The sequence below is a fragment of the Arthrobacter sp. KNU40 genome (assembly GCF_051515115.1).
GTDB lineage: Bacteria > Actinomycetota > Actinomycetes > Actinomycetales > Micrococcaceae > Arthrobacter.
On the sequence record NZ_CP195850.1, the window covers coordinates 731,695 to 959,930 of the forward strand.

Sequence of the window (228,236 nt, forward strand, 5' to 3'; positions counted from 1 at the left end):
CTTCGCCCCGGTAGCCGGAGCGTGCATTGTCCTGGTGATCGGCTTGTTCGTTTTCCTGGTTCGGAAGTCCTTCGTACGGGCGGTCATGTTTGTGCTCTTCGCATGTTCGGGCTGGGTTGCCAGCGAGGTGTTCAAACTTATCGTTGCCCGCCACCGGCCCAATCCTGCGCTTCTTTTCGACCCACTGGCCCCGGAAACGGGTTCCAACAGCTTTCCCAGCGGCCACACCGCCTTCGCCGTAGCGCTCGCCTTCGCCTTGTACTTCCTGGTCAGGGGCACACGATGGGGCGTCATCACCGCGTGGGCCGGCGCCGTCCTGGCCGTGGTGGTGGCGTGGTCCCGGATCTATATCGGAGTCCACTACCCCAGCGACGTTGTGGCGTCGTTCCTGGCCACCACCGCCATAGTCATCGTTTTGGCCGGGCTCTGGAACCGGTACGTACCGCGAGTCATCGGGCGGCTGCCATTTGGCGTTGCCTCAGAAGCAACCTCGTCAGAAGCAACCGCCTCGGACGCGGCCGCAACCCAAGCACACGGATCCTGAGGAGGACCCCATGCACGTACTATCTGCCATGCCCGCATTCCTTGATCCCACCACCCTCCTTCAGGGCTTGGGACCCGCGGCGCTCGGCGTCGTGGCGTTGATCGTCTTCATCGAATCCGGTCTCCTTTTCCCGTTCCTGCCCGGGGACTCTTTGCTATTCACTACCGGCCTGCTTCACCAGCAACTGCAGCTCGAATTGCCGGTGTTGATCGCCGTCGTTTCCGCCGCTGCAATCGCCGGAGACCAGATCGGCTACATGCTCGGGCGCAAGTTCGGGCGGCGCTGGTTCAAGGATGATGCCAGGGTCCTGAAGACCGCGCACCTGGATACGGCCGAGGAATTCTTCAAGCGCCGCGGCGGCCCCGCGATTGTCCTGGCCCGCTTTGTCCCCATCGTGCGGACATTTGCGCCGCTGAGCGCAGGCATCGCCCGCTACAACTACAAATCGTTCACCCTGTGGAACATCGCCGGCGCCGTCATTTGGGGAACCTCCGTGACGCTCCTCGGCTCCTGGTTGGGACACTACGAGTTCATCGCGAACAACATTGACGCCATCGCCGTGATCATGGTTTTGGTCTCCGTCTTGCCGTGGGGAGCCGAGTTCCTCAAAAAACGGCGCAAGGCCAAGGTGGGCGCCGCGAACGGGCACGCCGGGGAAGAATAGACAGCATGACAACAGCTGAGCGGCCGTCCCTCCTCCTGGTCGAAGACGACGCGGCCCTGGGGCCGCTCATCAGCGAACTCCTGGAGCCGGACTTCTCCGTTCACCTGGCAGTCAATGGGCACGACGGCCTCCACCTCGGATTGACCCGGAGTTGGGATGCGATGGTTATTGACCGCGGGCTGCCCATCATGGACGGCATCGCCTTGATCAAAGCCCTTCGGGCCAAGGGGATCGCCACCCCGATCCTCATCCTGACGGCGCTCGGTGCCACCGATGAGAAGATCCGGGGCCTCGACGCCGGGGCTAACGACTACATGAGCAAACCGTTCGACGCCATGGAGCTGGCCGCACGCTTGCGAGCCCTGACCAGAACGTATGCCCATCTGCCCACGACTCTGGGAATCGGGGACTGGGAGCTCGACGCCGGCGCCCGCTCCATGCGCTCCGTGTACGGTTCCGTGGTCACCCTGACGGCGAAGGAAGCCGGGCTCCTCGAAACCTTGGCCGGTGAGCCGGAACGTGTCTTTACCCGTGAAGACCTCATCAACACCCTGTTCCACCCCACGGACCAGCCCGGCGTGATCGACACCTACGTCCACCACCTGCGCCGTAAGATCTCCAAAACGGTGATCCGGACGGTCCACGGCCTCGGATACCAGATCGGCGACCCCCATGACTAAGAAAAATTCCCATGAGTGAGAACCCGGACCAAGCGACACTGCGCAAAGCATCCCTGAAGATCGCGGTGCGGATCAGCGCGGCATGCGCGGTTTTGGTGCTCTGCCTGTTGGCGGCCGCGGCGTTCTATCTTTTCAACCAGCCGCTCCAGCCCGGATTACCAGGATCCAAAGAGGCCGACTCTGTCTTCGCCTACCTCGACTTGAAGGACCTCCTCAAGGCCATGATCGTTGCGGGCGTGGCAGGGATCTTCCTTGCCGGGGCCATCGGCTGGCTCAGTTCGCGGAGTGCCATCAGGCCCCTGGGAGAAGCGCTCGCACTGCAGCGACGCTTCGTCCAGGACGCCAGCCACGAATTGCGCACACCCCTGGCCATCCTGGATGCACGGGTCCAGCTGGCCCAGCGCGATGCCCCGGCGGACTCCAAAACCGGGGAAGCGCTCGCCCGCATCCGCAATGACACTGCGACCCTCACGGGCATCGTCAACGAATTGCTTGTGGCGGCCACCGGCTCGCGTCCGGATGCTGCCGCAGAGCCGAGCGATCTCGCCAAGGTGGCAGGCGCCGTCGTCGAGAGCTTGCAGCAGCTCGCAGGGGAGAAAAACGTCCGAGTCGCCCTGACGGAAAAGGACCGCCCCTTCGCACTCATTGACGCCAATGGCTTCCGCCGCGCCCTCCTTGCCCTGGCCGACAATGCTCTGGCGCACACCCCCGCTGGCGGCCAAGTGGGGATCACGACGGCGGTGCTCGGCAACCGCGCAGTGGTCACCGTCTCGGATTCCGGGGCCGGGATCAACGGAGTTGACCAGACACGGATCTTCGACCGCTTCGTGAGGACACACAGCCCCGACGGCGCACCGGGCCAGCGCAGCTTCGGAATCGGCTTGGCGTTGGTCCGTGAAATCATCACCGGGGCCCGCGGCACTGTGGAGGTTGAGCGCAGCGGTCCGAGGGGAACGGTCATGAGGATCACGCTGCCACTCGCCCCGAAGGACACGGCTCCGAATGACACGGCGCCAGGCTCGGCATTGCCTTCTTAGGCGGCCTGCAGGTTGGTGACGCGGGCGTATTTGAGAGCTTTGGCGTGGTGTCGTAGCCTGCGGCGGTGGTGCCTGGAACGCGCAGGTTGAATTTCCGGTTCCTGGGTTCCGGGCAGGTGCGGCGCTGTTGATCGATACAGGTGGCCGGTCGGGGTGCGGATGTCGAGGACGTGCCGTGTCCCGGGGCCGGTTTATGCTGCTCCGGTTCGTGCCGACCCGGCTTTTGCTGTCCAGCCGGGGAGCTCTTTGGTGTGGTTGCAGGCTTCGCACACGCCCGCCCCGTTCGTCAGGCTGGTGGAGCCGCCGTCGTGCCAAGGGATGATGTGGTCGAAATGCCGGATCGGCGCGTCGCAGTACGGTGTCCGGCAGGTGTCGTCCCGGGCCTCGATGAAGCGCCGCAGCCCGGGCGGGTACAGCCGGGCGCGGGAGTCGACGCCGACCAGGTCCCCGGTTGCGGGGGCGGTGAAGAGGCGCCGGAGCCAGACCTTCAAATCGTGATCCTCGGACTGGCCGCGTTTGGTCTTGCCGCTGCCGCCGTTGAGCAGTGTCCTGGCCCAGGCGGCGGGGACGATGCCGTAGCCGGGCAGGCGTGCCGGTTCGGCATCGCCCTGGAACAGGGCCCGGTCGGTCATGACGAGCTGGACTTCCACGCCGCTGATGCCTGTCGGCCGGTACACCGGCGGCCGCGTCGGCGCTGCGTTGGGCGGTATCGAAGGCGACGGCGATCCGGGCCTGCGGGGCTGCGGCCGCGGACTTCAGATCCTCCAGAGCACGCAACTGGTCAATCAACTCTGCGCGGTCGGCCGGTTCGGTGCCGCCGGCGTATGGCCTGAACGAGGCAACGGTATCGATCAATTCCCGCACCCAGGCACCTGACACCCGAGCCTCCGGAACCGCATCGCCGAACGGCGCGCCTGCTCCGATCAGCTGCGTTCCCCGGTTCCCGGCCATAACCAAAGCATTTCAGGGACCTACGACAGTATTAGGTCGAAGATCGTCTGGCAGCCAAAAAACCCGGAAATCGGCAGAACTTTTTCATAGCGGACCGCTCCCGCCCAGCTCTGGCGTGCGTCGCCGAAGCAGACGAGAATGGCTTCGTGGTTCCCCCTCGTCCTAGCGGGGACAGCACCTTGATGAACCCCGCTGCCAGAAAGATTCAAAGCATCTTTCTCACGTTGACCCTTGGCAATACCCTTGCGGCCTCGTTCATTTGGGGGATCAATACCCTCTTCCTGCTGGATGCGGGACTCAGCAACCTCGAGGCCTTTGCAGCGAACGCCTTCTTCACAGCCGGCATGGTGGTCTTCGAAGTGCCGACAGGAGTGGTGGCCGATGGGTGGGGACGCCGCGTTTCGTTCCTTCTTGGCACTGTGACGCTGGCCGGATCCACCTACCTCTACTTTCTGCTCTGGCAGCTTTCCGCCCCGTTCTGGTGGTGGGCCGTGGTATCGGTATTGCTCGGTCTGGGCTTCACCTTCTTCTCGGGTGCCGTGGAGGCCTGGCTCGTCGACGCGTTGCGCTTCACTGGATATGAGGGCGGCTTGGAGACGGTGCTCGGGCGCGGACAGATGGTGTCGGGTGCCGCCATGCTTGCGGGCTCAGTGGCTGGCGGGGTGATCGCGCAGGCCACCAACCTGGGAGTGCCGTTCCTGATCCGCGTCGGCGTGCTCCTCGCGATGTTCGTCGTGGCCTTCTTGCTCATGCGCGACGTCGGGTTCACCCCCGAACGCTCTGCCCATCCACTCAAGGCGACCCGCGCCGTCCTCGACGCCTCGATCGAGAACGGTTTGAAAAATCCACCCGTACGGTACGTGATGCTGGCAGCGCCGTTCAGCGCCGGCGTCGGGATCTATGTGTTCTATGCCCTGCAGCCGTACCTGCTTCAGCTCTTCGGTGACCGGCACGCGTACTCCGCGGCCGGGCTGGCGGCGGCCATCGTGGCCGGAGCGCAGGTGTTGGGCGGGTGGCTTGCACCGCGTATCCGGCGTCTCGTGCGCAAACGCACCACCGTGTTGATTCTGAGCGGAGGGGTGAGCGCATCGATTCTGGTGGTGCTGGGGTTCACGAATATTTTCTGGGTGGCGCTGGCCTTATTGACGTTCTGGGCCATGGTCGACTCGGCCGCCACACCGGTGCGGCAGGCCTACGTTAACGACATGATCCCGTCGAAGCAGCGGGCAACAGTGCTTAGCTTCGACTCGCTGATGGGATCAAGCGGCGGAGTGGTGGTGCAGCCGCTGCTCGGCCGGGCGGCCGATGTGTACGGCTACTCCATTTCGTTGGCGATCAGCGGCGTCATCGAGTTGATCGCGGTGCCGTTCCTCTTGGCGAGTCGTCGGCAGGGCTCTTTGGCCGATCAGGCCAACGCCTCGATCGCCGCATCGGACGCGGAACCCCGTAGGAATTGACCTACGGAAGCCGTGAAGCCCGGAGGAGCGTGGGTTGGCCGGCCTTGTCAGGATCAAGCGGTACAGGGCTAATTAGCACAGCTGGGCCACGATGCAGAGTGCCATCCGAAAGCGGTTGGCAGCGCACGCCGCCGCGGCCTCGCATGGCGGCATGCGCGCCCGGAGCCAGGACTTGGTCCATCCAAGCGCAGGGGTGGGCAGGCCGTCCGCCCCGGAACCGTATAAGGCCGCCGCCGGACTCCAACGCGAACTCCCCGCCCAGCAGGGGAGCCAGATGGGCTCCCCGGAGGACTACATTCCGGCGCGTGAGGAGCGGGTCAAAGGGTGCGACGCCCAACTCGGCGGCCATCGCTTCGAGCGACTCGATGGCCATCAGGGTGACTGCTGCATCCATGTGCGCGGCCTTGCCGAAAAACCGGTCGCCGACGATGCCCTTTCCGCTTACGACGTCGACCTGCTCGGCATCCGTGGTGGGCACCTCGGCGGCACCATCGCGTGCACGGCCGAAGTAGGCGTGGCCGGAGGACACGAGCAGATGCAGGATCTCCACGTCGTATCTGTAGCTTGCGGTCATGCCATAAGGCTATGCCTATCCCGGGTCAGTAACCCCGGCCCACTCAAACCTCAGTCTTTAAAGCTAATTCTTGCGACGCTGGAAATCAGCGAACGCTCCGATGCCGGTTCCCACAAGGGCGATGCCGGCAAGTATTGCCCACCATGGCTGCATGCTTCCGGCAGCCTTTATGAATAGCAGGACTGCTACTAGCGCAAATAGAACCAGGGAAATGGGAATGTCACGAGTACGTTTAGGAGTCAAAGCATGCTTCCTTGATCGCGGAGATGCCTAGAATCGTTTGTTCCGGGGACAGCAACAGTACTGACTTTACTTGGCGAATGAACCCCTTCACCTAAAGGAGCTGGCGATGCTTGGGCAACCCCCGCACTCGACGCCGTGACCCCACCGACGACAAGTCCGACGAGTAGAGCCCTTCCGATTGAACCTAGCTTCGACGCGTTTGACATGGATCACCCTTCAGTGAGCGATAGGCGTTTCATAATCAAATTATGCATATGAAGCAAATTGGGGCAAGAGTTTTTATTAAACAGGTCGAGGGAATTATTTAGATATTCCAAAATGGGAATCACGGATTACATTCCTCTCGTATGTCTCAATACTCAATCCACAGTCAGTCGCCACTCAATTTTTGACTTTTGACCACTCAATTTCAGATATCCATCACTCAATAGGAGCAAAAACTCTTGACATTAATGCGACTCTTATGATCGATGATGCAGCCGAAGGCTGAGCCGCGATGGCCGACCGAGGCGGCTCTTCATCGCCTCGGTCGACCTCCTGGAGGTTTCGCCGGCGTCAGCTCCAGAACCCGGAGAGCTGCCCGGCAAGGGCTCTGCCTTGCTCGTAACCCGCCCGAGCCGCAGGCGGACGCAGTGACAGATCCATGGCATTGGCGCCGAACATGTGCTCGGAGCTGCCGTCCGGGAAGATCGTTTCGACCCTGCTGCCGCGTGCACGGAGTTCGTCGACCTGCGTTGCCAGATGCGTGCCCCACTTCAGCGGTTGCAATGATCTGCCACCGAAGGGGGAGAGCACCAGAACCCGTCCGTATCCGGCTGCCAGATCGGCGTTCTCGGCGTTGGAGCGGTAACCGCCGTCGAGGTACCGCTTGTCTCCGATCCTGTAAGGCAACCCGCTGGAACAGCTGGCGGCGATGGCGTCCGCCACGTCGACCCCGCTATGGCGGTCGAACGCGACCGGTTCTCCGGTACGGGCATCGACCGCCGTGATGAGCACCGGTCGTTCCGGCCAGTGCTGGTTGGGTAGCCGGGTGGCGACGGTACTGCGCCATTGTGTTGACCAGGAGCCATCCGACGCCGCATCCATCTCGAGCGCTGCCGCGCCCAGTCGCCGGCGCATGTCAGCCACGTCCTGGGCATCAGCGATGATCTTGTTGATCCGCTCCAGGTGGTTCACTACCGGCCTGGCCGGTGCGCGTCCCGGTCCGGACCCGACCGGAGCGGACCGTTGCTGTGGAACAGCGTCAAGGATGTTGGCGAGCAGCTCGGTTGGGGTCGCGCCAGCTATCTGGGCCGCGGCCGTCGATCCGGCTGACGTACCGATGGTCAGATCGGCGTCGGTCACATCGAGCCCGGCATCAAAGAGGCCGGCGACGACGCCGATCAGCCAGGCATTGCCTGTCGATCCGCCGCCGCCGAGGACCAACGCCCGTTCGCGGGAGTGCAGAGGTAAAGAAGGGTTTGTGTTCATGGGAGTCGCCTTTCGCGAATTGCCTGTTTGGCGCTCCCGGTGGCGACTAGGTCAGTCGCGCGATCGTGGACTGCAGGGGAGCACCCATTGCGGATACTGCGTTCATGGGACTCACCTCCTGCTGATAGATCACGATCGCCGCCACGGTAGCACGCCCGCTTGCGGTGCGCAATCGTCGGCCTGTCAGTTCCGATGCATCCGTAGCAGCCGCTTTCCCGAGATCTCACTGTTCGACGTAACCTTTTGGCCCGTCGCGGACAATACAGTGCATGGGGAACGTTGAATCTGACGAGCGGGCGCTCTGGGCGGAAAGCGTACAGGGCAACGCAGACGCTTTTGGGAAATTGTTCGACCGATACCGTGAGAGAGTCTTCCGTCACGCCTATCGGCTGACCGCCAACCGTCATGATGCTGAAGACGTTCTTGCCGCAGCGTTCCTGGAATTGTGGCGGAAGAGGCACCGGGTGCGCATCGTCGATGGTTCAGTTCTTCCATGGCTGCTCGTGACCACGACCAACGCGGCCAGGAACACGGCGAGAGCCACCGCTCGGTACCGAAAGCTCTTGGCGTCAATCGAGCGAACACCGGAGCCCGCTGAGTCCAGTGAGTCGGCGTACTTGCAGAAGGACATCTCCGGGGATGCAGCCAAAGCCTTGGGAACGCTCGGCAAAGTCGATTTGCAACTGGTCAGTCTGGTGATTTTCGAGGGGTATTCGGTTGTTGCCGCTGCAGGGATCCTGAAAATGACTCCTGGGACCGCCAAAGTTCGGATGCACCGGGCGCGTCAGCGGATGAAAAGTGCGATCACCGGGCCAGTTGATGCGAAATCCATTCCAGCCTTCGAAGGAGGCAAACGATGAACGGACTCCCTCTGGACGAAGCGTTCAGCAAAGCATTGCGTGCAGAACTGGTTTCCCGGGTGCAGACTGCGTCCCCCGTCCGCTCTCGGAAACGAACCCGGCGCCTGTGGATCGGGGGAGTCGCGTTGGCTGGCGCAGGAGTCCTGGGCGGCGTCGGTGCTGCGGCCGCCGGATTCCTCACAATTCCCGGCGGAGACCGCATCACCACGCTCGCCCCTGCCGTGACCGAAACGCACACCGGAACGGCATCCGTGACACTTGGCGTTCCACCGGTCGGAGCCAATGCAGTTGGGCTGGAACTAACATGCCTGACGCCGGGAAGATTTGAATACGAAGACGGAGCAAGCAGCACTTGCGCGGCCCCCGACGTCGGAACAAGCGCCAGCTGGTCCGGCTACACGATCAAGCTCCTCCCAGGCCAACGCAGCGTGACGATCAAGACAGATCCGGCAAACAGTTGGCGCCTCACAGCCAAATACATTAAGCGGGAAGCAACAGGGTGGGGCGTGAACCTTGGCGGGAACACGTTCGGTGCGGAGAACCAGAACGGCAGTCCTGACCTTGTTGCCGTGATGGCAAGCAATGGTCAGTCCGGGTACGCCTACAAAACGGACCTCGACGAAGCCGACGGGACGGCGGCCATGAAGACCTTCAAGAGCCCGGAGGATGCACTCGCCTGGCAAGAGGCCCGACGGGGAAAGTCATTTCCCGTACCTGTTTACGAGTCCGACGGCAAGACCATCATCGGGGAATTCGTGATTAAGTGAAGGCAGCCATCGGGTCCAATGGCGGCGTCGGCATCACGCCGATTCCCTAACCCTCCACAGGGAACGCCACGCCTTCGCCCACCACGCGGAGGCACAGTTCAGTGCCTGGCCTGGTGATGGAAGCGTTCCAGTGGCGGATGGTAATGACTTCGCCGCCTCCCGGGTAGGTCCGGGCTGTACTTTCGGCGGGAACGCGCGGAGCGAGCTTGATCCGAACTGTCGTCTCGGGGCCGAAGTAGTCGGTATCGACAACCACTCCGCGGATGGGGCCGTCGGGGGCAATCCGGATCTGTTCCGGGCGGAGCATCAATTGGACGAGGCCTTGTGCCGGGGGACGGCGCACGGGTATACCGCCCAGGGAACACGTGGCCAGGGAGCCTTCCATCCAAGCGTCCAGGATGACGGCGTCACCGAGGAACTCGGCCGTTGCCCGGTCTGCAGGACGCGTGTACACAACGAAGGGATTGCCGATCTGCGCCAGCTTTCCGCCGCGCATGATCGCCACTTGATCCGCGAAGGACAGGGCCTCGGCTTGATCGTGGGTCACCAAAATGGTGGTCACTCCGGCTTCGTTCAGGACCTTCGCCACGGCCCGCCGGGTGGCCACGCGGAGGCCGGCGTCGAGCGCGGAGAACGGCTCGTCGAGCAGCATGAGTTGGGGTTCGCGGGCCAGGGCGCGGGCGAGTGCCACCCGTTGCTGCTGGCCTCCCGAAAGCTGGTGGGGCCGCCTCTTTGCCATGTCCGCATCGAGGGAAACCATGTCGAGCAGCTCCTGGACGCGCGTCTTCACGGCGCGGCGGCCGCCGTCGAGCGCTGACTTGTCCAGCCCGAATGCGATGTTCTGCCCCACCGTGAGGTGCGGGAAAAGCGCGCCGTCCTGGGCAACATAGCCGACGTGCCGCTTGTGGGCAGGTACCCAGATCCCGTTTCCGGCTACCTTGTTTCCGCTGAGGCTGATGGAGCCGGTGTCCGGGTGCTCAAAGCCGGCGATGAGGCGCAACAGTGTGGTCTTGCCGGAACCGGAAGGACCGACGATGGCGGTTGTTCCGCCCTTGGCCACGGAGAGGTTCACGCCCTTCAGCACGGCCTGCGAGCCGAAGTTCTTGGTGACCTCGGCGATGTCCAGATGCGTGTTGGTGGTGGGAGCCACCGAAGCCGCTACGCGGGGTGACGGAAGCCTTGAGGGGGATTGTTCGGTCACTGTCCGGCTACTTTCTTGGACTGTTGGAAAAGCAAGTACGTCATGGGGGCAGACAACAGGATCATGAGCAGGGCGTAGGGTGCCGCGCCCGAATAGTCGATCTCGCTGCTCTTGCTCCAGAATTCGGTGGCCAGGGTGTGCGTGCCGTTCGGGGACAGCAGCAGTGTTGCCGTCAGCTCGTTGACGATGGCGAGGAACACAAGCGCGGCCCCGCCGGCGGCGGCCGGAGCTGTGAGGCGCAGCGTCACCTTCAGGAAGGACACCAGCGGGGCCTTGCCGAGCGATTGCGCGGCCTCGTCGAGTTCCTTGGGAGCCTGGGCCAGTCCGGAGCGGATGTTGACTAGGGCCCGCGGCAGGAACAGCAGCACGTAGGCAGCAATCAGGACCCCGGACGTCTGGTACACGCCTGGAACCATCCGGATGCTCACGGTCACGAAGGCGAGGCCCACCACGATGCCGGGCAGGGAGCTGGTGACGTAATTGGAGAGTTCAAGCATCTTGCTGAACCAGCTCGGGTGCCGCACGGCCAGATAGGCCATGGGGAAGCCGACGACGATTGTCGCCGCGGCGCCTACCGTGCCATAAGCGAGGGTCTGGAGCAGCGCCGGAAGGAATTCGTCGGCTGACCAGACGCGGGCGCCACCGGCCACCACCCAGCGCAGGACAAAAAAGATCGGCAATCCGAAGGCCAAAACGGTGAGGGCAAGCAGGGCGAGCTGGGACGGAATCTGGTAGTGGTGCAGGGGAAGCTTGATCGGCTTGGCCTGGGCACCGGAACCGATGCGGGCGTAGCGTGCGTTACCGCGGCTCCTGACTTCGGCCAAGAGCAGGATGAGGCAGAAGAACACCAGGACGCTTGCCAACATGTTTCCGGCGGTGCCGTTGAACGTGGATTGGAACTGGGTCATGATCGCAGTGGTGAACGTGTCGAAGCGGATCATCGCGAACGCGCCGTATTCAGCCAGCAGGTGCAGCGACACCAGGAGCGCGCCACCAGTCATGGCGATCCGTAGTTGTGGCAGGACAACCCGGAAGAAGATGGCCCATGGTCCCAAACCGAGGGAGGCCGCGGACTGCTCAATCGCGGGGTCGAGACGCCCCAGCGTCGCCGCCGCGGGAATGTAGACGAGGGGGAAATAGGACAGGGTGGCGATAAGCACGCCGGACCAGATGCCCTCAAGCGATGGGACTGCAGTCACCCACGCATAGCTGTTGACGAAGGCCGGGATGGCCAGTGGGGCTGCCAGCGCCACGGCCCACCAGCGATGCCCTCGCAGCTTGGTCCGCTCCACGAGCCACGCGCCACCGACTCCCAACACCAGGCAGATGGGGACCGTGAAGACCACCAGCATGACGGTGTTGAGGAGCAGTTCGCCAACGCGGGGCCGGAAGATGAGCGCGACGGCGGTGTCCCACCCGGTCGCGGCCGTCATGTAAGCGACGTATCCGAGCGGGATGAGCGAAAACAGTGCGATCAGCACGGCCAGGAGGGATATTGCAGAAACGCCGAAAGGCGGGCGGGGGCGCTTGCCCCTGCCCGCCGTCGTCGTGCTCGCCGAAGCCTCGGGAACTTCCGGGGAGATGCGGGCCGATAGATCAGTGGTCACAGAATTACAGCAGTCCTGCCTTGGTCATCAGGTCGGTGACCTTTGCGGAGTTCAATTTGGCCGGATCCACGGTGGGAGCTTGAAGATCCTTGATGGGAACGAGTTTAGCGTTCGAGTCCACGTTGGAGGCGATGGCGTATTCGTAGGAGGTCCCGTTCTTGAGGACTTCCTGGCCCTGCTTGCCGGTGATGAACTTGATGAAGGCCTGGGCAGCCGCGGAGTTCTTGGAGGATTTCAGCACGCCGCCGCCGGAGACGGACAGGAAGGCGCCGGGATCCTGGTTCTTGAAGAAGTACGGGGTGACCTTGTTGGAGTTCTCGCCGGTCTTGGCCTGGTCGCCGTAGTAGTAATAGTGGTAGATCAACGCGGCGTCGACTTCTCCGGCGTTGACCGCCTTCATGGCGGTGCTGTTGCCCTTGTATGCCTTGAAGTTGTCTTTCATGCCCTTGAGCCACTCAGTGGTGGCGGCCTCGCCCTTCTGCTCGAGGAGCGCGGCAACAATGGCCTGGAAGTCAGCACCCGACGGCGAAGCGGCCCACCGGCCCTTCCACTCCGGCTTGGCCAGGTCGAGCATGGACTTGGGCAGCTTGTCGTCGCTGATCTTGGTCTTGTCGTAGACCAGGACGGTGGAGCGGGCGGCGATGCCGGTCCACTTGTTGGTGGACGGACGGTACGCGGCCGGGACCTGGTCCACGGTGGCCTTGTCGATGTCCGCGAAGAGGCCAGCGTTCTCAACCTGGGCCATGGCCGGGGAGTTCTCCGTCAGGAAGACGTCGGCCGGGGATGCCGCACCTTCCTGGATGATCTGGTTTGAGAGCTCGGTGTCGGACCCCTGCCGGATGGTGACCTTGACGCCGGTCTCCTTGGTGAACGCATCCACCCATTCCTTGGTCAGGGTGTCGTGCTGGGCGTTGTAGACGGTGATTTCCCCGGCCACTTTAGTGGAAGTAGCAGCGTCGGCGGAGGCGGAGCCGGTGGCTGCCGAGGAGGCGGTGCCGTTGCCGCAAGCGGTCAGGCTGAGGGCTGCAGTGGCGGCGAGTGCGATGCCGGCCAGCGCATTTGCGCGAATCTTCATGAGGGCTTCTTTCTGCGAGCAAATCCAAGGGAGCCCGGGGGAAGGAAATGCGGGCTCACAGCTTGAAACTTTAGGTTAGCCATACCTAAATTTCCATCCAGAACACCCCATCGTGACCGGAATCACATGCATTACGAAAGATTTACATGACCTAATACGCGAATGGCGGCGTGTCGTCGTTTGAGCGAGTGCCTTGCGGCAGTCGATAAGCTGGCTCCATGCCCGGTCTCGCCGAATTCCTGCCGACCTTCGTCGGCGTCGGCGTTCTGATGGCGGCCACGTTGGCGCTGCTCTTGGTGTTCCGGATCCCGCACCCTTTCGCGCCTGCACTAGCCATCCTCCGCGGAGCGGTGCAGCTCGCGGCGATCAGTTTTGTCCTGGGCGGTGTGATCACTAGCCCGCTGTGGGTGGCCGTCGCACTTCTTGTGATGTTCGCAGTAGCCGCGATGAGTGCCACGCGACGCATTGGCTGGAGCCTGCCCCATTTGGGCCTGGTCAGCGGCTCCATGGCTGCTGGCATCGGAATAACGCTCGCCGTCATTTTCGCGACGGGAGCCATCGCGTTCACCCCCCGGTACGCGCTCGCGATCGGCGGGATCGTCATTGGCAACGGCATGACCATCGCAGTCCTGGCCGGCCGGCGCTTCAAGGAATCCGTTTACGAGCACTGGGAGGAAGTGGAGGGGTGGCTGGCACTTGGCGCCACTCCGAGGCAGGCAACCCTGGACCTTGCCAGGCGGACCGTCTATTCGGCCCTGATCCCGTCAACCGATCAAACCAAGACCACGGGACTAGTCACCTTGCCCGGCGCGTTCGTCGGGGCCATCTTTGGTGGGGTTTCTCCCTTTGAGGCAGGCCGCTTCCAGATAGTGGTGCTCGCGGCAATCATGGCGGCAGGTTCCATCACCGCCGTCATGATCATCGGAATCCTTGCGCCGGTACGTGTGCGTCCAGCGACGCTACGCTGACACTGCCTAACGGGAGCCTGCCGCCGGCCGACAGTAGGAATTGAACCGCACTCCTACAAGCGCCTCCCTACCTAAAGCAGAAACGGCCCATGATCGTTGTCACCCGCCTGAACGGCACCCGCTTTGCCGTGAATCCGGACATCATTGAACGGATCCACGAAAGCCCGGACACCCATCTGGTGACCCTCGACGGCGCTACGTACGTGGTGCAGGAAAGCCTCGCGGACGTCGTGGAACTGATCGCGAACTACCGGGCCTATATTCTTCGGCGGGCACAGGATCTCCCCACCGTGACGGGCTATCCCTTGAGCCTCGTGCGCACGCCGGACCCGGATGGAAGGTAAGCCATGGATCCCTCGACAATAATCGGGCTGTTCCTGGCCTTCGGCTCGGTGGTCGCCATGGTGACCCTCGAAGACGCCAACCTCATGGCCCTCCTGCTTCCCGCGCCCATGGTCCTGGTTTTCGGTGCAACCCTGGCCGTAGGCCTGGCCGGAAACACGTTCCGGGACACCGTGCGGGCGTTCAAGGACCTCCCCAAAGCGTTCAAGGGAAAGACGGACAAGCCGCAGGACAGCATCGACCAGCTGATCGGCTTTGCCGAGAAGGCGCGGAGCGAAGGTCTTCTCTCGCTTGAAGAGGCGGCTGTGGACGAGAAAGATCCCTTTCTGGCCCGCGCCCTCCAGAATATCGCCGACGGCACGGATGCCGAAGAGCTGCGCATCCTCATGGAAGACGAGATCGACTCCAAGATGCGCAGCGACCACGTCTCTGCCAAATTCTTCGCCAGCCTGGGCGGCTACGCACCGACCATCGGCATTATCGGCACTGTGGTGTCCCTGACCCACGTCCTTGAAAACCTCTCCTCACCCGATCATCTGGGACCAATGATCGCCTCCGCTTTCGTGGCTACCCTCTGGGGTTTGTTGTCTGCGAACTTCATTTGGCTGCCGTTCGCCTCGCGGCTCAAGCGACTCTCCGAGCTCGAAATCGAGCGGATGACCCTCCTGATGGAGGGGATCCTGGCGGTGCAAAACGGGACCCAGCCCCTCCTCCTCGCCGAACGGCTCCGTGCCATGGTTCCCGCAGACAGGCTCGGCAAGGCGAAAACCGCAAAGAAGAGCGACGACGGCGAAGCCCGCCCCGGCAAATTCGCTTCGTCCAAGGCCGCATGAGGTCCCGGCGCCGCCGCGGTTCTCCTCCGGCGGAAGAACACGTCGACGAACGCTGGATGGCTTCCTACATGGACATGGTCACGGTGCTCATGTGTATGTTCATCGTGCTCTTCGCAATGTCCACAGTGGACCAGGCCAAATTCGACAAGCTCCGCAATTCGCTGGCCACGGGTTTCGGCACGGTGGCCAGCCAGAAAGTGGACACCGCCACCGGGACAGTCGTTCCGCCGGAATACACAAGCGCCGACGCCCAGGGATTCTCCAACCTGGACCTGGCGCTCAAGGAAGCGGACCGGCTCACCGCCTTGCGCGACGAGATGAAGTCCAAGCTCGACGCCGCGGGGCTGGGCGCCAATGTGCAGTTCCAGATCAGCGAACGCGGGCTCACGGTGAAACTCGTAGGATCGCAGACCTTCTTCGAACCCGACCGGCCGGAACTCACGCCCCGCGCCAGCCAGGTCCTTGGCATGATCGCACCTCCCATGGCCAAGGCGGCCCTTGAAGTCATGGTGGAAGGCCACGCCGCCAACGGTGTGACCTCGTACCCCTCCACATGGGAGCTTTCTTCTGCGCGCTCCGTCAACGTCCTGAGGTACCTCGTCGACCATGGGGGCATTTCGGCCGGGCACATCGGCGCCGTCGCATTCGGATCTGCCAGGCAGGTCAACGACGATTCGACCGAGGCGCTGATGGAACTCAACCGCAGGGTCGACGTCGTCGTCCTCTCGGATAAACCCGAAGTGGTGCGTGCGCTGATCCCCGAGGCACTCAAGGCGAGGGCGGGCGGCCAATAGGGCGGCGGGCTTGTCGCGGCAGGTGACGGGGCGGCGTCGGGATCCGTGGAAATGACCTGCGGGCCGAGGTACGCTCGTGGCATGACCCCGGAAGACATCGCCAGGCTCACGTACTTGCGCAAGGCCCGCGACTTGATCGACCGCGAGTACGCCAAGCCTCTTGACGTGCCGACCATGGCCAGCCATGCGTTCATGTCACCGGCGCACTTCTCCCGGCAGTTCCGGGCCGCTTACGGAGAGACCCCTTACAACTACCTCATGACCCGCCGAATCGAGCGCGCGATGGCACTCCTGCGCGGCGGAATGAGCGTGACCGACGCATGCATGGAGGTCGGTTGTACGTCGCTTGGCTCATTCAGCTCGCGTTTTACTGAACTCGTGGGGGTGCCGCCGAGCACTTACCGCGCCCGCGAACACCTGGCCGTGGCTGCCATGCCTGCGTGCGTGGCGAAGATCCGCACGCGGCCCAGCCAGAACGAAGCGAGCAAGCGCAGGGAAGCGCTTGCGGTCACCGGCGACTGACTAGCTGAAGCCGTAGCCGGCCAACGTACGCCAGAGGTCCCGCCCCGATGGGGCGGGACCTCTGGCGTGTCCGGGACGTCTATTAGCGGGGACCACTGGAAATACGGTCGCATTTGATTTGCGGAAGATACATGCCTTAATAACCGCATTTGAGGATTATTCTGAAGCCATGCCAAATATTCGAGTATCTGAAGCAGCCCGGTTCCTGGGCGTCAGTGACGACACCGTCCGGCGCTGGACCGAGAACGGCATGCTGACCCCCGTCAAGGATGATTCCGGGCGGCTGGCCGTGGATGGGCTGGAACTTGCCCACGTCGCGCGGGACCAGGCCCAACTGCCCGAGGATCCTACCCGGGTGGGCCGTTCGGCACGCAACCGCTTCGTCGGCCTGGTCACCGGCATCACGGCCGACAAGGTCATGGCACAAGTGGAACTGCAATGCGGTCCGTTCCGTGTCGTCTCCCTCATGAGCAGCGAGGCGGTCCGGGAGCTCGGGCTCGAACTCGGCTCGGTCGCCACTGCCGTGGTCAAGGCGACCACCGTCATCATCGAAACACCCCAAGGAAAGAGCATCATATGAGGATCACCCGCAAGCCTTTCGCCGCGCTGCTCGTTGCCGGCGCCCTCGCGGCCAGCCTTGCAGGCTGCGGTTCTGGCAGTACCGCCAGCACCGCGGGCAGCGGATCCGCCAGCGCCAACGAAACGCCAAAGCTCTCAGGCACGGTGACGGTTTACGCGGCAGCCTCGCTGAAGGCAACGTTCACCAAGCTGGCCAGCGAATTCGAGGCTTCGAACCCGGGCACCAAAGTCGCCCTGAGCTTCGCCGGGTCTTCAGACCTCGTCACACAGATCACCCAGGGCGCTCCGGCGGACGTCTTCGCCTCGGCTGACACGAAGAACATGGCCAAGCTCTCCGACGCCAAGCTGCTCGACGGAACGGCAAAGGACTTCGCCACCAACGTCCTGACCATCGCTGTCCCGCCGTCCAACCCGGCGTCGATCAGTTCCCTCGCGGACCTGGCCAAGCCAGGGGTCAAAGTGGTGGTCTGCGCCAGCCAAGTACCTTGCGGCTCCGCCGCCCAAACCATCGAAAAAGCCACCGGCACAACCCTGAAGCCCGTCAGCGAAGAGTCTTCCGTCACTGACGTCCTGGGCAAGGTCGCCTCGGGGGAGGCCGACGCCGGACTCGTCTACGTCACCGACGTCAAGGGCGCCGGGGACAAGGTCAAGGGAATCACTTTCCCCGAGTCGGACAAGGCCGTCAACACATACCCGATCGGTACAGTCGGCACCAGCAAGAACAAGGATCTGGCCGCGGCTTTCATCGCGCTGGTAACGGGAAGCGAAGGCAAGAAGGTTCTCGGCGACGCCGGCTTCGGAACGCCGTAGCCCCTGGAAAGAAACGAGCAGGATTCAAGAAGCGCTCGTCAACGCCCAGGACTAACGTCGTTGCCATGACTATTTCACTGCAGTACTCACACATCACTGTCAACGATCCGGACGAAGCACTCACCTTCTATCGGGACGCCCTCGGCCTAAAGGTGCTCAACGACGTCGCGCAGGGCGGATTCCGTTGGGTGACGCTCGGCAGCGCGGACCAGCCGGGTGTTGAAATCGTGCTTTCCGAACCGCACGCGGGCCGGTCCAAGGCCGACGGCGACTCCCTCCAGGAACTGCTCACCAAGGGCGTCCTGGGGCCGATCGTCTTCCGCTCCGACGACGTCGACACCCTCTTCGAGAAGGTCAGGGCTTCCGGAGCGGAGGTCATGCAGGAGCCGATCGACCAGCCGTGGGGTCCCCGCGACTGCGCGTTCCGCGATCCCTCAGGCAACATGGTGAGGATTTCGCAGGCTCCGGCCGCCTAGCTTGACCTGCATCCACGGGCATGTTGGGTCTATTCTTAGCGGTGAAGAGCAGCTGTTCCGGTTCCGCGTGCAACCGGATTCTGCCGCGAAGGAAGATTCGGGGATCTGAGGCTCACCATGGATGCTGCACACGCCGCACTGGAGTTCTCCGCGCCCCGCCAAGGCATGTTCCATGGTTGACTCCGGCGTTGGAGGGGGAACTGTTGATGACGCTGACCTGTGTAAACCGTTTCTGACTCAGCTACCCGTGAGCGGGGTGGCCGTGTCCATGTTCGGCGGGGCCGCGTCGGAGACCCTCGTGTGCGCGAGCGATCCGCTGGCGGTCAGGCTTGATGAGCTGCAGTTTGATTTGGGCGAAGGTCCAAGATGGGAAGCCTTGCACACCAAGCTTCCGGTTCTGGTTCCCGATGTGCGACATTCCCACCCGTACTCGTGGCCGGTATTCAGCAAAGCAGTCCTGGAGACAGAAGCTGCGGCGCTGTTTGTGTTCCCGTTGACCCTGGGCGCTTTGGATCTCGGGGTTGTGGAACTCCACCACACGAAACCCGGGAGCCTGAGCTACCCCGATTACGCGACAGCGTCGGTCCTCGCCGGCCAGACGGCGTGGCAATTGTTGCGACGGGTTCTGATGGTGAACTCGTCCGACACGGACCCCGCCGTGGAAACAGCGCTGATGTCCCGAAGGGAAATCCACCAGGCCACGGGAATGGTCCTGGCACAGTCAGGAAGTTCCGCTGCGGACGCACTTTTATTGATGCGTGCCCACGCGTTCGCGCATACGCTGACGTTGCGCGAAACAGCCGAGGCAGTGCTGCAGGGACGCTTGAGTTTTGCTCCAGAAAATGACGCCCACGGCAGTGGTGGTCTGCAGTAATATGGCGACATGGTGACGATAAGCCGTGCCGAGCGCGTCAGCGCGGCCTTCGTAAAGATCACGAACACGTTGGTTGCTGACTACGACGTGCTGGACTTGCTCCATGCGCTTGTCGAAGCCTCCGTGGATCTGCTCGATGCCGCCGCGGCCGGGTTGCTGCTTGCTGATCCTCACGGAGAGCTGCAGGTCCTGGCCTCCACCAGCGAGCAAAGCCAGCTCGTTGAAATACTTCAGCTGCAAGCGGGCTCCGGTCCGTGCGTCGAGTGCTACCGGACAGGAACTCTGGTAGTCGTGGAGGACATACGCTCGTTGAGTGGCCAATGGCCGGAATTCCGGGAGGCCGCCCTGTCACAGGGATTCCGTTCTGTCCACGCGGTACCGATGCGCGTTCAAGGCAGAACCATCGGAGCCATGGGCCTTTTCGGCGAACATTCCGGCGCCCTGACGCCGGAAGACGTTGCCATCGGCCAAGCGCTGGCAGACGTTGCGACCATCGGCATCCTCCAGGAACGCACCATCCGTGAATCGGCAGTGGTCAACGAACAGCTGCAGCGCGCCCTGAACAGCCGGGTCCTCATCGAACAGGCCAAGGGGGTCATTGCCTACACTGCCGGAGTGGACATGGAAGAGGCATTCGCACGCTTACGCTCATTTGCACGCGCCAACAACCAGAATCTGCATGACACGGCCTCGCGCGTCATCAACCGGACCCTGACTCTATAAGAGACGATGGCCGTCCGCCGAGCCGCCGTCCACCAAGCTACCGAATCCGGAGAAATTCCTGGTGGGACGCTAATTCGATGCCCAGAGCCGCGGCCGAAATATCCTCGAGGGCGTCAATCATCGATTCGAAGGCAGCTCCGTTTCCAAGTTCCGACGTCTCATCGACGAATTGCATCGAACGGAAAAACGTAAAGCGCGCCACTTTTATTTTCAGCTCCGCGATGAGCTCATCGATCTCCGCCAACGGATAATCCCGCCAAGTTTCGGTGTCTGCTGCGGCAGATGGACGCCTTGCGCGAGAAGTGCGGGTGCTGGGGTCGCCTGGCATGATTTGTGATGTCCTCCTGAAGCGTGCGCCGACAAAGGGCGCTGCCAGGGTCCAGGGCAACACACCTACCGTATCCGACATCCCATCACGCGGATAGGCTCCGATAATTAGTCCCTTACGCCCGCACTTTCCTTGCCGATAGTGGCAACCGTGAGTGAACAGGAAGATCAATCGGCGGTACGGCAGCGCACCGTGGACGTCTATGACTTCCGCAGGCCCACCACCTTGCCGCGCCAACACAGCCGCGTCCTGGAAGTCGCCTTCGAGACGTTCGCCCGCCAATGGGGAACACAGCTCACGGCCAAGGTCCGCGTGAAGTCCACCGCGACCCTGGAACAGCTCATCATGCAGAGCTACGACGAATACGCCGCGTCCCTGCCTTCGGTCACCTCGATGGTGCTGTGCCGCATCGAGGGCAGCGAGTCGCGGCTCGTCATGCAGTTTCCTGCTACGGCGGCATTGTCCTGGGTCACCCGCATGTTGGGTGGGGCCAGCGAATCGGCGGTCCCGGATCGGAAGTTCACCCAGATCGAGCAGGCGCTCATCAGCCGCATGGTAGAAGACGGACTGGAGGACCTGAGCTATTCGCTTGGCGCGCTGCTGACCACCCCGGTGCGCATGGACGTCATCCAATACAACTCCCAGTTCGCCCAAGCCGCGGCTCCGGCGGAGCTCATGATCGTGGCCTCATTCACCGTGAAGGTGGGCGAAAGCCTTGCCGCAGCCAGCCTCGCGATTCCCGCCGACGTCCTGCTTTCCGGGCTAGGCGACGTCAATCCCACTGTCCACAGCGGCGACGCCGAGGCGCTGGTCCGCGCCCAGGTCACCCAGGTGCCGGTAGACGTAGCCATCCAGTTGAGCCCCACTCCGGTGACGCCTGCGCAGATCCTGGGGCTCGCCGTCGGGGACGTCATTGCGCTGCCGCACCTGGAGAACCGGCCGTTCGACGTCGCCATCAACGGCACCCGCCTAGCCACCGCAGCACCGGCCCGCAACGGCTCCCGTGCAGCCGCCGTCATCGTCACAATCGAGGAGAACCAGCGATGAGCATCACCCTGACCCTGCACGAGTCCGCGGCCGAGCGTTTGGCGATGCAGCTGCCCACTCCTGCCACGCTGCAGGTCTCCGGCATTGTCCCGCCGCAGGCCGCTGCGCCATATGCCCCCCTCGCGGTCACCGCCACTTTCGTGGGCGCCGTGACCGCGGACTTCGCACTCATCCTCACGGACCGTTCCTTCCTGGCCGCTGCCGGCGGCGGGTTGAACGGCGTCGTGTCCGGCGGAGTCGTGTCCGTCGTTGACGTACTGCGTCCGGCGATGGAACACGCATCCGAGGCGTTCGACGCCGGCGTGCTGGGGGAGTTGCGCGAGGAAGACTCTGCAGGGCTGCTGTCCGACTCCGAAACGGCTGTTTTTGAACTGCGCCAGTCTCCCTCGTCCGGCGGCGAGCAGGCGTTCGGCTGGTTCGCCGTCCGGGTCCGCGAACACGGGACCGTGCAGGACACTGCCGCCGCACGGAACGCCCAGTCCGGTGCGGTTTCGGCCCGCCTCGGACTGATCAGCAACGTCGAAATGGCCCTCACGGTGGAAATCGGCCGCACGCGCATGTCCGTGCGTGACGCCCTTGCCTTGGAGCCGGGCAAAGTGATCGAGCTGGACCGCTCGGCCGGCGCGCCCGCGGATGTCCTCCTTAACGGGCGCCTGATCGCCCATGGTGAAGTCGTCGTCGTGGACCAGGACTACGCAGTACGCATCACCCGCATCCTGGACGTCGCCGAGGGAATCTACTAGATGGATTCGCTCATCCTCGGGCTGCGCGTGCTCGTGGCCCTGGGTGCGGTGCTGGGGCTCATTTGGGTCCTGCAGCGCCGCCTTCTCAAAGGAAAGGCCAAGGGCCGACGCCGGGCCAACACCACCCTGACGGTGGTCAGCCGGCAGACTGTCGGCCAAAAGGCCTCGGTGGTGGTGGTCGACGCCGGCGACAAGCGCTTCCTTTTGGGTGTCACCGAGCACGCCATCAGCGTCCTGCACAGCGGCGACGTCCCCGTGGAGGTACCGGAGAGCTCTCCGGTACCCGAGAGTTTCGCCGACATCTTCCGCGACGCCGGTGGCGCGTCACTTGAGGATAACGGGCCCCAAACCGCTTCACTCCAAGGCAGTAGACTCACACGCCGCAGCGAGATCCACCGCCGCAGCGAACTGGACAAACCACAGCCAATGCACGGTTCCATCCTTGCCGGTTCCACCTGGCGGCAGGCCGCCGAGGCCATCAGGGGACGCCGGAATTGATTCTGACCCTTGGGCCTGCCGATGCCCGCCGCACCGGCAGGACATTGCTTGCAGTGCTTTGCGTACTGTTGCTGACGGCACTGTTCCTGTGGCTGGGCATGTCCACCGGACATGCGGCGCCGGTCAGTCCGACGCCACCCACTCCGCCCGTAGTTCCCACCGCACCGGCCCAACCGTCCAACGGCAACGTCAGCATCAACATCAATGGGCTGGACGGAAAGCCGTCCACCGCGGTAGTGACCCTGGTCGGGATCACGCTGCTCTCTGTCGCTCCTGCCCTGCTGCTCATGATGACCTCGTTCACCAAGATCTTCGTGGTGCTGGCCATGACCCGCAACGCCTTGTCCCTCCCGTCCATCCCGCCCAACCAGGTGCTGGCCGGGCTGGCGCTCTTCCTGTCCATCTTCGTGATGTGGCCTGTGATTTCCGAGATCAACAACGTCGGGATCCAGCCCTACCTGAACGGAACGCTGGACTTCAACGGAGCCGTTTCGGCCGGATCCGCGCCACTCCAGCACTTCATGGTGGCCCACACCCGGCAAGAAGACATTGCCCTCATGACCCGCGCGGCCAAACTCGACAACCCTGCCAATCCGCAATCGGTCCCATTGCAGACCCTTATCCCGGCCTTCATGATCTCCGAGCTCCGGGCGGCGTTCATCATCGGTTTCGTCATTTTCATCCCGTTCCTGGTGATCGACCTGGTGGTCTCGGCCGCGCTGATGTCCATGGGCATGATGATGCTTCCGCCCGTGATGATCTCGCTGCCCTTCAAAATCCTGCTGTTCATCCTCGTGGACGGCTGGGGATTGGTGATTACCGCCCTGATCCAGAGCTATTCGAGCGGCTGATGAATACCAACGCAGTCCTGGACATTTGCCTCCAGGCCCTGATCCTCGCGGCCAAGCTGGCCGCGCCCGCCTTGGTAACCGCGCTCGTGGTGGGCCTCGCCATTTCCCTCCTGCAGTCCATCACCCAGCTTCAGGAAGCCACCCTGTCCTTCGTGCCGAAGGCAGTAGCCGTGGCCGTGGCCTTGGTGGTGTGCGGGCACTGGATGATCACCGAGGCCGTCTCCTTCACCAACGAGCTCTTTGCCCGGATACCCGGGCTGATCGGCGGAGCGTGAAGTGGAGCTGCCCTTCAACCAGTCCTGGCTTGAGGTCCTGTTGTTGGCCTCCGTCCGGATGACGGCGTTCCTGGTGGTGGCGCCGCCCTTCTCGCACCAAGCAATTCCGCTGCGGATCAAAGGGATGCTCGGCATCGGTTTGGGGCTGGCCGTTTCCCAACGTCTCTCCGATGGCTACACCTCCAAGGACACCGCCGGCTTCATCACGGCCGTGGTCCTTGAGCTCGTGACCGGGCTGGTCCTTGGCTTCCTCGTCCTGCTCGTCTTCGCGGCCATCCAATCGGCCGGCAGCCTGATAGACCTCTTCAGCGGTTTCCAGATGGCCCAGGGCTTCGATCCCCAGATGATGATCAACGGCGCCCAATTCACCCGGTTGATGCAGATGGCCGCCCTGGCACTGCTTTTCGCCTCGGACGGCTACCAGTTGGTGATCGGCGGCCTGACCGGGAGTTTCACGGCGTTGCCGCTGGCCGGGGGACTGGATTTGGCACAGCCTGTACACGCGATGATTTCCGCGGTCACGGGGATGTTCCTTTCCGCAGTGCAAATCGCCGGGCCGCTCCTGGTGGTGCTGGTACTAGCCGATATCGGGCTGGGGCTCCTCACCCGGGTGGCGCCCGCACTGAATGCCTTCGCCCTGGGCTTCCCGCTCAAGGTCTTGATCACCTTGGGGCTCGCAGGGTTCCTGTTCCTGGCATTGCCGCGCCTCGTTGCCATGCTCGCCGAGCAGGCGGCGAACACACTGATGGGGGTGGGCTGATGTCGGATTCGCAGGAAAAAACCGAGCAAGCCACTGACAAGCGGATGCGGGAAGTCCGGTCCAAAGGGCAGCTTTCCCGCTCGCAGGACCTCACAGCCTGGCTCGCCGTCGGATCCTCGGCAGCCATGATCCCGTCCACTATCGAGCGTGCCTCCAACGCCGCGGCGGACCAACTGTTCACTGTCCGCGGAGTCATCGAGAACCCCGATCCTGCCAAGGCCGTCGCGGCGCTCGAAGCCGGGTTCGGTTCCCTCGCCCAGGTGCTGGGGCCCTTGTTCGTGGTGGTCATGGTGGTGGTGCTGGCCGGATCCGCGCTGCAGGGCGGCATCCACTTCAAACGGTTCCGCGCTGAGTTCGAACACTTCAACCTTGTCAGCGGCCTCAAGCGGATCTTCGGCGCCCAGGCGCTGTGGGGCGGCCTGAAAGCGCTCCTGAAGACCGCCGTCGTCGGGCTTGTCCTCTACGCCGTTGTGCAGGGGCTCATCCCTGTGCTGCTCACCGCCGGGGGACTGCCGGTATCCGGCATCCTTTCGGCAGCGGCCGGAGGCATAGCTTCGTTGATCCAGTTCGCCGTGCTGGCGGGCCTGGTCCTTGCCGCCGCGGACATCTTCGTGGTCATGCGCCGCAACCGCAAGAAGACGCGCATGTCCAAGAAGGAAATCAAGGACGAAAACAAGAACAGCGACGGCGATCCCCTCATCAAGTCCCAGCGGCGCTCGCGCCAGTTGAGCATGAGCCGGAACCGCATGATCGGCGCGATCGCGGACGCCGACGTCGTGATCGTCAACCCGACGCACGTCGCTGTGGCGCTGAAGTACGACGCCGGCAAAGCGGCACCACGCGTCGTGGCCAAGGGAGCGGGGGTGATCGCTGCCCGTATCAGGGAAGAGGCGGAGGCGAAATCGGTCCCGATGGTCCAGCACATCCCGCTCGCGAGGGCACTGCACTCGGCCTGCGAACTTGGCCAGGAAATCCCTGTGGAGCTCTACCGGGCCGTGGCTGGAGTCCTGGCGTTCGTCATGTCGCTCAAGTCAAGGGGAGCGGCACGCGGAATGCACCGCTTGCCGGGCGTGGCGGGGACCATGGCCGGAGCGCCCGCATGAGCCACCGCAGCCCCCGAACCGCACCCAGCAACCACCCCACTCCGGACAGGACCCAGCAATGAACAGATTCGCCAGGCTCACCGTGCCGGTGGGAATCGTTGGCATCGTACTGCTGCTGGTGGTTCCCGTGCCGGCGCCGCTGCTCGACTTCCTGATCGTCTGCAACATCCTGCTCGCCCTGCTGATCCTGCTCACCAGCATGTTCGTCAAGAAGCCCCTCGACTTCTCCGTCTTCCCGTCCTTGTTGCTCGTGGCTACGCTGTTCCGGCTGGGGCTCAACGTCGCGTCCACCCGGCTGGTGCTGGGACAAGGATTCGCCGGACAAGTGATCGACGCTTTCGGCAAGGTCACGGTGGGCGGCTCCATGATCATCGGCGCCGTGGTGTTCCTGATCCTCGTGGTCATCCAGTTCGTCGTGGTGACCAAGGGCGCCGAACGCGTGGCCGAGGTGGGGGCAAGGTTCACGCTGGACGCCATGCCCGGCAAACAGATGGCCATCGACGCCGACCTCAACGCCGGCCTCATCACGGACGCCCAGGCCCGCAAGCGCCGCGCAGAGGTGTCCGCCGAGGCCGACTTCTACGGCGCCATGGACGGTGCCTCGAAGTTCGTCAAGGGCGATGCAATCGCGGGCATCATCATTATCATCATCAACTTCGTTGGCGGCATTGCCATCGGCGTGCTGCAGCGCGGCATGAACGTGGGCGATGCGCTGAACTCCTACGGCCTGCTGACCATGGGCGACGGGCTCGTCACCCAGATCCCGGCCCTCCTCATGGCCGTCTCGACGGGCATGATCGTCACCCGGTCCAACGCCGAAGAAGACATGGGCCGCACGGCCTCCTCGCAACTCATGCAGTCGCCCAACGCCTTGCTGATCGCGGGACTGGCCGCAGTGGCTATGGCGCTCATCCCCGGCATGCCCATCGTGCCCTTCCTGCTGGTGGGTGCTGCCCTGCTGTTCGGCTCGAGGCGCCTCGCGGCGCAGCAGAAGAAACAGAGTGAGGCTGACGACGCCCAGGAAGCAGCCGCACTGAGCTCCGATGAAGACCCGAACGAGAGGCTCATGCAGGACATGCGCGTCCACCCCCTCGAGATCTTGTTGGCTCCGGACCTTGTCGACATGGTCTCCGGCGCCTCGGACGACCTCCTGGCCCGTGTCCGCTCTTTGCGCCACAAGATCGCCATGGAGTTGGGGATCGTGATTCCGCCCGTCCGCACGCGTGACAACGTCGAGCTGCCGCCGGCCACCTATGCCATCCGCATTGCGGGGGTGGAAGCCGGACGCGGCACGGCGCCGTCGGGCAAGTTGCTCGCCCTCGGCGATTACCTTGACGCACTGCCGGGCGCCTCCACGGTGGAGCCGGTCTTCGGGCTGGCCGGAAAATGGATTCCCAGCGAGATGCGCCACAGCGCCGAAATGACGGGGGCAACTGTGATCGACCGGGTTTCCGTCCTGGTGACCCACTTGTCGTCGATCGTGTCCGCCAACGCCGCAAGGCTCCTCACCCGCGAGGACGTCAGGGTGCTGACGGAGGGCGTGCGCAAGCAGAGCCCCGCCGCCGTCGAGGAACTCATTCCCGGGCTCATGTCCTTGGCCGAAGTGCAGCGGGTGCTGCGGGGACTCCTCGAAGAACAGGTCCCCATCAACGATCTTCCCCGCATTTTCGAGGCACTCGCCCTGCGTGCCAAGGTTTCCACCGAGCCCGAGGCTTTGGTGGAAACCGCCCGCCAATCGCTGGGGCCCGCGCTCGCAGCCAAGTTCCTGGACGGCACGGTGCTCAATGTGATCATGATCGATCCACTCCTGGAACAGTCCATGCTCGAAGACATGCGCCCGGCCGAAGGGGGTACCCAGATCGTCATGAGCCAAGCGCGCCTGGACGCCGTCCTGGCCTCTGTGCAGTCTTCGGTGGAGGCCGCCGCAAACGCCGGACGGCAAGCCGTTCTGGTGTGCGCCCCGGCGTTGCGGCCCGCGGTCCGGCGGCTCGTGGCGGCTCCCGACGGCGGTGTTCCCGTGTTGTCCTACCGCGAAGTGACGTCCGCAAACATCCAGATCGAAACCGTGGGGGTGGTCCGCCATGCCGAAGCAATACAAGCTTAAGGGCACCTCCCTGGACGACATCCGGGCGAAAGCCGAGCAACAGCACGGTCCCGGGGCGCGGATCGTCTCTGCCGAGAAAGTCACCAATCCGGGGATCGCCGGCCTCTTCGCAGCCAATCGCTACGAGGCAACCGTGGAGGTTCCGGCAGAGGGTTCCACCCAACTAGCTAGCAATAGTTGTCGTTTTGAGGGCTCAGAACGACAACAACTGCGAGTCAGTTGGGACGCCCAGGTTGCTGGGGAGGCACGGCTTGCCGGGGAGGCTCACGCGTTGCAGGGGCCCGCGATCGCCGCGCTCCTGGAGCAAGCCGACGCGGCCGAGATGGACCTGCACCGGCCCGAGGCAGCTGTTTCAACCGCCTCCCCGGATTTCGCGGGGATGTTGGAGCAGCTGGGGAAGGAGTTCCAGGCGCCGGTCTCCGGACCAGCGACGCAAGGGATGCTGACCGCGTTGCCGGCCCCCGCCGTCGGGCACGCCGTTTCTGTGCAGGTACCGGTTCCACTTGCCGGCAGCGGCAACCTGATCGTCCTGCTTGGCCTCGGCGACGACGCCCTGGGACCGGCGTTGGAAATGTCCATCGCCGAGGGCGGCTCCGACGTCCGGACGGCCGGAGCGCTAACTGCCTTCGGGCACCTCCACGTGGTGGGGCGCCAGGGCGCGACGGCGGCACGCGCCCAAGCTGTGCTCACCGGCCAAACCGTGCTGGTCGCTTACGGACTCGGCAGGCAAGGCGAAGCCGCGACGCATGCGGCGGCCGTCGCAGCGCTCGCCGCAGACCAGTTGTGGCTGGTTGCCGACGCAGGGCGGAAAGCGGAAGACACGGCGGCCTGGGTCCGGGCGCTCTCCGCCGCGCTGGCCGCCGAGCGAGTCACGCTTGACGCCCTTGCTGTTTTCGGCGCATCGGAGACCGCAAGTCCCGAGACGGTCAACGGACTCGGCCTCCCCATCGGGTGGGTGGACGGCAAGCCCGCCCGCGTTGCCGTGCTCGGAAAGGTACATTGAGAGCATGCTGGTACTGACACGCAAGCCGGGCGAACAGATCATGATTGGTGAGGACATTGTCATCACCGTCATGGAAGGCCGCGGCGACGGCGTGCGGATCGGGATCGAGGCCCCTCGAGGGGTGTCCATCCAGCGTCGCGAAGTTGTTGAGGCGATCGCCGCTGCCAACCTCGCTGCTGCCCAGGCCGGCCCCGAAGCCGAGGAACTCGTTGCCGGGCTGCGTCCGCCGGTTCGCAAGCCGAGCAAGGACTAGGCGCCGTCCCTACTCCAAGCCCAGGAACTCCTTGAGGAGCGGCAGCGAGCAATCCCTCGTCACGGCCAAGGCCCGTTCGATATTTGCATTTTCCGCAAGCAGCATCACGTCATCCACGGTGCCAGCACACGCGACCGCTCCCGGCGCCGCCGGGGCTGCGTCGCCGGGCTGAACGGAGCCAAGCGGAGGGGTCCCGGCCCCTTGCAGCCCCATCTGGAGAGCCTCGACGTTCGCGGCCGCGGTTGTTTCGACTTGATTGAGCACCGAGACCAGCTCACGGTGGTGATCATGAAGCAGTTCCGGCCAGATTCCGGGCGGGGCCACTGAAGCGATCATCGGCAGCGTGGCATTGGCCGACAAGCGCCATTCGATGGCCAGGGCCGACGACTCGATGTTCCGGGCAAGGGTGTCGAACCGAAGGTTTTCCAGGACCTTTTCCACGTCAGCGGCAGTGAATTTCAACCAATGCCAGTTGCCTGCCCGAACGTGCAGCAACTGTGTTTCGAGCCGGTACAACAGCAGTTCCAGCTGTCTCCGCTCGCGCCACAGCATCGCCGATAGCTCATCCGCCCCCACGGTTCCCCACTCCCCGGTTTGGCCTGCGAACATGAATCCGAGGCCTCTTTTGTATCTTTTTCATGAGCGTACACGCATTGTTATTTTTCAGATGGTATGTTCACTGAATACATGTCTGTTCCGTGTAATCTTCGGCACGTTGCATCGTCTCAGCAGCTCGCCCATGAAGCCTTGGAATCAGGCTTGGCAACTCAATAAACAGGTCTCATGGGGGGACTAATTTTGAATCGCGAAGAACGCAACGAGTTGGTGCTGCAGCACTTGCCGCTCGTTGGCTATTTGGTGTCGGAGCTCTGCGCGAGAGCTTCTCATTTGTCGCGCGACGATTTCGCGTCGGTAGGGTCCGTGGCGTTGATAACGTCTGCCGATTCCTTCGATCCGAACCTCGGAGTCCCCTTCGGCGCCTTTGCGCGCCGCCGGATCGTCGGAGCCTTTGCGGACGAGATGCGGGCCAGCGACTGGGCCACGCGCTCTGCGCGCAAGCGCATCAAGGAAACCATGTCGGTCCAGGAGACGCTGTCCGGCGTCCTTGGCCGCACGCCTTCGGTGGCCGAAACCGCATCAGCCCTGGGTGTCGAACGTAGCGTGGTGGAAGCCGCCCTTGCCGATGCCGCAAGGACCCTGTCGCCGCTGGATGACGTCGTAGTGGACACTGTTGCCGCGGACACCATCTCCCCGGAGCACTCGGTCCTGGCCGATGAGCGCCTCAAGTACCTTCGCGCCGCCGTCGACGCCCTGCCGGAAAAGATGCGGTACGTCGTCGAGGAGATCTACTTCGGTGGGCGGACAGTCAAGGAACTCGCTGAGGAACTCGGTTCCACGCACGCCGCGGTCTCCCAACAGCGTGCCGAGGGCATCCGGCTCATGCGCGATGGACTTTCCGCACATTACGCGGACGATCCGGAACAATCCTTTGAGCCCCAATCGCGCATTACGGCCCGACGTCGGCACGACTACCTGTCGACCCTCGCCACCGCCACTTTGGGCGGAATTACCCGTAGTTTCAGCTCGGCAGATGCTGCCTTGAACCGAGCGGTCTAGACTCCGCCTACTTTGCGGTCGGCACGCGGCGGAGCACGACGGCGGCAAGGACTGCCGCTCCCGCCATCAGTACCAGCCCGATCGCCGCCGTGATGTGGACGCCGGATTCAAACGCCGCACGCGCGGCGGATGTCAGGGCATCGCCCATAGGCTGGGGCAGCGTTGCCGCGGTGTCCACGGCTCCGGCGAGCGTCTCCCGCGAGCGTTCGGCCGCGTGGCCGGACAATTCGCCTGGAAGCAGCAAGTGGTGTTGGTAGGACGCCGTCAGGATGGAGCCAAGGACGGCTGTGCCCAGCAATGAACCGAGCTCGTAGCCCGTTTCGGAGATCGCCGATGCAGCGCCCGCCTTGTCGGCAGGAACCGCGCCGAGGATCAGGTCGTTGGAGATGGTCTCCGCCGAGCCAACCCCGATGGCCAGCAGTAGGAGTGCCGTCAAAAGGTACCCCGGACCCTGGCTGTGGTTGCCCAGGGCGGCCACGAGGTATCCAACTGCGCTCAGCGCCAAGCCCGATGCCACCACCAGGCCCGGGCGGATCCGCTTGACCAGCGGAACCACCACCAGGCCCGCCACGATGGTGGCCAGCAGCGCCGGAACCATCGAGATCCCCGCCTGCATGGGGGATTGGCCTTCCACGAGCTGCAAATGCTGCGCGAAGAAGTAAATGAAGCCGGTCATTGAGAACAGGGACAAGACGTTGGCCGTGATGGCCGTGCTGAAGACCTTGTTCCGGAAAAGCCGTACGTCCAACATGGGCGATGCCAAAGAGCCCTGCCTCCGGACGAAGACGATTCCCATGGCCAGGCCGAACGCCATGAAGGCCGCGGGTCCAGGGCCAAAACCGTGTACGGCGGCCTCTTTGATGCCATAAACCACGGGGGCCATGGTCAGGATGGACAGCACAACGCTGGGAACGTCCGGCTTGCCCGGGTTGCGATCCTTGGACTCGGGAATGAGGGAGGGGCCAAAGGCGAGCAGGGGCAGCAACAATGGCACCGCAACCAGGAACACGGCACCCCACCAGAAGTGCTCCACGAGCCAACCGCCGAAGATCGGCCCGAGGGCTGCGCCGCCGGAGAATCCTGCGGCCCACACTGCCACGGCGAGCCGGCGGCGGTTCGGGTCCGGGAAGATGTTGCGGATCAAGGACAGCGTGGACGGCATGAGCATGGCTCCGAAGATGCCCATACTGGCGCGTCCGGCGATGAGCCATTCAGCCGACGGCGCGAAGGCGGTGGCCGCGGAAACGGCGGCGAAGCCCGTGCTGCCGATCAACAGCAAGCGGCGACGGCCGATCCGGTCTCCCAGGTTTCCCATGGACACCAATAGGGCTGCAAGCACCAGCGGGTAGGCGTCGACGACCCACAGCAGCTGCACGCCCCCTACTTCCAAGGACCGGGCGATTTGCGGCAGGGCGAATGTCAGCGCCGTATTGTCCACAGCCACCAGCAGCACGGGGAACATCAGGAGTGCCAGGGCAGCCCAATCGCGCCACGGGGCGGATTGGATCGAAGGGGTGCGGGGGTGCTGGGTTGTGGACGGCGTGAACATGGAGATAACTGTACCGTCTGGACGGTATAGTTTCAATCTGACTCATCGAACTGCCGCATCGAACTAAGGGATGATGGACACCATGCCGCGAAAACCTATTGCCCGGGACGCTGTCCTGGATGCCTTTGAAGCCCTCCTGATCGAGGTGGGGGAGCGGGCTGCGACCCTGGACGCCGTCGCCAAGCGCGCAGGCGTCTCCAAGGGCGGCCTGCTCTACCATTTCCCCAACAAGGAAGCCATGATCAGCTCCTTGCTCGAACGCATGGACGGGCTGGCTGCTCTGGATATCGAGGCAATGAAGGCAGCCCCCGAAGGTGCGGCCGCGTTCTTCATCAAGTCTTCCCTGTGGGCGGATACTCCGTTGGACCGGGTGTTCGTGGCCGCCACGCGGCTCGCGGAAGTAGCCCATGAAGAAACCCGCAGGCGTTTCGCCGGGATCCAGCAACAATGGCTCGATGTGCTCGCCGAGGAAGTGGGGCCCGAGATGGCCAAAGCGGTCCGGTACATGGGCGATGGACTTTACTTCAACGCAATGCTTGAAGGCGGCGCCGGTGATACGGAAGTCAAGGCCAGCGCGAGGAGCGCCGACGTCGGTGCGCTGCTGGCCGCCGTCGAACGCCTCCGTGACTGAGGGTGCGGCCCAACTGTCCCCACCGCCACCCTCGCCTCGCAAGCTCGGCCAGGGAACCCTGGCGGCGTGGGCCCCCGCAGTTGTTGTCGTTTAGAGGCTCCAAAACGACATCTAGTGCGAGTTAGTTGGGGAAGTCGGGCGGGGGCGGTGACCACATTTGCGGACGCGGGCAGTCCGTAGGACAATTGGGAGTTGTGGCAGCCGTCACCGGCAACCACGATCTCATTCACATAACTGAATACGCCTTTGATCTGCGGCGGGAGAGTCCTGCAGGCATGTGATGCAGGCGCCGTAGGAGCAAATCCTCCCCAGGAATCTCTCAGGCCCACGCACCGCCGCGGCAAGGCAACTCTGGAAAGCAGCGCGCTGACGCGCGCTCACCGACGGTGCAAGCGGAACAGTGCCACAAGCACGGTTTCGCGGAAACTCTCAGGTCCAATACAGAGCGGGGAGGAACCCGATTAGCTGTGGCGCACCCTGCGCCGCCTTATTTATGGAGTTCCTTCGTGACGGTTAGTTCAACCTCCACTACGTTCGTTGACCGGCATATCGGCACCCGCCGCCAAGCCGACATTGACATCATGCTCAAGTCTGTTGGCTACGACAGTGTCGATTCGCTCGTAGACACCGCGGTTCCCAATGACATCCGCCAGGACGTCGCGCTGACGCTCCAGAACGCCCTCAGCGAGGTGGAAGTCCTGGCTGAACTTCGCAAGCTGGCGGCCAAGAACAAGACGGCCGTGCAGATGATCGGCCAGGGCTACTACGACACCGTCACTCCGCCGGTGATCCGCCGCAACATCCTCGAATCCCCGGCCTGGTACACGGCCTACACGCCGTACCAGCCGGAAATTTCCCAGGGCCGCCTCGAAGCCCTGCTGAACTTCCAGACCATGGTCCAGGACCTCGTGGGCCTGCCTATCGCCAACGCCTCACTGCTGGATGAAGCCACCGCGGTTGCCGAAGCAGTCCTCATGATGCGCCGCGCCAACAAGAACAAGACGGCCCATGACGGCAAGACCGTCCTCGACGCCGACTGTCTCCCGCAGACCATCGCCATCGTGAAGGGCCGCGCCGAGGCGCTCGGCTTTGAGGTGGAGATCGCGGACCTGTCCCAGGGCCTGCCCGACGGCGACATCAACGGCATCGTGCTGCAGCAGCCGGGCGTTTCCGGCCGGGTGTTCGACCACTCCGCCGTGATTGCCGCCGCCAAGGAACGCGGCGCCCTCGTCACCGTCGCCGCGGACCTCCTCGCCCTCACCCTGATCACGCCTCCGGGTGAGCAGGGTGCCGACATCGCCGTCGGCTCCACCCAGCGCTTTGGCGTTCCGCTGTTCTTTGGCGGCCCGCACGCCGCGTACATGGCTGTCCAGAAGGGCCTCGAGCGCTCGATGCCGGGCCGCTTGGTGGGCGTTTCCAAGGACGACGCCGGCACTCCCGCCTACCGCCTCGCCCTGCAGACCCGCGAGCAGCACATCCGCCGCGAGAAGGCGACGTCCAACATCTGCACCGCGCAGGCCCTGTTGGCCATCGTGTCCTCGATGTACGCCGTGTACCACGGCCCCGATGGCCTGAAGGCGATCGCCGAGACGGCCCACAACCACGCCCGCACCCTGGCAGCGTCCTTGAAGGCCGCGGGCCTTGAGGTCCTGCACCGCAGCTTCTTCGACACCGTCACCGTCCGCGTCCCCGGCAAGGCCGGGAAGGTCATCGCCGCCGCCGAGGCCAAGGGCATCAACCTGCGCGGCATCGACGCGGACACTGTCGGCGTCTCCGTCGATGAGACCACAACAAAGGAAATCGTCGGCGGCGTCCTTGATGCTTTTGGTGTCGTCGCCGCCTTCGGCGCGACGGTGTCCGGTGACGGCGAGGGCTTCGCGCTGGAGGCCGCTGTCGAGCGAACTTCGGACTACCTGCAGCACCCGGTGTTCAACACGCACCGTTCTGAAACCCAGCTGCTGCGCTATATCCGCAAGCTGTCGGACCGCGACCTGGCGCTGGACCGCACCATGATCCCGCTGGGTTCGTGCACCATGAAGCTGAACGCCACCGCCGAGATGGAAGCCATCTCCTGGCCGGAATTCGCCTCGATCCACCCCTTCGCCCCGGATTCCCAGACCGAGGGCTGGCGCGAACTGATCGAAGATCTGGAAGCTGACCTGACGGAGATCACCGGGTACGACCAGGTCTCCATCCAGCCCAACGCCGGTTCCCAGGGCGAACTCGCGGGCCTGCTGGCCATCCGCGGCTACCACCACTCCCGCGGCGAGGCCCAGCGCAACGTCTGCCTCATCCCGGCGTCCGCCCACGGCACCAACGCCGCCTCGGCAGTGCTGGCCGGCATGAAAGTGGTCGTGGTGGCCACCGCGGCCGACGGCACGATCGACCACGCGGACCTGCAGGCCAAGATCGACGCCACCGGCCGTGCTTTGTCTTGCATCATGATCACTTATCCGTCCACGCACGGCGTGTACGACGCCGACGTCCGCGAAATCTGCGACTCGGTGCACGCGGCCGGCGGCCAGGTGTACGTGGACGGCGCCAACCTCAACGCGCTCGTGGGCCTGGCCCAGCCGGGCAAGTTCGGGGGCGACGTGTCCCACCTGAACCTGCACAAGACCTTCTGCATCCCGCACGGCGGCGGCGGACCCGGTGTTGGCCCGGTCGCGGCCAAGGCGCACCTTGCACCCTTCATGCCCGGCGATGCGAACAAGGCAGCACACGAAGACGGCGCTTCTTTGCCAGGGACTGGCGTGGCCATCTCCGCCTCGCGTTACGGCTCCGCCGGCGTCCTGCCGATTTCCTGGGCCTACGTGAAGCTCATGGGCGGCGAAGGCCTGACCGAGGCCACCAAGTCCGCGCTGCTTGCCGCGAACTACATCGCCTCGCGCCTCAACGAGTACTTCCCCGTTCTCTACACCGGTGAAGGCGGGCTCGTGGCCCACGAGTGCATCCTGGACCTGCGCGAACTGACGGCTCGCACCGGCGTTACTGCTGAGGACGTGGCCAAGCGCCTCATCGACTACGGTTTCCACGCTCCCACCCTGGCGTTCCCGGTGGCGGGCACCCTCATGGTGGAGCCCACCGAATCCGAGGACCTCGGGGAGATCGACCGATTCATCGAAGCCATGATCACCATCCGCAAGGAAATCGACCAGGTCGCGAACGGCGACTTCACGGTGGAGAACAGCCCGCTGCGCCACGCACCGCACACCGCGGCCGCCGTCGTCTCCTCGGACTGGAACCGTGAGTACTCCCGCGAGCAGGCCGTCTTCCCTGTCCACCACCTCAAGCAGGACAAGTACTTCCCGCCCGTCGGCCGCATCGACGGCGCCGCGGGCGACCGCAACCTGGTCTGCTCCTGCCCTCCGATCGAAGCCTTCGAGAACTAAAGGACTCCTCACGATGACTGAGAACTACACTGCGCTCTACGAAGAGCACAAGAAGCTCGGCGCTTCCTTCACCGATTTCGGTGGCTGGCAGATGCCCCTGAAGTACTCCTCCGAACTGGCCGAGCACCACGCCGTCCGCCAGTCCGCAGGCCTGTTCGACCTTTCCCACATGGGCGAAGTCTGGGTCAGCGGCCCGGACGCGGCCGCTTTCCTGGACTACGCACTGGTGGGCAAGATCTCCGCGATGTCGATTGGCAAGGCCAAGTACTCGCTGATCTGCCAGGAAGACGGCGGCATCATCGATGACCTCATCACGTACCGTCGTGGCGATTCCAAGTTCCTGGTGGTTCCAAACGCCGGCAACGCCAAGGTTGTTGCCGAGGCACTGGCGCAGCGGGCTGCCAACTTCGACGTCGTCGTCGAGGACGCCTCCGCAGCGACCTCGCTGATCGCCGTCCAGGGTCCCAAGGCGGAAGAAATCCTCCTGCGTTTGGTCCCGGCGGAACAGCACGCCCTGGTCACCGAGCTGAAGTACTACGCCGCCGTCGAGGTGCCCTTCACCTTTGCCGGGAGCATCACGGAACTGCTCCTCGCCCGCACCGGTTACACCGGTGAGGACGGCTTCGAAATCTTCGTGGACAACGATGCCGCCGCCGCCCTGTGGCAAGCAATCGCGGCAGTTGCCCAAGACGGCGAGCTGATCCCCGCCGGCCTGGCCTCGCGTGACTCCCTGCGTCTCGAAGCCGGCATGCCGCTCTACGGCAACGAGCTCTCCCGCGAAGGCAACCCCTTCTCGGCGGGCCTGGGCCCGGTCGTCTCGCTCGCCAAGGAAAGCGACTTCGTAGGCCGCGCCGCCCTCGAAGCCCTGAAGGCTGAGGGCGCCGGATCCACCAGCGGCCGCAAGCTGGTTGGCCTCAAGGGCCTGGGCCGCCGCGCCGGCCGCAGCCACTACCCGGTCCTCAAGGACGGCGTAGTGGTCGGCGAAGTCACCTCCGGCCAGCCCAGCCCCACCCTCGGCTACCCCGTGGCGTTGGCCTATGTCGACGTCGAACACGCCGAGCCAGGCACGGCCCTGGACGTAGACCTGCGCGGCAAGGCTGAACCGTTCGAGGTTGTCGCACTGCCGTTCTATAAGCGGGTTAAGTAGGCCGTGTCGCCTTAAGCCCGTCGGCTTCGGTGGGTGGCTGGGAGCCGCGGGACGGAAGAATCCTCCGCGTGCTCGGTCGCGAAGACGCCCGCTGGGCGGACGTGACGCTCCCGGTGGGTTGCGTGACCGTGGTTGCGTTTAGCCCGTCGGGTCCGACATCCTCTGCATGCTCGGTCGCGAAGACGCCCGCTGAGCGGACGTGTCGCTCCCTTAGACGCATGCTGCCGGATGCCGGCACCCGATGGGGCCCTGCATCTCACCTGCGGCTCAGCTCACCTCCGGTTTAGCTTATGGAGGATGAGCTACCTGCCGAGGGTGAGGCCCACGGGAACCACGGGCCCATAACTGAATCCCGAAGGGCCAGCGTTCTTTTCCGGAACGGTGAGCCCCGAAAACTGAACAAGCCTCTAGCGGTGGGGGAGCGGCATCCGGCAGCGTGCGTCAAAGCGACGAAGGAGCAGCACGCAGAGGATGGCGGCCCCCGCCGCGTAACCTGACCACAACTGTTTTCTTAGACCAACGCAAAGGAAAAAACATGGCAAAAGTTGCACCTGAACTCCAGTACTCCGACGAGCACGAGTGGGTTGCCCGCGAAGCCGGCAATCTTGTGTCTGTCGGTATCTCGGCCGTGGCCACCGATGCCCTCGGCGACATCGTGTATGTTGACTTGCCCGAGGTCGGTTCCGCTGTGACTGCGGGGGAGACCTGCGGCGAGGTGGAGTCCACCAAGTCCGTCTCTGACCTGTACTCCCCGGTGACGGGGGAGGTCACGGAAGTGAACTCCGCCGTCGTCGACGATCCTGCGCTGATCAACAACGATCCGTATGGTGCGGGCTGGCTCTTCAAGGTGTCCGCCGAGTCCGACGGTCCGCTGCTTTCCGCCGAGGAATACGCTTCCAAGAACGGTGGCGAGCTGTGAGCGCCGCGACCGGGGCCGCGGGCACCGAGAACATTGTGTTCGAGCAGGTCGTTTCGCCGTCCCTGGACGCGGTGTTGTCCGTGCTGGATCCGGAGATCGCGGCGAAGATCGACGATGAGCTGAACCGCCAGCGGTCGGGCCTGGAAATGATCGCCTCCGAGAACCACACCGCGGTGGCCGTGATGCAGGCGCAGGGCTCGGTGCTGACGAACAAGTATGCCGAGGGCTACCCGGGAAAGCGCTACTACGGTGGCTGCGAGCACGTGGACGTCATCGAGCAGCTCGCGATCGACCGGGTGAAGGCCCTCTTCGGTGCCGGGTACGCGAACGTGCAGCCGCACTCCGGCGCGCAGGCGAACGCCTCGGTGATGCACGCCCTGATCAAGCCGGGCGACACCATCATGGGCTTGAACCTGGCCCACGGCGGTCACCTGACCCACGGCATGCGGATCAACTTCTCCGGCCGCCTGTACAACGTCATCCCGTACCAGGTCCGTGAAGAGGACCACCGGATCGACATGGCCGAGGTGGAGCGCCTGGCGCTGGAGCACAAGCCGGCACTGATCGTGGCGGGCTGGTCCGCCTATGCGCGGCAGCTGGACTTCGCGGAGTTCCGGCGGATCGCGGACCTGGTGGGCGCGTACCTCATGGTGGACATGGCGCACTTCGCCGGCCTCGTGGCCGCGGGGCTGCACCCGTCCCCGGTCCCGCACGCGCACGTGACGACCTCGACGACGCACAAGACCCTCGCGGGTCCGCGCGGGGGGATCATCCTTTCCAACGATGCCGACATCGCCAAGAAGATCAACTCCGCGGTCTTCCCGGGCCAGCAGGGCGGCCCGTTGGAGCACGTGATCGCCGGCAAGGCCGTGGCCTTCAAGATCGCCGGCTCGGAAGAGTTCAAGGAACGCCAGGAGCGTGTGCTGGCCGGTGCCCGGATCCTGGCCGAACGCCTCGTCCAGGACGACGTCACGGCCAAGGGGATCTCCGTGATTTCCGGCGGCACCGACGTGCACCTGGTGCTCGTGGACCTGCGCCACTGCGAACTCGACGGCCAGCAGGCCGAAGACCGCCTCGCAGCGATCGAGATCACCGTGAACCGCAACGCGGTTCCCTTCGACCCGCGCCCGCCGATGGTCACCTCCGGCCTGCGGATCGGCACCCCGGCACTGGCCACCCGCGGTTTCGGTGAAGCGGCGTTCCGCGAGGTTGCGGACATCATCGCCGAGGCACTGATCGCCGACGCCGGCGCGGACCTCTCCGGCCTGCGTCACCGCGTGGAGGCACTCGCCGCCGCGCACCCGCTTTACCCCGGCGTCGCGAACCTCAGCTGAGGCTCTCTTTTGGGCCGTTGGGTCCGGCCAGCGTGTCGGAACCAACGGTCCGTCGGGGCCGGCATCCTCTGCGGGCTCGGGCGCGAAGACGCCCGCTGAGCGGACGTGACGCTCCCTTAGACGCCCGCTGCCGGATGTCGGTCCCAAAGGGGCCGCGCCGCTCACCTCACCCACCGTCCCCGTGCATATATCTAGTTAGGAACCGACATGGCTGTTGGCGTCTTCGATCTTTTCTCTATTGGGATTGGTCCTTCGAGTTCGCATACCGTGGGGCCGATGCGGGCTGCTGCGGTCTTTGCAGGTGAGCTGAAGGAGTCCGGTGCCCTGAAACGGGTGGCGTCCCTGCGCGTTGATCTGTACGGTTCCTTGGCTGCTACGGGCCGCGGGCACGGCACGATGACGGCGGTGCTGCTGGGCCTGGAGGGCTACCACCCCGAGGAGATCCTCCCCGAGGAAGTGGAGGAGCGGCTCGCCTCGATCGCCGAAACCGGCACACTGAACCTTTGCGGCGCCGTCGATCCCGAGTCGGGGGTGGCGCTGCCGTACGGGGAAGCGGACATGATCCTGCACCCCCTCACGGTCCTGCCCCGGCACACGAACGGGATGAAGTTCTCCGTGTCCGACGCCGATGGCGAGGTGCTGCACGAGGCCACCTTCTTCTCTGTGGGCGGCGGCTTCATCGTCCGCGAAGGCGAAGAGGACGCAGCCCAGAAGGAACTGGAGGAGTCCAAGAAGGAACTCCCGCTGCCCTTCCGCACCGCCGCCGAACTCATGGGCCGCTGTTCTTCCAAGGGGCTTGGCATTTCGGACATCATGTTCATCAACGAGCGCGCCTCCCGGACCGAAGAGGAAATCCGCGAAGGCCTGCTGCACATCTACTCCGTCATGGAGGCCTGTGTCGAAACGTCCCTCAAGCGCGAAGGCGTGCTGCCCGGCGGACTGAAGGTCCGCCGTCGGGCTCCCGACTGGCACGAGCGGCTCCTGAAGGAAACCAAAGACCAGGACCCTGACTACCGGGATCCGAAGTACTGGCAGGAATGGGTAAACCTCATCGCCCTGGCCGTGAACGAGGAAAACGCCTCGGGCGGCCGCGTGGTCACCGCGCCCACGAACGGCGCCGCCGGGATCATCCCCGCTGTGCTGTACTACGCCCTGCACTTCGCCCCCGGCATGGACAAGGCCACGCAACAGGACCGCGACGACGTCGTGGTGAAGTTCCTGCTCGCCGCGGGCGCCGTCGGGGTGCTCTACAAGGAGCAGGCCTCGATCTCCGGCGCTGAAGTGGGCTGCCAGGGCGAAGTGGGTTCAGCTTCTTCGATGGCCGCTGCCGGTCTGGCCGAAGTCATGGGCGGCTCGCCGGGACAGGTGGAGAACGCGGCGGAGATCGCGATGGAACACAACCTGGGCCTGACTTGCGACCCGATCGGCGGGCTCGTGCAGATCCCGTGCATCGAACGCAACGCGATCGCTGCGGCGAAGGCCATCAACGCTGCGAAGATGGCGCTCTGGGGCGACGGCACCCACCGCGTCTCCCTGGACGAGGTCATCGTGACCATGCGGGAAACCGGCAAGGACATGTCCTCCAAATACAAGGAAACTGCCATGGGCGGCCTCGCTGTCAACGTCGTGGAGTGCTGACGCCCGCGTCCTGAAGTTCCAGGCGGCGGGTACCGGACGGCCAGGCAGGGCCGAGCAATGCCGCGGATGCCATGGCAGCGAATACCGACCAAAAGCCGTTGCTACGGCCGGTGGAGAGCGGCGGAATGGGGCGGTAGACGATCATCGGGTCCTCCTGGTTCGGCTTTCGTTACAACCACTTTCCGCCTCCGGGATAGCTGTGGACTTTGGGGAACCTTTGCCGTGCCTGTGAGAAACCGAAGGGCGCTGGTTTGAAGTCGTCAGAGAACGATCAGGCGGTAGCTCTCCGTCAGGGCCGATAGACTTGGGGCTGAACGCCTGCGCCGCACACCGGCGCCTGCTGCCTCAAGTAAGCAACTGATTGGACACGGCCCCCTTGCGAGAATTTACGGCACGCTTTGCCACCGCCGAGGAAATCGAACACTGGGACAAACACGTCACGGCCAATCCCAACGGCGGCAACCTCCTCCAATCCGAGGCCTTCGCAGACGTGAAGCAACACTTCGGGTGGAAGCCTCTGCACCTCGTCTACGAGACCGGGGAATACAGCAGCTACAACCTGGTCTTGGAGAAGTCGTTTCCACTGCTCGGCAAGCTCTGGTACCTCATCAAGGGGCCAGACGTGGCCGGCGTCGAGGACATTCCCGGGATCATCAAGGCCAACCGGGAATTCGTGAAGCGGGACAAGCTCGGGGTTTTCGCGGTGAAAATCGAGCCGGACATCGTCCTCAGCGGCGAAGCCCGGGACGCGATCGAGGCCAGCGGGGCGGTCAAGACCCCCAACCTGCAGCCGAACGACTCCACAGCCCTGCTGGACATCTCTCCCGAGGAGAACCAGCTTCTGCGCAACCTGCATTCCCGCGGCCGGAACGCGGTTCGCCGGGCCATCCGCGAAGGGGTTGAAGTGCGGACCATGGAACCCACGGAAGAGAACTTCCGCGCCATGTATGCGCTGATGACCAACACGGTCGAGGCGAAGTCCCAAGTGCGGGTCCGCGAATTCGGGTACTATCGCCAGTTCTGGACCAACTTCATCGAACGTGGCCAGGGCAGGCTCTTGTTTGTCTTCGAAAACGGTGTCCCCTCGGTTGGAGCCTTCGTCATCAACTATGGCCGGAAGGGCACCTACAAGGACGGCGGATCGCTGCAGAAGCGCGCGCAGTACGGCGATTCCCATTTGGTCCAGTGGACCGCCATCAACCAGGTCAAGGAACTGGGTTGCACGGAGTACGATTTCTGTGGCACCCCGCCCGCTGACCGGCTCAAAGACACCTCGCACCCCTTCCATGGACTTGGCCTGTTCAAGACAAGCTTCAGCAAGACCGTCACCGACTTCGTCGGCTGCTACGACCAAGTCATCAGCCCGCTGAAGTACAAGCTCTGGACCGCAGCCGGGGAACGAATTGCGCGGCAGGTCTACACGCGCCGCACGGGCCAGCAGTTCTACTAGAATCGCAGCGCCGACCCGTCTGCTGCAGGTGCAAAACCCCGTATTTGGAGGAACCCCGCCCTTTGGAGGAACACCCGCGTGACTGACCGCCCCGACAACAGGCCCAACACGGACGGCTTGCCCAAGACGCAGCCGCTCAAGCCATCCCAGGTGCGCCAGAATGTCAATGCTAAACGCATGCTTCGCAGGCTCGTGCAGGGCGAGAATCCTCCCACCGCCCCCATGAGCATCGTCGATCGCCTGGCGGGCAGTCCCTACGCCAACCCCATCATCCACGTGGGCGGTGTTGATGCTTCGGCCCGCAAGACCATCGACTTCGCGCTGCACATGGCAGAATCCATGTTTCGTTACGGAGCCGGTGCCCTGGAAGTCGAGACCAGCATCATCGCGGTCACGGCGGCACTCGGGTTGAAGAACATCGAAGTGGACATCACCAACCAGTCCGTCGCGCTCAACTACGCGCCCAAGGACCAGACTCCCATCACACTGCTCCGGGTGGTTCGCTCCTGGACCAACAACTACGCAGGACTGGCCCAGGTGCACCAGCTCGTCACGGATATCGTGGCCGGCGGGGTGGGCAGGTCAGAAGCGGTGAGCCGGCTGGATGACATCATCCGCAGCAGCAAGCCCTTCCCGCGGTGGATGGTCACCATGGCGTTCGGCGTCTTCTCCGCCGTTTTCGTCGGAGTCCTGGGCGGGGGAGTTGGAGCGTCCGCTCTGGCTTTCGTCTCCAACATGCTTGTCAACCTCGTGGCCCGGCAATTGGGCAAGTGGCGCACGCCTGACTTCTTCGTGACAGCCGCTTGCTCCTTCCTGGTCACGTTCATCGCGCTGATGCTCCACTGGGCCGGGGCGGATATCCCGCCGTCCATCGTCGTGGCGGGCGGCATTCTTTTGCTCCTGCCAACGGGTCGGCTCGTCTCTTCGGTGCAAGACGCCATCAACGGATTCCCCGTGACTGCGGCCGGACGTTTCCTGTCCACCATCCTGACCTTCGGGGCGATCGTTGCGGGCATCGCCGTCGCGGTGGTTGTGGGTGACCTCATCGGCAGCGTCGCGATCGATGTCACGCAAACATTCCCCGAAGCGTATCCGTTGTGGGGACAGGCGGTCCTGATTGCCATCGGCGTAATTGCCATCGGCATCACCGAACAGACCCTGCTCAAACTTCTGCTCCCGACGGCGGCAGTGGGCTTGGTGGGTTACTTCGTCTTGTGGGGGGCTTCCAACCTCGGCTTCGGAGACCGGCTCTCGCCGGCGATTTCCGCCGTGGTCATTGGTCTGCTCGCCCGCATGGTGGCACTCAGGCTCGGTGCCCCGCAGCTGGTGGTGGCAGTCCCGGCAGCCCTCATCCTGCTCCCGGGTTTGAAGATATTCCGTTCCATGTATGTATTGACGGTGCAGGAAGCAGACGTCCTGCTGGGTTCGGGCGGGATGCTCAACGCGGGAGCGATCGTGCTGGGCGTGGCCGCAGGAATTGTGCTGGGCGACAACCTTGCCCGGCCGCTGACCAAAGGGCTTGCCAGCAACGAGCGACGACGCGTCCGCCGGCGGTAGCCCGCCGCGTCCGGAGGGCGACCCAGCCGAAACAGTCCCTAGATCTGCCCGATCGGGAGTTTCTTCTCCGCTTGGAAGTCGTCCTCTACGCGCCCCTGGGCCCAGTATCCGGAAAGGGATACTTGGGAACGCTCCAGCCCACGCTGCTTGAAGAAGATCTCCCGCAACCCCTTCATATAGCCTCGCTCACCATGCGCGAACACGTCCACGCGGCCGGGCAGCCACTCTGCGTCGCCCAAGGCATCGAGCAGGATCGAGCTTGATCCGGCCGGGACTCCGGAGCGAAGAAGCCAACGCAACTCCACGCCGTCGGGAGCCGCAATGGCAAGGATGTCGGCATCGCTATCGACTTCGAGGAAGGCAAGGCCTTTGGCGTCGGCCGGCAGAGATTCGATCGCGGCGGCAATCGCCGGGAGCGCGGCGTCGTCGCCCGCGAAAAGGTACCAGTCGGCGTCGGGCGCCGGGTTGTAGGCGCCGCCGGGACCCGTGAAAACAAGCGTGTCGCCGGGCTGGGCGGCCAGGGCCCACGGGCCTGCAAGGCCCTCGTCGCCATGGACCACAAAGTCGATTGCCAGCTCCTGCGCAGCTTGGTCCACCCAACGGACGGTGTAGGTGCGGGTGTAGGGCCACTGTTCGCGGGGCATTGTCTCCCGGATGGCCCAAAGATCCAGCGGCAGCTCATAGTCGACGCCGGGCTGCGGGAACACGATCTTTACATACCGGTCCACGAAGTCGTTGTTCGCATAACCGGCAAACCCCGGTCCACCTGCAATGATGCGCACCATATGGGGCGAAAGCTGTTCGGTGCGCAACACCGTCAGGTTCACTTGGGGGCGGGTATTGCGGGATGCAGACGACGTCGCGGGCAAAGATGTCATGTAGGCAAGCCTAAGCTAGGGCAGCGGTGGAAGCTCCCAGATGACGGGATCTGCGCCTTGCGCACGGAGCAGGGCATTGGCCCGGCTGAACGGGCGCGAACCGAAGAAACCGCGCGAGGCGGAGAGCGGACTGGGGTGCGCGGAGGAGATCACAGGGGCGCCTTCAAGCAGAGGCTGTACTGCTCCGGCGTCCTTGCCCCACAAGATCGCGACGAGCGGACTCTGCTTGCCCGCTACCGTGCGGCGGCCGGCGACGGCGGCGACCGCCGCCGTCGTGATGGCCTCCCAGCCTTTGCCCCGGTGCGAGCCGGCCGCACCGGCCGCGACGCTGAGCACCCTGTTCAGGAGGAGTACTCCTTGGCCCGTCCAAGCCGAAAGATCGCCGTGAACCCGTGGCGGGAGTCCGAGATCGGACTCCATCTCCCGGTAGATGTTCGAGAGGCTGCGGGGGATGGGCCGGGTTGGCCCGGAAACCGCGAAAGAGAGCCCGACGGCGTGTCCCGGCGTCGGGTAGGGGTCCTGGCCCAGGATGAGCACCTTGACGTCGGCAAGCGGCTGCCGGAAGGCGCGAAGGAGGTTGGACGCGGCAGGAAGCACGTGGGTTCCGCGTGTGGCCTCGGCCGCCACGAAGGTCAGCACCGAGCGCAACTCGTCCTCGACGCCAGAGAGCGCGTCGGCCCAGTCCGGCGCCATGAGGTCCGCCAAAGCCATTCCCGGGAGTGCCTCGAACTCGGCCGAGTGATCCTCGGATTCAAGCTCGAATAATGCTTCTTCGCCTGCCACCCAGTCATTGTCCCTGTCCTGAGGCTCCGGGGAAAGCGGCTCCGCAAGGCGGCGGGGCAAATGACACCCATGTTATTCGCCCGTTACCATGGGCGGGGGACATTTTTTAAGTCAATGCGTCGAAGGAGTGTGTCGTGGCAGAACCCGCACGGGAACCCATGGCGTCCGAAGCAACTGGATTGGTACTCGAAGACCTGTCCACCGGACTCCGCAGCGATTCGCCGCTCGGCGAGCGTGAACAGCAGATGCTCGCCCTGGAGAGGCAATGGTGGAAGTACGCCGGGGCCAAGGAACAGGCCGTCAGGGAACTCTTCGATCTCTCCGCGACCCACTACTACCAGCTCCTCAATGCCCTCATCGACACCGAGGAAGCGCTGGCGCACGATCCTATGCTGGTCAAGAGATTGCGTAGACTACGTATGTCACGTCAGAGGGCCCGCACAGCGCGTCGTCTCGGTTCTGACGCTTAGAGCACCCGCTGATCCCCCAGCAAGCAAGCAGCAAGGACAAGGCTTCACCATGACCAAATTTGCCCGGGATGAATTCGACCGTGTCCCGCAGAGCTCATCGCGCCAAGGTGTCCACAGACTCGTCGCGTCCGTTTCCCGGCCCGCCCTGTGGCCGGTGCTGCTGCTAGGCGGCATCGCGCTGGCCGTAGGCCTCGTTGCGTTCCTCATCCTTCCGAAGCTTGGATTCACCTCATCGACGACGCCGCAAGCCGTCGTCACCACCGATGCCCCCAAGCAAAGCGCCGCGGCGTCACCATCCGCAAGCGGCGCCGCGCAGGCGTCCAGCCAGCCAAGCCCGAGCGACACGCCTTCCAGCACCCCGACGCCGACCCCGAGCACGGCGCCCTTGGACAAGACGGCGGCAGTCGCGGTCTACAACGGCACCACCACTGGTGGCCTGGCGGCCCGCGTGGCAGGCCTCGTTCAAGGCGGAGGCTGGCCGTTGTCCACCGTCGCAAACTGGGGCGGCATGCCCCAGCAGACGTCGTCGGTCTTCTACAAGGGTGCAGCCCAGAAGGGCAATGCCGAAGCCCTCGGTAAATTGCTGGGCATTTCCAACCTTGTGGACAGTGCCGAATTCCAGCAGCCCGTGGTTGTCATCCTCGGCCCCGGTTACAAGTAGCAACTCGGTTACGCCTCAATAACATTGCGGCCACCCGCACCCGAGGTTGCGCTACGGCAACGTGACTGTGGTTACAGTAGTTGTGAGCTGGCCCGGAGATCCCGGAAGCCGGCCACTGCTAGTTGAAAGTGTGGGGATCATGGCTTTGGGAACCGTCAAATGGTTCAATGCCGAAAAGGGCTACGGATTCATCACTGTCGATGAGTCCGGTGACGACATCTTTGTGCATTGGTCCGCCATCCAGATGGATGGATTCCGTGCGCTCGAAGAAGGACAACGGGTCGACTTCGAACTGGGCGAGGGCCAGAAGGGCCCGCAGGCAGAAAGCGTGCGGCTTATCTAGTGGGTGTTGCGGCAACAGGGCTGTCCTGGCCCCTTGGAGGGCGCCGGTCCCGGGCAATTCCTCTTCTCGCAGGTTTTGCAGCCTTGGCCCTCGGATTGGCCGGATGTTCCGCCCCCGTGGCTAACGCCAGGCTCAGTTCGGTTACCCCGAGTGGCGACGGCATCCTGCGCATCGGCGTGATTCTGGACAATACCGGCAGTTCCGCATTCCTCAACGAGTCCGAGTTGGCAGCAGCCAAGTTGGCCGTCAAGCAAATCAATGATGCAGGCGGATACAAGGGCCATCCCGTCGAGTTGCTTCCGGCATCGGCGGCCAGCGAAAGCAGCAGCGCTAGCCAGGCAGCCAGCGCGGCGGCTTTCACTGCCGATACCGCGGCGCAAGCCAAGGCGTTGCTATCAGCCCACGCCGACGTCGTTGTGGGGCCGACGGATTCCAGCCATGCGCCCGCCGCCATCGATGTTCTGTCTCCTGCCCGGATTCCACTTATCTCACCGGCCAACACGGCGTCAGGACTCAGCAGCTACAAGAACGGCGGCTTCTACTTCCGCACTACGGCCGCCGATGCCGCACAGGGCAGCGTCCTGGCGAAGCTTGCCCACGACGCCGGCGCCAAGAGGATTTCCGTCCTGCATGAAGCCGGGGACTACGGAACACGTGTCTCCGGAGCGGTCATGGACGCTGCCCGCAGCCTCGGAATGGACGCCGTGTCCAACGCGGAATTCGCGGCCGGCAAAGCAGCTCCCGCCGCGGCGGGCATCAAGTCCGGCACACCGGACGCCGTCGTCGTGGTTGCCCGTGACGGTGCCCAAGGCGCCCTGGCCGAGCTCCTGAACGCGGGGCTGAGCGGCAAGAGCCTGATTTTGAGCGACGGTGCCATCCGCCAATACGGAACCGCACTCGGTGCCGGTGGCCTCAACGGCGCGCGGGGGATTCTTCCAGGTGTCTTCCCGAGCGCGGCGTTCCAAGCCGATCTGACTGGCATCGACCCCAAACTCAAGGACACGACGTACGCCGCCGAGACGTACGACGCCGTTACCCTCGCGGCGCTTGCGGCCGCAGCGGCGGGCGACGACGCCGGCGGCTCGATCGCGGCCTGGCTCACCACAGTGTCCGGCGGGACGCGTCCGACGTCGGGCGATGCGGCAACGAAAGAACGCACGTCTTGTACGTCATACAAGGACTGCGTCGAGCTGCTGAAGGAGGGCAAGCTCCCGGATTACGACGGCGAGTCCGGCACCATCGGGTTCGACGCCAACGGCGACGTCACCTCGTCGAATTACATGGTCTTCACCTACGGGGCAGACAACACTGCGCGGGTGAGCGGCAAGGAGACGGCCTCACGGACTCCGTGACGGCTTGTGCCCGTAGCGAATTCCCTTGGCGTGGCGAGTAGTTTCCAGCTCTTGCTGCTTGCACTCTCCTCGGGTGAGTGCTAATTATTGATTAGCACTCTCAAGCACTGACTGCTAATTCTTCCCGGCTCCGGCCGTATGGAAACAGTGGCGGTGCCTGAGAGAACAAAGAAAACCTTGCTGGGGTGAGGTCCGGAGCACGCGGCATACAGAGGCCGAATGTGAAGGATCGTCCGTCGCGGGCACCGCAGTGAAGGCACCTTCTTAACGACTGTCCCGAAAGGACTACCGCCGTTATGGCCAAGATCATTGCATTTGATGAAGAGGCACGCCGCGGTCTCGAGCGGGGTCTGAACATCCTCGCCGACGCCGTCAAGGTCACCCTCGGCCCGCGTGGACGCAACGTCGTCCTCGAAAAGAAGTGGGGCGCCCCCACGATCACCAACGATGGTGTTTCCATCGCCAAGGAGATCGAGCTGGACGACCCGTTCGAGAAGATCGGCGCCGAGCTGGTCAAGGAAGTTGCCAAGAAGACGGATGACGTCGCTGGCGACGGCACCACCACCGCCACCGTCCTGGCCCAGGCACTGGTCAAGGAAGGCCTGCGCAACGTAGCTGCCGGCGCCGACCCGCTGTCCCTCAAGCGCGGCATCGAAAAGGCTGTTGAAGCCGTTATCCGCGAGCTGCTTGCTTCCGCAAAGGAAATCGAGACCAAGGAAGAGATCGCGGCCACGGCTTCCATCTCTGCCGGCGACACCGAAATCGGTAACCTCATTGCTGAAGCCCTGGACAAGGTCGGCAAGGAAGGCGTCATCACGGTCGAGGAGTCCAACACCTTCGGTCTTGAGCTGGAACTCACCGAAGGCATGCGCTTCGACAAGGGCTACATCTCCGCTTACTTCGTCACCGACGCAGAGCGCCAGGAAACCATCCTTGAAGACCCGTACATCCTGATCGTCAACTCCAAGATCTCCAACGTGAAGGAACTCGTTGCGGTCCTGGAGAAGGTCATGCAGTCGAACAAGCCGCTGCTGATCATCGCTGAGGACATCGAGGGCGAGGCCCTGGCCACCCTGATCGTCAACAAGATCCGTGGCACCTTCAAGTCCGTTGCCGTCAAGGCTCCGGGCTTCGGTGACCGCCGCAAGGCACAGCTCGCCGACATCGCTATCCTCACCGGTGGCCAGGTCATCTCCTCGGAGGTCGGCCTCAGCCTCGAGAACGCAACCCTCGAACTGCTCGGCAACGCCCGCAAGGTTGTTGTCACCAAGGACGAGACCACCATCGTCGAAGGTGCCGGCGACGCCGACGCCATCGCCGGTCGTGTTGCACAGATCCGTGCCGAGATCGAGAACTCCGATTCCGACTACGACCGCGAGAAGCTGCAGGAGCGCCTGGCCAAGCTGGCCGGCGGCGTTGCAGTCATCAAGGCCGGTGCCGCAACCGAGGTAGAGCTCAAGGAGCGCAAGCACCGCATTGAGGACGCAGTCCGCAACGCGAAGGCTGCCGTTGAAGAAGGCATCGTCGCCGGTGGTGGCGTTGCCCTCATCCAGGCCGGTGCCAAGGCATTCGCCAACCTGCAGCTCGAAGGCGACGAAGCAACGGGCGCCAACATCGTCCGCGTTGCCATCGACGCTCCGCTCAAGCAGATCGCTTACAACGCTGGCCTCGAGCCGGGCGTTGTCATCGACAAGGTCCGCGGCCTGCCGTCGGGCCACGGCCTGAACGCTGCAACCGGCGTTTACGAGGACCTGCTGGCCGCCGGCGTCAACGACCCCGTAAAGGTCACCCGCTCGGCTCTCCAGAACGCTGCGTCCATCGCTGGTCTGTTCCTGACCACCGAGGCCGTTGTTGCCGACAAGCCGGAGAAGAACGCTCCGTCTATGGGTGGCGGCGACGACATGGGCGGCATGGGCGGCTTCTAAGCCCCCGCGCCGGCTCACCAGCCTCACGCACGACGACGGTCCCCGCTTCAGGTGGGGGCCGTCGTCGCCGTTTAACGACGCCCGCTCACTTGTGTGGGGTTTTGGCCCGATGCTCGCTCACTTGTGTGGGGTTTTGGCCCGACGCTCGCTCACTGCCTCGCGGTCCGGGAGTGTCGGGGCGGTCTGGCAGGATGGAAACCATGACGATTATTGCTGCCGCCGATGGTTCTGCCCTCGGCAATCCCGGGCCTGCCGGCTGGGCCTGGTACGTGAACGACTCTTGCTGGAGGGCCGGCGGTTGGCCGCACGGAACCAACAACCAGGGCGAGCTCATGGCGGTGCTTGACCTCTTCCGGTCCACGGCACACGTGCCCGATGAAGAGCTGAAGATTCTCTGCGACAGCCAGTACGTCATCAACTGCATCACCAAGTGGATGCCGGGATGGAAGCGCAAGGGCTGGCGCAAAGCCGACGGAAAGCCCGTCTTGAACGTCGATCTCCTCAAGGACATCGACCAGGCCATTGTCGGCCGCAAGTACACGTTCGAGTGGGTCAAGGGCCACGCCGGCCACGACCTCAACGAGGCCGCCGACGATCGCGCCCGCGCTGTAGCCACGGCGTTCCAGCAAGGAACAGCTGCTCCCGGCGGACCTGGTTATCCGGGGGCTGATGAGGCTGCGCGGTCCTTTGCCCGCACGCCAGCAGCGCGCACGCCGTCAGCCCGCACAGTGCCTGTGGAGGCGCCCTCGCTTTTCGACGGCCACGACGACGCCGATAACCCGGATGAAGACCTCACGTTGTTCGGCGGTCAGGACCTTTTGGGCGGGTCATCCTTGCCTAACGCGCCGGCGGCGTTCACGGAACAGGAGCCGTTCATCGAGTCCACTTTGTTCGCCGGAGACGACGAAGAAACGGTCCTTGGCCAGGCGGGCGGGCGCTCAGACGAAGAAACCGTGATTCTCCTTGAGAAGGAGCTCCTGAGGCCCGACGTCAGGGGAGACCTTGGGCGTACGGGGATCCTGCTCCACCCGGACTTCACCGAGATTGGCAGCTCCGGACGTGTGTGGTCCCGCGACGAGCTCATGATGGCGTTGGAGGGCGATCCAGGCGAAACCGCGGAGGTTGAGGTAATTTCCGCAGAGCGCATCTCCGGCAACGCCATGCTGCTCAATTACAGAAGTTATGGGCGAGCCGGCTCGGCATTGCGGAGCTCGATCTGGTTGCTCGACGACGGCCGCTGGCGGTTGCGCTTCCACCAGTCGACGCCGGAGAAGTAACGGGGCAGAAGCAGACGGACCCCGGTGGGAAGGCAGATTTGCCGCCCGCCGGGATCTCCTGGCCGTTCCTAGTAGCTGAACCGCTGGGTGTTGCCTTGCTCGGTCTGGAGGTAGCTTGCAGCGGCGGAGGACAGTGCCAGGTTGATGGATGCGAGTGAGGCCTCCACCTTGTTCTGGGTCAACGTCCACTCGGAGACGAGTGCCTGGAAATTGTTGGCCGCTGACCCCTTCCAGGTGGCTTGGAGCTCGTCCAGGCCACGTTTCATCGCCTGGACGTCGGCGCTGATGCGATCCACGGTGGCTTTGACGTTGGCGGACTTGAGCTGGAGCAGTTCGGTATCGACGGATATGACGCTCATAGGGCGTTGCCTTTCAACTAAAGGGGTCCGCGGGTGCGGCTGGCTTGTGGTCCACACAATGAGCCTAGAAGCCGTCACATGGCGCAAGCAGAGCCGAATCTTCCTATGTGGACAACTCGCCAAATCAAGCCGCCCAGCATAGAAAACTGCTAGTCGGAGATCTCCGCGTCGGCGATACCCGCATCTTCCGGTACCTCGGACATGTCGTCCTGGAAGGGGAGGCTGACAACCAGGGTGGCCCCGCCGCCGTCGGTCTCTTCGACCCTGACGGTACCGCCGTGGGAACCCACAATTGCAGCGACAATCGCGAGACCGAGCCCGCTGCCGCCTGTCTCCCGCGTGCGTGAAGTGTCCGCCCTGTAGAAGCGCTCGAAGATCCGGGGCAGTTCCTCGGCCGGAATGCCGCTGCCGTGGTCCCGCACCTCGAGAACGGAAAACGGACCGCCGGGAGTGTCCCGCACCCCCACGGCGACCTCGATCGGCGTTCCTTCGGGGGTGTATCGCAGGGCATTGCCCACCAGGTTTCCGAGCACCTGACGAAGCTTGGCCTCGTCACCCTGGACCGGGGCAGGCGCTGCCGCTCCGCCGTCGAGCCCTGTGAGCGAAATCTTCCGCTCGCCGGACGTCGCGAATGAGTCCACGACGGCGTCGTTCGCCAGCAGGTGCAGGTCCACCGGCTTGAGCTGCAATGGCCGTTGTTCGTCCAGGCGGGCAAGCAGGAGCAGGTCTTCCACCATGGATCCCATGCGCTTGGCTTCGCTCTCGATCCTTCCCATGGCGGTGCCCACATCTTCCGGCGTGGCAAGGGCGCCGTGGCGGTAGAGCTCGGAGAAACCGCGAATAGTGACCAAGGGGGTCCGCAGTTCGTGGGAGGCATCGGCGGCGAATCGCCGCATTCTCGCCTCGGAAGCCGCCCGGGCCGCGAAGGACGACTCGATGTGGGCGAGCATCGCGTTGAGGGAAGCACCCAAGCGACCGACTTCGGTGACCGGGTTTTCGACCTCCACGCGGCGTGAGAGATCACCGGCGGCGATAGCAGCTGCAGTCTTTTCAACGCGTGAGAGGGGACGGAAGGAGCGTGCAACAGTCCAGGTGGCGATGAAGAATGCGAGCACCAGGGTCAACAGTCCGACGCCGACTACTACGAGCGTGGCGTGTTCCATGACTTTGTCCACGGGGGACAGGGGCAGCCCGACGATCACTACTGCGTTTTGCCCGGTCCGGTTGTCCACGACGTTGACCGCCACCACACGCCAATCGCCGCCGGCGGTGCCGTTCACCTGGAAGGGTGCGTAATTGCGGTTCTTGGCTTCACCCGGGCTGATGGTGGCGATGCTCGGCCGATCCGTCTTGCTGCCGCCGAACGGATACGGCGGCTGGCCCTGGACGTAGAGCGTCAACGAATAGTCCGTGGGCACTGCAGGGCCCGCCTCAGACAGATTGGCGAAAGATTGCTGTTGCTGGGCGATCTGGACGGCAGCCTTGAGCTTGTCATCCACTTGCCCTTGGAGGTAGCTCTTGACGAGCGTCAGCGTCCCGGCGCCCGTGGCGGCCAAGGCAAGGAGCAGCAGCCCCATGATGATGGCGACCAGCTGCGACCTGAGGGAGGCCGACTTCCAACGGTTGAACAAGGTCAGCGCTTCTCGGCCGTCCGCAGTACGTAACCGACGCCGCGCTTGGTCTGGATCAAGGCAGTGGCATCCGGGTCAATGTCCACTTTGCGCCTGAGATAGGAGATGTAGGATTCCACGATCGAGGCGTCGCCGTTGAAGTCGTATTCCCAGACATGGTCCAGGATCTGCGCCTTGGAAAGCACCCGGTTGGGGTTCAGCATGAGGTAGCGCAGCAGCTTGAACTCGGTGGGCGAGAGCTCGATGATGGTGCCGCCGCGGCGGACCTCGTGCGCGTCGTCGTCGAGCTCAAGGTCATCAACGCGGATGACGGCGTCGTCGTCTTCCATCGGCTGCGTGCGGCGAAGCACGGCGCGGATCCGGGCCACCACTTCATCCAGGCTGAAGGGCTTGGTGACGTAGTCGTCGCCGCCCACCGTCAGGCCGGTGACCTTGTCTTCCGTGTCGTCCTTGGCCGTCAGGAACAGGACAGGGAAGTGCTTTCCGGCGGCACGGAGCCGGCGGGTGACAGTGAACCCGTCCATATCGGGGAGCATGACGTCCAGGACAGCGAGGTCCGGGGCGTGAAGATCGGCGGCAGCGAGCGCTTCGCGGCCGTTCGACGCCGCAACGACCTCGAAGCCAGCAAAACGCAGCGAGGTGGAGAGCAGCTCACGGATGTTGGGTTCGTCGTCGACGACGAGGAGCTTGGCTTCGGGGCCGTTCTTTTTCATACCATTCATGATGCTCCCAGTTTCTGGGAGTTGACTGGATACTTGTTGTGAGAATTATCGGGGTGTCGTGGTTGCGGGCCCGGGCTAACTACCGAGAGCGAGCCCGACGCCGAGTCCCACCATGGTGACGGCAATCCCTCCGTCGAGGATCCGCCAGGACGCCGGCCGCGCGAAAAATCCGCGCAGCAGTTTCGCCCCGAACCCGAGTGAACAGAACCAGAGAATACTGCCCAGCATGGCTCCGGCGCCGAACCACCACTGCAGCCCGGGCCCTTGCGCGTTCGCCACGGATCCCAGGAGCAAGACGGTGTCCAGGTAGACATGGGGGTTGAGCCAGGTCAGTGCCATGACAGTTGCCAGCGCGGCAGCCAGTCCGCTTCGACCGGCACCCGAAGGCCCGGGCTCAGCGGACACGAGCGCTTGCGGCTTGAGGATCCGCCGTGCCGCCATCACGCCGTACGTCACCAGGAATGCCGCGCCGACATAGCGGAGAACGACGACGGCGGCAGGCGCCGCGCTGAGAAGGGCGCCTGTGCCGAGTACCCCGGCCGCGATGAGCACCGCGTCCGAGATCGCGCACACTGCAACGATTGCCCCGACATGTTCGCCGCGGATTCCTTGCCGGAGGACGAAAGCATTTTGGGCGCCAATGGCAACAATGAGGGCCAGGCCTGTGCCGAGGCCCAAGCCGGCAGCGTGGAAGACGTCGTGGGAGTTCATTCTTCGAGGCTAAGTTTCGCCCTGAACATTAGTCCAGCTAAATATTCTTAGGCATCGTAAGATCATCTTATGGCCAGATTCTCTTCCGAACAGCTGCACACCTTCGCCGCCGTGCTCGCGGAAGGTACGCTCGACGCCGCTGCCCGATCACTGAACATCACGCCGTCGGCCGTCTCCCAGCGCCTCAAGGCGCTTGAACAAGCATCCGGCAGGGTCTTGCTGCAGCGCAGCAATCCGGTCCAGGCCACCGAGTCGGGACATGTGGTGCTCAGGCTGGCGCGGCAGCTCGCCCAGTTGGAGGCCGACGCCGAGCTCGAACTGGGCCTGCCCGGCGAATCGCCGATGGTCTCGGTTCCGATCGTGGTCAACGCGGATTCCTTGTCCGTCTGGTTCCTGAAGGCCCTCACAAAGGTCCCGGCGGAGCTGAACGCCGTCTTCGATCTTCACCGGGACGACGAGCAGTATTCCACGTCCATGCTGCGCGCCGGAACGGTGATGGCCGCCGTGACAGCGACTCCCGAGCCGGTACAGGGCTGCCGCGTGGAACCGCTGGGAAGCATGCGATACCGTGCCGTCACTACGCCCGAATTCAGGGCGCGGTGGCTTCCCGACGGGGTCGATGTCGCCGCGCTGGGTGCAGCTCCGGCCGTGGACTTCGACCGCAAGGACGAGTACCAACATCGTTTCCTGGAACTCCTTGGCGGGGCTGGGCGTGGGATGGAGCCGGCAGGACCGCGCCACTATGTTCCGTCCAGCCAGGAGTTTGCCGAGGCCATTCGCTTGGGGCTTGGGTGGGGATTGCTGCCTGAACCTCAATGCGGCCGGGAGATAGCCGATGGAGACTTGGTGGAACTCGCGCCCGGGCAGCCCTTGGACGTGCCCTTGTACTGGCAACGGTGGCGGACACCGTCGCGGATCCTGGACGCCGTGACTGAGGCGGTCCGGAGCACCGCCGCGGAAGTGCTGCGCAGGGCCTGACGATGCTGTGCAGGGCCTGACAAGCTGGCCAAAAGCCAACACGCCGCGGGCACAGTCCTAAATTGTCGGAGCCCCGTTTCACACTTGAGCCATGGAAAACAAACAAGATTCACGCGTTGACATTCAAAACGTCGAATTCCATGTCAGCTACCTGGACACGCACTCTGGACGCATCGAGCTCGAGGCGTTCAACGACCGCTCCGCCGCTGAACGCTTTGCCGATGCGCAGCTCAAAGACGAGGACTCCTGGGCTGTGGTCGACGCCGTCGTGCTGCAAGCAGCGGGGCACCAGGAGCGCACGCAACAGCTGGTTGCCTAGCCCTTAAGTTGACTAGCCCTTAAGTTGACCAGCCCTACGCGGCGGGTACGTCCTTGGCGTCCATGATCCGGTAGGCGTAGCCCTGTTCGGCGAGGAACCGTTGCCGTTTGGCGGCGAAGTCCTGGTCGAGGGTGTCCCTGGCCACCAAGGAATAGAAGCGTGCCGCACGGCCGTCCTGCTTGGGGCGAAGCAAGCGCCCCAAGCGTTGAGCCTCTTCCTGGCGGGAACCGAAAGATCCCGATACCTGGATTGCCACCGATGCCTCGGGCAGGTCGATCGAGAAGTTGGCCACTTTGGACACCACCAGGGTCTTGATGTCACCGGCGCGGAAGGCATCGAACAGCTTCTGCCGCACCTTGACTGTTGTATCGCCCTTGATCACGGGAGCGTCCAAACGCTCGCCGATCTCATCCAACTGGTCGATGTATTGGCCGATCACCAGCAGCGGCTCGCCCTGGTGCAAGGCGACGAGCTGCTCCACCAAGGTGGTCTTGGTCTCCGACGTCGCGCAGAGCCGGTACTTGTCCGCATCCTCAGCCATCGCGTAGGCCACGCGCTCGTCCCGGGGCAGGTCCACCCGGACCTCCACGCAGTCCGCCGGCGCAATGTAGCCCTGCGCTTCGATATCTTTCCACGGTGCGTCGTAGCGCTTGGGGCCGATCAAACTGAAGACCTCACCCTCACGACCATCCTCACGCACAAGTGTCGCAGTGAGTCCCAGACGACGCCGCGCCTGCAGGTCCGCCGTCATCCGGAAGATCGGAGCCGGCAGGAGATGGACCTCGTCGTAGATGATGAGTCCCCAGTCGTGCCCGTCCACGAGTTCCAAGTGCGGGTAAAGGCCTCCGCGTTTCGTGGTCAGGACCTGGTAGGTGGCGATCGTGACCGGCCGGACTTCCTTGACCGCGCCCGAATACTCGCCGATCTCCTCCTCCGTCAGCGACGTCCGCTTGAGGAGCTCGTCCTTCCATTGCCGGGCCGCGACAGTGTTGGTGACCAGGATCAGCGTGGTGGTGCAGCTTGTAGCCATGGCTGCGGCCCCCACCAAGGTCTTGCCCGCACCGCAAGGCAGCACGACGACGCCGCTGCCGCCTGCCCAGAAGTTCTCCGTGGCAAGCTTCTGGTATGGCCGCAGGTGCCAACCGTCCTCGTTCAAAGCGATCAGGTGCGGAGTGCCGTCCACGTAGCCTGCGAGGTCCTCGGCCGGCCATCCGAGCTTGAGCAGCAATTGCTTGAGCTGTCCCCGCTGGGAGGAGTGCACCACCACGGTTTCGCCGTCGATCCTCGGCCCCAGCAAAGGTGCGATTTTCTTGGCCCGGATGACTTCCTCGAGTACGGGGTAGTCGGTGGTACGCATGACCAAGCCGTGCTGCGGGTCCTTTTCGAGGCGCAAGCGGCCGTAGCGGGACATCGTCTCTTCGATGTCGATCAGCAAGGAGTGCGGCACCGGGAAACGGGAGTAGCGCAGGAGCGTGTCGAGGACTTTTTCGGCGTCCAGTCCTGCGGCGCGCGCATTCCAGAGGCCAAGAGGGGTGAGCCGGTAGCTGTGGACGTGTTCGGGGGCACGCTCCAGCTCGGCGAATGCCGCAATCGCATGCCGTGCCTCGGTAGCGAGCTCGTGGTCGACTTCCAGCAGGATGGTTTTGTCGCTCTGTACGATCAGCGGACCGTCGCTCACTATTGCTTCCTCACTTGTGCGGATCGCCCGCGGGCTCCACATCGATGATGCGGTGGATGGACAAGACTCTTTCGGTATCCCTGGCGGCGTCGAACACCCTGACGCGTCCTCCCGACACTGATACCGGAACGACGGTTTCGGTATTGGAATTCCCCAAGCCGTCCACCACGTTCATGGTGACCGCTTGCTTCAGCCGGATGGCCCTCTGCAGGGTCTCGAGTCCCAGTTGCGTTGCCGCCTCGCCGGTCGATTCGCCATGGACCGCGCGATGGTGCCTGAGCACCGCGAGCTGGGCGTCGACGTCGTCGTCCGGCGGTGCAATGCGGGGCGCAGTGTATACGGGGCGAACGCCCCCGGCCACGGCCGTCGTCCTCTTGTAGCGCACGACGGCGGTCTCCGCCTCCTGCACGGCAGGCGAGAGTCCCAGCTCGCGCAGCACCCTCGCGGTCTCCCGGGGGCTCGCGGCGGAGGTCAGTACTGTGGGGGCGATCCGGACAAGTCCCAGGCTCGCGGCTCCCGGCTCCCGAACGAGCTCGGCGATGGCGGCCTCGTCGTCGCTTTGGATGAAACTGGGGCTGCTGGCGACACGCAGCCGGCCGTGCCTGGAGGCGATGTCCTTGATCAAGTAGCGGAGCGGTTGGGGAACATCGGTGGCGGAGTGGGTGCGCAGGAACGCGAGGATGGTTTCCGCGTCCTGGCCGGCGTCCAACGCGCGGCGGATCGAATCTCCGGAGAAGCGGAAGATCGTGGCCGGGCCCTGGCCTTCGGCGTCGGCGATCAAGAGCAGTTTTTCGCTCAGTTCAGGTGCCAGGTATCCCGGGGCGACGGCGGTCAGGTCGGCTTGGAGCAGGACATGATTGACGGCCGCGGGCAGGTGTTCGCCGAGGATACTGAGGGCCAGCTCGGGCTGTTCGGTGGCGATCGCCGAACCAAGCTGGGTCAGGGCGCCAGAGCCCATGAGCCCGAGGAGTTCGGCTTCGTGCAGGATTCCGCGGACAAGGGAGCTGAACCGTCGAGACATCCGGGGCTGGGCCCATTCCGCGCGTTCCATGACGGCTTCGGCGTTGAGCACAGGAGCCTTGCCGTCCGCTGCTTCTACTTCGAGGGTGAGCTCTTCGAGGATCTCCAGGATCCGTTTGCGGACCAGCGGGGCGTCAGGGCGTTGGGCCTCGGCGGACAGGGCGTTGATGGAACTTGCCGGAGAACCGGATCGGGGTGCCGTGGTGGCAGGCCCGGGGAGGGTTTGTCCCACGAGGGAAGGAGCGCGCTCGCTCGCGAGCCAGGCGTTGACCAGCCAGAGCCACTGTTCCTGGCGGGGGAGCGTGAGCCATTCCACCGATGGCGGTTGCACCCAGGTGGAACTGTCCACATCGAGCCGCAACAATCCTGACAAGGCACTGAGCTCGAGGATCAGGGCGGTCTCGGACAACCCCATGCGAAGGCTATCGGCCAGGCGTTTGAGTTCACGCACGCCGACCCCTCCGCTGCGCAGGGTAACCACCGGCTGCTCGCGGACCGCGTACAGGAGTTCGCCCACCAAACGGAGTACTTCGGCGATGGCACCCATGGCGGCATTCCGGCGCAGGGCAGCACTCGTCTGGCCCAGCTCCGGTACGGGAGGCTTCAACGTGAAGTGGTCTACGATCGCGCCACCGCGCAGGGACAGTCCGACGCTGTGCGGGAGCTCAACGTGGCCGGCGTCCAAGGGGACAAGTAATCCGCGGGCCAAGAGCCAGTCCACGGGACCGACGTCGCGGCCTTCATGGAGCACGGAAGCCTTGCGCTGGGCCTGGGGAACGGCGCCCATGGCCCAGTTGCCGAACTTGTTCAAAAGGGGACGCGTCCGCACAGGTGCCTCGGACAGGATGTGCTGAAGGTTCTCCGGCGTCGATGTCCAACGTTGCAGCGCCAGCGCCGCGTCCATGGGCGTCGTGGCGGCCAGGATGTTGGCGCCGCTTTGGTGGAGTTCGGCAACGAGATGCACCACGCGCTGGGCGAAGGCCGGTTGCAGCCGCACCAACTCGGTGTAGCTACGGCCCAAACCCGCCGGGTAGATGCCGATGACGTCCTTGAGGCTGCCCACCGGCAAGTAGAAACGCTGCCGGCCTGGATTGTGCACCGTGGCCGGGGGATCGGCCCGGTGGATGAGGGCCAGTTCCTGGAGTTTGTTCAGGATCGGCTCGAGCGCGGCAAGGGTGGCGCCGTTGATGCACTTCTTCAGCCCCGCCGCCGAGACGCTGTGGCCGGTGTCGGTGTTGGTGCACAGGTGGAGCGTCTCGAGTACTTGCATCTCCGGTTTGTTGAGCCGTTCCAGGGCGCGCTGCACGCTGACCCGGGCACTTGCCCGCGCCGCGAGTGCAGCGAAGTCCGGGACCACGGGGGAGATGAGGTCCGGCCGCGCGGCAAACAGGGCCCGCAGCGAATCATCGCTGCGCGCTTCCAGTTCCTTGCTGAGCGCGCGAATAAGGGACATCAATTCAACGTTACAGCCAGCCGGGTCCGCCGTCGGGCTTTCCGGCTGCTCATTGACGACGCCGTGCCCGCACAGAGTCAACTACCAACGCGGCCATCAAAATGAAGGCGAGCGGCAGCCCGTAGAGGGCGGTGGACGTGACCCAGGCCGGTGCCACTCCACCGGCGAAAGCGACCGCCATCACGGCAGCGACGGCCGCCAGGGAAAGGACTGCGACGACTGCGGCAACGATGGTGAGCGGGCGGCGGAAGTCGTGGGGAATCATGGAAGCAACGCTAACAGTCCCGGGCCGCATCCCCGGTTCCAGGCCAGGGCGCAGTTCCGTTGCGTACAAAAGGCGGCAGGACCTGCCTGTGGGGGTCTCAAAGCGCGAATCCGCTGCCGGGCAGGATAACCTTGAAGCAACAGACCAACACGGTCAAGGCAGTTACCCCTATTCCCGCAGTATCCTGCGGATGCGGTGGCGCGCCGGCCGTGTCTCGCAAGTAAGAACGAAGAAGGTTGATTACGTGCCCACCGGCAAGGTCAAGTGGTATGACAAGGAAAAAGGCTTCGGATTCCTCGCAGCAGAGGACGGCCAGGAAGTATTTCTGCCCAAATCCGCGCTGCCCGAAGGGGTAGCGGATCTCAAGGCGGGCACCCGGGTTGAGTTCGGCGTCGCCGACGGTCGCCGGGGCGCCCAGGCGCTGGGACTCCGCGTGCTGGATAAGTTGCCTTCCATCGCCAAAGCCAAGCGCATGAATGCCCGCGAGCTCGCTCCGGTAGTCCAGGACCTCGTATCTGTCCTGGACAACCTCTCCGGCACGTTGTCCGCCGGTAAGTACCCTGAAGGCGCCAAGGGCAAGGCCATCGCCGCAGCCCTGCGCAAGGTTGCCGACGAGCTGGAAGCCTAAACCTGCCATGACATCAACGGCGAAACCCCGCACCGGCCTTCCTGTGTGGCGCGTCGGCAAGCCGGACGCTTTCCTGGCGGCCGCCGTCGACGTCGCCCGCAACGCGGTGGAGACCATCGCCAAGCCGGCCGAAATCGGACCGCACATTGCCGCGCGTTCCGAGGGCGAACGCGTGGTCACGCACTTGTTCGAATCGCGGCTGGCCGGCTACGGCGGGTGGCAGTGGTACGCCGTCGTGACCCGCAACTCGCGCTCCAAAGTGGTCACGGTCAGCGAGCTTGGCCTGCTGCCTTCGGAGGACTCCATCCTCGCCCCGGAATGGGTGCCTTGGGCAAAGCGCGTCCGTCCGGAGGACGAGGCGACCGCGGCCGAAGAGTTGGCGGAGGAAGCTGACGTTCCCGTTGACGCGGACGACGACGGTGGCCCCTCCGATGAGGACGTCGCCGCCTCCGGTGACGACCAAGAGAACGACGACGCCGACGACATCGAGGCTGACTAGCCCTTGGCGGACCCGGCGAGTGAATTCCCTGAAGGTGGAAACTGATGTCCACCTTCAAATCGCTCGGTGTCCTTAACTACCGCATTTGGTTCATCGGTGCCCTTATTTCCAATATCGGCACGTGGATGCAACGGACGGCCCAGGATTGGCTGGTTTTCGCCCATCTGAGCAACCACGATGCCGGCGCGATGGGCGTGACCTTGGCCCTCCAACTGGGTCCGCAGCTTTTCCTGGCCCCATGGGCCGGACTGCTTGCCGACCGCTACAGCCGGCGCAGGCTCCTGGTCATGACCCAAACGGCCATGGCGGTCCTGAGCACTGGCCTGGGACTCCTGGTGCTGAGCGGTGCAGCGCAGTTGTGGCATGTCTACGTGTTCGCGCTCCTGCTTGGCGTCGTCTCGGCACTTGACGCCCCGGTTCGCCAGACGTTCGTGTCGGAGCTGGTCAAGGATGACTATCTTTCCAACGCCGTTGCGTTGAACAGCGCATCCTTCAACGTCGCCCGCATGATCGGTCCCGCCGTGGCCGGCGTGTTGACGGTCGCGGTGGGGCCGGGCTGGGTATTCATGATCAATACCCTGACCTTCCTCGCAATGCTTGGCGCGATCCGGGCCATCCCCCTCGCCTCCTTACGCGTCCAACCCCGGGCCGCCGCTGGCAAGGGCCGCATCCGTGAGGGGCTTCGCTATGTCCGCAACCGCGCGGACATTGTGGTTGTCCTGGTCGCGATTTTCATCATGGGCACGTTCGGCCTGAACTTCGTCCTCTTCATCGCGGCCATGGTCGGCACGGAGTTCGGCATGGACGCGGGGGCATTCGGGCTGCTCAACTCGGTCATGGCGATCGGGTCCGTCGCAGGAGCATTGCTTTCCGCCCGGCGAGGGCGGCCACGGATGCGGCTCATCTTCGCGGCGGCTGGCGGGTTCGGCCTTGCGAGCGGACTGGCTGCCCTGGCGCCGAACTACACCATGTTCGCCTTGGCGCTGATTCCCTGCGGACTGTTTGCCCTGACCATGATCACGAGCGCCAACGGCTACGTGCAGTCCACCACGGAACCTGTCATGCGCGGCAGGGTCATGGCACTCTACATGGCCATCTTCATGGGTGGAACGCCCATCGGAGCACCGTTCGTCGGCTGGGTGTCCAACGTGGCCGGACCCCGATGGGCTGTGGGCGTGGCCGCCGGCGCGGGCGCCAGCACCGCCGTCGTCGGCATCGTGTGGATCATCCGCGCCCGCCAGCTGCGGCTCCGTTTCGATAGCAGCGCCCGCGGCATGCGGTTCTTCCGCATCGAGTCCCAAGGCGCCAGTGGCGCTGTTAATGAGGCTAGCGCCGTTAAAGAGGCCAGCGCCGCCCGGGATCCTCTCCCGGACGACGCCGACCAGTCCTGACTGCGGGAACGCGGCAGGTCCGTTACTTCTTCAGTTCGCCCACCACGAAGTCGATGCTGGCGAGCAACGCAGAGACGTCGTCCGGCTCGATGGCAACGAAGGTAGCGATGCGGAGCTGGTTGCGGCCCAGCTTGCGGTACGGCTCCGTGTCCACGACCCCGTTGGCGCGCAGCACCTTGGCGATGGCCGCGGCATCGATCGAGTCGTCGAAATCGATCGTGGCAATGACATTGGAGCGGTCCTCTGCCTTCGCGACGAACGGGGTGGCGTACTCGGAAGCCTCTGCCCAGTCATAGATCCGGCCTGCGGAGTCCGCGGTGCGTCCGGAAGCGAAGTCCAGGCCGCCATTCTTGTTGAGCCACTGGACCTGGGCATCCAACGTCACCAAAGTGGACAGGGACGGGGTGTTGTAGGTCTGGTTGAGCTTCGAGTTGTCGATAGCCGTCTGCAGGTCGAGGAAATCGGGGATCCAGCGGCCGCTTGCCTTGATGCGGGCCGCGCGCTCCAGGGCGGCGGGGGAGAAGAGTCCCAGCCACAGGCCGCCGTCGGACGCAAAGTTCTTCTGCGGGGCGAAGTAATAGACGTCAGCTTCGGCAACATCAACATCCAGGCCGCCGGCTGCGGACGTCGCATCCACCAGGACCAAGGCGCCGTCGTCACTGCCCTGAACCCGCTTGACCGGAGCGGCCACGCCCGTCGAAGTCTCGTTCTGCGGCCATGCGTATACGTCCACGCCTGCTTCGGCCTGTGAAACCGGCCGGGTGCCAGGCTCAGACTTGATGATGGACGAAGCTTCAAGGAAAGGTGCCTTGTTGGTTGCCGAAGCGAACTTGGAACCGAACTCACCGAAAGAGAGGTGCTGGGCCTTCTTCTCGACCAGGCCGAAGCTGGCGACGTCCCAGAACGCGGTGGAGCCTCCGACGCCGAGGATCACCTCGTAGCCCTCGGGCGCACGGAAGAACTGGCTGAGTCCCTCCCGGACGGAGCCCACCAGGTTCTTGACGGGCGCCTGGCGGTGGGAGGTGCCGAGGATCGTCGTCGAGGCGGCGGAAAGGGCCTCGATCTGCTCCGGGCGGACCTTGGAGGGCCCGGCGCCGAAGCGGCCGTCCTTGGGCAGCAAATCGGCGGGGATAGTGATGCTGTTGTCGCTCACGGGATGCTCCAATGGTGAAGTAGCGGCCTAGATGGGTCGTGGCAGGTGGCAAGCTGCCCCTTCGACTCCCCAATTCTGCCTGAAGCCGCAGGCGGGGGCAGAACCGAAGCTGTCATAGTCCGCCACGTGGAAAGCACTTGGTCGGCTGGCTCGGGTCAAGCGCCGGAATTATCCGGAGTAATTCCAAATAAGCTAAGCTTGGAGCTGGCGAAAATACGCTAGATACTGCGCTCGAGGAGCTGAGCTGGATGACGGATCTGATCGATACCACTGAGATGTATCTTCGGACCATTTTGGAGCTTGAAGAAGAGAACATCGTGGCTCTTCGCGCACGCATCGCCGAGCGCTTGCGGCACTCGGGCCCAACCGTTTCCCAGACGATCGGACGGATGGAGCGCGACGGTCTGGTGATTGTGTCCAACGACAGGCACCTTGAGCTGACTGAAACGGGCCGGAAACGCGCCACCGAGGTCATGCGCAAGCACCGGCTCGCCGAACGGCTCCTGGCAGATGTGATTGGACTGGACTGGGCCTACGTCCACGATGAAGCATGCCGCTGGGAGCATGTCATGAGTGAGCGCGTGGAACGGCGGCTCTATGAACTGCTTGACCACCCCACGGAATCGCCTTACGGCAACCCCATTCCCGGACTCGAAGCGCTGGGCGGAGTCGCGTCCCACGCCTTTACCGATGGCGTGGTCAATCTACTTGACGCGATGAACGAATACTCACCTGAAAACAGGGTCACCGTCAGTCGACTGGCTGAACCGATCCAGGTGGAGCCTGAACTTCTGGTGCAGCTGGACGAGGGCGGAATCCGCCCCGGCGCCAGGGTTTCCCTGGAACGTGTGGGGGAGTACATCTCCGTTCGCGTGCCCAATATCGACGGCGCATTGGAGCTGCCGCCCGAGGTTGCCTCGCACGTTTTTGTCACGGTCGCCTAGCTGGCCCGCCGATGCGGTTGGCAAATATAACGAAATTATTACCGCGGGGGCTTGATCCCCTATAGTTAAATACTGGCGCCGATACCAAAGCGTTACCTGATCCGAAGCCGAGTTCTGCCAGCGGATCAGGTGGATTAGTCCATTCACTGGCAGAAACGGAGGAACCACCATTGGCTGTCGAAAGACGGCCTTGGGGTGAAGTCCGTAGCGGAAGTGCAAACAGCGCAAGGCCCCTCCGGGTACCTTGCGTTTCGTGCCCTTCGCACGGACCGGGTCCACGATCTCTCTGGCCCGAATCCGACAGCTAACTTCGCAGGCTTGCCAGAGAGGAAAACCTTGACCACGCAGAACACCAGGGGCCGCAGGCGCGCGTCCGGTCCTACTGCTGTGCTGCGGAGCGCAAGCGCCGTCGAGCACGACAGGCCCCGCGATCCCCATCGCGAACTTCGTCGCCGCAAGGGTCCCTTGCGGCAGATGGCCGAGTTCGCCGCCGCAAGCGGAGCAGGACAGAAGGCCGGAGTGGCCCTTGCCGCTACAGGCCTCATCCTGACGGTCGCCTTGCCGGGCGCCGGCGCTATGACGGCCACGCCCGAGTCAAACCAAACCGCCTTGGCAGTGGGCACCCAGCCTGAGATTCCGGCCGCGGCAAGCGCCACGATCGACTTCAGCCGTGCTGCGGTTTCCACCACTGCCGATCCGGACAGCAAGCTCAAGCAGCTCCTGAGCGCGCAGTCCGTCGGCACTATCAAGACGTCGTCATCCAAGGGCACCCTGGGGGCGCCTCTCGACGCCCTGACAACGGCCTCGCCTTTCGGCTACCGCGTGAATCCCATCACGGGCGGCTTGGGAGAGTTCCATAGAGGCCAGGACTTCGTGGCCCAGTGCGGCACCCAGGTCCATGCTGCCGCGGCCGGCAAGGTCACTTTCGCCGGCTGGCATCCGTATGGCGGCGGAAACCGCATTGTGGTGGACCACGGCAACGGCCTGGAAACCACGTACAACCATTTGTCGTCCTTCAACGTCCAGGTGGGCCAGACGGTCAGCCGCGGCGATGTCATCGCATTGAGCGGCACCACCGGCGCCTCCACGGGCTGCCACCTCCACTTTGAAGTCATGGTCAACGGCGACGTCGTTGACCCCCTGGGCTGGCTGTAGCCAATCCGATGGAAGCCTCTCGCATGCTTGTCACGCTCCGTGACCTGAATGTGACATTCAATCAAAACTCATGTACCGTCTAAGACGCATCAACTTTTAGAGAGTTGATGCACTCGAGTGGATTGCCTAGCTCTGCCACTGCTCGAGGTTCCGTTCGCAAAACATCGTCTGGCAGAGGCGGGGGACCCAACTTTTGGTCATCTTCACCGATGGCCTTGGGGTTAAGTCGCACAACTTCCGAGAGGGAGAAGTGTGGCCGGATGACTCCCATCCGAATCCGACAGCTTACCTCGCGGGCATAGGGAGAGGCCTCTTAACGTGTCTTCACGCTCTACTGTTGCGCGCCACCGTGCCGCGGTCACCAAGACCAACTCGCTTGCCGTTATCGCTAAGACTGTCGGCAGCAACGCCGGTGGCGTAGGCCGTCAGGCAGCGGTTATCGCAGCTGCTTCCGGTCTGGTGCTTACTAGCGGTATCGCAGCCAACGCTGCAGAAACCAACGTCCCCCGCGAGTCCACTTCGACCTCCGCCCTGGAAGTCCAGTCCATCGCCCAAGCCAGCATTTCGGCTGACTCGTCCGTCGCCATCAAGTACGAGCGCCCGGCGGTCTCCACCGAAGCTGCTCCGGTTGTCGCAGCTCCGGTTGCCACGCAGGAAGCTGCTCCGGTTGCCACGCAGGCTGCAACGGGTGCCGCTACCGGCTCCTCGACGCTCTCTGTCACCGCTGCTGTTTCACCCGCCACGAAAGTTGCCAGCGGCAAGGGCGCAGCGATTGCTGCCGCAGCTTACGCACAGCTTGGCGTTGCCCAGGACTGCACCGCCCTGGCTTCGAACTCCCTGGCCGCCGTTGGGATCAACTTCCACGGCTGGCCGGCAGACTACCTCTCCCTTGGCCGCACGGTCAGCGCTGCTGAAGCGCAGCCGGGCGACTTGGTCTACTACCAGAACGGTGGCATGGGCATGGCCCACATCGCCGTTTACGTCGGCAACGGCATGGCAGTCCACGGCGGCTGGAACGGTGGCACCACCGCCCTTTACAGCGTCAACGTTGGCTCCGGCCCGGTCTTCATCCGCGTTGGTGGCTAGATAGCTCCGGCTACATAGCTTCACTGGAACATCCCCGCTGGTCCGCCGGCGGGGATGTTCTGTTTTAACCAGCATGCGCTAAATCACTGCTCCAGGCAGTCTCAAAGGGACGATTCGAGGAGTAGCCCCCAGGTGCGTGAAAGGTTCCGGCCATGTGTCCGGCACATGAACTTTGACCGACACCGCGCTGGAACTCCCGCAAGGATTCGTTGATCTGGCCTCCGGGTGTTTACTCTTAGGTTGTCGATCCACAGCCCGTACATGCAGAGGGCAGCCGGCCCTCGCGCCCCTGACGGGTGCGGCCGTGAAGAGGTACGTGCATGCGCACACTCGTTCTGAATGCTGGATATGAACCGCTGGCGGTAGTAACCTTCCGCCGGGCGCTGGTCCTTGTGCTCACCGGAAAAGCGAGCGTAGTGGCCGAAGGCGACGAGCCTGTCGTCGGGCCACAGGAGATTCTCGGACGTCCCTCCGTGATTCTGCTCAATCGCTACATCCGGCCGAGGTACAACACCATCACGGCGGTTACACGCCGCGGCGTCTTGCGCCGCGACGGTCACCGTTGCGCGTATTGCGGGAAAGCAGCGCACACCATTGACCACGTCCACCCCAAATCCAGGGGCGGCGCGGATTCCTGGGAAAACCTGGTGGCAGCGTGCTTGCGCTGCAACAACGCCAAGAGTGACCACACTCCGGCCGAGATGGGCTGGAAACTGAGGTTCACTCCGGCGGCGCCCACCGGGACTATCTGGCAAATCAAGGAGCTTGAGAAACCTGCGCCCGCATGGGATCCCTTCCTCCTGCCCGAATCGGCGGCCTGAACCGGAATTGAGCCTGCTTCCCGGGTAATCTGGGCGGGTGGACTTTGATGCGGTGATATTGGCGGGTGGCAAGTCCTCCCGCCTCGGCGGCGTGCCCAAAGCCCAGTTGAGGTACGACGGCGCCACCCTCCTTCAGCGTGCCGTCGCGGCTTCCCGCGGCGCCGGGAGGGTCGTCGTCGTCGGGCCGGATCCCGGCACTTTGCCGGACGGCACACTGACCGCACGGGAGGACCCGCCCTACGCCGGACCGGCAGCCGCGATCGCCGCCGGACTCCTCGCCCTAGGGCAAGACGGAGTAGCGCAAGACGGCGAAGGGCAAGACGCCGAAGGGCAAAACGGCGTGAGCCCGTCCCCGGAACACGCGCCCTGGGTCCTGGTCCTGGCCTGCGATATGCCCCTGGCGGCCGCCGCGGTTCCGGTCCTGCTTCGGGAACTTGCAGGCCACGAGGAAGCGGAAGGGGTCATGTCCGTATCCGCCGACGGCCGGAGGCAGCCGCTGCTCGGCATCTACCGGGTATCTGCTTTGCAACGGGAAGTGCTCGCAGCGGCAGAACAAGGTGGCCTGGCCAACGCCGCGGTCTTCCGACTGCTTGCTAGGCTTGATCTGCTGGCCGTGCCTGTCCCCGCAGGGTCCACCGATGACGTGGATACCTGGGACGATGCCGCGGCGCTTGGAGTGGACGGCGACGTGCCGTGACAACAGCTGTACCGGACAGTGGAGGCGGATCGTGAAGAGCCAGGAAGAAACGCTCGAGGAATGGTGCAGGAGCCTGCTGCAAGCATATGAGCTGGAAGACGTCGAGATCGACATCAACGAGATCCTGTCCCTGGCAGGCGTTGCAGCCCATTCAGTGGTCCGGCCTGCGGCTCCCTTGACCACCTTCATTGCGGGCTTCGCGGCTGGACTTGCTGCGGGTTCGGGACGAGCGACTGAAGCTGCATCGATGGATGCCGCCATGGGCCTGGCACGCACGCTCGCGAAGGACTATACGAATCCGGGAACCGACGCCGGATGACGGATGCCCCCGGGCATGTCCCGCATGCCGACCATTTGTGGGCCGAGGCGCGGCAACTTGCCTTCGATAGTGCCACGCCCATTCCCGCCGCGCCCATTGCGCTGAAGGACGCCATCGGCAGGACCTTGGCCGCGGATGTCCACGCCCTGCAGGACCTGCCGCACTATGCGTCCTCTGCGATGGATGGCTGGGCGGTCAACGGCAGCGGCCCATGGATCCTCGCCGAACCCGGCCATCGGCTGGCACCGCACCAAGCGAGTCCTATCGCCACCGGTGGCCTGATCCCGCCGGGGGCCAAGGCAGTGCTGCGGAGCGAGAACGGGGTCCTGACCACGGACGAAGATGGCTTGCCGCTGCTCGCGCTCGGCGGGAACGCGAAGCCGGGCGAACCGCGCAACGGTCAACACATCCGCAACGCGGGAGAAGAAGCTGCGGCGGGCGAGCTGCTGATCAAATCGGGCGTCGTCCTGAACCCGGCCCATCTCGCCCTGGCTGCCTTGGCCGGGCGCGATGAACTCGACGTGCTGGGCAAGCCCCTCGTGAAAATGCTCCTGACCGGCTCCGAAGTGGTGACCGCGGGTGTCCCGGTCCCCGGGCGGGTGCGGGATACCTTCGGTCCCCAGCTTGGCGCCGTCGTCGAGCTCCTTGGCGGGATCCGCGGCGAGCAAATCAAGGTGGGCGACTCCTATGAAGAATGGCTCTCGGGCCTTGAAGAGGGCGAGCCGTCGCCGGACGCGCCACCCGCCGACGTCGTCATCACCACTGGTGGAACCGGCCGCTCGGGGACCGACCACTTCCGGCGGGCCATTGCGGATCTCGGCGGACGCTTGCTGATTGACGGAATTGCGATGCGTCCGGGACATCCTGGCGTGCTGGCCGAACTGCCCGATGGGCGCTTCGTGCTGGGTCTCCCCGGCAATCCGCTCGCGGCCATGATGGTCCTCTTCACGATCGGTGCACCGCTTCTCGCGGGGCTGGGGCACAGGGCGCTGCCGGAGGTCGGCGAGGTTCCTTGCGGGGCAATGCTCGACGCCGATCCCGGACGCACGCGCTTGCTTCCCTTCAGGTTCGTGTACGGCCTGGCCTCGCCGGCCCAGCATGCGGGGCCCGGGATGATGCGCGGCCTCGCCGGTGCGGACGGAGTCATGGTGGTGCCGCCGCACGGCGTGCAACTGGGCGAGGCGGTGCCCGCTTTTCCGTTGCCGTGGGGGCCGCCGCTTCCCCTGCCGAAGTCCTCGGAAGACAAGGCCAAGAAGACTCCTGCCAAGCCGGCCCGTAAGGTTTCGTCCGGGCCGGTCGACTGGAGCGCCCTGACGGGCTGAGAGTTTCCGGTGCCGAATGGACGCGGGTGGATTAGAGAGTCAGGCCTTGCAATGATGGGGGCATGAACAGGCATGCACCCGAGCAGGACATCAACGAAGATGACCTCCAGATCCACCCACCCAAGCGCTCCGCTGCGGGCGTCAAGGCAGTCACCGTGGCATTGGAACGCGGTTGGGCCCAAGCGGGCGTCAGCCGGACCGTCAAGTCAATGCTCCGCGTCAACCAACGGGACGGTTTCGACTGTCCCGGCTGCGCCTGGCCGGAGTCCATCACCGGCAAACGCAGTCCAGCCGAGTTCTGTGAAAACGGGGCCAAGGCAATCGCCGAGGAGAGCACCACCCGTGTGGTCGACGCGGAGTTCTGGGCACGGCACTCCCTGGCCGAACTCGAGGACAAGACCGAATACTGGCTCGGCAGCCAAGGCCGCATTGCCGAGCCGGTCGTCATCCGCCCTGGCGACACACACTATTCGCCGATCAGCTGGACGGATGCTTTCGCCTTGATCGGCGAGCACGTGAATGCCACGACGCCGGACCGCTGCGTTTTCTATACCTCGGGGCGCACGGCCAACGAGACCGCGTTCATGTACCAGCTGTTTGCCCGCAGCCTGGGCACCAACAACCTGCCCGACTGCTCGAACATGTGCCACGAGTCCTCCGGGAGCGCCCTCAACCCGACCATCGGGATCGGCAAGGGCACAGTCTCGCTGGAAGACATCCACGAAGCGCAACTGGTGCTTGTCGTAGGCCAGAACCCGGGCACGAACCATCCGCGCATGCTGTCCGCCTTGCGTGATTGCAAGAACAACGGGGGCAAGGTTGTCGCCGTCAATCCTCTGCCGGAAGCCGGGCTCTTGAACTTCAAGGATCCCCAGTCGCTCAACGGCGTGGTGGGTGGTGGCACGGACATCGCCGATGAATTCCTGCAGATCAAGGTGGGCGGCGACCTTGCCCTGTTCCAGGCGCTGGGCCACCTCCTGCTGGAGGAGGAGAAGCGGCAGCCAGGAACAGTGGTTGATCGCGCCTTCATCGAGGCGCAGACCGACGGCTTCGAGGCCTACGCCGAGGCCCGGGCGGCGCTGGATTGGGTCGAGACGGAACGCGCCACGGGCTTGAGCCGCATTGAAATCACCAAGGTGGCCGGCATGCTGGCCGCCTCGAAGGGCACCATCATTTGCTGGGCGCTGGGGCTGACCCAGCAGCCCCACTCCGTGGATACCTTGCGTGAAATCATCAACCTGCTGCTCTTGCAGGGAAACTTCGGCAAGCGTGGCGCCGGTGCCTGTCCCGTCCGCGGCCACTCCAACGTGCAGGGCGACCGCACCATGGGCATCTGGGAGAAGCCTTCCGAGGGCTTCCTCGCAGCCTTGGACAAAGAGTTTGGATTCACGACCCCCCGGGCGCACGGGTACGACTCCGTGGAAACCCAACACGCCTTGGAAAAGGGCGAAGTGGACGTGTTCGTTTCCATGGGCGGCAACTTCGCCGCGGCAGGCTCGGACACCGTCGCGCTGGAGGAAGGGCTCAAGCGGGCCGGGCTGACGGTGCACATCTCCACCAAGCCCAACCGCGCCCACGTGGTGCACGGCAAGACCTCCCTGATCCTGCCCACCCTGGGCCGAACCGACACGGACGACAAACACCCGGGCGGACGGCAGATCCTCTCCGTGGAAGACTCCATGTCCGTCATCCACACCACCCAGGGCCGCTTGAGTCCGATCTCGGAGCATTTGCTCAGCGAACCTGTCATCGTCGCACGCATGGCACAGGCGGTCCTCGGGGACAACCACCCTGTGGATTGGCGTGCCATGGCCGAGGACTACGACGTCATCCGGGACCACATCTCCAGGGTGATCCCCGGTTTCGAGGACTTCAACGCAAGGGTGCGGACCAAGAACGGCTTCGTCCTGCCCAATCCACCACGCGACACCCGCACGTTCGCCACGGACATCGGCAAGGCACGATTCACCGTGAGCCCGCTGGAGTATCTAGAAGCCCCGGCAGGCCACCTGATCCTCCAGACGGTCCGCAGCCACGACCAGTACAACACCACGTTCTACGGCTTGGACGACCGCTACCGGGGCATTTCCGAAGGCCGCCGGGTCATCCTGGTCCACGGGGACGATCTCAGCGAACTCGGCTTCGAGGACAGGGACATGGTGGACGTCATCTCCACTTTCGGCGGAACGGAACGCCGGGCGGACAAGTTCCGGCTGGTTGCCTACCCCACGGCCAAGGGTTGCGCAGCCGCGTACTTCCCGGAGGCCAACGCCCTGGTCCACCGGGAACTCGTTGCCCGCGAATCCAACACCCCCGGCTACAAGGCCATGACGGTGCGGTTCGTCAAGCACTATGAAGCTGCCGAACACGAGGAAGCTGCCGGAACGGTGGGTATCTGAGATGGGACGGGTGACCGAGCGCCGCAAGGTGCACAAATTCGTCCTGGATGGCTCCGCCCAGGCGCTGGAGCACCCGGTCCGCTACCGCGAGGACTTCCTGGCCGTCGAGGAGCCGCTCGAGGTGCGCCTGGGGCACATGTCCTTCTCGGTGACCATGCGGACTCCTGGCGACGATTTCGACCTCGTGGCGGGCTTCCTGGTCTCCGAAGGTGTCATCTGGGACCCGGCCCAGCTCATTTCGCTGCGCTTCTGCGCCGGCGAGGACGAGAACGGCGTTCAGACCTTCAACGTCGTGGAGGCGCAGTTGCGTCCCGACGTCGTCCTTCCCGAGACCGGCCGCAACGTCTACACCTCCAGCTCGTGCGGAATCTGCGGCACCGACTCCATCGAGGCAGTGCGCAAATCCTCCCACTTCAACCCAGCGGATGACGCCCTGAGCGTCCCGGTCGAGGTTCTGGCCGCCCTGCCTGACCGTCTCCGCGAAGCACAAGCGGTCTTCGACAAGACCGGGGGAGTGCATGCCGCCGGACTCTTCCGGATCCACGACGACGGCGCAGGCGGCGCTGCCGAGCTGTTGTGCCTGCGGGAAGACGTGGGCAGGCACAACGCCGTGGACAAGGTGGTGGGCTGGGCGCTGCGCGAAGGAATGTTGCCCCTGCGCGGCACTGTCCTGCAGGTCTCCGGGAGGGCATCCTTCGAGCTCGTCCAGAAGGCGGCGCTCGCAGGAATCCCGGTTCTGGCCGCCGTCAGCGCACCGTCCAGCCTTGCCGTGGAGCTCGCGCAGGAGACCGGTTTGACCCTGGTGGGCTTCAGCCGGGGGACCAGCCTCAACGTCTACGCGGGCAGTGAGCGGGTGGCGACTAGGGACTTGTAGGGATAGCCGTCAATCACTTGGCTATTGTCCAGGAACAACGTAGATTTTATCCATCGAATGGAATCCGTTTCCTCCGGACAGTGACCTTGCTTACGAGGCTGGCCATAACGGTAAGGAAGCAATCTACCCAGCCCAGCGCTAAAGGGGACTTCAATTGCACGACGACCGCCGGATCACCGAGAAGCGGCTCGAACGTTTTGTCCGGGAGCGGATAGCTCCCGCCATCTATGGCCGCGCACTGCCTCTTGAACTGAGCAGCTGGGATGCCCCGGGAGAGCCGGTTCCGGTCTCCGAAGCACTTCGCCAGGTTTTTGAACCCCAGGAACACGGCGCCGTGTGGGGCAAGGCCTGGAGCACCAAATGGCTTAGGCTTCGTGGCGAGGTCCCGGAGGGCTGGGGAGTCGCTGATGGCACCACGGTGGAGATCGTCGTCGATCTCGGTTTCAGCATCGACGCCCCCGGTTTCCAGTGCGAAGGCATCGCCTGGCGGCCGGACGGCACCATCATCAAGGCCATCTCTCCGCGCAACCAACATGTCCCGTTGAAGCTTCTGGGTGGCGGACTCTCGGTGGACTTCTACGTGGAAGCCGCGGCCAATCCGGATCTCAGCCAGGGGTGGAGCTTCGCGGCAACCCCGCTCGGGGACAAGTCCACCTCCGGAGACGAGCCTCGCTACCGGCTTGGACGCATAGCCATCGCCGAACTCAACGAGGTGGTGTGGGAGCTCCACCAAGACATCTGGACTCTCAGCGGGTTGATGCACGAGCTACCTTTCGAACTGCCGCGGCGGCATGAGATCCTTCGCGCCTTTGAGCGCATGCTGGACATCATGGACCCGGACGATGTCGCCGGGACAGCAGTCGCCGGCAGGGAAGCGCTTGCCGAGGTCTTGAGCCGGCCAGCTTACGCCTCGGCCCATGAACTACTGGCTACCGGCCACGCACACATCGACTCGGCCTGGCTATGGCCCGTCCGTGAAACCATCCGCAAATGCGCCCGTACGTTCTCCAACGTTGTCGCCCTCATGGACGAGAACCCCGATTTCGTCTTCTCCTGCTCCTCGGCGCAGCAATTGGCGTGGATGAAGGAGTTCTATCCCGAGCTGTTCATCCGGATTCGGGAGAAGGTCAAGTCAGGGCAGTTCGTGCCGGTCGGCGGCATGTGGGTGGAATCGGACACCAACATGCCCGGCGGCGAGGCAATGGCCCGGCAATTCGTGGAGGGCAAGAGCTTCTTCCTGCAGGAGTTCGGCATCGACTGCCAGGAGGCCTGGCTACCCGACTCCTTCGGATATTCCGGGGCCCTCCCGCAGATCGTCAAGTCCGCTGGTTCCCGGTGGTTCCTGACCCAGAAGATCTCCTGGAACCAGGTCAATAAGATGCCGCACCATACCTTCAATTGGGAGGGCATCGACGGCACGCGGCTTTTCACCCACTTCCCGCCCGTGGACACCTACAACTCCGAGCTTCACGGCCGCGAACTCGCCCATGCCCAGCGCAACTACCGGGAGCACGGCCGGGGCACCATATCGCTGGTTCCCTTCGGTTACGGCGATGGCGGTGGCGGACCCACGCGCGAAATGGTTGCCGCAGCGCACCGGACGGCGGACCTGGAAGGCTCGCCGAAGGTGCGCATGGGAACCGCAATGGAGTTCTTCACGCAGGCCGAGACCGAGTACCGCAATCTCCCGGTCTGGGTGGGCGAGATGTACCTCGAGCTGCACAGAGGAACATACACGACCCAGGCCAACACCAAACAGGGGAACCGCCGCTCGGAACACCTGCTGCGCGAGGCCGAGCTTTGGTGCTCGACGGCGGCAGTACGGACTGCAGGTTCGTTCACCTATCCCTCGGCGGACCTCAAGCGATTGTGGCGACTTGTACTGCTGCAGCAGTTCCACGACATCCTGCCGGGCAGTTCCATCGCGTGGGTCCACCAGGACGCGGAGCGGAACTATGCCGCGATCGCCCGGGAGCTGGAAGGCATCATTGCAAGTGCCGCGTCGGCCCTCCTGGGCGAGGGGGACACCATGTTCCTGCTCAATGCGGCCCCGCATGAGCGCACCGGTGTTCCGGCTCTCGCCGCTGCGGAAGCGGTCCACCCGGATAGTCCGGTCAACGTCGCGGAACGCGCCGGCGGCTATGTTTTGGACAACGGCATCATCCGCGCGGTGCTCGACGCCAACGGATTGCTGACCTCCCTCTCGGATTACGCAACGGGCCGCGAAGCCATTGCGCCCGGGATGTTCGGCAACCACCTTGAGCTCCACCGGGACACGCCTAACGAATGGGATGCCTGGGACATCGACGAGTTTTACCGCCGGAACGTCGTCTCGGTAGTCGAGGCGCGATCGGTGACGCTGGAAAGCGCGGGCTGGGACGCCGTCGTCGTGGTGGAGCGGACTGTGGGCTCCTCCACCATCACGCAGCGCATCTCCCTCGAAGCGGGCGCGGAATCCCTCGGCATTTCCACCACGGTGGACTGGCAGGAACACGAGAAACTGCTGAAGATCGGTTTCCCGCTGGATGTCCGTGCTGACCGTTCCGCCTCCGAGACCCAGTTCGGGCACGTATTCCGGGCGACGCACACCAACACGTCCTGGGAAGCTGCCAAGTTCGAATTTTGTGCACACCGGTGGATCCACGTGGCAGAGCCGGGTTACGGCGTCGCCATCTCCAACGCGTCAAGCTACGGGCATGACGTCACCCGCAGCATCCGCGACGATGGCGGAACCACCACCAACGTCCGTGTGTCACTGCTGCGGGCGCCCAAGTTCCCGGACCCCCAGGCCGACCTTGGTGTGCACGTCCTGGATCTGAGCATCCGGCCCGGCGCCAGCATCGGCGGGGCCGTGGAGGAGGGCTACCGGACCAACCTGAAACCGAGGTTGCGGGCAGGGGCGAACCCCGTGGAGCCGCTTTTCACCGTGTTCAACCAGGCGCTGGTCATCGAAGCCGTCAAGCTTGCCGAGGACGGCTCCGGAGATGTCATTGTGAGGCTTTATGAATCGCTGGGAGAACGCTCCACGGGCCTCATCACGGCGAACTTCGATTCCCGGATGGTGCAATCAGTGGACCTCTTGGAGCGCCCCGTTGAGGCTCCCGGTGTGACGCCCGGAGCGGGTGCCGCCGAATTGACCCTGCGCCCGTTCCAGTTGGTGACCTTGCGATTCAGCCGCTGAGTTTCCTGCGTGCCCACCCACCCAACTAGCTCGCATTTGTTGTCGTTTTGGAAGCCCAAAACGACAACAAATGCGAGTCAGTTGGGGGTCAGACGTCGTGCTGGAGGCGTTTGACGAATTGCTTGGTCCGTTCCTCGCGCGGCTCCCGCAAGACCTCCGCGGCGGGTCCACGCTCGACCACCACGCCGCCGTCCATGAAGATGACTTCGTCGGCAACCTGGCGGGCGAAGGCGAGCTCGTGCGTCACGATCACCATGGTCCACCCTTCGTCGGCAAGTTCCTTGATGACGCCGAGCACTTCACCCACGAGTTCCGGGTCCAGGGCAGAGGTGGGCTCGTCGAAGAGCAGCAGTTGGGGTTTGAGCGCCAAGGCACGCACGATTCCCACGCGTTGTTGCTGGCCGCCTGACAGCTCAAAGGGGTACGCATCGCGTTTGTCTGCGAGGCCTACCCGGGCCAGGAGCCGCTCGGCCTCTGCCACGACTTCAGCCCGGGGCCGCTTCTGGACTTGGAGTGGTCCTTCGATGATGTTCTTGAGCACCGTCATGTGCGGGAACAGGTTGTAGTGCTGGAACACCATGGCACTGCGATCCCGGAGGGCGGCGATCTCCCGTTTACCCACTGTGCCGGCGAAATCGAGGGTCAGTCCTGCGCCGGACCCCCGGACCGTACCGGCGTCGGCGTCCCCGAAGGTGACCGTGCCGGCGTCGGGCACTTCGAGGCCGTTGAGTGAGCGCAGGACAGTCGTCTTTCCCGAACCAGAAGGCCCGATCAAGGCGACCACTTGTCCGCGGCGGACATCGATGTCGATGCCGCGCAGCACCTGGTTGCTGCCGAAGGCCTTGGCGAGGTCCCGCGCGGACAACACCAGCGCGGAGTTCCCTTGGGGGGCGTTGCTTGGCTCAGTGGGCGACATAACGGTCCAATCTGCGCTCCAGGGCGGATTGGCCCGTGGAGAGGACGAGGCAAATGACCCAGTAGACCAGTGCGGATTCGAGGTACAGGATCATGAATTCCTGGCTGAACGCGGCGATCTGCTGGGCGTTGCGGAAAAGCTCGGTGACCAGGATGAGTGAAGCCAGCGAGGTGTCCTTCACAAGCGAAATGAAGGTGTTGGACAGTGGAGGCACGGAAACCCTGGCCGCTTGCGGGAGGATGATCCGCACGAGCGTTTGCGGCCGCGACATGCCGATGGTGTGCCCGGCCTCCCATTGGCCCTTGGGCACCGACAGGATCGCGGCGCGGATGACCTCGGCAGCGTAGCCGCCCACGTTGAGGGAAAACGCGATGATGGCGCTCGGCCACGGCTCCAGCTTCACGCCGAGGCTCGGGAGGCCATAGAAGATCACGAACAACTGCACCAGGAGGGGAGTCCCGCGGATCACGGAGACGTAGAAGCGCGCGACGCCGGAGAGCAGCCTGTTGGGGCTCAGACGCATGAGGGCGACGAGCAGCGCCAACGCCAGGCCAAACGCGAACGAAGCCAGGGTCAAGGGGATGGTTCCTGTGACGGCGCCGCCGATGATTGGCCCGAAGGAACTCCAGACGAGGTCCCAGTTGAAGGTCATCTGTTTGGCCGCCGGCTACTTGGTGACGTCTGCGCCGAAGTACTTCTGGGAGATCTTGGCGAGGGTGCCGTCGGCTCGAAGGTCCGTGAGCGCTTTGTCCACTGCGCTCTTGAGTTCGGTGGATCCCTTGCGGAAGACCATGGCGCTCTGCGTCTTGTCGGTGGTTTCTGCGGCGATCTTCAAGCCGGAGTCCGGGGTGCTCTTGGCGTAGTCGAGGTAGGTCAGCTTGTCGTTGACGGTTGCGTCGACGCGGCCTTGGCGCACCAGTGTGGCGGCCTGCGCCCAACCTTCGACGGACTGTACGTTGGCGCCTGCGTCAACTGCCATCTTGTAGAAGTTGCTGGTCAGCGACTGGGCGGTGGTCTTGCCTTTGAGATCGGCGAAGCTGTTGATGGAGTTGTTGTCGGACTTAGTCACGACGACGCCATTGGAGATCGTGTAAGGCGCCGAGAAGTCATACTTGGCCGTGCGCTCGGGGTTGATGGAAATCTGGTTGGCAATAGTGTCGAAGCGCTTGGAATCCAGGCCCGCGAAGATGCCATCGAACTGGGTTTCCTGGAAGGTCGCCTTAACCCCGAGCTTGGCGGCCACGGCCTGGGCGATTTCGACGTCGAAGCCCGTGAGGGGACCGGCCCCGTTCTCATGGAAGCTGAACGGCCGGTACGTGCCTTCCGTGGCGATGACGATCTCACCCTTGGACTTGATGGCCGACAGTGAGGTGTCTCCACCCGACGTCGACGACGGCGAGGAGCCGCCGCCGCAAGCGGTCAGTGCCAGCGCGACGGCGGCAAGGGTTGCGGACAGTGCTGTGCGGCGGGTAAGCAGGCTCTTCATGAAAGCCATCTTAGTCACGGGACCGTACCCGGGTGCTGCGGGCGTACACGGGAGGACGCTTAAAAGGCTGAGTGGGGGCGGTCCCCAACAGCCCGCCACCACTCATCCCCCCAAAAGTGCTTCCGCACGCGCCACGAACCTTGGAAACCCGTTCATTGATTCAAAGGTCAGGCTGCTTCGCCTTCACACATTCATAATTATGGCACGATATAATGGATTTATGAAAGAGGTTACGCGGTATGTTTTTACGTTACCGTGCGGCGAGTCCGGCTTGCAACGATTTTGGACAGCCAGATGCCTCCCAAGCCAAGCGCGGTCGCCAGAGCGGCAGAGTAGTTGATGAGGGGCCGCAACCACGTATTGGATAGCGGGATGAGCGGAAAGACCTGCGAAACGATCAGCAACCCAAGGCCCAGGAGCAATGTCGAGGAGGCGACCCGGAGCAAAACGGGACCCGAACCTCGAATGGATCGCCAGATCCCCGGGATGAGGCATACGGCAACGTAGCCCGGGTAGAACCTGCCCAAAGCCGCGTAGACCTCGAGGGACGGACCCCAATCCAGTCCGACCAGGCCCACGGTGGAGCCCGAGGTGTCCACCGAGAAGAAGAAGAAGGCCGTGAGGACCGCGGTTGCTCCCAAAACGGCCAAGCCAACGGGGCCACGGATGGCTCGTTCGCCGCCGGGGGAAGCAAAGGCCCTCGCCACCTTGATGCCCATGAGCAGGAACGTTCCGTACAGCATGAACCGAAGCAGCAGGTTACAGAGGTTGAAGCTGCCCAGCCACGCGTCGATCAACAAATAAGGACCCTCGATGCTCAGGAGGATGTCGAGGGAAATCAGTGCGAACAGGACGAACATCATCCGGTTCTCTGACCGAAGGGCGCTGGGGATGCGAATGGTCGTCAAGACGAGGCAAATGGAGAGGGTGGCCCACGCCAACACGGTGGTCATCCCAGGTTCTCCCAGATTGTGTTCGTGCGGTCGAGCTCATGCTCATGGCGGCGCAGGGCCTTGCCCAGGGCCTGCAGCCGCTCTCCGGCCAACAGCGCCAGTTCGCCTTCGGTCATCCGGTCCAGTGCGTCCCTCCGCGCCCCGGGGGGCCATCCCGCCTCCGCCTCGGTGACGAGGCCGCTGGCCACGAGGCCTCCGGCGGGTCCGACGCCGGCCGCCCGGGACGTTGCCAAGGCCAGTTCCGGGGGTAGCCGGTTGGCTGTCAGGTGCGCGGAGAAGTTCTGCGGGGCGATCCCGGTGGCGCCGCTCACCCGGTGGCGCAGCTCGCCGTCGTCGATCGCGTCCACCCAGTTCCTGACTGAACTCGGGTGCGGGGTCTCCGCAAGGACCAAGGACGGGACGCCGTCCCGGGGCTCCGAGCGCTCGACGACCGCACGAAGCAGGTCCATGGTGGAGACCTGGCTGACGAGTTCCGCATCAGTGGGGGGAACCGGGGTCCCGCGAAGCGCCGCGTACGCCTCGAATTGTGCCAATGCGTCGAAGGGATTCATGTCGAAGGCCCGGCTGATGCTCACGAGCGAACTCTCGGCAACCTTGCCGCGGACCAATTGCTGGGCCAGCGTGGTGCGCTTCACTCCCGAAGAGCGGCAGACATCGGCCGTGCTGGTGTTCGGGGCGATCCCGTGCAGCCAGCGTTGGAACGCCTTGGAGGGGAGGGACATGAACCACTTTCTGATAGACGGTTCCCGCAGGAGGTTTCTGGAAGACGGTTCCTGCGAGGACTGCGAGGTCGATTTTACGATGCGCGCACATTGAATTATGCTTGATTCTCGAACCCGCTGGTCCGCACACCCCCCAAGTACGGACCAGCGGGTTCTTCCATGCCCCGGTCTTTCAGCACGGTGGCACTTTCCGCTCAAGGGCGGAGCAGTGAGAGGATAGACCAATGACTGCAACGCTTGTCGCCAAAGAGCTCTCCGGCGGCCACGGTCACCGCACCTTGTTCTCGAAGCTCTCCCTCACTGTCGCGCCAGGAGACGTCGTGGGTGTCGTCGGCGCCAACGGCGCCGGGAAATCCACCCTGCTGCGCATCCTCGCAGGAGCTGACCGCCCCCAGGAGGGCTCGGTCAGCCTCGCCCCCAGCGACGCCTTTGTCGGTTGGCTGCCCCAGGAACACGAACGCACCCCCGGCGAAACCGTGGCCGCCTACATTGCGCGCCGCACGGGTTGCGCCCAGGCCACGGCCGAGATGGAAGCCGGCGCCGAGGGGCTCGCGGCCGGGACCCCGGATGCCGACGACGCGTATTCCTTGGCTTTTGACCGCTGGATGGCATCGGGTGCCGCGGACCTGGAGGACCGGATCCCCGCGGTATTGGCCGAACTTGGCCTGGAATCCGGTCCGGATGCGCTCATGACGGGCCTGTCCGGTGGGCAGGCCGCGCGCGTTGCCTTGGCGGCGCTCCTGCTGAGCCGCTTCGATGTCGTGCTCCTCGACGAACCCACCAATGACCTGGACCTCGACGGACTTGCCCGGCTTGAATCATTCGTCCAGGGCCTTCGCGGCGGCGCCGTATTGGTCTCGCATGACCGGGAGTTCCTGGCACGCTGCATCACCAAGGTGCTGGAACTGGACCTGGCCCAGAACAGCGTGGCGGTCTACGACGGCGGTTACGATTCCTTCCTCGAAGAGCGGGCGGTGGCAAAGCGGCACGCCCGCGAACGCTACGAGGAATTCGCCAACACCAAGGCCGATCTCGTGTCCCGCGCCCGGACGCAGCGCGAATGGAGCTCACAGGGCGTCCGCAACGCCATGAAGAAGAGCCCGGACAACGACAAAATCCGCAGGGCTGCGAGCGTTGAGTCCTCGGAAAAGCAGGCCCAGAAGGTCCGTCAGATGGAGTCCCGCATCGCCCGGCTTGACGAGGTGGAAGAGCCGCGCAAGGAATGGCAGCTGCAGTTCAGCATCGGCCAAGCTCCACGCTCCAGCTCCGTCGTCGCAACCTTGCGCGACGTCGTGGCCCATCAGGGCGACTTCACGCTGGGACCCGTCAATCTCCAGCTCAACGCCGGCGAACGCATTGGCATCACCGGACCCAACGGCGCAGGAAAGTCCACCCTCCTGCGGCTGTTGCTCGGGATTCAACAGCCCGACGCCGGAGACGCCTCCATGGGTGCGTCCGTGGCGATCGGCGAGATCGACCAAGCCCGCGGACTGCTGGCGGGGCACCTCACCCTGGCAGACGCCGTCGAATCCGTCCTGATCGAATGGAACTCCGCGGATGTCCGGACCCTGCTGGCCAAGTTCGGCCTCAAAGCGGACCACACCTCCCGGACCGTGGATTCCTTGTCCCCGGGCGAACGTACCCGCGCGGCGCTCGCGCTGCTGCAGGCCCGCGGCGTCAACCTGCTGGTCCTCGACGAACCCACCAACCACCTCGACCTGCCGGCGATCGAGCAGCTTGAGGATGCGCTCGACGGCTACGAAGGCGCGCTCCTGCTGGTCACGCACGACCGCCGCTTGCTCGAAAACGTCCGGCTCGATTCCCGCTGGCACCTTGACAACGGCACCGTGACCGAACTGCACCACACTTCCGGAATGGGGAATCACAAGCCATGAGCATGGATGGCGTCGCCTGGCGCTCGCTCTACAACATCACCCGCGCCAAGAGCGGCTCCCAGCCGTTTTCGCGGGAAACCATCAAGCGCGTGCTCGCTTTCGCGAAACCGTACCGGAACAAGCTGATTGCCTTCGTACTGGCCTCCATCGCCGGCGCATTCCTTGCGGTGGCCACCCCGGTGCTGGCCGGCAAGGTGGTGAACGCGCTCATCGCCCGTGCAGGCGTGGACGTCGTGATCGGGCTGGCCGCGCTCATCGCTGCCGTGGCCGTCGCCGACGCCGGGGTGGGACTGCTGACCCGGTGGCTGTCTTCCGTGATCGGCGAAGGCGTGATCGTTGACCTGCGGACGCGGGTGTTCGACCATGTGCAGCGCATGCCCATCGCCTTCTTCACCCGGACCCGCACCGGAGCCCTCGTCAGCCGGCTCAACAACGACGTCATCGGAGCCCAGTCGGCTTTCGCGGGCACGCTCTCCGGAGTGGTCAGCAACGTCGTGTCCTTGATCCTGACCCTCGTGGTCATGCTCAACACGTCCTGGCTCGTCACCGTCCTTGCGATGGTGCTTCTGCCGATCTTCCTCATCCCCGCACGCCGCATGGGCTCCAAGCTGGCCGACCTCCGGCGTGAAGCCGCGTCCCACAACGCGGCCATGGGAACCCAAATGACAGAGCGTTTCTCCGCGCCCGGCGCCACGCTCGTCAAACTGTTCGGCCGCCCGGATGAAGAGTCCGCCGAGTTCGCCCTGCGCGCCGGCCGCGTGCGGGACATCGGTGTCCGCACCGCCATGTTGCAGTTCACGTTCATCACCGCATTGACACTGGTTTCGGCACTGGCCCTCTCGCTCGTTTACGGACTGGGCGGTTGGCTTGCGCTGAGCGGGCAGCTGGCAGCGGGCGACGTCGTCGTGCTGGCGCTGCTGCTCACCCGCCTCTATGCGCCGCTCACCGCGTTGTCGAGTGCCCACGTTGAGGTCATGAGCGCGCTGGTCAGCTTCGAGCGGGTCTTCGAGATCCTGGACCTTAAGCCGCTCATCCAGGAGAAGCCCGACGCCGTCGCGGTGCCTTCGGGACCCGTTGCGGTGGAGTTCGACGACGTCCGCTTCGGCTATCCGTCCGCGGAGAAGGTGTCCCTTGCGTCGCTGGAGGAAGTGGCGACGCTTGATACCCGCGGCGGTGAAGAGGTCCTGCACGGGATCAGCTTCCGCGTGGAGCCCGGTCAAACCGTGGCGCTCGTGGGGTCCTCGGGCGCGGGCAAGTCAACCGTGGCCCAGCTGCTGTCCCGCCTGTACGACGTCGACTCCGGCGCCGTGCGATTGGGTGGCCATGGGCGAGGTACAGGCCTGGATATCCGGGACGCAACGTTCGATTCCCTCCGGGCGACCCTGGGCATGGTCACGCAGGACGGCCACCTCTTCCATGAAAGCATCGCCTCCAACTTGCGGCTGGCCCGTCCAGGAGCGACGGACGAGGAAATGTGGGACGTGCTCCGGCGCGCCCGGCTCGAAGCGATGGTCCGCTCCTTGCCGGATGGCCTGGAGACCGTGGTGGGTGAGCGCGGCTACCGCCTTTCCGGCGGGGAACGCCAGCGGCTCACCATCGCACGCCTCCTTATCGCACAACCGAGGGTCGTCATCCTCGACGAAGCCACGGCGGCGCTGGATTCCACGAACGAAGCCGCAGTCCAGGCAGCCTTGGGCGAGGCACTCGAGGGGCGCACCGCCGTCGTGATCGCCCACCGCCTCTCCACCATCCGGGCGGCCGATGTCATCCTTGTGGTGGAGGACGGATCGATCGTCGAGCGCGGCACGCACACAGAGCTGCTCGCCGCGGACGGTCGCTACGCCGAGCTGTACAACACGCAGTTCGCGGAGGCGACGGCTGTGGCACAAGAAGCTGTTCCGGAGCTGTAGGCGCGGTGCCCGGTTTCAGCTCCGGGTGTCTTGGCGAACTTCCGGCGCAACTTCCACGCGGTTGCGGCCGGCGGACTTGGCGGTGTACAACGCCATGTCGGCTTCCTTGAGGAGCCGTTCGCTGCTGACCCGGTGGTCGGGCACAAAGGCAGAGAGACCGGCGCTCAAAGTCAGGGTGCCCGAGGGGTTCCCTGAATGCGCGATGCCCAGGTCCCGCACGGCCTCCAGCGCGCGTGCGAGCCTTGCCTCTGCGCCGGATACCGTCTGGCCGGGCAGCAGGAAGAGGAACTCTTCCCCGCCGAACCGGTAGATTCCGTCGCTTTCCCGCCCTTGGCCGGCAAGGGAGGCCGCAACCGACTGCAAGGCCAGGTCACCGGCCTGGTGGCCGTATAGATCGTTGTATCTCTTGAAATTGTCCACGTCGCAGATCGCCAGGCTGTAGTCGGTGCCGTACCGGGCGCTTGCGTGGTGCAGCTGTTCCAAGTCCTCCGAGAGCTTCAGCCGGTTGTGGAGCTTCGTCAGGGGATCGGTGCGCGCTTGCTCGGCGAGCGCGGCACGGTAGCGGGCAAGATCCGTATGCAGCGAAGTCACCCTTTGTGCCACCAACAGCCGGGTATGCAGAGCGAACGGATCAAGCGGCTTGGCCACGTAATCATCAGCTCCGGCCTGCATGCCGGCGACTACGTCTTCCCGTGAATCCTTTGAGGTGACAAGGACAAGATAGGTGTAGGAGTCTTCTTCGGCGCTGCGGATGGCGCGGCACAGCTCCAGTCCGTTGAGCCCGGGCATCATCAGGTCAGTCACGACGACTTGCGGACGGTGTTTCCTGTACAGCTCCCAGGCGGAGCTGCCGTCCGCGGCCACGATGCATTCATGGCCGGACTGCTCCACAGCCGCTTTCGCCACGAGGCGAGAACCGAAATCGTCGTCCGCCACCAGGACCTTCACGAGGCCACCGACAGGGCGAAGTCCAAGGCTTTGTCAACGAGGGCAAGTTCGGCTTCGAGGGCGGCCAGGAACACGGGATCGACAGTCTTGCCGCTTGATGAGCTGCGTTCCAATTCCTCGCACATCCGGGCGGCGCGCGCGGCTCCGATGTTGGCTGCGGCGCCTTTCAATTTGTGGGCCACCTGTCTAAAAGCGTCTCCGCTTCCGTTCTCCAAAGCCTGGCGGAGTGCTTGCAGGCTCGGTTGAATGTCTTGCCTGAAGGCTTGGGCCGCGGCAGGCAGCAATCCCAGTCCGTCTGCCGGGCCGAGGTCACGCAACGTCTCCAGCCTCGCGGGGTCGAGGGCGGGTCCGGAATCTTCCTTGGATGTTTCCGGTATCCATCGCGAGAGAACCCGGTCCAATTTGTCCACGTCCACCGGTTTGGTCAAATAGTCGTCCATGCCGGCCGCGAGGCAGCGCTCACGGTCCTCATCCAGGGCGCCTGCGGTCATGGCAATGACGGGGAGCCGCTTGCGGCCATCGTTCCGTGCCCGGATCGTCTTGGTGGCCTCGAACCCGTCCATGACGGGCATATGGCAGTCCATCAGGACCGCGGCATACTCGGTGGCCGCAGTAGCGGCAACTGCTTCGCTGCCGTCGGCTACGACGTCGGCCTCGTACCCGAGCTTCGCCACCATGCTGCGGGCTACGAGCTGGTTGACCTCGTTGTCCTCGACGACCAAAATCCGGCCGCGCGAAGGCTGGCTGATGGTCACCGGGATTGCCGGAGCGACGGCGGGAACCGCCAGCGGGCGCGCCGCCACGAGACGCATGAGGCGGTCGTAGAGCTCGGAGCTCCGCACGGGCTTCGTCAACCATTCCTGGACCCCGGCTGCCACGAGTTCGGCTTTGTCCACATTCATGGTGGAGGTCAGCATGATGATCCGCGTGGACTCGAGCGCGGCGTCGGTGCTCAGCTGGTGTGCCAGCTCCAAGCCGTTCATGTCCGGCATGCACATGTCCAGCACCGCAATGTCGAAGGAACGTCCGGCGGCGGCCTCCTCGCGGCAACGATCCAAGCCCTGTTGGGCGTCACCGACAGCCTCCGGATTCATCCGCCAGCCCGCCAATTGTGCCTGGAGCACCAGCCTGTTGGTCGAGTTGTCATCCACTACCAGGACCCGGAGCCCCGTGAGCTGGTCGGGCGAGATCGACGGCGGAGTTGCGGCGGGTCCGCTCACTGCCAGGGGAAGGGTCGCCCAGAAGGTGCTGCCGTTGCCCAAGGAGCTGTCCACCCCGATCTCGCCCCCCATCACCTCGGTCAGCCTCCGCGAGATCGCCAGTCCAAGGCCGGTTCCGCCATACCGCCGGGTGGTGGAGGCATCGGCCTGCGAGAACGACTCGAAAAGCCTGTGGTGATCTGCCGCCTCGATCCCGATCCCGGTGTCCCGGACCTCAAAGCGTACCCGTACGTTCGCGGATTCCTGATCCACGACCTTCACACTGATGACCACCTCTCCGGAAGGAGTGAACTTCACGGCGTTCGACGCCAGGTTGAGGAGAATCTGCCTGATGCGGCCGGCGTCGCCCATCAGCATCGCCGGAACCTCCGGCCGGCAGTACGCGATCAGCTCGAGGCCTTTGGCCTGTGCGGCTTCGGCAAGGAGGACTGCGAGTTCTTCCACCAGGCTGCGTGGATTGAAGGGCGCAGGGTCAAGGTCGACCTTGCCGGCTTCGAGTTTCGAGAAGTCAAGAATGTCATTGATCAAGGTCAGCAGGGCTTCGCCCGCGCCCTTGACGCCCTCGGCATATTGGCGCTGGGTTTCCTCCAAGGGGGTGTCCAGCAACAATCCGGTCAGCCCGATCACGCCGTTCATCGGTGTGCGGATCTCATGGCTCATTGTCGCGAGGAACTCGGACTTCAAGCGGCTGGCCTCCTCGGCGGCTTCCCGGGCTGTCACCAACTCGGCCTGGGCGATCCTGCGTTCGGTGATGTCCTGGGCGATCGTGGCGACTCCATGGATGCCGCCGGTGCCCCGGATCGGGGACATTGTCAGCGATACCGGAACGATGGAACCATCGATGCGGACCCGCGCTGTTTCGTAGCTGTGGGTTTCGCCACCTGCCCTGATGGCCGCCATGAGCTCCTTCTCCTCGTCCTGAAGTTCATCGGGAATGATGAATGAGACGTGCCTGCCGATTGCCTCCGCGGCATTGTACCCGTAGATCCGTTCGGCTCCGGGATTCCAGCTGGTGATGACACCGTCAAGGGTCTTTCCCACGATGGCATCCGCCGAGGAGTTGACGATCGCGCCAAGGCCTTCGAGCTCCGCCGTGCGCTGGGCAACCTTGGATTCGAGATCCCGCGTCAGGTTGATGTTCTCCAGGATCATGAGGATCTGGCGCGTGACGGCCAATGCCAACACGGTGAGTCCCACGGCCTGGAGGAAGGGGTCGCCGGGACGCCCGACACGTATGGGCGCCACCATGACGGCACCGAAGACGGGAACATAAGGGAGGAGTTCCAAGGCGAGGGTGTAGAGGCGCCGCTCCGTCCGGGGACGCGGGGCGTAGGGGACGAGCGGGGCGAGGGCGATCAGCAGGAACGCCGCGATCCAGCCGGCGGCGAGGGGAGTTCCGGTGAGCCCCGTCACGCCGTCCGAGGTCAGGTCCACGTAGGTACTGTCCGTGATCGCCAGGATGAGGAGCCCACCTCCCAAGCAGATCCACCTGAGGCGCTCCCCGGGTGCCCTTCGCATGGTGAGCATGAGGACAATGGAGACCATCACGATATCGGCAACCGGATAAGCAAGGCCGGTGAGATGGACGAGGATGTCCTGCCCTTCGGCCTTGTACATGGATCCGAGTACGGTGGCCCAGCTCATGAAAAGGACGGCGGAGGCGATCACTGCCGCATCCAAGAGCCCGCGCAGGAAAGCAACCCTCGAAACCCGGGGACGCGGGAACAAATAGAGAGCGATCGCGGCCGGGATCGAATAGCCGACGAAAGCGGCGTCGGCTATGGACGGGTAAGGGTAGTTATGATCCAGCGTGAGCCCATAGAAGGTCCAGATTGATTGGCCGGTTGTCCACACCAGCGTGGCCAGCGCCATGACCCACCACGCGCGGGAGCTTTCGTCTTTGCACCGTGCTGCCCTGGCACAACTGAGCGTGCCAAGCAGCGCGGCGGCGAGGATCGCGAGATCCCCGACGGACTGCGCCGCAGACGTCCCTTGGTTGGCGTCGAGGATCATCGCCAGGATGACCACGGCCACCGCGGTGACGATCACAGTCCAGGCCAGGACAGGCCTTCGAAGGCTGTGGCCGCTCATGCCGATGGCCGGAGCGTCGCGGCGCTCATGAAGAAATTGCATGCGATCCCCCAGCTGGATCTGACAATGCTGACCTGTATTAGGTTAAACCAAACTTTGCCACCAGATGTCCCAAAGCTCTACTGGATCTTCGCGGCGAAATTCAAAAAAGAGAATCGCCGTCAAGCCCTGTTGCCCCAATGCGGGCAGACCTACTTTTTCGCGAGCAGGGGCAGGACGTGGTCCGTCAGGAGTGGAGCCAAATCGTCCGGAAGTTCAGCAGTGAGATCCAACCAGCGGATCTCCGCGATCTCGGCGGAAGGATGGGCGTTCCACGTGCCCGGTGCGGTGAAGACGGTGGCCTCGATGTCCGTCGCGGCCTCGTTCGCGGCGACTGCGAGCCAGCTCCCCAAGGGCTTCAGGTCGGCCGGGTCGACGTCGATTCCGACCTCTTCGGCCAGCTCACGGGATGCCGTCTCCGCCGCGGTTTCACCCGGTTCGGGCTTGCCACCAGGGTGCATGAACTTGTCCGTGCCGCGCTTTCGCACCGTCAGCAGCCGTCCGGCGTCGTCGTATACGCAGACAGCGCTGACGACTATCAGGTCCTTGGATGGACTGTTGCGGGTCATTGCTCTCTCCTTAGCCGTGATTCGAGCAGCAGATCCTTGGCCGGTCCGTGGACGTCCCAGGCGAAGCTGAAGGCATCCGGCCCGTCCCAGCGGTAGTTGACGTTGTAGTCATCGGGATCGCACCAGTGGCTGTCCTCGTTGGCGTGGTCGCGGAAGCTCATGCGGTGGAACGGCTTCCCGTCCGGGAAGTAGACGTCCATAGCATCGGGGGAGTCGGAAGGCCGCAGGAGGTATTCGCGGAAGGCCGGGCCTGCGTGGGTGGGCCAGGTCATGGTGCCGTCTTCGCGAAGGAGGAGGCCGCCGTCGGGCGTTCCTGAATAGCGCACGACGCCGGCAAACGTACCGCGGGTGCCGCTCGCCCGGTCCCACAGGGACCGTTCCACGGTCCAGCTGCCCAGCAGGTAGGCCCGCAGGTCTTGCGTCGGAGACGATTCGCGCAGATGGTCGTTCAAGTGCCCTCGATTGGAATCGAACCAACGACACCGGCTTTAGGAGAGCCGTGCTCTATCCACTGAGCTACGAGGGCCTGTGCGCGTGCTGGAAGCTCCGGGGAGCCGCTGGCCGGGCACGCATACAAGCATACAAGCTGCCGGGGCGGCCCTCGAACACCGAGGCCGGCGACACAGTCTGCCCCCCAACAAGGGAGGAGCGGCGCATGGTTGCGCCGGCGCTAGGCTGGCCCCCATGAGGGAGCAGATGACGGCGGCGGCCGCCCACGGCGACCACCTCCCGGAGCTGGGCACCATCCGCTCGAACATCGGCGGCTGGGCCCAGTTGAGCGTGGTGCAGTATTTCGTTGCCGAATCGGCGGTGATCGAAGCCTGGCGGGGACCCGAACCCTACGATCGCCGGACCGGTTTCATCAGCGACCTTGGCGCGCTCAAGTGCGGGATCTACGAGCACCGCGATGTCTGCTCGCCCCTGCATCTGCTCATGAATGCCTCGTTTGTGGTGCAGGGCCTGGGCATGCTTTTCGGGGCGCTGCTGCTGAGTTCGGCGCTCCTGTGCATCGCGGCCCGTCCCGGCGTGCGCATCCTGCAGGGTGCCGCCTACCGCAAAGCGAGGCCCACCGCCGTCGCGGTCCGGGTCCTGACGGGTATCTCCGGGCTGGGGACTGTGGTTGTTGGTTTCGTGCCGGAAGACCTTGGGTCTCCCTTCCATCTTGTGGGTGCCCTCATGTTCTTCATCGGTGGAGCATCCGCCCTGTTGCTCCTCGGACTGCTTTGGCTGCCGCATACCCCTGTGAGCTGGTTCATCGTGGCGTGCGGAACGTTGACTCTGGCCGCCCTCGTGGTCGGCGGCCTGACACGGATGGATGTCCCCGAGCCTGGAACCCTGGAACGCCTGATGGCCTATCCGGTGACGATCGGATTTTCCGCTGCGGGGCTAGTGGTGGCGCAAAGGGTCCGGCAAGTACGGCGGACGGCGGCGCGGCTTGCAAAACGCTGAGTTTTCGCGGGTAGCCTCATGTCAGCGGGTGGGTAGTCTTTGCATTATCATGAGTGCACTCACCGGAATGGCGCCGGGCTGAGGGTTCCACGCAGTCTTGGCGCAGATTAGATTGACCGACTCAGCAGAACATAGGACCCATGACTCATCAGCTTGTTCTGCGTCGTCCGGGACACGCAGGCGAAATATTCCCCGTAAGGGCAGCTTCCGGGCTCTCGGGTTGCGACCTTCGGGACTCTTGCGCTCCGATCGTCCGACGCCGGCAGGCGACGCAGCGATGAGCGCCCAGACACTGCCCGCCCGGGATTCCACGCTCCCCGATGGTGCCTTGAATACTTCCTCGGAACCAGTTTTCGATGTTCCGGAACAGATCACCGTCGATTTGTCGGAAGACGGCATTGTTGAGGTCATTCTGCCGCCCAACACTGTGGTCCGTTCACCGGAAGCCCAGGCTGCCGCCGCGGCCGTCCGTGGTTTTGCGGATGGACGGCGGCTGCCCCTGCTGCTGACCGTGACCGGCGTACTGTCCGTCACGAACGACGCGCGCCTGACCTACACGAATTCCGCGGTTGTTTCGGCATGTGCCCTGCTGGGCGAGAGTCCCGTAGATCGGGTGATCGCACATTACCTCCTGCGTTCGAGGTCGGACTCAGTTCCGGCGCGGTTCTTCACCTCCGAGGCGGAAGCCCGCGACTGGTTGAGAGAGCACCACCGTGGATCATGAGCCCCAGGACCCGCGACTCCTTGCCCTTGTCGAAGGGGTAGTCCGGATTGCGGACGGCGACCTCAGCACCAGGATCCCGGTCTCCGGCCCACGGGACGAAGTGGCTGCTGTCATTACCGGGATCAACCTCATGGCGGACGATCTTCAAGCCATCTACCAGGAACTCGAGGAACGGGTCGAAAGCCGAACCGCCATGCTGCGCGAGGCCCAAATCGAACTCGAAAGGATGGCGCTCACTGATCCGCTGACCCAGTTGGCCAACCGCACGGCACTCGAAAGGGCGCTGAGCCATGAACTTGTCGAATCGGAGCGGGGCGAACTCCCGCCTGCTTTGCTCGTTTTGGACTTGAACTCATTCAAGGGGATCAACGACACCTTGGGGCACGGCGCAGGGGACACCGTCTTGAAGGTCACTGCCAGGCGCCTGGTCGCCGCGGTCCGCGACACGGACATGGTGGCCAGGCTCGGCGGGGACGAATTTGCCGTCATGCTCCCCAAATCCAATGCGGCGCATGCACGCGGGGTTGCCAAGCGGATCCTTCGTGCCGTGGGGGAGAGCATCGACATCGGTGAAGTCCGGATCATCTGTGGAACCAGCATCGGGCTCCGGGTCGCCGAGCCAGGACAGTCCGTGGACGACCTCGTGATGGAAGCCGATACCGCCATGTATGCGGCAAAGGCAGAGCAGGGGAGCAGCGTCAGGGTTTTCGAACCGGCTTTGTTGTACGCGCGCCGGCTCCAAGGACTCATGATCTCGGAACTTCGTGAAGCCATCCGGACAGATCAGCTGATTCTCCATTTCCAGCCTGTTGTCGAGTTGGCCTCGGGCCGGATCGAGGGCGCCGAAGCTTTGGTGCGGTGGAACCACCCCGAGAGGGGATTGTTGATGCCGGATGCGTTCATCCCCCTGGCAGAGGAAACCGGCATCATCATCGATCTCGGGTATTGGGTTCTTCGGCGGGCAATGCAGCAATTGCGCGCGTGGCAGGACGGCCCGGGCGTGGACGAAGACTTCAGCATGAGGGTCAATATCTCGACAACCGAACTGCAAAGCCTGGACTTGATCGAGCATGTGCAGGAAGTGCTCGCCGAAACCGGAGTGGAGGCATCCAAGCTGGTCATCGAGCTGACGGAATCGATGGCGGTGAACGGCAGCGACATCGACAGATACTCTCTGACCGGGCTCCGACGTCTAGGCATCCGCTTGGAAATCGACGACTTCGGCACCGGCTATTCGTCCATCAGCTACCTGCGCAGCCTTCCCGTCAACGTGGTCAAGATCGACCGCTCCCTCATCCAGGGCCTGGGCAAGGACGACAAGGAACGGGACTTTGTGGCGGCCGTTCTCCAGCTCATTCATGCGTGCGGAATGCAGGCTGTTGCCGAGGGCATCGAAACGGCAGAGCAAGCGGCTGAGCTTGCCCGACTGGGCTGCGCCAGTGGCCAGGGGTATTACTTTGGCCGGCCCATGGCAGCGGATAAATTTGCCGAACTGTTGCGAGGCACGTGAGCATGCCTCTTCCCGGTAATGGAAGACAGGTAACGGAAAGGCACCGGACCTTAGGTCCGGTGCCTTTACATTGTAGCTAGTTGGACGGGGTGGAGTTGGGCCACCAGCCGATGGCCTGAGGCGAGCCCTGGGTGGTGGAGTTGGGCCACCAGCCGATGGCCTCAGGTGAACCCTGGGTGGTGGAGTTGGGCCACCAGCCGATGGCCTGGGCTGAATCCTGTGCGAAGTTCGGCCACCAGCCAATGGCTATGGACGAATCCTGCGAGGGGCTCTGGCTGCTGGCGGACACTGCTGCCGAGCCGGTAATTCCTGCGAGCAAGATTGCTGCTGCCGCGAGGAGCGCGGCGAGAGTTCTTTTCATGCGAAAGCTCCTGATGTTTTGTGACTGATGCGACTGGAGTGAACGAAGTGAAGCACGCTCATTATAAGAGTAACGACACGCCGTGTCATCAATGCCTTGTCCACATCTCTCAAAATCGTGCTAATCGCCGGGCCGCGTTTCGACGAAGTGTCTCAGGGACATAATGGAGCTATGCGAGAAAAGAAGGTTGCGCCGTCATACGCTGCCGTGGAGCTTGAGGCGAGGGGACACAGAGCCAGCCACGAGTTCACCAAGGCTGCCGATGGCGCGCGTTCGGCAGCCCACATTGCCCGCGGCGAGGGTGATTCCACGGGGTGGTGGAACATGACTTTCCTTCAAGCCGAGAACCTTCTCGACGCCGGTGACTTCGCTGAGTGCACGGCCCTGGCGAGATCCCTTTCCGAGGCATCGTTGGCTGTAGCCTCGCCCCAGCACAAGGCCCGGGCACTCATTTTGATGGCGAACTCCTTGCGGAGCGAAGGACTTTTGGAGCTGGCGACGGCGGCCGCGGCGTCGGCCGTCGGCCTGGTCGATGATGACGCGGACATGGAAATCGACGTCCACGCGCGGCAGGCCCTGATCGCGGCGTTTGGCGAGTCAGGAAAACTTGAAGAGGCATGGGAGGAATGCCTGTCCCTCTCGGAAAGAATCTCCGATGAGATGGATGACCAGTTGGCCGGCAAGGCGTACTGGGTCATCGGCAATGTTGCGTTCCTCTGCGACAAGGTAGCTGAGGGCCTCCAGTACCACGAGCTCGCCGCGGAAACCTTTTCCCCTTCCCGGAACCTTGATGTCTGGGCCAAGTTCAACAAGGCGTCGGCGGCGATGAGGCTGGCAGCGGAAGTGGCAGATGCCGCCACGCTGCGGTGCATTGAGCGTGCCGAACTTGCCACGGACGTCGTCGGAGGCAGCGAAGAGGAAATTCTCCTGCTTCGCCTCAACCGCGCTCATTGGAACTACCTGGCAGGAGACGCCAAGGCGGCACTTGAGCTGCTGGACGAAATCAGTGGCAGCGCCGACCAGTTGCCTTCGCAGATCGCCGGCGAGATATTCCTTTTGATGGCGCGCGCCCAGGCCGATACCGGGACCAAGCAGGCGGCGAAAGAAAGCTTGGTCGAAGCGGCCGATCGCTTCGACAAAGCCGGTGCGCACCAGCGTGCCCTCCAAGCGCGTGAGATGCTCGCTCCGGGGCCCGATTCGGAAGACTGATTCTGATCAGGAGTCGCGCCTTAAGGGCGTTGGCCCAGTCAGGCGCTCTTCTTGGAACGCCGGCCGAGGAACACAGCCGCGCCGCCAGCCAAGAGGCTCAGCAGGAACAGTACCCAGCCCACAACGGTGAGCGTGGAAGCCAAAGCCACCTGGCCGGCGTCGGGCGTTGCAGATCCGAGCGCAGCGTCAACTGCCACGTTGCTCCACAAGCGGACCACCGCGAATAGCAGGGGGGCAGCCCACAGAGCCCAGCGCAGTGCCTTTCCGGCCACATTGGTGCCGATGAGCAGAAGCCAGGTGAAGCCGAAGATCAGCGGAAACAGGGTTCCGGCGGTTTTGTGGATGTAGCTGAGCTGTCCGCGGGCGTCGTCCGTCATGGCGCCATGCAATTGATGGACGTAGTCGGTAGAGAACCCGCCGATGAGGGAATCCGGCATGGACATACCGCCGGACAACTGGGTCATCTGGTTCAGGGTCAGCAGATGCACGTACCAGAACAGGAAAAGGCTGGCCACAACCCCGGCAATCACAATGAGGCGGCCGTTGTTCTGCGCCTTCTCCGGGGACCGCTGGGTGGTGGGATTGATCACCGACCGCAAGTGGTGCTGGGGGACAGCGGCATTGGCGCCGTGCTTTTTGATGCGTTGGGCTGGGGTCTTGGCCATGTCATTCATTATCCCGCCACATAAGCTGGACCCATGACCACTGGCAGGCACTCCGCCACAGAACTTGATCCATCGCTCGACGACTACGAACTCGCTGCGGCCCTGGTCCGGGAAGCCGGGCAGCTTGCCCTGCTGATGCGGATGGGCGGGTTGCAAGGGGAACGGAAGACTTCGGTCTCTGACGTGGTGACCGCCGCGGACCATGCGGCTGAAGCCTACGTCCTCGAGCAACTGCGCCGTTGCCGCCCGGACGACGGCATCCTGGGTGAAGAAGGAAGCTCGGTGGCAGGAAGCAGCGGCCGCACCTGGGTCATCGATCCCGTGGACGGTACCTACAATTTCCTGCACGGCTCCACCTATTGGTGCTCGGCGATCGCCTTGAAGCACGACCGTCCGGCCACACATGGGGTCGCCTCGGATGCGGACGTGATCCTCGGGGCTATCTATCAACCGGAGTTGGACAAGCTTTGGACCGGCGGCGAAGGCCACCCCGCCACCCTCAACGACGAACGGATCCCGGGGCCGTCGGGGGCTGCCCTCAGTCAACTCGGTGCCGCGACGTACATCCACCCGACCTGGCTGGCCGATCCACGCGCTGCCATGCCCTGGCACGCTGCAGCAGTGTCCGCAGCGTCATTGCGCATGTTCGGTTCCGGCTCCTGCGATCTCGGGCGGGTGGCCGACGGTGAACTGGGCTGCTGGTTCCAGCACAGCTGCCCCGAGTGGGACTGGCTCCCCGGCAAGGCGATCGTCCGCGCGGCAGGCGGGGACACCGACGTCGTGCGCGTCAACGGCCTGGACTGGTTCCTCGCGGGAGGCCCGACGGCCGTCCGCGAGTTGCGTGCGGCGCTCACCTCGGTGCCGCAATTCGCCTGAGTGTGCCCTTTCTTGGTTGGAGGAATGGACATAGTTCTGTTATGTCCACTGATTCAAGCAAGGAGGGGACATGTCCCTGGGGGATTGACCCTATTGGGGAGTACCCCGGACTGGGCGCTGGGCAGTTGCTAATCTCCGGACGGCAGCTCAAGCCCAGGGGGAATAATTGGACAACCGCACCGTCCTGCTCGTTTACGGCACCCGTCCGGAGGCCATCAAAATGGCGCCGCTGGTCCATGCCTTGCGCGCAACCGGCCGTTACAAGGCGCCAGTAGCAGTAACCGGGCAGCACCGGGAAATGCTGGACCAGGTCAATGCGCTCTTCGGCGTCCAGCCCGAGCATGACCTGAACATCATTGAGCCCCGCCAAACCCTTGCGGGGATCACGGAAAAGTCCTTGCGGGGTGTCACGGAAGTCCTCCACGATGTCAGGCCGGACGCGGTGGTTGTCCAGGGAGACACCACCACCGCCATGGCCGCGGGGCTGGCAGCGTTCTACCAGGGAATTCCGGTGGTCCACCTTGAGGCCGGACTGCGCAGCGGCAACCTGAATTCACCTTTTCCGGAGGAAGCGAACCGCCGTTTGCTTGGGCAAATCGCCACGCTGCATCTGGCGCCCACCTCCACAGGCAGGGACAATCTGCTGTCCGAGGGCGTTTCGGCGGAGAACATCGCGGTCACCGGAAATACGGTCATCGACGCGCTGTTGAGGACTGTCAAAAGGGACGTTGAGTTTGCGGAACCCGTACTCCGGGCCATCACGGATTCAGGCCGCAAAATCCTGTTGGTCACTCTCCACCGACGAGAAAACCTTGGCCAGGCCATGGTGGGCGTGGGCAAGGCGCTCGCGCGGATCGCGGCCCAGTGCCCCGAGGTGGAAATCGTCCTTCCGATGCATCGGAATCCAGCTGTGCGGGAGGCCGTCCTGCCCGAAGTAGCAGGTGTCAAGAACATCACCATTACGGAACCCCTCGACTACGTGCAATTCACCAAGCTCCTGAGCCTGTGCCACGTGGTCCTCACTGACTCGGGCGGGGTCCAGGAAGAGGCGCCGGCCCTCGGGAAACCCGTTCTGGTCATGCGTGACAACACCGAACGCCCCGAGGCCGTGGCGGCAGGTACGGCACGGCTCATCGGGACGCATGCGCAAACCATCGTGGACGCCGTCAACGCCTTGATGAGCGACGACGCGCTGTATTCGGATATGGCTACTGCAGTGAACCCCTACGGCGACGGCGGCGCGGCCGAGCGTGCGGTGGCGGCTATCGACTCCATGTTGGGGACGGGGCAGCGACGCCCAGACTTCGTCGCTTAACCCATTCGGGTACCTTCGGGAAGCGCTCGCCTCGGGCCTTGTTTACTTTCTCCACGGGGGACGTGCGTCCTCCAAGGTTTCCGTTGCAACGCGCCCGGCGTGATTGCAACTCTCACGAGGGGGCAAAACTTGAATACGAGACACAGGACATGGTCCGCCGCGGTGGGCGTCAGCGCTATCGTAGCGCTGGGTTTCGGCCTGGTAGCGGCACCAGCTGCAACAGCCGGGCCGACTGACGTTATTTCTTCGGGCAGCGGACAAATCATTGACGGCAGCGTCCTTGCGATACCGAACTTCGCCGGCGTGGCATCCAACGGCGCGGCAACTGCCCGGCAGATCGGCACCCCGCCATCCGGCCCGGCCGTCATTGAAAACAGCACTCCGCTCGATCTTTCCGCCGCCTTCGGCATCGTGAACGTCGGTGCGGGAAACATTCCGCTGCTGGGCAACAACGGCATCATCCAGCTGGGCGCGGTCAGCCAGTATGGAAAGGCCGTCAATGACGGATCCTCCGCGGCGTTCTCAGGTACTGTCTCGGGCGCACCGGGCCTTATCACCCTGCCCGGCGGCCTGCCGACGTCGGGAAGCCCCAGTATCCCGGCGGCTGAAATCAAAGCGGGTACAGCCAACATCCTTGGTGGCGCCGATCTCGTGAACCTGGACCTGAAGATCACCACGCTGGCCGCCGCCGCCAAGCAGGACCAAGGGGCGGCTCCCGCCGGCGCCTACTCGATTGCCGGCGTATCTGCTGATCTTGGCGGAACGGTCATTGGCGGAGTTGCCGGCACGGTTGGCACTGCAATCAACACCGCCAACCTTGTCCTGGGTCCCTTGGGCGTCACTGTGGCGAATCCTCTTGCGGGCGGCACGATCTCCATCACCGAGGCAGACCTCCTGGCCGTTGCCGGTGTGCCGAGCCTCAACGCCCTGCCCCCTGGCACGGACCTCGTTTCGTTCCTGCCGCAGGCTGTTGCCGCCAAGATCACCAGCGTGGTCAACTCCACGCTCGCCAGCGCGACCGCCGCAGTCAACGCGCTCGGGCCGATTGCGCAGATAACTGCCGGCCCCGCACTGGCCGTTCTGACCGCCGCCCTGAACGGCGTCGTCTCCGGAGTGTCCTCTACCATCGTGACCCCGTTGTCCAACGCTTTGACCGCATTGGTCTCGGCGAAGGTCAACGTACAGGAAAGCAACGGAGGCACCTTCACCGAGCGTGCGCTCCAGGTAGGCATAGCCGGCGGCAGTATTGCCACCGTCGACCTCGCCAACGCCTCCGTGGGTCCGAACCTGCTTGCAGCAGCAATCCCGGTGCTCAACAACGACACCTTGGCCATCAGCGGCGTAGTGGCTTTGCTAGCGCTTGTTTGCTGGTTGTTGTTCCGTGCACGCCGTCGGACCCCGGTTCCGGCCGTCTGATTGCGTCTGCCCGCACCAGTCAAGAACCACGGAAGGAATGTGCAGCATGTACGGAAATAGTTTGACGACAGGGGGAGCCGTGGCGGGCGGCGCAACCCTCGCCGTCACCGGGGCACCGGCCCTTGGCTGGGTCATCCTCCTGGGTATTGCGTTGTTGGTCGCCGGGTTCGTGGTCCTACGCAACAGCAGGCTCAAGACCGCGAAGCGGGCTGCCGACCGCAAGGATTCCTAGCTGCATCATCCGCGGGGCGGCCCCACCACAGGGGGCGCCCCGCTTCACCTTCTCTTGAAACGGCCGTAAAAAGCCTCAAAACACTATCGGGGAGACATGTCAGTACTCGAGTCCGCGCAAGCCTTGGCATTCGTTCTGTTGGTGGTGTTCCTTGCCTACATCAGTGTGATCCTGGTTCCGTTCCTGCGCCGGACTCCCGATCCGGAGGGAACACCGGGAGGCTTCACTTGGCACGTGTTCATCCCGTGCCGCGACGAGGAAACGGTGATTGGAAATACCCTGGCGAAGCTGCGGAGACAATTCCCCGAGGCCCACGTTTGGGTTGTGGACGATGCCAGTGAAGACGCCACGGCCCACATTGTGCAGAGCGCATCGGTGGCCGACCCCTTGGTTCACCTAGTGCGCCGCTTTCTCCCGGACGCCCGTTCGGGCAAGGGCGACGCCCTGAACGCGGCGTACCGGGCCCTGGATGACTGGCTGGTTTCCGGGGCCGACCGCGAAACGGTGATCGTCATGGTGCTCGACGCCGATGGGCTCATGTCCGAAAATGCGTTCCGCCAGGCCGCCGGACCGCTTGCCTTCGGCGATCCCGAGGTGGGAGCCGCCCAGACCGCTGTGTGGATGTCCAACGTGGATGACCGGGCGTTGAAGACGGCCGTAGGATTCGGACGCGTGAAGCAAGGCTTCGCCCGGTACCTCATCCTTATGCAGGACATGGAGTTCCGCACCACCATTGCCGCCATGCAGTCGCTCCGACGCCACACCTTGACCGTTGGTTTGGGCGGCAACGGGCAGTTCACCCGGCTTTCCGCCCTCGACGCTATCGCCAGGACCTCCGGGGAGCCTTGGCATGGAGCCCTCCTGGAGGATTACGAGCTCGCGATCCACGTGATGCTGAGCGGCTACAAGACCGTCTACATGCATGACGCCCATGTGTCGCAGGAGGCACTTCCGGGGCTTCGCCGACTGCTGACCCAGAGAACCCGCTGGTGCCACGGCGGAATGCAGTGCAGCAGCTACCTGGGGAGAATTTTCGAGTCTCCGCACTTCAGCAACATCGGGGCTATCGAATGCAGCTATTTCCTGGTCCAGCCGTTCATCCAGATCCTGGGCCTGGTCTTGTGGCCCGCGCTGTTCATCACGATGGTGGCCCAGGGCTCCCTCACGATGGGTGGCTTCCAAGCGTGGCTGGCGGCGTCCTGGTTCATCATCCCGCTCATCATTGTCACGGGCATCGCCCCTTTCGCCTTGTGGGGTCCCGTCTATCGCAAGCAGGCAGTCCCGGACAAGAGCTGGTGGGCGGGAGTCCTGTGGGGAGTTGGCTACTGGCTCTACATGTACCAGAACTACGTTTCCGTGTTGAGGGCAACTTACCGCTTGGTCACGGGACGCCAGGGCTGGGCGAAAACCCGGCGCAACAATGAGGACGACGCCCAGCTGTTAGCGAAGGAAGCCTAGTGTCCACGAGTGTCCAATACTCCAGAGGCCCACAAGGCCAACGGGTCGCAACGCTCCGCTCGAGCCAGGGCGGTATTCTCCCCGGCCTGGTATGCCTGGCGGCGGCAGCCTTGGCCATGCTGCAGCAGGAGAGCATCCGCAGTCTCGAGGCCTTGAGCATGGCCTGGGTGTTCGATCGGGTCCTGGGAGGCTCGTCGTACAGCGTCCGCGACATCATCTTCCACAACATCGGCGGTGGGCAACCCTTCGGCCTGATGGTGACCGGATTGTGCTCCAGCACGGTACTGATCGCCCCCGTCCTGGCCTTGACCGGTGGTTTGTTCCTCATGGGCCGTATCGCGGTGCCACGATTGGCCCGCGCCGCCGCCTTGGCATTGCTGATTGTCATTGTCAGCAACGGCTTGAGGTTCTTCATGATCGCGGGCGCACAGCAGGCCTGGGGAGAGCAGGGGTTCAGTATCATGCACCATTTCCTCGGTTCTTTCGTGGTGATCGCCGGTTTTGTCGCGGCCATCATTGTCCTGGTCCGCGCAGGCAAGACCAGACGGGGGCGGCGTGCCGCGTAGCTTGGCGAAACGGGCGACGCCGGGGGCTGCAGCATTGCTGATTGCAGGGCTCCTGAATGGATGCAACCAGACACTTCCCGGGGCGCCCACCGGCAACCCGGCAGTGGGCGAGTGCCACCTGATTGTGTCGCCGGAACAATTCGACGCCGTCAGCGAACCAAGCCCACCGGTCTCCTGTACGGAGGCGCACACCGCCCAGACCTACAAGGTCACGCAGGTTCCGGCTCCCTTGTCAGGTCAGGAAACAAGGCCGGGACGGCAGGAACTCAAGGTACTCACCCAGCGCTTGTGCGACGTTGCCTCACTGCGGACGTATCTTGGAGCCCGTGAACGTGATGGCACAACAGGCCTAGCCATCGCCGCGTACGCCCCGAGCCGTGACGACTGGGAACGTGGCGCCCGGGCCGTGCGTTGCGACGTGCTCCTGGCCGCGAACGACGGCACTCCCCGGACCACCACCGCGGATTTCAAGGGCATGCTGGCGGGCCCCGAGTCGGCCGCCCTGCGGCTCTGCTATCGACAGGAACTCGCGGAAGGCCAATTGAGCGACGACGGCGTCGATATTCCATGTATCGAACCCCACACCGCAGAGGACATCAGTGCCTGGTTCAATCTGGACGGCAGTGTGGCCACCCCTGCCGCGCGAAACGCGCGGTGCCTGCCTTATGCCTTGCAGTTCCTCGGCGTTGACGCGCTCCCGGCCGGAATCCTGCTGCGTCCGATCATCCGGACGGTGAACGGCGCGTACACAGTGCGGTGCGCGGTCGCGCCCCTGCAGTCCAATTTGCAGTCCAGTCCAGGCACCATTACCGGCACGCTCGCGCCGGCGGGAGGGCCGAAGCATGGTTGACGCAAGGCCGGATGCCGAGAAATCCGAGCCGTCCACGAGGTTCGGCCCGGAACCGCTCCGCCGGAGGAGCGGGGCCGCCGGCCCGCTGCGCTCCGCGGCCGGTTACCTGGCCAGGACGTTCGGCCCGGGTGAGGTGGGGCTGCGTGAGGTGAGGCAAGGCGCGCCGGGGTCGCTCCGCTTGCGCGCTGTTGCCGGGTTGTCCGGCACGCTTGCCTCGCTCGTCATGATCCTCCGCTTGTTCATGCCCCAAACCGTTGGCATGGCCGACCAAGGGACCGGTCAACAACTGCTTTGCTCTCTGGGCGTCCGGAACCTCAGACCCTGGGGCTATGCCGACTTCACGAATTTCATCCAACCGAGCTGGGTGCCGCATCAGTACTACGGTGAGGCTTGCGGCTTCACTGGATCCGGAGAGCCCGTCTATTCCTCGCAATTGCTGCTTTTGTGGCTCGGTAAGTGGCTCACGCCGGTGTTTGCTTGGGGATCCGGCCTCGATACGCGCGCGGTGGGGATTGTGTGCTGTGTTGCCTTCGGCGCCCTCATCGCCGGACTCGTGGCGGCGTTGCCGGGGCGGATGCCGTTCCGGTTGCTGGTCGCTGCGCTCGTCACGCTGGTGACGGTGGACGGAGTCTTCGCGGATTTCTTCGTGTCGCCCTACAGCGAACCCGCTGCGTTCCTGGGCACGCTTGCCTTGGCGGTGGCGCTGCTGCGCTACTGGAACGGCGGAAGGCCGCGGTGGGCATCGGTGCTCATGGTGGTCCTCGCAGCCGCATTCACGGTCTCGGCCATGCCGCAAATGGTCTCGTGGTTGCCCGTGGTTGCCTTGGCGCTCCTGTGGTTGCCTGCCGCGCGCACTCGACGGCCGGCAACTCCCGCGCATCGTCGGTGGCAGGCATTCGTGATGCCCTCGGCGGCCGTGGTTGCCATTGCGGGGGTTACCGTAGCGTTCGTCTCAGTCGAACCCAAGCGTGCTACCGAACTGAATCTCTACAACACCGTCTTCGCGTCGATCCTGCCCAACAGCCCGGATCCCGTCGCGGATTTGAAGTGGCTGGGGCTGGACCGGAGTTTCATGACGGCCGCGGGCAGCACGATGGACTCCGTCAATTCAGCGGTGTACAACCCGAATTACCCGCAGTTCGGGGAACAGATCAATCGTGGCAAGATCGTCGCGTTCTTTGCCACCCACCCGGAACGGCTGATCGGCCTCGGGGAGCGGGGAATCAGCGCCCTGCTCACGCCCGAGCTCAGTGATGGGGGATCCTACATGGCGGCTTCGGGCCAAGGTCCCGGCGTCAAAGAACGCCGGGTGCCCGTTGTCCTGGGCCTGTACACGGCGATGAAAGCAGCGCCGGTTGCGTTACTTGGCCTCCACCTGTTGACCATGCTCTTGGGCTTCGCCGTTGCCGCTCGACGGGAGTCGGCAATAGGACGCCTTGCCGTGGTGATGGTCCTCGGCTGCTGGTCGCAGTTCTGGGTCGTCCTGATTTTGGAGGGGCAGGCGGAGATCCACGGCCGGATGATTGTTGCCGGGTTCATGTCGGCATTGTGCGTTCCGCTCTTGGTGGCCCTGGTGAGCATTCTTGGGTCGAAATCGACGAAGCCAGGCTCGCAGCCGGCCGTCGTCTAGCTCAACCAGCCGTCTTTTCGAAGCTGTTCCTGGAGGCTGATGATGTTTCCCACGGTGAAGCCTGCGGCTGCATAGCGCTGCCGGACCCGGTGCAGGTGGGACTTGACCGTCTGCTCGCTGATCGCCAAAAGATCCGCCACCTCCCTGATGCTTCGAGGCGTGGGTCCAAGGTACAGCTCCACAAGCCGCCGTTCCCTGACGGACAACTCGACTCTCGTACTGGCTGTTGACTCAAGCATGCCCTTGATATCCGGATGAAGGTATCGCCGGCCGGATGCCGCCGCGCGGATCGCGGCCGCGGTGTGGCCCGGGTCGGCGGACTTGGGCACAATGGCCAGTGCGCCGGCGTCGAGGGCTGAGCTGATGGCCATTGCAGGCTGCTGGTCCGCCAGCAGGACCACCTGCATCCCCGACGCCCTGAGCGAGGAGACAATACCGGCAAGATGAGGGGCTTCTCGCCTTTGCAGTTCACCGACGACGGCGACATCCGCCTTGGCGGCCCCGTCACCTTGGGGCACGCGGCCTTCCAGAGGCCAGGAAGAGGCCCCGGCCAGGACGCGGATTTCCGGAGCGTACACGAGAAGCCACTGCGACAAGGAGTCGACCAAAAGCCGGTGGTTGTCGATGAGCAGAACGCGGGTCAACGTCGCCACCCGGCTGTCTCAACCACGATGCTGCAGCCTTCCCGGTCATTGTGCGCTTTGCCCCGGCCCAGCGAATCCAGCTCGGTCCACAAAAGAGGTGAGAGATGGTTCTTGCGGACTCCGCCAATGCGCCATGTCAGGCGTGTACCGTCCTGGCCGGACTTCTCGGCAAAGAAGTGGATCCGGTGGGCAGCCCTTGGCCGCGGAGTGGCGTCGCCCCGGTGTGCGCCACGCAGCGTTGCGCCCATTGCCATCAGCATGGTGGCAGCCAGGATGGCCGGGCGTGAGCTCTCCGGCAACTCTTCCACCAAGTCAGTGGGCTGGGCAACAATGACATTGTGGCCAAGGCCCTCGAGCTCCAGGGCCTCAGCAAGCCAATTGTCGGACCATTCCTCCAGTAGCAACTGGCGCAAATGACCCGCAAGCTCCCTCGCTTCGCGGGCCGTCGCTGGGTCCAGAGGCAGCGAGGGGGCATGCGCCACCTTGGCAAACAATTTATCGATCTGGGTCTTGGTGACCGCCAGTTCGAGTTCCCGTACGGACGTTTTGGCGTGGATTGCCTGCGTCAGGGCGTCGAGCCGCCCGCTCAGTCCGCTCGCGCCCTTCCGCTGGAGGGCGTCCCTGCGCAGTAGCACGCTCAAAGTTCCAACCGCACCGGGAAGGAGCGAAAGGAACAGGACGTTCGACGTCGTCCGGGGGTCGGCTCCCGGGGTGACGGCGTAGAGGGCGGTGTTGACTGCCGCAATGGCGAGCGTGAGGGTGACGAATCCACGAAGGTTCCAAAGGTGGGACACCAGGAGGACTGCGACTGCGGAGAGCAGTGCATTCGCTCCGATCAGGGCGAGCCCCGTTTCCTGCTCGATAGCCAATGCGGCGCAGCAAGCCGAAGCAACGGCCAGGACCAGCCACGTGGCCCGCAGATTGGCCAGCCGGCCCCGTGGAGTAGCGGCGTCGGAGGCCTGGAGGGCAACGACGACCTCCAACAAGTCGAGGCCTGTAGCCAGGACGTGCCAGGGGGCAGCGCCCGCATTGTTGCCGGCTTCAAAAGCGAGATAGAAATTGAGGATCCACAGCACGAAGCAGGCTGTCGCCAGAATTCCACGCGACACGAAGAGGGGTCCCTCCACGCTCGTCCGCGACATAGCCGGCATGGTCATGCGGCCACGGCTTCGAGCAGGATCGTGGTTCCTTGTCCAGGCGTGGAAAAGACCCGCGCACGTCCCCCGGCGTCACGCATCCGGGCGAGGACGGATTCCTTCACGCCCAGCCTGTCGGTCGGGAGCGTCGAAGGGTCAAATCCACAACCGGAATCGCTGACGACCACTGAAACTTGGCCCGAGATCCGGGATAACAGGACATCCACATGTCCTGCGCCGGCGTGCCTGTCGGCGTTCAGGATGCATTCATCCACTGCCGCCAGCAAGGCAGCCTGGACAGGAGCAGCCAGCGCTCCGGTCGTCCCGTGGATCTCGACGCTGAAGCCGTCCCGTGCCCGTATCTCGGCGATTCGCCGCAACCGAACCGCGAGCTCGCCGGGTTCCGGGGTCTCGGACGGCGTCGAAGCGCCAAGGCCGACGTCGGTCGCTCCTGGCGGCGGTGGTCCCGGCCGGGCCACCGCCCCCGAGGAGGTGACGGCGTCGAGCATTTCTCCTAGTTGTTTCGAGGAGAGACCGGCGCCTTGGCGGCCGATCACGGTGAGGGTGCGCAAGGTGGTGTCGTGCAAATGCCTCGTGTTCCAGGCCACGTAGCTACGCCGGTTCTGTGCCACGATGTGGGCTGCCACGGATTCCTGGCGCACGGCGAAATCTCCCCAATACAGGGCCAAAGCCCGTGGTCCGCCAAGCCGCATCGCCAAGGTGATGATCCAGGTCGCCGCGAGTATGAAAGCGCTCGCCGGATGGACGCCCACCGCCGAAGCGGAGATCACCGTGTACCCCAGGACGAGAAGGAACGCCGTGAATGTGAACAGCCTTGAGCGCCAGGTTTTGCGCATCGAGAGGACGAGGACGGAACTTGCCGAGAGGACCAGTGTGTAGGGGAGGAAAGCGGGATTGAACTCGTCGCGTTGTTCGGAGCCCAACAATTCCGCGAGCAGGATGAGCCCGAACAGAACCGCCAGGCGGTGGGGCCATGCATCCGAGTGGAGCATCAGTGCGAAACAGGCGAGGACCGCCGCAAGGACAAGGTACGCGCCGACGAATTCCCACGGTTGGAGCGGCTTGGCGGCAGCCAGGAACAGGCTTGAGGCAATGGTGATGCCCGACCCCAGAAGGGTTCCGTATTTCGACACCACACCGGGGCGGCGCGTAGTCCAAACCCCTCGTTTTCCCCGCATGCCGTTCCTTTGGATGTGTCCCAGAGCCAGCGAACTTGTAGCTCCTAAGAAGCATAATTGGGAGAGCACTTCGGAGCCTCGGTATTTCCCGACTGAGCCGGTATTTGACGGACATCGAGGAAGATCATGCGGGTCCTCCGGGGTCAGAGCCACCGCCTAGACTGGTAAACACCATGGATATGTTGTTTGACCCGTACGCGGATGGCCCCTTCAAAGCTGCAAGCCGAGCTGCCACCAAGGCCGCTCCGGCCATGCTTTCACGCGCCGGAAGCGGCCCTGCACAGAGTGGAAGTGCGCCGGGCGGCTCTGCGCCTAGGGACTCTGCGTCCGGTGGCGGTGTGTCTTGGGGTGGCGCGCCCGGCGGTGGGCACGACGGGGGCCACGCGGGCTTGCCGTCTGCGGAGGCATTGCTCGAAGGGTTGAACCCCCAGCAGGAGGAAGCCGTCAAACATGCCGGCAGCCCTTTGCTGATCGTCGCCGGTGCAGGGTCAGGCAAGACCCGCGTGCTGTCGAACCGCATTGCGTACCTGATAGCCACCAGGCGGGCGCACCACGGCGAGATCCTCGCCATTACCTTCACCAACAAGGCGGCCGCGGAAATGCGGGAGCGCATCGAAGCGCTGGTGGGTGCCCGCGCCAAGTCGATGTGGATCTCCACGTTCCACTCCTCCTGTGTGCGCATCCTGCGCCGCGAAGCCGCCAACGTGGGACTGAACTCCAACTTCTCCATCTACGACTCCGCGGACTCCCTGCGGCTCATCACCCTCGTAGCGAAGAACCTGGACCTTGACCCCAAGAAGTTCGCCCCCAAGGCCATTCAGCACAAGATCTCGGCCCTCAAGAACGAGCTCATCGACGACGACGCGTTCGCCTCCAGTGCCAATTACAACGAACCCTTCGAACAGGCCGTGGCCGAGGTCTTCAAGGGCTACACGCAGCGCTTGCGCCAGGCCAATGCCATGGACTTCGACGACCTCATCGCGCAGACCGTTTACATGTTCCGGGCCTTCCCTGCCCTCGCGGAGTCGTACAGACGTCGGTTCCGCCATGTACTCGTGGACGAATACCAGGACACCAACCACGCCCAGTACGCATTGGTCCGCGAAATCGTCGGCGAGGGTCCGCAGGCGAGCGAGCTGACCGTCGTCGGCGACTCCGACCAATCCATCTACGCCTTCCGCGGTGCGGACATCCGCAACATCGTCGAATTCGAGAAGGACTACCCGGAAGCCCGCACCATCAAGTTGGAGCAGAACTACCGCTCCACCCAGAACATCCTGAGCGCGGCGAACTCCGTTATTTCGCGCAACCCCAACCGCCCGGACAAGAAACTCTGGACGGCCGAAGGCGACGGCGAGAAGATCATCGGCTATGTGGGGGAGAACGAGCACGACGAAGCCCAGTTCATCGCCAAGGAGATCGACCGGCTCCAGGACGAGGAGGGCTTGCGTCCTGGCGACGTCGCCATTTTCTACCGCACCAACGCCCAGTCACGCTCCATTGAAGACGTCCTCGTCCGGGTTGGCCTGCCGTACAAAGTGGTGGGCGGTACCCGGTTCTACGAACGCAAGGAAATCAAGGACGCCCTCGCGTACCTTCGCGTCCTGGTGAACCCCGACGACGACGTCAATTTGCGTCGCGTCCTCAACGAACCCAAGCGTGGAATCGGCGATCGTGCCGAAGGTGCCGTGGCGGCGCTCGCCGAACGCGAACGCACGTCGTTCATGACCGCGGCACGCAAGGCGGACCAGGCTCCCGGCATGGCCACCCGCTCCGTGAACGCGGTCCTGGGCTTCGTGAAACTTCTGGATGACCTGGCCGAAGTGGCCTCGGGTTCCGGGGCCGCGGCAGCTTTGGAAGCTGTCCTGGAACAGACCGGTTACCTGGCCGGGCTCCGCGCCAGCACCGATCCGCAAGACGAATCCCGCGTGGAAAACCTCGCCGAATTGGTGGCGGTGGTCCGGGAATACGAGCGCGACAACCCAGAAGGCTCGCTGGGCGAATTCCTCGAGCAAGTCTCCCTCGTAGCCGACGCCGACCAGATCCCGGACGCTCCGGAGGGATCTTCCGAGGATGCGGCCGCGGCCGTGGCCGAGGCCAAGCGGATGGGAGTGGTCACGCTCATGACCCTCCACACGGCCAAGGGCCTGGAATTCCCCGTCGTCTTCCTCACCGGCATGGAACACGGGCTGTTCCCGCACCAGCGGTCCGCAACGGATCCGAAGGAACTGGCGGAGGAGCGTCGCCTGGCCTATGTGGGCCTCACCCGTGCACGGAAGCGCCTTTACGTGACCCGTTCGGAGGTCCGCAGCATGTGGGGCCAGAGCCAATACAACCCCGCCAGCCAATTCCTGGAGGAGATCCCCACCGGTCTCGTGGAGTGGAAGCGCGAAGGGACCTCCCGCCAAGTAAGCGGCTGGGGTAACGCGCCCATCGGCTCCGGGCGTTACGGCGGCTCCTTCTGGGGCGCCGGAACGTCGCGCGGCGCTGCCGCCAGCGGCACGGCGGGCTTCAACGCCGACGTGCCGGCCGCCGTCGTACGCAACCGTGTCCAGCCGCAAAAGGAAGTGGTCGCCGTCGTCGTGGGGGACAAAGTGAACCACACGAGCTTCGGCAACGGCACCGTGATCGGCATCGAAGGCGCCGGTGACAAGACCGTGGCAAAGGTGAAGTTCGACGTCGGCGAGAAACGGCTGCTGCTGCGTTACGCGCCGCTGACCAAACTGGATTCCTAGCGGCTCCCGTCGTCCTGCCGTCCTGGCATTATGGTGGCTGGACGCGCCGGAAAACCGCGTCATATAGCGGTTTTTCTACGGTCGATAGAAGTGTGTGCTTACTCACTTAACAGGTACTGTAGAACCGGCTGGCCTCCCCGGGGGGCTAAAGTTCGAGAGGAACTTGCGCAATGTGACCGGCTGCTAGATGGCCGTTCGATGCGCACCTATCCGCAGCCGGTTTTCGCGGTCACCGTGGTTTCCGGCTGTACAGAAACTACTTCGACGTAGAAGGACACTAAACCGTGGACCTGTTTGAATATCAGGCGCGCGATATGTTCGAAGCGCACGGTGTACCCGTGCTCGCCGGCATCGTGGCGCACACTCCTGAAGAAGCAAAGGCTGCTGCCGAGAACATCGGCGGCGTGACCGTCGTCAAGGCGCAGGTAAAGGTCGGTGGCCGTGGCAAGGCCGGCGGTGTCAAGGTCGCAAAGTCCGCTGACGAAGCGCTTGAGCACGCCACCAACATCCTTGGCATGGACATCAAGGGCCACACCGTCAACAAGGTCATGATCGCCCAGGGCGCCGACATTGCTGAGGAATACTACTTCTCCGTCCTGCTGGACCGGGCCAACCGCAACTACCTGGCCATGTGCTCGGTTGAAGGCGGCATGGAAATCGAGCAGCTTGCCGTTGAGCGCCCCGAGGCACTCGCCAAGGTCGCCATCGATCCCGCCGTCGGAATCGACCAGGCCAAGGCCGACGAAATCGTTGCCGCTGCTGGTTTCTCCGAGGAACTGCGCGGCAAGGTTGCTTCCGTCATCCTGAAGCTCTGGGACGTCTTCAAGAAGGAAGACGCAACCCTTGTTGAGGTCAACCCGTTGGTCAAGACCGGCGCCGGCGACATCGTTGCCCTTGACGGCAAGGTCTCGCTGGACGAGAACGCCGGCTTCCGCCACCCCAAGCACGCACACCTTGAGGACAAGGACGCAGCTGACCCGCTCGAGGCCAAGGCCAAGGCGCAGGACCTCAACTACGTGAAGCTTGACGGCTCGGTTGGCATCATCGGCAACGGCGCCGGTCTTGTGATGTCCACCCTCGACGTCGTTGCTTACGCAGGCGAAAACCACGGCAACGTCAAGCCGGCCAACTTCCTGGACATCGGCGGTGGAGCCTCCGCTGAGGTCATGGCCGCTGGCTTGGACGTCATCCTCGGTGACGAGCAGGTCAAGAGCGTTTTCGTGAACGTCTTCGGTGGCATCACTGCGTGTGACGCTGTGGCAAAGGGCATCGTCGGTGCACTGGCCGAGCTTGGTGTCCATGCCAACAAGCCGCTGGTTGTCCGCCTCGACGGCAACAACGTCGAAGAGGGCCGCCGCATCCTGGCCGAGGCCAACCACCCGCTGGTTACCCTGGCAGCCACCATGGACGAGGGCGCCGACAAGGCCGCCGAGCTCGCCAACGCAGCGAAGTAAAGGGACCTCACAATGTCTATTTATCTGAACAAGGACTCCAAGGTCATCGTCCAGGGCATCACCGGCGGCGAAGGCACCAAGCACACCGCCCTGATGCTCAAGGCCGGCACCAACATCGTCGGTGGCGTCAACGCCCGCAAGGCTGGCACCACGGTGCTGCACGGCGACAAGGAAATCACCGTCTTCGGCACCGTCAAGGAAGCCATAGCCGAGACCGGCGCCGACGTCTCGATCGTCTTCGTTCCGCCGGCATTCACCAAAGCCGCCGTGGTTGAAGCCATCGAAGCAGGCATCGGCCTGGTCGTTGTCATCACCGAAGGCGTGCCGGTTCAGGATTCCGCCGAGTTCTGGGCACTCGCCCAGGCCACGGTGGACGCTGACGGCAAGCAGATCACCCGCATCATCGGGCCGAACTGCCCCGGCATCATCACCCCGGGCGAAGCCCTCGTTGGTATCACCCCGGCGAACATCACGGGCAAGGGCCCCATCGGCTTGGTCTCCAAGTCTGGTACCTTGACCTACCAGATGATGTACGAACTTCGCGACCTTGGCTTCTCCACGGCCATCGGCATCGGTGGCGACCCCGTCATCGGCACCACCCACATCGACGCCCTGGCTGCGTTCGAGGCGGACCCGGAGACCAAGGCAATCGTCATGATCGGCGAAATCGGTGGCGACGCAGAAGAGCGCGCAGCCGACTTCATCAAGGCCAACGTCACCAAGCCGGTTGTCGGCTACGTTGCAGGCTTCACCGCCCCCGAGGGCAAGACCATGGGCCACGCTGGCGCCATCGTCTCCGGCTCCGCGGGTACGGCTCAGGCCAAGAAGGAAGCTCTCGAAGCTGCAGGCGTGAAGGTCGGCAAGACGCCGTCCGAGACCGCCAAGCTGCTCCGCGAGGTCTTCGCAACCCTCTAGCACCCAAAGCAGGGCCCACGACGGCGCCCGTCACCTTCCACGTGAAGGTGACGGGCGCCGTCGTTGTTTAACTGTTGAATGCCCGGGCGGCCCGTCACCGACGCTCGCTCACATCTGAAGGCTTTTGGGCCGACGCTCGCTCACATCTGAAGGCTTTTCGACCGACGCTCGCTCACATGATGTGAGCGGGCGTCGGCGGTTAAGGCCGGATATGTGAGCGGGCGTTGCAGGGGGCGTCACGGTGGGAAGAGCTTGTGGGGCGCTTCGATAGTTTGTTAGCATGTCAGGACAAACTATTAAAGGAGAGCAGATGCCCCTCGTCCGCATTGATGTCAACGAAGGCCGCACACCAGAGCAGCTCGACGACCTGAGCAGGCGGATCCACGACGCTATCCTCGCCGAGTATGGCATCCCGGAGCGCGACTACTTCCACATCATCACCGAGCATCCCGCAGGCCAGATTGTTGCGCAGGATGCCGGCCTCGGTTTCGAACGAACGTCCGGCGTGGTCATGATCCAGATATTCACCCAGGGCGGGCGGAGTCGCGAAGCCAAGCAGTCCCTGTTCGCCGCCATCGCCGCCGGGCTCGGCGAGATTGGCGTCGCCGGCGAGGATGTCTTCCTTGGGTACGTCGAAAACAGTGCCGATGACTGGTCCTTCGGCTTTGGCCGCGCCCAGTATGTCACTGGCGAGCTTGCTGTTCCTGCGCGGTAACTGAGGCGTTTTGGGGCGGATTCAAGCCCAAGTCGCCGCGTAATTTATGCCATTACGTTTCGTTGTAAATATGTCAGTACAAACCTTTGACAGGACATGAATTCTGGTGCAAAGTAGTGGTTGTGGCCCCGCTCACTGCGGGCCGGCAAAAGCACCGGAGCTCTCACCGTCCCGCAAGAAGAGTTCACTACAGAAAGGTCCGCGATCACCGTGACCCACGAACTGCTCACCATCGGGCGCATCAGCGTTGATATCTACCCGAACGACATCGGTGTGGGACTGGAGGATGTGCAGTCCTTCGGCAAGTACCTTGGCGGCTCGCCGTCCAACGTGGCCGTCGCCGCCGCCCGCCACGGCCGCCGCTCCGGCGTGATTACGCGCACCGGCGATGACCCGTTCGGCATCTACCTGCACCGCGAGCTGCGCAAGTTCAAGGTCGACGACGCGTTCGTCACCCCGGTACCCGGCCTTCAGACCCCGGCCACGTTCTGCGCGATCCAGCCTCCGCACGACTTCCCGCTGTACTTCTACGGCCGTTTCCCGACGGCACCGGACCTCCAGATCAAGGCCGAGGAACTCGACCTCGAAGCCATCAAGGACGCCGGCATCTTCTGGTCCACCGTGACCGGCCTTTGCCAGGAGCCCAGCCGCTCGGCCCACCTCGCAGCACATGAAGCCAGGCCGCGCACAGGCCTGAACGAGGGCCAGTACACCATCCTGGACCTGGATTATCGGCCTATGTTCTGGGCTTCCGAAGACGAGGCCCGGGCCGAGGTCGCCAAGATCCTGCCGCACGTCACGGTCGCCATCGGCAATGACAAGGAATGCGCCGTCGCCGTGGGTGAAGGAACCCCGGACGAGCAGGCCGACCGCCTCCTGGCCGCCGGCGTCGAGATCGCCGTGGTCAAGCTCGGCCCCGAAGGCGTCATGGCCAAGACCCGCACCGAACGCGTTGTCTCCGCTCCCGTTCCCGTGGAGACCGTCAACGGCCTGGGCGCGGGCGACTCCTTCGGCGGTGCTTTCTGCCACGGACTGTTGTCCGGCTGGCCTTTGGCCCGGATCCTGGACTATGCGAACGCGGCAGGCGCGCTCGTCGCCTCCCGCCTCTCGTGCGCCGACGCAATGCCGACGCCGGAAGAAGTCACCTCCTTGCTCGCCGAACGTGGCCGCCTGACCCCGGACGGCACAGCAGGCACCGACGCAGCTTCCCATCCAGCAGTTTCCGAAGGAGCAACACGTTGAGCTTCAATGACGACCCCCGCCGTTACGAGCACCTCAGTGCCATCCGGCTTGAAGATCCCGACGCCGTTGCCCGCGCCGCTGCCGCACGTCGCCGCCACCCGGGCCTGAAGTACGGCTCCCAGAACTTCATCGTCGCGGCCGACCACCCGGCCCGCGGCGCGCTGAGCGTCGGCGCCGACCCGGTGGCCATGGCCGACCGCCGGGAACTTTTGGACCGGCTGCAGATCGCTTTGGCGAATCCCGCCGTCGACGGTGTCCTGGCCTCGCCGGACATCATGGATGACCTGCTCCTGCTCGGGGCGCTTGAGGGCAAGCTTGTCTTCGGCTCGATGAACCGCGGCGGCCTCGCGGGGCTGGTCAACGAAATCGACGACCGTTTCACGGGCCACACCGCAGCCGCCCTGGACGCCCTCGGCGCCGACGGCGGGAAGATGCTGACCCGGATCTGCCTCGGTGACCCGGACACGGCGTCGATCCTGGAAGCGACGGCCAAGGCGGTGGACTCCCTCGCAGCGCGCAAGCTCATCGCCATGGTGGAACCGTTCCTGTCCGTCCGCGAGGCGAACGGCAAGGTCCGCAACGACCTTTCCCCGGACGCGGTCATCAAGTCGGTGGCGATTGCGCAGGGCCTGGGTTCCACAAGCGCCTACACCTGGATGAAACTCCCGGTCGTGGCCGAGATGGAACGCGTCATGGCCGCCACCACACTGCCCACGGTCCTGTTGGGCGGGGATCCGGACGCGGGCCAGGACGAGGTCTTCGCCAGCTGGCAGGCAGCGCTTGCCCTGCCGGGAGTCCAGGGATTGACTGTGGGACGGACCCTTTTGTATCCGGCCGACGGGGACGTGGCCGGGGCCGTGGCCACCGCCGCCTCGCTCTTGAAAACGCCAGCGCTGCTGAAGACACCTGCGAAAGTATCGGAGTAAGAGTAATGTCAACGCGCAGAATGACGGTCGCCCAGGCGGTTGTCGAGTTCCTGTCCAAGCAGTACACCGTGGACACAGTCGGCGGGAGCGAGTACCGGGAGCGCCTGATCCCGGGCACCTTCGGGATCTTCGGACACGGCAACGTCGCCGGCGTCGGCCAGGCCCTCAAGCAGTACCAGCAACTCGACCCGAGTATCATGCCGTACTACCAGGGCCGCAACGAGCAGGCCCAGGCGCACCAGGCTGTCGGCTACGCTCGGCACACCCGCCGTCGCCAGACCTTCGCGATCAGCACCTCGATTGGCCCGGGTTCCTCGAACCTGCTGACCGGCGCGGCGCTGGCCACCACCAACCGGCTGCCGGTGCTCTTGTTGCCGAGCGATACCTTCGCCACCCGGGCCGCGGATCCGGTGCTGCAGCAACTCGAGCTGCCCTACGCCTACGACATCACGGTCAACGACGCCTTCCGTCCGCTGTCCAAGTTCTTCGACCGGGTGTCCCGGCCCGAGCAGCTGTTCTCCGCGTTCCACCACGGCCTGCGCGTCCTGACAGACCCGGCCGAGACCGGTGCCGTGACCATTTCGCTGCCGCAGGACGTCCAGGCCGAAGCCTTGGATGTCCCGGAAGAGTTCCTCGCCGAGCGTGAATGGCGGATCCGCCGCCCCGAAGCCGACGACGACGACATCCGCCGCGCCGCCGAGGCCATCCGCGCCGCGAAACGGCCCTTGATCATCGCCGGCGGCGGCGTCCTCTACGCCTTCGCCAACGAGGAACTCGCCACGTTCGCCGAGCTCACCGGCATCCCGGTAGGTAACACCCAGGCGGGCGTCGGCGTCCTTCCGTGGGACCACAAGTTCTCGCTTGGAGCCATCGGCTCCACGGGCACGACGGCGGCGAACGCCATCGCGGCCGAGGCTGACTTGATCATCGGCATCGGTACCCGTTACGAAGACTTCACGACGGCGTCGCGCACTGCGTTCCAGAACCCCGACGTGAAGTTCGTCAACATCAACGTGGCCGCGATCGACGCGTACAAGCACGGCACCGTGCTGCCGATCGTCGCCGATGCCCGCAAGGCCCTGGTCAAGCTGAACCAGGCGCTCGGCGGCTATCGTGTCGGCGCGGACCTCGAGCAGAAGATCGCGGCCGAGAAGAAGCGCTGGAACGGCATCGTGGACGAAGCCTTCGACACCCGCCACACGCCGCTCCCGGCCCAGAACGAGATCATCGGCGCCACCAACCGGGCCATGGACGAGCAGGACGTTGTCATCTGCGCCGCCGGTTCCCTGCCCGGTGACCTGCACAAGATGTGGCGCGTCCGGGACCCCTTCGGCTACCACGTGGAATATGCCTACTCCTGCATGGGTTACGAAATCCCCGGCGGCCTGGGTGTCAAGCGTGCCGCTCTGGCCGAGGCCGCGGCGGGCGGCAAGGATCGCGACGTCGTGGTCATGGTGGGGGACGGCTCCTACCTGATGATGCACACAGAACTTGTCACCGCCGTCGCCGAACGCATCAAACTGATCGTGGTCCTCATCCAGAACCACGGCTACGCCTCGATCGGTTCGCTCTCCGAATCCCTGGGCTCGCAGCGCTTCGGCACGCAGTACCGGGTCCTGGACAAGGAACAGCACTCTTTCGATGCCGGCGAGAACCTGCCCATCGACCTGGCCCTCAACGCCGAGTCCCTCGGCGCGAAGGTGATCCGGATCGAACCCGGCGAGAAAGTCATCGCCGAACTGGAACAAGCCATCCGCGACGCGAAAGCAGCACCGGAAGAAACCGGACCGATCGTCATCCACGTCGAATCCGATCCCTTGCTTGACGCGCCGAGCTCCGAATCCTGGTGGGACGTTCCCGTCTCGCAGGTCTCCGAACTCGAATCCACCCAGCAGGCCTACCAGACGTACACCGACCACAAGAACCGCCAGCGCAAGCTGCTCGGCTAGCCCCCTCAAGCTCGCTTCAAGCCACAGACCTCTTCAAGCAACAGACAAGGAAGTCCGCACATGTCGACGACGACCACCATGACCACCATCAAGCATTTCATCAACGGTGTTGAAACCGCCGGCGCCGGCGATCGCAGCCAGCCGGTCTACAACCCGGCCACCGGCGCCGTCTCCGCAACGTTGCGCCTCGCGAACCGTGCCGATCTTGACGCCACCGTTGCCGCCGCGAAGGCCGCGAGCGAAAAGTGGGGCGATTTCTCCCTCGCCAAGCGCACCGCTGTCCTGTTCAAGTTCCGCGAACTGGTCGCCTCCCACGTGGACGAACTCGCGGCCCTGATCACCGCCGAGCACGGCAAGGTCATTTCCGATGCCAAGGGCGAGATCGGCCGCGGCCTGGAAGTGATCGAGTTCGCCTGCGGCATCCCGCAACTGCTCAAGGGCGACTACTCGGACCAGGTCTCCACCGGCATCGACGTGTTCTCCTTCCGGGAGCCCCTCGGCGTCGTCGCCGGCATCACCCCGTTCAACTTCCCCGTCATGGTTCCGCTCTGGATGGCACCCATGGCGATCGCCACGGGCAACGCCTTCATCCTCAAGCCCTCCGAACGCGACCCCTCCGCCTCGATGCTGCTCGCGAAGCTCTGGAAGCAGGCCGGCCTTCCCGACGGCGTGTTCCAGGTCCTGCACGGCGACAAGGAAACCGTCGACGGGCTCCTGACCCACCCGGACGTCGACGGCATCTCCTTTGTCGGCTCCACCCCGATCGCGAAGTACGTCCACGAAACCGCCACCAAGCACGGCAAGCGGGTCCAGGCCCTGGGCGGGGCGAAGAACCATGCGATCATCATGCCCGACGCCGACCTCGACAACGCCGCCGACCACCTGGCCGCCGCCGCGTTCGGTTCCGCGGGCGAGCGGTGCATGGCCATCTCCGTCGCGGTCGCCGTCGGGGACGCCGCCGAGCTGCTGGTCAAGAAAGTCGAGGAACGCGCCCTTGCCGTGAAGGTCAAGAACGGCACCGAGCCCGACGCCGAAATGGGCCCGGTCATCACCCCGGCCTCCAAAGAACGCATCGTGCGGATCGTCACCGAAGCCGAAGCCGCGGGAGCGGCGATGGTCGTGGACGGCCGCGACCTGGTGGTCCCCGGCCACGAAGAAGGCTTCTGGGTCGGCCCCACCGTGATCGACCACGTCAAGACTGAAATGACCGCCTACACCGAGGAAATCTTCGGACCCGTCCTCGTCGTCGTCCGCGTCGAGGACCTGGACGAAGGCATCAAGCTCATCAACTCCAACCCCTACGGCAACGGCACCGCGATCTTCACCTCCTCCGGCGCGAACGCCCGCAAGTTCCAGCGCTCCGTCACCGTGGGCATGGTCGGCATCAATGTCCCCTTGCCGGTGCCCGTGGCCTACCACTCCTTCGGCGGCTGGAAAGCCTCGCTCTTCGGCGACAAGCACATCTACGGACCCGAAGGCGTCTCCTTCTACACCCGCGGCAAGGTCGTCACCTCCCGCTGGCCCGAACCCACCCACGCCTCCGGCGCCTCCTACAACTTCCCCTCCAACTAGTCCCCTCCCACCCAACTGACTCGCAGTAGTTGTCGTTATGAGCCCTCATAACGACAATAAATGCGAGTTAGTTGGGCCGGCAGGGCGCCGATTGAACAAGGATTGAGCAATGACAGAGAACAAACTCATCATCGGCACGGCCCCGGACTCTTGGGGTGTCTGGTTCGCGGATGACCCCAAGCAGACCCCGTGGGAACGCTTTCTGGACGAAGTGGCCGAGTCCGGCTACAAGTGGATCGAACTGGGCCCTTACGGCTATCTGCCGAACGAACCCACGCGCCTCGCGGAGGAACTCAAGCAGCGCGACCTCAAGGTCACGGCAGGAACGGTCTTCACTGCCTTCCACCGCGGCCTGGACCAGTGGGAGACCGCCTGGGAACCTGCCCGTAAGGTAGCCGAGCTCACGGCCGCCATGGGCGGCGAGCACATCGTGGTCATCCCGGCCATGTGGCGCGACGACGTCACCGGGGAAGCAGTGGAAAGCGGGGAGCTCACCGAGAAAGCGTGGAGCGACCTGTTCACCGGCCACAACCGTCTGGGCAAAACCCTGCTGGAAGACTACGGCCTCAAGCAGCAGTTCCACTCCCACGCCGATTCACATGTCGGGGCGCAGGCGGACATCGAAACGCTCCTGGCGTCCACCGATCCCCAGTACCTGAACCTGTGCCTGGACACCGGACACGCGGAATACTGCGGAGCCTCCAGCCTGGAACTGATCAAGAACTACCCCGACCGCATCGGCTACCTGCACCTGAAGCAGATCAACCCGGATGTCCTCAGGAAGGTCAACGAGGAAAACATGACCTGGGCGGCAGCCAACCTGGCCGGCGTCATGACCGAACCGCCGAACGGCCTGCCGGATCTTCGTGCAGTCATCGAGGCCGTTGAAGGACTCAACCGGCCGATCTTTGGCATTGTGGAACAGGACATGTACCCCGTGGCCTTCGACGTCCCCATGCCCATCGCCAAGCGCACCCGCAACTACCTGCTTTCGTGCGGCTCCCGCACTGCCGTGCAGTAGCACAGCAGCCCAGACACCTAAGGACAGAAACAATGACTGACATTCTCCGCGTGGCCGTCATCGGCGCAGGCCGCATGGGCGCCGACCACATCAAGCGGCTCAGCACGCGCATCCACGGCGCCGAAGTGGCCGCCGTCGTCGACGTCGACCTCGCCCGCGCGCAGGCCGCCATCGCAGGGATCGACGGCGCCGTCGCCCTCGCTAGCGCCGAAGAGGCCCTCAACAACGGCGACGTCAACGCCGTGCTGATCGCCACCCCCGGTTTCCTGCACGAGGAAATCTTGTACAAGGCACTGGAGAAGGACTTCCCCATCCTCTGCGAAAAGCCGCTGACTCCGGATGCCGAGAGCGCTTGGAAAGTTGTCCAGGCCGAAACGGCGCTCGGCCACAAGCGCATCCAGGTGGGCTTCATGCGCCGCTTCGACGCCGAATACGCCGCCCTGGGTTCCGTGATCCGCGACCGTGAACTCGGCGAGCTGCTCATGCTGCACCACCAGCACCGCAACCCGGACACGCCCCAGGGCTTCACCAACGCGATGCTCATCAACGACTCCGTGGTCCACGAATTCGATGCCATCCGTTTCTTCACCGGCGAGGAAATCACCTCCGTGCAGGTCCGCCTCGGCAAGGCGACGCGCAACGCCCCGAACGGCCAGCACGATCCCCAGCACGTCCTGATCGAGACCGAGTCCGGTGTCCTGGCCGACGTCGAAATCTACGTGAACGCCAAGTTCGGCTACGAAGTCGCCACCCAGGCGTCCTTCGAGGACGGCATCGTGAGCATCGGTGGCGACGGCGGTCCTTACGTCCGCAGCGCCGGCCGCTGGGGCGGCAAGGTCACCCCTGGTTTCGAGGAGCGCTTCGGTGCCGCGTATGACGTCGAGGTCCAGGCTTGGGTTGACGCCGCCCGCCGCGGCGAAATCGGCGGCCCCACCGCCTGGGATGGCTACGCCACCGCTGCTTGCTGCGAAGCGGGAGTCGAAGCCCAGAAGTCGGGCGAAAAGGTCGCGGTACAGCTCAACACCAAGCCTGAGCTGTACAAGTAGGAGTGACCATGAAGATTGCGCTCGACCCCACACCGTTCCACCACAGCCACAGCCTGCTGGAGTTTCCCCGACTGGCCGCCGATCTCGGCTATAAATACCTCCAGCTGACCCCGCACGCTGACTTCATCCCGTTCTTCAACCACCCCAAGGCTGACGACGAACTGGTGGGCAAGCTGAAGAAGGCCTGCAAGGATGCCGACGTCGAGATCGCCTCGGTGCTTCCCGTGCTGCGCTGGTCCGGGCCGGACGAAGACGCCCGCGAGGCCGCTGTCCGTTATTGGAAGCGTGCCATCCAGATCACGGTCGATCTCGGCGTGCAGACCATGAACACCGAATTCAGCGGCCGCCCGGAAAAGGCAGAGGAGTCCGAAAGGGCGTTCTACCGCTCGATGGAGGAGTTGCTTCCGATTATCGAGCGCGAAGGCCTGGACGTCCTCATCGACCCGCACCCGGACGACTTCGTGGAGGACGGACTCGCCGCCCTGCGCGTCATCCGAGGCGTGAACTCGCCCAACATCGGTATGGTCTACGTTGCCTCCCACACGTTCCACATGGGCAACAAGCCGCTCGACATCATGCGGGCCGCTGGGGACAAGCTGCGCCTGGTCCACGTGTCCGACACCATGGACCACCACGCCTCCCACGGGCTGCGCTACATCACCAACCCGCCGGGCAACGCCGTGCGCGTGCACCAGCACCTCAAGATCGGCGACGGCGACGTCAACTGGGACGAGTTCTTCGGCGGGCTCAAGGAAATCGGCTTCCTGGACAAGGACAACACTGTCATGGTGTCCAGCGTCTTCGCCGAGGACGACAACGCCAACGAGGTGTCCCGCTACCAGCTGGAAACCATGGGCAAGTACATCGCGAAGGTCCAGTAAGGGCAGACAACAAAGGGAGGCGGCGGGTTTCTCGCTGCCTCCCTCCCTTTGTTGTCCTGGCTACCGAAGCAGGGATGCCAGGCAGGTGTTGTATCCGGCCATGACTTCCTCGAAACTAAGCAGTCGCGGCCTGCCATGAACGGCGGTCTTGGGAAATGCGGGGAGTTCTTCCGGGGAACACAGCAGCGGTTCGCAGGTGCGCCCGGCGGCATTCAGGGTGGCGATGCCCCAAGGATGAACGGCCGGTGTGACCGTAATGTCGATGGCGTTCAGCGTGTCGGGGAGGAGATTGCGGACGACCGATCTCCAAGCCGCAACGTAGGATTCGCGGAGCATTTCGATCTTGTCGATGTCATTGAGATCGTAGCTCCGAAGCAAATCTTCGGAGAGTGAGTCCCATTCCTCGGTGGACCGCACGAGCAGGTGGGCGGCCCGGATGTGGGCGCTTGCTTCGTTCAGTGAAGGCATTAGTCTTCTTTCAGGGTTGGCGCCTGTAGGGTCGCCTGCGGCTGGACCGGTTGCGGGTTCTTGCCGGGGTTGCGTGCGCTGGCGGCGCGGGCGACGTGGCTTCGGGCGTGTTCGACGGCTGGGGCTAGTTCGGTGAAGAGGTGTTTGTGGTGGCGGAGGGAGTCCAGGACCCCCACCTGGGTGACGAGCCGAAGGTGGCGCTCCTGGATCCCTTTGATCAGCACCGTGATTCCGCGGCGTTCTAGAGCCTGGACCATGTCGGTGATTGTTCTGGCCCCGGTTGCGTCCAGGATCTGCAGTTGTGACATGCGGATGATCACGACGTCGACGTTCCGGATGGCGCTGACCCGCTCCAGGACGCGTTCGGCGGCGGCGAAGAACAACGCCCCGTCGAGCCGGAACACGGCGATGTGCTCGTCCCCTTCGTGGACCGGGCCGGGGATTTCTTCCCGGTGCACTCCGCTGGACCGGACCAAGGCACGCAGGGCGAAGAAGGCGGCGACAGCGATCCCGATTTCCACGGCCTCGATCAGGTCGAAGGACACGGTGATCAGTGCGGTGACGAAGAACACGACCGTGTCGGCGCGGGTTGATCCGATCACGCTGCGCAACGTTTTGAGGGAGACCATGCGTGTCGCGGTGACCATCAGCACCCCAGCCAACGCGGCAAGGGGGATGCGGGAAACCGGGCCGGTGGCCAAGTACACCACGGCCAGCAGGACCAACGCATGGGTGATGGCGGCGAGGCGTGTCCGGCCGCCCGAGCGAATGTTCACGGCGGTGCGGGCGATGGCACCCGTGGCCGGCATGCCGCCGAAGAATCCGGACGCGACGGACGCCAGGCCCTGGCCCAGGAGCTCACGGTCCGCGTCGTAGGGGCCGGTATCGGAGATCGACGCTCCGACCCGTGCCGAGAGCAGCGACTCGATCGCGGCCAGGGCCGCGATTGTGGCCGCGGACCCGGCCAGCGCGGTGATCGTCGCCAGGTCCAGCGAAGGCATCGTCGGGGCCGGCAGGGAATCGGGCAGGGCACCGATCCGGGTCACGGGCAGATCGAGGAACTGCGCGGCCACAGTGGCGATGATGATCGCGATGAGCGAGCCCGGGATCCGGGGATGGATCCGCGGTGAGGCAACCATGATCACCGCGACCAGAGCTACCACGGCAACCGGGGCAAGAACCGAGGCTGGGGACACAGTGCCGATGGCCTGGATCGCCGAGATGACGGCGTTGCTGCTAGGCCCGGGCTTGCCGCCGAACGCGGCAGGGACCTGCTGCAGGAAAATGATTACCGCGATTCCGACGGTGAAGCCCTCGATCACAGGCCAAGGCAGGAGAGTCACGACCCGCCCGAGTTTGAGTAGCCCGGCGGCAACCACTATCACCCCGGCAAGGACCGAGACAGCGGCCAGTGCACCGAGCCCATGGGCGGCGATGACCGGGCCCAGGACCACGACCATTGCGCCGGTAGGTCCGGAGACCTGGATATTGGAACCACCGAAAACGGCCGCGATCACGCCTGCGATTACGGCGGTGATCAGTCCGCTGGCCGCACCCGCGCCAGAGCTGACACCGAACGCGAGGGCCAGCGGCAGCGCGACGATGCCGACGGTGACCCCGGCAACCAGGTCTCCTTTCCAGGTACGCGGCAACAGCGCGTAATCCTGGCGCGCGGGCAGGAAGGCCCGGGCGGCGACCAGGATCTTCATCGGGTGCTGGCCGCTGCGGCTGACGCGGGTGCAGTCGCTTCTGAGGACTCAAGCTGCGCCCGGGTGGTGTGCAGCATGTCGTTGAGCAGCAGTCTCGCAACGGAGAGGAGTTCCGCGACCTGTGGGTACGCCAAGGTGTAGAACATCTGCAGCGCCCGTCGTTCTCCCTTGACGAGCTGATATCGGCGCAGCACCGACAGATGCTGGGACAGGTGCGAAGCCTCCAGGCCTGTTGCGGCCAGAAGCTCTGTCACTGACACTTCGGGCGCCGCCGACAGGAGCTCCAGAACCCGGATCCTGACCGGGTGGGCCAGCCCCTTGAACAGATTGGCCTTCACCTCGTACAGCGGTGCCCGGAAATCCGCGAACTCTTCCATGACTGCCTCCTTGCCCGCCAGTACAAGCCTTTGCTTGACTATTTGATGGATTCATCATCCAGTGTAGCAAGGGCGGGAACGGAGAGCCCTGCGTGCCAACACAAGAGGGCTTCATCCGAAATCGGATGAAGCCCTCTTGTGCAGTTCGAGGAACCCGCTATGCCGTCACGTTCAGCGACGCTGTGAGCGCTGCGTCGGCGTCCCGCAGGACCTTGGCTGCGACCTCGAGTCCTTCGATCCTTCCGAGCGAGGTGTCTTCGTGCTCGATGTTGACGAGCACGTTCGGGTCCACTTCATGCAGGGCACGCAGGAACTCGGTCCAGTAGGGGGTGTCATGCCCGCGGCCGAGGGCAACGAAGTCCCACGCGGAGTTCTTGGGCCACTCGTTGGCCCATTCGTCACCGCCGAGGTTCGTGCGGTTTTCGTCCGGCGAGAGGCGACGGAAGCTGTTGTCGAGGACGCCGTAGAGTGCGGCGTTCCCGGTATTGACGCGGACGTCCTTCGCGGCTGCCTGGAAAACCAGCGGGCCGAGTTCGCGGACCACGGCTACCGGATCCATCTGCTGCCAGAACAGGTGCGAAGCATCCAGTTCAACGCCCACATGGGTAGCTCCCGTGAGCTCGATGAGCTTGCGGACATCGGCGGTGTTGAACACGATGTTCTGCGGGTGCAGTTCGAGGGCCACCTTGACGCCGTGGTCTGCAGCCAGGCGGTCGGTCTCGCGCCAGAACTTCGCCGCGACGTCCCATTGGTAATCCAGCACATCCAAAGCCGCCGAGTTCCAGGCGTTGACGATCCAGTTCGTCACGGTCGCGCCGGGCTCACCGCCGGGCAGGCCGGACATAGTCACTACCCGGTTCTGGCCGAGGCGCTCCGCGAGCCGAATGGAGCGGCGGATGTCCTCGGCATGCTTCTCTCCGATCTCGCGCTTCGGGTGCAAGGGGTTGCCGTTGCAGTTCAGTCCTGCGATCGCGACGCCGGTCCCCTCGAAGATCGCGAGGTAGTCGTCGCGGGCGGCATCCGAGACAAGAATGTCGGCGAAAGTGGGGACGTGGACCGCGGGCAGGAACCCGCCGGTGTTGATCTCGATTCCCGTGAGGCCCAAATCAGCGATGACTTTGAGGGCTTCGGGAAGCGGCCTGTCGTGCAGGATCGCGTTGTAGACGCCGAGTTTCATAGCGTGATGGTCTTTCCGTTGTTGAGTGCCGATTCCGTGACAGCGCCGAGCAGTTCCATGTTGCGCACGCCTTCGTCGAACGTGGCGCAGCGGGGGAGGGACTCGGATTCAGGCAAACCTGCAACCTCCTCGAGGAATGCGCGGGCCTGGTATCCGAAAGCGTCGTTTTGGCCGAAGCCAACCTCGGGGGCGTCCATGGCGAGGCCGCCGGCGATGTAGGGGTGGCCCGGGCCGAGGATGACCTGGCGGTACCCGTTCTCGTTGCCGGAACCATCGTTGAGAAAGAGCTGGATTTCGGAGGGGCGGCGCTGGTCGAACTTGGCCGCGCCGTTCTCGCAGAACACTTCGAAGTTGAGGCTGTTGGCGTGGCCGGCGGCAACGCGGGAGACTTCGAAGCTGCCGGCGCCGTTCCCGAACTCTGCGTTGAAGGCGGCATAGTCGTCGTTCTCCACGGCCTCGAAGGTGTCGCTGACGGCGGCGTGATCGTGGCCCATCACGGCGCCAAGGGGCACGGGGCGCTTGTCGATGACGGTGCTCAGGCGCCCGCCGCTGATGGACTTGATGTCGCCGCACAGGAACTCGGAGACGTAGGCCAAGTGGCTTCCGACGTCGGCCAGTGCGCCGGAACCGGGGCCGCCCTTGTAGCGCCAGCTCATGGGAGCCGACGGGCTGAAGCCGTAGTCGGTCCAGTAGCGGCCGCTGAAGTGCAGCACCTTGCCGAGGACACCGGTCCGGATCAAATCGCGGATGTAGGCAATGCCGGGCGTGCGGCGGAACGTGAAGCCGATCCGCGCGATGCTCGAGGCGTTGCGGGCGGCCTCGGCCATAGCCCGGGCGTCCTCGATCGAGTCGCTCAGCGGCTTCTCGCAGAGGACGTGCTTGCCTGCGGCCAGGAGTCCCTCGACCACCTCGCGGTGGAGGGAATTCGCGATGACGACGCTCACGACGTCGATGTCGTCGGCTTCCGCGATGGCCTGCCATGAGGTGTCATTGCGTTCGTAGCCAAAACGTCGGGCGGCGAGTGACCCGAACTCTGCGTTCACATCGCCGATGGACACGAGGCGCACCGGCGGAAGCACGGGGCTGTAAAGGGCGGACGCCGTGCGGTAGGCCGCCGCGTGTGCCTTGCCGGCCATACCTGCGCCGATGACGGCGACCCCTAGGCTCTCAGCCATTGATTTCTCCTTCGAAATTAAGCCTGGGTGCCGAACACCCCTTGCGGCATTTTGGAGCGCTACAATTTAGCACTGGACACAAAGCCTAATCATGTGAGTATGTCCTGTCAATGTTCCACGAATACCCTTGACAGCAGAGTAGGAAGGTTCCCCGAATCGTGAGTGCGACAAGTCCTAAAACCCGCCGCCCAACCATCTATGACGTTGCCAAACATGCCGGCGTCTCGCCGTCGTTGGTGTCCTTGGTCCTCCAGTCGCCGGAAAGGGTCAGCGACAAGCGCCGCCAAGCTGTCCAGTCGGCAATGTCTGAGCTCGGCTACCGTCCCAGCAGGGCCGCGACCACGCTAGCGAGCAATCGGACCAAGAGTATCGGCCTGCTGATTGACGACTACAGGAACCTTTGGTTCGTCGATCTCCTCAGGGGCATGGAGTCGGTTCTTTCGGACCTCGGCTACCACGTCATGTTGGCCGACTCCAGGCCCGGCGAAAACCGCATCAAGGAAGCCGCCGACGGGCTGCTTGCCATGCATGTCGACGGGCTGGTGATCGCGGCAGAGCCGAGTGAGTCCATGCTGGACCGGACGTGGGTGCCCACGGTGGTGGCCGGGTGGCGCAAGGGAGTGCCGGGCGGCGCCGACCTCATCACCAACGACGACGACGGCGGCGGCGGCATGGCCGCCAGCCATTTGCTGGGGCTGGGTCATACCCGCATCGGCCATCTCTCAGGGTCCGACGGCGCGTCAGCCCATCGGCGTGCCGGTTTCCGGCGGCAGATCCAGGCCGCCGGCGTCGAACTCCTGATTGCCGAGTCCAAAGGCACTTCGGAGGAAGATGGCTACGCCGCGGCTTCCTGGCTGCTTGAACACTACCCGGACGCGACGGCGATCTTCGCGGCCAACGACACCATGGCCGTGGGCGCCTTTGCCGTCCTCAAGGCCAGGGGCCTTCGCGTGCCCAACGACATTTCTGTGATCGGCTACGACAATTCCCCGCTGGCAAAGTCGAGGTACTTGGACATCACTTCCGTCGACAACCGAAGCGACCTTGTCGGGGTTGATGTTGCGCACAGGCTGCTCGCCAGGATTCAGGATCCGGCCCTCAAGCCCCAGCAGACCTTGATCGATCCCGTCCTGGTGGTGCGAAGCACCACGTCTCGGCCCGTCCCGTAGCCCCGATCTGAACGGTGTTCCCCGGGAGATCACATGACCATCTCACGTAAAAACATCCTAATGTCAGGACAAAGTATTGACATCTGTGAGGCGAGTCACCATGATCTGTGTAGAGGGCTTTGAGCTCCTGCAGAGTGGCAGGGCCACAACCCCAATCAAAGGAGATAAATCGTGAAGAAGTTTTCCTGGCGGAAGGCGGCACTCGTTGCGGCCGTCGTTCCGATGATGGCTCTTAGCGCTTGTTCCAGCACGGGCGGGAAGCCGGCTGACAGCGCCAATGCCGCCGGCGGCGGTCAAGCCGTCAGCACTCCGCGTATGAAAGTCGCCCTCATCACCCACGCGGCGGCAGGCGATACATTCTGGGATATCGTCCGCAAGGGCGCTGAGGAAGCGTCCGCGAAGGACAATGTTGACCTCCTCTACACAAGTGACCCCGAGGCTGGGCGCCAGGCACAGCTCGTGCAGCAGGCCATCGACCAGAAGGTTGACGGCATCGCCGTCACCCTCGCCACGCCGGATGCCCTCAAGGACGTCCTCAAGAAAGCAACCGATGCCGGTATCCCCGTGGTGAGCCTCAACGCCGGCGAGGGTGTCTCGGCACAGCTCGGGGCGTTCACCCACTTCGGCTCGAACGAGAAGCTGGCAGGCGAGGCCGTCGGAACCAAGCTGGCATCGCAAGGCTTCAAGCACCCGGTCTGCGTGATCCAGCAGCAAGGCCACGTTGGCCTCGAAGCACGGTGTGCTGGCGTCAAAGCGAAGGTGCCCGGAACTGAGATCCTGTACGTCGACGGCAAGGACATGACTGCGGTCCAGTCCACCGCTACCGCGAAGCTCCAGGCAGCCAAGGATGCAGATGTCATCATCGGCTTGGGCGCGCCGATCACCCTCACGCTCCTCAAGTCCGTCACGGACGCCAGCAGCTCTGCAAAGGTGGCTAGCTTCGACCTGAACGCGGACCTCGCCCAGAAAATTGTGGACGGCTCTGTGATCTTCACCGTGGACCAGCAGCCGTGGCTCCAGGGCTACATGTCCGTTGACTCCCTGTGGCAGGCCAAGCGCGGCGGCTTCAAGCTCGGTGGCGGCCAGCCCGTTCTGACCGGTCCCACCATCGTGGACAAGTCCAACGCTTCCGACGTCCTCAAATTCGCCCAGCAGGGCGTCCGCTAGATCCAGGATTCTGGCCGCGCGGCGGGTGACCACCGCGCGGCCTGACCAACAAGGAGTTCTTCCTATGGCAAACACAGCAACCCTGCCGCCGGCACCGGCTTCGGCCCCCGGCGATGAGCGTATCGGACGCCGTAGCCCGGTCCAGAAGTTTCTGGGCAGGCCCGAAGTCGGCGCCCTCGTGGGGGCCGTTGTCCTCTTCATCTTCTTCGCGTCGGTGTCCCAGACGTTCACGCAGCCGAACGCGCTCGCGACCGTGCTGTATGGTTCCTCGACGATCGGGATCATGGCGGTGGGGGTGTCGCTGTTGATGATCGGCGGTGAGTTCGACCTTTCCACCGGTGTGGCCGTGATCTCCTCGGCCCTGACTGCCTCGCTGTTCAGCTGGAACTTCTCGCTGAACGCGTGGGTCGGTGTCGTGCTGGCGCTCGTCGTTTCGCTCGGCATCGGTTTCATCAATGGCTGGATCCTGGTCAAGACGAAGCTGCCGTCCTTCATCGTGACGCTCGCGACGTTCCTGATGCTCACTGGGTTGAACCTGGCCCTGACCCGCCTGATCGGCGGGTCCGTGTCCTCGCCGTCGATCTCCAAGCTGGACGGTTTCGATTCCGCCCACGCGGTGTTCGCGTCCTCGATCAGCATCGGCGGGGTCGAGGTGAAGATCACGGTGTTCTTCTGGATCATCCTGGTCGCGATCGCCTCCTGGGTGCTGCTGCGCACGAAGGTCGGGAACTGGATCTTCGCCGTCGGCGGGGACGCGAACGCGGCCCGCGCCGTGGGCGTCCCGGTCACGAAGACCAAGATCGGGTTGTTCATGGCGGTCGGGTTCTGCGGCTGGATCCTGGGCATGCACAACCTCTTCGCCTTCGACGCGGTGCAGTCCGGCGAAGGCGTGGGCAACGAGTTCCTCTACATCATCGCCGCGGTCATCGGCGGCTGCCTGCTCACCGGCGGCTACGGCTCCGCGGTGGGCGGTGCGATCGGTGCGTTCATCTTCGGCATGGCGAACAAGGGCATCGTCTATGCCCAGTGGAACCCGGACTGGTTCAAGTTCTTCCTGGGCCTGATGCTGCTGCTGGCCACCATCGTGAACCTCATCGTCAAACGCCGCGCAGAGCTCAAGTAGAAGGGGCGCACAAGAAATGAATGCCAAACAGATCGACCAGCAGACCCTGCTCAAGGATGAAAAGGACCCGCTGACCCACACCCCCGTGCACCTGCTCTCCCTGGACAAGATCGGAAAGCACTACGGGAACATCATCGCCCTGCGGGACGTGACCATGGCCGTGGACAACGGCCGCGTCACCTGCGTCCTGGGGGACAACGGCGCCGGCAAGTCCACGCTGATCAAGATCATCGCCGGACTGCACCAGCACGACGAAGGCGCGCTGCACGTCATGGGCGAGGAACGGAAATTCAACTCCCCCCGCGACGCCCTCGATGTCGGCATCGCCACCGTGTACCAGGACCTGGCCGTGGTCCCGTTGATGCCGATCTGGCGGAACTTCTTCCTCGGCTCGGAACTGACCACCGGGTTCGGGCCCTTCAAATCCATGGACGTCCAGAAAATGAAGGACATCACCCTGGCGGAACTGGCTCAGATGGGCATCGACCTGCGCGATGTGGAACAACCCATCGGCCAGCTCTCCGGCGGTGAACGCCAGTGCGTCGCGATCGCCAGGGCCGTGTACTTCGGGGCGAAGGTGCTGATCCTGGACGAACCCACGGCCGCGCTGGGCGTGAAGCAGTCCGGCGTCGTGCTCCGGTACATCCTGCAGGCCCGCGACCGGGGCCTGGGCGTCATTTTCATCACGCACAACCCGCACCACGCCTTCCCGGTCGGGGACCGGTTCCTGCTGCTCAAGCGCGGGAAGTCCATCGGCTACTACGACAAGAAGGACATCACCCTGGACGAACTCACCGCCCAGATGGCCGGCGGCGCGGAACTGGCAGAACTCGCCCACGAACTCGAACAACTCGGCGGACACACCGAAGCACTCAAGGAAGTCCAAGCCGAAGTCGCCGGGGTATCCGAAGTGACCGACGTCGCCGACGTCGCTGACGCTTCAAAGGAAAACAGCCCACGCCACGCCTAGGGCGCAGGGAGACAGCGCGGACAGAGACGGGGGTCCGCCGGAAAACCGGATGGGCGCCATGCCACCACGGGAATGTGCACGAAGCAGTAGACGGGAAGACAGCATGACGATCCGGGTTGGCGTTATCGGCGCCGGTGTTATGGGCGCAGACCACATCAGGAACCTCTCCACCACCATCAGCGGGGCCGAAGTCACCTTCGTGGCAGACCTCGACGCCGGACGTGCGGCGGCCGCGGCGCCGCCGTCCGCACGCATCACCACCGATCCTTCCGAGCTGATCAACTCCAGTGAGGTTGACGCCGTCGTCGTTGCCTCCCATGACTCCACCCATGCGGGGCTCGTCCTGGAATGCTTCGAAGCGATGACCCCGGTGCTGTGCGAAAAGCCGTTGGCCCCCACGCTCCTGGAAAGCCGCGAAGTGGTGGAGGCCGAAGCCGACCTCCTGGCCGCAACGGGTGCCAGGCTGCTGTCGATGGGCTTCATGAGGCGTTTTGATCCCGGCTATGTCGCCTTGCGCGAAGCCACCCGGGCACGCACGCAAGGCGAGCCTTTACAGGTCCATTGCACGAGCAGGACGGCGTCCGCGGGTCCGGGTGCGAGCTCGGAATCGGCCATCACCAATTCGGCCATCCACGAGCTCGACATCATCCCTTGGCTGCTGGATTCGCCTATCACCGAGGTGTCCTGGCAAGCGGGGCGGAGTTCCCGGCACAGTACCGGTGACCTGCGGGATCCAGCCTTCATGCTCCTGCGCGCGGCCGACGGTACCCTGGCCACGCTCGAACTCTTCCTCAACGCGCAGTATGGCTACACCACCCGGTGCGAGGTCGTATCAGAGTTCGGCACTACGGCACTCCCGGAACCGGCTGCCCTCGATGTCCGGCAGGAGGGGAGGCGAAGTTCCGAAATCCCTGCCGACTGGCGTCCACGCTTCGCCGACGCTTACCGCCTGCAACTTCAGGCTTGGATTTCGGCCCTCGAAAAGGGGGAGCCTGCGCCGATCGCCACGGGTGAGGATGGCCTGCGCGCGTCCCAGCTCGCACAAGCCATGATCCGTTCGCTCCACAGCGACGGGGCCTACACGAAAGTGGTCTACTGATGGTGTCATCCGGGCTGCCAGTGCCTGGTCTGCCGGTGACCCGCGTCCCGGATTCCCGCGACGCTCCCGCGTTGCGCTGGGGGATCATGGGCCCGGGGTGGATTGCCGAACGCTTCACGGAGTCGGTGCAGGCCCACTCACGGCAAGTGATCGCCGCCGTCGGCTCACGCTCTTTGGACCGGTCCAAGGCGTTCGCGGACGCTTTCGGCGTGCCTGCCGCCTATGGGAGCTACGAAGAGCTGGCCGCGGCTCCGGACATAGACATCGTGTACGTGTGCACTCCACACAACTTCCACCACGCCGCTGCCGTCCTCGCCATCGACGCCGGCAAACACGTCCTGATCGAAAAACCGATCGGTCTGAACGCGGCACAGGCGAGGGATATCGCCGCGCGGGCCAAGGCAGCCGGCGTTTTCGCCGCCGAGGGCATGTGGAGCTTCTTCCTTCCGAAGTTCGACGTGATCCGGCAAGTGCTCGACGCCGGGACGCTGGGTACCGTAACAACGGTCCTGGCGGAATACGGCGAGCACTTCGAACGTAGCCACCGCATCTTCGACCCCGCACTGGCTGGCGGGCCTTTGCTGGACCTGGGCACCTACCCGCTGGCCCTGATCACAGAGATCCTCGGCGCCCCGGAACGCTTGAGCGCTTTCGGCCAACCCCACGAGTCCGGTGTCAATGCCCAGCTCTCCGCCATCATGCAATTCCCGGGCGGAAACCAGGCCGTCATGAATACCCACCTGCATAATTTCACCCCCACCGCGGCAACGATCGTTGGCTCCGAGGCCACGTTGACCATCGATGGCCCCTTCAACATGCCCGGCGGTTTCGAGATCCGATTCCCGGATGGCACGCGGCTTCGCCACAACGAAGCGGCGGGCGGGCATTTGGAAGGCTTGCACTACGAAGCCGCGGCCGTGGCACGCGCCATCGCCGCCGGTGAGACCGAAACCCGGCAACGGCCGTTGGCCTCCTCCATCCGGACGATGGAAGTTGCCGATGAGATCCGCCGCCAAGTGGGCATTGAATTCCCGGGCGAAGGCAACGCCGCCTAAGCAATTGTTGTACTGACTATCGAAAGGACAGGCCCATGGCCTACATCGAACAGCACTCCAGTCTCCCCACGCCGGTGCGGCTTGGCCTCATAGGCTCGGGCTGGATGGGAGCGTTCCACGGCGAAAGCATAGCCCGCAGGGTTCCTGGTGCGGTCCTGGCCGCCGTCGCCGATCCCAACGTGGACTCTGCGGCGTCGGTGGCTGCCCAGCTTGGTACGGCGAAGGTCACGGCCGACGCCGCGGACATCCTGGCCGATCCGGACATCGACGCCGTGATCATTGCCAGCCCGGCGCGCTTCCACGCTTCCCTGATCGCCCAAGCCGCCGCCGCCGGCAAGCACGTGTTTTGCGAGAAGCCTGCCGCGCAGAGCCTCGAAGAGCTCGACGCCGCCCTGGTCGCCGTCGAAGCGGCAGGGGTACATTTCCAGATCGGCTTCAACCGCCGCTACGCCACCGACTTCCAGGCCGCCAAGAAGGACTTGGCCGAGGGAATTGTGGGAGTGCCGCAGCTCTTGCGCTCGCTGACGAGGGACCCGGGCACAGGGAGTATCAGGCACGCAGCCAGGGTTCCGGCCTGGACGATCTTCCTGGAAACCCTCATCCACGATTTCGACACCCTGAACTGGTTCAACGAAGGCGCCGAGCCGGTGGAGGTCTACGCCGTCGCGGACGCCCTGGTGGAACCGGGCCTGCGTGACCAGGGATTCCTGGACACCGCTGTGGTCACCATCCGCTACAGCAATGGAGCCTTGGCAGTAGCGGAAGCCAACTTCAGCGCACTCTACGGCTATGACGTCCGGGGCGAAGTCTTCGGCTCCAAGGGCATGGTCCAGGCCGGACGGCCCACTGAAACGGCTGCCGTGAGGTACACCGCAGAGGGCCTTTCCGCCGAGACTCCGAGGCTCAACGTGGAACTGTTCCGCGACGCCTACACCGACGAACTCGTGGACTTCGCGGCGGCAGTCCGCGCGCGTCGCGACGGCACGCAGCCGCCGTCGGGCGCTTTCACCCTCACCCCGGGAGCCGCGGATGCGCGCCGCGCCCTCGCGATGGCGTTGGCCTGCATCGAATCGGTCCAGCAAGGCGGACCCGTGGCGGTACCCGCCGTTTCGAGCAACAGCAAGGCCGGTGTCTGATGCGCTTGGCCGTTTGTGCGGAAATGGTCTTCACTGATCTGCCGTTCACCGATCGGGTACGTCGGATCCACGAGGCAGGATTCGACGTCGAACTCTGGGACTCGAGGAGCAAGGACATTGCGGCACTCAAGTCGAGCGGCGCGGTCTTTTCCTCCATGACCGGGTACACCTCCGGGAGCCTGGTTGACGCCGACACCGCCGATGACGTCGTGAGGACGGCCGAGACGCTGATTCCGACCGCTTTGGAACTCGGCGTCAGCCGCATGGTGGTGCACTCGGCCGAGCTGATCGACGGCAATGCGGCCCGTCCCGTCTACCGGTCCAACGGGAGTATGTGGATCACGGGTGTCCGGACCCTGGAGCGCCTTGGCGCGCTCGGCGAAAAGCACGGACTGACATTCTGCCTCGAAAACCTCAACACTGTGCTGGACCACCCCGGAATTCCGCTGGCCCGCGCGAAGGACACTTTGGCACTCGTGGAGGCGGCCGGACACCCCAACGTGAAGATGATGCTGGACCTGTACCACGCACAATTGGGGGAGGGGAACCTCATTGAGCTGGTCCGCACCGCCTTGCCGCACATCGGCGAGATCCAGGTGGCGGACGTCCCGGGCCGCTGCGAGCCCGGCACCGGCGAAATCAACTACTCGGCCGTGGCCCGGGCGCTCGGGGCTGCAGGCTACGAAGGCACCGTCGGCATGGAAGCGTGGGCCAGCGGAGACAGCATGGAGGCGCTTGAGGCGTTCCGCCGGGCGTTCACGCTTGAGGCCTCCGAGTTCCGGAACAGCTCAGCTTTTTCAACGGAGGTAGCACTATGAAGGACGTCATTCTCGGGCTGGTTGGAGTAGGGCGGATCGGCGTGATGCACGCCAACAACATTGCCGGCCTCAACGCGGAACTGAATGCGCAGGGCATCAACGTGGAGTTGCGGCTCACGGATGTGGCCGAAGAGCATGCCCGCACGGTGGCAGCCGGTCTCGGTGCTCAATTCCTGCCGTCGGTGGAGGCTTTGATCGCTTCCGGAGTGGATGGGCTGGTGATCGCGACCGGAACGGGCACGCACCCCGAACTGATCCGCGCTGGAGTGGACGCCGGTATCCCGGTGTTCTGCGAGAAGCCTGTAGCCATGAATGTGGCCGATTCGCTGCCTGTCCTGGAACATATCCGTGCCAACGATGGCGTAGTGCAGATCGGGCACCAGCGTCGCTTCGATGCCGGTTACCTCGAGGCCAAGCGCGCTTACCAAGCGGGGGAGCTCGGCTGGATCCACTCCCTGCGCGCCGTGACCTGCGATATGACACCGCCACCCGTGGAGTTCCTGGCAACGTCCGGCGGGCTGTTCCGCGATTGCTCCGTCCACGACTTCGACATCCTGCGCTGGCTGACCGGCCGCGAGATCGTGGAGGTCTATGCCAAGGGTTCCAACAACGGTGATCCCGCCATCGGCGGGGTGGGCGATGTGGACACTGCCTTGGCTTTGATTACGTTCGACGACGGGACGGTCGGCACGGTGTCAGCAACGCGTTACAACGGTGCGGGGCACGACGTCCGCCTCGAAATCCAAGGCTCCAAGCATTCCATCATGGTCGGCCTGGACGACAAGACAGCCATGGAATCAGCCGAGGCCGGCGTAGCGTTCCCAGCCGGAGAGCCCCACAAGACGTTCGCCGAACGCTTCGACCAGGCCTATCGCTCCGAAATGGCGGCCTTCGTTGAATTGGTCCTGGGCAAACGGGAGAACCCGTGCACGCCCGAGGACGCCGTCGCGGCTTCCCGCGTGGCCGACGCCGCGCAGGAGTCTCTGGCAAGCGGGGTTCCGGTCAGGGTGGCGCTGGTGACGGCCTAGCAACCTGGAGTGCTTGCAGGCCCCAACTGGCCCCACCGCCACCCTCGCCTCGCAAGCTCGGCCAGGGAACCCTGGCGGCGTGGGCCCACGCAGTTGTTGTCGTTTTGACGGCTCAGAACGACAACAACTGCTAGTCAGTTGGGTGCACGAACTCCTTTAGGCGCCGAACGGCAAGCGGGGGTCGATGTCCTGTCCGTCCCAGCTCTGCCGCACCCACCCGTGGTGGGGGTCGTCGCTGATGAGCCATTCGCGCACGGGTCCCGGGCCTGCCATGACGTTCAGGTAGTACAAATCGTAGCCGGGAGCGGCCATGGCGGGGCCGTGCCAGCCGTAGGGAACAAGGACGACGTCGCCCGTGCGAACTTCCGCGGCCACATCGATCGGGCGCTCATCGGAGGCGTAGACGCGCTGGAAGCCAATCGCGTCGGCGTCTTCAGGGGCGCCCGAGCCTTCAGCCACCCGGGTCTCGAAGTAGTAGATCTCCTCGAGCTGCGTTTCGCCGTCCTTTTCCTCGTCATGCTTGTGCGGGGGATAGGAGGACCAGTTGCCCGCAGGGGTGAGTACTTCGCAGACGATGAAACGATCCGCCTCAAGGGCCGCTGGGGTGCCGAAGTTGTGGACCTGGCGGGAGCAATTGCCTGCTCCGCGCAGCTCAACCGGGGTTTCCGCGGCGGTCACTAGCCTGGTGGGGTACGACGCGTTGGCCGGGGCAGTGGCAACGGCGACGCGGCCGCCGTCGGGCGAACTGATGGTGACGGCAGCATTCGTGCCGGAATACAGGACATCGCTGGGGCCATGGAAAACCGACGCCCGCCCCGCAAGGGGATACTCGACGTCGTCGACCGTCACCGTGAAGGCGCCGTTGAGCGGCACGATGATCCGCTCTTCAGCTGCGGCGGGGAGTACGACGGCGGCGCCCGCGGCGAGCGTGGCGACCTTGAGCCCAGTATGGGCCCAACCGTCCACAGTCAACGCGGAATCGGAGGTTCCGAGCGAGATGTCCCAATCGCCGTCGTTGGCGGTTCCCAGTGGATAGACCCAGTTGGCCATGAAGTTATGTCCTTGCGTTAGCGCTGTACGAGTGTCATTTCAAAGCTGTAGGAATCGGCCCGATACACGTGGTGGCCGGTCTCCACCATGCGCCCGGTGTCGTCGACGGCGGTGCGCTCCATGGTGACCAAAGCCGAACCGACTTCTGCCTCCAAGAGCGGTGCCTGGAAGTCATTGGCGATCATTGCGCCGATCCGTTGCGAGGCGAGGCGGAAGTTGACTCCGCCGCGGCGAAGGATGGCGTAGAGGCCCTCTGCCTGGAGCATGGACTCGTCCATGGTGGTGATGTCGTCGCGGACCCAGTTCTCCATCAGCGCCAAGGGCTTACCGCCCACCTTGCGCAGGCGGGTGAAGTGGTAGACCTTGGAGCCGGCCGGAAGCTGGAGGGCGGTCAGGGTGGCTGCGTCGGCCTCCATGTGCGAGAAGCTGAGGACCTGCGTTGTGGGCTTCTTGCCGTTGTTGCTCAGGTCGTCGTAAAGGCTGGAAAGCTCCAGGGGACGGCGGACCTGGCTTGACACCACCTGTGTTCCGACGCCCCGCTTCCGGACCAACAGGCCCGAGCGGACGAGTTCGTCCATGGCCTTGCGCATAGTGGGCCGGGACAGGTTGAGCTGGGCGGCGAGGTCTATCTCGTTGTCCAAACGGCTGCCGGGCTCCAGCACTCCGCTGTGGATGGCTGCCTCGATGCCCTGGACGACCTGGTGGTACAAAGGCACAGGGGAAGAACGGTCGATAGTGAGGCCAAGTTGATTCGCCATTGCATGCTCCCTCGCATTCCGGGACTGTCCCGGAAGTTGCAAGCATGTCCGCTCATGTTCGCTTGATAGGACATACTGCTTTACTGATGATAGCAGGAGCATTGTGCGGGTCAAGGGTGCCGGAAGCGCGTTTATTGCGGCGTTTCAGGGGTGTTGTTTGGGACCTGGTTTGGAACATGTCCAGACATCAGAACCATGCGCGGGCAGGCCACCGGCGGACGCCTTTCGGCGGCCGGTGCGTCTTCCGGCGTCGGGCGCTTTCAGCGTCGGCGGGCGCTGCCGCGTTGCCGGAAGTAGCCGACGCCCGCCAGAACGGCACCCAGTCCCTCGGCGACTGCGCTGAGGGACTTCTCGAAAAACCATACGGGCTCGTACATAGACGGGAGTGGACCTATGGCAGGTATGTCGACATAGCGGTAGAGGATGACGGCTAGGAAGGCGCTTCCAGCGACGACCACCGCGGCCGCGTAGGCCGGCCGACTGCCCCGGACCAGGACATAAAGGCCAACGAGAACTGCAGCGACGGCCTCAATCCGGAACAGGTTGCCTTCCCCGATTCCGCCAGGGGCACCCAATTGGTAGCCGGAGGCAAGATCGAAGTGCACCACGGCGTCGACGACCAAGGCTGCCGCCACAAGCAGCCGCAACAGGATGTCCTTGGGCCTGCGGCTCATCGGCTTGCGGCGGGCCGCTTCACGGGTGCTCATTTCACTGTTCTCATTTCACAACCAGGGTTCCGTGCATATTGGAGTGGTAGGTGCAGTGGTAGGGGTAGCTGCCCGGTGTGGTGGGCGCGGTGAACTGGGCTGTTCCGCCCCCGCCGTCGACGGCCGCGTCGAAGGCCTTTCCATCGTCAGAGGTGACCGTGTGGGCCTGGACGTCCTCGTTCTTCACGGTGATTTTGGCGCCCGGGCTGACCGAGACGGGTCCTTGATAGCCGAAGTCCTTGATGGTGATGGTGAGCGATTGCGAGGTCCCGGACGGCGGAGCAGTCGAAGACGCGGCGGCAGGTGGGCTCGACGATGAGCCCTGGTAGCCGGTTCCGGACGCCCCGCAACCGCTCACGGCGATCAGGGCGGCCGCTCCTACGATGACCATCGTGGCTTTGGGGCTGTTTCTCATGATTGGTTCCCCGCTTCTCGTGTCCGGTGGCGCTCGAAGGTGCTTGCCACATTGATGAGACGAATTCCGGAGCGGTCAGGTTCACGGGCGCGGGAAATTGATTCCGGCAGGCGGACCGGCCGCTCGATCACCCCACAGGACGCAGCGTCCTGCAGACCTCCACGAATGCCTTGAACGGCGCGAGCCGTTCCTCCTCAGGCAGCTGCGAGGCCTCGGGATGCCATTGCACGGATGCCACCCAGCGCTGCGGATCCTCGAGGGCCTCCACGGTCCCGTCCTCGGCGACCGCCGTCACCACCAAGCCATCGCCTACCCGGGCCACAGCCTGGTGATGCCCTGAGGCGATCCGCACCGAGTTCCGTGAACCATAGAGTCCGGCCACTTTGGAATCCGGTGAAAGTTCGACGTCGTGCCACGCCCAGGCGCTGAGTCCACCTTCCGCCGGGGTCAGGCCGTTGTGCTCCACTAGCGATGGGTGCATGTCCTGGATGAGCGTCCCGCCATAGACCACATTGAGGAGCTGGTGGCCGCGGCAGATGCCGAGGGTGGGCAAACCGGCGTCGAGCGATCCCCGGGCGACCGCCAAGTCAAGGCGATCCTGGTCCGGGTTGACGTCGTAGCAGGCATCAGTTGCTTCTTCACCATAGAGTCGCGGATCCAGGTCTCCGCCGCCGGGCAGCAGGACCCCGTTAAGGGAACGGAGCTCGGCGGCCAGCGGACCGGCTTCGTCGGTAAAGGAAGCGTCCAGCAGCACGGGCTCCGCGCCGGCGTCGCGCACTAGTTCGACGATGAAGTCGAAGAGTTCGTTCGCCTCTCCCACGCGAGGATCCGCGGTTTCGGAGCCGCTGAGGCGGACAGGTATGCCGATCCGGGGCCTTAAGCTGCTTTGCTGTTCGGAAGTCTGCATGCTCCATGATGCACTGGTCGGTCGGCTCCTGCGCAACGGGAACCGCGGGCATACGCTGATGCCATGAATCCGTCCCGCGCCCTGACTCCTAGTCCCCGCACACTCGACATTGAGAGCGTCGCCCATTTCGACAGGCTTCTGGGCTCCGGGGCCGCAACGATGCACGGATGGCACGCCCAGTCGCTGGACTTGCGAGGCCGACGCGCGGACCTGGAGAGGCTCGACCCCCAAGGTGCCATCTTCCTGGGCTGTACCTTCGACGACGGCGTGGAGGACTCCCTGCGGAGCCGCGGCGCACTCATCTTTCCCAAGCTGCGCGGCGTGCCGTTCAACCCGTATCGGGGCAGCCTCTACAGCGCCGCCGAGCTATACGAGGACATTGACTCCACGGAGTACGAAGCCACCCTGGATGCCCAGGTCTACCACTGGAGCATCATGCCGGGGCAGCGGACCAGCCTGGACGCCACCCTCGCCGCCGCACTGCACGACCACGCCATCGGGGACGCCCTGGACGAACTCCTGGGCAACGGGGATTTCGCGGGGAACAAGATCGTGGGAGTCATGGGCGGGCACGTCGCGCAACGCGGAACACAGGAGTTCGAGGACGCGGCGCGGCTGGGCCGGCTCTTGGCGCTGTCCGGATTCACGGTAGCCACCGGGGGAGGCCCGGGGGCCATGGAAGCTGCCAATTTGGGCGCCTACTTGAGCGGACTGCCCGACGCCGAATTCGCCGCCGCGCTGAAGTCACTCGCGGCGGTGCCGGGTTTCCGCCCCTCGGTGACGGCCTGGGCGCGGGCGGCGGCCGCCGTCGTCGGGCACCACCCGAGCGGGACGATGTCACTGGGCATTCCCACCTGGTTTTACGGGCACGAGCCGCCCAACCTCTTCGCCACCCACATCGCCAAGTACTTCGCCAACTCCATGCGCGAAGCGATCCTGCTCGAGCTATGCAACGGCGGAATCCTCTTCCTTCCAGGCTCCGCCGGCACCGTGCAGGAAATCTTCCAGGACGCGTGCGAGAACTTCTACGGCGCCCCGGAAACCGTCACGCCCATGGTGCTCGTGGGGCGTGACCACTGGGAGCACAAGTATCCCGCGTGGCCCATGTTGCAGAGCCTCGCTGCGGGGAAAGTCATGGAGGGCCGAATCTTCCTGGTAGACACTGTCGAGGAGGCGCTCGCCGTCGTCGCGGGCTAACCGCTTGGTTATGGCGGCTCATAACGACAACTGCGTGGGCCCACACCGCCAGGGTTCCCTGGCCGTGGGGCCCCACCGGCGTGGGCCCCTGCCTGAGCTTGCGAAGGCTGGGAGCCGGTGGGGACTTGCGAGGCGAGGGTCGCGGTGGGGATTACTTGGGAGTTAGTGCGGGGCGCGGCCGCCCAGGCGCGTGGTGATTTTGCGGGCCGCATCCTGGCATGCCTCGCCGAGGCTGGCGAGCGTGTCCTGCGAGACCCGGAACTTTGGCGCCGGGATCAGGACGGAGGCAACGATGTCTCCACGGAGGTCAAAGACGGGGGAGGCAACGCCGACTTCTTCGATGGACGTTTCGCCGAAATTGAAGGCCCAGCCCCGCTCCACAGAATCCCGGAGCCTGAGCAGGTAGGCCTCGAGTGCTTCGTCGTCGAGGCCGGGCAATGTGATGGAGCCGCTGCGCAGGAGCTTGCGCACGCGGTCGGCGTCTTCGGCGGCAAGGAAGACCTGCACCGAGGAGCTGAGCGCCTCGTTATAGCGGGCACCCAACGGAGCGAGGTGCTTGACCTGGTGACGGCTGGCGATTTGCTCCACGCACATGGATTCGCTCCCGTTCCACACCATGAGGGCGCTCGTCTCGCCCGTCCGTTCGCTCAGTTCGCGCAGCACGGGATAGGCAACCCGGCGCTCTTCCAGCTCGGCAAGGAGCGGGCCGGCAAGGGCGATCATCCCCAGGCCCAGCCGGAATCGTCGGGATTCGGGGTCGCGTTCCACCAGGTGTTCTTGTTCGAAGGTTGCCAGGATCCGGGACACGGTGCTCTTGTGCAAGCCGATCCTGCCGGCGATCTCGGTGACGCCCAGCAAGGGCTCGTCGGCGGTGAAGCTGCGGAGCACGGCGATGGCGTTCTCGAGTACCGAAGCGCCCTTGGAGTCGCCGTTGGCCGGGGTTTCGCTCGTGGTTGCACGCTGTTCTGCACGCTGTTCTGCTGGGGTCATGATGGTCACTATATGGCTCTTTTTATTGGGACATGCCCAGCCTTCGCTTAGAGCAATGAGCATATGAGTCATATGTCCACTGCTCGGGCGCAAGGCCGGGCATGTCCATTGGAGGTGGGTGTCAGGCGCCGATGATGTTGTATTCCGGGCCGAACGGGAACTTGGTGATGTTCTCGGCACCGTCTTCACCGACCACCAGGATGTCGTGCTCACGGTAACCGCCGGCACCCGGCTGGCCGTCGAGGACCGTGATCATCGGTTCCATGGAGACCACCATTCCTGGCTCCAGAACGGTGTCGATGTCTTCGCGCAACTCCAGTCCGGCTTCGCGGCCGTAGTAGTGCGAGAGGACCCCGAAGGAGTGTCCGTAGCCGAAGGTGCGGTTGGCGAGCAGTCCATGCGAAACGTAGATTTCGTTGAGTTCTGCGGCGATGTCCTTGCAGACGGCGCCGGGCTTGATGAGTTCCAGTCCGCGCTTGTGCACCTCCACGTTGATGTTCCACAGTTCCAGGGAGCGGGCATCGGGTTCGCCGTAGAACAAGGTGCGCTCCAGGGCCGTGTAGTAGCCCGAGGTCATGGGGAAGCAGTTCAGCGACAGGATGTCGTGTTCCTGGATCTTGCGGGTGGTTGCCCAGTTGTGGGCGCCGTCCGTGTTGATGCCGGACTGGAACCAGACCCAGGTGTCGCGGATCTCGGAGTCGGGGAACGTCCGTGCGATCTCGTGGACCATGGCTTCCGTGCCGATCAGGGCCACCTCGTATTCGGTGATTCCGGCCGTGATGGCGTTGCGAATGGCCTCGCCGCCGAGGTCGCCGATCCGGGCGCCGTGCTTGATGACCTCGATTTCCTCGGAAGACTTGATCATGCGCTGGCGCATCGCGGCCTGGGCCACGTCCACAAGCGTCGCGCCGGAGAAGGCGGCCTGGATCTTGTTGCGGTTGTCCAGCGGAAGGGAATCGTCCTCGACACCCAGGCGCCGGACGTTGATCCCGCGGGTGCGCAGCACTTCCTGGATGCCGAAGATGTAGTTGTCCCGGCGCCAGTCCGTGTAGACGAGGTTTTCCCCGTAGCTGCGGCGCCACGGCATACCGGCGTCGATGTTGGCGGTGACAGTGACGGTGTCGTCGGCCGTGACCACCATGGCGTACGAGCGGCCGAAGTAGGTGAACAGGAAGTCGGAGTAGTACTTGATGGAGTGATAGCTGGTCAGGACAACGGCGTCCAGTTCCTTCTCGGCCATGATCCGGCGAAGACCGGCAAGGCGTCGTTCAAACTCTGCGTCGGAGAAGGTCAGGGAGACCTTCTCTCCGTTGTTGAGGACCTTGAGGCGCTCAAGCTTGGTGACGTCGCTTACGGCTTCATTCTCGGTGATGGTCATGGGTGGTGTTCCTTTCAATGGGTGGGTTGTTTCAGTCCTGCTGCAGGGGCTTCTTGGAAGTCTCCACAGCGAAGAGGACCGCGATGAGGGAGATGACGGCGGCCGCCACGAGGTACCAGCCGGGGGCCAGTTGGTTGTGGGTCAGGCCGATCAGGAGGGTTGCCATGAATGGGGCGGTACCGCCAAATAGGGCGTTGGAGAGATTGAAGCTGACGGCGAAGCCGCTGTAGCGGACCCTCGTGGGGAAGAGCTCGGCAAGGAAACTGGGCAGGGTGCCGTCGTTGAGCGTGAGCATTGCGCCCAACAGAATCTGCACCAGGACAATGACCAGGAAGTTACCGGTGTCGAGGAGCATGAACGCCGGAACAGTCAGCACCACGAACAGTACGGAAGCAGTGATGAGCATGCGCTTGCGGCCGAACTTGTCCGATGCGATCCCCGTCAAGAAAATGAATCCGATGTAGCTGAGGAGGGCAATGGTGGTGGCCAGGAACGATTCGGCTGCACCGAAGTGAAGCTCCTCGGAAAGGTACGTGGGCATGTAGCTGAGGATCACGTAGAAGCCGACGGCGTTGAGCAGCACGGCGCCCGTCGCGATGATGAGCTGCTTGCGGTACGTCTTGAACATCGCGAAGGCCGGCGCCTTGACCGCGGTGTCTTTCGCGGCCATTTCGCGGAATGCCGGTGTGTCCTCGAGTTTGGTGCGGATGTAGCGGCCGATCAGGCCCATCGGGGCGGCCAGGAGGAAGGGCAGGCGCCAGCCCCATTCGCCGAGCTGCTCGGCGCTCAGCACTGAGCTGAGCAGTGCCGCAAGGAGGGAACCGAGCAGCAGGCCTGCCGCTGTACTGGCAGGTACGACGGCGGCATAGAGTCCGCGCCGATTGGCCGGCGCATATTCCACCAGGAAGGCTGAGGCGCCTGCGTATTCGCCTGCTGCCGAGAAGCCCTGGACAACGCGGACGAGCAGCAGGAGGACTGGTGCCATGACGCCGATGGTGTTGTAGCCGGGGATCAGGGCGATGCAGAACGTTGCCACGGACATAAGCACGATCGACAGCGAGAGTGCCTGTTTCCGTCCGAGCCGGTCACCGATGTGGCCCCATATGAATCCGCCCAGTGGACGGACAAAGAAGGAGACGGCAAAGACGCCAAACGTGGCGAGCAGGGCGGTCTGCCGGTCCGATGCGGGGAAGAAGACAGTCGAGATAATGCCGGCAAGGTAGCCGTAGACGGCGTAGTCGAACCATTCGACGAAGTTGCCGATGAAGCTTGCAGTGATGACGCGGCGGCGGGTGTCCTTGCTGACCGTGTGGTTGCCGGCTGGCTTTGACGGGCCGCCCGGGATGGCTGTCGCATCGGGAAGCTCGCCGGATCCGCCTTTGGATCCGGCATGAGCGCTTCCCGGGATTGCTGCCACGGAGGATGTTTCGTTTTTCATGAATCCACCAAGAATTTTGGGGTTGCATTCAACGCAACGCTGTTGCACCAGAATAGATGTGTTGTGCATCACCGTCAAGGGTCTCCGGTTTCCGCCCAACTGACTCGCACTTGTTGTCGTTTTCTGGGGGCTAAACGACAACAAATGCGAGTCAGTTGGGGAGTGTGGCGAAGGTGGGGTGCGTCAGCAGCAACGATGTTGCGTGAAATGAGTGAGGGGGTGTCCCGGAAAGCACAAAGAAGCTCCCCGGATCCAAGGATCCGGGGAGCTTCAAGGTGAGACCGGGAGAAAGACTATTTGAGCCAGGCGGCCACCACATCAGGGTGGGCATCCACCCATTTCTTGGCAGCGGCATCGGGCTTCATGCCGCCCTGGATGTCCGTTGCTACGGAGTTCTGGTCCGCGTTGGTCCATGAGAAGGCCTTGAGCAGTTTCGCGGCGGGAGAACCGCTGTCCGCGAACTTTTTGGCCATCACTTTGTTCAGTTTGTAATCGGGGTAGTCACAGGCCACCTTCTCGGCGTCGGCATCGCAGCCCGGGGTGTAGGCGGGCAGGCTGACCTTCTTGAGGGGGACCTCGGAAAGGAACCATTGCGGTTCGTAGAAGTAGCCCAGCAGCGGTGTCTTGTTCTTCTCCGCCGTACGGAAGGACTGGATCAGGGCTGCTTCCGAACCGGAGAAGACCACTTTGTAGTCGAGGCCAAGGTTCTTGACGAGGGCTTCATCGTTGGTCACGAACGCCGGGTCGCCGTCCAGCACCTGGCCCTTGCCGCCGGATTCGGAGGTGGCAAGGATGGACGCGTATTTGTTCAGGTTTTTGCTGTCCAGGATGTCCGGGTATTTCTGGGCCATCCATGGTGGTACGTACCAGCCGATGTGCCCTTCATTGCCCGTGGGGCCGGCGTCCACCGCTACTTTTTGGTCCGTGATGTACTGCTTCGTGAGGTCCGCGTGACCCCAGTTCTCAAGGATCACATCGACTTCACCGGAACCAAAGCCTTGCCAGGAAATCTGCTCCGACAGGTCCTTCTGGACTACTGTGCAACCGAGCTTGTTCTGCGCGATGTAGCTATAGACGGCCGCATTTGCCGTGTAGCCGACCCACGCGTTGAGGGCGACATTGACGGTTCCACAGGGCGTATTCGAGGAGCCTGCGGCTGCCGCTTGGTTCACGGAAGCGCCTCCGCAGCCAGCAAGCAAGAGGGCTGCAGTAACGGTTCCGGCCAATACGGGAATTGTTCGTTTCAAAAGCTGTCTGGTTCTACTCATGGTTGGGGTCTCCTTGTTGGGGGGTAAGCGGTGAGGAATTAGTGCGCGCTCGATTTTGCTGAGCGGATTTCACGGACGGGGTCGGCTGCGGCGGCCTGGGTCATGCGGTCCAGCAGGATGCCGAGGAAGACGATGGCCAGGCCGGCGGCAAGGCCCTTGCCGAACAGCGAGCTTTGGACAAAGCCGGCGACGACGTCATACCCGAGGCCACCTGCGCCCACGAGCGCACCGACCACAACCATGGCGAGGACATAGATCAGGCCTTGGTTGGCTGCGAGGGCCAGGGATTTCCTGGCCATCGGGAGTTGGACCTTGGTGATGACCTGCCAGGGCGTGGAGCCGCTGGATACCGCAGCCTCCATGACGGTGGGGGAGATCGCTGCGATTCCGTCGGCCGTGATCTTGATGGCCACAGGCGCAGCGTAGATGATGCCGGCGACGATCGCAGTGAACCTGGTTGCGCCGAAGAGGCCTAGGAACGGAACCAAATAGACAAAGGCGGGCATAGTCTGGCCCGCATCCAGCATGGGCCGCATCATCTGGTCCACCTTGCTGGACCTGCCCATCGCCACACCGAAGACGATGCCCAGCACCATGACCACGGCCGTGGCAACAAGGGTGCTGGCGAGGGTGACCATGGCATCGCTCCACAGGCCCAGGTAAATGATGACGCCCAGGCATGAGGCCGTGACCAATGCCAGCTTCCAACCGCCGAGTGCGCAAGCCGCAATGAGGACAACCGCGACCAGGAGGTAGAAGGGGGTCTCGGCCAGAAGGGATTGGAACGGGTTGAGGATTCCGTTGGTCAGCGCCTCGCGGAAGGACACTGTAAAAAGGGAGAGATTCGTCTGCAGCCATTCGCTCGCGGCACTTACTCCGCTGACGATGTCCGGGCCAAAGTTGAGGTTCTTCGGAAAGGCCGCGGCCCAGAGCATCGTGCGGGAGAGCTGGACCATGACTAGGGCAACAAGAAGGCTGACGGCGAGCAGGATGTATCTGCTTCTCCGCGATATACGGCGCTTGCGGGCTGCCCCGGGTTCGGCCCGGCGGCTGGCAGCCGTGGTGACCCGGTCCAGCACGATGGCCAAGAGGACAATCGACAGGCCGGCGTTGACTGCTGTCCCGACGTCGAGTGATTGCAGGGCACGCACAACCACTTGTCCCAGCCCCGGAGCCGCGATCAGCGCTGCGATGGTAACCATCGACAAAGCAGCCATGGTGCTTTGATTGATCCCCATCACAATGGTGCGCCGTGCCAAAGGGAGTTGGAGGGTCAGCAGTCGCTGCAACCCCGTGGTGCCCAAGGAGTCGGATGCTTCCCTGGTGTTTTCCGGGATGTTCCGGATTCCGTGCGCGGTCAGCCGGATGAGCGGAGGCACCGCGTAGATCACCGTGGCGATTACCGCGGAGGCAGGGCCGATCAGGAAGATGAGGGCCAAAGGTGCCAGATAGACGAACGTGGGGAGGATTTGCATGAAGTCGAGGACCGGAGTGATTACTTGGGAGACCCTCCCGGAGATCCCGGCCAAGACTCCGAGCGGAAGTCCGATCAGGAGGCTGAACAGCACGGCTGTGAGGACGAGGGCGAAGGTGTAAGCCGCTTCAACAAACAGCCCCTGGAGGCCGAAGAACACGAAGGCCGCCGTGGTCAGCAAGGCTACCCGGGCGTTGCCCACCGCGAAAGCGATCCAGCTGAGCAACGCGACGGTTCCCAGCCAGCCGATTTCCGGCAGGCGAAGCCCGGTGGAGCTGGCGGCGAAAATACCGATGAACAGGTTTGCGACCGCGTCCACGGCGGCCCGGAGGGGAGTGAAGACGTATTGGAAGACTGGATTGTCCGCACGGTTCGCGGCCACCCAGGCATTGAATTGGTTGAGCGAGCGGTGGAGGTCAGTCAGCTCCGACGCCGGCAGCGTGAGTGTCGCGGTGCCGTGGAGGATCAGGTATCCAACAAGCCAGACGACGCCGGCCCCGACCAGAAGCAGGGTGCGGCGGCTGAGCCGTTTGCGCGGTGGGCGGACGGAAACGTGACCGGTCTGAACCGGGGCGCGATCGCGAACGAGAGTGGACATCACGCCGCAACTTCCGTGCTGCGGATGACCGACAAGATGCTGTCGCGGTCGATCTGGCCGGTGATCTTGCCGGAGTCTTCCACCAGGATAGGACACGATGAGTTCATGACGGTGGGAATTGCGTCGCGGATGATCATGCCTGCACTCAGGACAGGAGCATCCCCGGGAGTGCCCAAAGCCACAGGATCGGTGATCCACTTGAGCGTCAGGACATCCGCGCGCGGTACTTCGGAGACGAAGTCGGCAATGTACTTGTCCGCAGGCGATCCGACGAGATCATCGCCTGTGCCGCATTGGACCGTCTCCCCGTTCCGCATGATCAGGATGCGGTCCCCGAGTTTGAGCGCTTCCGAAAGGTCGTGGGTGACGAACACCATCGTCTTGCCCATCTCTTTGTGCAGCCGGATGACTTCCGCCTGCATGTCGCGTCGGATGAGCGGGTCCAGAGCCGAGAAGGGTTCGTCAAAGAGGATGGTGTCCGGATCGCCTGCCAAAGCGCGACCCAATCCGACGCGCTGCTGCATTCCACCGGAGAGTTGGTCAGGGAAATGCTGCTCGTATCCCGTGAGTCCCACGAGGTCGATGATTTCGCGGGACCTGGCGTAGCGCTCGTTCTTGGCGGCGCCGCGGACCTGCAACCCGTAGGACACATTGTCCAACACGGTTCGGTGCGGCAGGAGGCCGAAATGCTGGAAGACCATGGACATTTTCCGCCGGCGCAGCTCCCGAAGCTCAGTGGTTCCTGCCTGCGTTACGTCCTTGCCGTCCACGAGGACACTTCCCGACGTCGGTTCGATCAGCCGGGTGAGGCACCGGATCAGGGTGGACTTTCCGGATCCGGACAGGCCCATGACGACGAACACCTCGCCCTTCGCGACGTCGAAGTTCATGTCCCGCACGGCAGCATTGCAGCCGGTACGTTCAAGCAATTCGGCGGAGCTCAACGCCGAGAGTTCGGGATCCTTGGGGATCTTCTCACCTCCGGGTCCGAAGACCTTCCAGAGGTTGCGCACTGATATGTCAGGACTGCTCATTGCTGTACTCCTGCCTGTGGCGGCTCGAACCAATGGCTGGGCCCGGGGCTGATGTTTTGCCAGATGTGCTTTGTTTCCCGGTATTCGGCCAAGCCCGCGAGCCCCAATTCGCGGCCGTTGCCGGACTGTCCGAAGCCGCCCCATTCGGCCTGCGGAACGTACGGGTGGTAGTCGTTGATCCAGACCGTCCCGTGGCGCAATGCTTCGGAAACTCGCTGGGCCTTCGAAGCGTCCGCCGTCCACACTGCTCCGGCGAGCCCGTAGACCGTGTCGTTGGCCAGTCGGATAGCTTCTTCCTCGGTGGTGAACGTTTCCACCGTCATGACGGGGCCAAAGGATTCCTCCTGGACCACGCGCATCGAGGTCTTGCAGCCGTCCAACACGGTGGGCGGGTAGAAACTGCCACCAGCCAGCTCCGGGCTGTCCGGAATGACGCCCCCGCACAGCAGCCGGGCGCCCTCCGCGACCCCGGCCTGCACGTAGGCGTGGACCTTGTCCCGGTGGGCCGTGGAGATCAGCGGACCGGTCTGGGCTTCCTGGTCAAAGGGGCCGCCCAGCCGGATCCGGCGTGCACGGTGGACCACTTCGGCCACGAACTCGTCGTGAATGGATTCTTCGACAATGAGCCGGGCCCCGGCAGAGCAAACCTGGCCCGAATTAAGGAAGACGGCCGTCAAGGCGTTGTCGATCGCGGCCTCCCGGTCGGCGCCGGCGAAGACCACGTTCGGGTTCTTGCCGCCAAGCTCGAGGGCCACGCGCTTGACCGTCTGCGCAGCAGCCACCATGATCCGCTTGCCGGTTTCCAGTCCGCCGGTGAAGGAGACCAGGTCGACCCGGGGATCCGAACTGAGCACAGCCCCCACTTCCGGTCCCGTTCCCGTCACGAGGTTCGCGACGCCGTCGGGCACGCCTGCTTCCCGCAGGGTGTCCATGAGCAGGACGGATGTCGAAGGCGTCAACTCACTGGGCTTGAGGACAAAGGTGTTCCCGGCAAGCAGTGCCGGTGCAACCTTCCACGAAGCCTGCAGGAGCGGATAGTTCCACGGCGTGATGAGGCCGCAGACGCCCACCGGTGCATGGACGACCCTGCTGATGGCGCCGGGACGGCCGGTATCGATCACGCGGCCCGCGTCCGTGCCTGCCACGCTGCCGTAGTAGCGGAAGCAGGCTATGACGTCGTCGATGTCGTATTCGGCTTCGACAAGGCGCTTGCCGGTATCGAGGGCTTCGGCCGCGGCGTATGCGGCCTTGTCCCGCAGCAGCAGCTCGGCCACGCGGAGCAGGATCGTGCCGCGTTCCAGTTCCGGCGTGTTCGGCCAGCCGCCGTCGTCGAACGCCTTCCGGGCGCTCGCCACAGCGGCCTCGGCATCGGCCGGGGTGCACTCCGCGACGTCGGCAACGTGCGTACCGTCCGCCGGGCAGCTGATGCTCCGGATGCCTCCGCTGGACTGCTGCCACCCGCCGCCGACGTAGCTGCCACGCACCGTGTGGATCTGTGAAAGTTGTGGGCTGTTCATGCCGCTCCTTAGTTCCTTGCCGAAGTGGCCTCGGGCTGGCTTAGACTGTCCCGAACCGGCCCGCCCGCACCCTGAACCGTGCCGTGCCGGTAGAACTCGGCGGCGATCGGAGCGAGGGGTTTGCGGCCCTGGATCAAGTCCGCAGCTTTCTCGGCCAGCATCATGACCGGCGCGTAGATGTTTCCGTTGGTCACGTAGGGCATTGCCGAAGCGTCAGCCACCCGCAGGCCCGATGTGCCGTGCACCCGCATGCTGAGCGGGTCCACCACGGCCATGGGATCGGTGGCCGGGCCCATCTTGGCTGTGCAGGATGGGTGCAGGGCGGTTTCGGCGTCGCGGGCTACCCAGTCGAGGATTTCCTCGTCGGTCTGGACGGCGGGGCCGGGGGAGAGCTCGCCGCCATTGAAAGGCGCCATGGCAGACTGCTCCAGGATGTTCCGGGAAATCCGGATGGCTTCCACCCACTCGCGCCGGTCCTGCTCCGTGGAAAGGTAGTTGAACTTCATGGACGGGTGGGCGGTTGGATCCGTTGAGGTGATCTTCAGGCTGCCGCGGGCATCGGAATACATGGGCCCGATGTGCACTTGGTAGCCATGCTTGGCATCGGCCTTCTGGCCGTCGTAGCGGACGGCCACCGGGAGGAAGTGGAACATCAGGTTGGGGTAGGCAACGTCCTCGTTGGAGCGGACGAACCCGCCCCCTTCGAAGTGGTTGGTGGCCGCAGGCCCCTTGCGCCCGAATAGCCACTGCAGGCCGATCCACGGATAGCGCCACAGGCTCAGGCTTGGCTGCATGGACACCGGCTGGGTGCAGGCGTGCTGGATGTAGACCTCCAGGTGATCCTGCAGGTTTTCGCCGACGCCGGGGAGGTCAACTACAGGCTTGATGCCCAGGGACTTGAGGTGCGTGGAGTCCCCGACGCCGGACAACTGCAGGAGCTGCGGGGTGTTGATGGCTCCTCCGCACAGGACGACTTCCTGGGCGTCCACGCTGTGCTGCTTGCCGTTGCGTCGGTAGCTGACGCCCGTGGCCCTGACCTCGGAAGTTCCGATGCCGTCGAAGTTGATTTTCGATACGAGGGCCCGGGTCCTTACGGTGAGGTTGGGCCGGTCCAGGTGTGGCCGCAAGTAGGCACGCGACGCGGAGAGCCGCTGGCCCTTGTGCACATTGCGGTCGAAGGGCCCGAAGCCCTCCTGCCGGTACCCGTTGACATCGTTGGTCCGCGCGAATCCGGCTTGTTGGGCGGCGCGGAAGAAAGCCTGGAAGAGGGGATTGCGCGCCGGGCCGCGTTCAAGGACCAACGGTCCGTTGTGTCCTCGCAGCTCATCGTCGGGATCCGCGGCGAGGGCGGTCTCCATACGGTTGAAGTACGGGAGGCAGTGGGCGAAGTCCCAGGTTTCCATCCCGGCGTCGGCTCCCCAGCGTTCGTAGTCCAAAGGGTTGCCGCGCTGGAAGATCATGCCGTTGATGGAACTCGATCCTCCCAAAACCTTGCCGCGGGTGTGGGCGATCCGGCGTCCGTGCATGTGCGGCTCGGGGTCGGATTGGTAGCGCCAGTCGTAGAACCTGTTCCCGCTGGGGAACGTGAGTGCTGCGGGCATTTGGATGAACAGGTCCCAGGGGTAGTCGCTGCGGCCAGCCTCCAGGACCAGGACGGTCTTGGTGCGGTCGGCGCTCAACCTCTCCGCCAGCACCGATCCGGCGCTGCCCCCACCCACAATGACGTAATCAAACTTTTCGTTGGCCATTACTTGAACTCCTTTGAAGTGATCCCCATTGCTGTGTCCGGTAGCCGGGAGCGGTGTCAGCCGCGCAGCTTTTCCATGGTTGGATCCACGAGGGGATCCGGGGAGATGGTGGCCGGGATCCGTTTGCCGAAGTATTCGATCTCGACGGCGTCACCCTCGCCCGCCTCGGCGGGCAGCCAAGCGTAGGCGATGGGCTTCCGGACGGTGTAGCCGTAGGCGGCGCTTGTGACGTAGCCGGAAGGCTCTCCCCGGTAATAGACAGGTTCCTTGCCCAACACGACGGACGTGCCGTCGTCGACGGTCAGGCAACGCAGGCGCCGGTTGACGGGCAGTTCGCGGCGGGCTTTGAGGGCCTCGGCGCCGACGTATCCTTCCTTGTCCTTGCCGACGGAGAAGCCAAGGCCGGACTGGAAGGGCTCGTGTTCCGGGGTCACGTCGGTACCCCATAGCCGGTAGCCCTTCTCAAGGCGCAGGCTGTTGAACGCGCCGCGGCCGGCCGCGATGATGCCCTGCTCCTGGCCGGCCTCGAACAACAAGTCCCAGAGCCTTTGGCCGTTTTCCGCCGTCGTGTACAGCTCCCAGCCCAACTCGCCTACGTAGGAGAGCCGCATCGCGGTGACCGGGATCCCGCCGATCCGGACCTTTTTGGTGCGGAAGTACTTCAAACCGTCGTTGCTGAAGTCGTCATCGCTGACCTTGGCGATGACCTCGCGGGCCAGCGGTCCCCAAAGCCCCACACAACATGTGGAGCCGGTGATGTCGCGGACCTGGACCCACTGGGTGACGTCCCCGGCAGTCTGCTTGCGGGCCTCGGTGGTGAAGTAGTCGAAGTCGATGTTGCCGTTCGCGCCCACCTGGAACGTCGTCTGATCCAGCCGGGCCACAGTGATGTCGCTGCGGATGCCGCCGTCGTCGTTGAGGAGCAGGCAGTACGTCACCGCACCCGGCTTCTTGTCGACTTTCCCGGCGCTGAGGCGCTGCAAGAGGGTTACGGCGCCCGGGCCGGAAACCTCCAGCCGCTTGAGCGGCGTCATGTCATAGAGCGCGACGGCGGTGCGCGTCTTCCACGCTTCGGCGGCGGAAATGGGGGAGTGGAACATCCCGGCCCAGGGCTCGCGCTCCGGCGCACGCCATTCTTCGGGGAGCACTTCCAGTAGGCCGCGGTTGGCCTCGAACCAGTGCGGGCGCTCCCAACCCTGGGCTTCGAGGAAAAATGCCCCGAGCTCCTTCTGCCGGGCATTGAACGGGCTCAAGCGCAGCTCGCGCGGAGAGATCCTCGGCTGCAGCGGGTGCAGGACATCGTAGATCTCGACGAAGTTCTGTTGCGAGGTTTCGCTGACGTAGCTCTCCGCAGTCTGGATTTCCTCGAACCGGGAGACCTCGCATTCGTGGAGCGGGATGCGGGCCTGGCCTTCGATGAGGCGTTCCGCCAGGGCTCGGGCCACGCCGGCAGAGTGTGTCACCCAGACGGCCTCGGCCACGAAGAACCCTTCAACATCCTTGGACTCGCCGACGAGGGGACCGCCGTCGGGGGTGAACGAGAAGATCCCGTTGAAGCCATCGGCAATCCGGGCGCCGGCGAGTGCAGGAAGGAGTTCCTTGGAGTCTTCCCAGCACGGCAGGAAGTCTTCTTCCGTGAACGGCAAGCGGGACGGCATCCGGTGCTCGGACATGTCTCCGGCGGCAACCTCGGGCAGCTCCCGGAGGTCCACGGGCATGGGCTTGTGGGCGTAGGAGCCGATGCCTATCCGGTCCCCGTGCTCGCGGTAATAGAGGTCCTTGTCCTGGTGGCGGAGGATGGGCATCCAGGCGCCGTTGCCCGGGTCAAGCAGCCGCGAGGCATCGTTCCGGCCCACGAGCTCAGGCACGGAGGTGGTCTTGACGTACTGGTGGGCGAGGGGGAGGAGCGGCACGGACATGCCCACCATGGCTCCGATCCTGGGTCCCCAGAACCCGGCGCAGGAAACTACGATGTCAGCCGGGATCACGCCGTCGGGCGTTTCGACGCCGGTGACTTTGCCTCCGGACTGTTCAATTCCGGTGACGGGAGTGGAACCGCGGAACGTGACCCCTGCGGCGCTCGCCTTGGCGATGAGCAGGCCGACGGCGCGGGCCGCGGAAGCCAGGCCGTCGGTGGGGACGTAGAGACCGCCGAGGACCTTTTCCTGGTTGAGCAGGGGGTAGTGCTTGGCGCACTCGTCCGGATCGATGAGCCGGCCTTCGACACCCCACGACGCCGTGTAGCCCAGCTTGCGCTTGAGGTCCTCCAAGCGCTCCGGAGTGGTTGCCACTTCGAGGCCGCCCACCTGGTTGAAGCAGGACACACCGGATTCGCTGAGCGAGAGCAGCTTGTCCACGGTGTAGGACGCGAATTGGGTCATGGCCTTGGAAGCGTTGGTCTGGAACACGAGGCCGGGGGCGTGCGAAGTTGAGCCGCCCGCCAACGTCAACGGTCCCTGCTCGACCACTGTGATGTTGGTCCAGCCGCGGGTGGACAGCTCATCCGCGAGATTGGCGCCGACGATGCCGGCTCCGATGATGACGACACGGGGTGTTGTGGACATGCGGGAAGCTCCTGAATTAAGAGATGTGGAAGTTTGGGGCTCGCCGGACCCTAGACGTGGCCGTCGACGGTCAACCCGGGTGGGAGGTTGGGGGCGTCTTCGGATTCTTTGACCATGATCTGGCCGTCCACTACCAGGACTTCGTGGACCCTGATGGGCAATTTCGCGGGAGGCGCGTCGGCGGCTCCCGTGCGCAGGTTGAACTTTGAAGCATGAAGGGGGCACTCGACCCAGCAGTCCTCTACCCAGCCGTCGGCGAGTGAGGCGTCTTGGTGGGTGCAAGTGTCGTCGAGGGCGAAGAGTTCGCCCTCTTCGGTGTGGAATACGGCAATGGGCGGAGAGGTCTCGAGTCGAATCGCGTCCCCCGGAGCCAACGAGCTAAGCGGGCAAGCACTGTGCATCTCACGAACCTTCTTTCACCGGGCTGACCGAAACCTGTCGGGCGGTTGTCTCATGATCAACGCTGACCACAATACGCAACAGAGTGATTGACCTCACAGCGCCTTGTCAAGGGGTTTAATTTCTTGCGCGGATTCCTTGACACGCGATGTGAAGTCCGTCACGCTTTTTCGCATAATGAAGTTTGTTGCGTATTGCGCAATAAACTTCCGAACGGCTCTGCGAGGAGGAAGCCATGGAGACATTGGCGATCGTGGGTGCATCACTGGCGGGTCTTTCCGCCGCCCGCGCTGCCCGGGCGCAGGGTTTTTCCGGCCGGTTGCTCATCATTGGCGATGAGCAACAGCGGCCGTATGACCGCCCGCCCCTGTCCAAGGAGTTCCTGGCAGGAAAGATCGGTGTCAAGCACGTCATGTTGGAAGCTGGGGAGGCGGGAGCAGATGACCCGCTCCAGGCCGAATGGCTGCTGGGCTCGCCGGCACGAAGCTTTCACGCCGCCACCAGGACCCTCACACTAGGCGACGGACGCACCCTGGTGGCTGACGGCGTCGTGATTGCCACAGGAGCTTCAGCCCGCACACTGCCTGAACTAGCGGGCCTGTCCAACGTGTTTACGCTGCGGACACTCCAGGATGCGCAGGATCTGGCGCCGGAACTCGTTGCCGGCAGCCGCCTGTTGGTTGTGGGTGCAGGCTTTATCGGAGCGGAAGTCGCATCGACAGCCAAGGGCTTGGGAATGGACGTAACCATTATCTGCAACACCGAAGTGCCGCTTAGCGCTCCGCTCGGTCCGGAGATGGCTGCCGTCATGGCCACGCTCCACGGGATCAATGGAGTGGAGCTGATTTGTGACACGGGAATCGACTCGTATTACAGCTACGAAGGAAATGTGACCGGTGTCCGGCTCAGCAACGGACAGTACCGCTCCGCCGACGTCGTACTCCTCGGAATCGGTGCGGTCCCCAATGTCGGTTGGCTGGCCGGTTCGGGGTTGGCGATCGACGACGGTGTCATGTGCGACTCAATGGGCCGGACCAACGTCCCCGGCGTGGTTGCCGTGGGAGACTGTGCGGCCTGGTTCGACGAACGCGGCGGGCGGCACCACCGCGTGGAGCATTGGAGCGGCGCCCAGGAACGTGCCGCCCTTGCCGTGACCGGGCTCTTGGATCACTCAGCAGCACCCCAACCGCTCAACCTGCCGTACTTCTGGTCTGAACAGTACGGAGTGACGCTCCAGTTCGCCGGCCACGCGCGTGACGCAGAGCGCGTCGAGATCGAGGCGGGGCAGCTCGAGAACCACAGTTTCCTGGCCGTGTACTACCGGGGCGAAGAACCGGTGGGCGTTCTGGGTGTGAACCAGCCGCGTCTGTTCACCCGATGGCGCCGGCAACTCAACGCCCGCAACGCCCCGCCCGTCCTGGCAACCCCTTAGACACCCCTCAAGCCCCACCGCTTTCATCACTGGATAGGAGTCAGTATGACTACTGAAGTTGTTTCCCCCAGCCTGATCCCAACTCTCCCCGGCCACACTTATGTCAGTGAAGACATCTTCCGCGCCGAGCAAGAGCACATCTTCGAACAAATGTGGTTCTGCGCAGTGCGGACCGCGGACCTGGAAAAGGCCGGCTCCTTCAAAACGGTTCAGATCGGCCGCGAGAGCGTGCTCATCAACCGCACCCGCAAGGGGGAAATCCGCGCGTTCTACAACATCTGCCGGCACCGGGGCGTGAAGCTGTGCATGGAGGAATCCGGCGAAGCCAACCGCTCGTTCCAGTGCCCCTATCACGCCTGGACCTACGATCTTGAGGGAAAGCTCATCGCGGCGCCGAACCTCACCAAAATGCCGGATATTGACCGCAACGAATACGGACTGGTCAAGGTCCACGTCCGCGAATACATGGGCTACGTCTGGGTCTGCCTCGCGGATGAGCCGCCGTCGTTCGAAGAAGACGTCATGGGTGCGATCGAGGAACGCCTCGGGGACCTGCGGGCTGTTGACAACTATGACATCGCGAACCTGAGCCTTGGCCGGCGCATCAAGTACGACGTCAAGGCCAACTGGAAGCTCATCATCGAAAACTTCATGGAGTGCTACCACTGCGCCACGATCCACCCCGAACTCACCGAAGTCCTGCCCGAGTTCGCCGACGGGCTGGCGGCGCAGTATTTCGTGGGCCACGGCGCCGAGTTCGGTGACGACATCAAGGGCTTCACGATTGACGGTTCCGAAGGCTTGGATCGAATTCCCGGAGTGGGCGATGACCAGGACCGCCGGTATTACGCAGTGACCATCAAGCCGAATGTCTTCGTCAACCTGGTCCCGGACCATGTCATTATCCACCGCATGTTCCCGCTGGCCGCCGACCACACGATCGTCGAATGCGACTGGCTGTACCTGCCTAGCGTGGTGGAATCCGGAAAGGACGTGAGCGCATCGGTAGAGCTCTTCCACCGGGTCAACCAGCAGGACTTCGACGCCTGCGAACGCTGCCAGCCAGCGATGGGTTCCAAGATCTACGCCAAGGGCGGCGTCCTGGTACCGAGCGAGCATCACATCGAGGCGTTCCACAGCTGGGTCACCAACAAGATCGCCGATGTACCCGCCGACAGCTAGCCTGAGAAATGTCTGTCTTGTGACGAGCTACCGCGAACTTAGGAAAAGGAACACCAGATAATGGTTTACAAAGTACGGGCGGTCATCGCCAAGGAAAAGAACGCTCCGGTCTCGGTGGAGACCATCCTGGTGCCGGACCCCGGTCCGGGCGAGGCGCTGGTGGATATCCTCACCTGCGGCGTTTGCCACACCGACCTGCATTACAAGCAGGGCGGCATCACCGATGAGTTCCCCATCCTGCTCGGCCACGAGGCCACCGGTGTGGTCAGCGCCGTCGGCCCGGACGTCACCGAAGTTGCGCCCGGGGACCGGGTGATCCTGAACTGGCGTGCCGTGTGCGGGGAATGCCGGGCGTGTGCCAAGGGCCAGCCGCAGTACTGCTTCAACACGCACAATGCCACCCAGAAGATGACCCTGGAGGACGGCACGGAACTGACACCGGCCCTGGGGATCGGCGCCTTCGCCGAGAAGACCCTCGTCGCCGCGGGACAGTGCACAAAGATTGACGACGACGTCGATCCCGCCGCCGTTGGGCTGCTCGGCTGCGGTGTGATGGCAGGCATCGGTGCCGCCATCAACACAGGTGAGGTCAAGCGGGGCGAGTCCGTGGCCGTGATCGGCTGCGGCGGCGTCGGCATCGCCGCCATTGCCGGGGCAAAGCTCGCCGGCGCCACCACGATCATCGCCGTGGACATCGACGCCAACAAAATCGAGATGGCCAAGTCCCTGGGAGCCACGCACGGTATCAACTCCAGCCAGGAGGACCCCGTCGAGGCCATCCGGTCGCTGACCGGCGGCAACGGTGCCGATGTGGTGATCGACGCCGTCGGACGCCCCGAGACCTTCACGCAGGCCTTCTACGCGCGCGACCTCGCCGGCCGCGTGGTGCTGGTGGGTGTCCCGACGCCGGGCATGTTGCTGGAACTGCCCCTGCTGGATGTCTTCGGCCGCGGCGGTTCGCTGAAGTCCTCCTGGTACGGGGACTGCCTGCCCTCCCGTGACTTCCCGATGCTGGTGGCGCACTACAAGCAGGGGAACCTTGACCTGGACGCGTTCGTGTCGGAACGGATCACGATCGACCAGGTGGAAGAAGCGTTCGCCAAGATGCGCGAGGGCAAAGTGCTCCGCTCGGTCGTGGAAATCGCATGAGCGTCACCATCGAAAACCTCGTCACCTCGGGCACGTTTTCGCTCGACGGCGGCACCTGGGACGTGGACAACAACGTCTGGATCATCGGCAACGACGACGAATGCGTGATCATCGACTGCCCGCACGACGCGGCAGCGATCATCGACCGCGTCCGTGGCCGGAGGGTCCTGGCCATCCTGCTGACCCACGCGCACAATGACCATATCGGAGCAGTGCTCGAGGTGGCGAGTGCCGTGAACGCTCCGATCCACCTGCACCCGGCGGACATGGTTCTGTGGGAGCAGGTGTACCCGGATGCCGCGCCGGACCGTTACATTGCAGACGGCGACATCTTCGAAGTGGCGGGCACGGCCCTGCAGGCCATCCATACCCCGGGGCATTCCCCGGGTTCCACGTGCTTCTACTTGGAAAGCGAAGGCACGGTGTTCACGGGCGACACCCTCTTCAACGGCGGTCCAGGGGCGACGGGCAGGTCGTTCAGCGACCACCCGACCATCCTGGCCTCGATCCGGGAACGCCTCCTGACGCTTCCCGCGGAAACCGTGGTCCGGACCGGCCACGGCGGGGACACCACCATCAAAGCCGAGGGGGACAACCTCGCCCAGGCAGCGCTGGATCGCCAGGTCGACGGCGTTTAGGCTCCGGTGGCTGCGGTGTAACCCATCTTGACGCTGATTGAATACCCGGCTTGCTTGAGCGCATCGAGCAGGCCGGGTATTTTTTCCGGCTCAAAACGGAAGGCCGGCCCGGAAAGACTGATAGCTCCGATCACCGTGCCGCTATGGTTGCGGATCGGAACGGCGACGGCGTTGAGTCCGCGTTCGAGTTCTTCATACGTGACGGCATACCCGGCCTCCGCGATGACCGGCATTTGCTGCTCCAGCTTGTCCCGGTCGGTGATGGTCTGAGGCGTGTATCGCGCCTGGCCGGATTCCCTGAGAACGCGGTCACGCGTCGCGGGCGGCAGCGCTGCAAGCATGACCTTGCCGCTGGACGTCGCGTGGAGCGGGGTGAGCCCCCCGATCCAGTCCTGCGTGCCAAGCGTGTTGGGACCGATGGCCTGATCCACATTGACCGCGAAATTTGACCGCAGCACGGCCAGGTTGGCAGTCTCCGCGAACTTCTCCGCCAGGGCTTCGAGATCTTCCCGGGCCTCCTTCACCAAGCTGAGACGGGCCGGAATGGCACTGGCCAAGCGCAGGATGTTGAAACCGAGTTGGTACTTTCCGCGCTCGTGATTCTGCTGCACCATGCCACGGGCGTCCAAGGCGCTCAGCAGTCGCGACGCCGTTGACTTGTGGACGCCCATTTCCTCCGCGATCTCACTCACGCCGGCAGCTCCGTTGCGGGCGATGATTTCGAGCACGGTGATGGCCCGGTCCACGGACTGCACCCCGGCGTGCTGCGCGGCGGCGGGATCGGTATCGGGGTCGTTGGAAATGCTTGCATCAGCGTCCATGTGGTTCATCGTCTCAAACGCGGTCAAATGAGTGGGCTCTCCGGACAGCGTGTCTTGGGGTACGGCGGTCTGTCTCGCCTGCCTGGATATAGGATCGGGCGATATGGCACTGCGACTTGTTCAAGTGAATTTCAAGGCCCGGGATGACTCGGTGCTCGGCAAGTTTTGGGGCGAGGTCCTTGGGTGGGATATTTCCCGCGAAGGACCCGGTGTGAGCAATGTTGAACCCGTCGGCTTCATCGGGCCGGACCCCGTTGCCGTCTGCGTCGATGTCGTCACCGTCCCGGACCCCGAAACGGTGAAGTACCGCGCCCACCTCGACCTCGCCACCACCTCTGAGGCCCATCAAGTTGAGCTTGTGGCGCGCCTGTTGAAGCTCGGCGCGAGGCCCGCCGACATTGGCCAGGGCGATGTGCCGTGGACGGTCCTGGCCGACCCGGAGGGCAACCTGTTCTGCGTGCTGGAGCCTCGGCCGATCTACCGGGACACAGGGCCGATCGCAGCGGTGGTGGTCAATTGTGCGGATCCGCGGGCCATGGCCCGGTTCTGGAGCGGGGCGATGGACTGGACCCTGCACGAGGTGAGCGACGATCTTGCGCGGCTGCGTTCGGCCAAGGGTGCCGGGCCGTATCTGGAGTTCGTCCGGACACCCGCCGCGAATGCCGCGTGTGGCCGGGTCCATCTCGACCTGAGGCCGTACCGCGGCGATGATCAAGCGGCAGAGGTGGCCCGGCTGCGGGCCCTGGGCGCCACGGACGCCGACGTCGGCCAGGGCGACGTGCCATGGGTGTGCCTCGCCGACACGGAGGGCAACGAATTCTGCGTCCTCACTCCGGGCTGAGGCGTCGATCGCCTCAAGCCGTTCCTTCTTGGGCGCCGTCGTGCCACACTTGGTGGACTATCGATTGACTGGGGGGATCCGGGTCAGGAGATTGGTATGTGTGTTCTGATGCAACCCCGCACCTCGGGCCGCCGACTGGTGGTGATCGAGCCATGAACATCGGTTGGGCTTACTTCATGTCGGGAATAATCGCAGTTGACTCGCTCTTGCTGGGATTGCTGCTGTTGAACGTGAAGTGGCCCAGGCACTGGAAGAGATGACGCCTGAGGTCCTCGAACCTAGAGCACCTTGCGGATCGTTTCCTCGAAACTCACCACGTGGTGCAGGGCGAGCGCAGCCGCCCTGTCCTCATCGCCGTCGGCGATTGCGGTGAGCAACTCAGCATGCTCCGCGACGTGGCCCGTCACTGAAGGCACCTTGTCCAGCATGTGGCACCAGATGCGTGTTGCCAGGTTGTCGTAGCGGATCAGCACGTCCTCGAGGTGCGGGTTGGCCGCGGCCTTGTAGATGAGCCGGTGCACCTGGATGTCGTAGCGCATGAGTTCCTGCTGCCCGGCGTCGTGCGCTTCCAGGCCGCTTATGGCTGCCGCGACCTCACGCAGTTCCTCCCGCAGCTTAGGGCTGGCCATGCGGGCAGCGCGCCGTGAGGCCAAGGGCTCAAGCAGTTCCCGGATTTCGGACACATCCGCCAATTGGGTGATGTCGACGCCGGTGGCGAAGGTTCCGCGGCGGGGATACGACACCACGAGGTGGTCGCTTTCGAGCCGCTTGATGGCCTCGCGCACGGGCGTCCGTCCGATGCCGAGTTCCGCGGCAATCTGACCGTCGTTGATGGGGTCGCCCGGTTTGATGTCCAGCATGATGAGCCGGTCGCGCAGGAGCAGGTAGGCGTTTTCCGCCAAGGACGTTCCCTGTGTGCCTGTGTCCAGTGCCTCAAGTGCAGTGCTCATGTGCCCTCTCCCGTTTGTCACAATTCCAAGTCTGGCGGATCAGTTGCTGCCGGGCTGTTGACGGTTGTGTGATCTCCAACATACTATGGCAATAGTTCTAGTATATCAGTTGCTGATTAGTCAGTAAATATAAGTATCTCAAAAGGAGACCATCATGGTTGAACCGCTGATCCGCCCGCTCGCCCAGGCGGACCCGGAGGTTGAACAGGCGATCGCCCAGGAACTCATCCGCCAGCAGTCCACGCTGGAAATGATCGCCTCCGAAAACTTCGCCCCTGCAGCCGTCATGCAGGCACAGGGCTCGGTCCTGACCAACAAGTACGCGGAAGGCTACCCGGGCAAGCGCTACTACGGCGGCTGCGAGCACGTGGACGTCATCGAGCAGCTGGCCATCGACCGCGTCAAGGCTCTCTTCGGCGCCGAAGCCGCAAATGTCCAGCCGCACTCCGGCGCCCAGGCCAATGCCGCGGCCATGTTCGCGCTCCTCGAGCCGGGGGACACCATCATGGGCCTCGACCTAGCACACGGTGGCCACCTGACCCACGGCATGCGCATCAACTTCTCCGGCAAGCTGTACAACGTCATCCCGTACCACGTCAGTGAATCCGATCTCCGGGTGGATATGGCGGAAGTCGAAGCCCTGGCCCTGGAACACCGCCCGAAGCTGATCGTTGCCGGCTGGTCCGCGTACTCGCGCCACTTGGATTTCGCCGAATTCCGCCGCATCGCCGACCTCGTGGGCGCCTACCTCATGGTGGACATGGCCCACTTCGCCGGCCTCGTCGCCGCGGGACTGCACCCCAACCCCGTCCCGTATGCCGATGTCGTGACCACCACGACCCACAAGACTCTCGGCGGTCCGCGCGGCGGAGTGATCCTGTCGAAGGAACAATACGCACGCAAGATCAACAGCGCAGTCTTCCCCGGCCAGCAGGGTGGCCCACTGGAGCACGTGATCGCGGCCAAGGCGGTCGCGTTCAAGATGGCAGCAGAACCCGAATTCCAGGAACGCCAGGTGCGGGTGCTGGAAGGTGCCAAGCTCCTTGCCGAACGGCTCTTGAAGGAAGACGTGGCCGCAGCAGGGATCTCGGTGGTCAACGGAGGCACCGACGTTCACCTCGTCCTCGTTGACCTGCGCCACTCGGAACTGGACGGACAGCAAGCCGAGGACACCTTGCACCGCATCGGCATCACCGTGAACCGCAACGCCGTCCCGTTCGACCCGCGTCCGCCGATGGTTTCCTCGGGACTCCGGATCGGCACTCCGGCACTAGCCGCCCGTGGCTTCGGCGCCAAGGAATTCGCGGAGGTCGCGGACATCATCGCGACGGCGTTGATCGCCGCAGCAAGCGACGGCACTCTAGGTGACCACACCGCCGTCGAACTCCGTGCGAGGGTTACCGCGCTCGCCGAACAATTCCCGCTTTACGCGCATCTTTCCCAGAACGTCAGCGGCAACGACGCCGCTGCGACCGAACTTGAGGCAGAAATGATTGGAGCAGCCCAGTGAACGCAGACCAACTCCCCGAACACCCGGATTTCCTGTGGCGTAACCCGGAGCCCAAGGCTTCCTACGACGCCGTGATCGTGGGCGGTGGCGGCCACGGCCTCGCCACCGCATACTTCCTGGCCAAGAACCACGGAATGACCAACATCGCTGTCTTGGAAAAAGGCTGGCTGGCCGGCGGCAACATGGCCCGAAACACCACGATCATCCGTTCCAACTACCTCTGGGACGAGAGCGCTGCCATCTACGAGCACGCCTTGAAGCTTTGGGAGATCCTGCCCGAGGAACTTGAATACGATTTCCTCTTCAGCCAGCGGGGCGTCATGAACCTGGCCCACACCCTGGGCGACGTCCGCGAAAGCGTCCGCCGGGTCGGCGCGAACAAGCTCAATGGGGTCGACGCCGAATGGCTGGACCCGCAGCAAGTCAAGGAACTCTGCCCCATCCTGAACATCAACGACAACATCCGCTACCCGGTCATGGGCGCCACGTACCAGCCCCGGGCCGGCATCGCGAAGCACGACCACGTCGCCTGGGCCTTCGCCCGAAAGTGCGACGAACTGGGCGTGGACATCATCCAGAACTGCGAAGTGACGGGCTTCCTCAAGGACGGCAACCGCGTGGTGGGCGTCAAGACCAACCAAGGAACCATCCACACCGAAAAGGTTGGCCTCGCCGCGGCCGGCCACAGCTCGGTCCTCGCCGAAATGGCCGGCTTCCGCCTCCCGATCCAGTCGCACCCCCTCCAGGCGTTGGTGTCCGAACTGCATGAACCCGTCCACCCCACGGTGGTCATGTCCAACCACGTGCACGTCTACGTTTCCCAGGCACACAAGGGCGAACTGGTCATGGGCGCTGGCGTGGACTCCTACAACGGCTATGGCCAGCGCGGCTCCTTCCACGTGATCGAGCACCAGATGGCCGCCGCCGTCGAACTCTTCCCGATCTTCGCCCGGGCCCACGTGCTCCGGACCTGGGGCGGAATCGTGGACACCACCATGGATGCCTCGCCGATCGTCGGACTCTCGCCGGTTGAGAACATGTTCGTCAACTGTGGCTGGGGAACGGGTGGCTTCAAGGGGACACCCGCTGCCGGCCTGACGTTCGCCCACACCATCGCCACGGGTACGCCTCACGAGCTCAACAAGCCTTTTGCGCTGGAACGCTTCGAGACCGGTGCCTTGATCGACGAACACGGCGCCGCCGCCGTCGCCCACTAGCCGCAGCCCTTTAGGAGACCAACCATGCTGCTCATCAGCTGCCCCAATTGCGGGCCACGAGACGAAACCGAATTCCACTACGGCGGCCAGGCGCACGTTGCCTACCCGGAAAACCCGGACGCGCTGACGGACCGCCAGTGGGCCGAGTACTTGTTCTACCGCGACAACACGAAAGGCGCCTTCGCCGAACGCTGGGTGCACAGCACCGGTTGCCGCCAATGGTTCAACATGCTCCGCGACACCGTCAGCTACGACATCCAGGCCATCTACAAAATGGGCGAACCGCGCCCCGATGTGCACACCGCAGCAGCCACCACTCCGGAAGGAGCCACGAAGTGACCCCGCAGAACGCCCGCCTCGCCACCGGCGGCCGCATCGACCGCAGCATCTCCTGGCGGTTCACCGTGGACGGCCAGGAATACACCGGGCACCCCGGAGACACCGTTGCTTCAGCATTGCTGGCCAGCGGCCGCATCAACGTCGGCAACTCGCTCTATGAGGATCGGGCCCGCGGCATCATGTCCGCCGGCGTGGAAGAATCCAACGCCCTGGTCAAGGTGGCTGCCCGCTTCCCCGGCCATGTCGCCGAGTCGATGCTTCCCGCGACCACCGTGTCCCTCGTGGACGGGCTCAGCGTTGAGTTCCTGAACGGCCTTGGCAAGCTCGATCCCAACGAGGACCGTGCCGAGTACGACAAGAAATACGTCCACACCGACGTCCTGGTGGTTGGCGGCGGCGTTTCCGGCCTCGCGGCAGCCCGTGAAGCCGTCCGCACCGGCGCCCGGGTCATCCTGATCGACGATCAGCCCGAACTCGGCGGCTCGTTGCTTTCCGGTTCTACCGCACCGGAACTCGCCGAGATGATAGAAGGCAAAGGGGCGCTGGAATGGATCGCCGACGTTGAGGCCGAGCTCGTCTCCGCCGCCGAATGCACCGTCCTCAACCGCACCACGGCGTTCGGCTCCTATGACGCGAACTATGTGATCGCGGCACAGAACCGTACGGACCACCTCGGCAGCCCGGCCGCGGACGGCGTCTCCCGCCAGCGTATTTGGCACATCCGTGCCAAGCAGGTGGTTCTCGCCCCCGGCGCACACGAGCGTCCGCTCGTCTTCGAGAACAACGACCGTCCCGGCATCATGCTGGCCTCAGCGGTCCGGAGCTACCTCAACCGCTACGCAGTCGCTGCCGGGCGGAGGGTCGTCATCGGCACCACCAACGATTCGGCCTACCTGTTAGCCGCGGATCTGCTCGCCGCCGGTGTCAAGGTCGCCGCCGTCGTCGACGCCCGTCCGAAGCTCAGCGACAAGGCCGCAGCCGCCGTTGAAAGCGGCATCCGCGTCCTCGTCGGCAGCGCCGTCGCCGATACCTCCGGTGCGGGGGAAAACGGCCGGATCGACGGCGTCACCATCCGCAGCCTCAACGACGACGGCGAAGTCACCTCCGGCGTCGAACGGATCGCTTGCGATCTGCTGGCGGTTGCCGGTGGCTGGAGTCCTGTGGTCCACCTCCACAGCCAGCGCCAAGGCAAGTTGCGTTGGGACGACGAGCTGGCCGGCTTCGTGCCAAGCTCCGTGGTCAGGGACCAGCAGGTTGTTGGCTCCGGACGCGGAAGCTACGATCTCGGGGACTGCCTCGGCGAAGGCGTATCCGCGGGTGCCGCAGCCGCCATCGCCGCGGGGTTCAGCTCCCAGGCGGTGCCCACCGAAATCAAGGCGCCGAAAGCCTCCGCCCCCACCCGCCAGTTGTGGCTGGTGCCGGGCCAGAGCGGAAACGCGGGGGAGTGGCACCACCACTTTGTCGACTTCCAGCGCGACCAGTCCGTGGCCGACGTGCTTCGTTCGACCGGGGCCGGCATGCGCTCGGTGGAACACATCAAGCGGTACACCTCCATCAGCACCGCCAACGACCAAGGCAAGACGTCGGGCGTCAACGCCATCGGCGTCATCGCCGCGGCCCTCAAGCAGGCTGGCGAAGCATCCGCCGGAGGCAGCCGGAGTATCGGCGACATCGGAACCACGACCTACCGGGCTCCTTTCACCCCGGTGGCCTTCGCGGCGTTGGCCGGGCGCCAGCGCGGCGAGTTGTTCGATCCCGCGCGCATCACCTCAATCCACCCCTGGCACGTTGCCCAGGGAGCGCTCTTCGAGGACGTCGGGCAATGGAAGCGCCCGTGGTACTACCCGCAAGCGGGCGAAGATATGGACGCTGCCGTGCTTCGCGAATGCGCCGCTGTGCGGGAATCCGTGGGCTTCATGGACGCCACCACCCTCGGCAAGATCGAGATCCGAGGCAAGGATGCCGGCGAGTTCCTGAACCGCATCTACACCAATGCGTTCAAGAAGCTCGCCCCGGGTTCCGCCCGCTACGGGGTCATGTGCACCCCGGACGGCATGATCTTCGACGACGGCGTGACCTTGCGCCTTGACGAGGGCCGCTACTTCATGACCACCACCACCGGCGGCGCCGCGAAGGTCCTCGACTGGCTCGAGGAGTGGCACCAGACCGAGTGGCCGGAGCTGGACGTGGTGTGCACTTCGGTGACCGAACAGTGGACGACGATTGCCGTCGTCGGACCCAAGTCCCGCGCCGTGATCGCAAAGGTCGCCCCGCAACTGGCGGCCGACGGCGGGTTGGACGCCGAAGCATTCCCGTTCATGACGTTCCGCGAGACCACGCTGGCCTCCGGAGTCCAGGCACGGGTTTGCCGGATTTCGTTCTCCGGTGAGCTTGCCTACGAAATCAATGTTCCGTCCTGGTACGGGCTCAACACCTGGGAAGCCGTTGCTGCGGCAGGGGCCGAGTTCAACATCACCCCATACGGCACCGAGACCATGCACGTGCTTCGTGCCGAGAAGGGCTACCCGATCGTCGGGCAGGACACGGACGGCACGGTCACCCCGCAGGACGCCGGGATGGAGTGGATCGTTTCCAAGGCCAAGGACTTCATCGGCAAGCGTTCCTACAGCCGCGAGGACGCGGTCCGCACGGACCGCAAGCACTTGGTCAGCGTACTGCCGGCGGACGGTTCGTTCCGTCTTCCGGAAGGCACCCAGCTCGTGGAAAAGGGAATCCCGGTCAACCCGGCATACGGCCCCGTGCCGATGCAGGGCTTCGTGACCTCGAGCTACCACAGTGCCGCTCTGGGCCGGTCCTTCGGCCTGGCACTGATCACCAACGGCCGCAACCGGATCGGCGAGACCCTGGTGGCCTCCGTCGGCGACCAGTTGCTGGACGTCGTTGTGGGAGAAACCGTACTTTTCGACGCTGAAGGGACCCGTAAAGATGGCTGAAACAGCAACACCCGCAAACCCCGAGACGCTCCGTGCGGCACGCCGCAGCCCGGCGTCGCACCTTGCACCGACCTTTGAGTCCGGCTCCGTGCCTGGAATCGTGGCGTTGAAGGAGATCCCGTTCCAGACCATGGTGGGCGTCCGGGTTGACCGGGCGTCCGACGCCGGAGCCCGCCTCGCGTCCGTGACCAGCGGACTGCCGGCCGCCTGCGGTGAGATCAGCGGGGATGAGAGGGCCACCACCCTCTGGCTTGGGCCGGACGAATTCCTGGTGGTCGCACCGGAAACTGCCCATGATTCCCTGGGCGGAGACCTGGTCCGTGCACTGGTGGAGGCCCTGGGCGACGACCCGGGCCAGGTGGTGGACTTGTCCGCCAACCGCACCACCTTCGAGCTGTCCGGCGTCCGTGCCCGGGACGTCCTTGAAAAGGGCTGCTCGCTCGACTTGCACCCCCGCGCCTTCCGCACCGGGACGGCCCTGGCCACGGAAATCGGCAACATCCCGGCGATGCTGTTGAAGACCGGAGAGGACAGCTTCCGGATCTTCCCACGGGCTTCGTTCGCCGAGTTCCTGGGACGCTGGCTGCTTGACGGCATGAGGGAATTCGCTTCTCCCGAGGTTCCCTGATGGCACTGAGTGTGCTTGACCTGTTTTCCATTGGCATCGGGCCGTCGTCGTCGCACACGGTCGGCCCGATGCGGGCGGCAAAGCAGTTCACCGACGGCCTGGAATCCTCCGGGCAACTCGCGGCAACGGTGCGCGTCCAGGCAGAGCTTTTCGGCTCGCTGGGCGCCACCGGCCGCGGCCACGGCTCGGACAAAGCCGTAGTACTTGGGCTCCAAGGCCAGGCGCCGGAAACGGTGGACACCTCCACCGCCGACGACCAGGTAGCGGCCGCAGCCCTGGACGCCGAATTGCGGATCGCCGGACACCACCGCGTGGACTTCAATTGGGACGAAGACGTGGTCCTGCACCGACGCAAATCCTTGCCCGCCCACCCCAACGGCATGACTTTCCGGGCCCTGGACCACACCGGGGAAGTGCTACGCGAACGCAGCTACTACTCGATCGGCGGCGGCTTCGTGGTGGACGGCGATGCGTCCGGAAGCGACAAAGTCGTCGCAGACAGCACCGTGCTGCCCTATCCCTTCACCTCCGCGGACGAGCTCCTGGCGATCTGCGCACGGGAGGACATGTCCATTTCCGATGTCATGCTCGCCAACGAGCTCGTGTGGCGCAGCGAAGCCGAACTTCGCGAGCGGCTGCTGCACATCTGGGCCGTCATGCGCGAATGCGTGGACAACGGCTGCGCTGCGGAAGGAATCCTGCCGGGAGGCTTGAACGTGCGGCGCCGGGCGCCGTCGTTGTTCAAGACGCTCAAGGCCACCGACGCCGGTCTGCAGGGTTCAAGCTCGGCAGACCCGCTGCTCGCTATGGAATGGGTGAACTTGTTCGCGCTTGCCGTGAACGAGGAAAACGCCGCGGGCGGCCGCATCGTCACGGCACCCACCAACGGTGCGGCCGGCATTGTGCCGGCGGTGCTGCACTACTACACGAAGTTCGTGCAGGGAGCCGACGACGACGGCGTGGTCCGCTTCCTGCTCGCGGCGGCCGCCGTCGGGATCCTGTTCAAGATCAACGCATCCATTTCAGGCGCCGAAGTGGGTTGCCAGGGCGAGGTGGGCTCTGCCTGTTCGATGGCTGCCGCCGGTCTGTGCGAAGTCCTTGGGGGTACTCCCGAGCAAGTGGAGAACGCCGCCGAAGTGGGTATCGAACACAACCTCGGCCTCACGTGCGATCCCGTGGGCGGGCTGGTGCAGATTCCGTGCATCGAACGCAACGCCATCGCCAGCGTGAAGGCCATCAACGCCGCCCGCCTTGCACTGCACGGCGACGGCAGCCACAAAGTGTCCCTTGATAAAGCAATCAAAACCATGCGAGAGACAGGAGCGGACATGAAAAGCAAGTACAAGGAGACCTCCCGCGGAGGCCTCGCCGTCAACGTAGTGGAGTGCTAGCCATGACTGTCACACAGAATGAATCCGTTAGCTCGGCGCTGCCGGCTACCACTGTTGAGCATGTCCTGACGCTCGATTGCCCGGAAACGCGGGGGATCGTGCACGCTGTCTCCGGCTTCCTCCTGGAACACGGCTGCGACATCATCGACAACAAGCAATTCGACTCCCAACTGGATCACCATTTCTTCATGCGGATCCACTTCGCATCGGATGGGGATCAGTCGACCATCGACTCGCTGCGGGAATCCTTCGCTCCCGTTGCTGAAAAATTCGGCATGCGCTGGCAGCTGCAACGCCACGGTGCCAAGCGGCGGGTGTTGATCATGGTCTCGAAGTTCGAGCACTGCCTCAACGACCTGCTGTTCCGGGCGCGCATCGGGGAACTTCCCATCGACATTGTCGGGGTAGTCTCCAACCACCCGGACCACAGGCGCACGGTCGAATGGCACGGCATTCCGTTCTTCCACGTGCCGGTCACCCCGGACACCAAGACGGCGGCAGAGGGTCAACTCCTTGACCTCATCGATCGCCTGGATGTCGAACTCGTGGTCCTTGCCCGCTACATGCAGGTCCTCAGCGACGATCTTGCCCGCAAGCTCGATGGCCGGGCCATCAACATCCACCATTCGTTCCTCCCCAGCTTCAAGGGTGCCAAGCCGTACCACCAGGCGTACGCGCGGGGCGTCAAGACCGTGGGTGCCACCGCGCACTACGTCAACGGCGAATTGGACGAGGGGCCGATCATCGCCCAGCAAGTCGTGGAAGTGGACCACACCTTCGGTCCGGACGACCTGGTCGCGGCCGGGCGAGATACCGAGTGCAAAGCACTCAGCAACGCTGTCCGCTGGCATTGCGAAGGGCGCGTGATCCTGCAAGGCAGCAGGACCGTGGTGCTCAAGTAGTGCTCGAACGGCCCACCCAACGGTGGGCCGTTCAGGCCCTGATTCCTTCCGCGATCTGTTCAGGCACGACGTCGTGAATCACTGTGGTGTTCGAGCCTGCCTGCGTGAGGGTCCGTGAAAACACGAACTTAGGCATCTCGCGCCAGATCCCGGCGAACTCGAACATGGGCGCCGAGATGTCCGGATCCGGCGCGGCCGTGTTCCAGTAAAGCGGAACAGGGCAGCTTGGGCTGGCAACCTAAATCCGGGCGAGGCGGGTTGCCAGGTGAAGGGCGGCCAACCGGCCCGTCCCCCGCGGATCCCCGCCGCACAACTCGAAAATCCTCTGGAGCCGGTGGTGCATCGACTGCCTTTCCAAGTGCAGCTCCCGAGCCGCCTGGGCGGTATTGCACCCGGAATCCAGCCACACCGCCAAGGTCCGCATCAGCTCCGAGCGCCGCTGCTCGTCATGCTCGACGACGGCGCCGAGCTGCCTCCGCACGAATCCCTCGCGGGCGGCCGCGTCGAGGCTTGCCTCCGCCAAGCGCTCGACCGCGAAGTCCTCGGCGTCGACAACGCCATTCCGGGTTTCGGACCCCGGGATGAGTTCAAGCGTCCGGCGTGCTTCTGCCAGCGACCACGGTGCTTCGCCGATTCCCTGGGCCAGCGGACCGACGGCTATGACCGAGCCATCGGGGACATCCAAGGCCCCAAGCGCTTGGATGAGCGCGATGCGCGAAGCCACTGCCGTGGCGTGGGGGAGAGCGGCCAAGGCGATCAGTTCGGCGTTGTCCGCGTAGCTCGCACTTTGCGGAACCGCCTCGTCCAGGATGCCGTCGAGCCGTGTCCGAAGCTGTCCCGCGGCCGGGGAACGAACCACGACGGCGGCGACCGGACCGCTGGCGGGGAACCCTGAGGCCGGCCCCAATTGCTGGAGCCTCCATGACTGGGTGCCCGAACTGATGGCCCGCATAAGCTCGATTCCCGCAAGTTCCTTGAGCCCGGGTGGCATCCGTTGCAGCAACGCCAAGCCGAGGATATCGACGCACCGCTCGCCGGCCACCCGCGCGAGGTTGGCGTCGCCGTCGTCGGGAACTTCCAACTCCAGTCGGGCGGCCAGCACGCCGCGGACGGGCACATCGACTGTGGTGACGGTGAACGACTCGGGCTGGACGGCCGCCGTCGCGCTTCCCAAAGTGATGCCCGACGGCGAGACGAGCCTCGCGCTGGAACCCGTCCGGCCGGCCAGCACGGCGAGGAGCTGATCCAATCCGCCTCCGTGCGCGAGTTCCGCCGACATGGCATGGCTCGTTTCGTCGCCGAACTGCAATTGCGCCACCGATTCGCTGACCAGCAGCGAGTTGATGGCTTGCATGATGCCGACGAAGGGAGCCACTTTGCACAACTCGATGATGGGAAGCCCGGCCTCCTGGCCGGCGTCGAGCATGGACTCCGGTATTGCGGGCAGCTCGGGACCGGTCTCGATGGCCAAGGCAGTGATGCCGCGGGCCGCCAGTTGGCGGACGTAGTCCACCCGGCGCTCATCCGAAGCAGTGGCGAGAGCCTGCCCGCCGCTCAGAAGCAGCTCGCCGCCCCGCAGCAGCGGAGCGATGTCCAGCACTTCGCTCGAATGGACCCAGCGGAGCTGCCGGGACAGTGCCCCGGGCACATCCGTCCGCAGGACTGGTTCAGCGGCTCTCAGGCTCTCGTGTTCGAAGGCGTCGGCAAGGAGTAGGGACATGACACTCCGTAACTAATTTCGGGGAACTATCGTACACATCGTATCTTGTTGCTGTGATCTGGGGCACATACATTGAAGTAGTCCCTTTCCTACACGGAGGATCCCCCAATGCACGAGAACTTATCCACTGCGACGCCTGGGGCTGCAACGGCGCAGACCGACGTCGAACAGAACCTGCAGTCCATTCCCGAATCAGCGCGTACCCGCAGCGTAGCGGGCCAATTCTGGATCTGGGCAGGCGCAAACCTTGCCCCCATCAACTGGGTCCTTGGGGCCCTCGGCGTCCAGCTCGGACTCGGCTTTGCCGATACCGTGACTGTCCTGGTGGTGGGAAACCTGATCGGTATGGCACTCTTTGGCCTGTTTGTCCTCCTGGGGCAACGGACCGGAGCTACCGGCATGGTCCTGGCCCGGGCCGTCTTCGGCCGCCGCGGCAACTACCTTCCGAGCGCCATCCAGGCACTGCTCGGAATCGGTTGGTGCGCCGTCAACACCTGGATCATCCTGGACCTGGTGATGGCACTCCTTGGCAAGCTCGGCATGGTCGATCCGGAGCAGCCCAACGTGGGCCCCAAGATCGTGGTGGCTTTCCTGATCATGTCCGCCCAGGTCACGATCGCCTGGTTCGGCTACAAGGCCATCGCGGCTTTTGAAAAGTGGACCGTCCCGCCCACCATCGTGGTGCTGATCGCCATGTCGGCCGTGGCCTGGTTCGGCATGAATATCGACTGGGGCTACGCGGGCCCTCCCGGTGCTGTCCTTGAAGGCGGCGCGCGGATCGCGGCCATGACCACCGTGATGACGGTCATCGGCATCGGCTGGGGGATCACGTGGTTCACTTACGCAGCGGACTATTCACGTTTCGTCAGCAAGTCCGTCCCCAAGCACAAGGTCTACCTGGCCTCGGTATTCGGCCAGTTCCTCCCGGTAGTGTGGCTCGGCATCCTCGGCGCCAGCCTGGCAACGAAGAGCGGCACGGCCGATCCCGGCCACCTCATCGTCGACAACTTCGGCGTCCTGGCCATCCCGGTCCTGTTCCTGGTGCTGCACGGTCCCATCGCGACGAACATCCTGAATATCTATACCTTTTCGGTGGCCGCCCAGGCATTGGACATCAAGGCCAAGCGTCGTTCCTTGAACCTCTTTGTCGGGCTCCTGGCCCTGGTCGGCGTCGTGTTCTTCATCCTGCAGGAGGATTTCGCGTCAACATTGAGCACGTGGCTCGGCGGCCTCGTGGCGTGGGTAGCCGCGTGGGGAGGCATCATGCTGGTGCACTACTTCTGGGTGGACAAGCGTAGCCCTGTCGCAGTCGATCGACTCTTCGACCCCGTGGGCACACGTCGGCTCCCGGCAGTCAACTGGGCCGGGATCACCGCGCTTTTGGTAGGAATCTTCGCCACGTGGCTGTTCATGTACGGCGTCCTGCCGATCATGCAGGGCCCCATCGCCACGGCCATGGGCGGGATCGACTTGTCCTGGCTGGCAGGCGGGCTCGTTGCCGCGGCGGTTTACGGCGCACTGGGCCCACGGGTTCATGCCCGATACCTTCCGCTGCCGTCCTCAGCCGCAGTTTCCTCCGCGGCCGCGACGTCGCAGCCGCTTGCGGAAGACGCCGTCGCCAATCTGGTCAACGACTGAAAGGACACCCGATGACCACCAACGCTTTCCCCGACGAGGCCCACGCGATCACGTGGCCCGAAAACTTCAAGGCGGCGGCGTCGTTCACGTTCGACGTCGACGCCGAATCGTGCACCATTGCGCACGATCCCACAAGCACCAGGCGCATGTCGCTCATGAGCCACCAGTCCTACGGCCCGAGGGTCGCTGTTCCGCGGCTCCTGAAGATCCTCGAGCGACAAGAGATCCAGGGAACCTTCTTCATCCCGGGGTTCACGGCGGAAAGCTACCCCGATGTGGTGCGGCGGATCGTCGACGGCGGCCATGAAGTGGCCCACCACGGCTACTTGCACGAACCGATGCAGGGAATCGATGCCGCCACCGAGGCCAACTACCTGGACCGCGGGCTCGAAGCCCTCGCGAAGGTAGCCGGGGTCAGGCCGGTCGGCTACAGGGCACCGTGGTGGGAGCTGAACTGGCACTCGCCGGCACTGCTAGCGGACCGTGGCTTCCTCTACGATTCAAGCCTGCTCGACGGCGATGCCCCCTACCGCATGGCGGTTGCCCCGGGTAATTCAGGGGATAGCGATTCACGGGACATTGTGGAGATCCCGGTCGATTGGGCCCTGGACGATTGGGAACAATACGCGTTCTACCCGGGAGTAACAGGAAGCGGCGTCATCGAGAGCCCGGCCAAGGTCTTGGAGATGTGGACCCTCGAAGCCGAAGCCCACCACGCCCAAGGCAGTTGCTTCGTCTTGACCAACCACCCGTTCATCTCCGGCCGTCCATCCAAGGCCGTTGCCTTGGAGCGGCTGATCGAACGAGTGAAGGCCATGGACGGGATGTGGGTGACCACCTTGGAGCGGATCGCCGAACACACCAAGGCCACGGTCAACGAGATCCACAGCCACGGCCGGATCGAGATCCCCTCCTACCCAGGCGCAGGAGCCAGCTTCAAGCCTGCCCGCGTCTTACAGCCCGCCCCCAACTAGGCCTATCCCCACCCAACTAGCTCGCAGTTGTTGTCGTTATCACGGCTCAAAACGACATCTAATGCGAGCTAGTTGGGCTGGGCGGAGCTGCAGGTGAACCGGGCTACAGGTCGGTGCGGCACGGGGCCGTGTGGAGTTTGTAGAGTCCGTTCAGGTCTCCGGCTGCCAAGCCATCCGGGGCACCGATCTCCGGGTACATGAGCTCGATGGGATCCTCAACGTGGTCAAGGCCCACCACGTGGCCAAGTTCGTGTTGAATCACGGCGGAGACATAATGGGCACCCCCGGGGACACCCAGCAGTTCCGTGATTTGCGGGGCGTCGAGGTCCAGGCTTCCGGAGACGTAGCTCTTGGGTCCGGTGCCGAAGCTGTACATGGTGCTGCCTCCGGTTCCGATGACGGTTCCTGCCAACCCCGGAGCCGCCTCGGGCGTGGTCCAGGAAATCAACAGCGGTGCCCAACGATCTCCATAGAGCGCGGGCTGGTAGGGCTTGCGCTTCTCGGAGGGGTTTTCCGTGCTGGGGCCGTCGTCAACGAATTTGAGGCCGGTGGCGGCGGCGATCTTGGCGATGGCGTCGGCGATGAGCCCCTCGGATCCGGCCGGGGCGAGGGCTGCGTTGACCACGTAGTGCAATGGCCGGCACGGAGAGTAGCCAACTGGGGTGCCGTCGGCGTTGGTGGCCAGGAACTTGTAGGAGCTGCTGGCTACCGCAGGCTTCGCGGGGGAGCCGAGCGGCTGCCCGGCTTCCTCCAGTCCAGGTGGTGGGGTATCCGGCGCACGGGCCGCTTTTTGTGGTGCCTGCCCGGGAGCCCCGTCCTGCCCGGGGCTGCTTGCCGTGGCATGGGCAGAAGGGGTCCGGTTTGGAAGCAAGCCGGTGATCCCGGGGCCGCCGCGGAGGAATCCACTGACCAGGACGGCTACGGCAGCGACGACTGCCACCACCATCAAGTTTCGGAACAGCGCCAGAACGGTACTGGGGCGCTTGGGCGGCGGACCGCCGTCGTAACCGTAGTTTGAATGCAAGTCTTCCCCCAAGTCCCTGCACCGGCGCCCCGTCGGGCCGGCGCTACTAACCGATGACTGCGCCGAAGACGAGTCCCAGCCCATACGTTGCCGCGGCCGCACCGAGCCCGATGGCGAGCTGCCGGAGGCCGCGGGTCAGCGGCGAGGTTCCGGACAACAAGCCGACGACGGCGCCGGTCGACAGAAGCGCGATGCCCACCAGCGTACCGGCCACAGCAAGCGCCGCGAAGCCCGTCATGCCGAAGATGAACGGCAGGATGGGCACGATGGCGCCCGAAGCGAAGAAGCAGAAGCTCGAGATCGCGGCACCCCAGGCGGAGCCTACGGCCTCGTGCTCGTTGACGGTTTCTTCCACTTCGGGTTGGAGCGAGAGGCTGGGATCGCAATCGCAGCTGTAGAGGCCCATGCGTTCGGCGGCCCGGTGTTCGGCGGCTTCTCGGGACATGCCCCGGGCCAGATACACCAAGACCAGCTCATTGTGCTCGATGTCCAGCGCAGGGGCTGCGGTGAGCGTGGCCTGGGTGGGGCGGGTGGCCTTGAGGAGCTCGAGTTGCGAGCGCACCGAGACATACTCGCCGGCACCCATGGACAAGGCGCCCGCCAGCAGGCCTGCGATGCCGCTGAACAGGACCACGGTGGCGGGAACGCCGGTGGCCGCCATGCCCATTACGAGTGAAAGGTTGCTGACAAGGCCGTCGTTGGCGCCGAATACGGCCGCGCGGAACGTGCCGGACAACCTGTTGCGGCCGCGCGTCGCCAGGCCGCGGACTACTTCTTCGTGGATCTGTTCGTCGGCCGCCATGGCGCGGGTCGCTGCCGGATCCTTCGCGTAAGGCGAGCGGCCTTCAGCCCGTTGGGCGAGGGCCAGCACGAACACCGATCCGAAGTTCCGGGCCAGGAAGCCGAGCATTTGGCTTCGGACCGAGGCCGCCTTCGGCATACCGGCATGTTCGCCGAGGAGCTTGAGCCAGTGTGCCTCATGGCGGCCTTCAGCCTCTGCGAGGGCCAAAAGGATTTCGCGTTCCTCGCCGTCGCGGCGCTGCGCCAGTTGGCGGTAAACGGCGGCCTCGGCTCGCTCATCCGCCAAGTACTGCCGCCAGCGCTTGATGTCCGACGACGACGGGGGAGCCTTGGGGGCTGCTACGTCCTGCGATGGACTGCTTGAGTCCTGCGGATTATCTGGATGCGAGTTGTCTGGATGCGAGGGTTTTGTGTGCGGTTGCACCGGGACTCCTGGGTTGCTGGGGCGGGCTTCATCGCCTCATTGCGGCTCCACTCTATCGCCAATTTCCGCGGTTTTTCGGCCGGTAATCCTCACTGGAGAATTTAGGTCCCCCTCAAAAACGGGAGGCTCCCGGGAAGCCTTGACCACGGCAGGGGGCAGTGCTGGGATGGATGGACAGGGTCCACGAATTGGCGGGGTAGCGCTGGACGGCTGCCTCCTATGCCTGTGCGATGGGCTCAGCGGCACGTCGAACGGAGGTTGCACCATGGACAGCACCGAGACCCACGCCCGCCACCCCGACCGTCCCACGGTCGAGGCCGATCCCGCCTATGACTACAACGAGGACCTGGCGGTGGACGAGGACTGGGACGACCAATCCGAGGTTCTTGACGACGACGAGCGGCCGGTTGCCCTCGATGCCGACGAACACCGTGAGGCTGAAGAGATCGAGTAGCCCCGGGCTCCGCTGAACCCGAGGTGCTAAACCCGGGCGGCTAAAACGCGCTCAGGATGAAGTGCCTCTGCACGCCTGCCCGGTGCCCGGTTGCCGCCACCGTAAGGGTGAGTTTCCGTGTCGCCGGGAACCAGCGGGCGGGCTGGACCGCCTTTGAGAGCGCTTCGGTGATGAGCCGCGGCTCATGATGCCAATAGCGTTCCAAGTTCCCGTCCACCACGAACGTGATGGAGCCTTGGGACAGGTCGACGCCGGGAATCACCCGGACGAACTCGTCCACCCGCCGGGGGCGGGGCAACAACAGGGTGCCGGACTGGGTGGTGCGGTCGGCGGTGGCGCCGTTTTCGAAAGGCATGGCCTTCTCCTGTGGAGTTGCTCTTGCCCGTTCGGTTGTCTCTGGTCCGAGCCGGGCCGCTTCTTCATCCGAACCACCCGCGAACATGGGGTTGGCGTGTGGCAAGTCGGAGCTTGGCACCACATCTCTTGAAGCTCTTCCTACTGTACATGGAACGGTACAATCGCGGCCCGGTATTAAGGCTCGGTAGAAATGGTTCCAAAAGGCAGCGGCGCCGCACCCTCGAGGAGAAGGTGCGGCGCCGCCGTCGTACTTGATTCTGTGAAGCTTAGTGGCTGGCCACCGGGTGGGCTTCCAAGGGGAGCTCCTCCACGGCTGCTCCGGCAACGCGGCGGTCCCAAGCTTCGCGGACCGCGGGTTCGGTTGGCGGGGTCAGCAGGGAGACCACAACGTAGACCACGAGCGAGGCGCCGAGGCCCCAGTAGATGGGATCGTTGGCGTAGACGCCGTCTTCGCTGGGGATGATTCCCGTGGCGTAGGCGATCAGCAGGCCCAGCGTCAGTACGGACCCGACCGCCATGGACCAGGCCGCGGCAATACCGGTGCCGCGCTTCCAGACCAGCCCGCCCAGGATGGCAACCAGGAGTCCACCCACGAGGATGTCGTAGGCGATGGTCAGGGCTACCACGACGTCTTGCGCCGCCATCGAGATCAGCACGGCAACGATGCCCAGGCCAAGGACCCAGTACCGGTTGGCCTTGACGTCGTGCTCGGGGTTTTCGGTGTCGTCGGTGTTGATTGTCTTGCCGAACCAGCTGGCCACGAACGGGACTACGTCGGCGCGGGCAACGGTGGCTGCGGCGATGAGGGCCCCGGAAGCGGTGGACATCATGGCCGCGACTGCCGCGGCCATGACGAGGCCGCCGATGCCGATCGGCAGGATGTGGGTGGCTACCTCGGCGTAGACAACGTCTTTGCCGAGGGCCTTGACGTCGATATTGGGCAGGGCCACGCGGGCGGCAAGGCCGATCAAAGCTCCGGCGACGCCGTACAGGACGCAGTAGATGCCGGCAGTGGCGCCGCCCCAACGGGCCACCTTGGGGGTCTTGGCGGTGAAGACGCGCTGCCAGATGTCCTGGCCGATCAGGAGGCCCAGGGTGTAGACCACGAAGTACGTGATGATGGTCTGCGCTCCGATGCCGTCCAACTGGAAGAAGCTGGCGTCAACGCGGGCACGGATGCCGTCGAAGCCGCCGGCGGCGTTGAGGACGAACGGGAGCATGAGGAAGAAGATGCCTACCGTCTTGATGATGAACTGCACCTGGTCGGCGAGGGTGATGGACCACATGCCGCCGATGGTGGAGTAGACGAGGACGATTGCGCCGCCGACGGCGATGGCAAGCCAGCGCTCCCAGCCGAAGAGGACAACGAAGATGGTGGCGTAGGCACCAGTGGACGTGGCGCACAGCATGAGTGTGTAGGCCAGCATGACGATGCCGGAGGTCTGCGTGGCTCGCTGGCCGTAGCGCAGGCTCAGCATCTGGGAGACCGTGTAGATCTTCAGTCGCTGGATGGTGCCGGCGAAAAGCAGGCTCAGGAGGAGCACGCCCGAACCGATCGCGACCACCAGCCACATGCCGGAGACACCGAACTTGTAGCCGAGACCGACGCCGCCAACCGTCGATGCGCCGCCGAGGACGACGGCGGCCATGGTGCCGGTGTAGAGCATCGGACCGAGGCGGCGTCCTGCCACCAGGAAGTCGCTGTTGTTCTTGGTGCGCGACTTGCCCCACCAGCCGAAGGCCAGCATGGCAAGCAAATACACCACCACGATCGCAATATTGATGAACGAAGAGTCCACGGTTGGCTCCTGAAAGTGATGCGCAGAGCTCTGGGGGATTCCGACGCCGGTCCGCTGGGTTCGCGCGGGGTTGCGGAAGGTCTCTGCGCTGGTGATTGGGGAGAGTAGTCTGTGATGTATGCCTCACAAACAACACTTGTTGCCTATGAGGATACGTAGTGATGCGAGTAACAGTCAAGACGCTGTCTTGCACAGCGGACTCATCGGCGGCCCTCCGGCTAGCCAAAGGCCCTGCCACGCGGGCGATCCGGCTACTATTGCTGCAATGACAGGGCCGCATAAACGGCCTGAAAGGTTCGTGAATGAAGGCTCTCCCCGTTGAACCGAGCAATGTCCCCGTTGCCATCGGTTCCAGAATCCGCGCCGCCCGCCAATCGCAGCGGCTCACCATCGAGCAGGTTGCCGACGCCACTGGCCTCACCAAAGGGTTCCTGAGCCGTGTGGAGCGTGACCTGACATCGCCGTCGGTCGCTTCCCTTGTGACGCTTTGCCAAGTTCTCTCAGTGTCCATCGGAGACCTTTTCGCCGCACCGGAGACACACCTGACCCGGCGCGACGACGGGCCGAGGATTTCGCTCGGTGGCCAGGGAATCGTGGAGCGGCTCCTGACTGCCCGATCGGAACGGAGGTTGCAGATCCTGCAGGCCTCCATCGAGCCACGCGGCCGCGGAGAAGCCGAGCTTTACGCCGTCGATTGTGACGTCGATGTCCTGCACGTCGTCAAGGGCCGGATCAAATTGATCCTCACCAACGAGGAGTACGAGCTCGAAGAAGGAGACACGCTGTCCTTCCCGGGCCGCGAGCCGCACACCTGGGTCAATCCGACGGACGAGCCCGTCGAGGTTCTCTGGATCCTGGTGCCGGCAGCCAGCCGCTGACGCTGGCGCCTTGGCCACCCGGCGTACGAGGCCGACACGCGGCGTGTAACACGCCTGAAACATGACTGACTTCCGGATTTAACCCTGGGGCCTTTGGTGTTACGTGCCTGAAATGAGCCGTGCCGAAGGCTGAAACAGGCCGACTGTACGTTCGAGTCAACGCAACTTGTCAAGGTCGGTAACCCGTGAGGTACCAGGACCTGTTCGTTTTAAAAATGGTCTCGCCGTGCGGGCGCCATGGAGCGCCGTATATGCAGGAAGGCTCCCGAAATGAACCCAGTATTCTTCAGCGTAGGGCTGGATGTGAACCCCCAGACCCTCGATCCCGGCGCAACAGCCTGGATGCTTGCAGCTTCCGCCCTCGTTCTACTCATGACGCCAGGTTTGGCGTTCTTCTACGGCGGCCTGGTCAGGATGAAGTCCGTCCTCAACATCATGATGATGAGCTTCGGTGCCATCGGCGTGGTCGCGGTGGTCTGGGCCCTGTGGGGCTACGGACTCGCGTTCGGCCCGGATACCCTGGGCGGCTTCATCGGAGATCCCTTCGCGAACTTCGGACTCAGCGGACTGGCCAGCGTCATTGGCGGGAAAGCCCCAGGGCTGCCGGACATGGTCTTCATAGGATTCCAAGCCACGTTCGCCATCATCACTGTCGCGCTGATCAGCGGCGCTGTGGCTGAACGTGTCAGGTTTGGCCCATGGCTGCTGTTTGCCGGCCTTTGGGTGACTATCGTCTACGCTCCCATCGCCCACTGGGTCTGGGGCGGCGGGCTCTTCGGTTCCACCGGGATCATCGGCAGCAAGATCTCAGCCCTCGACTTTGCCGGTGGCACCGTCGTCCACATGAATGCGGGCATGGCCGGGCTGATGCTGGCAGTCGTGCTCGGCAAACGGCTCGGATTCATGAAAGATCCCAACATCCGGCCGCACAACCTCCCCTTCGTGATGCTCGGGGCAGGCCTGCTGTGGTTCGGCTGGTTCGGCTTCAACGCCGGTTCGGAACTGGCCGCTGATGGAATCGCAGCGCTCGCCTGGACAAATACCCTCCTGGCCACAAGCGCAGCGCTCCTTGGCTGGCTGCTTGTCGAAAGGCTCCGCGACGGCCACGCGACGTCCCTCGGCGCCGCATCCGGCGCCGTCGCGGGCTTGGTGGCAGTCACCCCGGCCTGTGGATTCGTGGATCCGATTGGCGCGATCGTCATCGGCGTCATCGCCGGTGCCATCTGCGCGCTGGCCATCGGACTGAAGTTCAAGATCGGCCTGGACGATTCCTTGGACGTTGTTGCCGTCCACTTTGTCGGCGGCCTGTGGGGGACCCTGTCCCTCGGATTCTTCGCCGTACCCTCGGCAAAGACTGAGGGCGGTCTTTTCTACGGCGGCGGCCTGACCCAGTTCTGGCCCCAAATATTGACGGCGCTGGTGGTCACCGCGTGGACGGCGATCATGACGACGCTCATCGGGCTGGCCATCCACAAGACTGTGGGCATGCGCGTCAAGGAGCACGAAGAGCTGGCGGGCATCGACATCACGGAGCACGCGGAAACAGCCTACGAGTTGGCCATGGTCGGCGGATCCTTCAATCCCGGAGAACCACAGAACGGCAAAACTCCGTCGGGTTCCAGCGGTGAACCAGAAGCTAGCTCTAACGGGAAAACAGATCGGATGCGCAGCAAGGCGTCGACGTGAAACTGGTTACGGCCATCGTGAGGCCGGAGCGGATCGACGAGGTCCGGGAAGCCCTGGAACGCTTTGGAGTCAACGGGATGACCGTGAGCCAAGCGAACGGATATGGCCAACAACGGGGCTACATCGAGGTGTACCGGGGCGCGGAATACAACTCCGATCTCCTTCCCAAAATCCGGGTGGAGGTCCTGGCGACGGACGAGCTGGTGGACGGAATAGTGGACGCCATCATCTCCGGCGCCAGTACCGGCCAATTCGGGGACGGCAAGATCTGGACCATCGAGGTCTCCCAGGCGGTGCGAGTCCGGACAGGGGAGCGCGGCGCGTCTGCGATCAGCTAGGGCGATCGCCTGGAAAACACTGTGTGGGTGCCGCTCCATGAGGAGCGGCACCCACACTGCCATGTTCAGCCCACGTGCACCCAGGGCCTGCGCGTGATGTCTGGTTCGGCTTCGCGCAGCACTTCGCGGGTTACCGGGGCGATCTCGCCTTCGCCGAAGAAAAGGAACTTGCTCAGGTTGGCGATGGGGTTGCCTTCGGTCCAGCGGAAATAGATATGCGGCATGAGTCCCGTGACGTCCCGGATGTGGAGGAGCACCGCCGCGAGTGTGTTGGGCACGTTGTTGCTGTGGATCTCCAGGATCTTGAAGCCGTGCCGGACCTTGCCTTCCACGAGGAGTTCCTGCTCGAAGTCGGAGCTGTCATCCACGATGATCTCGATGAAGATCGCGTGGCTGTCTACCGGCAAGTGGTTGGCTTGCTGGGCGTGCTGCAGCTTCAATTCGTACCGGTCGGCGCTGAGCCGCTTGGGTTCGTGCGCGATGATCCGGATAGGGCCTTCCTCGTTGGAGGCCGTGAACTCAAGTGCCATCTGGTCCATCTTGATGTGCGTAGCCCGCAGCTCAAAGGACCGGCGTATGCGCGACGCGAAGCTCACCAGGACAATGCCAAGGATGAACAGGGCCGCTATCCTGATGCCGTCCGGGCGTTCCACCACATTGGCCACGGTGGTGTAGGCGAAGACGACCGCCACCGCACCGAAAGCGATGGACTTGGCCTTCTGCTTCTTCCGGCGGGCGGACAGGGTGACTGCGATCGAGGCCGAGGTCATGAGGACCAGGACGCCGGTGGCGTAGGCGCCGCCTTGGGCCTCCACGTTTGCTTCGAAGACCAACGTGATGATGAATCCAACTGCGGTGAAGACCAGGACCAGCGGGCGGACGGCTTTGGTCCATGCGGGGGCCATGCCGAAGCGCGGCAAATAGCGCGGCACGAGGTTCAGCAGGCCGGCCATGGCAGAGGCGCCCGCAAACCACAGGATGGCAATGGTGCTGATGTCATAGACCGTGCCGAAGCCGTCGCCCAGGAACTGGTGCGCAAGGAATGCGAGGGCTCGCCCGTCTGCCTTCCCTCCCGGCTGGAATTCGGCGGCCGGAATCAGGAACGTGGTGATGAAACTCGAGGCCACCAGGAAGGCACTCATGATGAGTGCCGCCGTCGTGAGCAGTTTGTGGGTGCCGCGGATGCGGCCCGCCGGATTTTCCTCCGTGTCGCTCGGGCTGCCCTTGATCTGTGGCATGACCGCGACGCCGGTCTCGAACCCTGAGAGGCCCAAGGCAAGTTTGGGGAAGACCAGGAGCGCGATGCCCACCATGATCAACGGGTTTCCGTGCTGCTGGTTCAGCGCTGCCCACCAATCGGTCACCACATGCGCCTCGGTCACCACGTGCGCCAAGCCGACCGCGACGACGACGGCGTTCAGCACTAGATAAACGCCCACCAGCACGACGGCGACGTTGATGGCCTCCTTGAATCCCCTGAGGAACACCACGCCAAGTCCGGCGATGAGCGCCAGGGTGATGGTGATTTCCTGGCCGTGGAGCCATTCCGGGGCGAAGGGGTTTTCGATGGCGTGGGCGCTGGCATCGGCGGCGGAGAGGGTCATGGTGATCATGAAGTCCGTGGCGGCGAATCCCAGCAAGGCGAGCACGAAGAGTTTGCCGCCCCAGCGGGGGAGGAGCCGCTCGAGCATCGCGATGGAGCCTTCGCCGCGTGCGCTTTCGGCGGCGACCCGGCGGTAGACCGGCAGCGCGCCGAGCAAGGTGACGGCGACCAGGACGATCGTGGCGAGCGGCGAGACGATACCGGCCGCGAGCGCCGCAATGGCGGGCTGGTAGCCGAGGGTGGAGAAGTAGTCGACGCCGGTGAGGCACATGACTTTCCACCAAGCCTGCGGCGTGTGGTCCTGGTCCGGTTTGCCGTGCGGACCTTGGCGCTTTCCGGACGTCTCTGGCATTCCGTCGAGCAGCCATCGCTTGAATTGCCCCTGTTTGATGTCGCCCGCGGGTTTGGGCCTGTCAGAGGGTTCGGCAGGTGGCCTGGTCAGCGTTGTCACATGGGTCCTTTCGCGCAGCTTGGAAGCTGCTCCAGATGGAGCGTACGGGTGGGCCGGAGATCGGATGCCCTTCTTTATGGAATCTTTACGCCGCATGTGAGGCGGGTCACTTCCAGGAAAGACGCATTCAAGCATTTGGTATGTGAGCGGCATCACGTAGCATATAGAACGTCCTATGTTGGATGTGACCAAAATACGAAAGGGCTACGCATGAATAACCCGCTACTCAGTGACAGGGTCAGGAGGCGGTCGGGATGGAGCCGGGGCAGACTTGCCGTCTCCATGGCAGCTGCCGCAGTTCTCGTGACGTCAACCGTCTTGCCCGCCTATGCCGCGTTGGATCCGTTCCCGAGTCCCAACGTTCCCTCCAGCCCTCCGGGAAACTACGCCGAGCAGGTCCTCGCTTCCAACGGTGACAACGCCATCGATCCCGTCCTGGGCAAGTACTACCGAATCGTCGCGCTCGCGGATTTGGGCGACGGAGTCCTCCTGGCTTCCTACGACGGCCGTCCCGATGGGGGCGATTCTCCTTCTGCCAACTCCATCGTCCAGCGGCGCAGCACCGACGGCGGAAAGACGTGGGGCAGTCCCACCTTCATCGCCCGGGGACAGATGGGTTCGGCGGGCGTGCAGAAATACGGTTTCAGCGACCCCAGCTACGTCGTGGATAAGGTCAGCGGGACGGTATTCAACTTCCACGTCTACTCCAAGAACCAGGGATTCGCGGGCAGCGTGCTCGGCAATGACGATTCCGACCTCAATGTGATCAGCTCGCAAGTGTCCGTCTCCACCGACCGCGGACTCACGTGGTCCACGGATCCGTCCAATCAGCCCACCCTGCCTGTTCCGTCCAGCTACCCGGCGGGTTCGGCCTACGCCGGGTTCGCGGGTCCGCTGGTCACCAGTACGGTCAAGCCAAACGGCAGCACCGTCAACGGGGTCGCCAATGTCGGCGGCGTGGTCAGCATGTTCGCCTCCTCGGGTGAGGGCATTCAGCTCAAGTACGGAGTTCATGCGGGCAGGCTCATCCAACAATTTGCCGGAACCATCGTCCAGCCCGATGGGAGCCGCCAGATCCAGGCCTACAGTGTCTACTCCGATGACCACGGCAAGTCGTGGAACATGGGTACGCCCACCGGAACAGGCATGGATGAGAACAAGACGGTGGAACTCTCCGATGGCCGCGTCATGTTGAACTCGCGGGACAGCAGCGGCGCCAACCCGCATTTCCGCAAGGTGGCATATTCCTCCGACGGCGGTGTCACGTACAGCACACCGGTTGCCGAGACGCAGCTCCCGGATCCGCGCAACAACGGCTCGATCACCCGGATGTATCCGGAGGCGGCTGCGGGATCGGCGGATGCCAGGAAGCTGCTCTTCTCCAACTCGCCCACACCCACCGCCGGCGGCGCACGCGTGGACGGCACGGTCCGCTACTCCGCCGACGACGGCAAGACGTGGGGTTCCTCGCGCGTCTTCAAGCCCGGAAGCATGTCCTACTCCACGTTGAGCGCCCTGTCGGACGGTACTTTCGGCGTCCTGTACGAAGGCGATAGCAATACCATCACCTTCGGGAAATTCGACGCTGCCTGGCTGAGCCCGGTTGCCGCCGTCGTCGTCCCCGGTGCTGCCACCGTCACGAACGGTGGCAGCACGCAACTCAGCGTGACCGTCACCAACAAGGACGGTTCGCCGCTTCCCGCTTCGACCGTCAGCCTCGACGCCTTGCAGGATTGGACGTCGACGACGGCGCAGCTCGCCTCCCTCGATCCGGGCGCCTCGGCGACTGTCGAGCTGACTGTCACGGCGCCGTCGTACGCCAAGGCGGGTTCGGTACCCCTGACCGCAAGGTTGAACGTCGGTGCGGCATCGATTACCGCACCCGTGTCGGTGACGGTGACGGGCGGTTCAGCGAGCAACGTCGTGGGAGCCTACATTTTCGGCACCCGCAATGATGCCGGAAGGGACCTGGCAACCAAGCCGTACGCCGCGGGCAGCGCGGTGCCCTACAAGTTCCGGGTGTACAGCACGGGCAATGTCACGGAATCCGTTGTCCCGCAGTCGGGCAACTTCCAGCCGTTCCTCCCGCCGGGTTCGGGCAACTGCCGGTTCAGCTCCCTTGGCGTGTGGGGCAATTACCTTTGCGGCACCCCGCAGCACACCGTGACTTCGGACGAAGTGGCGCAAGGATTCTTCGTCCCCCGCGCCGTCTGGCAGGTAACAGGCACTGGGGCTGCCACCCAGAACTACACGGTGACGGGTGACGAAGTGGACCTGCTGGTCCGCAATCCCCAGTTGAGCGGATCGGTGGTGCCCACGTTCAACGATGTGGACGGGGACGGGTTTGCCGGTCCGGGCGATACAGTGACCTTTGCCTACAGCGTGACCAACAGCGGCAATGTGGCGTTGACGGGCCTTTCGGCTGCGGCCATTGGATTGTCCAAACCAACCCTTGCCGTGGGTGAGTCGGTCAACCTCACCTCCACCTACACCGTGACCGACGCCGACATCGCGGCCAAGCAACTCCCGGCAATCACCATCCCGGTCAGTGCCAGCAATGGTGCCAAGGTTGCGTCCCTTCAATTGGCGGGGCAAACGGTCGCGCTGAAGGTCAAGCCGGCAATGCCCGGCACGCAGCCTGCCCTGGCTGCCCAGGATCTCATCGGCACGAATGCGCCGCTGGACTTGGGGCTCGGGGCGGAAAAGTACCGCACTGGACAAACCGTGACGGTCCACAACGTCGAGTATGGCAAGTGGTACTACGTCTACCTGAACAAGCGTGGATACCGTCTGGGCTGGTTCTTCCCCACGCAGCAGAACACCCTTTCCTTCGCGTTGCCCAACGATGTCAAAAACGGAATGGACAGCCTCGTTGTGCTGGACTCGGAAGGCCATCAAGTGTCATTCGGAGACTTCCAAGTGACGCCCTTCGGGAGCAAGTAACCCGCGAGGGAGCATGGAGTGACAAGCTGGGCCGGGCTCTGGGGGGAGCCCGGCCCGGTCTTGTCGTGGGGAGTTTGGTGGTTTTTGTTGTCGTAAACAAGTGATGCATATAAGGCAACTTTGAGTGTATGATTGGTGTCACAGTCACTGTCCGATCCACCTATTCACAAAGGAGTGGCGCATTTTGGAAGAGCTTCGTATTGAGGCCAACGGCAACCTTGGTCCCATTGATTCGGCCCGAATCCCGCGCTATGCCGGTGCTGCCACCTATGCCCGCTTGCCGCGACTGGACCAGGTTTCCAAGGCCGATGTCACGGTGGTCGGCGTCCCCTTCGACTCCGGCGTTTCCTACCGCCCCGGCGCGCGCTTCGGTGCCAACCATGTGCGTGAAGCCAGCCGTTTGCTGCGCCCGTACAACCCGGCCTGGGACGTCAGCCCGTTCGAGAACATCCAGGTTGCCGACGCCGGCGACATGGCCGTGAACCCGTTCAACATCAACGAGGCCATCGAGACCATCCAGCAGAACGCGCTGGACCTGACCGCCAATGGAAGCAAGCTCGTGACGCTCGGTGGTGACCACACCATCGCCCTGCCGCTGCTCCGCGCCGCTGCCGAACGCGCCGCCGAGCCCGTTGCCATGCTGCACTTCGACGCCCACCTGGACACCTGGGACACCTACTTCGGCGCCGAGTACACGCACGGCACCCCGTTCCGCCGTGCTGTCGAAGAGGGCATCCTGGACACCGAGGCCATCAGCCACGTCGGTACCCGCGGCCCGCTTTACGGCAAGAAGGACCTCGACGACGACCACCGCTTCGGCTTTGGCATCGTCACCTCGGCGGACGTCTACTACCAGGGCGTCCTCGAAACCGTGGCCAAGATACGGGACCGCATCGGGAACCGTCCGCTGTACATTTCCGTGGACATCGACGTCCTGGATCCGGCCCACGCCCCGGGAACCGGTACGCCTGAAGCCGGCGGCATCACCAGCCGCGAGCTCCTCGAAATCATCCGCGGTTTCCGTGGCCTGAACCTCGTGGGCGCAGACATCGTCGAGGTCGCTCCGGCGTATGACCACGCTGAGATCACGGGTGTCGCGGCCAGCCACGTTGCCTACGAACTCGTCACCCTCATGGCGGACAACGCAGTCGAAGGCAACCGCCACGGCGCCCCGAACGGCTACGCCGCACAGGCCCTTGGCCAGGAATCCCGGCGCCCGGCCGGTTTCGCCGCGGCGGTCACGAAGTGACGGACCAGCGCAACGGTGGGGACCTCGTCGTCGAGACCCTCGAGGCGCTCGGTGCGAAGACGGTCTTCGGGATCCCCGGCCAGCACGCCCTGGGCCTCTTCGACGCCATGGGCCGCGGCAATCTGCACTTCGTGTCCTCCCGCGTGGAGAACAACTCGGCTTTCGCCGCGGACGGGTATTCCCGTGCCACGGGCGAAGTCGGCGTGCTGTTCCTGTCCACCGGTCCGGGCGCGTTGACGTCCCTGGCCGGCTTGCAGGAAGCGTATGCGAGCGGCGTGCCTATGGTGGTCGTGGCGAGCCAGATCCCCTTGGAAGGTCTGGGGGCGCGCCGGAAAGGTATGCTCCACCAGCTCGATGACCAGAAGGCCTCGGCCGCGAACGTCACCAAGAGCCAGCGCCTCATCCAGCACGCTTCCGGGATTCCCTCGGCTATCCAGGATGCCTGGACCGAGGCCATTTCCTCGCCGCAGGGTCCGGTGTGGATCGAGATTCCGCAGAACGTGCTCCTGGACCCGATCATGGTCCCTCCGGTGGAGGACGCCCTCGCCGAAGCCGCCGATAACCCGCCGCGTGTGGAGCTGATCCGGGAAGCCGTCAAATGGCTCTCGACGGCGGAGCGTCCAGCCATCATCGCCGGCGGCGGCACGCGCCGTGGCCGGGCCGAGAAGTCGCTCCTGTCGATCGCCGAGAAACTCCGGGCCCCGGTGATTTGCACGCCCGGTGGCAACGGAGCGTTCCCGTGGACCCACGAGCTGTCCCTGCAGTCCTGGATCGAAGACCGCCACATGACGGACGTCCTCGAGGATGCCGACGTGCTGATCGTCATTGGTTCCTCCCTGGGCGAGGTGACGTCCAATTACTTCACCTTCGAGCCGCGCGGTCGCATCATCCAGATCGACGCCGAACCGAGGGTCCTGGAGTCCAACCGGCCCGGCCTGGGCATCCGTGCCGACGCCGGCCAGGCCCTTGCCGCGCTCGACTCTGCCTTGGATGAGGCCTTGTCTGCGACGGCGGCGGTACCGGACTGGCACGGCACCACGCCCGAAGACCTCGTCAAGGAGTCCCTCGCGAAGGTCAAGGCTCGCCTTGAAGAGCAGGACCTCGGCAAGGAACTGAAGTTCATGGCCGATATCCGCGAAGCCGTTCCGGCGGACATGCAGACCTTCTGGGACATGACGATCTCCGCGTACTGGGGATGGAGCTGCTGGGATTCCCGCGAGGGCCAGTTCCACTCGGCCCAGGGCGCCGGCGGCCTCGGCTATGGCTTCCCGGCGGCTATCGGCGGTGCCGTGGGACTGGAAACGGTGGGCAAACCGAGTCGCGTGCTGGCCGTCTCAGGTGATGGATCCTCCATGTATTCGATTTCCGAGCTGGCCACCGCCAAACAGCACAACGTCCCGGTCACGTGGCTGATCGTGGACGACGGCGGCTACGGCATCCTGCGTGAATACATGGTGGGTGCCTTCGGCAAGGCCACGGCAACCGAGCTCGCCCGCCCGGACTTCGTCAAGCTCGCCGAGGCCTTCGGTGTCCCCGCCCGCAGGGTGGACCCGGACGACGTCGGGGACGCGCTCAAGGAAAGCTTCGCCGCGGACGGCCCCAACGTCGTCGTGGTTGAAACCCTCCTGAAGATGTTCGGCCCCACGCACCTGGGCGACTGACACTCCGGACCCTCCAAACCCCCAGCGCGAGCTGGCAGATAATGACCCCTTTTTCGAAAGATAAGGGCATTACCTGCCAGTTCGCGCTTGGTGTTTAACGCACCTCACACATCATTAGTTTCCCAAAGCAATCAGTTTGGCGTATAGTTGCTTTAGGCAAACAAAAGTGAGGTGTCTTCCATGGCTGTCGCATCGAGCACAGCAACCGAACTCGTCCATCAGATTTTCGATCTGCAGCGGGTGTTGCGTTGCATCGTGACCGCGAACATCGCGAAAGATGCCGACGTCGGGTTCGCCCTGCAGGGTGTCATGCGCTTCATCGGCGAGGGGGAGTCCCGGGCCACGAAGCTCGCATCCCGACTCGGCGTCAGCCCCCCGGTGCTCAGCAGGCACATCGCCGAACTGGAGGAACTCGGTTTGGTGGTCCGGCGGCCCGATCCCGCCGACGGGCGCGCACAATTGGTGGCCCTGTCCGAATCCGGGATTGAGAAGGTCCGGGACTTCGAAGAACAGCGCAGCCTCAACTTACGGGCCTACCTCGCCGAGTGGAGCGAGGAAGACGCCCTGGAGGCAGGGCAGGTCCTGGAGAAATTGACCACATCACTCAACCACTCAGTCCGGGCAACGGCGGCCGGCTCCCACCACTCGAACCACACAGCTTAGGAGCAGCAGCAATGGCAACCCGAATACAAGAACGTTCGACGGCGGTGCCGGCGTCATCAGCGCCCATGACGCACCGCCAGATCATGGAAGCCTTGACGGGCCTCCTCGCGGCATTCTTCACCGCTATCCTGAGCAGCACCATCGTGGCCAACGCGCTGCCGACCATCATGTCCGATCTCCACGGCACGCAAACGGACTTCGCGTGGGTCATCACCGCCGCACTGCTGGCCAACGCCGCCACCACGCCCATCTGGGGCAAGCTCGCCGACCTCTTCGACAAGAAGCTCCTGGTCCAGCTGAGCATCGTGATCTTCGTGGCCGGCTCCGTCATGGCCGGGTTCTCAATGAGCATTCCCTTCCTGCTGACCGCCCGCGTCATCCAGGGCATCGCCTTGGGCGGCCTCACCGCACTGGCCCAAGCGATCATCGGCACCATGATTCCGCCGCGTGACCGTGGCAAGTATTCGGGCTACATGGGCGCAGTCATGGCGGTCGGTACCGCAGGCGGCCCGCTCCTCGGCGGCTTCATCGTTGACAGCCCGCTCGGCTGGCGCTGGACGTTTTTCGTCTGCGTGCCGCTCGCCGTCGTCGCGCTCATCCTGCTCCAGGTGACCCTCAAGATCCAGCACATCAAGCGCCCGGCCAAGATCGACTGGCTCGGCTCCATCCTGCTGACCTCGGGCGTCAGCCTGCTCCTGATCTGGGTTTCCTTCGCCGGCAACCCGGACTACTACGACTGGATCTCCTGGCAGTCCGCCCTCATGGTTGGCGGCGGCGTACTTCTGCTGGCACTGCTGGTACTGGTCGAATCGAAGGTGGCCCAGCCCATCATCCCGCTGAAGATCATCTCCCAGCGCACCACCGCTTTGGCGATCCTGGCCTCCGTGGCCGTCGGTATCGCGATGTTCAGCTCCTCCACGTTCCTTGGCCAGTACTTCCAGGTAGCCCGCGGCGCCACTCCCACCGAGGCCGGCCTCCTGACGCTTCCCATGATTGCGGGCAACCTCTTGGGTTCGGTGGCATCCGGCCAGCTCATCAGCCGCTTCGGCAAATGGAAGCGTTTCCTCCTGGCAGGCACCGTGTTGCTGGCCGGCGGCCTTGCCTTCACCGGCACCATCGACCACACCACTGAGCTGTGGATCACCTGCTGCTACACCGCCATCTTCGGCCTGGGCCTTGGCTTGCTCATGCAGAACCTGGTCCTCGCGGTCCAGAACACCGTCCGCGCCCAGGACATCGGCACGGCCAGCGCGTCTGTGGCATTCTTCCGCTCCGTCGGCGGTGCGATCGGCGTTTCGGTGCTCGGCGCCATCATGGCGACCCACGTCAAGGACCTTGCGACCCAAGGCCTCGCTGCGGCACACATCCCGGTCAGCGGCGGCTCCAGCAACGCGAGCATGGACCTGACGGACTTGCCCGCCCCGATCCGCAACATCATGCGTGCAGCCTATGGCGACGCGACCGCCCAGATCTTCCTGATCTCCGCAGTCATTGCCCTGGTCGCGTTCATCGCCGTGCTGTTCATCAAGGAAGTTCCGCTGCGGAAGACCGTGGACGCGACGCCAGCGAAGGAACTGCTGGCAAACGCCTCCGGCGAGGCCGCCATGACGCTGGACACCTCCGCGCTGCCGGTTATCGAATCCGCTGAATTTGCCCAAGCGACCGACGACGGCGGCACCCCCTTGGGGGTCAGCCGCGCCCGTGCGGCGGCCGAGAAGGAGCACGATGACCTGGACCTTGAGTTTGCCCGGATCCTGACGCAGGAACGGCCTGATCCTGCCGCGGGACTGCGCGAGGTCCAGGACCAGCTTGCCCGCACCCAACGGCTGCTGGCCGAACAACAGCTTCAGCTGAGCAAGGCGCAGCGCGAGCTCCAGGTGCGCGTGCAAGAACAACTTGCCACCGCCGTCGAGCAGTCCCGGATCGCCGAGGAGTTGTCCGCGCTGCGCAAGGAACTCAAGCGTGAACGCCGTCGCCAGGAAAGGGCTGCCTTGCTGCTCCTTGCCGGCGACGCCTCGAGGGCAGGGGAAACCGGGCGGCACGCGGGCTAAGCGCCGGCGGGCAGCCGCCCCGGAATGTGTGGCGGGAGCCGCTGCAGCGAGTTTGGAAGCGCTGCGGCGGCTCAGCTACGCCGCAAGGATGATATTCGGCTATCGATATTTCGCTGAGGCAACGGATTTCGTAGAGTTGAGGGACTAATACTGTCAGCGCCTGCTGCTATCCATGTATTTAGTCATTCGCAGTATTAAGTCATTCGCACTAATTCATTCGCGCACTCTCATTAAGGATCCGTGGGCATGCTTGTCACCCTGATACGGCGCTACTCCAAGCCGTATTTGCCGCAGATACTGGCCGTCATCATCTTCCAGTTGGCGTCTACCATTGCCACCCTTTACCTTCCAAGCCTCAACGCAAAAATCATCGATGAAGGGGTATCCCGGGGGGATACCAACTACATCTGGCAAACCGGAGCCCTGATGCTCGCGGTCGCGCTCGGCCAGGTCATTGCAGCCATCGCGGGGGTCTACTTCGGCTCCCGCGTGGCCATGGCCATGGGCCGCGACCTGCGCAGGGACGTCTTCCGCAAGGTCAGCAGCTTCTCGGCCAAGGACGTCAACAGCTTCGGCGCACCCACGTTGATCACCCGCGGCACCAATGACGTCCAGCAAGTCCAGATGCTCATGCTGATGGGCCTGAACTTCATGGTTTCCACGCCCATCATGTGCGTTGGCGGCATCATCATGGCCCTGCGTGAAGACCTCAGCCTCTCGTGGCTCGTCTGGGTCTCGGTGCCGGTCCTCGTGGCCGTGGTCGGTTACCTCGTGGTCAGGCTCATGCCGCTCTTCCGCTCCATGCAGAAGAAGATCGACGTCATCAACGGCGTCTTGCGCGAACAGATCATCGGTATCCGCGTGGTCCGTGCCTTCGTTCGTGAACCGTACGAGGCCAAGCGCTTCGGCGACGCCAACAAGGACCTCACCCTGGTTTCAGTCAAGATCGGCAACCTGTTTGTCTTGATGTTCCCGGCCATCGGAATGATCCTGCACCTTTCCACGGCGGCAGTGCTGTGGTTCGGCGGCCAAAGGGTGGATGCGGGCAACATGCAGGTGGGTTCCCTGACGGCCTTCCTGCAGTACCTCCTGCAGATCCTCATGGCGGTCATGATGGGTACCTTCATGGCCATGATGATCCCGCGCGCCTCCGTGTGCGCGGACCGCATCGGCGAGGTCCTCGACGTCGAGCCCTCCATCCACGATCCGAAGGCGCCCGTAGCGCCCGCGGAAAAGAAGGGGCGCGTCGAATTCCGCGACGTCACGTTCAAATACCCCGGCGCTGAAGCTCCCGTGTTGAGCAACATTTCCTTCACCGCGGAGCCAGGACAGACCCTCGCCATCATCGGCTCCACCGGCGCCGGCAAAACCACCTTGGTGTCGCTGCTTCCGCGCCTGTACGACGTCGCGTCCGGCGATGTATTGCTCGACGGCGTCCCGGTCACCAGCCTGGACCGGGACGAAATCACCAGCCGTGTGGCCACCGTGCCGCAGAAGCCGTACTTGTTCTCCGGAACCATCGAGCACAACCTGCGCTTCGGCAAGACCGACGCGACGGACCAGGAACTCTGGGACGCGCTGGAAACCGCCCAGGCCAAGGACTTCGTCATGGAAAAGTCCTCGGGCCTCAACCGTCGGGTGGCCCAGGGCGGCACCAACGTTTCCGGTGGCCAGAGGCAGCGCCTCTGCATCGCCCGGGCCTTGGTGACGCAGCCCAAGGTCTACCTCTTTGACGACTCCTTCTCGGCCTTGGACGTGGCCACGGACGCCCGCCTTCGCCGGGCGCTGAAGGAAAAGACGCAGGATGCCACGGTCATCATCGTGGCCCAGCGCGTCTCAACCATTGCGGACGCAGACCAGATCCTGGTCCTGGACAACGGCAGGATCGTTGACCGTGGCACCCATGAAGAACTCCTGGACACGTCACCCACGTACCAGGAGATCGTCGAATCCCAGCTGAGCGCGGAGGAAGTGGCATGAGCGAACAGAATCAGCAAAAGCGCGGCTGGGCCGCGAAGGCCGAAGCAGCGAAGGCTGCCCGCGATGCTGCGGAAGCAAAGGATGCAGCCGCGGCCGGTGCCGTAACAGCCGTGGAAGATGACGACATCGAGGAAACCGAATACACCCCGGGCGAAGCCGACGGCGGCATGTTCGGCAACCTGCCGGCCAAGAAAGCCAAGGCGTTCGGACCGTCGGCCAAGCGGCTCCTCGGGCTACTCAAGCCGGAGGCCGCCGGAGTCGTCCTCGTCATCGGCCTCGTCGTGGTCTCCGTCGTCTTGAACGTCATCGCCCCGAAGATCCTCGGCAGCGCCATGGACGTCATCTTCGGCGGTGTCATGGGCAAGCAATTGCCTCCCGGAGTGAGCCAAGCGGCCTTTGCCGAAGGACTCCGCCAGGCCGGCCAGAACAACTTCGCGGACATGGTCTCCAAGATGGAGCTCACCAATGGGATCAACTTCTCCAAGCTCACCTTCCTGATCTCGATCGTGCTCTTGATGTACTTCGTGGCCAACATCTTCCTGTGGGCCCAGGGCTACATCCTGAACAAGATCGTCATGAAGGTCATCAACCGGCTCCGCAACGATGTCCAGGCCAAGCTCAACCGCCTGCCCCTGAACTACTTCGACACCCGGCAGCGCGGCGACATCCTCTCCCGCGTGACCAACGACGTCGACAACGTCCAGCAAGGGCTGCAGCAGGCGTTCGCGCAGCTGGTCAGCTCGGTGCTGACGGTCTTCGGCATCACCATCATGATGTTCATCGTGTCCTGGCAGCTCGCCCTGATCGCGCTGGTTGCCTTGCCGCTCTCCGGCGTCCTTGCCGGCGTGATCGGCTCGCGCAGCCAGAAGCTCTTCGCCGCCCAGTGGAAGAACACCGGCTCGCTCAACGGCCAGATCGAGGAATCGTTCTCCGGCCACGAGCTCGTCAAGGTCTTCGGGCGTGACGCGGACATGCTGGAGCGATTCGACGAACGCAACGAAGCCCTGTACAAGGCCTCTTTCGGGGCACAGTTTGTTTCCGGCATCATCTTCCCGGCCATGAACTTCGTCTCCTACCTCAGCTACGTGGGCATCGCCGTCGTCGGTGGTTTGCGGGTTGCTTCCGGTTCCATGAGCCTTGGCGACGCCACGGCGTTCATCCAGTACTCGCGTGAATTCACCCAGCCGCTCGGCCAGATCGCGGGCATGGCCAACATGCTCCAGTCCGGTGTGGCTTCGGCTGAGCGCGTTTTCGAGTTCCTGGATGCCGATGAGGAAATGCCGGAGAACGCGGCCCGTCACCTGCCCCCGCGCACGGACGGCCACGTCGAGTTCGAGAACGTGTCCTTCAGCTACGTTGCCGACAAGCCGCTCATCGAGAACCTTTCCCTGAGCGCAGAGCCTGGACACACCGTGGCGATTGTCGGACCCACGGGCGCGGGCAAGACCACCTTGGTCAACCTCGTCATGCGGTTCTACGAGCTCAATTCGGGGCGAATCACCCTGGACGGCGTGGACATCAAGGAGCTGAGCCGTTCCGAGCTTCGTTCCAAGGTGGGAATGGTGCTCCAGGACGCCTGGCTGTTCGGCGGCACCATTTACGACAACATCAAGTACGGCAACCTCGAAGCCACCGAGGAACAGATCATGGAGGCGGCCAAGGCCACGTACGTGGACCGCTTCGTGCGTGCCCTGCCGGAAGGCTACCAGACCATCATCGACGAGGAAGGCAACAACGTCAGCGCGGGCGAGAAGCAGCTCATCACCATCGCGCGGGCCTTCGTTTCCGATCCCTCGCTGTTGATCCTCGACGAGGCCACAAGCTCCGTTGACACCCGTACCGAGCTGCTGTTGCAGAAGGCCATGGCTGCCCTCCGCACGGATCGCACCAGCTTTGTCATTGCCCACCGTTTGTCCACCATCCGCGACGCCGACACCATCCTGGTGATGGAAAACGGCAGCATCGTGGAGCAGGGCAACCACAACCAACTGCTCGCATTGCAGGGCGCTTACTACCGCCTCTACATGTCGCAGTTTGCCGGTGAGGATGCCGGGGAAGCAGTTGTGGATGACTCGACGGCGGTGCACAGCTGAGCCAGCGAATTACGGTACAAGTGCCGATGCGTTGGGGAGACATGGACGCGTACGGGCACATCAACAACGTCCAGATCGTGCGCATGCTCGAAGAGGCCCGCATCGCGGCTTTCGGTCCGCCCCGCGGTGCCGGACTCCCCGGAGTGGAAGCGCCGGTCTCCGTCTTCGACTCGGTTGAAGACGGGGTCATGACCCTCGTGGTGGAGCACAAGGTCCGGTACGTCCGGACCTTGGAATACCGGAACATACCGGCAGTGGTTGAGATCTGGGTCGGCGCCGTGAAGGGGGCAAGTTTTGACCTTCACTACGTCATCAAGGATCCCGTGACCGGCCAGGACTGCGTCAACGCGACTACCCATCTGGCGTTCGTCGATGAGTCCACGGGCCGTGTCCGCAGGCTCACTCCCGAGCAGAAGGAGCAGTTGGCGCCCTATCGGGCCTAGCTGAAGCGATAAAGCAGCGCCCTGTGCATCCCGGTGGCCGTAGAGTTTCCCCATGAAACTCGAGATCGTCGCCGTCGGTGCCCAGGGCGCTGCCGTTGCCGCTGAAGAAGGCGCGGACCGGATCGAACTTTGCAGCGCCTTGGAGCTCGGGGGACTGACCCCGAGCCAAGGGCTGATGGAAGCCGCGCAGGAGGCTGCCGGTGGGCGGCTGGAGATCCACTCGTTGATCCGTAGCCGGCCGGGAGATTTCCTGTATTCCGGCGCGGATTTGGACACCATGTACCGCGAGATCCGGTTCTTGCTCACCCAAGGGGCTCACGGAGTGGTGATCGGAGTCCTCACGGCCGCCGGTGATATCGACGTCCAAGCCACGCGAAAGCTCGTCGCCACCGCCTTGGAGACCAACCCCGACGCCCAATTGACCTTCCACCGGGCCATCGACCAAACCCCGGACCCGGCGGCCGCCGTCGAGCAGCTCGTAGACCTTGGGTTCACGCGGGTGCTCAGCTCTGGCGGCGCCGCGACGGTGGGGGCGGGGATCGCGACCCTCGAGCGTATGGTCCAGCGGGCAGCGGGCCGGCTTGAAGTCATGGCAGGCGGCGGACTCGCCCTGGACGATATCCCTGCCCTGCACGCCGCAGGACTAAGCGCGGTCCACTTGTCAGCCAAGGCCACGGTTTCGACGTGGAAGAACCGTGGGGACTCCTTCGGTACACCCGGAGATTCGGACCCGACGGCGTACATGGTCACCAACCGGGACCTGGTAAGGGCCGCCCGCGCCGCCTCCCGCTGACGCCCCCAACTGACTCGCAGTTGTTGTCGTTTTGGGCGCTCAAAACGACAACAACTGCGAGCCAGTTGGGTGGGTCCCTTTACACACCGGTGACTTGGGTCAAAGATGGGTGAAGCATTGCGATCGAAAATAGCCTCCAGGAGTCACAAAGATGCAAAACCTGAGCTTCTCCACCAACACCCTGAACATGGCGGAGCTAGGCCCCAATAGCCCGTTGCCCGTAGTCACGGCTGAACTGGACCTGCCATACAGAATCGGCGACGGCGTCCCGGAGGAGCTGCAGGCCGCGGCCCGCTACGGGCAAGTGCCGAACATGTTCCCGTACCTGATGCAGGACGGCTACTCGCGCGAGCGGACCGCCCACGAGGTGCCTGCCGTCGTGCTTGAGAACAGCAAACTGCGCGCCGTTGTCCTTCCCACCTTGGGCGGCCGGCTGTGGGAGCTCTTCGACAAAGGGTCGGGGAAGCAACTCCTCCACACCCACGGGACCCTGCAATTCGCCAACATCGCCCTGCGCAAGGCCTGGTTCGCCGGCGGGCTCGAATGGAACATCGGCACCCGCGGGCACTCGCCCACCACATGCGATCCGGTGCACACTGCTATCGTCAAGACTCCCGAAGGCCACGACGTCCTGCGCATGTGGGAGTTCGAACGCCTCCGCGAGGTGGTTTTCCAAGTGGACATGTGGCTTCCGGAGGACTCGGACGTCCTCCTCACGGCGGTCCGGATCCGGAACCCCCATGACCACGAGGTACCCATGTACTGGTGGAGCAACGCAGCCGTTCCCGAGACGGCGGAAACGCGCGTGATCGCGCCCGCCACGGAGGCTTTCGGCAGCGATTACACCACCGACATCGCCCGCGTCCGGCCCACTGAACACCAAGGCACGGATGCCACCTGGCTGGTCAACAGCCCGCACGCGGCGGATTTCTTCTTCGACATCCAGCCGGGCCATCGGCACTGGATCGCCGCAGTAGACCACGACGGCGATGGCCTGGCCATGCTGTCCACGAGCCTCCTTCGGGGGAAGAAGCTGTTCGTCTGGGGCCAGGGTGACGGCGGGAAACGCTGGCAGGAATGGCTCAGCCCCGGGGCCGGCCCCTACGCAGAGATCCAGGCCGGGCTCGCGCAGACCCAGTTCGAGCATCTGGCCATGCCTGCCGGCGCCGAGTGGAGTTGGGTGGAGGCCTACGGCAACGCGAAGCTGGATCCCGCAACCTCCCACGGCCAGGATTGGGACGCAGCCGTGACCCACGCCAGCGTCCGGCTCGAAGAGCTCGTCCCGGACGAGGAGCTCGAAGTCGCCCTCGCCGAAGCCGCACGGAACTATGCCCTGCCTCCGGACGAGATGCTGGTGCGCGGCAGCGCTTGGGGTGCTTTGGAGAGTGCCCGACGGCGACACTCCGGCCGCGCGTGGCTGGACGAAATCGGCACTCCCTTCGCCGACGATGCAACCCCTGAGGCGATCGAGGAAACGGGCCCGTGGCACAGCCTGCTGGATGGGGCAAGCTTCCTGGGCGCCGGGACCTTCGTGGCTGGAGCCGATTGGGAAGAACTGCTGGCAAAGGATGGTGGAGCGGAAGCGCAGTTCCACCTGGCCACGATGAAGCACGCCCGCCAGGACCTCGCCGGTGCGATCGCCGGATACGGCGCCGCGCTGGTTGCCGAGGACCTCTCGCCCCGTTCCAAGGTCCTCGCCACACGGGGCCACGCCCTTGCGCTGCTTGCCACCGACAAGACTGACGGGGGCCTGGCAGAGCTTGCCGCGGCGAGCCGGTTGGAGCCCTCCAACCTCCCCTTGCTCAGCGAGGCCATGACCCTCAGCATCCGGCATGGGAACCCCGCCCAAGCACTCGCCCTGGCGAGCGAGGCACCTGCCGGAATGTCCGACGTCGGGCGCATCCGTTTCCTGACGGCGCTCGCCCTCGCGGGCGTCGGCAAAGGCCAGGAGGCCGCACGGATGTTGCGGGACGGCGTCGAGATACCAGACATCCGGGAAGGCGAGGACGGGATCGCCGAGCTGTGGCAGGAAGTGTGCCCGGAGGAGCCGGTGCCAGCCAATTACCGCTTCGGAATGCACTGACCTCCGGGGTTCACGAGCTCGGTGCGCATGCGGCAGGAGGCAAGATGTGGGACGCATGTGGCAGAACGCGTGAGGCGGGACGCATGTGGTGGGGGTGCCGACTTTGCTGATGCCAGCACCAAGATAAACCATGTAAGTTGGCATGGTGACTCCCTCCACCAAAACCCCACTGACCCGTGCCCCCGGTATCTCCAAGGAGATCGAAGATGCGGCCTGGTTCGTGCTGGGCCCGGGGCTGCAAGGCAAAGCTTCGGCGCTCGACGCCAGTACCCGCACTTGGACGGTGGACTCCGCCGGCGAGCTCCTGGAGCGCCTCGAACGCGGCGTCGGAGACTCCAAAGCGCCCATGATGACCAACCTGCGCCAAAACCTGGAAGGGGCCTCGCGCGAGGCCAAGTTGCTCGCCGTCGAGCTCCTCTTCCTCCAGTCCTTGCCGCTGGCGCACGAGGTCAAGTCGCTCAAGGTGAAGCGCGCCCGCGTTGCCGAAGCCGCGTCCTGGCTCGATCCCGAGCTCGAGCTCCCCGAGGAGCTCTACCAGGGGATGACCGATCACGGCGTCATCCGTGACCGGACCGCGGAATTCAACTGGACCATCTGGGACCACCTGACCTGGTTGTGTCGGTTCGTGGCGCACGTCGATGGCCAGTCCAACGCGAGCATCAACAAGGCCCTCAAGGACCCGCTGAAATTCCACGAACTCGCGGCGGCAACCCCCGAGGACCAGCCGGCCATCCGGCGCAGCATCGAATACTTGGCGTGGCCCAGCTACTTCGAGCCAGTGGTCGCCGACGTTGAGCGGCGCGAAATCCGGGACGCCTTCGCCTCGCTCGTTGGTGGCGCCCACGGCGAAACGGAAACCGACATCACCGCGGACGTGCACCGCATCCGGCTGTACCTCGACGAACAGGCCGGCCAGCGCATCGATTGGTACGACCGCCAGCTCGTCAGCCAATGGCGCAAAGTGGGAGATCCCGGCCGCCGCGCCTGGCTGCTGCGCACGCACCAGGACTCCGCCGAGCTCCTCGCCGCGTGGCGGGACGAGGAAAAAGCAACGCTCGACGTCGAACACCTTCGCGAACTCACCGCCGGCGTGACGGCAGGCCTGGTCCAACATGCCGTGGACGAGGACTACAAGCACCTAGGCTACGTGGAGCGGGAAGACATGAAGACCGCCGTTTTCGCGTTCCTGACCGTGATGAAACCCGGCGACCTCGCCCTGTTCCAGAACTCCGGTGCCATCAGGATCGGCGTGGTCCTGGGCGAACCGGAACACAACGAGGACAATCGCCGGCTCCGGCGTAAAGTGCGATGGTTCGATGAGACGCACCCGATCGCCGAAGCGCCGCGGCACGTCCAGCGCCAGCTCTCCACTTCGGGCATCGTCGTGGACGTCACGAGGGTCATCCAGTCGCTGCAGGCCCTCCTGCCCGCCGAAGCCGAATCCGACGGCGAGGAAGCCGCCGCCCCGGACGCCGTCGTCGAGCCCGTGATTGAAGGGTTCCGCCCCCTCACTGAAGAGTTCGCAGCTTCCCTCCACATGGAGCTTGAGCCACTCACCGAGATCGCGGAACTCCTCGAGGAGAACCGCCAACTAGTGCTCTACGGCCCTCCGGGAACGGGAAAGACCTACCTCGCCAAGCACTTGGCGGCCCAGCTCGCCGGCGACAGTACCGACGAGCGCGTCAAGCTGGTCCAGTTCCACCCGTCCTACGCGTACGAGGACTTCTTCGAGGGATACCGGCCGGACAAGACCGACGACGGCCAGGTGTCGTTCAAGCTCGTGGCCGGTCCGCTGCGTCGCCTCGCTGAAGAAGCTGCGAAGCCCGGGAACTCCAACAAGCCGTACTTCCTCATCATCGACGAGATGAACCGGGCCAACCTGGCGAAGGTATTCGGTGAGCTGTACTTCCTGCTCGAATACCGCGACGACCGCATCTACCTCCAGTACAGCCCCAACGAACCGTTCAGCCTCCCGGACAACCTCTACATCATCGGCACCATGAACACGGCGGACCGCTCTATCGCCATGATGGATGCGGCCATCCGCCGTCGCTTCGCGTTCGTCGAACTGCACCCGAAGGTGGAACCGATCCGCGGTTCCCTCCGACGCTTCCTCACGGCCCGCGGCTTGGACACCCTCAACGCGGACCTGCTTGACGCCCTGAACGACTCCATCGACGACTGGGACCGGGACCTGATGATCGGCCCCTCCTACTTCATGAAGAACGCGGCCCAGAACCCTGCCGGGCTGCGCAGGATCTGGAAGTACGAACTCATGCCACTCCTGGAGGAGCATTACCACGGTCAATTGAACCGGGCCCAGCTGGAGGAGCGCTTCGGTCTGGACCAGTTGTTGGGTCGACTTGCGGTCCGCTAAGACCGCGCCACCGCGGCCGGCCCGCGCGCCGGGCATCGGAAAGCCAGCGGTCCGCGCTTCGACGAAGGCTCCGGCTGTGCGGCACATCGTCATGGACGAGCTCTCCGGTGGCATCGTGGACAAGCTTGATCCAGACGCCGCCGCCCTCCTCAACTCGAGCGGGCTCGCGAAGGCCTCGCCCATGGGGATGGGCCTCTACCGCATCGAGCCTGTGGGCAAGGTCGGGTCTGTGCGGACGCCGACCGTCCAGTTCGAGGTCCGGCCTAAGGACCGACTGGGCTTGAACCGGCTGCTGTTCCTCCTCAGCTACGCCGGGGACCAGGGATTCCGCGAGGATTCGGTGGCCGCCGTCGAGCACAAGGACCTGTGGAGCGCCCTGGCTGAGTCCCTCGCCCAGTTGGCGGAGCGGGCCCTCAGCCGGGGCCCGCTGCAGGGGTACCTCACCGTGGACGAGTCCCTCAGGACGGTCAAGGGCCGCATCCGGATCTCCGACCAGATCTCCCGCCGCCCAGGGATGCTGGTTCCGCTTGAAGTCTCCTATGACGAATTCACCGAGGACATTGCCGAAAACCGCATCCTGCGTGCCGCTCTTGAGCGGATGGGCAAGGTTCCCGGAGTGCGGCAGAACGTGCTGAGCCGCTTGCGGCAGCTCAAGGGAAAGCTCGACGCCGTCACGCGGCTGCAGTCCGGAGCGCCACTCCCGCGGTGGCAGGCCAACCGGATGAACCTCCGCTACCATCCCGTCCTCCGTTTGGCCGAGCTCATCCTGCGGAATGCCTCCGCCGAAGCCGGCGAGGGGAAACAGCAAGCCGCCTCGTTTGTCGTGGACATGTCCACTGTTTTTGAGGAATTCGTGGGCGTGGCTTTGCGGGCGGCCATGCGGGCACATCCGGGTGAAATGCGGCTTCAATACGGCGCCACCCTCAACGAAGCCGTTCGGGATTCGGACCGGCTCACCGTGCGCCCCGATGCCGTGCATTTCCTGGGTGGCAGGCCGGTGGTGGTGTACGACTCCAAATACACCTCGGCCACGGATTCCGGGGCATCGCTCAACGCGGACCACTACCAACTCCTGGCCTACTGCACCGCGCTGCAAGTACCCACGGCGTGGCTGATTTATGCGGGCAAGGGAGAGATGAAGCTGCGGCGGATCCTCAACACGGACATCGACATTGTGGAGTACCCGCTGGACTTGTCCCGGCCACCGGCGGAGATCCTTGCCGCCGTCACCGACTTGGCCCAGCAGTCCTGGGGAGAAGTGGTCCGCCAGGCGCGACTGTGAGGGGCCTCCTCAGCAGGGCGGCGGGGACCGGTTCCGTCCGGGCGGCGGGCGGACTAGCCTGAGAGAGCAAGTCACCGCAGATGGAGGCATCATGCACGGCAAGAAAAAGAAGAAGTCCTGGAAGGACATGACACCTGGGCAACGGGTGGGCATGCTCGTGGTGGGTGCGGGACAGTTGGCGTTGCTGGTCGCGGCACAACGCAGCATTTCCAAGACCCCCGCGGCCCAGATCAGGGGAAACAAAGCCGTATGGCGGGCCGCAAGCTTTATCAATTTCTTTGGGCCGCTGAGCTACTTCCTGTTCGGTCGCCGTCGAGGAACTGCGTGAGCTGATTCTCCAAAGCCGAACGGTCCCGCAGTTCGCATTCCCACACGGTGAGAATCTCCCATCCCGAGGCTCTCAGCAGTTCGCGCTGTCCGGCGTCGCGCTCCCGGGTGCGATTGCGCTTCGCTGCCCAGAAATCCGCGTTGCCGCTCGGTGCGTGCTGGCCTGCCTTGCAATCGTGGAAATGCCAGAAGCATCCGTTCACGAAAATCACCTTGCGCCGGCCGGCGAACACGAGATCCGGGCTGCCGGGCAACTTCCCGCCCGCGGCCCGGCCATGGAGCCGGTACCGGTAACCCTTGGCATGCAGGAGCCTGCGGACCAAGAGCTCGGGCTTGGTGTCCTTGCCCCGGATCTTGGACATGTTCAGGCTGCGTTGCTCAGGCGTCAGCAGGTCGCGGCTCTCGCCCATATCCTCAGTCTACGCAGCCCACCCTGCGACGCTCGCTCACGTATGTGGGTTCTTCTTTGGACGCTCGCTCACGTATGTGGGTTCTTCCTTGGACGCTCGCTCGCATGATGTGAGCGAGGGTTGGTGCGGTCGTCAAGTTTTTGAGACATTTTCGTTGTTTGTTTTGGTTAGGCGGCCAGGGGTTCCTGGACGCTGGTGTGGTGGTTTGCGTGGGCGGTGGCTGGCGGGATGCCGCCGGCCCGTCGGTTGGGTCGGCGGCGGTTGTACCAGCCCTCGATGTAGTCCATCACGGCGGTCCGTGCGGTGAGCCTGGAACCGAAGCGGTGGTGGTGGTAGAACTCGGTCTTGAGGTGTGAGAAGAAGTTCTCGGCGACCGCGTTGTCCCAGCACACCCCCACCTTGCCCATGGACTGGGTGACCTCGTTCTGGGCGCACCATCGTTGGAATTCCTCCGAGGTGTACTGGGTGCCCCGGTCGGAGTGGAAGACGACTGGGCCGCCGATGAGGTGGCCGTGGTTCCGGGCCATCCGCAGGGCCGCGGTGCACAGGCTGGCGCGCATGTGTTCGGCCATGGCCCAGCCGATGACCATCCCGGAGAACAGGTCGATGACCGTGGCCAGGTAGAGCCAGCCCTCGCCGGTGCGCAGGTAGGTGATGTCCCCGACCAGCCGGGTCCCGGGCACCGCGGAGGTGAAGTCGCGCCTGCCCTGGTCATCGAGCATGTGGTTCTGGATGTGGGCGGTCTTGGCCTGCGGGTCCTGGAGCGTGGTCTTTTTCCAGGCCTGGGTGCGGATGGCCCGCAGGCCGTGCTCGCGCATGATGGCCCCCACGGTCGGGGCGGAGACCTTGGTCCCGGCCGCGTTCAGGAGCCGGGTCAGCTGGTCCCGCCCGGCACGCCCGGACTCCTTCGTGTAGAGCTTGGTGACCGCGGTGACCAGCTCCCCGTGCCGCACGGTGCGCGGTGAAGGGCCGGCAGGTTTGCGCCACCGGTAATAGGAGGCCCGGGAGACGTTCAATTTCCGGCATAGCCACACCACGGGATGGTTGGCCTTCTCCGCTTCGATGAACTCGTAGAAATCCTCTACTTTTGCTTCGCGGCAAAGAAGGCGCTGACTTTTCCCAGGAACTCGACCTCGGCCTTCAACCTGGCGTTTTCGGCCAGCGCTTTCTGGTGTTCATCCCACGCCACCGGCCCCCGGTCCTCGGGCTGGGCAGGGGTGTCCGGTTGCTTGTCCCGGGACTTGTGTACCCAGTTTCCCAGCGTGCTTTCCTTCACCCCGATCTCCTGCGCGATCTGCTTCACCGGCCGGTCCGAAGACAAAACCAGTCGAACCGATTCCTCCCGGAACGCGGCGTCGTATGTCTTTCTGCGGGTGGTCATCTGAAACTGAGGCTCCCATCAAGCTGTCTCACAAAACCATACGGCCGCATGGCCGGGGGTGGCTTGTTTGTGAGCGAGGGTTGGCCGGGGGTGGCTTGTTTGTGAGCGAGGCGAAAGTTGTCAAGCTGTGTGGAGTCACTGGGCTAGTTTTTGGGGTGTTTTGGTCTGGGGGAGGTTGATCCCGGCGTATGTGGCGGGGGCCGGTGTGGTGGGTCGGCGGCGGAATCTTCCCGGGTGTCGTTCGTAGTAGTCCTGGTGGACTTTGTCTCGCTTGGTCCAGAGTTCTTTCCACGACCCGTCGTGGACCTGTGATGGTGAGAACAGTGCGATGCCGGAGTGTTTGTGATCGGTGCTGTACCAGTGCACGTAGCAGGTGAGGTACTCCCTGGCGGCCTCGAGATCGTTAAAGATCCGGGGGTAGCCGGGCCGGTATTTCATCGTGCGAAAGCCTGACTCCGAGAAGGGATTGTCGTTGGAGACGTACGGGCGGTTATGGCTGAGTTCCACGCCGTGGGCGGTGAGGGTGTCACGGAGCAGGGTTGATCTCATGGCCGGGCCTGAATCGGCATGCACGATGCGCGGGGCGCCGTGCCGGGCGATGGCTGTCTTGAACATCTGCGCGGCGAGGTGGTCGGACTCGCGTTCCTCCACCCGCCAGCCGACGATTTCCCGGGAGAAGATGTCCATGATGGAGTACACCTTGAAAACCTTGCCCTGCCACTTGGCATAGATGTCGGTGATGTCCCAGGACCAGACCTGGCAGGGTCCGGTGGCCTTGACCACCGGCTTTTCAGAGGAACCACGCGTGCCCCAACGCTTGCGCGGGATGGTTGGGCGGGCCTGCTGGTCCTCGTAGTCTGCCGCGATCCGCCACCACGAGCGGTTGGAGGCGAGCAGCTCGCCGTTGTCCCAGGCTGTGGCGAAGGCATGGTCAACGGAGTTGCCCTTCTCCCAGCTGGCCAGGATGAGCCCCAGGATCCGGTCCTGATGCGCGGAGCTGATCCGGGATTCGTAGGCCCGGTCGCTCTGGTGGATCGGGTGCTGCACCGCCGGACGGGGATTGGACCGGTAATGCCAGGTCCCGCGCGAGAGGCCCGCCAGCTTGAGCGCTGTCCGCTGGGAGCCGATGATCACATGCAGTTCCAGGACCAGAGTGTTCTCGGCCGCTATGAATCGTTGTGAGCGCTCGTCGGGGTTGTATCGGGCTCTGGCACGCTCAACTCGTGCAAGAGCCCGATAGCTTTTCCCAGCGCGGAATTCGTGTCCTCCAGCTCCTGCACCCGCTTCTGGAGTTTTTCGACTTCGGCACGGTGGGCAGCCATTTCCTTCGCGCGTGCTTTTTCGAACGCGGAGAGTTCACGATTCGTCGGGACCATGCCTCCATGCTCCCGCGGAATCAGGCCACGGTCGATATCGCCCTGGACCATCATCTTGCGCCACCGGCGGAACGTCCATTCCGAAACGGACGTCGAGGCCATCCATTCCTTCCTCGACCCGTGCGGCTGCAAATAGTACTCATGCATGAACTCACGGATCTCTTCACGCGTAAAACCCTTGTTATCAACGGCCATCGCCGGCTCCTTCAATCAAAAGGTAATGAATGACTCACAACCAGCTTGACGATGAGGGAGGGTTGGCCGGAAAGGGCCCATATGTGAGCGGGGGTTGGCCGGAAAGGGCCCATATGTGAGCGGGGGTTGGCCGGAAAGGGCCCATATGTGAGCGAGGGTTGGCCGGAAAGGGCCCATATGTGAGCGAGGGTTGGCCGGGGGTGGCTTGTTTGTGAGCGAGGGTTGGCCGGGGGTGGCTTGTTTGTGAGCGAGGGTCAGGCCGGAACGCGGAATGTGAAGGTTGTTCCTTCGCCGGGGGTACTCTCGAGGCCGATGGTCCCGCCGTGGGCATCGACGATTGCCTTGCAGATGGAAAGGCCCAGACCGACGCCGTGAATGGCCGTATTTCGGACGCTTCCGGCCCTGAAGTACCGAGTGAAGGCATCGGCTTGGTCCTGCGTGTCCATGCCCATTCCGGTGTCTTTGACGTGGCACACCACCGCGTTTTCCTCCTGCAGTAGCGTGACGCGGACGTCGCCGCCGTCGGGGGAGTATTTGATGGCGTTGGAGATGAGGTTGTCCAGCACCTGGGAAATGCGGTTGGCATCAACGTGCGCCTCGAGGCGTTCGGGGGCGTCGACGTGGAGCCGCACCCCGCCGTCGTTCGCTTTCGGCTGGGCCGAGGCGACACTCGACTTGACCAGTTCGGATACGTCCACCGCGTGTGGCTGGACGATCATGTGGCCCGAGCGGACTGCCAAGAGGTCGGAGACGAGGGAGAGGAGCCGGTCCGCGTTTCGTTGCACAATCTCAAGTTGCTGCACCGCCCAGGTCGGGAGGTTTTCTGCCTCCTCCAGCACAAGGTCCACGTACCCTGTGATGGACGTCAGCGGGGTGCGGAACTCATGCGAAACGTTTGAGACGAAGTCGTCCCTCGCAGCGAGAGCGTCCACCAGTGCCGTGACATCGCCGAAAACGACCACTGAACCCAGATAGCTGCCGTCGCAGTCCTTCATGGACCGCGCGCTGGTGGTGAACGCGCGCTTTTCCCTGCCCGTCCCGACCCAGACGAGGTAGTCAGTGAACTCCTGCCTCAACGCGGCGCGGCGCATCGGCGTGCGATCCGCCTCCGTGGGGGTCACGCGGTCGGCGTCGAAAACCAAGAGCTCTGGCTCGCCGTGGCGATCGGTGTCCCCAGAAGCCTCGAGCACTTGGTTCTCCCGCTGCTTGCGGTTCGCCATCATTTCGCGGCCGTCGGCGTCAATAGCCACGACACCAAGGTGGACGGTTTCAAGAACCGTGTTGAGCAGTCGTTCCTTCTCCTGGCTGTCCGCCAAGGCGCGGAGCAGCGCGGCGTCCCTTTCCTCAAGACGCTTCTGCTGGGCGACCATGCTTTGGGTCATCACGCCAATGGAAACGCCGATGCCGAGCATCATGATGGGCAGCAGCAACCCGCGTAGCAGATCCTGCGGCGTGTACGTTCCATGGATGAATTGCGGCGTCCAAATCATGGCGAGCGGCCCCAGGAAGGAAACAACCAGGGCAGAGCGTAGATACAACCCCGAGGCGCAAAGCCACATGACGGGAAAGACGGTCAGGAGGCTGATTCCGATGGGGCTGTCTTGTCCTCCCTCCCGCCCTAGCCCGATGGACACCATGTCGAGGAGCGGGATGGCCAGGAATGTCGGAAAGGGGAGTCTGTCCCACGGGACTGCGTAGCAGAGCACCCACGCTGCAGCTTGGGTAGCCAGGAAGATGACAAACAGGGGATTGCCGAGGGTTGCGGGGAAATAGAGGCCAACCAGGACCGCAGTGAGGCACGCCGTCACCGTCAGCGGCAATTGGCTGAGCGCGACGCGATCCTTGAGCGAGTACTCATGGAAGGCATGTTGAAAGAACATCACCCGGCCGCTTTTGGCATCCCATTCAAACGGACGTTTCATAAGGCCAAAATTCGCAATTGTTCAAGGTCGCGTCGCATGCCAGAAAGGATACCGGCAGCCCGATATACTTCCATTCGTAGCGGGCTGGGAGGGCTGCAAATGACTGAATTACGGGTTGGGCTTGTCATAGAAGACGATCACGACATCCGGGAATTGGTCGGCGTTGTCCTCAGCCAAGCTGGCTTCGAGGTTCACATGGCGACGAGCGGGGCCGCCGGTATCCGGGCAGCGCGTGATTTGCAGCCACACGTCATCACCCTGGACTTGGGCTTGCCTGATATTGATGGCTTCGAGGTGGCACGCCAGGTCCGGAACTTTTCCGATGCATATATCGTCATGTTGACGGCCAAGGCCGACGAGCTAGATACCCTCCTGGGCTTGGAATCCGGCGCTGATGACTATTTGACCAAGCCTTTCCGGCCCCGGGAGCTTCGCGCCAGGGTGGCCGCAATGATGCGTCGCCCGCGCTCAGGAGCCACGCCAATCCATCAAGGGGAGGCTCCGCCTTCCCAACGGACTTTCCGGCACAACGGGCTGGTATTCAGTTATGCGACGCGGACCGTTTCCATCGACGGCCAGGACGTACGGCTGACTCCAACGGAGTTCGATCTCCTGCACTCCTTGCTTGAGGCAGGTTGCACGGTCTTGAGCAAAGCGGACCTTGTGCGCGGCCTCCGGAACGAACCTTACGACGTCGGGATCTACACGAGCGACGCCGAAGAACGGTCGGTCGAAGTGCACATTGGAAACCTTCGCCGCAAGCTCGGCGACGACGCGCAGAACCCGCGTTGGCTGCAAACAGTGCGCGGGGTGGGATATCGGCTGGCTCCGGCAAGAACGTGAATTCTTCACGTGGCGAACGACTGATAGCATTCGCCGGTGGGTCGAGGGATATTTCAGCGTTTGGTTGGCATTGTGATTGCGGTAACCGTCGGCGGTGCGGCGGCCCTCTTGTGGTTTGCCATTGCCTCGACGGGTAATTCGGCAGTCGAGTCGCGGGCTGAGGGTATCGTCCTTGGCGTCTGGAGGATTCTCTACGATTCGGTGGCGCCGCAACCCCGCGTGATTCTGGCGGCAATCGCCTTTGCACTTCTGCTTTCCGCCGGAGTGGCTTTGCTCGAGACTCGCATTGCCAACAGATCACGCCGTTCCGCGAATCCCCGGACACCGCTGGCGCCAAAGATCGTCATGGCCGAAACCCGCGGTGTATACGCCGGCCCGGTTACGGTGACCGTCTTGATTCCTGCACACAATGAGGAAGCTTCGTTGCCGGCCACGATTGCCTCCCTTTTGTCGCAATCGCATCGCCCGGAACGCGTAATTGTGGTCGCCGACAACTGCACGGATGCAACTGCCGCCCTTGCCCGCGAGGCCGGGGTTGAAGTATTCGAATCGGTGAACAACACGAAGAAAAAGGCCGGCGCACTCAACCAGGCTCTGAAGTGGCTTCTCCCTGGCCAAAGGGACAACGACGTCGTCATGGTCATGGATGCAGACACCCGCCTTGACGATGGATTCCTGGAGGTCGCGGTTGCGCGGATGAGCAATGACAGGGCACTAATGGCCGTGGGAGGTCTTTTCTATGGGGAAGAAGGACACGGAATTGTCGGCCAGTTCCAACGCAACGAATATATTCGATATTCACGGGAAATCGGACGACGGCGTGGCCGCGTTTTTGTGCTGACTGGTACGGCCTCGCTTTTCCGTCCCCGCGCATTGCGCACTGTTGCCCAGAGCCGGGGCGAATCGATCCCGGGAATTCAAGGAGACATTTATGACACGGCATCTTTGACCGAGGACAATGAGCTCACGATCGCCTTGAAGTCCCTCGGAGGCCTCATGATTTCCCCCATGCAATGCACCGTGGTCACCGAGTTGATGCCGAATTTCCGCACCTTGTGGGCACAGCGACTTCGTTGGCAACGCGGCGCCCTGGAAAACCTTGGGGCTTACGGCGCCACGCCCCAGACACTTCGCTACTGGGCGCAGCAGTTCGGCATCGGCTACGGAGTGATTGCCCTCAGCGCCTACCTCCTCCTGATCCTCTTGATGGTTTTGTCCCTGGATAACTGGGTCTGGTTCCCGTTCTGGCTGGGAATCGGCGTCGTCTTCTCGATCGAGCGGGTTGTCACGGTATGGAAGGGCGGCTGGCGGGCACGCCTCTTGGCGGTCACGCTCTTTCCGGAATTGTTCTTCGATATGTTCCTCAACGTGGTTTATGTCAAGGGAATCATCGACATCTCGCTAGGTCGGCAAGCCAAATGGAGACACCTCCACCATTCACCGGCCGGCGAATCTCCTAAGGCAGCATGACCGTGGCTATTTATGCTTCCCATCCCGCAGGAATCCTGCTTCCTGAGCAAATTTTGCATTCCGATTGGTTTGCCGTTTTGGCGACCTTCGTTGCGATTAATACTTTGATGTACGGCGCGTTGGCCATCGCCAAGATCCTGCCGAAAGCGCACCCCGGCGATTGGGTTCGCACCCGGAACCAGCGATCGGAGACTCGCAGCATCCACCCGGATGCTCCGGCCGTGAACGAAGCCACTGACTTCGTTAAAGCCCGACGCTGACCGTCCGCGGCGCTTGGAAGGACAACAGGCGGAGCCACTCAGGATTCGGCTCTGCCAAACGGACGCCTTGCAGGGCCGCCGCGGTTTCCTGCACGACGACGGCGGCCTCCAGTTCCGCGAGCTTCGCACCGAGGCAGCGGTGGATCCCTGAGCCGAAGGCCAGCCCGTAGGCCGTAGGGCCGTGTTCCGATGACTCGTGGTTCCCCGTGAGCTCCAAGAGGATTTCGGCACCGGCCGGGATGTGCTCGCCGTCGAGCACGGTGTCCTCTGCAGCAACCCGACGCCACGTCGGAACCGAAGATTCCGTGGCCAAAATGTGCCGGATGAGATCCCGGGCCGTGGTGCCGGAAGGTGCGTCTTTCCAGGCAAGGCCTGTGGATCCCTCGGCAAGCCGGAATAGTGCCGTGCTGATGAGCTGAGTGGTGGTTTCCTGTCCCGCTATGAGCAGGAAGTAGCCGAGGGAGCAGATCTCGGGAGTGCTGAGACCGTGTTCCGCCAAGGAGTTGAAGAGATTCCGCCGGGGCGAGGCCACCGACTCGAGGACGAATTCCCGCAGCCAGCCGTAGAACTGTGCCGCGCTGTGTGCCAGTTCCAGTTGCCGTTCGGGATCCGGCCAGCCCCAGAAGAGTTCCAGGGAGTCCAGGCTCCACGCTTTCAGCTCCGGAAGGTCGCGGACTGGAAGGCCAAGAAGCTCCAACATCACGATGGCCGGCGGGTAGGCAGCCACGGCCTGCACCAGGTCCACCTGCCCGTGCGCCTTCAACAGCCCGGCCGCCGTCGTCGCGGCATCCCGCGCGATGCCGCGAATACGTGGCTCGAAAGCACTCACCGTTGCGGGGGTGAAGTACCCGGCCACCACTTTGCGGATGCCTGCATGGGAATCGCTGTGGTTGCTGGCCAGCACGGGCGGCAGGGCGAAACGGGCACGCTGCAGGACGCGCAATGACGGTCCGGACAACGGTGTCACAGCGATGAGGGCGTTCGCCGGGCTGAAGTCTTCGGGCCGGTGCAGGACCTCCCGCACCGCAGCGGGCTCCCGCAGCACCATATACGGGCACGTCTGGACGGCGGCAGAAGCGGAGCTCATGACCAGGCCCCGTTCAAGCAGTCCAAACCGCCCAACCAGTGCACACTCGCCGCCCTGAATGTGACCGGCGGGAGGTCCGCGGCGCGCTCCGGGAGCACCCCAAGAAGCGGCCTCAACGCGCCGAGCGTCGCCCGGTTGCCGTGTTCCAGCACGCCCGGGTCGTCCGGCCAGGTTCCTAGAATCACACCATGGATGGCCAGGTCCCTGCGTTCCAGGGCCTCGAGTGTCAGTGCCGTGTGGTTCAGGGTTCCCAACGCGGGGCGGGCTACCACAACAAAAGTCGCGTCACTTCCAAGGTGACTGCCTAGATCTGCCAGTGTGCCGCCGTCGGCGTCCAACTCCACGAGTAGACCGCCGGAACCTTCCACGAGAACGTGGTCATGCGTGCTGGCCAGTTCGCGGATGCGTGCGGCATGTGCCGCAATCGGGGGCAGCGTGATTCCGTCCAGCGCGGCTGCGGGCACTGGGGCGAGGGGTTCTTGAAGCACGACGCCGGCCTCGGCCGTGAGCGGTCCGGCCAAGCGGGTGATTTCGGTGCAGTCGGAGTCGCCCACCACATCGCCGCTCTGGCAAGGCTTGTACACGGACACCGAGCGGCCCTCAGCCTGCAGCGCTGACGCAAGGGCCGCCGTCGTGACCGTCTTGCCGACGCCGGTGTCCGTTCCGGTGACCAGCACTATGTGTGGCAGTTTCATGGCGTTTCCTCCAGGATGCGGCGCAACGTTGCGCACGCGTAGTCGATGTCGTCGGAAGTCAGGGTGGCCCGGGCCGTCAACCGGAGGCGCGAGACACCATCGGGAACCGATGGAGGGCGGAAGCATCCGACGCGGACACCCGCCCGGTGCGCCGCCTGGCTCGCAGCAAGCGCCGCCGCGGCAGAGGGCATGGGGATGGATTGCACGGCACCGGCTGTTTCAAGCGACGCGTCAGCGGGCCCGACGGCGGCGCCGCGCCGCTGTAGGGTTGGCGCGTGTAGCGCGGGCGCCAGTCCCGCTGTGAGGCTGGCCGCGTTCCGATGGACGGCCGCCGCACGCCAAGGTTCAGCGCGGATGATTCCGACGGCGGCCAGTGCTGCAGCGGCCGACGCTGGTGCGAGCCCGGTGTCGAAAATGAAACTGCGGGCCCTGTTGACGAGGTGTTCGCGGAGCAGGGCACTGCCAAGCACGGCACCGCCCTGGCTGCCGAGCGACTTGGAAAGGGTCGCGGTCAGCACCACGTTGGGATGGGCCGCAAGGTCCGTTCCCGCTACCGAGCCAAAGCCCTCGAACGCGCCGCGGCCTGCAACGCCGAGGCTGTGGGCCTCGTCCACGAGGAGCATCGCGTCTTGGTCTTCGGCCAGTGCCAACAGCTGGGGGAGCGGGGCGGCGTCGCCGAAGACGCTGTAGATGGCCTCGACCACGACCAGGGCCCGGGGTTCCGCGCGGGTCCGCAGATGGTGCTCGGTTGCGCCGAGATCGTTGTGCGGGACCGTTTCCACCCTCGATCGGCTCAAGCGAAAACCGTCAATCAGCGAAGCATGGCAATGTTCGTCGGCCACGATGAGGGTCCCGGGGCCGCCGAGCGCGGTGGTGACGCCCAGATTGGCCAGGTATCCGGACGAGAAGACCAACGCGGATTCCATGCCGGTGAGGCTCGCAAGCTCGGATTCGAGCTCCAGGTGCAGCGCAGTGGTACCGGCAACTAGTCGCGAGGACGTGGCACCGGTTCCCCAACGGCCGATCGCTTCCCGCGCAGCCTCCGCCAGCCTTGGGTCCGTCGCGAGGCCAAGATAGTCGTTGCTCGCCAGATCCACCTCGGGATCGCCACCGAGGCGCGTCACCGGCGTGCGGACGAGGCCCCGGCGCTCGCGGACCGCGGCCTGCTGTTCCAACCACGCAGTCATGGAGCTGCTCATGGGCCGTGTACCTCGGCCACGGCCGCCACCATGCTTTCGGCCATTCGCCCGACCTCCTCGGCGGTGCTGACATATGGCGGCATCGCGTAGACAAGATTCCGGAACGGCCGCAGCCAAACGCCGCGCCCGACGGCGGCACTCGTCACTGCGGCGACGTCGACCTCCGTTTTCAACTCGATGACGCCCACCGCACCGATCGTGCGGACCTCCTTGACGGCGTCGAACGCGTTGGCGGCTTCGAGACCGGCAGCGAGCCCCGAGCCGATCCGGGCCACATCGCTGCGCCAGGCGCCGCCGTCGAGAATTCCCAGGCTCGCATTGGCCACGGAACACGCGAGCGGATTGCCCATGAACGTGGGACCGTGCAGCAAGGCACCCGCGCGGCTGCTCGAAACCCGGGCCGCCACCTCGCCCGTGCAGAGCATCGCGGCGAGCGTGAGGTAACCGCCGGTGAGGGCTTTGCCGACGCACATGATGTCCGGTACCACGCCGGCATGTTGCGCGGCGAACAGCTCGCCCGTACGGCCGAAACCGGTGGCGATCTCGTCGTGGATCAGGAGGAGCCCGTGCCGATCGGCGATGTCGCGAAGGATGCTCAGGCATTCGGCGGCGTAGACGAACATGCCGCCGGCGCCTTGAAGCACCGGCTCCACGACGATCGCGGCGACTTCGTTGGCGTGTTCCGCCGCGAGGTCCTCGACGTGCGCCCGCCACTCCGCGATTTCCTCGGGTGGCGCGTCCGCGGCGGGCGGTCTCGCTGCGAACACATTGGCGGCCAACAGTCCGGGGAACGCCGAATGCATGCCGTCCACGGGGTCGCAGACGCCCATCGCCGCGAAGGTGTCGCCGTGGTAGCCGCCGCGGATGCTGAGGAACCTTTGCCTCTTGGGGAACCCCGAAGCGGTCTGGAACTGCACCGACAACTTGAGCGCCACCTCCACGGACACCGATCCCGAATCCGCCAGGAACACCCGCTCCAGCCGTGGCCGATCTGCCGAGGAAGGGGCCATGGCCACGAGCCGTTCGGCCAGTTCGACGGCGGGTTCGTGGGTGAGGCCGCCGAACATCACGTGGCTGAATGTGTCTAGTTGGCGCTTCGCCGCGGCGTCCAGGACGGGGTTCCGGTAGCCGTGGATGACTGCCCACCAGGAGGACATGGCATCGAGCACCTCATGGCGTTGGCCGGTTTCGTCGCGGAGCCGCAGCGTCACGCCGTCGGCGTCTTCGACTTCCCACAACGGCAGCGTTCCCGACGCCGGAGCGTACGGATGCCAGAGGCTCGCCCGGTCCCGCTTGATGACGCTCATGGTGTCAGCCTTCCGTGGCGCGAGCATTCGGCGGTCCAGCCGAGTGGTGTGACCTGGACTTTCATGCGGCGCCGACAAACAGCGCAATAGCGGGGAGGCTCCATCGCGAGGCGCTGTTCACAGCCCTGGTGAGCGTCCGACGTCGGGCGCTCGCCTTGCTGGGCTCCGGCTCCGGCGGCGGGCCCGCCGCAGTGCCCGCAGAAACTTGCCGTCTCAATCGTGCTCACAGCGACTTCTGGAGTTCCTTGATGGGCATGTTCAGCTCCACGAGGAGGTTGAGGTCGGCGTCGGCGGGACGGCCCAGGGTGGTGAGGTAGTTGCCGACGATCACGGCGTTGATGCCGCCCATGAGGCCTTCGCGCGTGCCGAGGTCGCCCAGGGTCAGTTCGCGTCCGCCGGCGTAACGCAGCACGGTCCGCGGCATGGCGAGGCGGAACGCCGCGATCGCGCGGAGGGCGTCCTTGCCGTCCATGATTCCTTGGTTTTCGAGGGGCGTCCCGGGGCGCGGATTGAGGAAGTTCAGCGGGACTTCGTGCGGTTCGAGGGCCGCGAGCTGGCTCGCGAGTTCTGCCCGCTGGGCGGTGGTTTCGCCCATGCCGATCAGGGCGCCGCAGCAAAGTTCCATCCCGGCTGCCTTGACCATGTTGCAGGTGTCGAGGCGTTCCTCGTAGGTATGGGTGGTGACGACTTCGGGGAAGTAGCTGCGCGCGGTTTCGAGGTTGTGGTTGTAGCGGTGAACGCCCCACTCGGCGAGTTGGTCCACTTGGCGCTGGGTAAGCATGCCCAAGGAACACGCAATGTTGATATCCACTTCCGCGTTGATGCGGTCGATCGCGAACTTGATCTGGTTCATGAGCTTGATGTCCGGTCCACGGACGGCTGCCACGATGCAGAACTCCGTGGCCCCGGTGGCGGCGGTTTCCTTGGCGGCCTTCACGAGCTCGGGGATGTCGAGCCAGACGCCCCGGACCGGACTGTCAAACAGGCCCGATTGGCTGCAGAAGTGGCAGTCCTCGGGGCATCCGCCGGTCTTGATCGAGATGATTCCCTCTACTTCCACGTCCTCGCCGCAGTGCTCGAGGCGGACTTCGTGGGCAAGCTGCAGGGCCTCCGGGATGGCTTCGTCCGGAAGCTCCAGGATCTGAAGCAGTTGGGATTCGCTGAGGCCTTCGCCTTTCGCGAGGACCTGCTCGCGCGCTGTTTCCAGAATCGGATATGTGGACGTACGCCTTGGGTTTGGCTGGGTGGTCATGATGCTCCTCGGCCGTTACTTGCGGGGGATGGTGCGTTCCTTCATGACGGTAGTGGGCTTGTGTGGACCTGATTTTGTTGGACGTCCACAAACCCGAAGCTGCAATCTTGGCGGCCGGCTCGCTGGATAAGTTACAGCCCGGAAACACCGTGGAGACTCCGTGGTTTCATCCCGCCGATAGCGTCAAGGCCATGTTCAGAGGGGAAACATGTGCAGACAAAGGAAGTTGCGGGGATGACTGACGACTCGAAGACAACGCAAGTGCTTGAACCCCCGACGACGGGCGGCTCCCCGGTGGGGGCCGCCGTCGTCGAACCTTCCGAGACGATAGCTGCCGGGGGTCGTACGGCGGGCAATGCCGATGCGATGAGCGCAGCGAAGGAGAGCCTGGAGGACTACACCCTCAGGTTCGCGCCACGGTCCTACCGCAAGTGGGGTGCGGGCGTGGTGGCGACGAGTGCGCTCGGTGGAATCGCTTATTTGGCTGATTTCTCGATCGGCGCGAACATCGGTATTTCGTACGGCACCGTGAACGCTATTTTTGGAATCGTGGTGGCGGCTGTGGTCATTTTCGCCACCGGATTTCCTTTGGCCTACTATGCGGCCCGGTACAACATTGATCTTGACCTCATCACGAGGGGCTCCGGATTCGGCTATTACGGCTCGGTGGTCACCAACGTCATTTTCGCGACGTTCACGTTCATCTTCTTCGCGCTCGAGGGATCCATCATGGCGCAAGGCTTGGAACTTGGGCTGGGGATTCCGCAATGGCTCGGTTATGCGGCCTCTACGCTTATCGTCATTCCCTTGGTGATTTACGGGATGAAGGCCTTGTCCAAACTGCAGGTGTGGACCACGCCTTTGTGGCTCCTGCTCATGGTGGTGCCGGTGGGGTATTTGGTGATTTCGCACCCGGACAGCATCGGGGACTTCTTCGCTTTCACGGGAAAATCCGGCGCTGAAGGCACCAATCTGGCCTCCGTGATGCTGGCCGCGGGTGTCTGTCTGTCACTCATGGCGCAGATCGCTGAACAAATTGACTACTTGCGCTTCATGCCGCCCAAGACCGCCGAGAACCGCGGTGCCTGGTGGCGTGCCGTGATCCTGGCCGGTCCGGGATGGGTGATTTTCGGCGCGATCAAGCAGATCGTGGGCATGTTCATTGCGATCTATCTGATCGCGAACCTGGATCCTGCCGCATCCGTCCACGCGAACGAGCCTGTTCACCAGTTTCTTGGCGTGTACCAGGAAATGATGCCGGCGTGGCTCGCGATGACCTTGGCCGTAGTGCTCGTGGTCATTTCGCAAATCAAGATCAACGTGACCAACGCGTACTCCGGCTCGCTCGCGTGGACCAACAGCTTCACGCGGATCACTAAGAGCTACCCGGGGCGCATGGTGTTTGTGGTGGTCAACCTGGTGATTGCGCTGGTGCTGATGGAAGCAAATATGTTCGAATTCCTCAATACGATCCTTGGCTTCTACGCGAATTGCGCCATGGCCTGGGTGGTTACCGTCGCGTCCGATATCGCGATCAATAAATACTTGCTCAAGATTTCGCCCAAGGTTCCCGAATTCCGCCGCGGCATGCTTTACGCCGTCAACCCAGTGGGCTTCGTCTCGATGCTGGTTTCGGCTGTTGTCTCGATTGCGGTGTTCTTCGGGGCTTTCGGTTCGGCTGTTCAGCCGTACTCGCCGATCTTCGCCGTCGGGCTGGCGCTTGTGCTGCCGCCCGTGCTGGCCTTGCTGACACGCGGGAAGTACTACTTGCGCCGCTACGAGGACGGCATCGATCTGCCCATGTTCGACGCCGACGGCAACCCGAGCGACGCCAAGCTGTTGTGCCACGTCACGGGACTGGAGTTCGAGCGTCCGGATATGGTCCGTTCCGCCCAGGACGGGCCCGACGGCGAACCGCAGTTCATCTCTTCGCTCGCCTTGTCGACGGATAAGACGGGGGAGTTGGTCCTGCCGGCTCAGAAGTAGGCGGGAGTTCGACAGGTTCCATAGGCCTCGACGACGGATGGGCGGCCTGGCCGCGGTCCCGTCGTCGAGGCCTTTGGTCTGTGTTTGTTGTGTTGGCTGTGTTGGGCCGCGCTGGTGGACGGCAGCCTGTGGATAACTTTCCCGCCAAGATGGGCAATTAAGCTACCCTTTTTGGAAACGTTTAGTCTTGAAAACTATTTGGGGATAGCAAACCATGACTCCACGCACCTCGGTTTCTGCTCGCTTTTTCATGATTGTCAGCCTTGCGACGGCGTTGACGCTGACCGCCTGCGGGAACACTACCCAGCCGCAGTCTGCGTCACCCACAGTTTCTGCCACTTCCACTGCTACTGCCATGCCCTCTCGGACCCCGACGGTTGCCTACAAACCTGCGGACGCCAAGGGCAAAGCGGAGAACGTGCCCGTTCCCGTGTTGCCGGAGGCGGCGAAAGCGAACAGCAAGGAAGGGGTGGAGGCGTTTGCGAGGTACTGGTTCCAGGCGCTTTCATACGCCTATGAGACTGGGGATACTACTGTTAGCAAGCGGGTTACCGGTCCTAGCTGCGTGTTTTGTAATGGCCTCCAAGAATCGATCGGCCAGTCTTGGGCAGAAGGAAAGTGGATCGTCGGCGGACGCATTGAGACGCCAGTGGTGGCCGGAAAACTTGGAACCGGACCAGAATCTCGGCAGGCGACGGTCCAGGTAATCCAGCAGCAAATAGAGATTCGCAAGGCGGATGGAACCCTTTACCAAGAACCCACTGAAGCTTCCAACAGCGGTAGCCAACTAGTGGCCACATTCAGTGTGGATGGTTGGTTGGTCACAGACCTCGGATTGATTCGATAGCAATGCGAACTGTACGTGGCCTATTGATTGGATCATTGGTCTTCTTGTCCTGGGTTGGTTCCGCAGTTCCGGCGAACGCCGAGAGCGAAGATCCACCAATCAACATAGGCTTCAGGAAAAGCGGCGTGAGCCTGGGTGCTGAGAATTGGGTCCGTGACCTCCAAACCGGTGAAATCGTTCCGGCCCCACCTAACCACGTCAGCGACGACCCCAACCAATACAAGGCAGAGCTCCAATGCCAGGTTGACGAGGATGCCTTAGATAAGAAGTGCCTTCCCGGACAGGTGCAATGCCCGCCCCGCGAGCCTGGTGGGAAGTCTGGAACTCCGGTTATCTGGAAGGTCGCACCTAAGGCGATTTCAAATCCCACGTGGGTCGACTGGAAATCGGGTAACAACGGTCCGTCCTGCCTGTACGACCAAAAGCCAGAGGATCTCTTGCAGCGCATTGCGGAGAGAATTGAGAGCGACTTCCGGAACCTTCCGATTAAACCGGCGGATCTGACGGCCCAGCCTAGCCCGCACACACTCAAGGGCGCTGAAACCAACATCTTCGCGGACGCCGTTGAGCAGCAATTCGATGTGACACTCCTCGGCCAGCGAGTCCACGTAGTCGCTACCCCCGTGGAGTACACCTACGCCTACGGGGACGGCAGCAGCCTCGGGCCAACACCTTTTGCTGGCGGGCCGCTCCCGGAGGCGGAATGGGGCCAAAAGACCAGAACAAGCCACGTGTATCAACAGCCCGGTGACTTTCAGGTGTCCGTGACCACAATCTTCCGCGGCACCTACTCCGTGAACGGTGGCCCGAACATGCCGATTCCTGGCATAGGACAGTTCGCGTCGCCGTCACAGAAGGTCAGTGTCTGGAGGTCGATCACGCGCAACTACGCCGACAACTGCATCGTGAATCCGCGGGGCGAAGGCTGCCCGGGCGTCCCCTAAAGAGCGTGTGATCCCCGTCTCAACAGGAATAGTTGCATGCGCGCGGCAGTTGCCGCCAGTGGACCTGTTCCCGTTTGAAAGGCACTGCCCATGTTGTTTTCCACTTTGACCCTCGGCGAGATTGAACTTCCCAACCGCTTGGTCATGGCGCCGCTGACCCGCCTTCGTTCGGGCGTCGAAGGCGTTCCCGGTCCGCTGGTCGCGGAGCACTATCGGCAGCGTGCCTCCCTCGGGCTGATCGTCAGCGAGGGCACCTACCCCACGCCCGCGGGGCAGTCTTACCCGGGACAGCCCGGCCTCGTCACCGAGGAGCAGATCGCGGGCTGGAAGAAAGTGACAGACGCCGTTCATGCCGAGGGCGGCAGGATTTTTGCCCAGGTCATGCACGGTGGCCGCGTCTCTCACGCGGACATCACGGGCGGTCACGAGATCGTGGCACCCAGTGCCGTGGCCATCGACGGCGAAGTCCGCACGCCGAACGGCAAGAAGCCGTACCCGGTGCCCCGCGAACTGAGCACCGATGAACTTCCCTCGGTCATTCAGGAAATCGTCACGGCTTCCAGGAACGCGGTCGAGGCAGGATTCGACGGCGTCGAGCTCCACTCGGCGAATGGCTACCTGCTGCACGAATTCCTGGCACCCAACACCAACGTCCGCACTGACAGCTACGGCGGTTCTCCGGAAAACCGGGCACGCTTCGTGATCGAGACCGTCAACGCGGTGGTTGAGGCCTTGGGCGCCAACCGGGTCGGCATCCGGATTTCCCCGGAGCACTCGGTCCAGGGGATCGCCGAGACCGACCCCGCTGATGTCCGCGCCACTTATGAAGTCCTGGTTGACACCATCGCCTCGCTCAACCTTGCCTACCTCAGCATCCTCCACCATGATCCCAAGGGTGAACTCGTCCAGGATCTGCGCGAGCGCTTCAAGGGCACATTCCTCGTGAACACCGGCTTCGGTGTAATGACCACACGGGATGAAGCCCTGGCGCTCGTGGCCGACGGTCACGCCGACGCCGTGGTGGTCGGCCGCCCGGCCATCGCCAACCCGGACCTTGCGCGCAGGTGGCGTGAAGGCCTCCCGCTCAACGAACCGGATCCGTCCACGTTCTACGGTGAAGGCGCCAAGGGGTACACCGACTACCCGTTCTACGCCAACTAGAACCCCCGAACCCCGACGGCGGCACCTGCGAAAGGTGCCGCCGTCGCGGTTTAACCGAGCGCGAGAGGCTGCGGAGTCTGTCCCGGGCGTCCGAAGCCGCCACAAAGAGGCCATTCCTATAGGATTTGTCTATGAAACTCGCTTCCTCACGGGACCGCGCGCCCGGCCGACCCGTCAGCCGCCAGGTTCTCGCCGACCACGTCTACGAGGAACTTCTCGCGTGGCTCATGGACGGCCGGCTCGAACCGGGAGCCGCGGTCAGCATCGACGGCACGGCGCGGGAACTGGACGTGTCCCCGACCCCTGTGCGCGAAGCGCTGGCGAGGCTGGAGCACACAGGCATGGTTCGCCGAGTTGCCCTCAAGGGTTACAGGGTAGCCCCGGTTTTCACGCGCGAAGATTTTGCCGAGCTCATGGAGGCCCGGCTCGCGATTGAGCCCGTGAATGCCCGTCTGGCGTGCAGCCGGATCACTCCTGACGGGTTGACGGATTTGCGAGCGGCCGTGAAGGACCTGGAGACGGCTCCCCGAGGCCCGTCCTTCATGGAATTCCGGGACTATCTCGAGGCCGATGAGCGCTTCCATAAGCTGATCGCCGAGCAGTCCGGCAACCAATTCATGCTTGCCGCCTACACCGCGCTGGGCGGCCAGGTCCAGCGGTTCCGGCTGTTCGGGGGAGTGGGCATCACCGACGCCGACCAGGCCATCGCGGAGCACCAGGCAGTGCTCGACGCACTGGCGAGCGGTGACCCGGAACAGGCCGCGGCCGCCATGGCCGACCATGTGCACAAGGTCCGGGCCCGGGCCATCGCCGACGCACCTGCTGAGTAAGCCGTCGCCGGACGGCATCGTTGACGCCCGCTGACTGAACCGTCGCCTACGGGCCGAGTCCGACGGCGATCCAAGACGGCGACCCGACGCCACCAAGCCCTCAGGGCCCGTCCAACGGCGGCCCTTTGTGTGCGCGAACTCGATATCTCGTGACCCTCTTCACAAACATATGTAAGACATATAGGATCTTCGATGATGCGGGGTAAGGGTGCGGAAAGCCGGGGCCGACCTGCGGAAGTCCGAATAAATATGTTGACAGTCTTACTCAGATAGTAAATCCTATAGGAAACAGGATTCCACGAAGGAGTGAAAACTATGGCTTACACCGCCGAAACCTGGCCCATCACCGCGGCCCTGCTCCAGTTCCCCGGCACTGACGCCACGGGACAGCACATCAACGACGCCGATGCTTCCGCTTGGGCCGAGGTCCTGCAGGAAGTCAAGGACGCAGGATTTGCCAACGCAGACCTCACGGACAGCTGGGTCCGCCCGGGCGACCTCAGCAAGGAACGCCTTGCCGAGTTCAAACAGACCGCGGAGCACGTTGGCATTGGCATCCCGGTCATCTCGGCCATCCGCCGCAGCATCATCCACACCCGCGACTGGGCCGAGAACCTGGCGTACAGCCACCGGACCATCGACGCCGCAGCCGAACTAGGCTGCGAAGTTGTCTCGTTCGGACTCCATCAGGCCATTACCGCCGAGCAGCAAAAGCAATTGTGGTTCTGGACGGTGGAAGGCTACAAGGATCCGGTGGGGGACAAGGAAGCCTGGGGCAACGCCGTCGCACGCTTGCGGGAACTCGGTGAGCACGCCGCGGAAGCCGGCATTCTGCTTTCCCTGGAAATGTACGAGGACACCTACCTCGGCACCGCCGATTCCTCAGTCCAGCTGGTCCAGGACATCGGGCTGGACAATGTGGGCCTCAACCCGGACCTCGGCAACCTCATCCGCCTCCACCGTCCCATCGAGGACTGGCGCGAGATGGTGGCCAAGACCCTGCCGTACTCCAACTACTGGCACATGAAGAACTACATCCGCGACGAAGACGTGGCCCGCGACAGCTACATCACCATGCCCGCACCGATGGAGAGCGGCCTCATCAACTACCGCGAAGCCTTCAAACTCGCGCTCTCGGTAGGCTTCCAAGGCATCTTGTGCACCGAGCATTACGGCGGCGACGGGCTCAGCGTCACGGCGAGCAACCAGGAATATCTCCGGCGACAGGTTCTTCCGAAGACAGAGAACTATGTCCTCGGCCAGAGCCAGGTCGCCCAGGGCCGGCAGCTGACGTCCGGCTCGGAGCCGGCTACCGCGCAGCACTCCGCATCCTCCCAACTGGCTGGCGTCTAGAACCATGACGAGGATTTTCGACAACCCCGCAGACTTCGCGGACGATGCCCTGGACGGATTCGTCGCCGCCAACCGCGGCTATGTAGCCCGGGTGGACGGCGGAGTGGTCCGTTCCACCGAAGTCTCCACCGGACAGGTCGCCTTAGTGGTGGGCGGCGGCTCGGGACACTACCCTGCTTTCGCCGGGCTGGTCGGGCCAGGCCTGGCAACTGCATCGGCGTGCGGCAATATGTTCGCCTCCCCGGCGGCCGGCCAGGTCTACCGCGTGGCCAAAGCAGCCAACGCCGGAGGCGGCATCCTGCTCAGCTACGGCAACTATGCAGGCGACGTGCTCCATTTCGGCCAGGCCCAGTTGCGCCTCAATGCCGAAGGCATCGAGACCCGCACCGTGACTGTTACCGACGACATCGCCAGCGCACCGCTGGACCAGATCGAAAAGCGCAGGGGGATCGCGGGCGACCTCACGGTCTTCAAGATCGCCGGCGCCGCGGCCGAAGCGGGACTGGACCTCGACGCCGTCGAGCGCTTGGCCATCAAGACGAACTACCGCACACGCTCGCTCGGGGTGGCCTTCGACGGTTGCACCCTTCCGGGAGCCTCGGATCCGCTGTTCCATGTTCCGGCCGGCCAAATGTCCCTCGGCCTGGGCATCCACGGCGAGCCGGGCATTTCCGAGCACAAAATGCCCACCGCGTCCGAGCTCGCCGAACTGCTCGTCTCCAAGCTCCTCAACGACAAACCGGACGACGCCGGAAACCGTGTGGTGGCCATCGTCAACGGCCTCGGCACCGTCAAGTACGACGAACTCTTCCTGCTCTTCGGCAAGATCGAGAAGCTCCTCAGCAAAGCAGGACTCACTGTCGTCGAGCCCGAGTGCGGCGAGCTTGTGACAAGCCTGGACATGTCCGGTCTTTCGCTGACGCTGCTGTGGCTGGACGAGGAGCTCGAACAGTATTGGGCAGCACCCGCGGACACCCCGGCGTTCCGCAAGGGCAACCTCGCGCCCCGCCCGCCCCGCAACCAAGCAAGCGTCACCGCAGTAAACGAGTCCGACGTCGAGCAGCCCACCGCGGCTGCTGCCGAACTCGGCCGGCAGGCCGTAGCCGTGCTCGCCCAGGTTCGGGACGTCGTCGTCGAGCATGAAGAAGAACTCGGCAAGCTCGACGCGATTGCGGGCGACGGCGACCACGGCATCGGCATGCGACGCGGCGTTGAAGCGGCCTTCGCCGCCGCCGAAACGGCAAGCGGAGCCTCGGTCGGCCGGATCCTGGCGGCGGCAGGGGAGGCCTGGAGCGAACGCGCCGGCGGTACCTCGGGCGCATTGTGGGGCTCGGCGATCATTGCGGCCGGACTGGCGCTCGGCAACAAAGCCGGCTACTCCGGCGAGGATGCGGCGGCCGCTGTTGCTGGCTTTGCGAACGCGATCACCGAACTCGGCAAAGCCGAACCTGGCGACAAGACCATGGTGGACGCGCTGCTGCCGTTCCGGGACGCGTTCCTCACAGAGTTCGGCGCCGGAGCCCCGGTTGACCGGGCCCTCGCGGCAGCCGCTGCGGCGGCCGAATCCGCGGCGGCTGAGACGGCGCGTTTGCGTCCGCTCAAGGGCCGGGCCCGTCCGCTCGCAGAGAAGAGCCTGGGCCACCCTGATCCTGGCGCCGTCTCCTTCGGGCTGATCACGGCGCGGATCTCACAACATATCGATTCACAGCTGGCGTCCCCGGCAGGAAACGGAGTTCAAGCATGAGACCACCAGAGGGCTGGCGGATTGTC

Annotated in this window: 206 protein-coding genes, 1 tRNA gene, 2 pseudogenes and 5 riboswitches (2 of these 214 only partly in view); of the genes and pseudogenes, 135 read left to right on the forward strand and 74 right to left on the reverse strand. The window is 64.1% G+C overall.

Going from position 1 to position 228,236, the window contains the following annotated elements; translation table 11 throughout:
• The 4 genes in view from ACSKT0_RS03505 to ACSKT0_RS03520 are tightly spaced (at most 11 nt apart) and all read left to right on the forward strand, a layout consistent with a single transcriptional unit that may run on beyond the window.
• Positions 1–544, forward strand: the 3' portion of a protein-coding gene (locus ACSKT0_RS03505) for a phosphatase PAP2 family protein (protein ID WP_437772527.1). Its footprint begins 254 nt before the window's first position; 544 of the gene's 798 nt are visible here — the last part of the coding sequence; its start codon lies off the left edge, out of view; its stop codon occupies positions 542–544.
• Between the two features lie 10 nt (positions 545–554).
• Positions 555–1,208: a DedA family protein gene (locus ACSKT0_RS03510; RefSeq protein WP_437772528.1), complete on the forward strand. Its 654-nt coding sequence runs from the start codon at positions 555–557 to the stop codon at positions 1,206–1,208.
• 5 nt (positions 1,209–1,213) lie between these two features.
• On the forward strand, positions 1,214–1,888 hold the full coding sequence (locus ACSKT0_RS03515) for a response regulator transcription factor (protein ID WP_437772529.1): 675 nt from the start codon (positions 1,214–1,216) through the stop codon (positions 1,886–1,888).
• An 11-nt stretch (positions 1,889–1,899) separates the two neighbouring features.
• The gene (locus tag ACSKT0_RS03520) at positions 1,900–2,925 is read left to right on the forward strand and encodes a sensor histidine kinase (protein ID WP_437772530.1); all 1,026 of its coding nucleotides are present in this window, start codon (positions 1,900–1,902) and stop codon (positions 2,923–2,925) included.
• Here ACSKT0_RS03520 and ACSKT0_RS03525 read toward each other — a convergent pair.
• Positions 2,922–3,593, reverse strand: a pseudogene (locus ACSKT0_RS03525) (HNH endonuclease); the annotation flags it as partial. The gene ACSKT0_RS03520 and the pseudogene ACSKT0_RS03525 overlap by 4 nt on opposite strands.
• Here ACSKT0_RS03525 and ACSKT0_RS03530 point away from each other — a divergent pair.
• Both ACSKT0_RS03530 and ACSKT0_RS03535 read left to right on the forward strand, forming a co-directional pair.
• Positions 3,556–3,801, forward strand: a complete 246-nt coding sequence (locus ACSKT0_RS03530) for a hypothetical protein (RefSeq protein WP_437774113.1) — start codon at positions 3,556–3,558, stop codon at positions 3,799–3,801. The pseudogene ACSKT0_RS03525 and the gene ACSKT0_RS03530 sit on opposite strands and share 38 nt — an antisense overlap.
• Positions 3,802–4,058: 257 nt before the next feature.
• Positions 4,059–5,333, forward strand: coding sequence for an MFS transporter (locus ACSKT0_RS03535; RefSeq protein ID WP_437773960.1), 1,275 nt, complete (start codon positions 4,059–4,061; stop codon positions 5,331–5,333).
• 1 nt (position 5,334) lies between these two features.
• Here the strand turns inward: ACSKT0_RS03535 and ACSKT0_RS03540 are convergent, their stop codons facing one another.
• The gene (locus tag ACSKT0_RS03540) at positions 5,335–5,907 is read right to left on the reverse strand and encodes an MOSC domain-containing protein (RefSeq protein ID WP_437772531.1); all 573 of its coding nucleotides are present in this window, start codon (positions 5,905–5,907) and stop codon (positions 5,335–5,337) included.
• A 798-nt stretch (positions 5,908–6,705) separates the two neighbouring features.
• Positions 6,706–7,620: a patatin-like phospholipase family protein gene (locus tag ACSKT0_RS03545; RefSeq protein ID WP_437772532.1), complete on the reverse strand. Its 915-nt coding sequence runs from the start codon at positions 7,618–7,620 to the stop codon at positions 6,706–6,708.
• 269 nt (positions 7,621–7,889) lie between these two features.
• On the opposite strand from ACSKT0_RS03545, the gene ACSKT0_RS03550 reads away from it, so the two are divergent.
• Positions 7,890–8,480 (forward strand): RNA polymerase sigma factor, encoded by a 591-nt coding sequence (locus ACSKT0_RS03550; protein ID WP_437772533.1) that lies wholly within the window; start codon positions 7,890–7,892, stop codon positions 8,478–8,480.
• Positions 8,477–9,247 (forward strand): peptidase M56 family protein, encoded by a 771-nt coding sequence (locus ACSKT0_RS03555; RefSeq protein ID WP_437772534.1) that lies wholly within the window; start codon positions 8,477–8,479, stop codon positions 9,245–9,247. The genes ACSKT0_RS03550 and ACSKT0_RS03555 overlap by 4 nt, the downstream gene beginning before the upstream one ends.
• Before the next feature lie 46 nt (positions 9,248–9,293).
• Here ACSKT0_RS03555 and ACSKT0_RS03560 read toward each other — a convergent pair whose 3' ends face one another.
• Genes ACSKT0_RS03560 through ACSKT0_RS03570 form a run of 3 tightly spaced genes read right to left on the reverse strand, consistent with a single transcriptional unit; the run spans position 9,294 to position 13,130 of the window.
• A complete protein-coding gene (locus ACSKT0_RS03560; RefSeq protein WP_437772535.1) occupies positions 9,294–10,448 on the reverse strand; it encodes an ABC transporter ATP-binding protein in 1,155 nt (384 codons plus the stop codon).
• Positions 10,445–12,055: an ABC transporter permease gene (locus ACSKT0_RS03565; RefSeq protein WP_437772536.1), complete on the reverse strand. Its 1,611-nt coding sequence runs from the start codon at positions 12,053–12,055 to the stop codon at positions 10,445–10,447. The genes ACSKT0_RS03560 and ACSKT0_RS03565 overlap by 4 nt, the downstream gene beginning before the upstream one ends.
• 4 nt (positions 12,056–12,059) lie before the next feature.
• A complete protein-coding gene (locus ACSKT0_RS03570; RefSeq protein WP_437772537.1) occupies positions 12,060–13,130 on the reverse strand; it encodes an iron ABC transporter substrate-binding protein in 1,071 nt (356 codons plus the stop codon).
• A gap of 218 nt (positions 13,131–13,348) precedes the next feature.
• Here ACSKT0_RS03570 and ACSKT0_RS03575 point away from each other — a divergent pair, with 218 nt between their 5' ends.
• The 10 genes from ACSKT0_RS03575 to ACSKT0_RS03620 all read left to right on the forward strand — a co-directional run bounded on the left by ACSKT0_RS03575 (position 13,349) and on the right by ACSKT0_RS03620 (position 20,051).
• A complete protein-coding gene (locus tag ACSKT0_RS03575; protein ID WP_437772538.1) occupies positions 13,349–14,098 on the forward strand; it encodes an ABC transporter permease in 750 nt (249 codons plus the stop codon).
• A gap of 89 nt (positions 14,099–14,187) precedes the next feature.
• The gene (locus ACSKT0_RS03580) at positions 14,188–14,442 is read left to right on the forward strand and encodes a flagellar FlbD family protein (protein ID WP_437772539.1); all 255 of its coding nucleotides are present in this window, start codon (positions 14,188–14,190) and stop codon (positions 14,440–14,442) included.
• A 3-nt stretch (positions 14,443–14,445) separates the two neighbouring features.
• Complete coding sequence (locus ACSKT0_RS03585; protein WP_437772540.1) at positions 14,446–15,273, forward strand: motility protein A; 828 nt, start codon at positions 14,446–14,448, stop codon at positions 15,271–15,273.
• Entirely contained in the window at positions 15,270–16,067 is a 798-nt protein-coding gene (locus tag ACSKT0_RS03590; protein WP_345452476.1) for an OmpA/MotB family protein, read from the forward strand. Before ACSKT0_RS03585 ends, ACSKT0_RS03590 begins: the two co-directional genes overlap by 4 nt.
• Positions 16,068–16,148: 81 nt before the next feature.
• The gene (locus ACSKT0_RS03595; protein ID WP_437772541.1) at positions 16,149–16,589 is read left to right on the forward strand and encodes a helix-turn-helix transcriptional regulator; all 441 of its coding nucleotides are present in this window, start codon (positions 16,149–16,151) and stop codon (positions 16,587–16,589) included.
• Between the two features lie 169 nt (positions 16,590–16,758).
• On the forward strand, positions 16,759–17,169 hold the full coding sequence (locus ACSKT0_RS03600) for a TOBE domain-containing protein (RefSeq protein WP_437772542.1): 411 nt from the start codon (positions 16,759–16,761) through the stop codon (positions 17,167–17,169).
• Positions 17,166–17,978: a molybdate ABC transporter substrate-binding protein gene (gene modA, locus ACSKT0_RS03605; protein WP_437772543.1), complete on the forward strand. Its 813-nt coding sequence runs from the start codon at positions 17,166–17,168 to the stop codon at positions 17,976–17,978. The genes ACSKT0_RS03600 and modA overlap by 4 nt, the downstream gene beginning before the upstream one ends.
• Before the next feature lie 65 nt (positions 17,979–18,043).
• Positions 18,044–18,454, forward strand: coding sequence for a VOC family protein (locus tag ACSKT0_RS03610; protein ID WP_437772544.1), 411 nt, complete (start codon positions 18,044–18,046; stop codon positions 18,452–18,454).
• Positions 18,455–18,701: 247 nt separating this feature from the next.
• Positions 18,702–19,328, forward strand: coding sequence for a GAF and ANTAR domain-containing protein (locus ACSKT0_RS03615; RefSeq protein WP_437772545.1), 627 nt, complete (start codon positions 18,702–18,704; stop codon positions 19,326–19,328).
• A 9-nt stretch (positions 19,329–19,337) separates the two neighbouring features.
• Positions 19,338–20,051, forward strand: coding sequence for a GAF and ANTAR domain-containing protein (locus ACSKT0_RS03620; protein WP_437772546.1), 714 nt, complete (start codon positions 19,338–19,340; stop codon positions 20,049–20,051).
• Positions 20,052–20,088: 37 nt separating this feature from the next.
• Here the strand turns inward: ACSKT0_RS03620 and ACSKT0_RS03625 are convergent, their stop codons facing one another.
• The gene (locus ACSKT0_RS03625; protein WP_437772547.1) at positions 20,089–20,460 is read right to left on the reverse strand and encodes a hypothetical protein; all 372 of its coding nucleotides are present in this window, start codon (positions 20,458–20,460) and stop codon (positions 20,089–20,091) included.
• 69 nt (positions 20,461–20,529) lie between these two features.
• Here ACSKT0_RS03625 and ACSKT0_RS03630 point away from each other — a divergent pair, with 69 nt between their 5' ends.
• The 10 genes from ACSKT0_RS03630 to ACSKT0_RS03675 are packed head-to-tail and all read left to right on the forward strand — an operon-like array spanning position 20,530 to position 29,016.
• Positions 20,530–21,426, forward strand: coding sequence for a flagellar motor switch protein FliM (locus ACSKT0_RS03630; protein ID WP_437772548.1), 897 nt, complete (start codon positions 20,530–20,532; stop codon positions 21,424–21,426).
• Complete coding sequence (gene fliN, locus ACSKT0_RS03635) at positions 21,423–22,169, forward strand: flagellar motor switch protein FliN (protein WP_437772549.1); 747 nt, start codon at positions 21,423–21,425, stop codon at positions 22,167–22,169. The genes ACSKT0_RS03630 and fliN overlap by 4 nt, the downstream gene beginning before the upstream one ends.
• Complete coding sequence (fliO, locus tag ACSKT0_RS03640; protein ID WP_437772550.1) at positions 22,170–22,667, forward strand: flagellar biosynthetic protein FliO; 498 nt, start codon at positions 22,170–22,172, stop codon at positions 22,665–22,667.
• Positions 22,667–23,518: a flagellar type III secretion system pore protein FliP gene (fliP, locus tag ACSKT0_RS03645; RefSeq protein ID WP_437773961.1), complete on the forward strand. Its 852-nt coding sequence runs from the start codon at positions 22,667–22,669 to the stop codon at positions 23,516–23,518. Before fliO ends, fliP begins: the two co-directional genes overlap by 1 nt.
• Positions 23,518–23,793 (forward strand): flagellar biosynthesis protein FliQ, encoded by a 276-nt coding sequence (gene fliQ / locus ACSKT0_RS03650; RefSeq protein WP_268024885.1) that lies wholly within the window; start codon positions 23,518–23,520, stop codon positions 23,791–23,793. The genes fliP and fliQ overlap by 1 nt, the downstream gene beginning before the upstream one ends.
• Before the next feature lies 1 nt (position 23,794).
• Positions 23,795–24,553, forward strand: coding sequence for a flagellar biosynthetic protein FliR (locus tag ACSKT0_RS03655; RefSeq protein WP_437772551.1), 759 nt, complete (start codon positions 23,795–23,797; stop codon positions 24,551–24,553).
• Complete coding sequence (locus ACSKT0_RS03660) at positions 24,553–25,656, forward strand: EscU/YscU/HrcU family type III secretion system export apparatus switch protein (protein ID WP_437772552.1); 1,104 nt, start codon at positions 24,553–24,555, stop codon at positions 25,654–25,656. The genes ACSKT0_RS03655 and ACSKT0_RS03660 overlap by 1 nt, the downstream gene beginning before the upstream one ends.
• Positions 25,657–25,714: 58 nt before the next feature.
• Positions 25,715–27,760: a flagellar biosynthesis protein FlhA gene (locus ACSKT0_RS03665; protein ID WP_437772553.1), complete on the forward strand. Its 2,046-nt coding sequence runs from the start codon at positions 25,715–25,717 to the stop codon at positions 27,758–27,760.
• A complete protein-coding gene (locus ACSKT0_RS03670) occupies positions 27,738–28,763 on the forward strand; it encodes a hypothetical protein (RefSeq protein WP_437772554.1) in 1,026 nt (341 codons plus the stop codon). The genes ACSKT0_RS03665 and ACSKT0_RS03670 overlap by 23 nt, the downstream gene beginning before the upstream one ends.
• Positions 28,764–28,767: 4 nt before the next feature.
• Positions 28,768–29,016: a carbon storage regulator gene (locus ACSKT0_RS03675; RefSeq protein WP_437772555.1), complete on the forward strand. Its 249-nt coding sequence runs from the start codon at positions 28,768–28,770 to the stop codon at positions 29,014–29,016.
• A gap of 9 nt (positions 29,017–29,025) precedes the next feature.
• Here the strand turns inward: ACSKT0_RS03675 and ACSKT0_RS03680 are convergent, their stop codons facing one another.
• Positions 29,026–29,625 (reverse strand): hypothetical protein, encoded by a 600-nt coding sequence (locus ACSKT0_RS03680; protein ID WP_437772556.1) that lies wholly within the window; start codon positions 29,623–29,625, stop codon positions 29,026–29,028.
• A 174-nt stretch (positions 29,626–29,799) separates the two neighbouring features.
• On the opposite strand from ACSKT0_RS03680, the gene ACSKT0_RS03685 reads away from it, so the two are divergent.
• Positions 29,800–30,633, forward strand: coding sequence for a sigma-70 family RNA polymerase sigma factor (locus ACSKT0_RS03685; protein WP_437772557.1), 834 nt, complete (start codon positions 29,800–29,802; stop codon positions 30,631–30,633).
• Between the two features lie 7 nt (positions 30,634–30,640).
• On the opposite strand, the gene ACSKT0_RS03690 is transcribed toward ACSKT0_RS03685, so the two are convergent.
• Entirely contained in the window at positions 30,641–32,182 is a 1,542-nt protein-coding gene (locus ACSKT0_RS03690; protein WP_437772558.1) for an MFS transporter, read from the reverse strand.
• Positions 32,183–32,264: 82 nt separating this feature from the next.
• Here ACSKT0_RS03690 and ACSKT0_RS03695 point away from each other — a divergent pair, with 82 nt between their 5' ends.
• From ACSKT0_RS03695 to ACSKT0_RS03720, 6 genes are all read left to right on the forward strand, one after another.
• The gene (locus tag ACSKT0_RS03695) at positions 32,265–32,813 is read left to right on the forward strand and encodes a TetR/AcrR family transcriptional regulator (protein ID WP_404497112.1); all 549 of its coding nucleotides are present in this window, start codon (positions 32,265–32,267) and stop codon (positions 32,811–32,813) included.
• Positions 32,814–33,060: 247 nt separating this feature from the next.
• A riboswitch (glycine riboswitch) is annotated at positions 33,061–33,158 on the forward strand.
• Position 33,159: 1 nt separating this feature from the next.
• Positions 33,160–33,267, forward strand: a riboswitch (glycine riboswitch).
• A 52-nt stretch (positions 33,268–33,319) separates the two neighbouring features.
• On the forward strand, positions 33,320–36,205 hold the full coding sequence (gene gcvP, locus ACSKT0_RS03700) for an aminomethyl-transferring glycine dehydrogenase (protein WP_437772559.1): 2,886 nt from the start codon (positions 33,320–33,322) through the stop codon (positions 36,203–36,205).
• A 13-nt stretch (positions 36,206–36,218) separates the two neighbouring features.
• Entirely contained in the window at positions 36,219–37,352 is a 1,134-nt protein-coding gene (gene gcvT, locus ACSKT0_RS03705; RefSeq protein WP_437771859.1) for a glycine cleavage system aminomethyltransferase GcvT, read from the forward strand.
• Between the two features lie 535 nt (positions 37,353–37,887).
• Positions 37,888–38,271 (forward strand): glycine cleavage system protein GcvH, encoded by a 384-nt coding sequence (gene gcvH / locus ACSKT0_RS03710; protein ID WP_437771858.1) that lies wholly within the window; start codon positions 37,888–37,890, stop codon positions 38,269–38,271.
• The gene (gene glyA / locus ACSKT0_RS03715; protein ID WP_437771857.1) at positions 38,268–39,605 is read left to right on the forward strand and encodes a serine hydroxymethyltransferase; all 1,338 of its coding nucleotides are present in this window, start codon (positions 38,268–38,270) and stop codon (positions 39,603–39,605) included. Before gcvH ends, glyA (ACSKT0_RS03715) begins: the two co-directional genes overlap by 4 nt.
• A gap of 207 nt (positions 39,606–39,812) precedes the next feature.
• The gene (locus ACSKT0_RS03720; RefSeq protein WP_437772560.1) at positions 39,813–41,243 is read left to right on the forward strand and encodes an L-serine ammonia-lyase; all 1,431 of its coding nucleotides are present in this window, start codon (positions 39,813–39,815) and stop codon (positions 41,241–41,243) included.
• On the opposite strand, the gene ACSKT0_RS03725 is transcribed toward ACSKT0_RS03720, so the two are convergent.
• The gene (locus ACSKT0_RS03725) at positions 41,224–41,388 is read right to left on the reverse strand and encodes a hypothetical protein (protein WP_437772561.1); all 165 of its coding nucleotides are present in this window, start codon (positions 41,386–41,388) and stop codon (positions 41,224–41,226) included. The two genes, ACSKT0_RS03720 and ACSKT0_RS03725, sit on opposite strands and share 20 nt — an antisense overlap.
• A 231-nt stretch (positions 41,389–41,619) precedes the next feature.
• Here ACSKT0_RS03725 and ACSKT0_RS03730 point away from each other — a divergent pair, with 231 nt between their 5' ends.
• Both ACSKT0_RS03730 and ACSKT0_RS03735 read left to right on the forward strand, forming a co-directional pair.
• Positions 41,620–42,693, forward strand: coding sequence for a lipid II:glycine glycyltransferase FemX (locus ACSKT0_RS03730; protein ID WP_437772562.1), 1,074 nt, complete (start codon positions 41,620–41,622; stop codon positions 42,691–42,693).
• A gap of 78 nt (positions 42,694–42,771) precedes the next feature.
• Positions 42,772–44,250, forward strand: coding sequence for a threonine/serine ThrE exporter family protein (locus tag ACSKT0_RS03735; protein WP_437772563.1), 1,479 nt, complete (start codon positions 42,772–42,774; stop codon positions 44,248–44,250).
• Between the two features lie 38 nt (positions 44,251–44,288).
• Here the strand turns inward: ACSKT0_RS03735 and ACSKT0_RS03740 are convergent, their stop codons facing one another.
• Positions 44,289–45,128: a siderophore-interacting protein gene (locus ACSKT0_RS03740; protein ID WP_437772564.1), complete on the reverse strand. Its 840-nt coding sequence runs from the start codon at positions 45,126–45,128 to the stop codon at positions 44,289–44,291.
• A gap of 15 nt (positions 45,129–45,143) precedes the next feature.
• Positions 45,144–45,911, reverse strand: a complete 768-nt coding sequence (locus ACSKT0_RS03745; protein WP_437772565.1) for a uracil-DNA glycosylase — start codon at positions 45,909–45,911, stop codon at positions 45,144–45,146.
• A gap of 134 nt (positions 45,912–46,045) precedes the next feature.
• On the opposite strand from ACSKT0_RS03745, the gene ACSKT0_RS03750 reads away from it, so the two are divergent.
• The 6 genes from ACSKT0_RS03750 (at position 46,046) to ACSKT0_RS03775 (ending at position 51,939) form a co-directional block, all read left to right on the forward strand.
• Complete coding sequence (locus ACSKT0_RS03750; protein ID WP_028266152.1) at positions 46,046–46,381, forward strand: DUF3263 domain-containing protein; 336 nt, start codon at positions 46,046–46,048, stop codon at positions 46,379–46,381.
• 49 nt (positions 46,382–46,430) lie between these two features.
• Positions 46,431–47,042 (forward strand): LytR C-terminal domain-containing protein, encoded by a 612-nt coding sequence (locus ACSKT0_RS03755; protein ID WP_437772566.1) that lies wholly within the window; start codon positions 46,431–46,433, stop codon positions 47,040–47,042.
• A 139-nt stretch (positions 47,043–47,181) separates the two neighbouring features.
• Entirely contained in the window at positions 47,182–47,385 is a 204-nt protein-coding gene (locus ACSKT0_RS03760; RefSeq protein WP_059388209.1) for a cold-shock protein, read from the forward strand.
• 116 nt (positions 47,386–47,501) lie between these two features.
• Entirely contained in the window at positions 47,502–48,737 is a 1,236-nt protein-coding gene (locus ACSKT0_RS03765; protein WP_437772567.1) for an ABC transporter substrate-binding protein, read from the forward strand.
• Between the two features lie 296 nt (positions 48,738–49,033).
• The gene (gene groL, locus ACSKT0_RS03770) at positions 49,034–50,662 is read left to right on the forward strand and encodes a chaperonin GroEL (RefSeq protein ID WP_269998773.1); all 1,629 of its coding nucleotides are present in this window, start codon (positions 49,034–49,036) and stop codon (positions 50,660–50,662) included.
• A 200-nt stretch (positions 50,663–50,862) separates the two neighbouring features.
• Positions 50,863–51,939 (forward strand): RNase H family protein, encoded by a 1,077-nt coding sequence (locus tag ACSKT0_RS03775; RefSeq protein WP_437772568.1) that lies wholly within the window; start codon positions 50,863–50,865, stop codon positions 51,937–51,939.
• Positions 51,940–52,007: 68 nt separating this feature from the next.
• Here ACSKT0_RS03775 and ACSKT0_RS03780 read toward each other — a convergent pair whose 3' ends face one another.
• The 4 genes from ACSKT0_RS03780 to ACSKT0_RS03795 form a co-directional block, all read right to left on the reverse strand.
• The gene (locus tag ACSKT0_RS03780; protein WP_059388207.1) at positions 52,008–52,298 is read right to left on the reverse strand and encodes a WXG100 family type VII secretion target; all 291 of its coding nucleotides are present in this window, start codon (positions 52,296–52,298) and stop codon (positions 52,008–52,010) included.
• A gap of 149 nt (positions 52,299–52,447) precedes the next feature.
• Entirely contained in the window at positions 52,448–53,929 is a 1,482-nt protein-coding gene (locus ACSKT0_RS03785; protein ID WP_437772569.1) for a sensor histidine kinase, read from the reverse strand.
• 2 nt (positions 53,930–53,931) lie between these two features.
• Positions 53,932–54,642 carry a response regulator transcription factor gene (locus ACSKT0_RS03790; RefSeq protein ID WP_059388206.1) on the reverse strand — a complete coding sequence of 237 codons (711 nt, stop codon included), beginning with the start codon at positions 54,640–54,642 and terminating at the stop codon, positions 53,932–53,934.
• Between the two features lie 84 nt (positions 54,643–54,726).
• On the reverse strand, positions 54,727–55,362 hold the full coding sequence (locus ACSKT0_RS03795) for a LysE/ArgO family amino acid transporter (protein ID WP_437772570.1): 636 nt from the start codon (positions 55,360–55,362) through the stop codon (positions 54,727–54,729).
• A gap of 69 nt (positions 55,363–55,431) precedes the next feature.
• Here ACSKT0_RS03795 and ACSKT0_RS03800 point away from each other — a divergent pair, with 69 nt between their 5' ends.
• Both ACSKT0_RS03800 and ACSKT0_RS03805 read left to right on the forward strand, forming a co-directional pair.
• Positions 55,432–56,340, forward strand: a complete 909-nt coding sequence (locus ACSKT0_RS03800) for a LysR family transcriptional regulator ArgP (RefSeq protein ID WP_437772571.1) — start codon at positions 55,432–55,434, stop codon at positions 56,338–56,340.
• Positions 56,341–56,431: 91 nt separating this feature from the next.
• The gene (locus ACSKT0_RS03805; protein WP_437772572.1) at positions 56,432–56,659 is read left to right on the forward strand and encodes a hypothetical protein; all 228 of its coding nucleotides are present in this window, start codon (positions 56,432–56,434) and stop codon (positions 56,657–56,659) included.
• Positions 56,660–56,693: 34 nt separating this feature from the next.
• Here ACSKT0_RS03805 and ACSKT0_RS03810 read toward each other — a convergent pair whose 3' ends face one another.
• Genes ACSKT0_RS03810 through ACSKT0_RS03820 form a run of 3 tightly spaced genes read right to left on the reverse strand, consistent with a single transcriptional unit; the run spans position 56,694 to position 61,075 of the window.
• On the reverse strand, positions 56,694–58,337 hold the full coding sequence (locus ACSKT0_RS03810; RefSeq protein ID WP_437772573.1) for a DNA repair helicase XPB: 1,644 nt from the start codon (positions 58,335–58,337) through the stop codon (positions 56,694–56,696).
• Positions 58,338–58,347: 10 nt separating this feature from the next.
• A complete protein-coding gene (locus ACSKT0_RS03815) occupies positions 58,348–60,810 on the reverse strand; it encodes a helicase-associated domain-containing protein (RefSeq protein WP_437772574.1) in 2,463 nt (820 codons plus the stop codon).
• A gap of 49 nt (positions 60,811–60,859) precedes the next feature.
• The gene (locus ACSKT0_RS03820) at positions 60,860–61,075 is read right to left on the reverse strand and encodes a hypothetical protein (RefSeq protein WP_437772575.1); all 216 of its coding nucleotides are present in this window, start codon (positions 61,073–61,075) and stop codon (positions 60,860–60,862) included.
• A 244-nt stretch (positions 61,076–61,319) separates the two neighbouring features.
• Between ACSKT0_RS03820 and ACSKT0_RS03825 the strand changes: the two genes are divergently transcribed.
• Genes ACSKT0_RS03825 through ACSKT0_RS03835 form a run of 3 tightly spaced genes read left to right on the forward strand, consistent with a single transcriptional unit; the run spans position 61,320 to position 63,593 of the window.
• The gene (locus ACSKT0_RS03825; protein WP_059388199.1) at positions 61,320–61,703 is read left to right on the forward strand and encodes a cold-shock protein; all 384 of its coding nucleotides are present in this window, start codon (positions 61,320–61,322) and stop codon (positions 61,701–61,703) included.
• A 7-nt stretch (positions 61,704–61,710) separates the two neighbouring features.
• Positions 61,711–62,202, forward strand: coding sequence for a DUF3027 domain-containing protein (locus ACSKT0_RS03830; protein ID WP_437772576.1), 492 nt, complete (start codon positions 61,711–61,713; stop codon positions 62,200–62,202).
• Positions 62,203–62,246: 44 nt separating this feature from the next.
• Entirely contained in the window at positions 62,247–63,593 is a 1,347-nt protein-coding gene (locus ACSKT0_RS03835; protein ID WP_437772577.1) for an MFS transporter, read from the forward strand.
• 22 nt (positions 63,594–63,615) lie between these two features.
• Here ACSKT0_RS03835 and serC read toward each other — a convergent pair whose 3' ends face one another.
• Entirely contained in the window at positions 63,616–64,746 is a 1,131-nt protein-coding gene (gene serC, locus ACSKT0_RS03840) for a phosphoserine transaminase (protein ID WP_437772578.1), read from the reverse strand.
• Between the two features lie 248 nt (positions 64,747–64,994).
• Between serC and ACSKT0_RS03845 the strand changes: the two genes are divergently transcribed.
• The 10 genes from ACSKT0_RS03845 to ACSKT0_RS03890 all read left to right on the forward strand — a co-directional run bounded on the left by ACSKT0_RS03845 (position 64,995) and on the right by ACSKT0_RS03890 (position 77,544).
• Entirely contained in the window at positions 64,995–65,690 is a 696-nt protein-coding gene (locus ACSKT0_RS03845; protein ID WP_345452396.1) for a metal-dependent transcriptional regulator, read from the forward strand.
• Positions 65,691–65,816: 126 nt separating this feature from the next.
• A riboswitch (cyclic di-AMP (ydaO/yuaA leader) is annotated at positions 65,817–66,024 on the forward strand.
• Between the two features lie 2 nt (positions 66,025–66,026).
• Complete coding sequence (locus ACSKT0_RS03850) at positions 66,027–66,845, forward strand: M23 family metallopeptidase (protein WP_437772579.1); 819 nt, start codon at positions 66,027–66,029, stop codon at positions 66,843–66,845.
• Positions 66,846–66,990: 145 nt separating this feature from the next.
• A riboswitch (cyclic di-AMP (ydaO/yuaA leader) is annotated at positions 66,991–67,158 on the forward strand.
• Between the two features lie 5 nt (positions 67,159–67,163).
• Complete coding sequence (locus ACSKT0_RS03855; protein WP_437772580.1) at positions 67,164–67,931, forward strand: NlpC/P60 family protein; 768 nt, start codon at positions 67,164–67,166, stop codon at positions 67,929–67,931.
• 320 nt (positions 67,932–68,251) lie between these two features.
• Complete coding sequence (locus ACSKT0_RS03860) at positions 68,252–68,752, forward strand: HNH endonuclease (RefSeq protein ID WP_028266173.1); 501 nt, start codon at positions 68,252–68,254, stop codon at positions 68,750–68,752.
• 37 nt (positions 68,753–68,789) lie between these two features.
• Positions 68,790–69,449, forward strand: a complete 660-nt coding sequence (gene mobA, locus ACSKT0_RS03865) for a molybdenum cofactor guanylyltransferase (protein ID WP_437772581.1) — start codon at positions 68,790–68,792, stop codon at positions 69,447–69,449.
• 31 nt (positions 69,450–69,480) lie between these two features.
• A complete protein-coding gene (locus tag ACSKT0_RS03870; protein ID WP_437772582.1) occupies positions 69,481–69,768 on the forward strand; it encodes a DUF6457 domain-containing protein in 288 nt (95 codons plus the stop codon).
• Positions 69,765–71,090: a molybdopterin molybdotransferase MoeA gene (locus ACSKT0_RS03875; RefSeq protein WP_437772583.1), complete on the forward strand. Its 1,326-nt coding sequence runs from the start codon at positions 69,765–69,767 to the stop codon at positions 71,088–71,090. Before ACSKT0_RS03870 ends, ACSKT0_RS03875 begins: the two co-directional genes overlap by 4 nt.
• Before the next feature lie 62 nt (positions 71,091–71,152).
• A complete protein-coding gene (locus ACSKT0_RS03880) occupies positions 71,153–73,489 on the forward strand; it encodes an FdhF/YdeP family oxidoreductase (RefSeq protein ID WP_437772584.1) in 2,337 nt (778 codons plus the stop codon).
• A gap of 1 nt (position 73,490) precedes the next feature.
• Positions 73,491–74,363: a formate dehydrogenase accessory sulfurtransferase FdhD gene (gene fdhD / locus ACSKT0_RS03885; protein WP_437772585.1), complete on the forward strand. Its 873-nt coding sequence runs from the start codon at positions 73,491–73,493 to the stop codon at positions 74,361–74,363.
• 154 nt (positions 74,364–74,517) lie between these two features.
• Positions 74,518–77,544: an alpha-mannosidase gene (locus ACSKT0_RS03890; protein ID WP_437772586.1), complete on the forward strand. Its 3,027-nt coding sequence runs from the start codon at positions 74,518–74,520 to the stop codon at positions 77,542–77,544.
• An 88-nt stretch (positions 77,545–77,632) separates the two neighbouring features.
• Here ACSKT0_RS03890 and ACSKT0_RS03895 read toward each other — a convergent pair whose 3' ends face one another.
• The 5 genes from ACSKT0_RS03895 to ACSKT0_RS03915 form a co-directional block, all read right to left on the reverse strand.
• Entirely contained in the window at positions 77,633–78,460 is an 828-nt protein-coding gene (locus ACSKT0_RS03895; RefSeq protein ID WP_437772587.1) for an amino acid ABC transporter ATP-binding protein, read from the reverse strand.
• A complete protein-coding gene (locus ACSKT0_RS03900; protein ID WP_437772588.1) occupies positions 78,447–79,112 on the reverse strand; it encodes an amino acid ABC transporter permease in 666 nt (221 codons plus the stop codon). The genes ACSKT0_RS03895 and ACSKT0_RS03900 overlap by 14 nt, the downstream gene beginning before the upstream one ends.
• A 15-nt stretch (positions 79,113–79,127) precedes the next feature.
• Complete coding sequence (locus tag ACSKT0_RS03905) at positions 79,128–79,946, reverse strand: amino acid ABC transporter substrate-binding protein (RefSeq protein WP_437772589.1); 819 nt, start codon at positions 79,944–79,946, stop codon at positions 79,128–79,130.
• 245 nt (positions 79,947–80,191) lie between these two features.
• Entirely contained in the window at positions 80,192–80,899 is a 708-nt protein-coding gene (locus ACSKT0_RS03910) for a hypothetical protein (RefSeq protein WP_437772590.1), read from the reverse strand.
• A complete protein-coding gene (locus ACSKT0_RS03915) occupies positions 80,896–81,621 on the reverse strand; it encodes a hypothetical protein (protein WP_437772591.1) in 726 nt (241 codons plus the stop codon). Before ACSKT0_RS03915 ends, ACSKT0_RS03910 begins: the two co-directional genes overlap by 4 nt.
• Positions 81,622–81,845: 224 nt before the next feature.
• On the opposite strand from ACSKT0_RS03915, the gene ACSKT0_RS03920 reads away from it, so the two are divergent.
• Both ACSKT0_RS03920 and ACSKT0_RS03925 read left to right on the forward strand, forming a co-directional pair.
• Entirely contained in the window at positions 81,846–83,516 is a 1,671-nt protein-coding gene (locus ACSKT0_RS03920; protein ID WP_437772592.1) for an ABC-F family ATP-binding cassette domain-containing protein, read from the forward strand.
• Positions 83,513–85,426, forward strand: a complete 1,914-nt coding sequence (locus ACSKT0_RS03925) for an ABC transporter ATP-binding protein (RefSeq protein ID WP_437772593.1) — start codon at positions 83,513–83,515, stop codon at positions 85,424–85,426. The genes ACSKT0_RS03920 and ACSKT0_RS03925 overlap by 4 nt, the downstream gene beginning before the upstream one ends.
• Positions 85,427–85,441: 15 nt before the next feature.
• Here the strand turns inward: ACSKT0_RS03925 and ACSKT0_RS03930 are convergent, their stop codons facing one another.
• From ACSKT0_RS03930 to ACSKT0_RS03950, 5 genes are all read right to left on the reverse strand, one after another.
• Complete coding sequence (locus tag ACSKT0_RS03930; RefSeq protein ID WP_437772594.1) at positions 85,442–86,374, reverse strand: GGDEF domain-containing response regulator; 933 nt, start codon at positions 86,372–86,374, stop codon at positions 85,442–85,444.
• Entirely contained in the window at positions 86,371–89,727 is a 3,357-nt protein-coding gene (locus ACSKT0_RS03935; RefSeq protein ID WP_437772595.1) for a response regulator, read from the reverse strand. Before ACSKT0_RS03935 ends, ACSKT0_RS03930 begins: the two co-directional genes overlap by 4 nt.
• Before the next feature lie 149 nt (positions 89,728–89,876).
• Positions 89,877–90,293: an NUDIX hydrolase gene (locus tag ACSKT0_RS03940; RefSeq protein ID WP_437772596.1), complete on the reverse strand. Its 417-nt coding sequence runs from the start codon at positions 90,291–90,293 to the stop codon at positions 89,877–89,879.
• On the reverse strand, positions 90,290–90,745 hold the full coding sequence (locus ACSKT0_RS03945; RefSeq protein WP_437772597.1) for a DUF6314 family protein: 456 nt from the start codon (positions 90,743–90,745) through the stop codon (positions 90,290–90,292). The genes ACSKT0_RS03940 and ACSKT0_RS03945 overlap by 4 nt, the downstream gene beginning before the upstream one ends.
• A gap of 1 nt (position 90,746) precedes the next feature.
• Positions 90,747–90,819 (reverse strand) — tRNA-Arg (locus tag ACSKT0_RS03950).
• Between the two features lie 158 nt (positions 90,820–90,977).
• Between ACSKT0_RS03950 and ACSKT0_RS03955 the strand changes: the two genes are divergently transcribed.
• The 3 genes from ACSKT0_RS03955 to ACSKT0_RS03965 all read left to right on the forward strand — a co-directional run bounded on the left by ACSKT0_RS03955 (position 90,978) and on the right by ACSKT0_RS03965 (position 93,976).
• On the forward strand, positions 90,978–91,742 hold the full coding sequence (locus ACSKT0_RS03955; protein WP_437772598.1) for a hypothetical protein: 765 nt from the start codon (positions 90,978–90,980) through the stop codon (positions 91,740–91,742).
• 277 nt (positions 91,743–92,019) lie between these two features.
• Positions 92,020–92,466, forward strand: coding sequence for a DUF7793 family protein (locus ACSKT0_RS03960; protein ID WP_437772599.1), 447 nt, complete (start codon positions 92,020–92,022; stop codon positions 92,464–92,466).
• A complete protein-coding gene (locus ACSKT0_RS03965) occupies positions 92,456–93,976 on the forward strand; it encodes a putative bifunctional diguanylate cyclase/phosphodiesterase (protein ID WP_437772600.1) in 1,521 nt (506 codons plus the stop codon). The genes ACSKT0_RS03960 and ACSKT0_RS03965 overlap by 11 nt, the downstream gene beginning before the upstream one ends.
• A 76-nt stretch (positions 93,977–94,052) precedes the next feature.
• Here ACSKT0_RS03965 and ACSKT0_RS03970 read toward each other — a convergent pair whose 3' ends face one another.
• Complete coding sequence (locus tag ACSKT0_RS03970; protein WP_437772601.1) at positions 94,053–94,337, reverse strand: hypothetical protein; 285 nt, start codon at positions 94,335–94,337, stop codon at positions 94,053–94,055.
• 171 nt (positions 94,338–94,508) lie between these two features.
• On the opposite strand from ACSKT0_RS03970, the gene ACSKT0_RS03975 reads away from it, so the two are divergent.
• Positions 94,509–95,546, forward strand: a complete 1,038-nt coding sequence (locus ACSKT0_RS03975) for a hypothetical protein (RefSeq protein ID WP_437772602.1) — start codon at positions 94,509–94,511, stop codon at positions 95,544–95,546.
• 38 nt (positions 95,547–95,584) lie between these two features.
• On the opposite strand, the gene ACSKT0_RS03980 is transcribed toward ACSKT0_RS03975, so the two are convergent.
• Positions 95,585–96,211 (reverse strand): hypothetical protein, encoded by a 627-nt coding sequence (locus ACSKT0_RS03980; RefSeq protein ID WP_437772603.1) that lies wholly within the window; start codon positions 96,209–96,211, stop codon positions 95,585–95,587.
• Positions 96,212–96,244: 33 nt separating this feature from the next.
• Between ACSKT0_RS03980 and ACSKT0_RS03985 the strand changes: the two genes are divergently transcribed.
• The 8 genes from ACSKT0_RS03985 (at position 96,245) to wsfD (ending at position 104,554) form a co-directional block, all read left to right on the forward strand.
• Positions 96,245–97,087 (forward strand): inositol monophosphatase family protein, encoded by an 843-nt coding sequence (locus ACSKT0_RS03985; protein WP_437772604.1) that lies wholly within the window; start codon positions 96,245–96,247, stop codon positions 97,085–97,087.
• A gap of 220 nt (positions 97,088–97,307) precedes the next feature.
• Positions 97,308–98,402, forward strand: a complete 1,095-nt coding sequence (wecB, locus tag ACSKT0_RS03990; protein ID WP_437773962.1) for a non-hydrolyzing UDP-N-acetylglucosamine 2-epimerase — start codon at positions 97,308–97,310, stop codon at positions 98,400–98,402.
• A gap of 129 nt (positions 98,403–98,531) precedes the next feature.
• Positions 98,532–99,818, forward strand: coding sequence for a PVV-CTERM domain-containing choice-of-anchor G protein (locus ACSKT0_RS03995; RefSeq protein WP_437772605.1), 1,287 nt, complete (start codon positions 98,532–98,534; stop codon positions 99,816–99,818).
• A 46-nt stretch (positions 99,819–99,864) separates the two neighbouring features.
• The gene (locus tag ACSKT0_RS04000) at positions 99,865–100,050 is read left to right on the forward strand and encodes a hypothetical protein (protein WP_437772606.1); all 186 of its coding nucleotides are present in this window, start codon (positions 99,865–99,867) and stop codon (positions 100,048–100,050) included.
• A 96-nt stretch (positions 100,051–100,146) separates the two neighbouring features.
• On the forward strand, positions 100,147–101,508 hold the full coding sequence (locus ACSKT0_RS04005; protein ID WP_437772607.1) for a glycosyltransferase family 2 protein: 1,362 nt from the start codon (positions 100,147–100,149) through the stop codon (positions 101,506–101,508).
• On the forward strand, positions 101,508–102,074 hold the full coding sequence (gene xrtS / locus ACSKT0_RS04010; RefSeq protein WP_437772608.1) for an exosortase S: 567 nt from the start codon (positions 101,508–101,510) through the stop codon (positions 102,072–102,074). Before ACSKT0_RS04005 ends, xrtS begins: the two co-directional genes overlap by 1 nt.
• A complete protein-coding gene (locus tag ACSKT0_RS04015) occupies positions 102,064–102,924 on the forward strand; it encodes a septum formation family protein (protein WP_437772609.1) in 861 nt (286 codons plus the stop codon). The genes xrtS and ACSKT0_RS04015 overlap by 11 nt, the downstream gene beginning before the upstream one ends.
• Positions 102,917–104,554: a glycan biosynthesis hexose transferase WsfD gene (gene wsfD / locus ACSKT0_RS04020; RefSeq protein WP_437772610.1), complete on the forward strand. Its 1,638-nt coding sequence runs from the start codon at positions 102,917–102,919 to the stop codon at positions 104,552–104,554. The genes ACSKT0_RS04015 and wsfD overlap by 8 nt, the downstream gene beginning before the upstream one ends.
• Here the strand turns inward: wsfD and ACSKT0_RS04025 are convergent.
• Genes ACSKT0_RS04025 through ACSKT0_RS04035 form a run of 3 tightly spaced genes read right to left on the reverse strand, consistent with a single transcriptional unit; the run spans position 104,551 to position 107,533 of the window.
• Complete coding sequence (locus ACSKT0_RS04025) at positions 104,551–105,207, reverse strand: hypothetical protein (RefSeq protein WP_437772611.1); 657 nt, start codon at positions 105,205–105,207, stop codon at positions 104,551–104,553. The genes wsfD and ACSKT0_RS04025 overlap by 4 nt on opposite strands.
• The gene (locus ACSKT0_RS04030) at positions 105,195–106,340 is read right to left on the reverse strand and encodes a hypothetical protein (RefSeq protein ID WP_437772612.1); all 1,146 of its coding nucleotides are present in this window, start codon (positions 106,338–106,340) and stop codon (positions 105,195–105,197) included. The genes ACSKT0_RS04025 and ACSKT0_RS04030 overlap by 13 nt, the downstream gene beginning before the upstream one ends.
• 11 nt (positions 106,341–106,351) lie before the next feature.
• Positions 106,352–107,533: a sensor histidine kinase gene (locus tag ACSKT0_RS04035; RefSeq protein ID WP_437772613.1), complete on the reverse strand. Its 1,182-nt coding sequence runs from the start codon at positions 107,531–107,533 to the stop codon at positions 106,352–106,354.
• Between the two features lie 173 nt (positions 107,534–107,706).
• Here ACSKT0_RS04035 and pcrA point away from each other — a divergent pair, with 173 nt between their 5' ends.
• The 11 genes from pcrA (at position 107,707) to ACSKT0_RS04090 (ending at position 121,989) form a co-directional block, all read left to right on the forward strand.
• The gene (pcrA, locus tag ACSKT0_RS04040) at positions 107,707–110,268 is read left to right on the forward strand and encodes a DNA helicase PcrA (RefSeq protein ID WP_437772614.1); all 2,562 of its coding nucleotides are present in this window, start codon (positions 107,707–107,709) and stop codon (positions 110,266–110,268) included.
• Positions 110,269–110,552: 284 nt separating this feature from the next.
• Positions 110,553–111,722 (forward strand): ADP-forming succinate--CoA ligase subunit beta, encoded by a 1,170-nt coding sequence (sucC, locus tag ACSKT0_RS04045; RefSeq protein WP_437772615.1) that lies wholly within the window; start codon positions 110,553–110,555, stop codon positions 111,720–111,722.
• 12 nt (positions 111,723–111,734) lie between these two features.
• Entirely contained in the window at positions 111,735–112,637 is a 903-nt protein-coding gene (gene sucD, locus ACSKT0_RS04050) for a succinate--CoA ligase subunit alpha (RefSeq protein ID WP_241708187.1), read from the forward strand.
• Between the two features lie 310 nt (positions 112,638–112,947).
• Entirely contained in the window at positions 112,948–113,352 is a 405-nt protein-coding gene (locus tag ACSKT0_RS04055; protein WP_437772616.1) for a tautomerase family protein, read from the forward strand.
• A gap of 210 nt (positions 113,353–113,562) precedes the next feature.
• Positions 113,563–114,594, forward strand: coding sequence for a 5-dehydro-2-deoxygluconokinase (gene iolC / locus ACSKT0_RS04060; RefSeq protein WP_437772617.1), 1,032 nt, complete (start codon positions 113,563–113,565; stop codon positions 114,592–114,594).
• A complete protein-coding gene (locus ACSKT0_RS04065) occupies positions 114,591–115,520 on the forward strand; it encodes a Cgl0159 family (beta/alpha)8-fold protein (RefSeq protein WP_345452331.1) in 930 nt (309 codons plus the stop codon). The genes iolC and ACSKT0_RS04065 overlap by 4 nt, the downstream gene beginning before the upstream one ends.
• 20 nt (positions 115,521–115,540) lie before the next feature.
• Complete coding sequence (gene iolD, locus ACSKT0_RS04070) at positions 115,541–117,469, forward strand: 3D-(3,5/4)-trihydroxycyclohexane-1,2-dione acylhydrolase (decyclizing) (RefSeq protein ID WP_437773963.1); 1,929 nt, start codon at positions 115,541–115,543, stop codon at positions 117,467–117,469.
• A 60-nt stretch (positions 117,470–117,529) separates the two neighbouring features.
• Positions 117,530–119,041 carry a CoA-acylating methylmalonate-semialdehyde dehydrogenase gene (locus ACSKT0_RS04075; protein WP_437772618.1) on the forward strand — a complete coding sequence of 504 codons (1,512 nt, stop codon included), beginning with the start codon at positions 117,530–117,532 and terminating at the stop codon, positions 119,039–119,041.
• 109 nt (positions 119,042–119,150) lie between these two features.
• Complete coding sequence (locus tag ACSKT0_RS04080) at positions 119,151–120,062, forward strand: sugar phosphate isomerase/epimerase family protein (RefSeq protein ID WP_437772619.1); 912 nt, start codon at positions 119,151–119,153, stop codon at positions 120,060–120,062.
• A gap of 32 nt (positions 120,063–120,094) precedes the next feature.
• On the forward strand, positions 120,095–121,108 hold the full coding sequence (locus tag ACSKT0_RS04085) for a Gfo/Idh/MocA family protein (protein WP_437772620.1): 1,014 nt from the start codon (positions 120,095–120,097) through the stop codon (positions 121,106–121,108).
• Between the two features lie 8 nt (positions 121,109–121,116).
• Positions 121,117–121,989, forward strand: coding sequence for a sugar phosphate isomerase/epimerase family protein (locus ACSKT0_RS04090; protein WP_437772621.1), 873 nt, complete (start codon positions 121,117–121,119; stop codon positions 121,987–121,989).
• 60 nt (positions 121,990–122,049) lie between these two features.
• Here the strand turns inward: ACSKT0_RS04090 and ACSKT0_RS04095 are convergent, their stop codons facing one another.
• The 5 genes from ACSKT0_RS04095 to ACSKT0_RS04115 all read right to left on the reverse strand — a co-directional run bounded on the left by ACSKT0_RS04095 (position 122,050) and on the right by ACSKT0_RS04115 (position 126,895).
• Entirely contained in the window at positions 122,050–122,457 is a 408-nt protein-coding gene (locus ACSKT0_RS04095) for a hypothetical protein (protein WP_437772622.1), read from the reverse strand.
• Positions 122,457–124,166 (reverse strand): SulP family inorganic anion transporter, encoded by a 1,710-nt coding sequence (locus ACSKT0_RS04100; protein ID WP_437772623.1) that lies wholly within the window; start codon positions 124,164–124,166, stop codon positions 122,457–122,459. Before ACSKT0_RS04100 ends, ACSKT0_RS04095 begins: the two co-directional genes overlap by 1 nt.
• Positions 124,163–124,543, reverse strand: coding sequence for an ArsR/SmtB family transcription factor (locus ACSKT0_RS04105; RefSeq protein ID WP_437772624.1), 381 nt, complete (start codon positions 124,541–124,543; stop codon positions 124,163–124,165). Before ACSKT0_RS04105 ends, ACSKT0_RS04100 begins: the two co-directional genes overlap by 4 nt.
• 157 nt (positions 124,544–124,700) lie before the next feature.
• Positions 124,701–125,720 (reverse strand): sugar phosphate isomerase/epimerase family protein, encoded by a 1,020-nt coding sequence (locus ACSKT0_RS04110; RefSeq protein WP_437772625.1) that lies wholly within the window; start codon positions 125,718–125,720, stop codon positions 124,701–124,703.
• Positions 125,717–126,895 (reverse strand): Gfo/Idh/MocA family protein, encoded by a 1,179-nt coding sequence (locus tag ACSKT0_RS04115; protein WP_437772626.1) that lies wholly within the window; start codon positions 126,893–126,895, stop codon positions 125,717–125,719. The genes ACSKT0_RS04110 and ACSKT0_RS04115 overlap by 4 nt, the downstream gene beginning before the upstream one ends.
• A gap of 158 nt (positions 126,896–127,053) precedes the next feature.
• Here ACSKT0_RS04115 and ACSKT0_RS04120 point away from each other — a divergent pair, with 158 nt between their 5' ends.
• The 9 genes from ACSKT0_RS04120 to ACSKT0_RS04160 all read left to right on the forward strand — a co-directional run bounded on the left by ACSKT0_RS04120 (position 127,054) and on the right by ACSKT0_RS04160 (position 136,460).
• Positions 127,054–128,064, forward strand: a complete 1,011-nt coding sequence (locus ACSKT0_RS04120; protein WP_437772627.1) for a LacI family DNA-binding transcriptional regulator — start codon at positions 127,054–127,056, stop codon at positions 128,062–128,064.
• A gap of 171 nt (positions 128,065–128,235) precedes the next feature.
• Positions 128,236–129,231 carry a substrate-binding domain-containing protein gene (locus tag ACSKT0_RS04125; protein ID WP_437772628.1) on the forward strand — a complete coding sequence of 332 codons (996 nt, stop codon included), beginning with the start codon at positions 128,236–128,238 and terminating at the stop codon, positions 129,229–129,231.
• A gap of 64 nt (positions 129,232–129,295) precedes the next feature.
• A complete protein-coding gene (locus ACSKT0_RS04130) occupies positions 129,296–130,354 on the forward strand; it encodes an ABC transporter permease (protein WP_395801301.1) in 1,059 nt (352 codons plus the stop codon).
• Positions 130,355–130,370: 16 nt separating this feature from the next.
• A complete protein-coding gene (locus ACSKT0_RS04135) occupies positions 130,371–131,324 on the forward strand; it encodes an ATP-binding cassette domain-containing protein (protein WP_437772629.1) in 954 nt (317 codons plus the stop codon).
• A gap of 103 nt (positions 131,325–131,427) precedes the next feature.
• Positions 131,428–132,423: a Gfo/Idh/MocA family oxidoreductase gene (locus ACSKT0_RS04140; protein WP_437772630.1), complete on the forward strand. Its 996-nt coding sequence runs from the start codon at positions 131,428–131,430 to the stop codon at positions 132,421–132,423.
• The gene (locus ACSKT0_RS04145; protein ID WP_437772631.1) at positions 132,423–133,478 is read left to right on the forward strand and encodes a Gfo/Idh/MocA family protein; all 1,056 of its coding nucleotides are present in this window, start codon (positions 132,423–132,425) and stop codon (positions 133,476–133,478) included. Before ACSKT0_RS04140 ends, ACSKT0_RS04145 begins: the two co-directional genes overlap by 1 nt.
• Before the next feature lie 35 nt (positions 133,479–133,513).
• Positions 133,514–134,614, forward strand: coding sequence for a Gfo/Idh/MocA family oxidoreductase (locus ACSKT0_RS04150; RefSeq protein WP_437772632.1), 1,101 nt, complete (start codon positions 133,514–133,516; stop codon positions 134,612–134,614).
• Entirely contained in the window at positions 134,614–135,432 is an 819-nt protein-coding gene (locus ACSKT0_RS04155) for a TIM barrel protein (RefSeq protein ID WP_437772633.1), read from the forward strand. Before ACSKT0_RS04150 ends, ACSKT0_RS04155 begins: the two co-directional genes overlap by 1 nt.
• Positions 135,429–136,460: a Gfo/Idh/MocA family oxidoreductase gene (locus ACSKT0_RS04160; RefSeq protein WP_437772634.1), complete on the forward strand. Its 1,032-nt coding sequence runs from the start codon at positions 135,429–135,431 to the stop codon at positions 136,458–136,460. The genes ACSKT0_RS04155 and ACSKT0_RS04160 overlap by 4 nt, the downstream gene beginning before the upstream one ends.
• Positions 136,461–136,616: 156 nt before the next feature.
• Here the strand turns inward: ACSKT0_RS04160 and iolB are convergent, their stop codons facing one another.
• From iolB to ACSKT0_RS04185, 5 genes are all read right to left on the reverse strand, one after another.
• Entirely contained in the window at positions 136,617–137,510 is an 894-nt protein-coding gene (iolB, locus tag ACSKT0_RS04165) for a 5-deoxy-glucuronate isomerase (RefSeq protein ID WP_437772635.1), read from the reverse strand.
• A gap of 17 nt (positions 137,511–137,527) precedes the next feature.
• Positions 137,528–138,268, reverse strand: a complete 741-nt coding sequence (locus tag ACSKT0_RS04170; protein WP_345447895.1) for a GntR family transcriptional regulator — start codon at positions 138,266–138,268, stop codon at positions 137,528–137,530.
• A 260-nt stretch (positions 138,269–138,528) separates the two neighbouring features.
• The gene (locus ACSKT0_RS04175) at positions 138,529–138,975 is read right to left on the reverse strand and encodes a hypothetical protein (RefSeq protein ID WP_437772636.1); all 447 of its coding nucleotides are present in this window, start codon (positions 138,973–138,975) and stop codon (positions 138,529–138,531) included.
• A 10-nt stretch (positions 138,976–138,985) separates the two neighbouring features.
• The gene (locus ACSKT0_RS04180; protein WP_437772637.1) at positions 138,986–139,390 is read right to left on the reverse strand and encodes a cupredoxin domain-containing protein; all 405 of its coding nucleotides are present in this window, start codon (positions 139,388–139,390) and stop codon (positions 138,986–138,988) included.
• A gap of 127 nt (positions 139,391–139,517) precedes the next feature.
• Positions 139,518–140,297 carry a gamma-glutamyl-gamma-aminobutyrate hydrolase family protein gene (locus tag ACSKT0_RS04185; RefSeq protein ID WP_437772638.1) on the reverse strand — a complete coding sequence of 260 codons (780 nt, stop codon included), beginning with the start codon at positions 140,295–140,297 and terminating at the stop codon, positions 139,518–139,520.
• Positions 140,298–140,360: 63 nt separating this feature from the next.
• Between ACSKT0_RS04185 and ACSKT0_RS04190 the strand changes: the two genes are divergently transcribed.
• Complete coding sequence (locus ACSKT0_RS04190; protein ID WP_437772639.1) at positions 140,361–141,494, forward strand: LOG family protein; 1,134 nt, start codon at positions 140,361–140,363, stop codon at positions 141,492–141,494.
• Between the two features lie 162 nt (positions 141,495–141,656).
• Here ACSKT0_RS04190 and ACSKT0_RS04195 read toward each other — a convergent pair whose 3' ends face one another.
• The 10 genes from ACSKT0_RS04195 to ACSKT0_RS04240 form a co-directional block, all read right to left on the reverse strand.
• The gene (locus ACSKT0_RS04195) at positions 141,657–142,484 is read right to left on the reverse strand and encodes an IclR family transcriptional regulator (RefSeq protein WP_437772640.1); all 828 of its coding nucleotides are present in this window, start codon (positions 142,482–142,484) and stop codon (positions 141,657–141,659) included.
• A gap of 121 nt (positions 142,485–142,605) precedes the next feature.
• Positions 142,606–143,862: an aminopeptidase P family protein gene (locus ACSKT0_RS04200; protein ID WP_437772641.1), complete on the reverse strand. Its 1,257-nt coding sequence runs from the start codon at positions 143,860–143,862 to the stop codon at positions 142,606–142,608.
• Positions 143,863–143,893: 31 nt separating this feature from the next.
• A complete protein-coding gene (locus ACSKT0_RS04205) occupies positions 143,894–145,300 on the reverse strand; it encodes an MFS transporter (RefSeq protein ID WP_437772642.1) in 1,407 nt (468 codons plus the stop codon).
• 293 nt (positions 145,301–145,593) lie between these two features.
• Entirely contained in the window at positions 145,594–146,568 is a 975-nt protein-coding gene (locus ACSKT0_RS04210) for an ABC transporter substrate-binding protein (protein WP_437772643.1), read from the reverse strand.
• A 38-nt stretch (positions 146,569–146,606) separates the two neighbouring features.
• A complete protein-coding gene (locus ACSKT0_RS04215; protein ID WP_437772644.1) occupies positions 146,607–148,640 on the reverse strand; it encodes an ABC transporter permease in 2,034 nt (677 codons plus the stop codon).
• Positions 148,640–149,674, reverse strand: a complete 1,035-nt coding sequence (locus tag ACSKT0_RS04220; RefSeq protein ID WP_437772645.1) for a quaternary amine ABC transporter ATP-binding protein — start codon at positions 149,672–149,674, stop codon at positions 148,640–148,642. The genes ACSKT0_RS04215 and ACSKT0_RS04220 overlap by 1 nt, the downstream gene beginning before the upstream one ends.
• The gene (locus ACSKT0_RS04225; protein ID WP_437772646.1) at positions 149,671–151,191 is read right to left on the reverse strand and encodes an aldehyde dehydrogenase family protein; all 1,521 of its coding nucleotides are present in this window, start codon (positions 151,189–151,191) and stop codon (positions 149,671–149,673) included. Before ACSKT0_RS04225 ends, ACSKT0_RS04220 begins: the two co-directional genes overlap by 4 nt.
• Before the next feature lie 8 nt (positions 151,192–151,199).
• Positions 151,200–152,939 carry a choline dehydrogenase gene (betA, locus tag ACSKT0_RS04230; RefSeq protein ID WP_437772647.1) on the reverse strand — a complete coding sequence of 580 codons (1,740 nt, stop codon included), beginning with the start codon at positions 152,937–152,939 and terminating at the stop codon, positions 151,200–151,202.
• Positions 152,940–152,995: 56 nt separating this feature from the next.
• A complete protein-coding gene (locus tag ACSKT0_RS04235) occupies positions 152,996–155,503 on the reverse strand; it encodes a GcvT family protein (protein WP_437772648.1) in 2,508 nt (835 codons plus the stop codon).
• Between the two features lie 50 nt (positions 155,504–155,553).
• Entirely contained in the window at positions 155,554–155,904 is a 351-nt protein-coding gene (locus tag ACSKT0_RS04240; RefSeq protein ID WP_078106204.1) for a bifunctional 3-phenylpropionate/cinnamic acid dioxygenase ferredoxin subunit, read from the reverse strand.
• 233 nt (positions 155,905–156,137) lie between these two features.
• Between ACSKT0_RS04240 and ACSKT0_RS04245 the strand changes: the two genes are divergently transcribed.
• Genes ACSKT0_RS04245 through ACSKT0_RS04260 form a run of 4 tightly spaced genes read left to right on the forward strand, consistent with a single transcriptional unit; the run spans position 156,138 to position 160,303 of the window.
• Complete coding sequence (locus tag ACSKT0_RS04245) at positions 156,138–157,334, forward strand: NAD(P)/FAD-dependent oxidoreductase (RefSeq protein ID WP_437772649.1); 1,197 nt, start codon at positions 156,138–156,140, stop codon at positions 157,332–157,334.
• Positions 157,335–157,379: 45 nt separating this feature from the next.
• Positions 157,380–158,516, forward strand: a complete 1,137-nt coding sequence (locus tag ACSKT0_RS04250) for an aromatic ring-hydroxylating oxygenase subunit alpha (protein ID WP_437772650.1) — start codon at positions 157,380–157,382, stop codon at positions 158,514–158,516.
• Between the two features lie 60 nt (positions 158,517–158,576).
• Positions 158,577–159,665, forward strand: a complete 1,089-nt coding sequence (locus tag ACSKT0_RS04255; RefSeq protein WP_437772651.1) for an S-(hydroxymethyl)mycothiol dehydrogenase — start codon at positions 158,577–158,579, stop codon at positions 159,663–159,665.
• Positions 159,662–160,303, forward strand: coding sequence for an MBL fold metallo-hydrolase (locus ACSKT0_RS04260; protein WP_437772652.1), 642 nt, complete (start codon positions 159,662–159,664; stop codon positions 160,301–160,303). The genes ACSKT0_RS04255 and ACSKT0_RS04260 overlap by 4 nt, the downstream gene beginning before the upstream one ends.
• Here ACSKT0_RS04260 and ACSKT0_RS04265 read toward each other — a convergent pair.
• Complete coding sequence (locus tag ACSKT0_RS04265; RefSeq protein WP_437772653.1) at positions 160,300–161,124, reverse strand: IclR family transcriptional regulator; 825 nt, start codon at positions 161,122–161,124, stop codon at positions 160,300–160,302. The two genes, ACSKT0_RS04260 and ACSKT0_RS04265, sit on opposite strands and share 4 nt — an antisense overlap.
• Positions 161,125–161,227: 103 nt before the next feature.
• Between ACSKT0_RS04265 and ACSKT0_RS04270 the strand changes: the two genes are divergently transcribed.
• On the forward strand, positions 161,228–161,965 hold the full coding sequence (locus ACSKT0_RS04270; RefSeq protein ID WP_437772654.1) for a VOC family protein: 738 nt from the start codon (positions 161,228–161,230) through the stop codon (positions 161,963–161,965).
• A 278-nt stretch (positions 161,966–162,243) separates the two neighbouring features.
• Here ACSKT0_RS04270 and ACSKT0_RS04275 read toward each other — a convergent pair whose 3' ends face one another.
• Positions 162,244–162,915, reverse strand: coding sequence for a GntR family transcriptional regulator (locus ACSKT0_RS04275; RefSeq protein ID WP_345447873.1), 672 nt, complete (start codon positions 162,913–162,915; stop codon positions 162,244–162,246).
• Positions 162,916–163,069: 154 nt separating this feature from the next.
• On the opposite strand from ACSKT0_RS04275, the gene glyA (ACSKT0_RS04280) reads away from it, so the two are divergent.
• From glyA (ACSKT0_RS04280) to purU, 7 genes and pseudogenes are all read left to right on the forward strand, one after another.
• A complete protein-coding gene (gene glyA / locus ACSKT0_RS04280) occupies positions 163,070–164,425 on the forward strand; it encodes a serine hydroxymethyltransferase (protein ID WP_437772655.1) in 1,356 nt (451 codons plus the stop codon).
• Positions 164,422–165,642, forward strand: coding sequence for a sarcosine oxidase subunit beta family protein (locus tag ACSKT0_RS04285; protein WP_437772656.1), 1,221 nt, complete (start codon positions 164,422–164,424; stop codon positions 165,640–165,642). Before glyA (ACSKT0_RS04280) ends, ACSKT0_RS04285 begins: the two co-directional genes overlap by 4 nt.
• Before the next feature lie 24 nt (positions 165,643–165,666).
• Positions 165,667–165,939, forward strand: a pseudogene (locus ACSKT0_RS04290) (sarcosine oxidase subunit delta); the annotation flags it as partial.
• Positions 165,940–165,977: 38 nt separating this feature from the next.
• Entirely contained in the window at positions 165,978–168,935 is a 2,958-nt protein-coding gene (locus ACSKT0_RS04295) for an FAD-dependent oxidoreductase (protein ID WP_437772657.1), read from the forward strand.
• Complete coding sequence (locus ACSKT0_RS04300; RefSeq protein ID WP_437772658.1) at positions 168,928–169,563, forward strand: sarcosine oxidase subunit gamma; 636 nt, start codon at positions 168,928–168,930, stop codon at positions 169,561–169,563. Before ACSKT0_RS04295 ends, ACSKT0_RS04300 begins: the two co-directional genes overlap by 8 nt.
• Positions 169,563–170,954, forward strand: a complete 1,392-nt coding sequence (locus ACSKT0_RS04305; RefSeq protein ID WP_437772659.1) for an L-serine ammonia-lyase — start codon at positions 169,563–169,565, stop codon at positions 170,952–170,954. Before ACSKT0_RS04300 ends, ACSKT0_RS04305 begins: the two co-directional genes overlap by 1 nt.
• Positions 170,955–170,956: 2 nt before the next feature.
• The gene (purU, locus tag ACSKT0_RS04310; RefSeq protein ID WP_345447866.1) at positions 170,957–171,856 is read left to right on the forward strand and encodes a formyltetrahydrofolate deformylase; all 900 of its coding nucleotides are present in this window, start codon (positions 170,957–170,959) and stop codon (positions 171,854–171,856) included.
• Between the two features lie 238 nt (positions 171,857–172,094).
• Here the strand turns inward: purU and ACSKT0_RS04315 are convergent, their stop codons facing one another.
• Positions 172,095–173,576, reverse strand: coding sequence for a PucR family transcriptional regulator (locus ACSKT0_RS04315; RefSeq protein ID WP_437772660.1), 1,482 nt, complete (start codon positions 173,574–173,576; stop codon positions 172,095–172,097).
• A gap of 108 nt (positions 173,577–173,684) precedes the next feature.
• Here ACSKT0_RS04315 and ACSKT0_RS04320 point away from each other — a divergent pair, with 108 nt between their 5' ends.
• Both ACSKT0_RS04320 and ACSKT0_RS04325 read left to right on the forward strand, forming a co-directional pair.
• Positions 173,685–175,214, forward strand: a complete 1,530-nt coding sequence (locus ACSKT0_RS04320; RefSeq protein ID WP_437772661.1) for a purine-cytosine permease family protein — start codon at positions 173,685–173,687, stop codon at positions 175,212–175,214.
• Positions 175,215–175,225: 11 nt separating this feature from the next.
• Positions 175,226–176,188, forward strand: a complete 963-nt coding sequence (locus ACSKT0_RS04325; protein ID WP_437772662.1) for a polysaccharide deacetylase family protein — start codon at positions 175,226–175,228, stop codon at positions 176,186–176,188.
• 103 nt (positions 176,189–176,291) lie between these two features.
• On the opposite strand, the gene ACSKT0_RS04330 is transcribed toward ACSKT0_RS04325, so the two are convergent.
• Positions 176,292–177,134 (reverse strand): matrixin family metalloprotease, encoded by an 843-nt coding sequence (locus tag ACSKT0_RS04330; RefSeq protein WP_437773964.1) that lies wholly within the window; start codon positions 177,132–177,134, stop codon positions 176,292–176,294.
• Between the two features lie 124 nt (positions 177,135–177,258).
• Positions 177,259–178,437 (reverse strand): VIT1/CCC1 transporter family protein, encoded by a 1,179-nt coding sequence (locus ACSKT0_RS04335; RefSeq protein ID WP_437772663.1) that lies wholly within the window; start codon positions 178,435–178,437, stop codon positions 177,259–177,261.
• 265 nt (positions 178,438–178,702) lie between these two features.
• On the opposite strand from ACSKT0_RS04335, the gene ACSKT0_RS04340 reads away from it, so the two are divergent.
• Positions 178,703–178,891 carry a hypothetical protein gene (locus tag ACSKT0_RS04340; RefSeq protein ID WP_437772664.1) on the forward strand — a complete coding sequence of 63 codons (189 nt, stop codon included), beginning with the start codon at positions 178,703–178,705 and terminating at the stop codon, positions 178,889–178,891.
• A 40-nt stretch (positions 178,892–178,931) separates the two neighbouring features.
• Here ACSKT0_RS04340 and ACSKT0_RS04345 read toward each other — a convergent pair whose 3' ends face one another.
• Together ACSKT0_RS04345 and ACSKT0_RS04350 are read right to left on the reverse strand one after the other, a co-directional pair.
• On the reverse strand, positions 178,932–179,246 hold the full coding sequence (locus ACSKT0_RS04345) for a hypothetical protein (RefSeq protein WP_437772665.1): 315 nt from the start codon (positions 179,244–179,246) through the stop codon (positions 178,932–178,934).
• A 14-nt stretch (positions 179,247–179,260) separates the two neighbouring features.
• A riboswitch (SAM riboswitch) is annotated at positions 179,261–179,380 on the reverse strand.
• A gap of 134 nt (positions 179,381–179,514) precedes the next feature.
• Positions 179,515–181,047, reverse strand: a complete 1,533-nt coding sequence (locus ACSKT0_RS04350; protein ID WP_437772666.1) for a sodium:solute symporter — start codon at positions 181,045–181,047, stop codon at positions 179,515–179,517.
• A 302-nt stretch (positions 181,048–181,349) separates the two neighbouring features.
• On the opposite strand from ACSKT0_RS04350, the gene ACSKT0_RS04355 reads away from it, so the two are divergent.
• From ACSKT0_RS04355 to ACSKT0_RS04365, 3 genes are all read left to right on the forward strand, one after another.
• A complete protein-coding gene (locus ACSKT0_RS04355; protein WP_059388136.1) occupies positions 181,350–181,925 on the forward strand; it encodes a helix-turn-helix domain-containing protein in 576 nt (191 codons plus the stop codon).
• Positions 181,926–182,195: 270 nt separating this feature from the next.
• Entirely contained in the window at positions 182,196–183,611 is a 1,416-nt protein-coding gene (locus ACSKT0_RS04360; RefSeq protein WP_437772667.1) for an ammonium transporter, read from the forward strand.
• The gene (locus ACSKT0_RS04365; protein ID WP_345447857.1) at positions 183,608–183,949 is read left to right on the forward strand and encodes a P-II family nitrogen regulator; all 342 of its coding nucleotides are present in this window, start codon (positions 183,608–183,610) and stop codon (positions 183,947–183,949) included. The genes ACSKT0_RS04360 and ACSKT0_RS04365 overlap by 4 nt, the downstream gene beginning before the upstream one ends.
• A gap of 65 nt (positions 183,950–184,014) precedes the next feature.
• On the opposite strand, the gene ACSKT0_RS04370 is transcribed toward ACSKT0_RS04365, so the two are convergent.
• The gene (locus ACSKT0_RS04370; RefSeq protein WP_437772668.1) at positions 184,015–186,003 is read right to left on the reverse strand and encodes an amino acid transporter; all 1,989 of its coding nucleotides are present in this window, start codon (positions 186,001–186,003) and stop codon (positions 184,015–184,017) included.
• Between the two features lie 282 nt (positions 186,004–186,285).
• On the opposite strand from ACSKT0_RS04370, the gene ACSKT0_RS04375 reads away from it, so the two are divergent.
• From ACSKT0_RS04375 to ACSKT0_RS04435, 13 genes are all read left to right on the forward strand, one after another.
• A complete protein-coding gene (locus ACSKT0_RS04375) occupies positions 186,286–188,946 on the forward strand; it encodes an exo-alpha-sialidase (protein ID WP_437772669.1) in 2,661 nt (886 codons plus the stop codon).
• 184 nt (positions 188,947–189,130) lie between these two features.
• A complete protein-coding gene (gene speB / locus ACSKT0_RS04380) occupies positions 189,131–190,195 on the forward strand; it encodes an agmatinase (protein ID WP_437772670.1) in 1,065 nt (354 codons plus the stop codon).
• Positions 190,192–191,856: a thiamine pyrophosphate-binding protein gene (locus ACSKT0_RS04385; protein WP_437772671.1), complete on the forward strand. Its 1,665-nt coding sequence runs from the start codon at positions 190,192–190,194 to the stop codon at positions 191,854–191,856. The genes speB and ACSKT0_RS04385 overlap by 4 nt, the downstream gene beginning before the upstream one ends.
• A 180-nt stretch (positions 191,857–192,036) precedes the next feature.
• Positions 192,037–192,519, forward strand: coding sequence for a MarR family winged helix-turn-helix transcriptional regulator (locus tag ACSKT0_RS04390; RefSeq protein ID WP_078106157.1), 483 nt, complete (start codon positions 192,037–192,039; stop codon positions 192,517–192,519).
• 11 nt (positions 192,520–192,530) lie between these two features.
• Positions 192,531–194,570, forward strand: coding sequence for an MFS transporter (locus ACSKT0_RS04395; RefSeq protein WP_437772672.1), 2,040 nt, complete (start codon positions 192,531–192,533; stop codon positions 194,568–194,570).
• Between the two features lie 246 nt (positions 194,571–194,816).
• Positions 194,817–196,550, forward strand: coding sequence for an ABC transporter ATP-binding protein (locus ACSKT0_RS04400; protein WP_437772673.1), 1,734 nt, complete (start codon positions 194,817–194,819; stop codon positions 196,548–196,550).
• A complete protein-coding gene (locus ACSKT0_RS04405) occupies positions 196,547–198,643 on the forward strand; it encodes an ABC transporter ATP-binding protein (protein WP_437772674.1) in 2,097 nt (698 codons plus the stop codon). Before ACSKT0_RS04400 ends, ACSKT0_RS04405 begins: the two co-directional genes overlap by 4 nt.
• Positions 198,644–198,669: 26 nt before the next feature.
• A complete protein-coding gene (locus ACSKT0_RS04410; RefSeq protein ID WP_437772675.1) occupies positions 198,670–199,086 on the forward strand; it encodes an acyl-CoA thioesterase in 417 nt (138 codons plus the stop codon).
• A 52-nt stretch (positions 199,087–199,138) separates the two neighbouring features.
• Positions 199,139–199,879 carry a copper homeostasis protein CutC gene (locus ACSKT0_RS04415; RefSeq protein ID WP_437772676.1) on the forward strand — a complete coding sequence of 247 codons (741 nt, stop codon included), beginning with the start codon at positions 199,139–199,141 and terminating at the stop codon, positions 199,877–199,879.
• Between the two features lie 151 nt (positions 199,880–200,030).
• Entirely contained in the window at positions 200,031–201,962 is a 1,932-nt protein-coding gene (locus ACSKT0_RS04420; protein ID WP_437772677.1) for a DUF5107 domain-containing protein, read from the forward strand.
• 142 nt (positions 201,963–202,104) lie between these two features.
• Complete coding sequence (locus ACSKT0_RS04425) at positions 202,105–204,339, forward strand: McrB family protein (RefSeq protein ID WP_437772678.1); 2,235 nt, start codon at positions 202,105–202,107, stop codon at positions 204,337–204,339.
• 91 nt (positions 204,340–204,430) lie between these two features.
• Positions 204,431–205,621: a 5-methylcytosine restriction system specificity protein McrC gene (locus tag ACSKT0_RS04430; protein WP_437773965.1), complete on the forward strand. Its 1,191-nt coding sequence runs from the start codon at positions 204,431–204,433 to the stop codon at positions 205,619–205,621.
• A gap of 91 nt (positions 205,622–205,712) precedes the next feature.
• Positions 205,713–205,949 (forward strand): PLDc N-terminal domain-containing protein, encoded by a 237-nt coding sequence (locus ACSKT0_RS04435; RefSeq protein ID WP_236815885.1) that lies wholly within the window; start codon positions 205,713–205,715, stop codon positions 205,947–205,949.
• Here ACSKT0_RS04435 and ACSKT0_RS04440 read toward each other — a convergent pair.
• The 5 genes from ACSKT0_RS04440 to ACSKT0_RS04460 all read right to left on the reverse strand — a co-directional run bounded on the left by ACSKT0_RS04440 (position 205,891) and on the right by ACSKT0_RS04460 (position 211,232).
• Positions 205,891–206,358: a very short patch repair endonuclease gene (locus ACSKT0_RS04440; RefSeq protein ID WP_437772679.1), complete on the reverse strand. Its 468-nt coding sequence runs from the start codon at positions 206,356–206,358 to the stop codon at positions 205,891–205,893. The genes ACSKT0_RS04435 and ACSKT0_RS04440 overlap by 59 nt on opposite strands.
• 167 nt (positions 206,359–206,525) lie before the next feature.
• A protein-coding gene (locus ACSKT0_RS04445; RefSeq protein ID WP_437771182.1) for an IS3 family transposase occupies positions 206,526–207,739 on the reverse strand; the annotation gives its coding sequence in 2 pieces (ribosomal slippage) (positions 206,526–207,478 and positions 207,478–207,739; 1,215 coding nt in all).
• A gap of 135 nt (positions 207,740–207,874) precedes the next feature.
• Positions 207,875–208,873: a transposase gene (locus tag ACSKT0_RS04450; RefSeq protein ID WP_437771022.1), complete on the reverse strand. Its 999-nt coding sequence runs from the start codon at positions 208,871–208,873 to the stop codon at positions 207,875–207,877.
• Between the two features lie 32 nt (positions 208,874–208,905).
• On the reverse strand, positions 208,906–209,310 hold the full coding sequence (locus tag ACSKT0_RS04455) for a hypothetical protein (RefSeq protein ID WP_437771023.1): 405 nt from the start codon (positions 209,308–209,310) through the stop codon (positions 208,906–208,908).
• A gap of 254 nt (positions 209,311–209,564) precedes the next feature.
• On the reverse strand, positions 209,565–211,232 hold the full coding sequence (locus ACSKT0_RS04460) for a sensor histidine kinase (RefSeq protein ID WP_437772680.1): 1,668 nt from the start codon (positions 211,230–211,232) through the stop codon (positions 209,565–209,567).
• 99 nt (positions 211,233–211,331) lie between these two features.
• Between ACSKT0_RS04460 and ACSKT0_RS04465 the strand changes: the two genes are divergently transcribed.
• The 3 genes from ACSKT0_RS04465 (at position 211,332) to ACSKT0_RS04475 (ending at position 213,805) form a co-directional block, all read left to right on the forward strand.
• Positions 211,332–212,075: a response regulator transcription factor gene (locus ACSKT0_RS04465; protein ID WP_437772681.1), complete on the forward strand. Its 744-nt coding sequence runs from the start codon at positions 211,332–211,334 to the stop codon at positions 212,073–212,075.
• A 72-nt stretch (positions 212,076–212,147) separates the two neighbouring features.
• Entirely contained in the window at positions 212,148–213,545 is a 1,398-nt protein-coding gene (locus tag ACSKT0_RS04470; RefSeq protein ID WP_437772682.1) for a glycosyltransferase family 2 protein, read from the forward strand.
• Complete coding sequence (locus tag ACSKT0_RS04475; protein WP_437772683.1) at positions 213,542–213,805, forward strand: hypothetical protein; 264 nt, start codon at positions 213,542–213,544, stop codon at positions 213,803–213,805. The genes ACSKT0_RS04470 and ACSKT0_RS04475 overlap by 4 nt, the downstream gene beginning before the upstream one ends.
• On the opposite strand, the gene ACSKT0_RS04480 is transcribed toward ACSKT0_RS04475, so the two are convergent.
• The 6 genes from ACSKT0_RS04480 to bioB all read right to left on the reverse strand — a co-directional run bounded on the left by ACSKT0_RS04480 (position 213,789) and on the right by bioB (position 219,345).
• Positions 213,789–214,892 carry a cytochrome P450 gene (locus ACSKT0_RS04480; protein ID WP_437772684.1) on the reverse strand — a complete coding sequence of 368 codons (1,104 nt, stop codon included), beginning with the start codon at positions 214,890–214,892 and terminating at the stop codon, positions 213,789–213,791. The genes ACSKT0_RS04475 and ACSKT0_RS04480 overlap by 17 nt on opposite strands.
• A complete protein-coding gene (gene bioD / locus ACSKT0_RS04485) occupies positions 214,889–215,587 on the reverse strand; it encodes a dethiobiotin synthase (RefSeq protein WP_437772685.1) in 699 nt (232 codons plus the stop codon). Before bioD ends, ACSKT0_RS04480 begins: the two co-directional genes overlap by 4 nt.
• Positions 215,584–216,774 carry an 8-amino-7-oxononanoate synthase gene (locus ACSKT0_RS04490; protein WP_437773966.1) on the reverse strand — a complete coding sequence of 397 codons (1,191 nt, stop codon included), beginning with the start codon at positions 216,772–216,774 and terminating at the stop codon, positions 215,584–215,586. The genes bioD and ACSKT0_RS04490 overlap by 4 nt, the downstream gene beginning before the upstream one ends.
• An 8-nt stretch (positions 216,775–216,782) precedes the next feature.
• On the reverse strand, positions 216,783–218,093 hold the full coding sequence (locus tag ACSKT0_RS04495; RefSeq protein WP_437772686.1) for an adenosylmethionine--8-amino-7-oxononanoate transaminase: 1,311 nt from the start codon (positions 218,091–218,093) through the stop codon (positions 216,783–216,785).
• The gene (bsaP, locus tag ACSKT0_RS24025; protein WP_438825489.1) at positions 218,090–218,197 is read right to left on the reverse strand and encodes a biotin synthase auxiliary protein BsaP; all 108 of its coding nucleotides are present in this window, start codon (positions 218,195–218,197) and stop codon (positions 218,090–218,092) included. Before bsaP ends, ACSKT0_RS04495 begins: the two co-directional genes overlap by 4 nt.
• A 119-nt stretch (positions 218,198–218,316) precedes the next feature.
• Complete coding sequence (gene bioB / locus ACSKT0_RS04500; RefSeq protein ID WP_437772687.1) at positions 218,317–219,345, reverse strand: biotin synthase BioB; 1,029 nt, start codon at positions 219,343–219,345, stop codon at positions 218,317–218,319.
• Positions 219,346–219,579: 234 nt separating this feature from the next.
• Here bioB and ACSKT0_RS04505 point away from each other — a divergent pair, with 234 nt between their 5' ends.
• From ACSKT0_RS04505 to ACSKT0_RS04540, 8 genes are all read left to right on the forward strand, one after another.
• Positions 219,580–221,331, forward strand: coding sequence for a purine-cytosine permease family protein (locus ACSKT0_RS04505; protein WP_437772688.1), 1,752 nt, complete (start codon positions 219,580–219,582; stop codon positions 221,329–221,331).
• Positions 221,332–221,545: 214 nt separating this feature from the next.
• Entirely contained in the window at positions 221,546–222,178 is a 633-nt protein-coding gene (locus ACSKT0_RS04510) for a DUF6318 family protein (RefSeq protein ID WP_437772689.1), read from the forward strand.
• Positions 222,179–222,303: 125 nt separating this feature from the next.
• On the forward strand, positions 222,304–223,122 hold the full coding sequence (locus ACSKT0_RS04515) for a hypothetical protein (protein WP_437772690.1): 819 nt from the start codon (positions 222,304–222,306) through the stop codon (positions 223,120–223,122).
• 90 nt (positions 223,123–223,212) lie between these two features.
• Complete coding sequence (locus ACSKT0_RS04520; protein ID WP_437772691.1) at positions 223,213–224,283, forward strand: alkene reductase; 1,071 nt, start codon at positions 223,213–223,215, stop codon at positions 224,281–224,283.
• 131 nt (positions 224,284–224,414) lie between these two features.
• A complete protein-coding gene (locus ACSKT0_RS04525) occupies positions 224,415–225,113 on the forward strand; it encodes a GntR family transcriptional regulator (RefSeq protein ID WP_437772692.1) in 699 nt (232 codons plus the stop codon).
• Between the two features lie 315 nt (positions 225,114–225,428).
• Positions 225,429–226,466: a sugar phosphate isomerase/epimerase family protein gene (locus ACSKT0_RS04530; RefSeq protein WP_437772693.1), complete on the forward strand. Its 1,038-nt coding sequence runs from the start codon at positions 225,429–225,431 to the stop codon at positions 226,464–226,466.
• 4 nt (positions 226,467–226,470) lie between these two features.
• Positions 226,471–228,210: a dihydroxyacetone kinase subunit DhaL gene (gene dhaL / locus ACSKT0_RS04535; RefSeq protein WP_437772694.1), complete on the forward strand. Its 1,740-nt coding sequence runs from the start codon at positions 226,471–226,473 to the stop codon at positions 228,208–228,210.
• On the forward strand, positions 228,207–228,236 hold the beginning of the coding sequence (locus ACSKT0_RS04540; protein WP_437772695.1) for a ribose-5-phosphate isomerase. Its footprint extends 453 nt past the window's final position; only the first 30 of its 483 coding nucleotides appear in the window; its start codon is at positions 228,207–228,209; the stop codon falls past the right edge of the window. The genes dhaL and ACSKT0_RS04540 overlap by 4 nt, the downstream gene beginning before the upstream one ends.

Excerpts from the sequence above, each read along its gene's own strand:
- ACSKT0_RS03510 (WP_437772528.1), top strand. The coding sequence starts at position 555 with ATGCACGTACTATCTGCCATGCCCGCATTCCTTGATCCCACCACCCTC.
- ACSKT0_RS03515 (WP_437772529.1), top strand. The coding sequence starts at position 1,214 with ATGACAACAGCTGAGCGGCCGTCCCTCCTCCTGGTCGAAGACGACGCG.
- ACSKT0_RS03520 (WP_437772530.1), top strand. The coding sequence starts at position 1,900 with ATGAGTGAGAACCCGGACCAAGCGACACTGCGCAAAGCATCCCTGAAG.
- ACSKT0_RS03530 (WP_437774113.1), top strand. The coding sequence starts at position 3,556 with ATGACGAGCTGGACTTCCACGCCGCTGATGCCTGTCGGCCGGTACACC.
- ACSKT0_RS03535 (WP_437773960.1), top strand. The coding sequence starts at position 4,059 with ATGAACCCCGCTGCCAGAAAGATTCAAAGCATCTTTCTCACGTTGACC.
- ACSKT0_RS03540 (WP_437772531.1), bottom strand. The coding sequence starts at position 5,907 with ATGACCGCAAGCTACAGATACGACGTGGAGATCCTGCATCTGCTCGTG.
- ACSKT0_RS03545 (WP_437772532.1), bottom strand. The coding sequence starts at position 7,620 with ATGAACACAAACCCTTCTTTACCTCTGCACTCCCGCGAACGGGCGTTG.
- ACSKT0_RS03550 (WP_437772533.1), top strand. The coding sequence starts at position 7,890 with ATGGGGAACGTTGAATCTGACGAGCGGGCGCTCTGGGCGGAAAGCGTA.
- ACSKT0_RS03555 (WP_437772534.1), top strand. The coding sequence starts at position 8,477 with ATGAACGGACTCCCTCTGGACGAAGCGTTCAGCAAAGCATTGCGTGCA.
- ACSKT0_RS03570 (WP_437772537.1), bottom strand. The coding sequence starts at position 13,130 with ATGAAGATTCGCGCAAATGCGCTGGCCGGCATCGCACTCGCCGCCACT.
- ACSKT0_RS03575 (WP_437772538.1), top strand. The coding sequence starts at position 13,349 with ATGCCCGGTCTCGCCGAATTCCTGCCGACCTTCGTCGGCGTCGGCGTT.
- ACSKT0_RS03580 (WP_437772539.1), top strand. The coding sequence starts at position 14,188 with ATGATCGTTGTCACCCGCCTGAACGGCACCCGCTTTGCCGTGAATCCG.
- ACSKT0_RS03585 (WP_437772540.1), top strand. The coding sequence starts at position 14,446 with ATGGATCCCTCGACAATAATCGGGCTGTTCCTGGCCTTCGGCTCGGTG.
- ACSKT0_RS03590 (WP_345452476.1), top strand. The coding sequence starts at position 15,270 with ATGAGGTCCCGGCGCCGCCGCGGTTCTCCTCCGGCGGAAGAACACGTC.
- ACSKT0_RS03595 (WP_437772541.1), top strand. The coding sequence starts at position 16,149 with ATGACCCCGGAAGACATCGCCAGGCTCACGTACTTGCGCAAGGCCCGC.
- ACSKT0_RS03600 (WP_437772542.1), top strand. The coding sequence starts at position 16,759 with ATGCCAAATATTCGAGTATCTGAAGCAGCCCGGTTCCTGGGCGTCAGT.
- modA (WP_437772543.1), top strand. The coding sequence starts at position 17,166 with ATGAGGATCACCCGCAAGCCTTTCGCCGCGCTGCTCGTTGCCGGCGCC.
- ACSKT0_RS03610 (WP_437772544.1), top strand. The coding sequence starts at position 18,044 with ATGACTATTTCACTGCAGTACTCACACATCACTGTCAACGATCCGGAC.
- ACSKT0_RS03620 (WP_437772546.1), top strand. The coding sequence starts at position 19,338 with ATGGTGACGATAAGCCGTGCCGAGCGCGTCAGCGCGGCCTTCGTAAAG.
- ACSKT0_RS03625 (WP_437772547.1), bottom strand. The coding sequence starts at position 20,460 with ATGTCGGATACGGTAGGTGTGTTGCCCTGGACCCTGGCAGCGCCCTTT.
- fliN (WP_437772549.1), top strand. The coding sequence starts at position 21,423 with ATGAGCATCACCCTGACCCTGCACGAGTCCGCGGCCGAGCGTTTGGCG.
- fliO (WP_437772550.1), top strand. The coding sequence starts at position 22,170 with ATGGATTCGCTCATCCTCGGGCTGCGCGTGCTCGTGGCCCTGGGTGCG.
- fliQ (WP_268024885.1), top strand. The coding sequence starts at position 23,518 with ATGAATACCAACGCAGTCCTGGACATTTGCCTCCAGGCCCTGATCCTC.
- ACSKT0_RS03660 (WP_437772552.1), top strand. The coding sequence starts at position 24,553 with ATGTCGGATTCGCAGGAAAAAACCGAGCAAGCCACTGACAAGCGGATG.
- ACSKT0_RS03665 (WP_437772553.1), top strand. The coding sequence starts at position 25,715 with ATGAACAGATTCGCCAGGCTCACCGTGCCGGTGGGAATCGTTGGCATC.
- ACSKT0_RS03670 (WP_437772554.1), top strand. The coding sequence starts at position 27,738 with ATGCCGAAGCAATACAAGCTTAAGGGCACCTCCCTGGACGACATCCGG.
- ACSKT0_RS03675 (WP_437772555.1), top strand. The coding sequence starts at position 28,768 with ATGCTGGTACTGACACGCAAGCCGGGCGAACAGATCATGATTGGTGAG.
- ACSKT0_RS03680 (WP_437772556.1), bottom strand. The coding sequence starts at position 29,625 with ATGTTCGCAGGCCAAACCGGGGAGTGGGGAACCGTGGGGGCGGATGAG.
- ACSKT0_RS03685 (WP_437772557.1), top strand. The coding sequence starts at position 29,800 with ATGGGGGGACTAATTTTGAATCGCGAAGAACGCAACGAGTTGGTGCTG.
- ACSKT0_RS03690 (WP_437772558.1), bottom strand. The coding sequence starts at position 32,182 with ATGTTCACGCCGTCCACAACCCAGCACCCCCGCACCCCTTCGATCCAA.
- ACSKT0_RS03695 (WP_404497112.1), top strand. The coding sequence starts at position 32,265 with ATGCCGCGAAAACCTATTGCCCGGGACGCTGTCCTGGATGCCTTTGAA.
- gcvT (WP_437771859.1), top strand. The coding sequence starts at position 36,219 with ATGACTGAGAACTACACTGCGCTCTACGAAGAGCACAAGAAGCTCGGC.
- gcvH (WP_437771858.1), top strand. The coding sequence starts at position 37,888 with ATGGCAAAAGTTGCACCTGAACTCCAGTACTCCGACGAGCACGAGTGG.
- ACSKT0_RS03720 (WP_437772560.1), top strand. The coding sequence starts at position 39,813 with ATGGCTGTTGGCGTCTTCGATCTTTTCTCTATTGGGATTGGTCCTTCG.
- ACSKT0_RS03725 (WP_437772561.1), bottom strand. The coding sequence starts at position 41,388 with ATGATCGTCTACCGCCCCATTCCGCCGCTCTCCACCGGCCGTAGCAAC.
- ACSKT0_RS03740 (WP_437772564.1), bottom strand. The coding sequence starts at position 45,128 with ATGACATCTTTGCCCGCGACGTCGTCTGCATCCCGCAATACCCGCCCC.
- ACSKT0_RS03755 (WP_437772566.1), top strand. The coding sequence starts at position 46,431 with ATGACCAAATTTGCCCGGGATGAATTCGACCGTGTCCCGCAGAGCTCA.
- ACSKT0_RS03760 (WP_059388209.1), top strand. The coding sequence starts at position 47,182 with ATGGCTTTGGGAACCGTCAAATGGTTCAATGCCGAAAAGGGCTACGGA.
- groL (WP_269998773.1), top strand. The coding sequence starts at position 49,034 with ATGGCCAAGATCATTGCATTTGATGAAGAGGCACGCCGCGGTCTCGAG.
- ACSKT0_RS03775 (WP_437772568.1), top strand. The coding sequence starts at position 50,863 with ATGACGATTATTGCTGCCGCCGATGGTTCTGCCCTCGGCAATCCCGGG.
- ACSKT0_RS03780 (WP_059388207.1), bottom strand. The coding sequence starts at position 52,298 with ATGAGCGTCATATCCGTCGATACCGAACTGCTCCAGCTCAAGTCCGCC.
- ACSKT0_RS03790 (WP_059388206.1), bottom strand. The coding sequence starts at position 54,642 with ATGAAAAAGAACGGCCCCGAAGCCAAGCTCCTCGTCGTCGACGACGAA.
- ACSKT0_RS03795 (WP_437772570.1), bottom strand. The coding sequence starts at position 55,362 with ATGAACTCCCACGACGTCTTCCACGCTGCCGGCTTGGGCCTCGGCACA.
- ACSKT0_RS03800 (WP_437772571.1), top strand. The coding sequence starts at position 55,432 with ATGGCCAGATTCTCTTCCGAACAGCTGCACACCTTCGCCGCCGTGCTC.
- ACSKT0_RS03805 (WP_437772572.1), top strand. The coding sequence starts at position 56,432 with ATGGAAAACAAACAAGATTCACGCGTTGACATTCAAAACGTCGAATTC.
- ACSKT0_RS03815 (WP_437772574.1), bottom strand. The coding sequence starts at position 60,810 with ATGTCCCTTATTCGCGCGCTCAGCAAGGAACTGGAAGCGCGCAGCGAT.
- ACSKT0_RS03820 (WP_437772575.1), bottom strand. The coding sequence starts at position 61,075 with ATGATTCCCCACGACTTCCGCCGCCCGCTCACCATCGTTGCCGCAGTC.
- ACSKT0_RS03830 (WP_437772576.1), top strand. The coding sequence starts at position 61,711 with ATGACATCAACGGCGAAACCCCGCACCGGCCTTCCTGTGTGGCGCGTC.
- ACSKT0_RS03835 (WP_437772577.1), top strand. The coding sequence starts at position 62,247 with ATGTCCACCTTCAAATCGCTCGGTGTCCTTAACTACCGCATTTGGTTC.
- ACSKT0_RS03845 (WP_345452396.1), top strand. The coding sequence starts at position 64,995 with ATGACGGATCTGATCGATACCACTGAGATGTATCTTCGGACCATTTTG.
- ACSKT0_RS03860 (WP_028266173.1), top strand. The coding sequence starts at position 68,252 with ATGCGCACACTCGTTCTGAATGCTGGATATGAACCGCTGGCGGTAGTA.
- ACSKT0_RS03875 (WP_437772583.1), top strand. The coding sequence starts at position 69,765 with ATGACGGATGCCCCCGGGCATGTCCCGCATGCCGACCATTTGTGGGCC.
- ACSKT0_RS03880 (WP_437772584.1), top strand. The coding sequence starts at position 71,153 with ATGAACAGGCATGCACCCGAGCAGGACATCAACGAAGATGACCTCCAG.
- fdhD (WP_437772585.1), top strand. The coding sequence starts at position 73,491 with ATGGGACGGGTGACCGAGCGCCGCAAGGTGCACAAATTCGTCCTGGAT.
- ACSKT0_RS03895 (WP_437772587.1), bottom strand. The coding sequence starts at position 78,460 with ATGTCGCCCACTGAGCCAAGCAACGCCCCCCAAGGGAACTCCGCGCTG.
- ACSKT0_RS03900 (WP_437772588.1), bottom strand. The coding sequence starts at position 79,112 with ATGACCTTCAACTGGGACCTCGTCTGGAGTTCCTTCGGGCCAATCATC.
- ACSKT0_RS03905 (WP_437772589.1), bottom strand. The coding sequence starts at position 79,946 with ATGAAGAGCCTGCTTACCCGCCGCACAGCACTGTCCGCAACCCTTGCC.
- ACSKT0_RS03910 (WP_437772590.1), bottom strand. The coding sequence starts at position 80,899 with ATGACCACCGTGTTGGCGTGGGCCACCCTCTCCATTTGCCTCGTCTTG.
- ACSKT0_RS03915 (WP_437772591.1), bottom strand. The coding sequence starts at position 81,621 with ATGTCCCTCCCCTCCAAGGCGTTCCAACGCTGGCTGCACGGGATCGCC.
- ACSKT0_RS03920 (WP_437772592.1), top strand. The coding sequence starts at position 81,846 with ATGACTGCAACGCTTGTCGCCAAAGAGCTCTCCGGCGGCCACGGTCAC.
- ACSKT0_RS03925 (WP_437772593.1), top strand. The coding sequence starts at position 83,513 with ATGAGCATGGATGGCGTCGCCTGGCGCTCGCTCTACAACATCACCCGC.
- ACSKT0_RS03935 (WP_437772595.1), bottom strand. The coding sequence starts at position 89,727 with ATGCAATTTCTTCATGAGCGCCGCGACGCTCCGGCCATCGGCATGAGC.
- ACSKT0_RS03940 (WP_437772596.1), bottom strand. The coding sequence starts at position 90,293 with ATGACCCGCAACAGTCCATCCAAGGACCTGATAGTCGTCAGCGCTGTC.
- ACSKT0_RS03955 (WP_437772598.1), top strand. The coding sequence starts at position 90,978 with ATGAGGGAGCAGATGACGGCGGCGGCCGCCCACGGCGACCACCTCCCG.
- ACSKT0_RS03960 (WP_437772599.1), top strand. The coding sequence starts at position 92,020 with ATGAGCGCCCAGACACTGCCCGCCCGGGATTCCACGCTCCCCGATGGT.
- ACSKT0_RS03970 (WP_437772601.1), bottom strand. The coding sequence starts at position 94,337 with ATGAAAAGAACTCTCGCCGCGCTCCTCGCGGCAGCAGCAATCTTGCTC.
- ACSKT0_RS03975 (WP_437772602.1), top strand. The coding sequence starts at position 94,509 with ATGCGAGAAAAGAAGGTTGCGCCGTCATACGCTGCCGTGGAGCTTGAG.
- ACSKT0_RS03980 (WP_437772603.1), bottom strand. The coding sequence starts at position 96,211 with ATGGCCAAGACCCCAGCCCAACGCATCAAAAAGCACGGCGCCAATGCC.
- ACSKT0_RS03985 (WP_437772604.1), top strand. The coding sequence starts at position 96,245 with ATGACCACTGGCAGGCACTCCGCCACAGAACTTGATCCATCGCTCGAC.
- wecB (WP_437773962.1), top strand. The coding sequence starts at position 97,308 with ATGGCGCCGCTGGTCCATGCCTTGCGCGCAACCGGCCGTTACAAGGCG.
- ACSKT0_RS04000 (WP_437772606.1), top strand. The coding sequence starts at position 99,865 with ATGTACGGAAATAGTTTGACGACAGGGGGAGCCGTGGCGGGCGGCGCA.
- ACSKT0_RS04005 (WP_437772607.1), top strand. The coding sequence starts at position 100,147 with ATGTCAGTACTCGAGTCCGCGCAAGCCTTGGCATTCGTTCTGTTGGTG.
- wsfD (WP_437772610.1), top strand. The coding sequence starts at position 102,917 with ATGGTTGACGCAAGGCCGGATGCCGAGAAATCCGAGCCGTCCACGAGG.
- ACSKT0_RS04030 (WP_437772612.1), bottom strand. The coding sequence starts at position 106,340 with ATGTCGCGGACGAGCGTGGAGGGACCCCTCTTCGTGTCGCGTGGAATT.
- ACSKT0_RS04035 (WP_437772613.1), bottom strand. The coding sequence starts at position 107,533 with ATGCGGGGAAAACGAGGGGTTTGGACTACGCGCCGCCCCGGTGTGGTG.
- pcrA (WP_437772614.1), top strand. The coding sequence starts at position 107,707 with ATGGATATGTTGTTTGACCCGTACGCGGATGGCCCCTTCAAAGCTGCA.
- sucD (WP_241708187.1), top strand. The coding sequence starts at position 111,735 with ATGTCTATTTATCTGAACAAGGACTCCAAGGTCATCGTCCAGGGCATC.
- ACSKT0_RS04055 (WP_437772616.1), top strand. The coding sequence starts at position 112,948 with ATGCCCCTCGTCCGCATTGATGTCAACGAAGGCCGCACACCAGAGCAG.
- iolD (WP_437773963.1), top strand. The coding sequence starts at position 115,541 with ATGACGGTCGCCCAGGCGGTTGTCGAGTTCCTGTCCAAGCAGTACACC.
- ACSKT0_RS04075 (WP_437772618.1), top strand. The coding sequence starts at position 117,530 with ATGTCGACGACGACCACCATGACCACCATCAAGCATTTCATCAACGGT.
- ACSKT0_RS04080 (WP_437772619.1), top strand. The coding sequence starts at position 119,151 with ATGACAGAGAACAAACTCATCATCGGCACGGCCCCGGACTCTTGGGGT.
- ACSKT0_RS04085 (WP_437772620.1), top strand. The coding sequence starts at position 120,095 with ATGACTGACATTCTCCGCGTGGCCGTCATCGGCGCAGGCCGCATGGGC.
- ACSKT0_RS04090 (WP_437772621.1), top strand. The coding sequence starts at position 121,117 with ATGAAGATTGCGCTCGACCCCACACCGTTCCACCACAGCCACAGCCTG.
- ACSKT0_RS04095 (WP_437772622.1), bottom strand. The coding sequence starts at position 122,457 with ATGCCTTCACTGAACGAAGCAAGCGCCCACATCCGGGCCGCCCACCTG.
- ACSKT0_RS04100 (WP_437772623.1), bottom strand. The coding sequence starts at position 124,166 with ATGAAGATCCTGGTCGCCGCCCGGGCCTTCCTGCCCGCGCGCCAGGAT.
- ACSKT0_RS04105 (WP_437772624.1), bottom strand. The coding sequence starts at position 124,543 with ATGGAAGAGTTCGCGGATTTCCGGGCACCGCTGTACGAGGTGAAGGCC.
- ACSKT0_RS04110 (WP_437772625.1), bottom strand. The coding sequence starts at position 125,720 with ATGAAACTCGGCGTCTACAACGCGATCCTGCACGACAGGCCGCTTCCC.
- ACSKT0_RS04115 (WP_437772626.1), bottom strand. The coding sequence starts at position 126,895 with ATGGCTGAGAGCCTAGGGGTCGCCGTCATCGGCGCAGGTATGGCCGGC.
- ACSKT0_RS04130 (WP_395801301.1), top strand. The coding sequence starts at position 129,296 with ATGGCAAACACAGCAACCCTGCCGCCGGCACCGGCTTCGGCCCCCGGC.
- ACSKT0_RS04135 (WP_437772629.1), top strand. The coding sequence starts at position 130,371 with ATGAATGCCAAACAGATCGACCAGCAGACCCTGCTCAAGGATGAAAAG.
- ACSKT0_RS04140 (WP_437772630.1), top strand. The coding sequence starts at position 131,428 with ATGACGATCCGGGTTGGCGTTATCGGCGCCGGTGTTATGGGCGCAGAC.
- ACSKT0_RS04145 (WP_437772631.1), top strand. The coding sequence starts at position 132,423 with ATGGTGTCATCCGGGCTGCCAGTGCCTGGTCTGCCGGTGACCCGCGTC.
- ACSKT0_RS04150 (WP_437772632.1), top strand. The coding sequence starts at position 133,514 with ATGGCCTACATCGAACAGCACTCCAGTCTCCCCACGCCGGTGCGGCTT.
- ACSKT0_RS04155 (WP_437772633.1), top strand. The coding sequence starts at position 134,614 with ATGCGCTTGGCCGTTTGTGCGGAAATGGTCTTCACTGATCTGCCGTTC.
- ACSKT0_RS04160 (WP_437772634.1), top strand. The coding sequence starts at position 135,429 with ATGAAGGACGTCATTCTCGGGCTGGTTGGAGTAGGGCGGATCGGCGTG.
- iolB (WP_437772635.1), bottom strand. The coding sequence starts at position 137,510 with ATGGCCAACTGGGTCTATCCACTGGGAACCGCCAACGACGGCGATTGG.
- ACSKT0_RS04170 (WP_345447895.1), bottom strand. The coding sequence starts at position 138,268 with ATGGCGAATCAACTTGGCCTCACTATCGACCGTTCTTCCCCTGTGCCT.
- ACSKT0_RS04175 (WP_437772636.1), bottom strand. The coding sequence starts at position 138,975 with ATGAGCACCCGTGAAGCGGCCCGCCGCAAGCCGATGAGCCGCAGGCCC.
- ACSKT0_RS04180 (WP_437772637.1), bottom strand. The coding sequence starts at position 139,390 with ATGAGAAACAGCCCCAAAGCCACGATGGTCATCGTAGGAGCGGCCGCC.
- ACSKT0_RS04185 (WP_437772638.1), bottom strand. The coding sequence starts at position 140,297 with ATGCAGACTTCCGAACAGCAAAGCAGCTTAAGGCCCCGGATCGGCATA.
- ACSKT0_RS04190 (WP_437772639.1), top strand. The coding sequence starts at position 140,361 with ATGAATCCGTCCCGCGCCCTGACTCCTAGTCCCCGCACACTCGACATT.
- ACSKT0_RS04195 (WP_437772640.1), bottom strand. The coding sequence starts at position 142,484 with ATGACCCCAGCAGAACAGCGTGCAGAACAGCGTGCAACCACGAGCGAA.
- ACSKT0_RS04200 (WP_437772641.1), bottom strand. The coding sequence starts at position 143,862 with ATGACCATCACCGAGAATGAAGCCGTAAGCGACGTCACCAAGCTTGAG.
- ACSKT0_RS04205 (WP_437772642.1), bottom strand. The coding sequence starts at position 145,300 with ATGAAAAACGAAACATCCTCCGTGGCAGCAATCCCGGGAAGCGCTCAT.
- ACSKT0_RS04210 (WP_437772643.1), bottom strand. The coding sequence starts at position 146,568 with ATGAGTAGAACCAGACAGCTTTTGAAACGAACAATTCCCGTATTGGCC.
- ACSKT0_RS04215 (WP_437772644.1), bottom strand. The coding sequence starts at position 148,640 with ATGTCCACTCTCGTTCGCGATCGCGCCCCGGTTCAGACCGGTCACGTT.
- ACSKT0_RS04220 (WP_437772645.1), bottom strand. The coding sequence starts at position 149,674 with ATGAGCAGTCCTGACATATCAGTGCGCAACCTCTGGAAGGTCTTCGGA.
- ACSKT0_RS04225 (WP_437772646.1), bottom strand. The coding sequence starts at position 151,191 with ATGAACAGCCCACAACTTTCACAGATCCACACGGTGCGTGGCAGCTAC.
- betA (WP_437772647.1), bottom strand. The coding sequence starts at position 152,939 with ATGGCCAACGAAAAGTTTGATTACGTCATTGTGGGTGGGGGCAGCGCC.
- ACSKT0_RS04235 (WP_437772648.1), bottom strand. The coding sequence starts at position 155,503 with ATGTCCACAACACCCCGTGTCGTCATCATCGGAGCCGGCATCGTCGGC.
- ACSKT0_RS04240 (WP_078106204.1), bottom strand. The coding sequence starts at position 155,904 with ATGCACAGTGCTTGCCCGCTTAGCTCGTTGGCTCCGGGGGACGCGATT.
- ACSKT0_RS04245 (WP_437772649.1), top strand. The coding sequence starts at position 156,138 with ATGGAGACATTGGCGATCGTGGGTGCATCACTGGCGGGTCTTTCCGCC.
- ACSKT0_RS04250 (WP_437772650.1), top strand. The coding sequence starts at position 157,380 with ATGACTACTGAAGTTGTTTCCCCCAGCCTGATCCCAACTCTCCCCGGC.
- ACSKT0_RS04255 (WP_437772651.1), top strand. The coding sequence starts at position 158,577 with ATGGTTTACAAAGTACGGGCGGTCATCGCCAAGGAAAAGAACGCTCCG.
- ACSKT0_RS04260 (WP_437772652.1), top strand. The coding sequence starts at position 159,662 with ATGAGCGTCACCATCGAAAACCTCGTCACCTCGGGCACGTTTTCGCTC.
- ACSKT0_RS04265 (WP_437772653.1), bottom strand. The coding sequence starts at position 161,124 with ATGGACGCTGATGCAAGCATTTCCAACGACCCCGATACCGATCCCGCC.
- ACSKT0_RS04270 (WP_437772654.1), top strand. The coding sequence starts at position 161,228 with ATGGCACTGCGACTTGTTCAAGTGAATTTCAAGGCCCGGGATGACTCG.
- ACSKT0_RS04275 (WP_345447873.1), bottom strand. The coding sequence starts at position 162,915 with ATGAGCACTGCACTTGAGGCACTGGACACAGGCACACAGGGAACGTCC.
- glyA (WP_437772655.1), top strand. The coding sequence starts at position 163,070 with ATGGTTGAACCGCTGATCCGCCCGCTCGCCCAGGCGGACCCGGAGGTT.
- ACSKT0_RS04300 (WP_437772658.1), top strand. The coding sequence starts at position 168,928 with ATGGCTGAAACAGCAACACCCGCAAACCCCGAGACGCTCCGTGCGGCA.
- ACSKT0_RS04305 (WP_437772659.1), top strand. The coding sequence starts at position 169,563 with ATGGCACTGAGTGTGCTTGACCTGTTTTCCATTGGCATCGGGCCGTCG.
- purU (WP_345447866.1), top strand. The coding sequence starts at position 170,957 with ATGACTGTCACACAGAATGAATCCGTTAGCTCGGCGCTGCCGGCTACC.
- ACSKT0_RS04315 (WP_437772660.1), bottom strand. The coding sequence starts at position 173,576 with ATGTCCCTACTCCTTGCCGACGCCTTCGAACACGAGAGCCTGAGAGCC.
- ACSKT0_RS04320 (WP_437772661.1), top strand. The coding sequence starts at position 173,685 with ATGCACGAGAACTTATCCACTGCGACGCCTGGGGCTGCAACGGCGCAG.
- ACSKT0_RS04325 (WP_437772662.1), top strand. The coding sequence starts at position 175,226 with ATGACCACCAACGCTTTCCCCGACGAGGCCCACGCGATCACGTGGCCC.
- ACSKT0_RS04330 (WP_437773964.1), bottom strand. The coding sequence starts at position 177,134 with ATGGTGGTGGCAGTCGTCGCTGCCGTAGCCGTCCTGGTCAGTGGATTC.
- ACSKT0_RS04340 (WP_437772664.1), top strand. The coding sequence starts at position 178,703 with ATGGACAGCACCGAGACCCACGCCCGCCACCCCGACCGTCCCACGGTC.
- ACSKT0_RS04345 (WP_437772665.1), bottom strand. The coding sequence starts at position 179,246 with ATGCCTTTCGAAAACGGCGCCACCGCCGACCGCACCACCCAGTCCGGC.
- ACSKT0_RS04355 (WP_059388136.1), top strand. The coding sequence starts at position 181,350 with ATGAAGGCTCTCCCCGTTGAACCGAGCAATGTCCCCGTTGCCATCGGT.
- ACSKT0_RS04360 (WP_437772667.1), top strand. The coding sequence starts at position 182,196 with ATGAACCCAGTATTCTTCAGCGTAGGGCTGGATGTGAACCCCCAGACC.
- ACSKT0_RS04375 (WP_437772669.1), top strand. The coding sequence starts at position 186,286 with ATGGCAGCTGCCGCAGTTCTCGTGACGTCAACCGTCTTGCCCGCCTAT.
- ACSKT0_RS04390 (WP_078106157.1), top strand. The coding sequence starts at position 192,037 with ATGGCTGTCGCATCGAGCACAGCAACCGAACTCGTCCATCAGATTTTC.
- ACSKT0_RS04395 (WP_437772672.1), top strand. The coding sequence starts at position 192,531 with ATGGCAACCCGAATACAAGAACGTTCGACGGCGGTGCCGGCGTCATCA.
- ACSKT0_RS04400 (WP_437772673.1), top strand. The coding sequence starts at position 194,817 with ATGCTTGTCACCCTGATACGGCGCTACTCCAAGCCGTATTTGCCGCAG.
- ACSKT0_RS04405 (WP_437772674.1), top strand. The coding sequence starts at position 196,547 with ATGAGCGAACAGAATCAGCAAAAGCGCGGCTGGGCCGCGAAGGCCGAA.
- ACSKT0_RS04410 (WP_437772675.1), top strand. The coding sequence starts at position 198,670 with ATGCGTTGGGGAGACATGGACGCGTACGGGCACATCAACAACGTCCAG.
- ACSKT0_RS04415 (WP_437772676.1), top strand. The coding sequence starts at position 199,139 with ATGAAACTCGAGATCGTCGCCGTCGGTGCCCAGGGCGCTGCCGTTGCC.
- ACSKT0_RS04420 (WP_437772677.1), top strand. The coding sequence starts at position 200,031 with ATGCAAAACCTGAGCTTCTCCACCAACACCCTGAACATGGCGGAGCTA.
- ACSKT0_RS04425 (WP_437772678.1), top strand. The coding sequence starts at position 202,105 with ATGGTGACTCCCTCCACCAAAACCCCACTGACCCGTGCCCCCGGTATC.
- ACSKT0_RS04430 (WP_437773965.1), top strand. The coding sequence starts at position 204,431 with ATGGACGAGCTCTCCGGTGGCATCGTGGACAAGCTTGATCCAGACGCC.
- ACSKT0_RS04435 (WP_236815885.1), top strand. The coding sequence starts at position 205,713 with ATGCACGGCAAGAAAAAGAAGAAGTCCTGGAAGGACATGACACCTGGG.
- ACSKT0_RS04440 (WP_437772679.1), bottom strand. The coding sequence starts at position 206,358 with ATGGGCGAGAGCCGCGACCTGCTGACGCCTGAGCAACGCAGCCTGAAC.
- ACSKT0_RS04455 (WP_437771023.1), bottom strand. The coding sequence starts at position 209,310 with ATGGCCGTTGATAACAAGGGTTTTACGCGTGAAGAGATCCGTGAGTTC.
- ACSKT0_RS04460 (WP_437772680.1), bottom strand. The coding sequence starts at position 211,232 with ATGAAACGTCCGTTTGAATGGGATGCCAAAAGCGGCCGGGTGATGTTC.
- ACSKT0_RS04465 (WP_437772681.1), top strand. The coding sequence starts at position 211,332 with ATGACTGAATTACGGGTTGGGCTTGTCATAGAAGACGATCACGACATC.
- ACSKT0_RS04475 (WP_437772683.1), top strand. The coding sequence starts at position 213,542 with ATGACCGTGGCTATTTATGCTTCCCATCCCGCAGGAATCCTGCTTCCT.
- ACSKT0_RS04480 (WP_437772684.1), bottom strand. The coding sequence starts at position 214,892 with ATGAGCTCCGCTTCTGCCGCCGTCCAGACGTGCCCGTATATGGTGCTG.
- bioD (WP_437772685.1), bottom strand. The coding sequence starts at position 215,587 with ATGAAACTGCCACACATAGTGCTGGTCACCGGAACGGACACCGGCGTC.
- ACSKT0_RS04490 (WP_437773966.1), bottom strand. The coding sequence starts at position 216,774 with ATGACTGCGTGGTTGGAACAGCAGGCCGCGGTCCGCGAGCGCCGGGGC.
- ACSKT0_RS04495 (WP_437772686.1), bottom strand. The coding sequence starts at position 218,093 with ATGAGCGTCATCAAGCGGGACCGGGCGAGCCTCTGGCATCCGTACGCT.
- bsaP (WP_438825489.1), bottom strand. The coding sequence starts at position 218,197 with ATGGAGCCTCCCCGCTATTGCGCTGTTTGTCGGCGCCGCATGAAAGTC.
- bioB (WP_437772687.1), bottom strand. The coding sequence starts at position 219,345 with ATGACCACCCAGCCAAACCCAAGGCGTACGTCCACATATCCGATTCTG.
- ACSKT0_RS04505 (WP_437772688.1), top strand. The coding sequence starts at position 219,580 with ATGACTGACGACTCGAAGACAACGCAAGTGCTTGAACCCCCGACGACG.
- ACSKT0_RS04510 (WP_437772689.1), top strand. The coding sequence starts at position 221,546 with ATGACTCCACGCACCTCGGTTTCTGCTCGCTTTTTCATGATTGTCAGC.
- ACSKT0_RS04520 (WP_437772691.1), top strand. The coding sequence starts at position 223,213 with ATGTTGTTTTCCACTTTGACCCTCGGCGAGATTGAACTTCCCAACCGC.
- ACSKT0_RS04525 (WP_437772692.1), top strand. The coding sequence starts at position 224,415 with ATGAAACTCGCTTCCTCACGGGACCGCGCGCCCGGCCGACCCGTCAGC.
- ACSKT0_RS04530 (WP_437772693.1), top strand. The coding sequence starts at position 225,429 with ATGGCTTACACCGCCGAAACCTGGCCCATCACCGCGGCCCTGCTCCAG.
- dhaL (WP_437772694.1), top strand. The coding sequence starts at position 226,471 with ATGACGAGGATTTTCGACAACCCCGCAGACTTCGCGGACGATGCCCTG.